This window comes from Mucilaginibacter sp. UR6-11 (assembly GCF_020880695.1).
Lineage (GTDB): Bacteria > Bacteroidota > Bacteroidia > Sphingobacteriales > Sphingobacteriaceae > Mucilaginibacter.
The window spans coordinates 57672-288357 of sequence record NZ_JAJIWO010000002.1; the positions used below are offsets into that span (position 1 = coordinate 57672).

Consider the following 230686-nt stretch of genomic DNA (forward strand, 5'->3'; position numbering starts at 1 on the left):
CGCCATTAATTGAATACCTGAGTAACATTAATCAGCAATTACAGCTGCCCCATTTTTTGGATGGCGTACAAAGATGGATGCGTGAAACTGAGGACGAGGCGCAAAGGCTCACCGCCGTATTGCTGCAAATGAAAACCATCCAGAGCATGATATTTAAATTATTGGTTGTTGGTTTACTTACCGCCATTGTTGAAGAATTTATGTTTAGGGGCTGTATGCAAACCATATTTATAAAATGGACCGGCAACCTGCATGCCGCTATATGGATAACCGCTGTACTGTTCAGCACGTTCCATATGGAGTTTTTTGGCTTTTTGCCCAGACTGCTGTTAGGGGTGTTGTTTGGTTATTTTGTGGCCTGGAGCGGCAGCATCTGGACGTCCGTTTGGGCACATTTTTTGAATAACGGCACTGCCGTTGTGGTAAGCTATCTTTATCAAAATAAAATGATAAAGTTTAACCCGGACGATCAGCATGTATTTAATTATGCCGGCTATCTGTTTAGCCTGATAATTGTTTTATTTTTGCTGTATCTGTACCGCTATACCGTAATGGCCAAAGAAAAAGCGCCTGTACTATAAATGGAAAAAAACTGGATCAAAATTTTTACTTCGGCTGATTTTTACCGGTCAGAAATTGTAAAACAGGTGCTATGCGAGCACCAGATTGATGCCGTATTATTAAACAAGCAAGCTTCATCACACCGCGATTTTGGCGACGTTGAGGTTTATATACACCAACAGGATTTTAGTCAGGCCATTGAGCTGATGATCCTGAACCAACTTTAAACCCATGAAAATTCGCGCCATTACGGGCTTCTTTTTTATTATTGTGATGCTCGCCTCCGTTTTACTGGATCATTATGTATTCGGGGTGTTTTATTTACTGTTAAGCGGCTTTGCTTTATGGGAGTTTTACGGTCTGGTTAAAACAGCAGGCATAAAGCCCGATGTCACTACGGGCATTTTAAACGGCATTTGTATTTACGCAGTATTTGCACTGGTAAGTTACGATAGCAGTTATCATAAATTATTATTCCTGCTGCCGCTTACGTTAAGCGCCGTATTTATACAGGAACTGTTTAAAAAAAGCAGCGCGCCGTTTACCAATATCGGCTATACTTATTTGGGCCTGCTGTTTACGATCGTACCTTTCACGTTCTTCCACGCGCTGGCTTATGTTGGCGGCGCGTTTAACTTTCATTTCCCGTTGGGGTTTTTGCTGATGCTTTGGGCCAATGATACCGGCGCTTATTTAGTGGGCAGCAAACTGGGGCGCACCAAGCTGTTTGAGCGCCACTCGCCCAAAAAAACCTGGGAAGGATTAATTGGCGGCATACTGATCACTGCGGTTGCCGCCTATTTTATCAGCACTTATTTTACCGAGATTGCGCTTGAACACTGGATCTGGATGGGCATCCTGATCAGTTGCTTTGGCACTACCGGCGATTTGATAGAATCTATGTTTAAACGCAGCATTGATGTCAAAGACTCGGGCGGCATCTTACCCGGCCATGGTGGATTGCTGGACAGGTTCGACGGATTATTAATTGCCGCACCAATTGTATATGCCTATCTATACTTCATTGTAAATTCGTAATTTTGTTTCTATGAAAAAAATGACTTTCCACAAAGAGGGATATACTTCGCTTGCGCTATGTATCTTATTTATCTTTGTTTTGAACGCAGCCATACAATTTTACTGGCCGCAGGCAACTGCCATAAAATGGGTAGTTTACATCCTGTCGTTTGTGCTGTTTGTAATAATTGTACAGTTTTTCCGCAACCCGCATTTTGAAATTGCACAGGATGATAAAGCGGTGCTTTGCCCGGCAGATGGCAAAGTGGTTGTAATTGAAGAAACCACAGAAACCGAGTTTTTAAAAGATAAACGCATACAGATATCCGTTTTTATGTCGCCGGTAAATGTGCATGTTAACCGAAACCCCATCAGCGGGGTTATTAAATATTTTAAATATCACCCCGGAAAATACCTGGTAGCGTGGCATCCCAAATCATCAACAGAGAATGAGCGCACCACCATCGTTATTGAAAATAAAGCCGGTACACCGGTATTGTTCAGGCAGATAGCCGGTGCGTTGGCCCGCCGTATTGTATGGTATGTTAAAGAAGGCGACAAGGTGGAGCAAGGCGATCAGTTTGGGTTCATCAAATTTGGCTCAAGGGTTGATTTGTTTTTACCACTCAACTCCAAGATAAATGTTGAAATAGGCGAGGTTGTAAAAGGCGGCCGCACTGTTATAGCAGAGTTGCCGGCTTAGCCAGCATTATATAATATCAAACAAAAGGGCCGGTAGAAAATAATTCTACCGGCCCTTTTTTATATTCTTTTATCCAGCTACCACCAACGCGAGTTATTAATCTCTTCGTCTTTTTTAGGCGGTGCGGCAGCGGTTACGGTTGATTTGGCAACAGGCGCCTGCTCTTCAGTTTCTTCTTTCGGCGAGGTGGCGGCTATAAGCGACTTTGGCCCGGCTGTAGCTGCAACAGGCTCCGGTTTTGCATTAGTTTCTTGTTTGGTAACTGCGGCAGGTGCCGGTTCAATTTTTTGTTCTATAACAGGCCTTGCAGCACTTATTTGGGTAAGGGTTGAAAGTTCCTGATGTAATTTTGTGGTCAGGTAATCGTCGGTGCTGAATTTGGTTTTGTTCCACTGTTCGGTTAGTGCTTCTATATCTTCGCCAACCGTAATGTAACCATTGATAACTGCACCCGGCTCAATATTTACCTTAGCCGATTGAATGTTGCCTCTAACTACCGCGGTTGCCTTTATATCCAGCAGATCAAGCGATAAAATATCGCCATTTACCGTACCGGTAACCAGGCATGTTTTTGAAGTAATGTTACCCTTTAATATGCCACGCAATTCAACAACAACCTTTTCGGCACAAAATAAGTTGCCGGTGAGTTTCTCATCCAATATAATAAACTCATCCGAAAAGTAATCATTACCATCATGTACCAGGTCCCTGATGTTACTTATAGGTTCAACTAATACTGGTATTTCTTTTTTAAAGATGTTTAACATGGATATTTAACTACTGGTATTATTATTGATCGCTGCTGAAACGGGTTACAACTGTTGTTGCATTACCAATATCAATGCCGATTGATGACTTTTCTAAGCCACCTGACACACGTAACGAGTTTAGGGCATAACCTTTGCTGGCTAATGCAGCAGGGTCGCTTACAACCTCTAATTGGGCTATCTCGCCAAACTCGTTTTTAAAGCAATCTACCAGGTCCTGGTAATACATACCACCACCACACAGGTAAATCTTATTGGTTTTCATTAAGTTTTTATCGGTAATAACGTTCCTTAAGTTAGGCGATATTACTTCATTATAGTATGATCTCAAAGCGGCCTTGCGGTGCTCTCTGACATCGATATTCTTTCTGTTAATAAACAGATACCCTTTCTGGAAGGCATCATCTAACGCATTAATGGTGCGCATCTCCAGGTAATGGCTCTTTTGCAACTCGTTGGCCATGTAGTTAATAGCATAGCGTAAGCCGTGTGTGCTTATCATACTTTGCTCAACCACGCCCGAGTCCATGCTTAACACAGATTCAAACGTTCCAAATCCGCAGCTCAGTATAAAGAAATTGCCTTTTGCCGCTTCTTCGCCTTTTCGCAAAGCTATAGAGCAGGCAACGATCTCGGGGATTACATCAACATTTTTTACATCAAGTATTGATGTTCTTTTACCATTACCACCAAAGGTTGACGCATCATACTCAACGATATGTGTCTTTTTTAATTGCTCAATTGCCACATCTTTATAAATGCGGTAAGTAGCATAAGGAAAACCGGTAGTAATTGTTACCGGTTGCTCAACATCATCAGTAACCAATAACATGGCCGCTTTGATTAATAATTGATAATCGAGGTCTTCCGGCGATGAATTGAGCAGTTTATGCGGGGAAAGGCCTTCGTTTAAAGCTAAATTACCGCAAATGTACCATTGGCCATTGTGGAAAACCTTCAAGCCGTTTAACAGGTCTGAAGATGTATTATTTAACGCAGAGTTATTGTTTTCAATTAAACTGGAAAAAGATTGAGATAGTAACATGCTGTTGTTTTAGGTTAAGGGTGCTGTATGATATATCAAATACTAAGTTAAATTTTCAGTTACCGGATTTACTCAATTGCAGTGAAAATCAATCTTTTATAAAACCCAGGGTTACCAAATTTATTAAATTAAGCTATAAAAAAAAATAATATACGGTTTTTACCACTCGCTTGTTACAATGATACCTAATTCTTTTCTCAACAGGGCAAAAAAAAACCCTTCCGGTGTCCGGAAAGGCTTTTTATAAATATTGTTATAATTACACTCTTTTTGACTTAATACGAGCTGCTTTACCGGTAAGGGCACGCAGATAGTAAAGTTTAGAGCGACGTACTTTACCGTGACTGTTCACTTCTACTTTATCAATATTTGGTGAGTTAGCAGGGAAAATACGCTCAACACCAATTCCGTTTGAAACTTTACGTACGGTAAATGTTTCGGACACACCAACACTGTTACGCTGGATAACAACACCCTGATAAACCTGGATACGCTCCTTGGTTCCTTCTTTAATTTTATAATGTACGCTTACAGTATCACCCGCTTTGAATGACGGAAACTTGTTAACAGTTACTGTTTGCTCTTCTACAAATTTTACTAAATCCATGATTTTAAGCTCTAAACGCGATTTTTAACCCGTAAAAATCGGATTGCAATTATAGGGATTATTTTTGATAATAAAAAGTCCATTTTAAAAATTTCCACATTTTGTTTTTTGTTAACAAAAATAGCGGTAACAACCCGACTGTTAATTATGCCGGACATTACTAAACGGATCAAAAAATTAATACATTTAACAGCAAATCAGGCAACAATTCATTCCCTTGGTAAACACGGATCTAAGATACTACAAAGAATTAGACGGTTTACGTGGTGTAGCCGCGTTAATGGTTATATTTTTTCATTTTATGCCGGACGGCAGTAATCTGATAATTCATTATCTCCGAAAAGTTTCCATATTCGGCCAAACAGGGGTGACCCTGTTTTTTGTATTATCCGGATTTTTAATTACCCGCATATTACTTCATGTTAAAACCAACAAACATTACTTCAGTAATTTCTATATTAAACGGGCGTTAAGGATATTCCCGCTTTATTACCTGGCGCTGGTTATTTTTTATTTTATCATTCCGCCTATCCTGAAGTCGCCCCCATCGGCCCAAAAATCATGGATGTATTGGATCTACCTGCAAAACATTCCCGATACATTTAACATTACCGCAAACGGCCCACAGCATTTCTGGAGCCTGGCTGTTGAAGAGCATTTTTATTTATTTTGGCCGCTGCTTATTTATTATACATCAGCAAAAAACACACCATGGTTAATTTTTACGGTGGTTATTATTGCTCTTTTTTGCCGGTGTATATTGATATACCTCAATTATGGTACGTTCTATTTCACTTTTTCAATAATGGATGCGCTGGCTATAGGCGCTTATTTAGCGTGGTACGAGCACCGGAGCGGACCGCCTGCCTTAGATTTTAACCTCATCATTATAATCAGCCTTGCCCTGATGCTTCCGGCGTGGCTGTTTACCGGTGGTAAGGGGTACAATTGGGTGCAAATAATTAAGTTCCCGGTAATAGCTATGTTTTATATGGGCATTGTGGGTAAACTGGTGTTCGGCCAATCATGGCTCAATACGGTAATGCGCTCAGCATTTCTAAAATTTACCGGAAAAATAAGTTATGGGCTGTATGTATTTCACCCTTTATGCGCAATGGTGTTCCGTAACATTTTTCCGAATGAAAGCATGTGGGTATATGCCGCGTCATATTTGGGTTTGAGCTATGCGGTGGCCACGTTAAGTTTTTATGCTTTTGAGAGACATTTTCTTAAACTGAAACGCTATTTTGAACCCGCCAAATGGGACAAAAAACAAGAGCTGCAGTTTAAATAAAGTATTTGCCGCCTAACGGATCTTACATAATATCCGGCCTGCGCTGCTTTGTCCGCTCTATAGCCTGTTCAAAGCGCCATTTTTCAATTTCGGGCGTGTTGCCGCTTAGCAGGATATCCGGAACCTTGTGGCCGTTCCAGTCGGCGGGCCGGGTATAAACAGGCGCATCCAATAAACCATCCTGGAAAGAATCAGACAAGGCCGAGGTTTCATCAGACAGCACACCGGGAATTAACCGCACCACGGCATCAACCACAATAGCTGCCGGCAGTTCGCCGCCCGAGAGCACATAATCGCCCACAGATATTTCGCGGGTAACAAATATATCGCGGATGCGCTGGTCAATCCCTTTATAATGGCCGCAAAGTATAATAATGTTTGTTTTGGTTGATAGCTGATTGGCCATGGCCTGATTGAGCGTTTCCCCATCCGGCGACATGAAGATCACTTCATCATATTCACGCTCGGCCTTTAACGCTTCAATACATTTGGCAAAAGGCTCAATGGTCATTACCATGCCGCTGCCACCGCCATAGGGATAATCATCAACGCTTTTTTGTTTGCCGCTGGCGTATTCGCGCAGGTTATGCACTACAATTTCGGCAATGCCTTTTTTTTGCGCACGTTGTAAAATAGAGTGGGCAAAAGGGCTTTCTAACAGGCCGGGCAATACTGTGATGATATCAAAACGCATGAAGCAAAGGTAGAGATTAGAGATTAAAGATTAGTGATTAGTTGGTGCAGGGTTCACAGCTATTCGAAAGAAAGACCTAATCTTCAACCTCTAATCTCTGCCCGCAGGGCTTAATCTTCCTCCTCCAAAATAAATATTTCTTCAACGGGTTTTCCAAATACCCGCGCAATTTTTAGCGCCAGCACCGTGGATGGCACATACCGGTTACTCTCGATAGTATTAATTGTTTGGCGCGATACACCGATAAGACCGGCCAGCCCTGCCTGGGTTATGTTTTTTATGGCGCGCGCAACGCGGATGTTGTTTTTCATAGTGCGTCTTCTTTTATCAACTTATTATCGCGTACAATTTCCACCTGAATAGCAGGATAAAAAATAACAATAGTGCCCCCTACTAAAAACCTGCACCAACACGGTAAAAGAAATACGCGTCGTCATACCAGGCTGTTCTTAAGTTCGCGATTAAGAGAATATATCTTCCATCTAAAGCGGATGATAAAGAAGATTAAGGGTGTTATAGTATTGTAGGCAATTATACTTATAAAACTAAACCCATGAACAAAAACCGCACACAGAATAAAAATTGCGTAGTTTATATAAACAGCCCATTGCAATGAGTCTAATCTTAATTGGGCTATTTGTTCATCTTCTATTTTTTCTTTGGAAAACCCAAACAACATCAGGCCTAAAATAAAGCATATAATAAATGATGCAGCCGCCGCGTCGCTTGCAAAAACAGCCACATTCTGACCATAGATCAATGGGTGTGTATTCTGCCACGAAATCAGCGCGTCAGTACAATAACTATCTAAAAGTCGAATTAAAACTCCCAGGAACAACAGAACAAGTCCGGCATAGCGCCATTTGTGCGGAAATAAAAATCTTGTTTTCATGATTTGTAAAGTTTGATTTACCAAAAGTAAAATAAACTTTACAAAAAGTCAAATTTTTCATCTATTATTATTAATCCAATGTAACAATTGAATTACCTTTTCTCAGCATAATTTATATATTTGATATACCCTATTAAAATAATTATGGCTATTGAACCTTGCCCTTACTGTGGCGCCCGACATTCACAGCGTCTTTCGAGGGGACGCTTTTTCAAGTTTTTTTTTTGGTGGCTGCCTGTAAGGCGATTCCTTTGCTTAAAATGCCTGCACAAATTTTATAGAAGGATTAAGGTCACCCGTTAATCATTATTAATATGGACCAGTTTATTAAACCTTGCCGTCACTAAGGGGACTAAAAGGAAGTAAAAGGCAATTATTAATCGAGGTAAATGTCCAGTAGCCCCTCAGGTAAATCAACCGTCAGTATCTCTTTCACCACATCGATCCCCACAATAATTTCTTCATTGAGCGGGAACAGTACTTCGCAGCCTTTATAAGTGACTGCGGCTATTAATTGCTGCGGATATTCATGTATGGCGGTGATCCTGCCCAGTTCGCCTTCGTTTTCATCAACCGCAGTAAAATCAATCAGGTCTTTGAGTGTAAACTCGGCTTTTCTTTTTTTGGGTTTAAGTTTATTGGGCAGGTAAACATCTTTTTTTACCAGTGCTGATGCTTTTTCAATCGTATCAACATCTTCCAGATACAGGTAGGCCAGGTTGTTTTGGTTGTATTTAACCGACTCAACAAAAAAAGGAGCCAGCTTACCGGCTATTTCTACAAAAATAGCGTCAAAGCTTATGGCATCAAGCCCGTCAAAATCAACATAAAACTGCACCTCGCCTTTAAGGCCTTTGGTTTTTAATATGCTGCCTATCCTGAAACAATCTTCAATTTTCATTACGCAATGCTTTTATAACACATGGTTAGCCTTACCTAATCCGCTTCAAAGCAGAGATCTGCCTGTGTTTAAATTTACAGCCCACTTCTCTTTTTTTGAAGAGCGCGGGGTAGGGCCTTAAATAACGATGGCGAAGAACCTGTAGGTGCTTCGCCATTGCATAAATGTTGTTCAGTTAAATTATTCAGCGCTGTCAGCTTCTGCAGCCGGAGCTTCTGCTTCTGCAGCAGGGGCTTCTTCAGTAGCAGCTTCAGCAACTGGTGCTTCTTCTGCTTCCTCAGCAACTGGCGCTTCTTCTTCAACTTCTTCAGCAGGAGGAGTGTATTTTGCAGCAATTGCGGCAGCCTTATCTTCCTTCTTCTTAGCTTCAGCAACCAAGGCAGCCTTGCGGGCTGTATCTTTAGCTGTATTTAAATCAGATTTTTTACCGGTGATTTTGCTGTCTTTTTGATCTAACCATTCAGCAAATTTAGTTTCTGCCTGCTCTTCGGTTAAAGCGCCTTTTTTAACACCACCTTGTAAGTGTTTTTTGTACATTACACCTTTGTAAGCAAGGATAGCACGACAGGTATCTGTTGGTTGTGCACCATCATTAACCCAGTTAAGGGTTTTGTCGAAGTTAATGTCAATAGTTGCAGGGTTTGTGTTTGGGTTATATGAACCCAAACGCTCAATAAAGCGTCCGTCACGCGGAGCACGAGCGTCTGCTACTACAATGTAATAAAAAGGTTTTCCCTTTTTACCATGTCTTTGCAATCTGATTTTAGTTGCCATGTTTTGTTTTAAGTTATGTGTTCAACATTCCCCCGGAGTTTATTTCAGCGGGGACGCAAAGGTAGCAATATAATTCGAAATAAAAAATTCAAAATTCAAAAGGCATTCTAACTTAAAACCCTGAAATTTGCCGGCATGAATAAACTAAGCATCGCTATAGATATGGATGAGGTTATCGCCGATCCGATTGACAAGTTCATCAACATCTATCAACAGGAACATGGCTATAACTATACGCTTGAACAAATGCATGGTAAAGAGTTTAGGGAACTGCTGCCGCCTGAACTGGACCACACCCTGCGCGAGTATATTAACCGTAAGGGCTTCTTCAGAGATTTAAAACTGATACCTGACAGCCGCGAAGTGGTTGAAGCGCTGCACGAAAAATACGAGGTCTTTATTGTATCGGCGGCTACCGAGTTCCCAAATTCACTGGAAGATAAGCAGGCGTGGCTGGGCGATCATTTCCCGTTTATATCCTGGACCAACATTATGTTTTGCGGCTATAAAATTGTTAATACAGATATAATGATTGACGACCGCACCAAAAACTTTACCCGCTTTAATGGCCGCAAACTCTTATTTACATCGCCGCATAATGTATCACTTACAGAATATGAGCGTGTAAATAACTGGAAAGAAGTTGCAGAAAAGCTTTTGTAAGCGGATTGGTGGACAGATCATAGTTCACAGCCAATACGCTATGAACTATGATCCACCCTTATTGAACTATAAAGAAAGCATCTCTACAATTCTGATATACTCGGCGTTTACTTCGTGATGATGCTTAACCGACTGGCCAAAGGGGGTAAAGGCGATATCGTTATGTATCAAACCCACCATTTCGCCGGAGTGGCCGTTTTTTAACGCTTCAACAGCTGCAACACCCAGCTGGCTTGCCAACACCCTGTCCATACAAGTAGGCTTGCCACCGCGCTGTATGTGGCCCAGGATAGACACCCGGGTATCGTAATGCGGGAACCTTTTCATTATTGCCTTTCCGATTTCAAAGGCGCCGCCCGGCTCATCGCCTTCGGCAACCATTACAATTTTAGATGTTTTATCCTTACGGCCCCGCTCTAATCTATCAAACAAAGCATTAATGTCCGATTTGGTTTCGGGCACCATAATGGCTTCGGCGCCTACGCCCATACCGGTGCGCAAGGCAATCATTCCCGAGTCGCGCCCCATTACTTCAACAATAAATAACCGGTCGTGCGACTCAGCGGTTTCTCTTATTTTATCTACCGCTTCAATAACGGTATTAATGGCAGTATCATAGCCAATGGTAAAGTCAGATCCGCGCAGGTCATTATCAATCGTACAGGGTACGCCTATAATAGCAATATCAGGATATTCGTCGCCAAACTCTTTTACGCCTTTAAGGGTGCCGTTACCGCCCAGGGCAATTAATGCGTTAATGCCATTCTTTTTAAGCTGCTGGTAAGCCAGGTTACGTCCCTCGGCGGTTTTAAACTGCTCGCTGCGGCCGGTTTTAAGCATTGTGCCCCCGCGCTGGATAATGTTTGATACAGATTTGGTATCCATGGTGTAGATATCGCCATTGATCATTCCTTCAAAACCGCGGCGGATACCCGCAATCTCAATCTCATAAAATATAGCGGTACGTACAACTGCCCTGATAGCAGCGTTCATTCCCGGAGAGTCACTACCGGACGTAAAAAGTCCTATTTTTTTTACTGAGGTCATTTGGCAGATATTATTAGTATTTGCGGCGGTGCAGCTTTTAGGCAGACCACCTTTTGCGCCGCAAATTTACATTATTTTTTGCCTTGTTGCGCACTTTGATAAGCTGCAATACCACTATCTAAAAATTTCAGGTAGCTATCTACATCATAATCAGCAGGCGAGGGCGGGATTGGTTTGCCATCTTTGCCGGTAAGTATATTACCGTCACTATCCATTAAAACATATAAAGGCTGCGAATTGGCATTAAATCGCGACGCTTCCAGATCGCTCCACTTACCGCCCAGGGTAGTAATCCTTTTGCCACTATAAGTTGAAGTAAATTGCGCCGATGGTTCAAGCGCAGTCTTATCATCAACTACCAGCTGCAATAAAACATAATCGTTTTTTAAGCGGTTAAACACCCGCGGGTCAGACCATACGTTAGCCTCCATTTTACGGCAGTTTACACAGTTAAACCCGGTAAAATCTATCATTATCGGTTTATGCAATTCTTTTGACACCTGCAGGGCCTGGTCATAATCATACCAGGCATCTAATCCGCGGGTTTTTATGCGCGTATAGTTGGCTTCGTATTTTTTTACGAGAATTGACTGTTTAGTCGGCCCGGTTTCTGCACTTCCACCTGCCGGCAGTTGTGACAGGTCAAAATCCTGCGTAGCCATTGGCGGTAAAAACGCGCTGATAGATTTTAACGGCGCTCCCCATAAACCGGGAACCATATAAATTACAAAGGCGAAAACGACCACCGAGAAAAAGAAACGCGGGATAGATACGTGCGGAACGTCGCTATCATGCGAAAATTTGAGCTTACCCAACAGATACATGCCAAGCAATATGCCCAGGGCTATCCATATAGACAGGAAGATCTCGCGGTCAAACCAGTTCCAGTGATAGGCAAGGTCTACGTTCGACAGGAATTTTAAAGCGAAAGCGATCTCCAGGAAACCCAAAACCACCTTAACGGTGTTTAACCACCCGCCTGATTTTGGCAATGATTTTAAAGCCGACGGAAACAGCGCAAACGCCGTAAACGGCAACGCCAATGCTGATGAAAAACCAAGCATGCCAACTGCAGGTGCCAGCCTGTCGCCTTTTGAGGCAGCTTCAACCAATAACGTGCCTATAATTGGCCCGGTACATGAAAATGAGACCACAACCAGCGTTGCCGCCATAAAGAATATGCCGGCCATGCCGCCCTTATCAGCATTTGCATCCAGCTTGTTGCCTAACGAGCTGGGCAGCGTGATCTCAAATGCACCCAAAAAGGAGATACCAAACACCACCAGCAACAGGAAGAAGAATATATTAAATATGCCGTTTGTTGCTAATGCATTAAGCGCATCTGATCCAAACACCGCCGATATCATTACCCCCAAAGCAACATAAATCACAATTATAGACAAGCCGTACAGTAAGGATTGCCCGATACCCCGGGCCCTTGAGCCCGCCTTCTTTGTAAAAAAACTAACCGTTAGCGGCAACAGCGGATAGATACACGGCATAATTACCGCGGCAAATCCGCCTAAAAAACCTTCGATAAATATCTGCCAAAGGGTTTTGGGTTTTTCTGTAACCGGCGCGGCCACAGTAGTTGCTGCCTTTGCTACAGTTGCCTGGTGCGCTTTTTTTTGCGTGGCTATGCTATCAGCAGCGGTGGGAATGCTGGTAAACGTTACCCCGCCTGTATCGGCAGATTGCGCTCTTACCGGCTTTACGCCAACCAAAAAAAACATCGCCGTAAGGCATATAAAAAAAACGGTCCTGCCAAATAGGTTTTTAGTAATTGCCATATTATTTACCTAACGGGATAACAAAATTCACATCCTCTGGCGGCAGGCACTTAGAGTCGTTACAGGTCATATACTCCAACTGGCCCTTTATTACCTTTACTTTAGGCGATTTTAATTTTATTTTTTGCTGAAAAACAACCTCATGCTCAAAAAAGCTCACATCCATATTAAATGCTTTTTCAAATCTTGTTACGGGTTTTGGTTCGGCAGGTTTACCTGCCAGTGTATAATCTTTTGATTTGGCAAAAGTAAACGCCGTTTTTATAGGCCCGCCATCTTTTACATTTTGCGAATAAATATGCCAGCCATCGGCTATTGATGCTTTCAAAAAAACCGTTACGGTTGTAGGGCCCGTCTTTTTAGCGGCGTATGACCATTTTACCGGCGTTAAAATCTGCGCGTACGCGCCCGCTGTTAAAAACAACGCGGCTATTATTGCAAATACTTTTTTCATTGGATGTTAGTTGTTTAAAAATTTTATCTCTTTTAAGTTATACGTGCTTTCCTTATTGTTTTGGTTTATTACCAACAACCCGTTTTCTTTTACACCGATAATTTTACCCTCAAATTCGACTTCGGATACCTTAAAACGTTTAATTTCATTAAATCCATATAGCCGGGTTAAATAAGTATTTCTGATCAGATCTGTTTTCCCTGCCTTTAAATTAAGGTAATAAGCCTCAATGTTGTTGCAAATGTCTGCTAATATAGCCTGTAAATCGTAATCCTTCTGCAATATCTGTTTTATAGACGTGGCGTTGCCTGCTCCGTCAGGGAAATTCTCCTGGTTAATATTCAGTCCTATGCCAATTATGGCGCTTTTTAGCTGGTTACCCTGCAATAAGTTCTCAATGAGCATGCCGCCTAATTTTTTATCGCCATAATAAATATCGTTGGGCCATTTTATTTTAAGCTGGTCGCCCAGCAATGGGTACAGCGCGTCGTAAACCCCTAAGCTTATGGCCCGGGTAAGATCAAACTGATCTGCAATAGCCAAAAAAGAGGGTTTAAGCAAAACACTAAAAGTTAAGTTTTTGCCGGGCTCTGCATGCCATTTATTGTTTTGCTGGCCCCGGCCGGCAAATTGTGTTTCTGCCATAATGACCGTTCCTTCAGGCAATGGCTTGGAATTTGACAATAAGTTTTTAAGGAAATTATTAGTCGAGTCAACTTCTTTTAATGTCAGTAAATTTTGTCCGACGAATAATCCTGAAAATATGTTATTTTGCAATGTTATAATAATGCTAGACTCAAAAACGTTCAAAACTAATTCTTTTTGATGGTAAAAAATAAAGCTACCCATGAATCCGCCTATATTTCTGAATTAGCCATTCATGGCATACAGGAAAAAAAGGGAAATGATATTGTCAGGTTAGACCTTCGCAACTTACACAGTTCAGTGACAGACTACTTTGTAATATGTCATGCAGACTCGACCACACAGGTTAAAGCAATTGCAAACAGTATTGAGGAAGAGATATACAAAGCGCTAAAGCAGGACCCCTGGCGTAAAGAGGGCCTTGAATACGGCGAGTGGATATTATTAGATTATATAAATGTAGTGATACACGTTTTCCGTACGGATAAGCGTGAATATTATGGCGTAGAAGATTTGTGGGGAGACGCCGAGATAAAAAGTTATAAAAGCGCCTAACACGCTGCATAACTTATAAATGTTATATTATAAGTGAGATTTAAACAGGAAATGGAAGACAAAAAATTGGAAAAACCAAAACCGATACGCAAAATACCCAATAAACGAATAGCCCCCAAGCCACCGAAATTTAACTTTATGTGGTTATATGCCGTTGCTATAGCCGGTATATTAGCCGTTGCGCTTTATTCAAATAACGGTACTGCTTCACAAATTGATTTTAAGCGTTTTGAAACCGAAATGCTTAAACCGGGTGATGTTGATTATGTAGAGGCTTATAAAAATGGCGATTATCTGGTTGCTGATGTACACATTAAAAAGGACAGCTTAAAAAAACCGCAATATGCCGAGGTGGCAAAAGCGCAACAGCGGTTTGGCGCTACCGGCAATGATCCGCAGTTTACTTTTACTGACGCCTCGTTCGAGAGTTTGAAGCAGTCAATAAACAACGCGCAAAAAGATGTGCCGGACAATCAAAAGGTAAGTATTAAATATGTACCCCATGACAGCCTTTTATCCAACGGCTTGGTGCAGAGCGTAATCATGATTGTATTATTCGCAGCGGTGCTGATGTTTATTATGCGCCGCATGAGTGGTGGCGCAGGTGGCGGACCGGGCGGACAGATCTTTAATATCGGCAAATCAAAAGCTACGCTGTTTGATAAAGAAGCGCAGGTATCTGTAACCTTTAATGATGTTGCCGGACTTGAAGAAGCCAAGCAGGAGGTTATGGAGATTGTTGATTTCCTGAAGAACCCTAAAAAATATACCAACCTGGGTGGTAAAATACCTAAGGGCGCCTTATTAGTAGGCTCGCCGGGTACCGGTAAAACATTGCTTGCAAAAGCCGTTGCCGGCGAAGCGCAGGTGCCTTTCTTCTCTTTATCAGGATCTGATTTTGTGGAGATGTTTGTTGGTGTTGGTGCATCACGGGTACGTGATTTATTCCGTCAGGCAAAAGACAAAGCGCCCTGTATCATTTTTATTGACGAGATCGATGCCATTGGCCGTGCCCGTGGTAAAAACAATATCGTTGGCGGTAATGATGAGCGCGAAAACACCCTGAACCAGCTATTGGTTGAGATGGATGGTTTTGGTACCGACTCGGGCATCATTATCCTTGCCGCAACAAACCGCCCGGATGTACTGGACTCGGCTTTATTGCGCCCGGGACGTTTTGACCGCCAGGTATCAATAGATAAACCGGATTTGATAGGCCGCGAGCAGATCTTCAAAGTGCATTTAAAACCGGTTAAACTGGCCGAAGGTGTTGACGCTAAAAAACTGTCGGCACAAACCCCTGGTTTTGCCGGCGCAGAAATTGCCAACGTTTGTAATGAAGCAGCGCTTATTGCTGCCCGCAAAAACAAAGAGGCCGTTGATATGCAGGATTTCCAGGATGCTATTGACCGTGTTATCGGTGGCCTGGAGAAAAAGAACAAGATCATATCTCCCGAAGAAAAACGCATTGTGGCTTACCACGAAGCAGGTCACGCTATTGCAGGCTGGTTCCTGGAGCATGCTGATCCGTTGGTTAAGGTGTCTATCGTTCCGCGTGGCGTTGCCGCGCTGGGTTATGCGCAATACCTGCCTAAAGAACAGTTTTTATACACCATTGAGCAGTTGGAAGACGGTATGTGTATGACGATGGGTGGCCGCGTTGCAGAAGATATCACCTTTGGTAAAATATCAACCGGCGCACAGAATGATTTGGAGCGTATCACCAAACTATCTTACGCCATGGTTACTATCTATGGTATGAATGAAAAGGTTGGTAATGTGTCCTTTAATGATACCCAGGGCGAGTACCAGTTTAACAAACCATACTCAGAAAAAACATCAGAATTAATTGATAACGAAGTGCGCAACCAGATTAACCAGGTTTACGCACGTACCAAGCAATTGCTGTTAGATAAACGCGAGGGCCTGATCAAACTGGCTGACAAGCTGTTGGAAAAAGAAATTCTGTTCCAGTCGGATCTTGAAGAGATCTTAGGCAAGCGTCCGTTTGAACACCGTACCACTTATGATGAATTTGTAAACGGTGTGGCAGAATCTAACCAGGAGCCCGCCGCGCAGGGAATAGCCCACGAGGGTGTGGTTGACCACTCCGGAACTTTTGAAAGAAACCCGGAAGAAAAAGAAGCCAGCGGCGAATAAATTATAATCACCGAAAGTCCTTAGCTAAAAGTTTTTTAACCCAACGCTAAGGACTTTTTTATTTTATGCTATTTTTGACGCAAAGCTCAAAAACCAATAATGAGAGACATCACTACATCAAAAGAGAAACTGCTTAAAAAGATACGCCAGGCATTGTTAGAGAAAAGGGACAATCCCTACCCTAATTTAGAGAACCTGCCGATGTATCCGCCTGCGCCCGACAATCTGGATGTAATGTTTGCCGAAGAATTTATGGCCGTACAGGGCCAGTTTGCCTTTTGCGAAGACGAGGTACAGTTTATTGAAACGCTTTTAGAACTGGCCGAAAAACGTAACTGGCGCAAAATATACTGTTGGGAACCGGCCCTGCAGGAAATACTGTCGCGCTACGAATATCCGTTTTTTGAGACGGATAAAGATTTTGAACAGGCCGAAGTTGGCTTTACCCTTTGTGAAGCGCTGATTGCCCGCAATGGCAGTATCATGCTGTCAAACGCTAATGCGGCGGGCCGCAGGCTAAGTATATACCCTGGGGTACACATCGTGCTGGCTTACACCTCGCAACTGGTGCCTGACCTTAAAGACGGCTTTGCGCTGATCAAAAAGAAATATGGCGCCCACATGCCATCCATGATCTCAAACGTTACCGGCCCAAGCCGTACCGCCGATATTGAAAAAACCCTGGTGTTAGGCGCACATGGCCCTAAAGAGCTGTTTGTATTTTTACTGGAGGGATAAAGGTATCTCCGCCGGGCGCGCCATGCTAATTAGTCAACCGAAGGATACATACTCGTGATCAAAGTGCGTAATGACAATTCAACCAATACGCCAAGGCCAATGCCGATGGTGTAGCTGGCCAGGTCACCAATAAAAAAAGTTTCTCCCAGCAGTACTTTGCCTAAAAATGTCTGGCGTAAATTATCAATCCAGGGGGCGCTGTAAAGCTGGCTAAACTCGGTGGCGTAAGCGTAAATTAAGCTTACTATTATGGTAAATGTTAGTGGCTTTTGTATAAATATAAACCGCATTAATAAAAAAACGGCTAATCCCCATAAAATATCACCAACAAATAAAGGGACAACGGTGGACGATAATTCGCGCGAGACCAGGCCGGCAACCACCGTCATTAAAATAAGGATCAAGTAAATTAAGCGCGCTTTTAGCATCGGTTAAATATATATATTTTAACACAGATGTAACCCTAATATATACAAAAAGCGTCCGTCAAAATTAATGACGGACGCTTTTTGATATAGCTGTATTGCCTTATTATACGGTTGCAGTTTCTGCTTCAAGCGCCATTTGCTCATCAATCAGGATACGGCCGCAATGCTCGCAAACAATAACTTTTTTGCGTTGACGGATATCAGACTGACGCTGAGGCGGGATCTGGTTAAAGCATCCTGAGCATGAATCGCGCTGGATGGTAACTACGGCCAGGCCGTTTTTAGCATTTTGACGTAAACGGTTATAAGCAACCAGTAAACGCTCGTCGATATTTTTAACGGCTTTATCTGCTTGTGTTGTTAACTCGTTTTCATCTTTTTCAGTTTCGGCGGTAATGGTGCCTAACTCATCTTTCTTAGCCTGAAGGTCACTTTTGCGGGCTTCCAGATCAGCAAGCGCTTTTTCATAAACCTGGGTTTTTGAAGCGATCTCAAAACCAAATTCACGTATTTTTTTCTCACTTACCTGTATATCTAACCCTTGTATTTCAATCTCTTTCGAGATCGCATCATACTCGCGGTTGTTTTTTACTTCGTTAAGCTGGGCTTCATATTTCTTGGTATTGGCCAGCGCATCTTTGATCAGGTTTTTACGGGTAACAATATCATCCTCCAGATCATCCAGTTCGGCCTTGATTTTTTGTATACGGGTTTCCAAACCTGCAACATCATCTTCAAGGTCGGCAACTTCCATAGGTAATTCACCTCTTATCTGGCGAATTTTATCAATTTTAGTGTGGATGGTTTGTAATTCGTATAACGCTTTAAGCTTTTGTTCTACGGTTTGTTCCATTATTTTGACGGGATTTATACTTATTTCTTTTTATAAACGGATGGCAAAGATACAACTTTTTTAAAATATTTTATAATTCAATTGTAAATTGCTGTTTTTCACCCTTCTAAACGGCGATATGCTCATGAACGCCTTATTTTACCAAGGGAAAAACGGGGCAGGATCCTACATAAAATACTTAACCGGATTAGTATTAACACTGGTTAGCCGCAATGGCAGTTCGGCAAATTTTTCATGGATCAGTTCATGCAGCAGTTGTTGGGTAAACTGCTCGCTTTCAAAATGGCCGATATCGGCAATGATAATTTTGCCGTCTGCGTCAAAAAACTCGTGGTATTTATAGTCGGCGGTGATAAAAATATCGGCGCCGGCAGCCATAGCCTGCTTTAACAAAAACCCGCCTGAACCGCCGCAAACGGCAACCTTTTTAATTGACTTACCGGTAAAAGCCGTGTGGCGTATTACATGCGCGTGCATTTTTTCTTTAAGGTGATATAAAAACTCTTCGGCGTCCATGGCCTGGTCCAGCTCGCCCACCATGCCGGCCCCTACCTGCTGGTGCTGATTGGTTAAGGCGTAAAGATCATAAGCAACCTCTTCATACGGATGCGCCAAAATCAGCGCCATTAATATTTTACTCTCCAGGTTGGCCGGATAGACGGTTTCTATGCGCGTTTCCTCTTCGGTATGGCGTATGCCTGGCTGGCCCACATACGGGTCGCTGTCTTCGTTGCCCTTAAATGTGCCCGTGCCCTCGGCATTAAAGCTGCATTCGCTATAATTGCCAATGTTGCCGGCCCCGGCATGGAACAGCGCATTGCGCACCTGGTCGACATGGCTGGTGGGTACATAGGTAACCAGCTTTTTAAGTAAACCCTGTTTGGGCGATAAAATATGCGTATTCTCCAATCCCAGCGTTTCGCAAATTTTGGCGTTTACGCCGGTCATTACACTGTCTAAATTGGTATGGATGGCGTAAAGCGCAATATTATTACGGATAGCTTTCTCGACTACCCGCTCTACATAGGTTTTGCCGTTAAATTTCTTTAATCCTTTAAACACAATGGGATGATGCGATACAATTACCTGGCAATTGGTGGCAATTGCCTCATCAACTACGGCCTCAATACAATCCAGCGATATTAAAACCTGGTGGATCTCCTGGTCGGGGTTACCAACAATAAGGCCGGCATTGTCATAATCTTCCTGGTAAGCCAGCGGGGCAATGCTTTCAAGATAGGTGGTAAGTTGGGATAGTTTCATTTTGAAAAAGGATTGCACGGGTGTTTGTTTGATTACACCGATGTTGGATAAAAGTACCAAAAATCCTATTAAACAAGTAAAGACGCAAATGTCTTTTGCGTCTTCACAGTTTCCAAAATATATAATAGATCGGGGTTTGGCCCCTACGGATGATTAGTTACCCATTTTAGCAAGGTTAAAACTTTCGAAAGCCATTTTCTGGTTGTATTCATAGGCTAAAGTTTTGTGATTAACTAAGTCCATAATTGAACCTATAAAACACAAACCCACGGTAAACAGATACAATATACCCATACCTATTTGCCCGGTAATAAAACGTTGCAGGCCAGGTAACAAAAACAAACCGATTAAAGAAAATATCAACATGTCCTGCGGGCTTTTACGTTTGCCCGAGTAGATCATAAAGAAATATTTTTTTTGGTCGTCATTAAGCCCGGCGGTAGCTTGTTGTAAAACGGCTAATTCTTCTGTTGTAATGCCCGAAAGGTTCATATACGGATTTTGTTGCATATTCATGATGTTGGTTTTTAGTAATTGTTTTTATTTATACCCCAAAACTAATATAGAACTAAATATCGGCCTACGCAAAATGGGCAGGGCGGGTAAACAACTCGGTAAGCGCGGTAATTTGGGCGGTGAAAATGTATGGAGAAAGTGTGGGTATCGGTGAATCCTTCTGTATTAATTAAACCGAAATTCTTTTTTAAGCCTAAACAGGTTGCGGCCGAGAGTAAAAATCCGGTAAGTGATAATCAGCAAAGCCGGAACCCCCAGCCAATGGGCGCGCCACGATCTAATCAAATCACCATGCAGCAGCCAGGACATGGCGTGGCCGATGCCGCAGCCCGGGCACCAGGTTATACCCACAGCCTTAAGCGGGCATAACGAATATTGCGACCCGATAGCAGGGTTAGTTATGCCCAACGCTATCAAAGCCGCAATCCAAAAAATAAGTTCGAAGTTTGTTTTTAAAAACTTAATCAACCTTGTTTGATTTTGTTGCCAAAACCAAAGATACAGCTAATGAAGACAATAATCCAACCAACAGTGCGCCAAACATACGGCCCGAAAAAGCGGTAAAGTTATTGCCCGCCTGTATATAATTGATATAAACTATACCGGCAAAAACGGCCAGGATACCACCAAATAATAAGATCTTGAAGCTTTGGATCAGCGCTTCTAAAAAGCCCATGTTGCCGCCAAGCTCATGATCGCGATAACCTTTTACACCAAAAAACAGGCCCGCTACAGGTATAAGGATAGACAGATACTCGAAAGGTGCCGTTTTATCGTCATAAGTATCATAACCCATTGCATGTGTAATAAATAACCAGGCAGCGCTTAGTACCCCTATAACGGCGCCCCATATTAATGCATTTTTCATTTTATTTGAGTATTAGGTTAAAAGTTGTGAGTTGTAATTTAATACGGGTCATAAATGCCATACGTTGTTAAACTATCATAAAAAGGATTTTTAAGGGGAGATTGTTTTGTTTAATTAAATTTTAAACGGCATAAGCCCCTTTTTAAAAGCGGCCGGCCAGCCGAAAAAATCAGCGTAATCCGTAAATCAACATTAATCGGCAATCCTTTTTACCTATCTTTGCACCGTTTTGAACATCCGTGATATATTAGAAAGATATAAAGCTGATGACCGGATTACGGCACTTGCAAAAGCCTTAAACGCGTCAAAAAATCCAAGGATACAGCTTCGTGGTTTGGTCGGATCGGGTGATGCGACCATGGCGGTAGCATTGTATTTTTTGCAGCATAAGCACATGGTGTTTGTACTACCCGAGCGCGAAGAAGCTGGCTATTTCCAGGCCGACCTGGAAAATTTGACCGGTAAAGAAGTTTTACTTTTCCCGTCATCATACCGCAAACCGTTTGAGTTTACCCAGCCCGATAGCAGCAATGTTTTAGCACGCGCCGAGGTGTTGAACGAGCTAAACCACTCGTCTGAATTTGGGCAGCTGATCGTAACCTACCCCGAGGCCCTGGCCGAAAAGGTGATCGACCGTGCATCATTAGAAAAAAACACCCTTGAGATCGCCGTTACCAATAAGCTGAGCATTGATTTTATCAACGAGTTTTTGGTGGAGTACGATTTTGACCGCGTTGATTTTGTATACGAGCCGGGGCAGTTCTCTATCCGCGGCGGTATTGTTGATATCTTCTCTTTCTCGCACGAGCTACCCTACCGGGTTGAGTTTTGGGGCGATATGATCGAGTCGATCCGGACGTTTGAGATCGAGAGCCAATTATCTGTTGAGCAGGTAAAGAGCATTACCATTGTGCCTAATGTACAATCAAAATTCTTAACAGAAAGTAATATATCCCTATTAGAATATATTGACGATGATACCCAGATCTGGATCAAAGACGTACAGTTTACGTTTGATATTATCCAGTCGGGCTATAAAAAAGCCACCCAGCTATGGAAGGCTTTATCGGCCGATGAAAAAAACCAAAACCCGGATTGGATAGACCCCAAGTTTGGTTTTACGGATGAGAAGCTAATTGCCGATCAGTTGCATGACTACCCTGTAATTGAATTTGGCAAGCAGTTCTTCTATCAGCCTACCGAAACTATCAGCTTTGATCTTCGGCCGCAGCCATCGTTCAATAAAGACTTTAGCCTGCTCATCCATAACTTTAAAAACAATGAAACCGAAAAGATAGAGAATTTTATCCTTACGGATTCGGCGCGACAGGTAGAGCGGCTTTACGCCATTTTAGAGGACCTGGATAAAACCGTAAAGTTTACACCGATAAGCGTTTCTATCCGCGAAGGGTTTGTGGACCGCGAACAGCACCTGGCTGCTTATACCGATCAACAGATCTTTGATCGTTACTATAAATACAAGCTTAAAAAAGGTTACCAGCGGTCGCAGGCTATCACGCTGAAAGAACTGCGCGAGCTAAAGCCCGGCGATTATGTTACCCATATTGACCATGGCATTGGTAAATATGCCGGTTTGGAAAAAGTAGAAGTTGCCGGCAAGCAGCAGGAGATGATCCGCTTAATTTATGCGGATAACGACCTGTTGTATGTAAACATCAACTCGCTTAACCGCATTTCAAAATATAGCGGCAAAGAAGGCACCGTACCCCGGATGAACAAGCTGGGTACTGATACGTGGGAAAAGCTGAAGAAAACAACAAAAAAAAAAGTTAAAGATATAGCCCGCGATCTGATCAGGCTTTATGCCCTGCGTAAATCGCAGGTGGGCAACTCGTTTTCGCCCGACAGCTATCTGCAAACCGAGCTGGAAGCATCCTTTATTTACGAGGATACCCCCGACCAGGAAAAAGCTACCACCGATTTTAAAAAGGATATGGAGGCCCCGCACCCGATGGACCGCCTGATCTGCGGCGATGTGGGCTTTGGTAAAACAGAGGTTGCCATCCGCGCGGCGTTTAAAGCCGTTGCCGACAGCAAGCAGGTTGCCATATTGGTACCGACGACCATTTTAGCCGCCCAGCATTATAAAACGTTTAGCGAGCGCCTGAAAGGCTTCCCTTGTAATATCGATTACGTTAACCGCTTTAAATCGAGCAAGCAGATCAAGGAAACTTTAGAGAAGCTAAAAGAGGGTAAGGTTGATATTATTATCGGCACGCACCGCCTGGTAAGTAAGGATGTAAAGTTTAAGGACCTTGGCCTGATGATCATTGATGAGGAACAAAAATTTGGCGTAAGCACCAAAGAGAAACTCAAACAAATGCGCGCCAATGTAGATACGTTGACATTGACAGCGACACCTATTCCGCGTACCCTGCATTTCTCGCTGATGGGCGCGCGCGATCTTTCTATTATATCAACCCCGCCGCCAAACCGCCAGCCGGTTGTTACCGAGCTGCATGTGTTTAATGATAAGCTGATAAAAGAAGCCGTTGAATTTGAACTTGAACGTGGCGGCCAGGTGTTCTTTATCCATAACCGGGTAAGTGATCTGCCGCAGTTGGGCGGCATGATCCATAAACTGGTGCCGGGCGCACGCGTCGGCATAGCCCACGGCCAGCTGGAGGGCGACGCGCTGGAAGATGTGATGCTGAAATTTGTGAACAACGAGTATGATGTATTGGTAGCCACCACCATTATTGAGGCCGGACTGGATATCCCCAATGCCAATACCATTATTATTAACCACGCGCACATGTTTGGGCTGAGCGACCTGCACCAGATGCGCGGCCGGGTGGGCCGGAGCAATAAAAAGGCCTATTGCTATTTGCTGAGCCCGCCATTGTCAACCCTGACCAACGAGGCCCGTAAACGCCTGAGCGCCATTGAAGAATTTTCAGACCTCGGCAGCGGCTTTAATGTTGCTATGCGCGACCTGGATATCCGCGGCAGCGGAAATTTGTTAGGCGCCGAACAAAGCGGCTTTATTGCCGAAATAGGGTTTGAGATGTATCATAAAATACTGGACGAAGCCATACACGAGTTAAAGGACGACGAATTTAAAGGTTTGTTTCCTGATGATAAACCGCGCCCGTTTGTAGCCTATACACAGGTTGATACCGACCTGGAGATCCTGATCCCTAACGAATACGTAACCAGCTTATCAGAGCGGTATAACTTATATTCTGACCTGTCAAAACTGGAAAACGAGGCCGAACTGCAAGCATTTCAACAACAGCTGCATGATCGCTTCGGCCCGATACCTCCGCAGGTAAACGACCTGCTCAATACCATGCGCCTGCAATGGACCGGCAAAGCCATAGGTTTTGAAAAAATATCACTAAAAAAAGGCGTGTTACGCGGCTATTTCATTACCAACCAGCAATCGCCTTACTTTGAAACCGCGGCTTTTCGCAATGTGCTCAACTTTGTGCAGGCCAACCCGCGCCGCACCAATTTAAAAGAAGTAAAAAACACCCTACGTTTAAGTATTGAAGGGGTAATGGGGATTACCGAAGCGGTTGAGTTATTGAGTGGAATGCTGGAAGTTCAGGAAGCGTAAATAACTTTTAATATCCTCTGCACTGACTGCTTGCTGTCTGTTAGGACACGAAGCACGAAATAGGACCACCCCGTTGTCTGTGCCCCCACAGACAACTACACGCTTGCCAGAACGGACAGTGTGCCCAATCAAGTATATTATCGATTGGCGTTATAAACAGATAGCTCCGGCTCGTTAACAGGGCGGTAATAGGTTAACCCTAACCCAAATAACCGTTTGCAAAACTCAAACGTGCCGCCAAAGCCGCGCCCTTTTACATACTTAAACCTAATGGACGATTGTTTGGCCAGATCAGTACCTACCTGGCAGGCATAGGCCCGGCAATAGGCACCATCAGGTATCTCACTAAAAACATCCAGGTCAAAAGAAGCCATATCGCCCGGGCTTAATTTTATAGAGGGGGTTTTGTGCCCTTCGTTTCCCCACCTCAGTTCAAACCTGGCTTCTGGTATGTTGTTGTTAAAAAAATGTACGGTCATAATCTTTAGTTGCCGGTTCCCGTGGGCGTTTACGGTTAACGTATCCCCGCCTGTTAAGGAACGCCGGCGCTGTTTAAAGTTAAAATGATGTGGGTTAATTTTTGATGGAGTGCTGCTTTTGCTTCAAGATTCGGGTCAGCCTGCGGCGTTTTTCGTTTATTAAACGCGATGACCAGAAGTCAAATTTTCCGCCTGTTATTAACGCTCCGCCAACTCCTAACACCATTATCATCGTTATAATAAACACGTGTAAACTATCATTCAATATTATCATCCTCGTTTTTCCTTAGTTGCAACCCCATAGGCAACGACCGTGCCAGTAAATAACATATTTAACCAACACGATAATATTCAAGCAATTATAAATTAATTATATAAAATATTATTTATTTAGAAATAGCCCCTTGTCGGTTATAACAGATTTAAGCCAGAAAAGAGTGGAGTCTTTCTTACAGCAATAGCCTGGTAAAGGATTGGTAAGGAGTAATGTTGGGCATACCAACGGTTATCTGTTAGGTGCGGTATGGTTTCGGCGAAAGGGCTATGCCGGTTATCGCACAGCGTGTTGTAATCAGTTTAAAAATAACGCTTTAATAAAAATATGCGCGAGGGGTGTTTATCTTTATTCTCAATTATTTCATGAAAATCTTCTCTTAAAAACATAAACTCTTTCAACCGTTCCTTATAACCCTGCATTTCATTCTGAAGCTCGCTCATGGCTATTTCAAGGCAATGAATTTTGTAGTTTCTGTTTGTTTCTTCGTCGTCTACCAGCATACTTTATTGAAATTAATATACTAATATAACAGTAGTTGTTAGTTAACCAATTTTAAGCAGCAGTAATTTTTTGTAAGGAAAGATAGAAAGAGCGGCGTGCACGGTTGATAGCTATAAAGCGTACCCGGTATTCATTTCAAGGTATGGCTACAAGCCCGAGTAATAATCATACCCCAATTCGGCCCAGTAATCACGCGGCCGGGCATTGCTAAAGCTTATGGTGCCAATGCGTTTCAGGTTTTTTATGCCATACTTAACCGGGATGATGAGCCTTAGCGGTGCGCCATGGTCAAGCGGCAATGGTTTGGCGTTAACCTCATAGGCCAGCAGGGTTTGCGGGTGTATGGCACTGGGCATATCAATGCCAACATAATAGGTCTTATCGGGCGTTTCCATACCCACGTATTGCAGCCGCGTTTGGTCGTGAAGGTTATAATGCATTATAAAGTCAATCAGCCTTACGCCACCCCAGTAAGAGATCTGGTCCCATCCCTCCACGCATTTAAAATCAAAAACGATCTCAGTTTTGGGCAGGGCCTTTAAATCGGCCAGGGTAACATTTAATGTTTCGCCATTTTGTTTTTTAACTTCCAGTTTCCAGGCGGCTATATCAAACGGCTTATTGTCTTCAATGCCGATGTCGCTGTTATAGCGCACGTTTTTGGCCGCCATTGATTTTGGATAGGTTTTAACCAGGTGGTTTTCATTATAAAACAGGCGGCGAACGGCGATCTCTGTTTTATTGAGCGCACGGCGCAACGGCACCCGCTGGCCGCCGGTAATCCCTTTTACCTCATCCGGCGAGTTGTACAGCCACTTCCACCCAAATACGCCGCCGGCAACTGCCGCCCCAAAAACACCAAACGATATAAAGGTGCGCCGGTTTATTTTTTGGTCGATGGTGAGCGATTGTTTAACTTTTTTCTTCGTCATGGGCTTTTTCAATAATGGGTTTGGTGTTAATAACCTCAAACCCGGTAACTGCCGAACTAAAGTTTTTCCATCCCGCCAGGAAAACCTGCACCACATGGATCACAAAAAAGAAAACATAGCCCAGCGTTAGCACAAAATGGATAATGCGCGCAAAATGATAGCCGCCGCATAACCAGGTTAAATAATAAAACTGCACGGGTTTGTATATGGCTAAACCGGTAACCACCGAGCCGATACCCATTACAATTATGGCGGTATAGGCTATCCGCTGGGCGGCATTATATTTTTTTTGCGGGGGCGCCATTTTGCGGATATGCAGATCATGCAGCAATACCTGCCAGGCCTCTTTAAATGACTTTTTTTGAGGGACAAGCTCGCGCCACTCGCCCGATACGAGGGTGTAAGCCACATAAAACACCCCGTTAAGGATAAAGAACCACATAAATAAAAAGTGGAACGCCATGCCTTCTGACAACCGGTGTACCAGGTGAAATTTAGTGTAGAACCAATCAGGGAAGAACTTAAAAAAGGTATGACCAAACAGGGTGACTTTATATTCGTCGTTGGCCCAGTAGATCAGCATCCCGCTCCATATCATGACAGACAGCATCGGGAAGTTTACCCAATGGCACCAGCGCATGGCTAATGAATGTTTTTCTTTGATCTGTTTCACGGATTGAATTTAATGATAATATTTTAATGCTGTCCCGAGATTAACCCGCCGATGCAAGTGCTTGTCTGGCAGCGCCGATAATTTCGCCGGTTGTTGTGTTTTGCAGCAAGCCAATGATCTCCCAGTTTTGCGGGTTAAAGTCTTTGGGCAGGACCAGGCTTTCGTCGCCGCTTTTGCCGTTGCTTAAAAGACTGCCCTGCAGCTGGCGGACAACCTGAACATGTGCCAGGTTACGCCCCTTATTTTCGCCGGCTTTTACGCTGGTTTGCGCCGATTTTTGTACCAGGGCCAGCAGCAACCGGCTGTTGTCGCCGTTACCCGCTGCCTGGTAATGCAGCGTTAATTTTTGTGCGCCGGCCTTAACATTGCTTAGCGTTATTTGTGCCGTTGACGGCTTTTGCAGGCCCGCCTTAATAGCATTGCGCAATGTGCCTTCTTCTGAGCCTACAAATTCTTTTTTGCCGTTAACCACTATTTGCGGCGTATAAACCTGCGGCAGGTGCAGGTATTGCGCATAAGCGCCTTGTCTTTTAGTGTAGTCAGCACTGCTGAATATGTCGCGCCAGCCAAGTCGGTTCCAGTAGTCTACATGAAATGCCAGGATGTAAACAGGCTGGTCATTATATTCCTTTTGGATCCTGGCTACCAGTTCATCAGCCGGCGGGCAGCTTGAGCAGCCCTCGGAGGTAAACAGCTCGATCACTGCGAAGCCTTTCCCCGCAGTTGCATAGTTAGTTGGCTTTGCGGCACTAAATACCGGGGTAACAATTGCAAGCAACATAACGGCAACTGCTATAATAAATATTTTTAGCTTTTTCATTTTAATGAAAGTTAATAAATGTATATACGCAATTGGTCGGCCCGGCATTGTAAACCTTACAATAAATTTAATAATTTTATTTAACCTGACATTTATTGTAAGGTTTACAGCTTATTTACGACTGATATAATATTTACCGGATAAAATAGAGATGTTAGCCACCACCACGTCCTCCTTACTTAACCCGCATAAATGGGTTGACAATTATGCCGATTACCTATATGCCTATGCATTAGCCCGCCTTAATGACGAAGAACAGGCGCGCGACCTGGTGCAGGAAGTTTTTTTGGCTGCATTGGAACGGGCCGATATGTTTGAGGGTAAAAGTACCGAACGAACCTGGTTAACAGCCATCTTAAAAAACAAAATCATTGATACCTATCGCAGGCGGTCCTCTGGACTTAATAACGTTACGATAAGGGCTGCCGAGCAAGAGCAGGAAGATTTTTTTTATCCGGCAGATGGCCATTGGCGCGAAGAACACCGGCCAAAAGAATTTGGCATTGAGGATCATGACCCCCTGCACAACAAAGAATTTAACCTGGTGCTGCAACAATGTTTGAAAAAATTACCCGCATTATGGCTGGCGGTTTTTACCATGAAGCACATGGAGGATGAGTCGACCGAAAATATTTGTACGGAACTAAAGGTCACGTCAGCTAACTTTTGGGTAATTATTCATCGTACGAAACTTAACCTGAGGGCATGCCTTCAAAAAACATGGATTTAAAATGGGGCCGATAAAAAAAATACAATATAACTGTAAACAGGCTACTTTTTTAATAGAGAAAAAGCTGATTGACAAGCTTACGCTTCGTGAAAAGATAGAACTGCATATCCATTTGGCGGGCTGCTCTGTTTGCCGTGTATTTGACAAACAAAGCCAATTGATAAACAAAATGGTGCAACAGTTTTTAAAAAGCTCAAACAATAGCGATGTACATTTAAACGCCGGCTTTAAACAAGATCTGCAGCAGCGTATTGAAGAAGAATTAAATAAAAAATAATTTTATTGTAAGGTTGTGGTTTTACTTGCGACTAAGCCGGAAAAACACATAAAAACCACAACAACATGAAATCAATTATTTCAAAAATCCTGATCACAGGTGCAATCGTAACAACTTTTGGCTTAAATCTGCAGGCGCGTTCTGTCCGCCCGATGTTAGCTGATACCGGCAAGATGGGTAAAATGTCCAGGATGTCTAAAATGGATAAGAAAGCGGACAAAAAAATGGATAAGAAAATGGCGCGCGGAAAGATGGTTAAGGATACCGGCAAGATGGACAAAATGTAAAATTACGGAGCGGGGAGATATCCCCGCTTTTTTTAACCGCTGCATTGTTTACAACTATCAAAATACAGGCAATTTTTATATTATTATATTAGGGCCTTTAAAACCCATCCATGAAAAAGCTTTTGGTATTGCTTGCCTTTTTTACCACTGCGGCATCTGCGCAGCAAACCTTCAAATTCAGCATTATAGGCAAGGTAAAAAAAGAGTCGGTTATCACCATAGACTCCTTAAAGCAATATATTATACAAACTATTGGCGATATTAAAGTTACCGACCATACCGGCGCGTTCAAACACCAGGATGATAAATTAAAAGGCATTTTAATAAAGGATGTGCTGAGCCATACGGTTTTTGATGTAAGCAGCCCTAAGCTTTTAAGTACGGTATACTTTCAGTTTGTCGGTGCCGATGGCTATAAGGTGGTTTACTCGTGGAACGAACTGTACAATACCGAGGTTGGTAACCATGTATACATCCTGACGGAAAAGAACGGCGTAAAAGCCGCCGATATGAAAGAAAGCCTGCAAATGACCTCTATGATGGATTTTAAAACAGGCAGGCGTTATTTGCATAACCTGGATAAGATCATTGTGTCGGTGGCGCAGTAAGCGTCGTCGCTAATCTTCCCGTGTAGTTTAAGAAGTCTCCTTATCTGGAGATTTATAATGGTTGAATATACAGCTCCCCGTCAGCCAGCCCCTCCAGCTCAACCGGGTTATGGCTCACAATTAAAACCGTGGCTTGCAGCTCTGCAAACAAAGGCTTTAAACCGGTTATTAATTCGGCTTTCATCGCCGGGTCAAGGGCCGAAAACGGCTCATCTATTAACAATAACCTGGGTTTTATAGCCAGCGCCCTTAATATGGCCAGCCGTTGCTGCTGCCCGCCCGAAAGGTGTATGGGTTTATGATCTGCCAAAGTATCCAGTTGGCCTAAAAGTAAAAGGCGGTTTATCCAGTCGCGGTTGTTGGTTGCATATTCCAGGTGTTGCAAAACCGTCATGTTGGGAAAGAGGGCGTAATCCTGGAAAACAAAGCCCGGCATTCTTTTTTGCGGCGACAGGCTAATGTTCGCCCCGGTATCCAGCCAGGGAACATTGTTAACCCTGATGGTTCCTTTTTCAGGATCAATCAAACCGGCGATAATTTTCAGCAACGTGGTTTTACCGGCGCCCGACGGCCCGTAGATCCTGGTGATGCTGCCGGTCTTAAACTGATGATTTATTTTAAGCACGTGTTTACCCCGGTAAACCTTTAAGTTTTTCTCTATCGCTACAGCTATCATTCTAACGGGGATTTAGCCTGGTATTTATTAAAAACAAAAACACTTATTACCATTATAAACGTAATGGTAAACAGAATGACCGAATAGGTATTTGCCGCGGCATAGTCCATGCGCTCAACCGAGTCATAAACGGCAATGGATGCAACGCGGGTAACACCAGGGATATTGCCGCCAATCATCAGCACCACACCAAACTCGCCCAGGGTATGTGCAAAGGTTAGCACCACGGCTGTTAGCAGTGATGGCTTAATATTGGGCAACAAAACGCTTTTAAAGGTTTGCCAGCGGGTTTTCCCCAGCGTATATGAGGCTTGTGCGAGCGAGGCCGGTAATTGCTGCAGGGCCGACTTAACGGGCCCGATCATAAAGGGCATACTGTAGATAAATGACGCCAGCACCAGCCCCTTAAATGAAAAAACAAATTGCACATCAAAAGCATCCTGCAGCCACCTGCCCAAACCATGCTGCGGACTAAAGGCAAGCAATAAGTAAAAGCCCAATACCGATGGCGGCAATACCAGCGGCATCGTAATAACAGCTTCGATAATAGTTTTTAAAAATGACCGGCCCTTTGACAGCCACCGTGCTACCGGCAGCCCAACTATCAGTAATAACAGGGTGGTAATTGATGCCAGTTTTAACGTGAGCCAGATTGGTGACAGGTCCATTATTGTTAGTTAACTATTTTACGCGGTAACCGTATTTTTCAAATATACGTTTGGCGCCGGCGCTTAAAATATAGCGGTAAAATTTAGCGGCATCCGGGTTGGTTTCGCCGTGTTTTAAAACAACCATGCCCTGTTTTATGGGTGCGTATTCCGCAGGGTTGATCAGCTTCCAGTAAAGGGTAGTTTTATTGGCCCGGTCTTTTACCAAAGCCTGCGTCGTAAAACCAACACTAACCACTCCTGTGGTTATATAGGTGTTCACCTGCGCTATGCTTTCGCCATAAACCATTTTACTTTTAACATTATCCAGGATGCCTTTTTTCTTTAACAGCTCTTCAGCTGCCAAGCCATAAGGCGCAACGGATGGATTAGCTATTGCGATTTTTTTGATCCGCGGGGTTAGCATGGTGCGCTCCCAGTTTTCAAAGCCGATGTTGCGGGTGCTGCAAATAATCAGGTTGCCATAGGCATAAACAACGGGCTCGGCAGCCGAAAATCCATCCTGAAGTAACGATTGAGCGAAACTCATATCGGCCGATAAAAAAACGTCAAACGGCGCACCGTTCCTTATTTGCGCAACCAGCTTGCCCGATGAACCAACTATAGGGTCGATATCAATATTGGTTTTTTGCTTAAAATCTTTCTGCAGAACCGTAATGACAGATTGCAAATTGGCAGCTACCGCTACTTTTAAACCCTGCGCAAATGACGGCGCGCCAAACAAACAAAAAATCAGCAATAAATAAAAGCGTTTGGTTTGGCCGGCAAGATGGTTTCTGGTATTCATAGCTATAAACTTAAAGTGTAAAGATAAAACGAATTATCAGAAACAATAGTGCTTACCGCAGTACGCCGGGCCGCGGCCTGCTCAACGGAAATCAAATAACTATTTAGGGGGAGGCGGTATCGGGGTTTCCTTTAAAGCTTTTGCTACCGCGATAACATTTGCGGCTACCAGCTTACCGGTGGCTATCGACCAATCTTTTCTGAAATTTGATTCGAGGTATTTATCGCCCGGGCCGGGGCCGTTGTTCCAGTAGGTATAGCTTTGCGGGGCAATGGTAAAGCCAACGTCCATCAGCCCATGTGCCATTTCGGCAACTACATGGCGTGCGCCGTCTTCTTCGCCGGTTACTACAAAACCGGCTACCTTGTTGTAAGTTACCGGGCGGCCCTCTTTGTCGCGGGCAGGGTAGAGCCCGTTAATCCGCTCCATAACCCGCATAGCCATGCTTGATAAAGTGCCCATCCAGGTTGGTGTAGCCATAATTAAGATGTCGCTTGCCAGAAGATCTTTTAATATCGCGGGCCAGGCGTCGCCTTCGCCCATGTCTGATTTGCTGCCGGTAATGACATTATAATCTGCGACACGGATCATCTTAACCTTTGCGCCTAGTTTTTCGAGCTCTTTGATTACTTCGGCCGCCAGGGCCTCGGTATTTGAGGCCTCCGGCGAGGGCTTTAATGTGCAGTTTAATACCAGTACTTTCATGTAGGTTTAACCTTTAAGGCGCGTTAATGTTTACAAACAAAAAAGGGCGAAAGCCTAAGCCCTCACCCTTTTTAAATTTTAGCCGGCGTTATTTAATTGCCCGGGCCGTCTGTAGGGGTACCCACAATTTTAAATACTTTATCGCCATTAGTGTCAATCGCGTCCTGAAAGTAATAGCCTTCCTGCGAAACATAATATTTTTGGTTATTAAGCCTTATGGCTTTACAACCTTCGGGTAAATTATCAACCAGGTCTCCAACCTGTGGCAGGTCGTCAGGCGAGGTCGCGTTTACGTCGTCAGTAGTCAATTCACCATCTTTACCGGCAATTTGATAAACCAATGTGCCGTCGTCGCGGGTTATTGGTTGGTAATAAACGCCGTTCAATTCATAATACTGCATGCCGTTTATGGCAATAGGCTGTGCCTTTGATGGCAACCTATCAATAGTTGCGCCTATAGGCGGCTCAACCACGGTATATTCATTATCCTGCTGGCGGTAGTACAGGCCATCGTTATAAAAATACTGGTCGGGGCCAAAATAGAACGGATAATAACCATACGGCAAAACACTTAATCTAAAACCCAGTTGCGGGCTGTAGTACGTTGAATAATAGCCGCGGTTACGATAGAAGAATCCGCTTGGCCTTGGCGAAGTATAATTTCTGCCAAAACGCAGCCCGGGATAGCTACGATAGCCATTGCCGTGGTTATAATTAAAGCTATAAGCCCGTGGGTTATAATTATAAGCTGCACCTCTCTGGCCAAAAGTTGGATAATGGCGTGAAAAGCTGCCACTATTGCGCGGATTTGTCGGTGTAAATGACGGACTTTCGCGGTGCTGCTCACCACGCGGCTGCATGGTCACAGATCCTGAACCACCGGCATTAGGCAATCTTTGGCCATAACCGTTGTTTTGCTGCTGCGAATTGCCTCGCTGCATTTGAGGTTGCTGCTGTGGCGCAGGGCGTTGTTGTTGCACCTGCTGCTGTTGTTGCTGCGGCGCAGGGCGCTGTTGTTGCACTTGTTGTTGTTGCTGCTGCTGCTGTGGCGCCGGGCGTTGCTGCTGCACCTGCGGTTGCGGGGCAGGACGCGACGGAGCTGCCGGAGGCGGAGTTGAGCCCCCACCACTCCTTTTGTCATCAGAATGCTCGCCGCCTCTTTGTGCACTCGCGGGGATTGCAATGCTAAAACACAGCAAACCGGTAAAAGCAAACCCTATTAAATTACTATATATCTTTTTCATGTTTTGGTTATTATATATCACGGCTTAAAGTTGCCGTTTATTATTTTTTTAGACTAACAAAGGTGCAAACGGTTTAATCGTTACCGCAATAACGTATTATACGGATGCTCAAGTATAATATAATATATCAAAAGGTTATAATGTTTCGGCAATAAATAATAATAGCGGTGCATCAAATTTAAGGGTGAAAAAGCCGTCAGCAATAGTGTGGAAGGTGTTGTTGGCTGTTTTTTCAAGCCCGTCTGTTTTTAAATTGGTTGCAGCCGACAATAGCGAAATGCTTTCGTTAGCCGGCTTCCATTTATTAAAACCGGTATTTACGGCATATATTTTTTGCCGGTTATAAAACAGTACCAGGTTTATTTTATTGGCAAAGGGCAGGTAGTTTTCCAGGTCCAGCTCATCCGTAACAATATTTACAGCCGGATAGCCCTGACCAGTCAGCCAGTTTAAAGCCGCGCTGATGAGGGTATCATCACCGGGGGCCAAATGTTTAATGTCTGATTGCAGGTAGTCGCTGTTTAACTCGCCGGTTATTATCCAATCAATTTTAATCCCGAAAGCATTAAGCCGTTCGGCAACAGGCGGGGTGGTTATTAACGTTGGGCTCCACTCTAAAAGTTGCCCCAGCTGCTCGTCATCAAAATTATCCAGCCCAAGCACCAATAAGGCAGGCTCCTGTTTTTCGCGGACAATGTGGTGTGATGACATAGTATTTAAATTTGACGTTGGTTCTTCAATATATTTTCCGGTAAATTTCCTTGATGGCCTGTGCCGGGTTAACGGCCAAATTAACCGCTGCTGATACAGCGATGCCATACACCCCGGTTTTTAATAACAGGTCGACGTCAGCCACCCGGATACCGCCGACAGCGATGACCGGTAGCGTTATTAATTGCCTTTCTAACCGGCGATAACCCTCAAAACCTAATAAAGGCAGGTCATTCGGTTTGGTATCAGTAAGTGCAAAAGGCCCATAGCCGCAATAATCAATTACCCCGGTTGCCTGTGCGGCCAATAATTGGTTTAAATTAGTGGCCGAAGCGCCCAAGGTTTTATCATCGCCTATTTCATTCCGGATGGCGATAAAATCAGCGTCAAAGTCTTCTATATGCACACCCTGCGCATCCACTTTATCCAGCAGGTGATAGTGGTTGGTCAGGATCAGCGTGGCGCCCCATTCATCGCATATACCGGCAATTTGGTTAATCTCATCAATCAGTTCATCATCTGTTTTAGTAAGGCAGCGATATTGCAGCCAGTTAACGCCCGCTTCGCAGGCTACTTGCGCCTGTTCTGTATGCGACCGGATAGGCAGGTCCTGTGTCAGGTAATGAAATTTAGAAATATATTTTTTCATGGATGATGCCGGTTATTCAGCGAAATTAAACATTGTAAATTCTAATCGGATCATTGCAGCTTTAAATTCTCCAACCGAGCTTCTTCCAGTACAATGCGAAGGCTTTCTTTACCTTTATATTCCCACTTAATTAACCGGATACAGCTGTCAGCTATTTCAATGCCGGTTATATCACCATCATTAAAGCAGCAACAGCCGCTGTTAAAATAAGTATCCAGGTAACCCTTAAAATCGGGCGAATGCGAATTCTTTAAATGCAGCTTATCAATTTTGGCCTGTAGCTGTAAGGCTTCTTCTCCGTTGGCGTAAGCCCGTTTTTCGTACAGCACCTCCAGCTCTGTTAGGGAGCGAAAAACCGGCTGATGGGTGTGACCGGTAATTAATAAAGTGTTTTTTCGTTTTGAACTCCATTCATACATCAGCCGGTTATGGTGGGTTTTAAGCTGATCATTATTTGCCGGCGTGTTGGGGTTGATCCGCAGGTAAGCCTGAAAGGGCGCCCATATATCAGACACAAACCATTTGCTGAACCAGTTACCATCGCTTTGCAGGTCGCCCTGATGGCCGTGTGTCATAAAAACAGAAAGCTTTTGATTGTTTATGGTAGTTTCAAGTATCGCGCCTTCATATATTTTTACGGGCTGCCCATAAATTTGCATCAGGCTTATCGGCGCCAGCGGATCATTGTCCCAATACAGGTCATGATTACCGAATATTTTGATGAAGGCGTTACGCGCCAGGAAATTTTTCTCGGCCTCAAAGGTTAATTTGTTATGCCGTTTAATTGTCAGGAACCGGTTTTCCCACAGCTCCTCACTGTCGCCCAGGTTAATGTAACAGAAATTTTCTTTGTTATAATGATCCAGCGCCGCCAGGTAATTTTTTGCTGATTTAGCGAAGATGTCAGAGCCATCACGGGCACCTTTGTGCTGATCTGACAGAATAATAAATTTATCAGTCGCGGCGTCAAACGGAATAGCGGGGCCCCGTTTACCCGGCCTGATGGTGATGTTTTGAAACAGGTCGCTCAGCGCCTTATCAACTCTTTTTTTATCGGGCCTTGACGAAAGCCTGTTAGCCAAATCAATTACAGATTTGGTTAACAGGCGTTGAAGTAGTCTGCGCATGGATTAAAAACCATAGTTGCGCCCAATTGTGTTTAACAAACGATTTTAAAACCGCACAAAAAGCATCGATGCCCAAATTCGGGAATGGTTTTTCGCTATAAACTGAACGAAAATACCCCCGGGAAAGTTGACTGCTTTAAACTGTTTGGTTAATTACTTATATTTAATGATATAATACACATATGCATTTTTGGGCCGGGTTTCATTACCGCCATATAAGGCAGTAGATATCCCCATGGGTCCATAATTAACATTGCCGTCACCTTCTACAGAGTTTGGCCCTATAGAATTATCCATAAAATTATGCTGCGGGTTGACAGTGTGATTATGGCTGATTACCTGGTCTGGTTGTTTTGCGCCCACGGCATCGCCCCCATTGCCTGAGCTGTTTAAATCAGGCCTTGATTTATCTCTTGAACCTGCATCCGGGTCAACACCGGTTCCGTCTGATACACCTCTTAAAAACAGCCCTTGTAAAGCCGGCAGCGCAAATTTGTTGGCGCCGTCGCCGCCCCATGAGTTCCCGATAGTATTAAACAACGCGCCATATTTAAGCTGGCCCGTTGCAGGATCAGTTTCAGTTCGGTCACAAAGGGTTCCGTCGCAATACAGCCAGTTAGCCGGGATTTTGTTTTTAGGGCCCGCAAATGCTACTATAGCACCTACAGGGCAATCAAATAAAACGTCCATTTTTAACCGCATATTTGTTTTGATACTGCATCGCCGGCGGCTATTACAAGGCCAACGGCGCCCTTTGCTACCGGGTTTTTAAGAAGGTTTTGTAAAACCTCGAGGCCGCTTTTTACATTTGGCCAAATGCTGCAAAATTCGGTTTTTGCCGTGTCGACACCTACTAATGAGATGTTTCCGCGATTGTCAATAATTTCTTTAGTGTTCATGATAAGTTGTGCCTACTCTATGCCGTTTTCGGCGTAACCGGTTGCCATCACTATTGATAGCACAACCCAAAATTGAATAAAGCGCATAGCCGGCACAACGGGCGTTAAACGGTAAATACACAGGCTTTTAACATTAAAAATACCGTGAAAACACGGGGTCAGGCCTTAATATTGTATTGTAATTTAGCCGCATTAAATTATTAACCAAACCCTTACGTCATGAAAAAAACAGTATTATTTATTATTGTTGCGGTAATAACCGCATGCAACAACCCGGACAAAACTGTCAGAAAAGCGCACTTTAGAGCTGCCATGGTGGTAAATACAGACACCCTAATAACCTTAAATGGAATTGGCAAAAGCACCGCGGAAGCGATGATTGCTCATTTTGACAGTTGTAAAGGAAGGGACACAAGGCCGACGAGACAAAGCGTATGGTTTGACAGCGCAACAATCCACCGCATGGTTAGGCTGCTTGATAAAGAAATTGTTGAACAAAGGGCCGCACGAAATCCCCAGGAGCCCGATACATTAATGGGGGTTGCCGATGGCATACGTATATATTATATCAGTGATTTACGGGTAAAAACAGGCCGCCTTGTTAACTCGGTCGCGTTAATCTCAACGCAACATAACGGGCATGACTGTCAGGTGACTTCATGTGCTAAACACAAAGATTATTATAACCACGCTAAAAACGATGATTTGTTTAAGGACACAATTGCCATACGGGGAAGGGTATCAAAAAAGCCGGCAGTGATAGTAGCCAATGGCGAAATAACTTATAATATATGCGTTAGAAATTGCAATGTACCTTCATGTGACCCGCGGTCTATTCATTACATTACCCGCAGACAAGCACATATGATGCTTAATCAGTTTAGGGGACGGTCAATAACGACAAAAAGCGAGTGGTTTGACCTGAATTTGTTCAGGGATTTTGTAAATGATAAAACCGTAGACGGCCTGCGGATTTATTTTGCGAGGCATCCGATAGAAAGAGATACGACAACGTCAGGGAAAGATGCATTTATCCTGGTTCCTACCAGATCTGCAACATTTTTAGGTAAACAGATTCATGAGGATTATCTTAATTGTGAGACAACCAACAATTTCTTTAAAAATTTCACAAGAAAAAATCAATTTAGAAGAGGGAGCCGTGACTTAAGGCCAGTTGGTGGCGGGCAGGATAACGGAGAGCTTTGTCCAAGCAACTGTGATCAGGGAGCCAGCACCAAACCCAGGATAAAACAAAACCAGGGACTTTGTTAATTAAGAACAATAGATTATGCCAAACTTCTTCACCGTAAGTATTATTGCCGAAGTTATTTGTTTCCTGGTAGCCGTGACCTGTTTATTAAAAACGCCAAATCTGGTTTGGCGCAGCATGATAATCTATCTTTTTTTAACCTGTATTACCGAAATATGGGGGCTTTACATAGCCAAACACACTCAAAATAATCATTGGCTTTACAACATCTTTTTGTTTTTTGAGGCCGGATTTACCTTTATGATGCTGGGAAACCTGCTTGGTAAGTATATCAATTGCAAACCCATTATTGTACCTGGGTTTGCAATTTTTCTAGTGATATATATATTCGGGATTACAGATCGGGGCTTTTTCTTTTACAACTATGCCGCGTATACAATTATGTCTGTCATGTTTGTTTTATATAGCTTATACTATTATTACCTGTTGCTGAAAGATGATCTGTATGTTGATTTAAAACACTCGCCCGAATTTTGGTGGGTCGCCGGTACTTTGCTTTTTTATTTTGCCAACACGGGATGCAATATTTTTTATGATAAGCTATATACCATAATGATAAGTCCGAAACATCATTTAACTTATTTTATATTTAAGGCACTTAATGTTATTTTGTATGGCTGCTGGAGCTATGCTTTTATCTGCAAAAAATGGCTAACAACATCGGAAGCTTAATTATATTAACTACGCTCGTTTTTTTGCTGGCACCTACCTTCATTATCATCTACATCAGTGTTTATAACCGGCGTAAAAAAAAGCATATTGAAGAAAAGGCGCAGATGAAGTTAACCTTTGAGTCTGAATTGCTTAAAACCCGGATAGAAATACAAGAACAGACACTAACGCATATAAGCCAGGAAATACATGATAATATAACGCAGGTGTTATCATTTGTAAAGCTTGATCTGGCGTTGACCGACAATATGCCCGAACGGACAAAACAGGCAAAAATAAAGCAAAGCCGTGAGCTGATAGCCCAGGCAATTTACGACCTGCGGGACCTGTCAAAAAGCCTGAGCTTTGAATATATCCGCACTTTAGGTTTGGTTAAAACTATCGGGCAGGAGATTGAACGGATCAATAAAAGCAATATAATTACCACTGATTTTATGGTTAACGGGACTGTTTATAGCCTGGGAGAACAACGTGAACTCTTACTGTTCAGGATATTTCAGGAAGCTGTTAATAATACGTTAAAACATGCAGGCGCTAAGTGTTTGAAAATCAGCTTGCAATATTCGGGGCAATTATTTAATTTAACCGTCGAAGACGACGGTGCAGGTTTTTCAACCGCTGATTTGCCGGAACAAGTGGGACTGGGGTTAAAAAACATGCACAATAGGGCAACTTTAATTGGTGGCACGGTGGCCGTTGTCAGCTCGCCGGGTAAAGGTTGCTTTGTAAAAATTAGCCTGAATACCTTAATAAATTTACGCGCAGATGGAACCCGTCCTGATAGCATTGGTTGATGACCACCGGCTTTTTAGAAGCGGAATAGCATCGCTCATTAATAAATCCACAAGGTATAAAATACTTTTTGAAGCCGCCGATGGTGATGAGCTGATGCAAAAACTAACCCCCAAAATAAAGCCCCATATTGTACTGCTGGATATTAATATGCCTAAAGTGGATGGCCTTGAAACTGCACGGTGGATACGCAACCATTACCCGGATGTGCATATTATTATATTGTCAATGTTTGAGGATGCCGAGAAGGTATTAACGATGGTTAAAATTGGCGTGAAAGGCTACCTGCTTAAAGATGCCGAACCCGAAGAGTTTGAAGAAGCTTTAACCAAAGTATCAAAAAACGAAGACTATTATCCTTCCTTTGTAACCAAACACCTGATCAGTAATTTTAATAAACAAACGCAACAGGTTAAGCTTAACAGCCGCGAACTGGAGTTCTTAAAACTGTCGGGCACCGAACTTACTTACAAAGAAATAGCTGACCAGATGTGTATCAGTGTACGGACCGTTGACGGCTACCGCGATCAGTTATTTGAAAAACTACAGATAAAAAGCCGGGTGGGGCTGGTGCTGTATGCCATAAAAAACAATTTGATAGAGTTGTAATTTGCTAAAAATATTAGCAAATTTGCCTTATGGCACACCAGGAAAATCCGGAGTTTTTTAAGGGGCGCGGGGCGCAGGTTAACACTGACAATAAGTTTTTAAAACGAAAATATGTGCTTGACCATATTGAGGGCCTTGACGAGCCATTATTAGAGAACACGGCCACGCAGCTGTTTGAAGAAAGCCCTAAAAAGATAGTCAGCGAATCAAACAGCCCCGACCTGAGCCACATGTACTCTATTAACCCGTATCAGGGCTGCGAGCATGGCTGTATTTATTGCTATGCCCGTAATACGCATGAGTATTATGGCTTTAGCGCCGGGCTTGATTTTGAGCGCAAAATAATTGTTAAACGCAATGCCCCCGAGCTATTGGAGCGTTATTTTAACAAAAAGAATTATGAACCTGTGGCTATCCTGTTATCAGGGAATACCGATTGTTACCAGCCTGTTGAACGACGATTAAAAATAACCCGCCGGCTGCTTGAGGTGTTTTTGAAATATAAAAACCCGGTAAGTATCATCACCAAAAACAATGTCATCATCCGCGATCTGGACATTATCCGCGAGCTGGCCAAACTAAATCTGGTACACGTTAATATATCTATCACCTCGTTAAATGAACAACTAAGGCAAAAACTGGAGCCACGCACCGTGACGGCAAGCGGACGGCTGGCGGTGATTGAAAAAATGGCTCAAAATGGTGTGCCGGTAAGGGTGATGGCGGCGCCGATAATCCCCGGGTTAAACAGCAATGAGATCCCCGATATTATAAAGGCCGCTGCAGACCGGGGCGCGTTATCCGCCGGGTTTACCATTGTGCGTTTAAACGGAAGCATCGGCGAAATTTTTACCGACTGGATACACAAGGCTTACCCCGACCGGGCCGAAAAAGTGTTAAATATGATAAAATCATGCCATGGCGGCAATTTAAACGATAGTGAGTTTGGCCGCCGCATGAGCGGCGAAGGGCCGGTGGCGCAGTCTATAAGCCAGTTATATAAAATGGCCTGCTCCAGATTTTTATCCGGCAGGCAAATGCCACAACATGACTATACCTTGTTTACGCCGAAAGCCGGGAAACAGGGAAGTTTGTTTTGAAACACCCCTTGTTTCCCGGCTTTCAAGTGCCATTATTTTCTCTCTTAACGCGGACTGCCGCCGGGTTATTTTATAACCTCATTTACCACATGGCCGATAGAGCCGTTTGGCGCCTGTATATGCAGCAATGCCGCTATGGTTGGCGCAATATCTGTCATATGTGTGGCGTTCGCTGTAGCGCCGTGGTTAATGCCCCAACCCATAAATACCATCGGGATATGTGCGTCGTACGGGTTCCAGGTGCCGTGGGTGGTACCGGTTGGGCCACCATCGCCTGATCCGTGACCGGTATAATAGGCGGGTTTTAAAATTATCTGGATGGTGCCGCTGTTAGCGATATTGTAGCCGTTAATGATCCGCATCCGTAATTCGTCAGGGATGTTAGCCGTGGCCGCCTTCTGCATGTCAATGGCAAAAGCAATTTCCGGTTGTTTTTGCAGGTATTTTATGCAATCATCTTTTAATACTTCGGCATCTAATTTAGCTTTCCTGATGGCGGCGTAATTAAAGTTAACCTGGTAGTTATCCAGGTTGATGATCAGTTTGTCGGTATTATATTTATCCGCCAGCAGTTTATTTAAGTTTTTTAAGGTGGCTGCATCATCCCAGTTTCCTGCCGGTATGTTATGATCTTTTAAAAAAGTTGAGTTATGCGCGGCTCCGTGGTCGGCGGTTAAAAATACAGTATAGTTGCCTTTGCCCAGTTTGGCATCCAGCATGGTAAGAAACGCGGTAATGTCCTGGTCAAGGCGCAGGTAGGTATCTTCGGTTTCAATGGCATTAACACCGTACTGGTGCCCAACATAATCGGTTGATGATAAGCTCACCGCTAAAAAGTCAGTCACACCGCGCGCGCCCAAACGCTCATTGTTAACCGCAGCCGTAGCCAGGTCGAGCGTCAGTGTATTGCCATAGGGCGTACTGCGGATCATCCCCAGATTGCCTTTGTATAATACCGAAGTTTTTACCGGCATTGTAGGCGCGTCGGCGCCCTTAAATTTCCCTTCGTATTTGTTATTATCTTCTGTACTTTGCTGATAAGTGTTAAGCGGATACAAACTGTTCCAGTCTTTTTTCAAATAAGTTTCGGGCAGTTTTTTACTGTTAAAATCTTTTACCCATTGCGGCAGATCGGTCATATAATAGGTACTGGTTATCCAGTTACCGCTTTTGTCATCAAACCAGTAAGCGGCGTTAGCCGTATGCCCTGCGGGCAAAATGCCGCCGCGATCTTTTAAAGCGATACCAATAACCTTAGAGCGAAAATTTGTTGCCAGCCTTAACTCATCCGTAACCGTAGTCACCAACATATTGCGCGGCGACATTTGCCCGGCTGATGAGGTACTGCCTACCGTCTGCACCGTACTGTCGGCGGCGCAATACATGGATTTACCGGTTGCCTGAATGACATAATCATTACCGGCTATACCATGGATGGCCGGTACAGAACCGGTATAAATAGCGGTATGGCCCGCGGCGGTTACGGTTGGTATATAGTCAATAGTAGCATTCTCGCAGCTAAACCCTTCATTCAGCATCCTTTTAAACCCGCCGCTGCTGTAGCGGTCATAAAAACGGTACAGGTAATCCCAGCGCATTTGGTCAACTACAATCCCCACCACCAGTTTAGGGCGGGACAAGGTTGTGGCCATAGCCGGGGCCGTTTTCTTTTTAGTTTGTGCATTGGCGTTAACCGCAGCAAATCCGCATAACAGAAGTATAAGGTATTTAATTTTCATAGTGTACATTAAGAACCCAAATATCAATAATACAATTATAATTGTACATGAACTTTTTATTAAATTAACACATCTTTTGGCTAACTGTAAAAAGTTAATAATGCGTGCTGACTGGCCGTATGCAGATCGCGCCAGGCGCGGTTGATCTCCGTTTCGGTACTGGCCGCCACCAATCCGCAAAGCGGATAAAGTTTGTCTACCAGCTCACGGGCAGTTATGGCCAGGCGGCGACTGGTTACGCTTACTTTATGCAACAACTCATCAGGTACCAGGCGTTCTGCCGCTATCGCGTCCCAGGAGGCATCAACCGCTTCAAAAAAAAGCTTTCGCAAACCGGTCATTTCTTTGTTTGCCATAGCCAGCGTGTCAATTAAATAGCGTTTCTGCGGGGCGGTGAGCCGCGGGTGACTCATCCGGTCGCCAAACACATCGGCGCATAGATCCATAAAATGAATAGCGATGCCCGATATATTAACTGCCAGGGTAGCTTCTGCCAGTTGTAAAAACGGATAGTGGTATAACGCCCCGTCAACTTTAACTGCCGACGGATCAATTTTAAACTGACGGTTGTTTGGTACCGTCAAATCTCTAACTTCAAAAGCGTCGCTGCCGGTAGCTACCATACCTATGTATTTCCAGGCGGGCAGGATGGTTACATCTTTTTTATCGAAGATAAACGGCAGTATCAGTTGCCCCCCATCATCATCTAATACCGGCACTCCGTCCTTTTTTATAGCACAATTGGCGGTGATATGGGTGGCGTGATGGGCGCCGCTGGCGTATTTCCAGCTGCCGTTAATGAGGTATCCGTTTTCGGTGATCTGGGCGGTGCCGCCTACCGCGCCGCTGCCGGCCAGGCAAACTGCATTACTATCAAACACCCGTTTTGCAACTTCCGGATCAATAAACCCGCCGAACCAGCCCGCGCCGCTGCAAAGGGTAACTACCCAGCCGGCGCTGCCGTCGGTCCAGCTGATGGCTTCCTGCAACCGCACCAATTCGGGTAATGTTATTTGCCGGCCCGTATAAACATCGGGCACCAACAGTTTAAACCAGCGCTGCCGGTAAATTACGACCAGTTGATCCGGGTGCAACATACCCAGTTCTTCGGCCTGCGCAGCTGTATTTCTTATGATATCTTTATCATCCGCAGTAATAAAAGCGGATGGGTGTGGTATGGTGTTTTCCATTAGCTAAGCGGTTAAAAGAGATTCGCCCGGCTGATCTTTTTTCAAGATGTCGCGCCATTCAAAAAAGCCAAAAATGGCTACAATAAATAAAATCGATGTAAGCATTGCAAACATGATGAGGTGTTTATAGCAAAGTAATGGTATAGCAAACAGGTTGGATAAGTTTAGCATGATCCAGTTCTCCAGCTTGCGCCTGGCCAGCAGCCACATGCCCGCCCACGCGGTTGACGATACCCAGGCATCCCATACCGGTACATTTGAAGTGGTAAATTTGGTGAGCAGCACATAAAATATAACCCAGCCAATCATTACTATTAACAGAGTAATCAGCCATTCTTTTTTTGTGGCCCGGGTAATTTTTACGGGTGGCTCATTGCGTCTTCTTATCCAGTACACCCAGCCGTAAACGCTCATTACGATATAATAAACGCTGAGAGCGGATTCTGCATACAGCCCTGCCAGCATTAAAATGTAGATGCCAATCACGGTACCGGCTATCCCAGTAGGATAAAGCCAGATGTTATTGATTTTGGCCAGCAGCACCTCGGCTATGCCCAGTATTACGGCCAGCCATTCCCATAAAGTGGTTTGGTTTACCTGGTCAATAAACAGCTGCAGCCATTGATGTATGTTTATCATTTTGGCTTATGATTTAGTGTGAAGGATATAAACAACAATGGCAGGTATTTTCCTGCCATTGTGTTATGATTTAGAATTTGATATTTACTGATGCCAGGAAATTAACCGGTGCCTGCGCAAACCAGTAATTATAATTTACGGTTTTACCTCCTTCAACATCCGGATAGGTGGCCCCGTCCGACTGGTATTTGGCGCTGAATACATTGTTGACCAATAACCCGATACCGATGTTTTTTACACCCCTGATATTGAAGTTATAGTTCAATCTTACATCGTTCACAAAATAATGCGGTAACGAGCGGCCGGCAGTTGAGGTGTTATCCAAAAACTGCTGGCTAACATATTTGCTGATAAAAGCGATCCCTACATTTTTTACCGGGTGATAACTGATGGTGCTTGAACCCACAAAATTTGGCGAGTAAGCAATATCTGTTTTGGTGTATTGAAACGGTACCGGGTTATAGTTTTCGTCAAATAGCACCTGGTTAAAGTTTTTAACCTTATTGGTACTTAAGGTAGCGGTTGCTGCCCAGCTTAACTGCGGGGCTATTTTAACCATGCCGTTGGCTTCAACGCCCGCGCGGTAACTGTCGGCTATGTTGGTACGGATAGCTTCGCCAACATCATTTAACGCGCCGGTTAATACCAGCTGGTTTTTATACAGCATATAAAAGCCATTGATACCGGCACTAAAGTTGCTTTGGCTGGTACGATAGCCCAGTTCCAGGTCTTTCAGGTTTTCGGCTTTAGGGCGGCTTGATGGTGACGAGTTAGTAAAATCGCTCCGGTTGGGCTCATGGTTACCTATAGCTATTGACGCGTAGACGTTGCTGTTGTCTGTTACCTGGTAGGTTATGCCTGCTTTAGGATTATAAAAGTTTAATCCTACCTGCTGCTGTACATTCTTCAAATTTTGATCATACCCTAAAAACGAGTAACCAATGTGGCGGTATTGCATATCGCCATATAATAAAACATCACCCAAATGATATTCGGCACGGGCAAACAGGTTAAAATCTGTTTTTTTGGCAAAGTTGCGCGAGTATTCATAATCTGGCGGGATATTGGTGCTTTGCTGGGTCCACTCAATATTGTCATAATGGCGCCCCTTATATTCATTATAAGCGCCGCCTAAAGTAATAGTCAGTTTGTTGTCGGGCTTATAGTTGAAATTATAGGTTGCACCATAAAAATCATTATTGAGCCACAGGCGGCGTACCAGGTCTGTTGAGGTAACCGGCACTCCGCCAACTACAACCGGCGTAATACCATAGCCGGCCAAATCATCATCGTTTTTATATTCTTCATAATAACCATAACCGTGCGTATAATGCAGCGCGCCGCTAAATGACAACTGCGGATTAAGCTGCTGATCATACAGTAACTGGTAATAGTTTTGGTTATAGTTATCGGTTTGGTTACCGTAGTACTGGCCGGTGGCGTTAATATAGCCCAGCTCATTATACTTCCGGTTGCCAAATTTCACGCTGTCCTCGGGCACGCCGTCCCAGGCCTGGTGGGTTTGCTCATAACCGCCAAAAACATTAAGGCGCAATACGCTGCTTTTGCCATAATAGGCCCCGCTTAAAAAGTAAGAGCGCAGGGTTGAGGCCGAACGGTCTATATACCCGTCAGACCGCATATTTGATAGCCTGCCGTCAAACGTATAGTGCCCGCCCAGTAAACCCGTGCCCAGGTTAAGTGTGTTCTTTAAGGTCCCGTATGAGCCGGCCGAGCTGCTTAGTTCGGCATAGGCGCTGTCACGGCGGGTGGTGGTTTGGATATTGATGCTGGCACCAAAGGCGCCCGCGCCATTGGTTGAGGTGCCTACGCCGCGTTGTACCTGTATATTATCTACCGACGAGGCCAGGTCAGGCAGGTCGACGAAGTAAACGCCCTGGTCTTCGGCATCATTCATCGGGATACCATTCAGGGTTACGTTAATACGGGTTGGATCCGATCCGCGGATGCGGATACTGGTATAACCTATGCCGGCGCCCGCGTTTGATGTTACTACGGTTGACGGGGTTTGTTCCAGCAGGTACTCAAACCCACGGCCCGAGTTGTTTTTCTCGATATCCTTTTTATTGAGATTGGTAAATGCAGTCGGTGAGTTGGCCGATGCGCGGGTTGCGTTTACGGTAACCTCTTCGGTTACCATATTGCTTTGCGCCAATGCAAAATCAAGTTGCTGATTTGCAGAAAGCGTTATCGTTTTTTGAGCGGCATGATAGCCCAGATAACTTACCGTTAAGGTATAACTGCCGCCTTTAACATTTTTAAAAGCATACTTGCCGCCAGCGTTACTGGTAGTGCTTACGGCTAGGTTTTGCAGGGTAATGGTTGCGCCGGGCAATGCTTCGCCGGTTTGCTGGTCAGTAATCTTCCCTGATACAGAGAATTGGGCCGATGCCAGGACAGGCAGCAGCAGGGCAAATAATGCCGTAAATAAATTTTTCAATGTTGTTAAATAAAAACTGTTAAACCATCTGCACACCAGGGTTGAATGCGCAGTACACTTAACTTATTACCTCTCCCTACGCCGGCATTACCCGGATCAGGTGCAGTTAAGTTGCAGGTTTTGAGTTTTGTGTTGTATGCTTTTACTTACAACCTTCAACATATAACTTACAACTCAACATGGGTTTGATCTCAGCCTGTCTTTCAGTTTGGTTAAATATGCTGCAGCAATATTTATCTTTCCAAAGCAAGGCACCCCTTGAGAATTATACGGCAAAGGTATTTTTTTATTTGGATATCGGATGGTTGATTTTTGATTTGTTGATTTATGAAGGATCAACCTGCAGTGGTGATCCATTTAAAAATATGGATCACCCGGATCACCGTTTTTTGATAACGTATTGTAAATAAATATTTTACATTTTTGAGCGGATCACTTTGGATCAGTCCTATTCGTCAGGGCTTTTAAGCGTAAATATTAAATAGATAGCTGATAATCAAATTATTGAGAAAGGGCCGTTTTTCACCCTTTTTTCAGGAGCGGATCACCAAAAGCGGATCACCTGACTACAACTCATCATTACAACATCCTCTTCAACGCGGCCTTTACCTCTTCTTTATTTTGACGGGATATCGGTATTTTGGTGCCGTCGTTCATCAGCAATATGCCGCCATCTTCTTTGAGCAGGCTTTTAACAAAATTGATATTAACCAAATGCGATTGATGGGTGCGAATAAACCCATGCAATTGCAACAGTTCTGAAAACTCTTTTAGGGTTTTGCATACCAATAGGTGCTCGCCGGCCGTAGTGTAAAAAGTTGTGTAATTGTCTGATGCCTCGCAGCGGATAATCTCGTCAATTTTTATATACCTGATCTCTTTCAGCGTAGGCAGGGCTATTTTCGGAACGTCCTTTTGCCCGCGCATCATGTACTCAATCAGGTTCTCCAGTTTATGATCCTTGTTTTTTACGCTGATCTTTTTACCGGCCTTTTCTATGGCGTTTTTTAACTCGCTTATATTAATGGGCTTCAGCAAATAATCAAGTGCCGAAAATTTGATAGCCTGTATGCCATACTGATCATAAGCGGTAATGAATATTACTTCAAAATTTGGTTCGGCAAATGCTTTTAAAACCTCAAAGCCCGATTTTTCAGGCATCTGGATATCCAGCAATACCAACGCCGGCAGGTGTTGTTTAATGGCCGCAATTCCGTCATCCGCATTTTGGGCTATGGCAACAATGGTTACATCCGGGCAATGATCCCCCAAAATATTTTGCAGGTTTTGGATATTGTTGGGCTCGTCGTCAATAATAACACAGGTAATTTCCATTGCGTAATTGTATATTAAAACCAGGCGGTTAAAGTTATTATTATTGTTGTACCTGTGTGGCCACTATTAATTTGCAATTCAATTGGTTGGTTTTTATAGATCTGGTTAAGCAGGGCTATCCGTTCGCGGCCAAGTTTTAACCCAAAGCCTGAAGTACCGGCCGACTGCGAATCAAACCCTTTGCCATTATCGGCAATAGTAAATACCAGGTTATTTTGCTTTTTTTCTATGGTGATATTGATCTTTCCTTTAGTCAGCATCCCGCTTATGCCATGCTTGGCGGCGTTTTCAATAAACGGCTGCATCAGCATTCCAGGTATTTCCGTATTGGCTATGTTAATGCCTTTATGTACCTCAACCGTGTATTGAAATCCAAAGCGAAGTTGTTCTATCTCCAGGTAATCCCTGACGATCTTTAGCTCGTCTTCAAGGCTGATCAGTTCAGTACCGGTAGCACCCAGCACCTGCCGCGTAAGGTCGGCAAACTTGGCCAGGTAATGGTTTGCGCCGGCGCTGTCCTGCTGGTTCATCAGGTTTTGAATGGAGGTTAGCGCGTTAAACATAAAGTGCGGGTTAAGCTGTGCCCTTACAGACCCTAATTTTAGGTTAGCCATCTCTTTTTGCTGATCCAGTTTTCTCAATCTGCGCCTGTTGTATATATAGTAGATGATAAAGAGTATGAAAGCACCTATAACATAAGGTAATAGCTGTTCGATACTAAACTTCTCCGGCGAATAATCAGGATACACGTGATACTCAATGCGCGTTTCCTGGTTTTTATTCGTAGTACCCGTTGGATATATCAGTAACACCCGTTTACCCCCATCGGGAAAATATTGCGGGGTTACACCATAAACACTGTCTCTTAAATTAGAAACTATGAGATTTTTATACTCTTGCGGGCCATCATTAAAAACCCAGTATATATCATACCCCATTGTCGGGTGGCTTTTAAACCCAATGTTAAAACTAACCACACTGTCTGCCCAGAAATGAAAATCTAAAGGAGCACCGGTTATCTTATCAAATTTGCTGGCATATTTAGTTATGTTAGTCGGGCTAACAATAAACATTTCGGTTTTTTTCCAGGGTTTATCAAAAACCTGTATCCTGCTTATTATCGGTTTTAAATTATTGCGCCAGTTAAACACTGCCCCATCCCTTATGCTGTAATTTTTTACGTTTACAACTTCAACGGTAATTTCTTTGCCGGGCGCATTAAATTTACCCAAAAAGCCATAGGCTTTTTTAGCGCCATATTGTTGCTGTAACGCCGGCACCCTCCATGTTACCAACTCTGTACTGTCATTTTCTACTACGTGATAGCGGTAATTATTTACATTATCCGCATTTATGCCCATTGCGATGGCGGTGACCGAGTCTTTATCAGCAAGCTTGTAGGCAATAAAATCTTTAGAGAGTGAGCTGGTATGATAGATAGAAACATTCGCGCTGGCACTACGTTTAACACCAAGTATTATTGACGTTTTGGGTATAAATTTATGAATAAAGCTTTCGGGATGGGCCTTATTCCAGGCATTCAAATTGGGAGGGCCTTCAATTTGAGTAAAAATCTCATATACACGGGTATCCATCACCCCCATAAGGGTTGTTTCCATATCAAATGCACTACTATTTTGGTAGCCATCAAAATAAATCAATCTATTGGCTACTTTTGGTGGCTCGGGTGCACCTTTGTCTGTTGTAGTAACTGTTACTGTCGAGTTTTGCGCATAACCAACCGCCACCGCCGATATAAAACCCAATAAAAGTAAAAACGCTTTTTTCATGTGACCTAAGTTTTGAAGGTAATAATTAATGCCCAAAACTCATTTAATTTAAACAGCCCCACAACTGACAATGAGTAAACGACATGGTTAGCCGAGAATTATACCAATTTGATCCCGATCGGCTTATAGCAACGGTTTTAAACTAATCACTACAGGCCAATTCAACCCTTTAACCTTTTACCTTTCACCTTTCACCTCAAAAATGTACTTTTGCAAACTTTACAAAATACGTTACCATGTTAAGAACACATACCTGCGGCGAACTAACTATCAATAATTTAGGCCAGACAGTAACTTTATGCGGCTGGGTACAGAAATCGCGCGATTTAGGCGGTACCACATTTATCGATGTGCGCGACCGCTATGGTTTAACCCAACTGGTATTAAATACAGACAGCGACGATACTTTGCGCGAAACCAGCCGCGGGCTGGGCCGTGAATTTGTTATACAGGTTACCGGTACTGTGATAGAGCGTACCAATAAAAACACCAAAATATCAACCGGCGATATCGAGATCACCGTACAATCAATAGAAGTCCTTAACTCCTCAAAAGTCCCTCCGTTTATGATAGAGGACGAAACCGACGGCGGGGAAGAACTAAGAGCAAAATACCGGTACCTTGATCTGCGCCGCAACCCGATCCGCAACAACCTGGTACTGCGCCATAAAATGGCACAGGAGATCCGCAAATACCTTGACGGGCTTGATTTTATCGAGGTGGAAACCCCGGTACTGATCAAATCAACCCCCGAAGGCGCACGCGATTTTGTGGTGCCAAGCCGCATGAACCCGGGCGAGTTTTACGCCCTGCCGCAATCGCCGCAAACCTTCAAGCAATTGCTGATGGTAAGTGGTTTTGACCGCTATTTCCAGATCGTTAAATGTTTCAGGGATGAGGATTTAAGGGCCGACCGCCAGCCTGAGTTTACGCAGATTGACTGCGAGATGGCTTTCATTAACCAGGAAGATATCCTGAATATTTTTGAAGGATTAACCCGCCACCTGTTTAAGGCGGTAAAGGGTATTGAATTTAATGATTTCCCACGGATGCAATATGCCGACGCCATGCGTTTATATGGGTCAGACAAACCGGATATTCGTTTTGGGATGGAGTTTGTTGAGCTGAATGATATTGTAAAAGGCAAGGGCCTGGGCATATTTGATAATGCCGAGCTGGTTGTGGGCATCAATGCCAAAGGCTGCGCCGATTATACCCGTAAACAAATTGATGAGCTGACCGAATGGTTAAAGCGCCCGCAAATTGGCGCTACCGGCATGATTTATTGCCGGTATACTGCCGATGGTACGTTAAAATCATCTGTAGATAAATTTTATAGCGAAGACGACCTGACCAACTGGGCTGCTGCATTTGAGGCCGAGCCGGGCGACCTGATCCTGATCCTGGCCGGTAATGCCGATAAGGCCCGCAAGCAGTTAAATGAGTTGCGTTTAGAAATGGGGAACCGTTTGGGTTTACGTGATAAAAACGAGTTCGCGCCGTTATGGGTGCTGGATTTCCCGCTGTTGGAGTGGGATGAAGAAACTGAACGCTACCACGCTATGCACCACCCGTTCACCTCGCCAAAGCCCGAAGATATCGCTATGTTAGATACCAACCCGGGCGATGTACGTGCCAATGCCTATGATTTAGTAATAAACGGCACAGAAATAGGTGGTGGATCTATCCGGATCCATGACCGGGCCTTACAGGCTTTAATGTTTAAGCATTTGGGCTTTAGCACAGAAGAGGCACAAAAACAATTTGGCTTTTTGATGGACGCGTTTGAATATGGCGCGCCGCCGCATGGTGGTATTGCTTTCGGCTTTGACAGGCTGTGCTCAATTTTTGCCGGATTAGATTCTATCCGCGATGTGATAGCGTTCCCTAAAAACAACTCGGGCCGCGATGTGATGATCGATTCGCCGTCAACCATTGCCGATGCACAGTTAAACGAATTAAAAATTAAAACAGCGCTATAGCACGCCTGCACATAATAGTTTTTGCCGTTTGCCGTTAAAGGCTACAATAACGGCGAATAATATTTTGTAGTTTTGCGCAAATGCTAAAAAATGTTAAATTTTTAAGCCCTCGTATTTTTTTAAGTATAGTTGCAAAGAAAAACCCGCATGAAAAAACATCTTATACTATTTAGCCTGTTAGTTATTGGTTTATCGGCTTGCCAAAAAATTGATTCAAAAACCCAGGCTGTTACACAGGCATCGGTTGATGATGCAAAAATACAGGCTTATATCAAGGCCAACAAGATTACGGCCACCAAAGATGCATCCGGCATTTATTACAATATCATTTCACCGGGGACAGATCCAAAACCAACTTTGCAATCTACCGTAAAGCTTACTTACAGCGATTATTATTTAAATGGCATTTTGGTAGGTAAAGTTAGCGGCGTACAGGCCAAATTAAGCGCCTTTATAGCCGGCTTACAAACCGGAGTTGCCAAAATTGGTACCGGCGGCCGGATATACCTGATCATACCTTCGGGCCAGGCTTACGGCACTGGCGACCAAAACGGCATCCCGGGAAACTCTGTACTTACTTACACGGTCGACCTGGATGGTGTAACTGCTAATTAAGCGGCTAACCCGCGTATTGATTTAAAACGAACTCATTAACATGAAAAAATATTTATTACTAATCTGCGTTTTTGCCATCGCTTTCTCCTCATGCAGAAAAACGGTTGAAAGCCCTTTTGACCCTACCGAGCAGGCAAAGCTTGATGATAAAGCTATACAGGATTATTTTTTGTCAAACGGTATAACCAACGCAATTAAAGACCCTTCGGGATTGTATTATACGATAAATAATGCCGGAACCGGGGCTCATCCCACTACTTCGTCAAATATCACCGTTAACTATACCGGCTTTCTTCTTGACGGCACACAGTTCGACTCGCAATCAAGTTATTTTTTCCATTTGACGGATTTAATCGAAGCCTGGAAAATTGGCCTGCCGCTTATTGGTAAGGGTGGTACCATTACCATGTATGTACCTTCTGGTTTGGCTTATGGTTCTGCCGGAAGTTCAAAGGTTCCGTCAAACACTTGCCTTATATTTACTATTACATTGCAAGGCTTTACCAACTAGGCTAGTTTACCTTCTTAAATTCATAAGGGTCAGCTTCAACAAAGTCGGCCACCTTGACTTTTATGCCCGTAATTTTACCGTTTTGAACCGTGAACGGGAAAACCGTTTTACCATATATCGCATCAGAGAAAGTGGCGAAGAAGCGGTTACCGCCAATGGGCTGCAGCTTCACAAACATTTTAGGGTGATGCTCAAACCGTGCTTCCAGGTCATTGTTTTCGCCCGGGGTGATGGTCATGTTACCATATAGTTCGTTGTAATACCTGCCGGTATAGTTTGAGGCCGGCTGGGCGGTCGGCAAGTTCAGCAGGACAGAATCACGCAGCTTTTTGATCACCTTTTGCGCTGACGCCGCGTTTGTCTTATAAGCACCCAGGTAAGTGTCGCTATAGTTGCGGTAGGGCTGTTTAAAATAAGCATCCATGATCTCCCAGCGCAGCGCATCATAAAATTCATTTTCGTCGGTATTTGTTAAAACGATAATCCCCAGATGGTCCTGCGGCACTAACGTTACCGATGATACATATCCGGTTACGCCGCCGTCATGCATAACAATGCGGTGCCCGGCATAATCCTGCAAAAACCACCCCAGCCCATAAAGCTCATAATTGATTTCGCCGTTAAGGTGCCGTACGCTGCCCACATAATCCTGCGGCTGGCGGGTTGCCATTATAGCGGCTTCGGGTATTACCTGCCTTGCGCCCACCTTACCGTTATTAAGCAGGGCCATTACCCATTTGCTCATATCATTTACAGACGACGAAATACTGGCCGCCGGGGCCAGGCCGTCCAGTTGCGCGTATGGGACCGCACTCAGGCGTTCATCAACCAGCGTATGCGGCACGGTTTTGTTAAATGATTTAGGCAGATCGGCTGTAAGGGCCAGGGTATTGGTCATGCCCAGCGGTGCAAAAATATTTTCTTTCAGGTATGCCTCCCAGGTCTTGCCGCTTACGCGCGGGATAATTTCGCCTGCAGTTAAAAAAGCGGCGTTGGTATATCCCCACTTCGTCCTGAACGGGTAGGTGGCTTTCATATGCCCCAGCTTGTCGATAATTTGCTGGCGGGTTAAATTGCTGTTATAAAAAGCAAAGTCGCCCTGGAAGGTCTTAAAACCAAGCCTGTGGCAAAGCAGGTCGCGGATAATGGTTTGATCGCCGGCCGCCTTGTTCTCCAGTTTAAAGTACGGCAGGTATTTAGTTACATAGTCATCTAACGATAGCTTTTTACTCTCCTGCAACATCGCTAATGCCGTAGCTGTAAATGCCTTGGTGTTGCTGCCTATCATAAACAGGGTATTCTCGTCAACCCGTTCAGGCAGGCCCAGTTCTTTAATGCCGTAGCCTTTCATCAGCACTATCTTATTGTCCTTTATGATACAAACCGCAACGCCGGGTATGCGCCAGTTGGTTAGCGCCCGGTTTACATAAACATCAATACTATCTTTAATAAATGATGTCCTGTCGGTCCCCTGGGCATGGATTAAACTAACAGACGCAACAAAGCTCAGCAATAAAACAAGGCATTTTTTCATCAGTAAAATTATTGTATTGGGTAAATATCAGCAGAAATTTAACTTGCCTTAAAAGTACTAATTTAACGCAAATACAGCGGCTCATTATTTATTTGGCCCCCAATAAAAAAAGCCACCCGCAACTGCTGGATGGCCCTGTCTTTAATATTTAATGACCTGCGGTTAAAAACCCATATTGTCCAGGCCGTTGTTTTCAAGCTCGTCGCCGTTTTTTATTCCCTGGCGGGGAAATGAATCCTGCTCAAAATCTGTTTTGCGGCCCAGCATGGTAAAGTTTTCAGCCACCACCTCGGTAGTATATTTTTTAATACCCTCTTTGTCTTCGAAAGACCGGGTGCGCAATTTGCCCTCGATATAAACCAATTTGCCTTTTTGCAAAAACTTGGCAGCTACTTCTGCCAAACTGCGCCACAATACAATATTGTGCCATTCGGTTTGTTCAATCTTTTTGCCATCTTTATTGAAGGTCTCTGATGTAGCCAGGGGAAAGCTCGCAACTGACACCCCCCCTTCTAACTGGCGGACTTCAGGATCTTTGCCTAAATGGCCAACCAGTATTACTTTATTTATTCCAGACATAGTTAAAATGTACGGTAAATGTACAAGGTTTATTTCTAATTTAAAAAATTATCTAAAAATATAAAAATTACTTTGGAAAGGGGCAGTTTTTTTAAATTTTCTACTTTTATGAAAACCCAATTTGGCTTTATTCTTACAGGTTGTTTAACTATTGTGATAAATCTGATATGCAAATGCTGATGGGTGAGTACATGCTTTTTGATGGCTGTAACGGCCGTTATTTCCGGCTCCCGGCCAAAATATGCAACCGTTTCGGGCAGCGTCAGTACCTCATTTAATGGCAGTAAAGAATCGGTTTCAATCAACGGCAAATCGTACATATTGGCCCATATATCGCTCTCAGAACGTTTATTCATCAAAATACTGTCATGGTTTGTAAACAGGAAGTAATTGAAGAAACGCTGTTTTATTTTAACGTTATTAATTTTTACCGGCAAAAAAGTGGTCGCATTGTTTTTAAATGCATAGCACCCCAATCTCACCGGGCAAATCCCGCAGGCGGGGTTTTTAGGCTTGCAAAGCATGGCCCCAAACTCCATCATGGCCTGGTTATGTAACCCCGGATTTTTCTTATTAAGCAAATCGTTTGCGGTGGCTTGAAACAATTTTTTACCGGTTGTGCTGTTAATGGGCTCGCTGATGCCGAAGTACCTGGCGATGACACGGGACACATTTCCGTCAACCACTGCCCTTGCTTCATCGGCCGAAAATGAGGCTATCGCCGCCGCCGTATATTCGCCTATTCCTTTTAATTTGATCAGTTCGTTATATTTATCCGGAAATTTCCCGCCATAACCGTCGCGCACCATCTGGGCCGTCTTTAACATATTGCGCCCGCGCGAATAATAGCCCAGGCCCTGCCATAGCTTTAAAATATCGGTTTCGGTGGCGGCCGCAAAACTGTTTACATCAGGGTAAGCCCCGGCAAACTGATAAAAGTAGGGCAGGCCCTGTTCTACGCGTGTTTGCTGTAAAATAACCTCAGACAGCCAAATGATATAAGCATCTGTTGTATGCCGCCAGGGCAGATCGCGCTTGTTTTCGTGGTACCATTTAACAAGCTCATCAGAAAAATTCATGCAGTGCAAAAATAGCGGATTAAGTGCTTAATTGAATGGCGTTTGTAAATATAATGTAGTACTTTTTGCCCGATCAAAAAAAAATGCGTTAAATATTTCAATCTTTAGTAATAAAGCAATACTTTTGCAACCCCAAATAAGTTAAGTAATTACAAATTAAATAAAGGAAAATCAGATATGACTAAAGCAGAAATTATAACTGAAATCTCATCTAAAACTGGAATTGAGAAGGTTGATGTACAGGAGACAGTTGAGGCGTTTTTTAAAGTTATTAAAAATTCAATGGTTGGCGGCGAAAACGTATACGTGAGAGGATTTGGAAGTTTTGTTGTAAAGAAAAGAGCTAAAAAAACCGCCCGTAATATCTCAAAAAACACTGCTATAATTATACCTGAGCATTTTGTACCCAGCTTTAAACCAGCTAAAACTTTTGTTGAAAAAGTAAAAACAGGTAACAAAACAGCTAACACCAAGTAAGCAAAGATGAATAGAAAACAAATAGTTATTGCGGTAGCCATAGTGGCAGTAATGGGCTATTTGTATTCATTGCCGGTTAAGGGCTTAATAAAAGCGAGCCAAACACATGAAGCCGCCCAACCTGCACAGTCAACCAGGGCGGCTTCAACTGTAACTGTCCAGATGGTATCAGAACCGGCTAAGACCGCCATAGGCGAAGGATTAGCCGCCAAGATCAATGATCTGGAGAGCCGTTTACAAAAAGCATCAGGCGATGCCGACAAGCTATCGCTTCAAAAACAATTAGCTGCCGCCTGGGACGATGTCAATCAACCCGCGCCGGCTGCATTTTATTATCAGGCTGTTGCCCGTAAAGAAAATAATTTTGATACCTGGTTAACCGCGGGCAGCCGCTTTAACGATGCATTTAAAATAACACAGGACACCGCGGTAACGCCGGCATTTATTACCGGTGCGGTTGAAGCCTTTACCAACGCACTTAAACTTAAGCCGCAAAGTCTTGAAGGCAAAACCGGCTTAGGCGTTGCTTACGTAAACGGCGGAGCGAGCCCTATGCAGGGCATAGCGCTGTTACGCGAAGTTGTGGCGCAGGACCCTGATAACATTAACGCAAACCTTAATTTGGGTTTGTTCTCCATGAAATCAGGGCAGTTTGATAAGGCGGTGCAACGTTTTAAAACGGTTATTGCACACAAACCTGATTTTGAGTCTTACTTTTATCTGGCAGAAACGTATAAGCAGCTGGGCCAAAAACCAGAAGCAATTGCAGCTTATGAAAAATGCAAGCAAATGATGCCTAACCCGGTTTTTGGGCAACGCATCGACCAATATATTAAGGAATTAAAAAATTAACACATTAAAAAATTATTATTATGCCGAGCGGTAAAAAACGTAAAAGACACAAAATGGCTACCCACAAACGCAAAAAGCGTTTAAGAAAGAACAGACATAAAAAGAAATAAGCCCTGCTTTTTAGCACCTTATTTTCTTCGCTGTTAAGGCGGGTACAGTATTGTTTTTACCCCTATAGTGAAAAATTCGGTCCCGGTATTTTACCGGGTTACCGTTAAAGAAATGGAGTAGCAGTTGATAAAAGAATTAATTATCGATTCATCCCCTAACGGGGCTACCATTGCATTATTACAGGATAAACAACTTGTAGAACTACATAAAGAGCAAATCAGCAACAATTATACAGTTGGTGATATATACCTGGGCCGTATTAAAAAAATAATGCCCGGGTTAAATGCCGCTTTTGTTGATGTAGGTTATGAGAAGGATGCATTTTTGCATTATCTTGATCTTGGTCCGCAGGTGCAAACGCTCCTGAAACTGGCTAAGCAAGTGCGTGGTGGAAGTTACCAATCTAAGCTTTTAGATAATTTTAAGCTGGAGGAAGATATTAGTAAGGGAGGAAAAATCTCTGACATATTAACCAAGAACCAGCTTATTCCTGTGCAGATAGCTAAGGAGCCCATATCAACAAAGGGCCCCCGCTTAAGCTCAGATTTATCTATAGCCGGGAGGTATGTAGTATTAGTGCCTTTTTCTGAGGTTATATCGATATCTAAAAAGATAAAGAGTAACACGGAACGCAATCGCTTGCGCAAAATCGTAGAAAGCATTAAGCCTAAAAACTTTGGTGTAATTATCCGTACCGTATCAGAAGGTAAGGGCGTTGCAGAAATGCAAAAGGACCTGCTTGACCTGATATCAAAATGGGAAGCCTTCATGACCCGCCTGCCATCGGTAGAGCCGGCCAAGAAAGTTTTAGGCGAAATTGGCCGTACCTCAACTATCCTGAGGGATATCCTTAACCCTGATTTTCAAAACATCTACTTAAACGATGCGACATTGTTTGAGGAGGTTAAACAGTATGTTAAAGACATCTCGCCTGATCTGGAAAGTATTGTTAAGCTGCATAAGCACAAAGAGCCCCTGTTTGAACACTTTGGTGTTGACAAGCAGATAAAAGGCGCTTTTGGCAAAACGGTTAATTTAGCCGGTGGCGCTTACCTGGTAATTGAGCATACAGAGGCCCTGCACGTTATTGACGTAAACAGCGGCAACCGCACGGCAAATAAAGAAAACCAGGAAGAGAACGCCTACCAGGTAAACCGCGAGGCGGCAAAAGAAATTGCCCGCCAGCTGCGCCTGCGTGATATGGGCGGTATTGTGGTGATTGATTTTATTGATATGCACAAGCCAACCAACCGTAAAGATCTGTTTGATTATTTACGTGCGGAGATGCAGCTTGACCGTGCCAAACATACCATTTTGCCTCCGAGCAAATTTGGACTGGTGCAAATTACCCGCCAGCGGGTGAGGCCCGAAATGAACATTGTCACTACCGAGGTTTGCCCTGCCTGCCACGGCACCGGCACCATAAGGCCGACTATTTTATTGCTGGACGATATTGAAAACAACTTTAACTTTGTTTTAACCGAACAAAACGAAAAAGGCATAACCCTTTGTGTGCACCCGTATATCGAGGCCTACATCCGGCAGGGATTATATACCCGCCAGATGCAATGGTTCTTTAAATATGGCCAGTGGATAAAAGTGAAAAGCAACCCGGCTTACCAGATAACCGAGTTTCACTTTTTCTCATCCAAAGACGAAGAGATCAAGTTATAAGTATTCGCTAACGCGATTCAGAAAGAGCAGTTGTTTTAATTAACAGCTGCTCTTTTTGTTTTAATCCGGTTATTGTCTCACACCAGTAAAAACGCCGTAGCCGGTAGTAAAAAACGCCATTTATCGGGTATCAGTCCTGATACCGGTAGTAAAAAACGCCGTTCTCCAGGTATCGGGGCTTATACCGGTAGTAAAAAACAGCATTTATCGGGTATTCAGCCTTATACCAGTAGTAATATTTTTGTTTAATTTACTGATAATCAATCAAATAAATAAACCCATTGCAAAAATTTGTCAAAAAAAATTTTAAAAAATACTCTTGTCAGGAAGATTATGGTAGGGCTGGGAGCTGATCAAATATACAAAAACTTGATGATGATGTTAATAGCCCGCTTATCAAATTTGTCCGCCACGGAGTTTTAGGTTTAGATAATTAAGCCTTTGTCATTCCCAATTTAACCAGGCAAGCGTTACACGCCGCAAAGGACGACTGTCAATATGAACCGGTCGTGTTTAAATTCTTTCTACAATCAAATTTGTATATTTGATTTGTGGACAGGTCAGAAATATATAAAACCATACGTCAAATAGTGGAATCTAACCTGCCGGGTTCAAGGGTCCTGCTGTTTGGCTCTCATGCGCGTGGCGATTATGACCGCTTCAGTGATTATGATTTACTGATCATCACACCATTAACTTTTACTTCTAAAGAGAAAGTATACTGGAGCACCTTGCTCGACAGAGCAATTGTGACAGCGATTAATGCCCCTATAGATTTATTGCTTAACAGCGAAGAAGAGGTCGTTGAAAAACAACAATTACCTGGTCATATCATTCGGTCCGCCATAAGGGAAGGAATTGCTTTATGACCCCTGCATTATTGGCATATGTTAAGTCATGGATAGATAAGCGGAAAATGATTTGATAACAGCGCAAAGATTATTAGAAATTGAACCCATGATCTTAGACAATGCCTGTTTTCATTGCCAGCAGGCCGTTGAAAAATATCTTAAGGCTTTTTTAATTTACCATGGTATTGATATAGAAAAAACGCATAACATTGTTTTTCTATTGAATCAATGCGCCAATTTTGACCCGGCTTTTTCAACAATTGATCCGCTAAATATAAACGCATACGCCGTACAGGGCCGATATCCTGACACTAACCTGATGCCGGAAAAAGAAGAAGCGGAAAGCTATTATCAGTTGGCACAACAAATCAAATCCCTGGTTAACGATAAGATCAATTTATAATAATTCATGGCTTGCTGCCGACTTTCTTTCATAGTATAATCTTGTTTATCTTCTGATGGGTTGATCTCTTCGGATTTAGCACACTATACATTTAACATCCTCGTTAACCTTTTATCTCTTAATGTTTTATAGATTTGGTAATGCTTGCCTACTAATCTGCTTGAAACACTATACCCTTCATATCACGCTTTATGATGCCGCGTTCTTCGGGATGCTGTGTATTGGCCTCAGTTTTATTTTGTTGCTATGGTTTGGCGGGAAAGCTAACCGGCTGGCCAACCGGTACCTGGCCCTGGCATTAGCGGCTGCTGTTTTATGGATAAGCCGCATATTGGCGATTGATATCGGGCTGACCGCTTATTTTCCTCTCTGGAGCCGCCTGCCGTTTCAGTTCTCGCTGGCATTTGGTCCGTTTATTTACTTTTATGTACTTCAAACAACCCGGCCCGGTGATCAATTCAGGCGCAGGGACCTGTTGAATTTCAGCCCTTTACTCCTGGAACTGGGCGTTTACATCCTTGCGACTGCGGAAAGTATACGAACAGGCACCGCAACCTACGATACACCGGTGGCCCGGTTATTAAACCCACTATTATACCTGCTGGCATTTATTTCGGTTACGTATTACCTGTACCGCTGCTACAGGCTGATAGCAGGATTTCACCAACAGGTAAAATTTACCGGGGGAGACCGTTACCGGCACGGGTTGCGCGGGATAAAGAATTTACTGTCAGGTTTCGGACTTGTATGGCTGCTGTGGATCCCTTTTGCAGTCGCAGCTTATTTTTATTACCCTACTCAATCAGGCGCACAGGTTTACTACCCCTTATATCTCCTGTTGCTGTCATTCATTATTGGGATAGCTGCAAGGGCTTTATTGAGGCCCGAATTGGATGCAGAAACAGGAGACCTGGCTATATTAAAACCATTACTACCGAATGGCCTACGGGAAAAAGGCACCTGGCTAAAAAAGGTTGTTAAAGAGAACCACTATTACCAGGACCCTGAACTAACCCTGAGCCTGCTCGCCGCGAAGCTTGGCCTGCATACGCATGAATTATCGCGCATCATGAATATGGTGCTTAAAAAAAGCTTCAATGATTTTATTAATGAATACCGTGTACAGGCGGCGGCCCGCAAGATGCAGGACCCCGCTTATGACCATATCACGCTGCTGGGGATTGCGTTCGAATCGGGGTTCAATTCACAAAGCAGCTTTAACCGCATTTTTAAACAGATAACCGGGAAAAGCCCCGTGGAATATAAAAATGAGCTGAAAAAACAGCACCCATCTTATAATCTGGGCAGCCCGGCTCCATTTGCACTGGTAAGTTTGAACCGTGAAACCGCACCAAAGTGGTCGCACGCCAAATCAAACCGTACTAATATGTTTAAGAATTATTTCAAAATAGCAAGGCGCAGTCTGGCGCGTAATAAAGGCTATGCTGCCATTAATATTACCGGCCTGGCGGTGGGTATTGCTGTTTGTATGGTGATCTTTATCATTATACAATATCAAACAAGTTTTGATACTTTTCATGCAAAGAAAGACCGCACCTATCGGGTGCTGACCGAGTTTCATTATGCAGAATCAGGAGAAATTGCCTACAAGACAGGTGTTCCTTTCCCGATGCCCGTTGGGTTAAAAACTTCTTTTCCGCAAATAGAACAGGTAGCGCCCATCTTTGCCAGCCACGATGATCAGTTGCTGATAATTGATCATAAAGGGAAAACAGAAAAAGCATTTAAAGAGCAGCGGGGGGTGTTTTATATGGACCCCTCTTTCTTTAAAATATTTGATTTCCCCTTGCTTGCAGGTTCGTATGCTTCGTTAAAAGAACCGAACAACGTATTGCTGACCAAAGAGACCGCTGAAAAATATTTTGGCAACTGGCAAACAGCCATGGGCAAAACCCTGAAACTGGAAATGGGCGGCTATATGTTTGAGCACGGCACCGATGTATTGAAAGTTTCGGGCATCCTGGCAACCATACCGGCAAATACAGATTTCCAGCTAAAAGTTGTGGTATCTTACGGAACAGGATTTACCGGTGATTACTTGTCAAAATCAACCGATTGGGACGGAAATGTTGCCGGGTTTGGCTGTTATATTTTGTTGCCTCCAAATATTTCGGCGGCTAACTTTAACCAGCAACTGCGGGCGTACTGCCGAAAGGTGGAATCGCCCGGCAATACCGATAATCATTTTATACAGCCCTTAAATGCGGTACATTATGATACCCGGGTAAGTAATTACAGCAATAAAACCATCAGCCACCAGCTGCTCAATGTATTGTGGCTCATTGCCGCATTCATCCTGTTGATAGCCTGCGTAAACTTTGTCAACCTCTCCACCGCGCAGGCTGTTAACCGCGCAAAGGAGGTTGGCGTCAGGAAAGTTTTGGGGAGCAATAAAGCTCAATTACAACTTCAGTTCATCGTCGAAACATTTTTGATAGTTGCCGGGGCCATCGTATTTGCAGCAATTATTACCCCACTTGCTTTGCCCTATATAAACCAGCTTTTGGAGCTATCGCTTTCATTTAACCCGTTTACCGATCCGGCCCTTATTTTATTTTTACTCGCCGTAACCATTGGGGTGACCGCGCTGGCCGGTTTGTACCCAGCTATTATTTTATCGCGTTTTAACCCGGTTAATGCTTTAAAGAGCAAGCTCACCGCAACTACCGGGGGCATCTCCCTGCGCAGGGGCCTGGTGGTCTTTCAGTTTATCATTGCGCAGGCGCTCATCATTGGTACGCTTATCATCGTCAGGCAAATGGATTATTTTATGAACCAGCCGCTGGGCTTTGATAAAGACGCCATTATCAATGTTCCTTTCCGGGTAGATAGTGTCCGCATCAGTAAAATAGGTTATTTAAAGAAACAATTATTGTCGGTACCCGGCGTTCAGGCCGTTTCCTGCAGCTCTAACACTCCTATTGAAAACGGTACCGATCTATGGAGCATTATTAAATATAACAACGCTATCAAACAAACCGATTTCCAGGTTATTACCAAATTTGCCGATCCCGGGTACCTGTCCGTTTACAAATTGCAGTTGATTGCCGGCAGAAATCTGAACCCGTCTGATACCTCGGGCGAGTTCCTGGTAAACGAATCGCTGGTGAAAACGTTGGGGATAAAAAACCCTGAAGACATTTTGAACAAACCCATGACCACCTGGCACGACCAGATCAAAGGACCTGTTGTCGGCGTAATAAAAGATTTCCACGACCGCTCCTTCCGCAGCGAACTTGCACCATTGCTCGTCACCACCAACAATACCATGTACAACCAGGTTGGCATAAAATTGGCAACCACACACCTGTCATCTACCATGCAATCGGTTAAAAAAATATTTGATCAAACGTTCCCCGATTTTGTTTACGAGTATAAGTTCCTGGACGAAAAAATTGCAAGCTTTTATAAGCAGGAAAACCAATTATCAGCGCTGTATAAAATTTTTGCTACCATCGCTATATTCCTGAGCTGCCTGGGCCTGTACGGGCTAGCCTCGTTCATGGCAGTTCAGCGGGTAAAAGAGGTAGGTATCCGCAAGGTACTTGGCGCCAGCACGGCCAATATTGTTTACCTGTTTTCAAAAGAGTTTATGGCGCTTATTGCCATAGCCTTTGCAATTGCTGCGCCAATTGCCTGGTATTACATGCACCAGTGGCTGCAGGCTTACGTTTACCGCATCAATATTAGTGTGTGGTTGTTTGCTGCCGGCGGTATGGCTTCAATCATCATTGCGCTGGCAACAATAAGTTTTAAGGCGATAAAAGCTGCAATAGCCAACCCGGTGAAGAGTTTGAGGAGTGAATAAGGCTATCGTTAATGCTGGTCAATATACGTCAGCACCTGTTCTAACCAGTCTTTATCATTATTCAGATAAATATCCGGCTTAACACCAATTTCTTCATATCGCAGGTAGTTTGCCGGGTCTTTCATATCAGTTGTATAAATTTTGTAGCGCTTGCTTGGCAAAGTAAGTGTATTGTCTATGTTGGCTCCATAAGCTATCTTGCCATTAGTGTCTTCTCCAAATAGTTTGGTGTTTTTAAGTGATTTAAGCCGCAAGGCAAACCGCTCGCCCATACTATAAACAAATGCATTTATTAATACATAAACTTTGTGCTGTTTGCTATAACTTTTTATCAGCGAGTAAAATTGATCGGCACATTTATTTGCGCCGCCGTAGTTTGTTCTTAAATCAACAATAAGCCGCGGCGCTTTCAATGTGTCCTTAATAGTATTATAAAACGCCTTGGCAACTACCATGTTTTGATTAGAAGCTTGAAAGGATCCCAGATACAGGTATTGTACCTCAGGCTTTATTTGTTTAAAGATATACGGCTTATCACTATGGTAATCTGCATAGGAATTCACACCTTCCTTTTTCAGATCATAATACTGCATCCTGCCGGCGATGAACCGGCTACTTTCAGAAAAAACGAATCCCTTCACAAGGAAATTGCAGAAAACTGTTCGGTAAAAATTGGGCTTAGTTTCAATCATTACAGAAAAGATTTGACTTCTATCCCAGGTCTTTAGATATGATGACATTACCACCCCTAATAAGCTATCTTTTCTTGCAGTACGATAGATCCCAATCTTGCCAAGATCGCCAAGTAAATATATTCCTTCAACGTTCTCTTTGGGCTTATTAGATAGCTCCTTTTCTAAGGAATCAAGATTAACATTAACGCGGGGATAATTCTTAAATTCTGATGACGCGGCATAAGTTTTCAAAAATTCAGGATTATTTAACGCCTTTAAATTATTAGTCAAATAGGTATCCTGATAAAAAGCCAGATGCCGGTCTTTTATTGGCCAAAATAGTTTGGATAATGAATAAAAAGTGTCGAGTGCTGTAGTCGGCACGGGTTCACGCTCAAGTCTTTCAAAAAGTTGCCGGTAGCGCGTTTTTTTATCACCTGTAATTTGATCTTTATAGGATGGCGTTTGCTGTAATGTGTGGTACAAAAACTCCAAATCTTCTTGATAGCTGCTTTGTTGCGCGTTTAAATGAGTACCAAGCACTATTAATAGAACAGTAAGGAATAAGGCAGGTCTTTTCATTGATAAGTGGTTTATGGTAAAAGTAATGATATAAACACTGCAAAGAAAGTTGAGTTTAACATACGAACTAAATTTAATACCACTTTTGCTAATTTTTTTAGCAAAACCCTTTGCCAATCCCAATATAATCCGCACATTTGCTTAATCGTAAATCGTAATTCTAAAATCGTAAATCAAATTGGCTAAATCTAAGATCGCGTATTTCTGTCAAAGCTGTGGCTTCGAGTCGGCAAAGTGGCTGGGCAAATGCCCGTCGTGCCAGCAATGGAACACTTTTGTGGAAGAGGTTATTGAAAAGGATAACAAAGCTGTACCCACCTGGAAGGTAAGCAACAGCACTACGCAGCAACGCGCCAATAAACCGGTGGAGGTTAGCGAGATCACTTTCCGTGAAGAGGACCGCCTGTTAACCCCCGATAAAGAATTTAACCGCGTACTGGGCGGCGGGATCGTAGCCGGATCGTTGGTACTTATAGGCGGCGAGCCCGGCATCGGCAAATCAACCCTGATGCTGCAACTGGCGCTGAACATGCCAAATCTGAAAGTGCTTTACATATCAGGCGAGGAAAGCGAAAAACAGATTAAAATGCGTGCCGAACGTTTAAGTGAGGTGCAAACGCTTAATAAATCCGAAATCGAACGTCCGAAATCCGAAATCAACAAGGGCTGTTACATCCTCACCGAGACATCAACCCAAAATATATTTAAGCAGATAGAGGAGCTGGAGCCTGACCTGGTGGTGGTCGACTCGATCCAGACCCTGCATTCATCCCACATAGAATCAACGCCCGGCAGTGTATCGCAGGTACGTGAATGTACAGCCGAACTTTTACGTTTTGCCAAAGAAAGCGCTACGCCGGTATTTTTGATTGGCCATATCACTAAGGACGGCATGATAGCCGGGCCCAAAATACTGGAGCATATGGTTGATACCGTTTTACAGTTTGAGGGCGACAGGCACCATGTTTACCGCATCTTACGTACGGTGAAGAACCGGTTTGGCTCGGCATCCGAGCTGGGTATTTATGAAATGCTGGGCGAGGGTTTGCGCGAAGTGTCTAATCCGTCAGAGATCTTACTATCGCAACGCGATGAACCTTTGAGCGGCATCACCATTTCGGCCACTTTAGAGGGCATGAGACCGATGTTGATAGAAACCCAGGCATTGGTGAGCACATCTGTCTACGGAACGCCCCAGCGTAACGCAAATGGCTTTGACGCCAAGCGCATGAGTATGTTGCTTGCCGTGTTAGAGAAACGCTGCGGCTTTAAGCTGGGCGCGCAGGATGTTTTCCTGAACATAACCGGCGGCATAAAGGTGGAGGACCCGGCTATCGACCTGGGGCTGGCCGCTGCCATTATCTCATCGTACCAAAACATTCCTATCCCGTTTAAAACCTGCTTTGCAGGCGAGATCGGCCTGTCAGGCGAGATCCGCGCGGTTAACCGGGTAGAGCAGCGTATAGCCGAGGCACAGAAATTAGGCTTCGAGCAGATCTATATTTCCAAATACAATATGCCATCGGCCGCCCAGGATAAAAAACGCATGGACCTGTCGCGCTATACCATCGATATCAAAATGGTGGCCAATATTGAAGAAGTGTTTGAGTTGTTATTTGGCTAAAGATATCCGGGTTAACGCTTATCCCTTAAAAAAAAATGCGCTTATAAAAAAGCCCCGCTGCGAATCGCAGCGGGGCTTTTTGTAGTGATATCGTTGATGTTTATTGTACTGCCACCGTAATTTTGCGGATAGCGTTGTTATTGGAGTCTGCTACGTACAAATTGCCCTGCGAATCAATAGCTATAGATTGCGGACTGCTAAAGCGGGCCGCAGCGCCAACACCGTCTTTGTACCCTACGCTTTTTGCGGCGCCGGCCAGTACGTATAATATTTTATTACTGGTAATTTCAAGAACACGGCCATCAGCGTCAGTTATAAACATATTGTTATTGGCATCAAACACAAGCCCGGTAGGGTGTCCTACCAAAGTCGTGAAGTTTAGCCCACCTGCAAATGTTGAAACCACCCCGGCTGGTGTGATCTTCCTGATGGCGCTGTTTTTATAATCGGCAACATAAAGGTTCCCTGATTTGTCAAAGGTTAAAGCTACCGGGTAATTAAACAGCGATGCCCCCGGTTCGCCATCAAGGTACCCCGGAACAGTTGATTGTGCATATCCGTTAAGCGCCTGGAAACCTGCAAAGGTGCTTACCACACCGGCCGGCGTAATTTTCCGGATAAGGTTGTTGGTGCGGTCGGCAACAAAAACGTTTCCGGCTGCATCAACAGCGGTAGCTGTCGGGTTATAAAACTCGGCCTTGGTTGCCGTGCCGTCTATAAAACCGGCTATGGTATTGCCTGCTATCGTGCTGACAACGCCGGCGGTAATTTTTCGGATAACACTATTACCCAGATCAGCAATATAAGTATTGCCCTGCGCGTCGAACGAAAAGCCCCTTGGCCCGTAAAAACGGGCATCGGCCAATGCACCGTTGGTATAACCCAATTCGGCATGCGAGCCGGTAGTGGTTGTGCCTGCGGTTGTAACATACCGGATAGAGTTGTTAAAGGCTTCGCCAACATAAAGCAGGTTATTGGCGGCATTATAAGTTATATATTGCGGGCCATCAAATAAAGCACCGTTACCTGTCCCTTCAGCGTAGCCGCCCTCACCCAGCTGGCTGCCGGCTAATGTAGTTACCGTACCGGTTGGTACAGCATTGTTGGCTGGCGTGGTAAAGGTAAATACATCGCTGTAGCCCGTACCTACGTCATTTATGGCATAGGCCCTCATGTAATAGGTAGTATTAGGCGTTAAACCGGCAATTTTGTGTTTCCAGCTAAAAGCTATCGTATCCGAAACAAAAATATCGCCGGTAGTTGGCGTTTTATTGGTTGAGCTATAGCAAAAACCATTTTCTGTAACAATGTTTGCGTTTCCCTCTTGTGCGCCAACGGTTATGGTGGTTGACGTAAATCCGCTGATTACAGCGTTCATTACCGGCGCCGGTAACGGCAATATGGCGCCGCTTTTTTTACTACACCCGGCAATGGATGTAACAACAGCTATAAAAAGTATAATTAAAAAAGAGCCTTGTAGCGATTTCTTCATGTTGTGTAATGGTCTATTTCAAGTTCATTTGTTCGTCCCCGGCCTTTTGCCCACAGTTTGCATTTTGTTTTAATGCGGATGCAAAGATAGTTGTTTATTACGGCTTTAAAACTAAACTGTTTTTAATACCCGGTATGGTTTACCAAATAATTTTTAAATATAATTTATTAGCGGGTAATTAGATACAGGCCCGTGTTATCTGCCACATTTTTAACAAATATTAACATAATTAACGCCCTTAAAACGGCGCAGCGGCCTGATTAGTGTACGTCATTAAAACTATGCGCTCTAATTAATGTTCTGTAAGCATATCGTTGTGCCATGAAATACTTGCTCCTGTTATTTTTTATTTACGCCGCCGGGCCCGCGTTTGCGCAGCATACGCCATTGCCGCATGGCATGGTTTTCGGCATAAAGCCCGGTACGGCAGAGATGATACCGGCCTGGCGGGTTGAAGCTTTCATGGATAAAAAAACACGCATCAGCACCACCATCCGCGGGCGTATTATCAAAGTAACCAAACCCAAAGGCGGCTGGTTTGAAATCGATGCCGGCAAGGGCAAGATCATTGCCGCCCATTTTAAAAATTATGGCATCAATATCCCAACGGGCCTGAAAGGCAAAATCGTGATCGCAGAAGGCGTGGCCGAAAAACAATTTATAGCAGATGACCTGCAACATTTCGCCGGCGATACGGCGCGGGGAAAGAAGCAACACTCGGTAAAAACCAACCCGCTGAGAAGATTAACTTTTGAGGTGAAGGGGTTGATGGTGGATTGACCCCCCAGCCCCCTGAAGGGGGAGCCGATTGCATTCAGTATAAATAAAAAGAGCGATAGGTAAACCTTATCGCTCTTTTATAATTGCCTTTTTACTCTCCCTTCAGGGGGCTGGGGGGTTATTTACTCAAATACATTGATTTCTCTTTGTACAAATGCCTGAAGTAAGGGTCATCCAGATCAGGGATGAAACGGATGGCCTCGCCGGTTGATTTCATTTCGGGGCCCAGTTGTTTTTCAACTTCAGGGAACTTATCAAAAGAAAATACCGGTTCTTTTATAGCGTAGCCTTTAAGTTTACGCACAATATCAAAGTCTTTTAATTTGTTTACACCGAGCATAACTTTAGCGGCGATGTTGATATAAGGCACATCATAAGCTTTGGCGATGAAAGGTACCGTACGTGAAGCGCGCGGGTTTGCTTCTATTACATACACCTCTTCGTTTTTGATGGCAAACTGGATGTTCAACAAACCGCACACGTTCAAGGCCCGCGCTATTTTAGCGGTATACTCTTCCATTTTGGCAATCACGTTGTCCGACAGATCAAACGGCGGCAGTACCGCGAATGAATCGCCCGAGTGGATCCCCGCAGGTTCAATATGCTCCATTAAACCAACGATATGCACATCGTCGCCATCGCTGATCGAATCAGATTCGGCTTCAGATGCGCGATCAAGGAAGTGATCGATCAATACCCGGTTGCCCGGTAAGTTTTTTAACAGGCTTACAACCGCTTTCTCCAGGTCCTCATCATTAATAACAATGCTCATGCCCTGGCCGCCCAATACATAACTTGGGCGAACCAATACCGGGTAACCTACGTGGTGGGCAACCTCAATTGCCTCCTCGGCGCTTTCGGCAACGCCGTATTTCGGGTAAGGGATATCCAGTTCTTTCAACAGGTCAGAGAAACGGCCGCGGTCTTCGGCGATGTCCATGTTATCAAACGAGGTACCGATGATCTTGATGCCGTGCTCATGCATTTTCTCGGCCATCTTCAGGGCCGTCTGGCCACCCAGCTGAACGATTACCCCTACAGGTTTTTCCAGCTCAATGATCTCGCGCACATGCTCCCAGAACACCGGCTCGAAATATAGCTTATCGGCCATATTAAAGTCGGTTGATACCGTCTCAGGGTTACAGTTAACCATAATAGCTTCAAAACCGGCCTCTTTGGCGGCTAGTAAACCGTGTACACAGCTATAATCAAACTCAATACCCTGGCCAATACGGTTAGGGCCCGAGCCTAATACAATTATCTTTTTCTTATTAGATGAGATGGATTCGTTCTCGCCCTCGTAAGTTGAGTAGTAGTAAGGTGTTTTTGCAGGGAACTCGGCAGCGCAGGTATCAACCATTTTGTAAACGCGCTTAATGCCCAGTTCTTTGCGGCGCTGGTAAACATCCTCTTCGGTAGTATTGTTATGAAGGATGTAAGCGATCTGCGCGTCTGAGAATCCTTTTTGCTTCAGGGTATACAGGAAATCTTCGGGAATGTTACCGATAGAATAACGGCGCAGCTCGGTTTCCATGTTTACGATATCCTGGATCTGGTTCAGGAACCAGCGGTCTATCTTGGTAGCCTTACGGATCGATTCCATTGGTACGCCCAAACTCATGGCATCATAAATATGGAACAACCTGTCCCAGCTTGGATGCTCCAGGCTATGCATGATCTCGTCAAGGTTGCGGCTTTGTTTGCCATCGGCACCCAATCCGGCGCGGCCTATCTCTAAACTCTGACAGGCTTTTTGCAGGGCCTCAATAAAGCTGCGGCCAATGCCCATCACTTCGCCTACTGATTTCATGGTAAGGCCCAGCTCGCGGTTGGCGCCTTTAAATTTATCAAAGTTCCAGCGGGGGATCTTTACGATCACATAATCCAGCGTCGGCTCAAAATAAGCTGATGTGGTTTTGGTGATCTGGTTTTCTATTTCATCCAGGTTATAACCGATGGCCAGTTTGGCAGCGATCTTGGCAATAGGGTACCCTGTTGCTTTTGATGCCAGTGCTGATGAACGTGATACCCGCGGGTTAATCTCGATAGCGATAATCGCTTCATCAGCCGGGTTAACAGAGAACTGTACGTTACAGCCCCCTGCGAAATTGCCAATGGCGCGCATCATTTTGATGGCCTGGTTACGCATTTCCTGGTAGCAGCGGTCGCTCAGCGTCATGGCCGGGGCCACGGTTATCGAGTCGCCGGTATGGATGCCCATCGGGTCAAAGTTCTCGATAGAGCAGATGATGATCACATTATCGTTACTGTCGCGTAACAACTCCAGCTCATATTCTTTCCAGCCTAATACCGCTTGCTCAACCAATACCTCGTGGGTTGGCGATGCCTGCAGGCCGCGGCTCAGGGCAGCGTCAAAATCTTCTTTTTTATGTACAAAGCCTGCGCCTTTACCGCCAAGGGTATAGCTTGGGCGGATAACCAGCGGGAAACCAATTTCCTGCGCGGCTTCTTTACCTTCTAAAAACGAGTTGGCAATTTTTGAAGTTGCCACACCCACGCCGATATCAACCATTAACTGGCGGAAGGCCTCGCGGTTCTCGGTCTTTTCTATCGCGGCAATATCAACCCCGATAATTTTTACCCCGTATTTTTTCCATAAGCCCTGCTCATCAGCCTCGATACAAAGGTTTAACGCAGTTTGGCCGCCCATGGTAGGCAGCACAGCGTCAATTTTTTGTTCGAGTAAGATCTTTTCAAGGCTTTCAACGGTTAGCGGCAGCAGGTATACGTGGTCGCCAATAACCTTATCCGTCATGATGGTGGCGGGGTTACTGTTGATGATTGATACGATGATGCCTTCGTCTTTAAGGGATAGTGCAGCTTGCGATCCGGCGTAATCAAACTCGCAGGCCTGGCCAATAATAATAGGGCCTGAGCCGATGATCAGTACAGATTTAATGGAGGTGTCTTTGGGCATAGTCTTTTTAAGTCTAGAGTCTCAAGTCCTGAGTCTTAAGTCTTGCCCAAGTCTGAAACAACTGTGAACTATTGACTGCGGACTAGGGACTAAATACTATGCGCTGATAGCAGGTTTTCCGACCTCAGCGTCGGGGTGCAAAGATAGAATTTTTGCGGCTAGGTTGTGCGCTTTTTTTAAAAAATTACGTTTGGCTTTTCCAACCCGGTTTTAGGCGCGGCGGGTGCGGGGTAAAACCCCGGTTTGATATGGGCTTTAAACAACAAAGCCCCTAACGGGGCTTTGTTTATTTTTAGAAATAATTTTGAATAAATGGATAAGCATTGAGCTCGGTTGATGATGCACCGTTTATCCAGATCGTATAAATTTTACCGGCCTGCGGGTTAAAGCTAATTACCGTTGGGTTAGTTACGGTTGCTGCTGTAGCCGTAAAAGAAGTACCCGGGTCGACATCAAAATAGGGCGATGCGTTAGAAAACACCAGGTCGTTAAACAAAGTTGCCCCGCCGGTGATCGTCATTTTAAAAGAATCGTTTAAATAGTTATGCAGGTTTACAAACCTTACGCGCGCTTTACCTGCAGGCGGCGCGGTCATGTTATCAACTATCCCGCCCGAAATTAATTCGCCGGTAAAACTCCTGAAAAAAAACACGGTAGCATAGTCGCCGATGTTTGAACCGTAGTTATAAGTCAGATTTGATATAGTGGTACCTACATTTGTTATTGACAGGGCATTGATCCCTGCAGTATAAGTTATATATGAGCTTTGCACGCCGAACGCCAGGTTGGTTACCACTTTGGTTGTATTAATATAGGCGTCCTGGTTAATAGAGCCGGGTATAGCATTTACAAAACGGATGTGCGCATCGCCGGTAGGCGGTACATTTTTCTTTACGCATGACGAGAGCAATGCAACAGCGCCTAAACACAAAAACAATATTTTTTTCATGGTTGTTTAATTAACAGTTCTTTTTTAGTGAATAATTGGTCAGCAGCCAAAACGCTAAATTATTGATTAAATTATTCAATTGAAATTATTTAACATTAGCGGTTATTTAAATCAGGCTGCCGATACCTGCCCGGTCAACATTTAAATGTAATTTTTCGTTTAATATCCCGATATTTATAAATGAAATAATTACTTATTTTACAATAACTCCATGATAAAGAAAGCGTTATTTATTTCATTGCTGTTGCCGTTAGTACTCAGTTCATGCGGTATGTTGCAATCAATAGTTAAATCGTCGTTTCCGTATACGGCTACCCTGGTTATACCCGCATCAGCAGAAACCGGCAAGAGCTATGCTGCCGTGAGCCTTGCTACCAGTTTTGATCAAAACTTCTCAAAAAGCGGTAATAACGGGGATAATGTAAGTGAAGTAAGCATTATTTCGGCCCGGCTGGAGTCGATGGACCCGGCTACTTTTAACCTGGGTAATATTAAAAAGCTAAAGGTCTATATGTCGCGCGAGGATGGTAAGGACGAGATTTTAGTGGCTTCGCGCACCGAGATCACCCCGGACGTTGGTAATACCCTGGTGCTGGATATAGATAATTCAACCTTTTTAGACAAGCTGGTGCGCCAGCCGGATATCAAGATAAAAATGGTTTATGAGCTGCGCCGTAAAATTGATACCGACGCCAGCCTGCGTTTAATACTGGGGCTGAATGCTTACCCGGCTAAATAATTAATCGTCGATAGTAAAGTTTATGGGCACGCTAAAACCAACCTTTACCGGTATCCCGTAGGCGGTACCTGCCCGCCAGTTAACCGCCGATGCTTTTAAAACCCTTATGGCTTCCTTATCCATTATAAGGTCCACACCATGCAACACTTTTATGTCATTGAGCACGCCATCTTTTTCTATTGTAAAGGACAGCAGCACCATGCCCTCATAAGATCTGTTTTGGGCATCAATTGGATAAACTATTCTTTTACTTAAAAAATTTCTAAATGCTTTGTAGCCGCCTTTATATTGGGGCCACGCCCTTCTTTGCTGATAGCTATGCTTAACGCCTGCTGAGTCAACAGACAAACCCGTCATGAGCTTACCATTGTCATAACGCTCGGTAAAACTTAGTTTCAGTTGCTCATCTTTACCTGTCCACAGGCTGTCGCGTTTTCCGTCTTTTATTTTCCCGTACTCCTGCAGGTATTCAAAATCATCATCAAACCCTGCAAAATATCCGTTACCGTCGGTAACCAGTGCTTTACCGGCCGAGTCAAGGCATGCTATAATATTATACCGGGTTGCCGAATCATCTGCCGTAACTAAATAATCCTTTACGGTATAGGGCTTACCATTGGGATAAAAGTCATAAACCAGGCCTACCGGCTTATTGTCTTTATACGTACAAAAGCGCATCTTTTTACCATTATGAAAATAACTCATGGCCGGCCCCTCCAGGTTAAGCGGAACAATTTTGGTAGATTGGCCTATAAACTTTTTTGCACTATCGGGATAATATTCAAAAACGTTATAAATGTTGGTTTGGTAACCGGTTTCCTGTATCAGCTGCATGTAGTCGCAACCTTCCCTGGTTGGTAGATACCGGCCGTCATTTTTTCTGAAATATATTTTTTGTTGTTTTTGAGCGGCGCAGTTAGCAGCCATAACAACCAATATCAAAATCCAGGAAAGTTTCATGCGGGCTAATTATTTTAACAGCTTATTATCGGTATCCGGGAAAACTAGGATAGGCTCATAAGCGCGCGCCTCGTCCATCTCCATGTACGCGTATGACATGATGATCACGATATCGCCCACCTGCGCCAGCCTGGCGGTAGCGCCGTTAAGGCATATGGTACCGCTGCCGCGTTCGCCTTTTATCACATAAGTTTCAAAACGGGCACCGTTATTATTGTTTACAATCTGCACCTTCTCATTGGCAATGATATTTGCCGCGTCCATCAAATCTTCATCAATAGTAATACTACCAACGTAGTTTAACTCGGCCTGGGTTACCCGGGCCCGGTGAAGCTTTGATTTTAATACCTCAATAATCATGGTGCAAAGTTAGTGTTTTAGTTATTAAAGAATAAAGATTGAAGATTAGTTGACTTTATTATGGAAATCAATGATGCTAATTTGACAGGCGCAATCTTCAACCACCGATCTCTAATCTTTCAAAACCACATTATCAATCAGCCTTGTTTTACCTACGGTGGCGGCTACCAGGGCGATAAACTTTTTAGTGCTTTTACTGGCCGGATGCAGGGTTTCGGCGTCGGCTATTTCAAAATAACCCAATGTTACGCCCGGCTCCTTATTAATAGCGGTAACGGCCTGCTGCTGCAGCTGATCAATATGATCGGGGCTAAACTGTTGTTTTATGCTGTTTAATGTTTTTGATAAAATAAGCGCGTGCTGCCTGTCGGCAGGGGTTAAGTGTATGTTTCTGGAGCTTAGGGCCAGGCCGTCGGCGTCGCGCGCAATAGGGCACATTACCAGCTTAACGGGCAGGTTCAACAGGCTTACCATGCGGCTGATTACCAAAAACTGCTGGTAATCTTTTTGACCGAATAAAGCAATGTCGGGCTTAACAATGGTAAACAGCTTATATACCACCTGGGTAACCCCCTGGTAATGCCCGGGCCTGAACTTTCCTTCAAGCAGGCCCTCCAGTTCGCCTATATCCAAATGCCAGCTTTCATTGCCGGCATACATTTCATCAACATCCGGATTAAAAAGGATGTCGCAGTTAACCTGCTCCAGCTTTTTGATATCCTCCAGGATGGGGCGCGGATAGATCTCCAGGTCCTTTGTGTCGTTAAACTGCGTTGGGTTAACAAAAATGCTGCAAACCACCACATTGCCCAGTTGCTGCGCCTGCTTTATTAGTGACAGGTGCCCCGGGTGCAGGGCGCCCATGGTGGGTACAAACGTAACAATGGCCCCCCCGGCCCTTAATGTGGCCAGATATTGTTGCAATTCGGCCTTTTTAGTGAAGTTTTTCAATGTTATATATTACAAAAGAGGGCGAAGTTGCATAAATGATACAAAATAACCAAAAACTACTTGCATAATTGATTGATACTTCATATATAATGCTTATATTTGCACACTCAAATTTTTTGAGTTGTTACATAATTTAAATTCTGATTTGGAGATGGGTAAATCTAAGCTTTTGTTTATAACTCATGAAATGTCACCTTTCCTTGAACTCTCTAAAATTTCTGAAATTACACGCCAGCTTCCGCAGGCCATGCAGGAAAAAGGTTACGAAATTCGTATCCTGATGCCTCGTTTCGGAAATATCAATGAGAGAAGGAACAGACTTCATGAAGTGATCAGGTTATCGGGTATGAATATCATAATTAACGATAACGATAATCCGTTGATCATAAAAGTGGCATCTATCCCGGCGGCGCGTATGCAGGTATATTTTTTAGACAATGAAGAATATTTCCAGCGTAAGCATGTGTTTGAGGATAAGGATGGCAAATTTTACGCTGATAACGATGAGCGTATGATCTTCTTTTGCAAAGGAGCATTAGAAACTGTTAAAAAACTGGGCTGGGCGCCTGATGTTATTCACTGCCATGGCTGGATGAGTGCATTGGTTCCTGCTTATTTAAAAACTACTTATAAAGACGATCCTACTTTTAAACATTCAAAAGTGGTTTATTCAATTTATGAGAATGATTTTACGGGCCGCTTAAGTGATGATTTTGCACGTAAAGCCGTTATGGGCGACATGACCGATAAACATACGGACGTTTACAAGGCCGGCACTAACACTGCCTTATACGAAGGCGCTATCCAGTATAGCGACGCTATTGTATTGGCGGGCGAGAATATTAACGAGGATGTGTTAAATAATGTTAAAAACAGCCAAAAATCAGTTTTAGAATTCAATTCTACCGCAGATTTCGAAAATTATTACAATTTTTACGACGAAATTACCAATGAGGAATTGGTGAATGTTGTATAAGCTTTGAGAGATCGATATATGAAATTTATAAGACTAGACTTATTAACCCTGTTGATAAGTCTTTTTATTTTGGGCGGTTGTAAGAACCAGGATACTATTGGTTTGGGTGTAATATCATCAAACCAGATAAGTGGCAATTTAATAGATTCGTCAACCATTGTAGTTAATACAGTGCGTGAAGATAGTTTGATAACCAACGGCTTGTCGCGCACACCGCTGTCTTTTTTTAAAGACCCGGTGTTTGGTACTACAGAAGCAAATTTGGCTATTGATCTTAATTTACCGGGCAGCTCTGCGTTTACATTACCTGTCGGAACAGTTGTTATTGATTCGGCCATGCTGGTTTTAAGATATGCGCCCAATAGTTTCTATGGCGACTCTATCGCATCAAGATATAAAGCAAATGTATACCAGCTAAAAGAGCGGATACTTAGCGGCCATACCTATTACAGCAATAAAACCTGGAGCGCTGATAAAGGCACGTTACTGGGTTCAAAATCCTTTATATCAAGAACCGGCGACAGCATCAAAATTATTACGCCTATTGCCGGCGCGCCTGATACCCTTATAAAGGTACCGCCGCAATTAAGGATACCGATAAGCACCAGCTTTGTAAACAGCATACTATACGCTGCACCCGCTGCACAACTTAGCTCAAACCTTATTTTTAAAAATAACGTTAACGGGCTATATGTAACGCTTGATCAAAATCAATCGGGGCCGGGTGGTACGTTTATGTTCGCTTTGGATTCGGCTGCCGCCGTTCAGATTTATTACCGCAACACCAATGGCAGCGTTATTGATACCGGTGTATTGGTATTACCGAGCAGATTACATGCCGCAGAAATAAAACACACGCATTCAAATACCATCAAGGCTGAGTTGGCTAACAGTACCACCAATCGCAAAACTTTTTATTTGCAAAGTATGGGTGGCTTAAAAAGCCGGATAAGTTTCCCTTATCTTAAAAACATCCTTAAAACTATTGGCGGCGATGTTATTGTAAACCATGCCGAGCTGGTAGTTACCGCCGCGCCGGGATCTACGATACCGTTTGCACCGCTGCCGAAGCTGGCCATGTACCGTTATGACCTGGCTAACCAGGTACAATTGATACAGGACGCTGCCAGCAGCGACCCAAGGTACTTCGCTGAAGCAACAACGGCCGGCTTTTATGATCTGCAGCATCAAAATTATCATTTTTTGATAACAGCTTATATACAGGACCTGATGCGTGGTAAAACCACCGATTACGGAACCTTTATAGGCCCGGTAATCCCTACCAGTTCGGTTTCTGTGGCGCCAACCGCCCAGGTTGACGGCCGTACCATTGCTGTCGGTTTTGATACCGCATCGCCCTACCGTATAAAACTTAATCTTTTTTATACCAAAGTAGTTAAATAACAACAGCTGCCGCAATAGCAATTTATTAATTTTAATATTAGTAAATTGCTATTGTTGTTGTTATTGTCATATCGCTGCTTATTTTTGCTAAATCACTAACTATTTATTTTATGTGTGGAATTGTAGGCTACATAGGCTATAGAGAAGCTTATCCAATAATTATTAAAGGGCTGCACCGGCTGGAATACAGGGGCTATGACAGCGCCGGAATTGCGCTGTATGATAAAGAGCTGAAAGTCTATAAAAAAGCCGGAAAGGTAAGTGATCTGGAGAACTTTGTAAAAGGAGTAAACCTTGGCGGCACTGTTGGCATGGGCCATACCCGCTGGGCAACGCATGGCGCCCCAAGCGACCGCAACTCGCACCCGCACTCATCAGGCGACCGTAGACTAACCATCATACATAACGGCATTATTGAAAACTATGGCGTTATCAAAGAGACGTTATTAGCCAAGGGCCATGTTTTTAAAAGCGATACCGATACCGAGGTTTTAATACACCTGGTTGAAGATATCCAAAAAGAAACCGGCCTTGACCTGGCTGAAGCCGTCAGGATAACCTTAAACAAAGTTATCGGCGCCTATGCTATTGTGATTATGAGCGCCGATGAGCCCGACATCCTGATAGCCGCCCGCAAAGGCAGCCCGATGGTGATCGGCGTGGGCAAAGGCGAATATTTTGTAGCCTCAGATGCAACACCTATTGTAGAGTATACTAAAAACGTTATCTACTTAAACGATAATGAAATTGCTTACATCCACCGCGATGAGCTGCTGATCAAGAATATTGATAATACCATACAAACCCCCTACATACACGAGCTGGACATGAAGCTGGAAGCCCTTGAAAAAGGCGGCTATGACCACTTTATGTTAAAAGAGATTTATGAGCAGGCGCGTTCTATCCGTGATTGCTTACGCGGGCGTATCTACCCGGCACAGGGCAAAGTACAACTGGGCGGCATTAAAGAGTATGCCGAAAAACTTAAAAACGTAGACCGGATAATTATAGTGGCCTGTGGTACCTCATGGCACGCCGGCCTGGTGGGCGAGTACCTGATTGAAGAATATGCGCGCGTACCGGTTGAGGTTGAATATGCATCTGAATTTAGGTACCGTAACCCCATCATCACCCAAAAAGATTTGGTGATAGCCATATCACAATCCGGCGAAACTGCCGATACCATGGCTGCTTTAGAGATTGCCAAAGAACGCGGTGCCACCATCTTCGGTATTTGCAACGTGGTTGGCGCGTCTATCCCGCGGATCACTGACGCCGGGGTTTATACCCATGCCGGCCCCGAGATCGGTGTGGCATCAACCAAGGCATTTACCGCGCAGGTTACTGTTTTAACGCTCATCGCGTTTTACATCGCGCAGCAAAGGGGTACCATTACCCAAAGCAAGCTGGTGGAGTATTTAACCGAACTGGACGAGATACCCGCACTGGTTGAACGCACCCTGTTATGCAATGACCGCGTTGAAGAAATTGCCGCCCGGTTTAAAGATGCCAACAACTGTTTGTTCCTGGGCAGGGGCAGCTCGTTCCCGGTGGCGCTTGAGGGCGCTTTAAAGCTTAAGGAGATCTCTTACGTGCATGCCGAGGGCTATCCGGCTGCCGAAATGAAACACGGCCCTATCGCCTTAATTGATGCCGATTTGCCGGTGATCTTTATCGCCACCAAAAACTCATCGTATGAGAAAGTGGTGAGCAACATACAGGAAGTAAAGGCCCGCGGCGGCCACGTTATTGCCATTGTAACCGAAGGCGATACCCAGGTACGCGACATGGCCGAATACGTAATAGAAATACCACAAACCGACGACGCCTTTGTGCCGTTGTTAGCCACCATCCCGTTACAGCTACTGGCTTACCACATAGCGGTAATGCGCGGTTGCAACGTAGACCAGCCACGTAACCTGGCAAAATCGGTGACGGTGGAGTAGTTAGTCTGAAGTCTTTAGTCTAAAGTCATAAACAGAAGGGCCTTTGCAAATAGTAAAGGCCTTTTCCGTTTATAAGCATAGCTTTTTTTTTGACCAAAGACTTTAGACTCCCGACTAAAGACTATCTATAAGATTACTATCTTTACATAGATTATATCTATATCATGACTATCACACAGTTAGAATACATCGTCGCCGTTGATACTTATCGCAGCTTTGTGGCAGCCGCCGACAAATGTTTTGTTACCCAGCCCACCCTGAGCATGCAGATCCAGAAGCTGGAAGATACCCTGGGGGTAAAACTGTTCGACCGCTCCAAACAACCCGTAACGCCTACCGAAATTGGTATTGATATTGTTGCCCAGGCCCGCGTGCTGCTGGCCGAGAGCGAGAAGATCAAAGAGATCATATCCGACCGCCAGAAAGAGCTGTCGGGCGAGCTGAAGGTGGGCATCATCCCCACCGTATCGCCTTATATCCTGCCTAAAATATTGCATGGCTTCATCCAGAAATATCCGCAGGTAAAACTCATCGTGTGGGAACAAACTACCGAGCAGATCATCCAGCAATTAAAACTGGGCACACTGGATTGCGGCATCCTGAGCACCCCGCTGCACGAAAGCAGCCTCATCGAGATCCCCGTATTTTACGAAAACTTTGTGGCCTACGCCAGCAAGCACAGCAAGCTGTATAAAAAGAAAAGCATTAACCCCGACGATATCGACATGGAAGAGATCTGGGTGCTTAATGAGGGCCATTGCATGCGCGAGCAGGTGCTCAACATCTGCCAGCGGCGCAAATCAACCCAGGGCTTCCAGCATTTCGAGTACAACACGGGCAGCGTCGAAACCCTGAAACGCATGGTCGACCAAAACAATGGCGCCACCATACTGCCCGAACTGGCCCTGGCCGACCTCACCGAAAAACAGCTGGACCGCGTACGCTACTTCAAATCGCCCGAGCCGGCGCGCGAAGTAAGCATCGTCATCCAGCGCAACTTCCTGAAACGCCGCATGATAGAGGCTCTGAAAAACGAGATACTCGAGTTCGTCCCCAAACGCATGAAGAATAAGAAGAAGAAAGAGGTGATGGAGTTTTGATGTGAGTGATGAGCTTTGAGTGGTGAGTTATGAGTGCTTATCGCTTTATTAAACAGTTTAAACTTACAACTCAAAACTCACAACTTTAGTTACGGAAAACCTGCGTAATCATCAACCCATAAACCCCTGCATCAAGGATACCGATACCCAGCCGACCGAAAGCCGGGTTAAGGATATTGGCCCTGTGGCCCGGCGAGTTCATCAGCCCGGTATGCGCCATGGGCAGGGTTTGGGTTATGGCAATATTTTCGCCGCCGGTTAAAAAGCGTACGCCGCCGTTCTTCATCCGGTCGAACGGGTCGAGGCCCTCGGGGGTATAGTGCGAAAAGTAGCCCCGCTGCAGCATATCTTCCGAATGATCGCGCGCCACCCGGGTTAATTGCGGGTCGGGTTTTAGTATTTGCAGGCCGCGTTGTTGGCGCTCCATGTTCACCAGTTGCAGCATTCTGGCTTCCAGGTCGGGCCGCTCATGGGCGGCGCTTACCTTAAAGGGCAGCGTTATCATCCGGTCATGGCTCACGGTAGCCTCGCCGGCACCTTTTAGTTGCAACAGCGCATCGGTAAATATGGGCGAGAGGCGCTCATTAATCAGCCCTACATCGTCGGCCAGTTGTTTGGCCAGCGGGCTTTTACGGGCCTGGCGCATAAACACGTTATCAAGCGGGTACACCACCAGGAAGGTAGCAATCAGTATCGCCCAGATATAGCCGTTTATCAGCCCCGGCAAGGTGCCCGCAAGGCGGTTAAGGGGGCTATCGGTAACGCGGTCGGGCAGCCGATCCAACAGCCAGGCTATTAACCCGTCAATAACCGCCTGTGCCACTATAATGGTAATAATAAAAGCCAGCGCCGGCGACCATACCCCCGTTTGCGGCAGCACCTTTAACAGCATCCCGCTAATAGGCTTGTACAACAGCAAGGCCAGCACCAGCGTAGTAACCCACGACAACAGGATCAGCCCCGACACAATAAACCCGCGCCGGTAGCCCGTCCAGATGCTAACCAGCACCACCATAATTATCAGGATGTCTACAATGTTCATCAGGCTGCTACCTCCAAAAGAGTCCCAGGGATAAATATAAAAGATTTTTGTTTTGGTATTTAAAGAGATAGTAACTAATCTCTAATCAACCAATCACCAATTAACTAATAATGGCGTTCCCGCTGGTAGAAGCGGGGCCGGGCTGTCCATTCATACGCCTGCAGGCCTTAAGCGCGAAGGCCGGTATCCATTGCCATCCCTTACGCGGGAGCGCGCGCTGGGCCTGTGCGATCCGATAGCTATCGGATCCCTCCCTTGGGAGGGTGTAGGGAGGGGTTTACGCGCTATGCAAATCAAATCTGTAACTTTACCGTTATTACATTTATGGCAGATGTGCACAGCAAAGAAACCCGCAGTTATAACATGTCGCGGATTAAGAGTAAGAACACCAAACCCGAAATGCTGGTGCGGCAGTTCCTGCATAAAAATGGTTTACGATACCGACTGCACGTAAAAGACCTGCCCGGCAAACCCGACATAGTATTACCCAAATACAAAACCGCAATTTTTATACACGGCTGCTTTTGGCATGGGCATGAGGGATGTAAATACTACGTTGTGCCTAAGACCAGAACAGAGTGGTGGTTAAATAAAATACAGGGAAACGCTACTAATGATGCAAAAGCCGAAGCACTGTTAAAAGAGGGTGGCTGGAAAATTATTACGATTTGGGAATGTGAATTAAAGAGGCTTTTATCTGAAAAAACTTTAGCCCAACTCTTGCTAAATTTAGCTCCGGAATAATTCTCCACAATCGCAAAAGTTCACTTATATCCGATTGACTTATAGTCGAATAGGCGATAGCTTGCAGCTATGGATATTCGCAAGAAAATCGGCCTTCGTATAAAGGAATACCGGATAAATTTAAAACTCACTCAGGAAGCTTTAGCCTTTAAAGCTGAGATAGATAAGACTTATGTAAACGAGGTTGAAAACGGAAAAAGAAACATTTCTGTAATCAATCTTGAAAAATTGATTGGTGCACTTGATGTAACTGTTAAAGATTTTTTTGACAGCAAGTCTTTTGAAGGAGGCGTTGAATAATGGCTCTTAAATCTTCAAAGGCTAATTCGCCTCTTGTACCAAATGAATTAGATTCGGCAGTACTTACACATTATGTTGTAACAAAAAACAAAGTTTATAAAGACAAAGCTTATGAAATCGCTGAAAATAACCCAAGCGAAATCCATGAGCCGGAAGCATTATATCAAGCTGTACAAAAAAGTTTATTTGATGTTACTGACATTCCTTTTCCCGGACCACCAAAAGGAAAAGAAAAATTTACCTTTATTGATCTATTTGCCGGCATAGGCGGCTTTCGTTTGGCATTGCAAAATCTTGGCGGACTTTGTGTGTATAGCTCGGAGTATGACAAGTATGCACAAAAAACGTATTTCGCAAATTTTGGAGAAACACCATTCGGAGATATCACTAAAGAAGAAACCAAGTCTTTTATCCCGCCTAAGTTCGATATCCTTTGTGGAGGATTTCCCTGCCAGCCATTTTCAATCGCCGGCGTTTCAAAAAAGAATAGCCTTGGAAGGAAACATGGATTTGAGGATGAGAAACAGGGCAATTTGTTTTTTCATGTTGCAGAAATCATTGAGAAACACAGGCCTAAAGCATTCTTCCTGGAAAACGTAAAAAATCTGGTATCCCATGATAAGGGTAATACTTTCAGAGTGATTAAAGCAACACTTGAAGAGTTGGGATACTCATTTAACCATCGTGTATTAAATGGAAAACATTTTGTTCCGCAGCATCGAGACAGAACAATCATGGTAGGTTTTGATAAGCAGGTATTTGGGGAGGATATAACGTTTGACTTCGATTTAGTCAAGCTACCTGAAGCGGATAAGCAAATAAAATCTATACTTAAATCAGATGTAGATCCAAAATACACCTTGTCGGAACATTTGTGGAATTACCTGCAAGGATATGCTAAAAAACATAAAGAGAAAGGAAACGGCTTTGGCTTTGGTTTGGTGAATTTAGATGGCATTAGCAGGACTATGAGTGCTCGTTATTACAAGGATGGCGCTGAAATTCTAATACCACAAAATGGTTCAGTCCCCCGAAGATTGACCCCAGATGAATGCGCAGCATTACAAGGGTATCCTGTGAACGCGGGACATAAAAGCTTTAGAATACCAGTATCAGATAACCAAGCTTATAAGCAGTTTGGAAATTCTGTTGTAACACCACTTATTGAGGCAGTAGGGAAAGAAATAGTTAAACACATTAAATCCTAAACAAATGGCTAACTCCTTATCCAGTTATTTTAAAAGCATTGGTGCTAAAAGATTAAGTCGGGTAGAAATTGACCCTAAGACATCTCATCAACATGAGCTTAATGGAATCGCTGGGTTCAAGGAGATATTTGGTTTAGATCCAATTGAATTTAAGACGAAGTTCATCTACTTAGCTGACGACGAAGATGGAATCTTTGAAAACGACGGTTTTTTAAAATGGTACGATGCCCGGGAAAAGCACGCGACCAGAACTGAACACAGGCTGTATTATTCAGACAATCAAGTTATTCCGATTTCTGCCGAAGGCGATCTAATTATTGTTGGCGTAACACAAAAGAATGACGCCGTTGTCCTTGTTGCACCTAGTGGCTCCACTTCAGAGAAGCAATTACTATGGTTGTTTAATCTGTCCGAAGTTCAAAATAAATTTATCGTCAAGGATTTATCCGCGGATAAAACTGACATAGGATTTGCAGGGAAATATATAATCGCCTCGCTTGGAATTGAAATCGAAGAATCAGAAACAGACGATCTTGAAAAACTAATCACCTTATTCGGTAAGAAGTTTCCTCCCACCTATATTTTCTCGGAATATGCACGCTCAACCGTTAAAGACATTTCAATAATAGAAGCTCCAGATGAGACACTTATAAAATGGCTTGAAAGAGAAGAGCTATTATTTCGAACATTAGAAAACATTATCGTTAAGGAGAAATTAACTACCGGTTTTGGCAAAGACAATAACGATGTTGATGAGTTTATCAGTTTTTCGTTAAGCGTTCAAAACAGAAGAAAATCGAGAGCCGGACATTCATTCGAAAATCATTTAGCCGTAATATTTGAGGGCAATAAACTATCTTTTGATAAAGGAAAAACAACCGAAAGAAATAACAAACCGGATTTTCTATTTCCGAAAAATGGTTATACTGATCCTTCTTTCGATATTGAGCTTTTAACAATGTTGGGCGTAAAAACTACTGCGAAAGACAGATGGCGGCAGGTTTTATCGGAAGCTGATAAAATACCCTACAAACATTTAATAACTCTTGAACCTGCAATTAGCAGAAATCAGACGGATGAAATGTTGGCCAAAAACCTACAGCTTGTGATACCTAAATCAATTATACCGACATATCAAAAGGACCAACAATTACAATTGATTTGCCTTTCGGACTTTATCACATATGTGGCAAAAAAACAAGCCTTTATTTAACATTTTTGTGCTAACAGGCTTACCATATAAGCCTCACTGACGCAACTATCCACCCGTTATCTTGTTTCATCCCTGTTCGGACGGACACCTGCCGAATAGCTTATGCTGATACACCAACAAAGGCAAGGCATTAATGAAATATATCTGACGAAATATAACTATGTTTATATTATGAAGAAGAACTTATTAATAGTTGTACTGGCGTTGCTAGTTTGCATCAGCAGTTCGTTTATTACCGTTAGTCCTGCTGTAAAAGCTAATTGTGCCGCTTTGCCGCAAAGCAAGGTGCAGCCATTTTGTAAAGTTACCTATGTTGATCATCGTGGCCATAGTATAAAGCTGACCACAAATATTCTTCATGCTTCATCAAGGAGCCTGACGTTTATTTTTGACGGTGGTGAAAAATTGATCATCAGCTTTACAATGATCAGGCCGGGCCACTTTATAGCCGAGTCTGCACGGTCCAGAGATCCTCAAATTATATTTTACCCCTCACATTCAAGTATGCCAATACCTATGGTTGGGGCAGTTATGATAACAGCCGCCAAACCGGTATCCGGCAATTTTAGCCATTTGATAAGCGATGATGATGACGAACATCTTACTTTAGTGGCCGGGACATTTAGTTTTTAGCGGCCAGCTCTTAAGCCGGCGCAGGTATAGCAGAGCCAAAAGCGCGTGTCCATTCTGTCTTACTCCCTGTGCGGACGGACAAACCCCGCGTTAGTGATTGAAACGGATACCGGCCTGTGGCTAATGCCTTGTGCAGTATGAGTGGAAAGCACGGGCCGCAGGCAACGCCATTATTAGTGATTAGAAATTAGTTCCTGTCGCTTAATTAACCCCATCCTGCCTAAATAATTATTTCTTACTTTAATGGTTTTAAACTTTACCTTTAGTTATAGTCTTTGATAAAAAAAACAACTTTATCGGGGACCCCTAACCTTAAACCTATAAACATGAATTTATTTTTACGGGCAAAGCATTGGCAGTTATTCATCCTGGTTTTCGGGGTGCCGTTTTTATTACAAATTGTAATGATGCTTAACATGGTTGCTGCCATTAACCATAACCGCGACCAGGCGGTATTTATTACCTGTTTAAAACTATTCCCGTTATTGATGGCGCTTTTTATGGTGACCTTGTTTGGCTGGCAATGGTCTGTTGCCACCCGGTTACAGAAAGCCCTGCCTGCCCGGCTAAAAATGAAGTTATCCAGGTTTAAAACTTTTTTCATCATTCCGATGGTTTATTTGGTGTTGATGATGGTTGGCATAACCTGGTTATTTTGGCACGGCTGGGGGTTTGTTGGCTCTCCGCATCTATTTCTTTTGTTTTTTACAGTGATTTTTCCGCTGCATTTATTTTGCGTGTTCAGCCTTTTTTATTGCCTGTATTTTATTGCCAAAACATTAAAAACAGCGGAGCTGCAACGCGCAGTAACCTTTAATGATTTTGCCGGCGAGTTTTTTCTGATCTGGTTTTTCCCTATCGGCGTTTGGTTCGTTCAACCACGGATCAATAAAATCGCAGCCGATTTAGCTAATGGCGACCCGGTGATTAAAGATTGAAGATTAGTGATTAAAGATTAGTTCATGTCGCTCTGTTAAACCAGCATATAGAGATTAGTTCATGTCGCTTAAACCCCATCCTGCAAGGTACCACGGGCAAACGTACAACGCCCTTACAACATACAACGCCCTTACAACATACAACCTGCAACATACAACGCCCTTACAACAAACAACCGGCAACGTACAACACCCTTACAACACCCTTACAACACACAACCTGCAACATACAACGCCCTTACAACAAACGTTCTCACATTAGCATGACACTACTTCGGGCGGTTTTTGGTAGTTTTGTTACCAGATAATTACCCATGACTATTACTAAAGAACAAGTACTGCAGGCCCTGAGCAATGTTGAGGAACCCGATCTTAAAAAGGACCTGGTTACCCTGAACATGATCCAGGACGTTGAGATTGACGGCAACCGCCTTAGCTTCTCGGTTATCCTGACCACGCCGGCCTGCCCGCTAAAGGCACTGATAGAGAATGCCTGCCGCAACGCGATAGGCCACTTCATCAGCAAGGATATTGAGGTTACGGTTAACATGACGTCGCGCGTTACCACGCAGAAGAACACGGGTGTGCCGGGGGTTAAAAACATCATTGCGGTTGCCAGTGGCAAGGGCGGGGTGGGTAAAAGCACCGTCGCGGTAAACCTGGCGCTGGGGCTGGCCAAAAGCGGCGCCAAAGTGGGGCTGATTGATGCGGATATTTACGGACCAAGCATCCCGATCATGTTCGGCCTGGAAGGCGCCAAACCAAGGGCGAGTAACGAGAACGGCAAAACGCGCATCGAGCCGATAGAGAAATACGGCATCAAGCTGCTGTCGATAGGCTTTTTTACCGACCCTAACCAACCCGTGCCCTGGCGCGGACCAATGGTGTCAACCGCCGTTAAACAGTTGTTTAATGATGCTGATTGGGGCGAGCTTGACTACCTGGTAGTCGACCTGCCACCCGGTACGGGCGATATCCATATCACCATTACGCAGACGTTCCCGGTTACGGGTGCGGTTATTGTAACTACGCCGCAGGCCGTTGCGCTGGCGGATGCTAAAAAGGGCATAGGCATGTTTTTAATGGAGAGCATCAACGTGCCGCTACTGGGTATTGTGGAGAACATGGCCTACTTTACCCCTGCCGAGCTGCCGGAGAACAAGTATTACATTTTTGGCCAGGGTGGCGGCAAAAAGCTGGCCGAACAGCTGGAGGTTCCGTTTTTGGGCGAGATCCCGCTGATTAAAGGCATAAGCGATAGCGGCGACGCCGGTAAACCCATTGTGTTAAGCGACGAGCACCCGCTGATGGTTAACGCCTTTACCGAAATGGCAAACCGCGTAGCGCAGCAGGTATCCATCAACAATGCGATGGCTGCAGGCAGGACCATCGCGGGCTAAAACAAAACAAATACCGCTTGCGATAGCTTTATTGCCAATGAAAAGCAATCAAAAGCAATGAAAATATTGTAATTAATTATAACTTTACTTATAAATTAGTAAAAATGAGTTTATTAGAGAGGGTTGAAGCAGCGTTGGATTCGATAAGGCCATATCTGGAAACAGATGGTGGCAATGTATCGGTTGAGGAGATTACGCCCGATAATGTGGTTAGACTGAAGTTACTGGGATCATGCGGGTCATGTCCCATGAGCATCATGACGCTTAAAGCCGGCATTGAAGGTGCCATACAAAAAGCGGTACCAGAAATTACCGGTGTTGAAGCCATTAACCTAACCGATATTGACGACCCGGACGCTGTGCTTCCTGAAAATTTAAGGTAGTTAATGTTAACTAATGTTAAAAAACTACCCGCCCACAGGCAATACCAATTAGTTTTGAAACTAAAACCTATTTTTACCCGTTGATAGTAACTACACAACGGCACAATAGCAACAATGAAATACCTTTTTGCTCTATTATTTTTATCTTTCGCAATAGCGGCCTCGGCACAGGTTACCGAGAAACCGCTGGTGCAGTTTAGCGGCGTTACCCATAATGCCGATAGCGCCCGGGTAATTGTGCCTTACGTAAACGTTACCAATCTTACCACACACCGGCAGGTTTATATTACTAATTATGAGGGCTATTTCTCATTTGTAGTGCATGAACAGGATACCCTGCGTTTTAGCAGCGTGGGCTATAATCCCATTACGGTGGTTATCCCCGCCAACGTAACCAGCCACAGCGTGGTGATGAATTTATTGCTAAAGCCCCAGATCATCAACCTGCCCGCCTTCAGGGTTTTTCCGTGGGCCACTACGGATGAGTTCAGGAAAGATTTTCTGGCGCTTAAAGTTGCTGATGACGACCTTGAAATTGCGCGTAAAAACCTGAGCGGGGCTTCTATCCGTGCTATGGAGGCTTCAATGCCGCGCAGCGGTTATGAAAGCTTTAGCGTGCAGGATATGCATAACAGCATTGTTAATTCGCACTCAATCACCAATCCGCTGCTTAACCCGTTTGCCTGGGGCAGCCTGATCAAAGATATTGCGGCAGGCGATAAATCGTCGTCCAAATAATACTAGCGGCCTTTTTTAGCAGCCGGGAATTTCATTTTATATTCCACGTCCACAATTCCTTTTGAGATATCGGTCAGCCTTTTCTCCAGCATACGCTTGCGTAGCGGGCTTAATCTGTCGGTAAATAATTTACCTTCAATATGGTCGTACTCGTGCTGGATAATGCGGGCCGCCATGCCAGAGAAGGTTTCGTCATGGTGTTTCCAGTTCTCGTCATAGTAGGACATCCTGATGGTCGACTTGCGGGTGACGTCTTCCCTGATATCAGGAATACTCAAACAGCCTTCATTAAACGACCATTCTTCGCCGCTTTCTTCTTCTATACAGGCGTTAATGAAAACCTTTTTAAAGTCTTTTAACCCGGGCTCTTCATCATCAAAAACAGAAGCATCTATTACAAACAGGCGCATAGACAGGCCAATCTGCGGGGCAGCCAAACCAACGCCGCGGGCGGCATACATCGTCTCAAACATATCCCCACATAATTGTTTGATATGCGGATACTCTGCAGGCTCAATAGCGGTTGCTTTTCTCTTTAAAACCGGATCGCCGTAGGCTATAATAGGAAGTTTCATAGTTACAAAATTACGGGTTTATTGCTTAGGCTCAAATAGCAAGGTCATCATTTTACTTTCATCAAATATTTCGTTGCTTATTTCAAGCAGCTGGCTGGCTGTTACGTTGTTTATTTTCTCAAATAATTGCGGCAGGGTATCCACATAATTAAAATCAACCAGGCTTTTAGCCATCGATATGATCAGGCTCATGCGGTTCTCTTCGGCCAGCGCTATCTGCCCTATAAACTTTTGCTTGTTTTGATGCAGCTGCAGGGTACCCAGCTTTTGCCCGCGCAGCTTCTTTAATTCTTTATGTACCAGCCTGGCGGCTTTTTCGGCCTTTTCGGTATCGGTACCAAAATAAATGGAGAAGATGCCGGTATCGGTTAGCGCGGTATAGTTTGATTCGATGGTGTAGGCGATGCCGTACTTCTCACGGATCTCCAAATTAAGGCGGTTGCTCATGCCCATACCGCCCAGCAGGTTGTTTAGCAGCAGCAGCCCCGTTTTATTTTTGTGGGACGATGAGTAAGCCTGGTTACCAATAATGCAGTGCGTTTGCGAGATAGGCTTATGGATGATGTGCTTGCCGCCAATGTTAAAGCCGGGGGTTAGCCTGTTCTTGGTATTATAGTTTGGCGCAATACCACCAAAATATTTATCGCCCAGGCGGCTTACCTTCTTAAAGTCGTAATCGCCTATAACGGCGAAGATAATTTCATTGGTATTATAGTTAGCAGCTATAAACTGCTTCATATCCCCGCGGTTTAGGCGGCCCACGGTTTCTGTGGTGCCCAGTATGTTTTTTCCTATCGGATGGTCTTTAAACAACAGCTCCTCAAAATCATCCTGGATGGCTTCTTCGGGCTGATCAAGGTAAGATGCGATCTCATCCTGGATCACGCCGCGTTCTTTTTCAACCTCTTCTTCAGGAAAAGTTGAATGGAACAGAATATCCTCAAACAAATCAAGCGTACGCTCTAAATAAGGGTTTAAAAACGAGGCATGGATACAAGTATACTCTTTAGTAGTATAGGCATTCAGATCGGCCCCAACCAGTTCTAAACGGTTAAGGATTTGGTTGGTACTGCGGCGTTCGGTTTCTTTAAATAACAGGTGCTCTATAAAATGCGCCAGGCCTTCCTGCCCCGGCAATTCATCGCGCGAACCGGCATTAACCAGCACGCAGCAATGCGTAACCGACGAAGGCGCATATTTATACATTATCCGGATGCCGTTTGACAAGGTGTAGAGCTGGTATTCCATCATGTGGATGGCAAAGATAGGGAATTAAGCACATACTCGTTTAGCAAAGCCGTCCTGCTATTCCGAAGCTGCCCGGGTTACCGGCGGACGGACACTTTGAGTTAACGACGGCCAAAATATTTCACAATAAATTACGGGTTAGCACAAATCGTTTTATATTCGTTCTATGAACATCAAAATAGCCGATCTTGAATTTGAGCCGCTAATATCGGCAGAGACCATACTAGCCCGTACCAAAGAAATTGCCGCGCAGTTAAATATTGACTATGCCGATAAGGCGCCCATATTTGTCGGTGTATTAAACGGCTGCTTTATGTTTATGGCCGACCTGCTACGCCAGATTAACATCCCCTGCGAGGTTGCTTTTACCAAGCTTTCATCCTACCACGGCGGCATAACCACTACGCGCCGCATCCGTGACGATTTTGATTTGCTGGTTGATATTACCAACCGGCATGTAGTACTGGTTGAGGATATTGTGGATACCGGCAACACGCTCGACTATTTAGTCGCCAAGCTAAGCCACCGCAAACCGGCATCCATAACCGTATGCGCCCTGCTGCTCAAACCCGATGCTATTGAATATCCCGTTGAAGAATTAAAGCATGTGGCTTTTAACATTCCCAATGAATTTGTAATAGGCTATGGGCTGGATTACCTGGAGATGGGCAGAAATTTGGATGGGATTTATAAAAGGGTAGTATAGACCACGCGTCCTTACAAACATGCGCCGGTGTCAAACCTAACCGGTGCCGCAACGCTTTTCATCTTAAATTCATTATCTTATTTTAATATTAGCATATTGTAATAAGATGCCTGCGGTAAAATTTCCTTTTAGAAAACAGCTGGCTTATACCGCAGGGATGATAGGCTGGAGCATGATGACCAATACCATCATTGTGATGCTGCCGTACTTTTATTTACCGCCCAAAGGGTCGGGCCTTACGCCGTTTGTGCCGCAGCTGCTGTTGTTTGGGGTGCTTAACCTGTTATCTGTTATTGCCGCCTCGGGGCGCTTTGTTGATGCGGTTTATGACCCGCTGATAGCTTCGCTGAGTGATAAAAGCAGGAATGCCAAAGGCCGGCGCATCCCGTTTATGAAATGGGCCATAATACCTGCTGTGCTGTTTTTTTGCCTCACGTTTGCCCCGCTGGTTAAAGGCGAAAGCATGTACAACGCGGTTTGGCTGACGGTTAACATGATCTGTTTTTTTATGGGGGCAACCACCTATATCATCCCTTACAACGCATTATTGCCCGAGCTTACCAATACCGCTGCCGAAAAGGTTAAGCTATCCTCGTTTCAGCAGGTGGGATTTATTATCGGTATCGTATTTTCGGCCTGTATCAACAACTTTGCCGACTTGGTGCAGCATTATTTTGTGGTTGCCAACCGCGACGCAGCCGTACAGTACACCATCTGGGGCATGAGCATCCTTGCCGGCCTTTTTATGCTGGTACCGGTGTCATTTATTAACGAGAAAAAATACTCAAGCGGCAAGCCATCGCATCTGCCGCTGCTGCCCGCCATCCGCAAAACATTCAGCAACCGTAATTTTAAGTATTACCTGGTATCTGATTTTTCGTACTATATGGCGCTCAGCATTATATCAAGCGGGCTGTTGTATTTTGTTACCGTACTGCTGCACCTGCCCCAGTCGAAAAGCGGCGTACTGATGGGCACCATGGTGCTGTTCTCCCTGGTGTTTTATCCGCTGATCAATTACCTCTCAAAAAAGATCGGCAAGAAACCCATTGTGCTTTTTTCGTTCGCGCTGCTAAGCCTCATTTTTGTGGCTATATTTTTCCTGGGGAAGTTCCCGCTATCGGCCAATGTGCAGATCTATACGCTGGTGCTTTGCGCGGCTTTCCCGCTGGCATCCCTGGGGATATTACCCAACGCCATCCTGGCCGAAATAGCCCAGCGCGACGCCAACCAAACCGGCGAAAACCGCGAAGGGATGTTTTTTGCTGTTAAATACCTGTTTGTAAAACTGGGGCAAACCCTGGGGATAGCGCTGTTTGCTTTCCTGACGGTTTATGGCAAGGACCCCGGTAATGATTACGGGCTGCGCCTTAACGGCATTTGCGGCTGCGTGCTATGCCTGATGGCCTTTGCGGTATTTAGCCGTTTTAAGGAGGTTAGGACGCGATAATGCGTCAAATTTGCTGTTCCTTCGCCTTCAGGGGGCTGGGGGCTAACCGCTTGTAAAAAGCGTTCAACCGCACAGGTCGATAACTGACCGCCCGGGCCATTTAGGTTAAAATCAAATCCGTGGGTTGCCCAGGGCAGTTTAAGCCAGTAATGTTTAACACCATTCTGCTCCAGCTTTTGGCTTAACCGGCGGCTATGTTCGTAAGCAACCAATACATCATTATGCCCATGGATAATGAGCGTTGGCGGCGAATCTTTGTCCACAAATTCAATAGGCGAACTTGCCGCATAATTCTGCGGAACTTTAGCATACGACCCGCCCAGGTAAGCCTCCATCACCCCGCGCGAGTCCATGATCCAGGGGTTAGCCGGGAGGGAGTATCCCCAAACCATATCGGCAGGGCCGTAAAAATCTATTACGCCTTTTATGCTTTTGTCGTGCAGGGTATAGGCTGCCAGCAGGGCTATTTGCGCACCGGCCGACCGGCCCAGCAAAACAAAGTTATTGGTGTCAATATTCAGCTTGTCGCTTTCCTTCCGCAGGTATTTTAAGGCTTCCTTAAGATCCATAACCGGCGCCGGGTTTTTATATTTTGGCGCCATCCGGTAATCTATCGAAACTACATTATATCCCTTACGGGCAAGGTAGCTGTTTAACTCAGGCAGCTGCGCTTTATCGCCCTTGGCCCATGAGCCGCCATGCACCACAATAACACAGGGCCTTTTACCGGCAACCTGGCTTGGGTAATAATTTAAGGTTAAAGCGGTATCAGCGTAATTAATATAAGTTAAGGTTTTGCAGGCGATGTCTTTAGTGGGGATGAACAGTTTACTAAAGCTAAACGGCTGCCCGGCATCACCCCCGGTTAGGCTAAATGCCGTGTTAAGCTCATCTTTTAAAGTGCCGCCAACTGCGTAGGCCCGTACAATAGGCGACAGGTAGAGGATGACAGACACAACGCCGATAACAGTCCCCGCCAGTTGATGCTTTTGTAACCAAAACCCGGAGGCAACCAGCACGGCGCTTATCGTCACAAAAACTAAGGGGAACTCGGCTACTACAATTGCCAGTAGCCAGAGATAATAAGCGGGCGCTTCAAATACAGCCAGTAACGAGATAAGGAAAAAAAGGATGATCAATAATAAACGCGTCATCCTATTAATCATCTATAAGCTCAACCTCGGCAACCGGGCTGAATAAATATACCCGTTTGGTTTTGATCTCGGTGCATTTATAGCGCTTACGCAGTTTTTCTTCCTTGCGGAAAATACGGCCATCCTTCAGCTTGAAAACAGCGTGCAAGGGTAGTTTTTCAACCGTGTGGATATCTTCCTTAGGCGGGTCGTATTTACGTAACGAGCGGTACAGGATCAGGTCAGAGCAGCTGGATGCTGCCGGGTTATTCAGATAACTAACAATGGCGTGCTTAACGTCAGGGGGGAAAACATCTTTTTCAAAAAAAGGCTGCATCATTTTTTTGAAGTTGTTTTTCCACTCGGTGCCATGCGGCTTGGCTTTTTGCTTATGCTCGTTCCAGGTATGCAGGTGTGCAAACTCATGTACGGTGGTTACCAAAAAAGCGTAGGGGTTAAGGTCGTAATTGACAGAGATGCGGTGCCCCTTGCCATCAAATGGCGCGCGGTAATCGCCAAACTTGCTGCCGCGATTGCGTGAAATTTTAAACTCGCATTTAAAGTAATCTATCCAGCGGCCAATTAATGGTGCCGCGTCAGGCGGAAGATATTTTTCTAAAACTTTTACTTTATCCAATTCTTACCTCTGAATCAAAGATAGTTGTTTTTGAGGTGAAAGGCAAAAGCTTCTTAACAGCTAATTTCAAGCTTATATCCTTTGCTGCGGATAACAACAAGTTTGATATTCGGGTCAACTTCCAGTTTTTTTCTAAGTTTTGATATGAACATATCCAGGCTACGCCCCACAATAACACCTTCATCTTCCCATATCTCTTTTTGCAGCCGGCTGCGCGCTATAACCTGGTTAGGAGTCACCGCGAAAATACGCAGCAGGCGGGTTTCAGTTCCCGTCAGCTCTATTGTATTTCCATTTATTATAAGTTTCCTGTTTTTCGCATCAAACAACACTGAGCCCAAACTGATCATGCCCGTATCCCGACCATCATCAGTTAAAGCCTTTCGTGGCTTAACAGACCTGAAAAAAATAAAACCAACGAAAGCTAAAAAGGGCAAACCGCCCAGCAGAAGTCCATTCTTTGCAACATTTATGCCCTTCGGTTTAAATTTAATGTTGATCAGGTAAGGTCCGATGGGTTGCTTTCTTCCCCTGCATGAAACAATATCATCTTTTTTATTTTTGGAGATAGCGTATCCATAGGTTACACCGGCGTTACCATTCATTAAAACGTTAACAACATAGTCACTTCCCAGCGGGTCGCCCGCCAACAAACGGGTGGTCGTATTCACCAGGGAGTCCGGTTGAAAAGTAAGATTCTTTTCAAAACTGATCTGGTATTCATTTTTTGCGATCTTTTTAACGGGGAGAACTCTTGATGTGCTGTCGCCCGATTGCAATAGTACCTCATGTCCGATCCTGCGGAGCAAAACTTCCCTTCTGGCGATAGCGAAATCGTCATTATCCCCCATACTGTAAGCCACGCAGACTACAGCGGTAAATAAGAGTAGTAACAATCCGAACAGGTATTTGCCTTTTCCGGAGAGCAGGTTTTGGCTAGCTAACATAGTGTCAAGATTTTATTTACAAAGTTTACATTTTTATTTACAATCCTGATTCCCAGGACAGAAAAATATCAAAGTAATTTTGATGGATCAAATTTAAAGGACATGAAAAATCAAAAAATGAAAAGGTTACTTGTATTTATTCCGGCCATCGCGCTGGTATTATTTCTACTCAATTCTTTTGTAATGAAAGAAAAGGAAGCAAAAAATAAACCAATAAAAGAAGGCAAATCACCGGCGGTTGTCAACATCATTTTTAAATCTGCTGATGGCGGACAAACATGGCAGGACATTAGCGAAGGACTGCCTGCGAATTTGCAGAAATCAGGTGTGGGGGGTGGTGGTTTATTGGTAAATGATCGCGGAATCTATTTACGTGCCGGCAATGGGATTTATCACAGTGAACCAAACTCCACAACGTCTTTCTGGACAAAAGAGCTTTTTCCTGGTAGACAACGTAACATCGCCCCCGGCAAGAATGGGATATTTGCCTATGATTTCAGGGGACAGTTTTTACAAAAAATAAACGGAAGGAGTGATTGGTCGCCCATGTACACCGATTTTCAGAAGCAAGCGGTACGCATAGACAAAACGATAGATTGGATGTACAAGACTTATAAAGAAAGAGAAGTACGCCGCGTTTTTGAAACTGCCGGAGGCACCGTTTTCATTAGTTCAAACAACATGCTTTTTAGATCCACTAACAGTGGAAAAACCTGGAAACAAGTGCATGTTGGCGACGGTAGCATGAAATTGGCAGAGTCAAACGGTGTACTCCTGTCTACCAGCAAAGATGGAATACTAAGATCAACCGATGATGGTCAAACCTGGGATCGTGTGATTAGTGAAGGGGGTGCCGGCGTCGCTGTGGAACGTATAGATGGAGGATTTGCTGCTATAGTCTACAACACAATAGCCCAAACAAACACCCTGCACCTATCACTGGATAGTGGGAAAACCTGGAAAGCCATAGGCGAAGACCTCCAACCTTCCTGGATTAGTTTATTGATGACAAAAACAGGCTTACTTAAATCGTCGGATATTTTATCAATTAAACAAATGGGTAAATATTTAATCTGTTGCCGCGCTGATGGTATTTTCAAGTCAGCTGATATGGGTAAAACATGGAAAAAACTGTTACTTCCTGCTATAGAAAATTATGGCTTCAATCTATCTGTTTCGGGCAACCTGATCTATGTCATACCAAATAAAGGCTGTTGAAAATTGCAAAGGCGCCCCGCAATTTTCGCGGCTGAATGGTTAATTAATTCTAATCATTCAAAATACACCTTTTACCTCAATAGGTGGTATGCTACAAAGCTGGCAACATAAGCCAGCACGGTCATGTAAGCAAATTGTATGGCCGGCCAGCGCCAGCTTTTGGTTTCGCGGTAAACAACGGCTACGGTGCTGGCGCACTGCATAGCAAAGGCATAAAACATCATTAACGAAAACGCTACCGCGAAGGTAAACACCGGCTGACCGGTTTGCGTATTCTTAGCCTGGTGCATTTTTTGCTGCACCGACTGGATATCATCGGCGCTGCCGTTTACACTGTAAATGGTGGCCATGGTACCCACAAATACTTCGCGAGCGGCAAAGGAGGTGATTAGGGCGATGCCTATTTTCCAGTCAAACCCAAGCGGGCGGATAGCCGGCTCAATAACATGCCCCAACACACCCGCGTATGAATTTTCAAGTTTTTCTGACGCGATATTTTTATTTAGCTGATCGGCGCTGATGTTTTGCGTGTATTGCGGCTGTTTGTATTTAGCATCTATCTTTTCAAAGCGGTCGCCGGGCCCGTAGGATGCCATCACCCATAAAATTATAGACACGGCTATAATAACCTTACCCGCCTGCAAAACAAAGGATTTGGAGCGCTCATACATGGAGTAAGCCACGTTGTTCCACCTCGGCATGCGGTAAACCGGCAACTCCATAATAAAATAACCGCGCTCACGGCTTTTTAAAATAAACTTAAACACCCAGGCCACTACCACTGCCGATACCAGGCTAAATACATACATGCCCGTTAACGCCAATCCCTGCAGGTTAAACAACCACCAAACATTTTTATTAGGTACAACCAAGGCTATTAATAACGTGTAAACCGGTAGCCGGGCAGAGCAGGTTACCAATGGCGTAACCATAATGGTGATCATGCGGTCCTTCCAGTTCTCAATGGTACGGGTGCTCATAATAGAGGGTACCGCGCAGGCAAAACCGCCGATTAGCGGCACTACTGATTTGCCGTTAAGCCCCACCTTGCGCATCAGCTTATCCATCATAAACGTAACCCGAGACATATAGCCGGTATCTTCAAGGATAGATATAAAGGCAAACAGTATAGCTATCTGTGGTATAAATACCATAACACCGCTAAGCCCTGCAATTACGCCATCAACCAACAGGCTAACCAGCGGGCCGGCAGGCAAAACATGGTGTAAGGTATTTTGCACCCATACAAAAGCGTCGGCAATCAGTTCCATTGGATAGGCGGCCCATGAAAATATCGCCTGGAACATAAACATCAGGATGGCAAAAAACAGGATAAAGCCAAATACCTTATGGGTAAGCACCTTATCAATTTTATTGCTCAGCGTTTCGTCCTGGGCTGTATCAGGCACTTTAACCGAGTCATACAACAAATCATTGATGAAACTATAACGGGCGATGGTTTCGCGGCCCTGTGCTTTCTGCGAGTGGAAGCCGTACTCTTTTTCCAGTTCTTCAATACGGTCTGATTGTTCAGCCGACAGAAACTTAAGGGTTTCATGCTGATGTGCCAGTTGTAAAGCAAAATATGGATTATCGATATTCAGTTCCCTGCTGATACTATCTATCAGTTCCGGAGCGATGGACCTTACATCGATACTATCCTCCTGCAGGGCAAACTTGTTAGCATAAGAAATAGCAGTTTTAAGCTGATCTATCCCTTCCAGCTTGCGTGCCGATATGGGTACAACCTGCACGCCAAGGCTTTTTGCAAACTGGTCAACATCTATGATAATGCCTGATTTTTTGGCAAGATCCATCATGTTAAGCGCCACAATTACCGGGATCTTCAGATCGGCAACCTGGCTGTACAGTAATAAATTTCTTTTAAGGTTTGATGCGTCAAGAATAACAACCACCAGATCGGGCGTTAAGGGATTATGCCTGTCGGCCAGTACTGAAAATACGATGGATTCGTCCTGGCTCTTGGGATAAAGGCTGTAAGTGCCCGGCAAGTCAATAATTTCGGCTACGCGGCCATCGCGCAGTTTTGAATAACCTACTTTTTTATCAACCGTAACCCCCGGAAAATTTCCTATTTTTTGATTTAACCCGGTTAATACATTAAAGAGTGTTGATTTACCGGTGTTTGGATTTCCAACAAGTGCAACTCTTATATCAGCTTTCAATTACGTAATAACTACTGCAAAATTATGGTTGAGGCTTCGCGTTTACGCAAGCTCAACTGGTATCCGGATACGTTAATGGCTATCGGATCGCCAAGCGGGGCAATCCGATCAACTCTGATCTCTTCGCCTGGCAAACAACCCATTTCCATCAATTTAACTGACATTTCAAGATCAGTAAACTCCTTTACGATACCCTTTTCTCCTACTTCAAGTTGTGAAAGCCTCATATAAAAACGTTAACTGAAACAAATGTAGAGCTTATTTAAATTAAATCCAAATAAGCATAACTATTTTGTAAAAAGTATTAACATATTGTAACAATAACACTGTCTGAAAAAAAAATTTCATGTATATACATCTGTTTTATAAAAAATGACGTTCTTTGTAATATTATCTGTAAGCTCACGCTTACAATGTGATAAGGTTTAGGTTGAAAGCCCCCAAACAGCGAGTGTACGGGGGCTTTTATTTTGCCTTATATTTTTACATTTACAAAGTGAGTAACTTAAAAGAACTTTTATACCAACAATGCCTTGACTATGTGCAGAAGCGCATGGATGCCGCCCAACAGGGTATTGATGAGGCACAACAGGCATCAAAAGACGACACCAAAAGCAGCGCCGGCGATAAATATGAAACTGGCCGGGCCATGATGCAGCAGGAAACCGACAGGAACATGGCCCAGTTAAACGAGGCCAACAAACTAAAGGTTGCACTAAACTCAATAGCAACATCAGCTATCAATAAAAACGCCGATACCGGCAGCGTGGTTATTACCAATAACGGCAGTTTTTATATTGCCATAAGCGCCGGCACCTTACTGGTTAACGGCCAAACGTATATCGCTATTTCGCCGGCATCACCCATTGCTTTAAAAATGAAAGGCCTTAAAGCTGATGATGAATTTAATTTGAATGGCAAGGCTTATAAAGTAGAAAGTATTTTATAAGTTCACCTTACCAAATAACCAATAAACTTAATCCATGGATACTCCCCAAACCCTGCCGATACTTGATGCTGCCGAACTGCGCGTTTTAGGCGCATTAATAGAGAAAAGTAAAGCTACGCCCGACTACTACCCAATGACGCTTAACGGACTAGCCGCCGCATGCAATCAAAAAACGTCGCGTAAGCCTGTAGTTCAATATGATGATGAAACCATTGTACAGGCCTTAAATACGCTAAAAAGGCGCGGATTAATCTCGACTGCCACTGGCGGCTCCATCCGGTCGGTAAAATACAAGCATAACTTTGCTATTGTATTCCCGCTTATTCCGTCCGAACTTGCAATTATGTGCCTGCTGATGCTGCGTGGCCCGCAAACGCCTGGCGAGTTAAACACCAACTCGGGCAGGTTATATGAGTTTGAATCTATTGAAGAGGTACAGGAAATGCTGGATAAGCTAGCCGGCGGCGATATGCCTTACCTGGTACAGTTGCCCAAACGCCCGGGCCAAAAAGAAGCCCGCTACGCGCACTTACTGGCCGGCGTGCCCGAAGTTAATGACGATGATTTCGACGATCAGCCTGCGGGCCGTGCTGACAGCGGTTTGGAAACCCGCCTAGCAAAGGTTGAACAGGATCTTGCCGAGCTTAAAGAAGCTTTTGATAAGCTGATGAAAGAATTAACCTAACCCGCAAATCGCATATTCATTCAGAACGTTTTCTTCTTATCCGGCGGCAGTTTAATTATAAATAAAACTACCGTCGCCGCGGCGCTGCATTCTTTGGCCGTTACGCATTGGCGTACCACTCCATTTTTGCAGGTTAAGGCGCAGGCCCACCATAAAGTAACGGCTTAGCGTGTTTGACAGGGTATTGGTTACGCCGGTTGCCGTTACCGATTGTTGTATATAATTGTTTTGATGCAACAAGTCATAAACATTAAACGTAAATACCAGGTTTCTTTTCTCCAAAAATTCTTTTTCAAACCCGGCATTTATAATAAACGGGGTTGTATTACCACCGCTTATCCCCGTGATATATTTTTTTGTGGCATCGTAATTAATTTGCCAGGTTTTAAAGAAATAAAGGCGGCCGCTAAGCCCCAGTGATGTTGTATTTAATGATGTTGCTTTTGCGTTAAGCAATGTTGTAAAATACCTTGATATGTCATAACCTACAAAAGGGTTGATCTCGATATTTTCGTTTGGACTTATCCGCGGGCCAAAACGTTCATCAAACCGCCAGTTGGTTTGGTGATATAGTTGATTATTACTCATTCCGGGTGTATAGCTATAGGTTACATTTCCGTTTAACGAAAGATTTATGGTTCGCTCGTTTGATTGTTTAGAAATGGAATAACGGCCTACAATTGTTTTTGCGCCATCAAGATTGAGGTAATAGGTTTGCGAAATATTTTTATAGGTGGTTAAAGACGGGTCCGTTGTATTGATTGTCAGCGGTACGCGCAATAGCACTGTATTTTGCGCTATGGAGTTCTCAATACTACTTGCGTTTACACCTAGTGAAACATTAAATTTAGCGTTTGCCAGGTAATTGTTGTACTGGGCCGTAAGGGTATGTGTAAACGAGGGTCGCAAATCCGGGTTGCCGATAATAATGTTGTTGGGGTTTGACCTGTCTGTAAAAGGTTGAATTTGAGTAAAGCTTGGCTCCTGATTTCGGCCATTATAATTTAGCGTAAACCGCTCTGTTCTTGACCACGAGTAGGCAAACCTGAAAGCCGGTATCACCCTGAAATCAGAACGCGACGTTGATGCGTTGGCACCTACCGCGGTATTTAGTTTTTCGCCCGTTAAAAGAAATGGCACCGCTGACGCCCCGACGGACAAATTAACCCTGGTACCGCTGTACCGGTAATCAAGCGTTGCGCGGGTATCGGTTATGTTGTAGTCGTAGATACTGTTATAACGCGCAACAGGAATTATCTCGCCGGTTGACAACACCGTATCCTGTATGGAAACGGAGCTGTTGTTTCTCTGGCTCAGATTTCCGCTAAACTCAAGTAAAGAAAGGGCGCTTAAAGGCTCAACATAGGTTATTGATGCCTGGTACGTTGTTGTCGCATTTGTCCGGTTACTTAACAGGTGTACTACCGAGTCTCTTAAAAAAGCGTTTTGCGTAGTATCGGCAAAATAACGGTAGGTGGTGTTTTGTTCGCCATTGGCTTTGGCGCTTGAGTGTGTTATGCCTAATTGTAATGAAAAGTTTCTTTTGGGTTTTTTAAATACATGCAAATAAAAAGCCGTTATGCCAAAATTGTTGCTGGTATTTAAGGTTGAGTTTACGCCATTATTGGTAACGTGTTCAAACCCGGTTGTATAATGGTTGATGTTATCGGCATAAGAATCATTTAAATTAGATGAGTTGGTAGCGCTAAAGGTGGGGTTTATTTGCAGGTAATTGGCGCTGTCCAGGTTAATATCCATTTCGTAATTCAGATTATGCGATTTGCTCTTATTTTCTGTATTACTGTTGCTCACAAAATCACTTGGCCCAAAACTCGTATAGCGTTGGCCATAGGTATCATTTAAGGAGTTGTTATTGTTAAACGAGTAGGTATAGCTGCCTACTACCTGCACATTTTTGCTCCACTGATCGCGATAGTTAAATGACGGAGACCCCGACCGGGTTGTACCGCCGCTGGCGCCGTTTCCTCCGCCGCCGCTGCTGCCTCCACTGCTTCTGGCATTATTGCCAACTCCTATACCTCCTCCGCCATCATTGGTTGCGCCACCCTGTAAGCCGGTAGATGCAACTCCTAATACCGTATTGCGAAGGTTGCCTATAATACCGAGCTGCTGGTTAGCATTTATCCGCTGGATAAAAAGCTGTGCGTTATACCTGTCCTGGCTACCATATTGCCCGGTAATACGGCCGGTAGTACCAACGGACCGGTCGGCCTTTGTAGTAACGTTCAACACTTTTTGAGGGTCGCCGCTTTTAACGCCGGTACGGGCAGCCATGTCGCCATAATCATCAACAATCTGCACTTTTTCAATAATATCTGCCGGTAAATTTTGGATGGCCTGGGCAATGCTACCGCCTGCATATTCTTTACCATTTAATTTGGCTCGGGTTACCTGCTGCCCCTGGTGGGTTAATGATCCGTCTGTGCCAACTTCCATTCCTTCCATCTTCTTTAGCAATTCATCCAGCGTTGCATTTTGGCGCACTTTATAATCGCTTGCGCGATATTCAACCGTATCCTCTTTATAGGTTACGCTTGGCGTGCCGTTAATATTTACTGTAGCTAACTGGTTTGATTCGGTTTTTAGGGTAATGGGGTCAAGAACCAGATTTTTTTTTGTATCGCTGAAAGCGTATTTCTGCACAAAAGTTTTGGAGCCGATGCTGGTAACGGTGATATTAAAGGTGTTTTGTTTAACGCTTTTAAATATAAATATCCCGTCTTCGTTGGTTGATCCGCGCAACGTGTCTGATTTTGATTTAAGCGTTACCAGGGCCCCTATTACTGTTTGTCCGCTTTCATCTTTAACAATTCCGCTAACCTGTCGCGATGCCAAAGGCGGCGCGACAGGTGTTGCCGGTTGCTGGCCGCGGCTAAACTGCCCTTGTCCCTGCCCGCCGCGGTCAGCCCTTTGTGCAAATAGCTGCCCCGCCAGCAGGACCAAAACAACTATAGTAAATACTTTTTTCATCTTGTGAATTATAGGTAGTTTTATTGTTTTTTCGCGATCGTATATTTTCCCCAAAAATAGCTTGGGCTTACCAGGTCCATAAAATCAAGCGCATTCCTGCCTCCGCCGCCCCCCGGCGGGCCGCCACCGCCCTGAGGCCCCCGGCCGTCATTGATCTGCAAACCGTTTAACATGATCTGGTAGGCAACTTCTTTGGGGGTGTCGGCAAACAGATCAAGTGATTTAAGTGGTATGGCCAGTTCAAATGTCAGGCTGCCATCGGCATCAAAATTTATAGCCGCCTTTATGCTGTACTCGTTATAAATAGAAATAAGTGTGTCCGTAATATTTTTAAAGCCTAAAACTTTGATCTGCTTGGCCGCTATGATGGTGCGTTCATGTACCGCCTTCATCAGTTCGGTATCTGCTCCCGCGTTTCGGTTACCAAAGCGGTTACCCAAACCACCCGCCAGCCTCTCGGGATGTTCAATTATCGGGAACGTTACGTTATAGGCGTCCTTCTCTTTCTTTTTGCCTTCGGTATTTATGGTTAAGGAAATCCCGCCGGCAATGATCTTTGCGGTAGTGGTAAAGTCTGTTGATTTGGCAACCAGGTAAATGTTCCTGTCATCATTTGCCAGCAGATAAAGTAAGCGCGTGTTTTTATTATAAGCCTGGAAATTGTTGTTCCAGTCGCCCAGTTTACCGTCAATTTTTATTGGCGAAGGAGCCCGCAGGTTGGTAGCCTGCACCGTTCCTAATTTTTTTGTTGTCGTTTCCTGGGCAAATAAAACAATATTGGTTGCCAGGCATAAAACAATTAAAAGGATAAGGTTTTTCATTTTCAAATCTAATTACTTGCCCGCGTTTTAGTTCAGCCTAGACAAGATTGGTAATTGACCGTTAATGTAAGAAATAAAGTACACCACCCGCGTTATTGTAGCGACAAATTTACGCATCGCGAAAACTACACATTTTGCTTTTAACAGCCCGTTGGACAGCTAAATACGTAAATAGATTAATGACGCTATTGATATATTGAGAGACCGCGCAACTTGTGGGGTTGCAGGTATAATTACTGCAGTACCGGGCGGCTATTCAACACTATGCTTGTATAGCAATTACTTAATAAGCAGGATAACTAAATGGCAGCGCATGAAAAAGCTACCTGCAAGGGGCAGAGAAAATTGACCAAACCAGAAATTTCCTTTAGCGTTCAGCAAGGATTAACTATCTGACAAACAGCTTATCTGGTTACTCAGGCGGCTAACTGATAGGCCACCATATCAACTAAAGAGTCTACATTAAATGGTTTGTAAAGAATATCGTCCGGCGATCCGGGTTGGTTCATACTTAGCTTCACGTCATTACTACCAGTACAGATAATCACAGGCAAATCCCTGGTATCTGTATTATGTTTTATTTCATGGCATATTTCGCGGCCGTCAGCATCAGGTAACATCATGTCTAAAATAACCAGGTCAGGACTGGCTGTTTTAATACGATCTAATACCTGGTCGCCATTGTTTAAAGCGATAACGTCATAGCCCTTATTGTTTAATATATAGGTCATCACCTCTATCATAAACTCGTTATCATCGACAATTAATATCTTTTTAGACATGACCTTTTATTTATTGACTCTCTGCAATAGCCATGCCGAATTAACAATAGGTTAACTTTTTTACAAAAATGGCGCCTAATCTTTCACCCGGCTGTCTATGAAAGTTAACCAATATTAAACAGGTATAAATTATATTATTTAGTTTTCGCTTTTTACAGACGGACCAAAGGCGTCATCAGCAGCATCGGAACGTATGGCCACCATTGATTTGTTAACCTCAATTGTTTAGTTATCAGAGCGCCCGTGTCTGACCAACGCTTGTATAGTTATAGCTTTCCCTGGTCTTTTAACGCCTGCCGTTTTTCTTTTTCCTGCTGCTTGATAGCTCTTTTTTCCTGGCGGATCTGTTTTTTTGTTTTACCGGTTGGGTCTATCGCATTTATGCGCTGCTGCTCTTCATCCTTAAGCATTTGTTCGGTTTTTTGGACAACCGTATCCTTTTTGCCAAACAAGCGCTGAAAGAAATTGGGTTTCTTAGCGGGTTGTGGCTCTTCGATGATTGGAATGTCAATATCGTCATCGCCGGGAGCGTTCAATATTTTGCTGGCAGCCGCCGAATCAACCGGTGTTATCTTGCGGCGCAAACTTGCTTTTAACTGTACCGTATAAAAGCCGTACGAACTGCTGTCTGCCTGCGTAAAACCCTTACCCATCATCATGCGGCCCAATGAATTAAAGTAGTTCTCTAACCCGGGTCTTAAACTTCCGTCAGGTAAAAAGGCATAGAGTCCCGCTCTCGGACGCGGCACGATACTGGCCAGGAAAATACTTTCGCCTAACGTTAACTCAGACGGAGCCTTGCCAAAATAATAATGCGAAGCTTCGCTGATGCCATAGATCCCGGGGCCCCATTCAATAATATTAAAATAAACCTCCAGCATCCTGTCCTTGGTCATGATATTGTTATTCTCAATCAGCCAGACAATAAGTATCTCTTCGATCTTACGGTTCAGGGTTTTCTTCTGGTTTAAAAATGAATTCTTAACCAGTTGCATCGATATGGTACTGCCGCCGCGTTTAAACTTATGATCCTTAATATCGGTTACGATAGATTGCCTTATGGCCTTCTCTACAAACCCGTGGTTCTTATAAAACGTCGGGTCCTCGGCTGTCATCACCGCGTTACGCAGGTATGGCGACATCTCTTCCAGCGGCGTATAATCCGGGTTTTGCGGGCCGATAAGGTGCGGCGGCATTGGTTTATCCTTAACGTAAGGTGTATAAACAAAGGGACGGTTCAGCTTGCCCAGATCGGTTTTCCCGTATTTCAATATGCGGAATGCCGGATCTTTATCCATTCGCGAATCAAATTTTAAGCTGTCCGGCTGTTTGGTATTAAGGTAAAAGTTTAGCGAATAATTAAGTTTACCCGCAACCTTAATACCATCTAACGACTCAAACATCCCGGTAGGGAACGAGTCAAAAATATCCTGCGCATTTTGCCAGCCGGTACTTAGCTTAAGCTCATAAATTTTTACCGGCTTTAGCGTGTATTTAATAAACGGATGCGCGCTCATTTTCTTTAAATGAATAACTGACGAACTATCCAGTGATATATAATTTGATCCTACAAAAACATTGGCCGCAATTGACCCGTCCTGCACTATGATATCATTGGCTGCCAATCCGGGCTGGTTTACCAGCAGGTTATGGGCGCTGCAATAGGTTTCTATCCGGGTTTCACCGTCGCTGTGCTTAACATTGGTCAGCTTAACAGTTATATTATCAAAATTAACCCGCGCATGAAAACGCTTTTCAATAAAAGGGATCTCGACCTTGCCATTATCAGCATAAAGCCTGATGTCAATCAGTTTATCGCTGGGGTGCATTGTGCCGGCAAAGTGCCAGGTTGCAACCGTATCATTAATTTTTAGGGTTGATGTCAGGTCGCCATCATCAATTTTGGCTGTTTGGGTAAGTAACTTCAGTTTTGTGCTGTCATTGGTGAATGATACCAGGAAATTATTGACGATTAAATTGTCAGGTATTTTATATAGCACCTGTTTGATCAGGTTATTTGAAAGTTCGCTCAAATCAACCTTAGCGCGGGCCTGGGTGGAGTCTGCTTTCTTTTTAAATAAAAAATCAAAGTTTCTGATTCCCTTAAGATCCGTTAAGTTTAAATGCCCGTTAAGCAGATCAACATTAGCCAGTTTTATGTTGCCAAATAACAATGGCCATAGTTTTATACTTACATCAAAATGTTTAACGGTAAGCAGGCTGTCCCGGTTTTCGGGTACGATGGTGATGTCGGTGCAGGTAATGGTGGTTAGCCCCGTAAAATGTGCCGAACCGATCTGAAGGTTTAAATGATAAAGGCTTTTGGCTTTAGCCTTTGCCTTAGTTATTTCGTGTTGTAAGATGCCTTCGCGTTTGGTGTAGGCAATATATCCGCCAATAAGCAGGATAACCAGTAAGGAAGCAGCAACAATACCCGCCAGGCGGATGTATTTAGGATTAAGGCGATGCATCAAAGAATTTTTGTCCAAAACTAAACTAAATTGTATGGATACAAACGTTATGATTGCTAAAATGTTTCCTTATCAGCAATGCATCGCCTTAATTTTAACCTGTTTGGGCTTACATCTTCATTGCAGGTTTCATCTTTATTAAAGCCGGGCTTATACGCAGGTAGGCCTGGAAACCTACCGGCGCCGCGCCGTAATAACTTTTCAATGCCGATGGCGACCTGTTTAGCGTGCCTTGTACACCTAACGTTAAGCTGGTGCTTTTTACGGTAGCTAAAATATAATTCGTCCCTAATGTTAACGCGTGTATGTTGAAGTTTGGATTGGCCGGAAACATGGCATGCATGTCCATTTCTTCTGCATCCTTTTGCACAAACTCATAGCGGCCATAAACTGCGGCGCGGGCAAACTGCAGGCTGTTTTCAAGCAGGATGGAGGGCTGTGTTTTACCATTGTCCGAATAATGATTTTGCCCGTATACCAAAGTGGTGGCCACGTAACTATCCTCGCTTAACATTTTGGTATGAATTGCAGAAGCCGTAAACCGGTTAACATTTTGCGCCGGCTCAGCTTCTTCCGGGCTATGGATCATCCCATCTGACAACTGCAGCGCCCACTCTTTTGATGGATTATAGGAAACCCGAACCGAATAGGAATCAAATTTCATTTCATCAAAATTATACCTGAACTCGTCCGGCTCGCGGCCCGTAAATGCAGACCCTTCAATCTTTACATCCTTGTACCTGAAGCCAAGCGTCGCAACGCCAAATGTTATGTGCGTGGCATCCTGGTAGTGGTGGCCCAACGGCGCGTTGGGGTTATTAATGGCCGACAAGCGGTGCATGAATACCGGTGGCCCCAATGCAGGTTCGCCGGGATAGCCGAAAGACAACGAAAGATCGGCGTCTTTAGCTACACGCTGGGTATAGGCAACGCTCAGTTCGGCAAACAAATCATGCGGATGCTGGCGGTCAACCAGCTTTTTGCCCTGGTATGATTCGCCTGTTTGAAACAATAACGGATATCCACCCGCGCCAATCAGAAACGGATCAAGCGAAAACATTGTATTGATGGCAAACAGGCCGTTGCTGCCAACCCTGGTTTGTGTCATAGCCATCACCATATTGGGCACGTCGAATTTTTGGCCCCCGCGGTTGCCTGATTTAAAAAGATCCTGGTTATTGTACCGGGCAAAAAAACTGCCGTGGATCATGGACATCCATTTTTTGCCCTGGATCATATAGGCGTACATCGGCGATTCGTCGGGCACCCATGATGAACCGGAACCATCGCGGTTCATCGGCAGGTCTAACGAGAACTGGCTGTTCATTTTCATAGACCCCATGTCCATATCCATCATATCCATATCGTCCATTTCAACACCATTCATATGGTGGGTATGACGCTTAGGGGCCTTCGTAGTGTCCTTAGCCTTATCCATTTGCGCTAAAGCGGATAATGATCCGGCCAGCATTATTGCAATAATTATATAATACGTTTTCATTGGTTAGTATTTTAAATAAAATTTAATCGTAAAAAATAAATACACGGTAAACCTTACGGGTTACCTAACGATAAATTAAATTCAAATACGAAGGCTGCAGTTTTTGATATACTGCGCCGTTTTACCGGAGGGTGGTGGCGGAGGTGGTGGCGCCGGCTTTGAAAGCTTGTCTAAAAGTGCCTGTTGGGCCGACAAAATAAAATCGCCGAACGGGATCTTCGATAGCTCAAAACCAAATAGTTTAGTCATTAAAGACGGCGACTCAGCCTGGTGAGCATCCCTGATCTTTACGTCAACCTGTTTTTCCTTGCAGCATTTCATTTTCATCACCGCAACAGGTTTGCAGGATTTTGCCGGTGAGTTAACGGTTACGGCAGCAAGGACACTGCCACAATAATGAAGATTAAGCGCAAAACCAAATGCGGTAATGAGATATACCTTGGTTAAAAAAAGCGTTGTTAATCTTTTTATCATCATACAAAGCTAATCTTTAACCGGTTAAAAAACAAGGCCCCGGCAAAACTGCCGGGGCCCGTAAAACTATATAGGTATTTGTATCTTAATTGCCTTGCTGTGCCTGCTTTTTCATTTCATCGTTAGCAACAATTGTTATTTCAACTCTGCGGTTCTGCGCGCGGCCTGAAACGGTAGTGTTATCAGCTATCGGCTCAGAAGCACCTTTACCTAAAGTGGTTAAGCGCGAATTGCTAACATTGTCGGCAACGATAAAAGATCTTACAGCTTCCGCTCTTCTGATAGACAGATCCATGTTATGATCAGCAGATCCCGTATTATCCGTATGGCCAATTATGGTAATATTTGTCTGCGGGTTATTTTGTAATGATGCAGACAGGTTATGCAGGTTTGTTTTGGCTACCGGCTTTAAATCGGCCCGGTCAACATCAAATAATATCCCTGAGTCAAATTTTACAACAATACCCTCGCCCTGTCTTATTACAGTGGCTCCGGGCACGGTTTGTTTAATCTCAGCCGCCTGCTTATCCATCCTGTGCCCAATCAATGCGCCCGCAGTACCGCCAACCGCACCGCCGATTATAGCGCCCAGGGCTGTATTACCGGCACTGTGCCCAATTAATGCACCTATTGTTCCGCCGGCGCCGGCGCCAATGGCTGCACCTTTTTGTGTTTTGTTAAATGAACTGCATCCTGCGCCTAAAACGCTCACGGCAAGGGCCACGGCTACTATACTATTTCTAACTGCTTTCATGTTGTTTCTGGAATTTATTATAATTAACAATAAAGTTGCAAACGCAATGCCAATAAGTTAATAATGAGGCAGAGGGCGCCATTAACAACTTTAAAAACATTTTTTTACCATTTACGAAATTTTGAGGAAGTTGCTGCCAACTGCGTTGACTTGTTTTTAGTACAGATTTAGTTTTAAAATGCCTTACGCCAAACCAATAGCCGCCAAAAAATCTCGGCGCTTAACAGCGCACAAATTGCAAACAGTGCCGGCTTGATAGTTTCTGCGGATGAAGAGAATGCTCCTCCCAGAGCGATAAAATAAACCAGTGCCGGAAGCACGAGCATTAAACAAAGCCCGGTAATGCCCAGCGGAATTTTAAACGGCCGGGCAGTACCGGGTTCTTTTATGCGGAGTTTTATCAATGCAATGTACTCCAGAGACAGGCCTGCGCCGTACACCGTAACATCAATAATCAGCAGATCGGCAAACGTCCACAATATCATCAGGCTGACGATGGCGGAGCAAATCAGGATAGAAACGTAAGGAGTCTGAAAACGCGTATGTAACTTATTAAGCCTCGCCGGTAACAAACTATCCTCAGACATCACCTGTGGCACACGCGATACCGACAATAAAACTGCGGCGTATATGCCCAACGTACTGGCCATGCCGCCTAACGCCAATAACGCTCCCAACCACCGGCCCCCTATCAATGTACCCAAAGCAGGAAATCCTTCATTGGTTAAAACAGCCGGACTGATACCGGATAACTGCGCCACCCATATCACCAGGAAATAAATAACAATTACCAAGGCAAAGGCGATGAGCGTGGATACGAGATATGATCTTACAGGTTTTTCAACTTCTTCTGCATAGGTTGTGGTATTGTCCCAGCCCAAACAATTCCACATTACCGTATACAGCGCCATCCCTAATGAAGGAAATGAAATGCCGTTTAAGGACGGCGGCGGGACAGTTAAGTGCCCGGTATGATGATAAATTGCCAAACCAAAGAGTATGATAAAAGGGGTCAAAACCGCAGCGCCCAAAAACAGCGACACCCTACCAACCGGTACTATGCCCAGTATATTTAAACCGGCCGAAACCCATATAATAACCAGACATACCGGGACTTTGTAAGCTTCAAGGCCCGGGAAAAAGAACGAAGCATAAGCTACAAACAATACCGGATAAATGGCCAGGTCGACAAAAGTATAAAGCCAGGTCCACCAGCCTTCATAAAAACCCCACCGGGTGCCCAGCGCATATTTTACCCACTTATAATAACCCCCGGTAACCGGCATCATACTATTTAACTCGAGCACCGTAAAAATTGCGGGAACATCCCACAGCAAAGGAGTGACCAGCAAAACTAATAACGCAGCATGCTGTCCGGCATAATCAAGTAATGGCTCAAGGCCATACGGCCCTCCGGATACGGTAAAGAAAATGACAGCCACCAGCTGTACCGGTCTTATCTTTTTTAAATATTCTTTTACGGCCATCGGCCATAAAAATATTGTTTTATACCGAATTTTTAATGCCCCCGTAATACGACAAATTTTAATGTTTTTCAGGCAGCAAATTAACTGTAGGTTAAATGTGCGGTTAAAATCGGGCTACAATAGCTTGTTTTATTAGGCAATGCCGAAGTAGTTATTAACAAATATTAACAATATATGTTAGTTTCTTGGTCGCTTATAACAAACTGATAATAAGGGTATTATATATAACGTAATCCGCCTGGATAGTTACCGGCGGCAGAGGGTATCGGTTTGATCCGTTAAAAGATGAAAACTTTATTGAGAAAAAAGAAATTTTTGGGAGCTATTTTTTAACTGTTTGTAACACTAACAGAGTTATTTACGTAAAAATGCCTTGCCTGTTAATTAAAACATGGTTGATTATGTGCGCTTTAATGTTACCCCGAAAACTGACTTTTTTGTTTTGCTTTATCCTGGTTGGGATAATTGGGTTTTCTTTCACAGAGATAAAAGGAGCGTATACATCTATATTGGCCGTTATTACCGACAACGTAACTGTCTGCGGTACAAGCACAACGTTAACTACAAGCACGATACCTGGCTATTCAAACCCTATCTGGAACGACGGGACAACGGGCACATCCTTAACAGTAAATGCTTCAGGCGATTACTGGTGGCAGGTTACCGGCGCCAACGTTGTAACCAATGGCGACTTCACCAGCGGTAATACCGGATTTACAAGTTCTTATACCTATAAGGCCAAGAACGGTAATCAAAGCGCATTATTTTTGGAAGCGACCTATGGTGTTTATACTGATCCCAACGCACTTCATAGTGGCTTTAGCTCTTATAGCGACCACACTGGTAACAGCCCCGCGAACCAAAGAAATATGCTGATAGTTAACGGGGCACAAACCGCTAATACTATCGTGTGGACACAAAATATTACCGTATCGGCTAATACAGATTATGTTTTTTCGGTATGGGTTTCTTCGGCCAACGCGCAAAATCCGGCGCAGCTGCAGTTTTCTATAAATGGCAGCCCGCTGGGCACCATCATCACACCGCCAACTACCACGGGCGTCTGGCAATACTTTACCACTACCTGGACCTCGGGCGCTGCGGGAACCTTTCCCATAGCGTTGGTTAATCAAAATACTGCTGCCAGCGGTAATGATTTCGCGGTTGATGATATTGTATTTGCGCCTGTTTACCGCCGAAACGTGCATGTGGTGCTTAACCCGATCCCGGTATTGACGCTAACCGGACCACACACCGCCTGCGGTAGTTATAACTTAACCCAGACAATTGTCGGGTACGACACCAATACCTACGATTATTTTTTTAAAGACAGTAACGGCAATACCATAACAACAGCAAATGCAACAGCAATAAGCCTGAGTGGCACCTATACCATCACCGAACAAAATAAAACTACCGGCTGCACGTCGCAACCGGTGCAAACAACAGTTACCATTAATCCAAACCCGCAAAAGCCGGGGATTTCACCACTATAAAACAACCCATTAATTAACAAACGCAAATGATCATCATGAAAAAATGTCTCCTAACCATCACAACAGTCCTGTTATTGTTAATGACAGCTGCTGTTAACCGGGCATCTGCACAGGTTGCTTCCGGGCCCAGCGATGCTACTACTGCGCCACCAACAGCGGCGACCGACGTGGCTAAAGTATTATGTTCCGGATCTGTAATTTCTATGTCGGGTCCGAAAGATCCGGGCGGTGCCGATTACACCAAATATCACTGGTATAAAATTGACGTGAACGGCAACAAGCAGGAAGCTACCACCATAACCGGCAGAACTTATACAGAAACCTCTACTACTGCAGGTTATTATAACTATCAGGTTGTTACCGAAAACGCCAATGGTTGTACATCGCCACTGTCTGACGTATTTAAGGTGTTTGTGTTGCCGCCGTTAAGTGTAAACATAACCACGCCGACAACTTCTATGTGTGCCGAAGCAGCCAATTCAACCCTGTTAACAGCTAATGTTACCCCGGCAACAGGATATACAATCAATTATCAATGGACCAGGAATGGCACCCCAATATCTGGCGCCACCTCAAGCACTTATAATGTAACCGGCGAAACAACCGCGGCAACCGTAACTTTTGGAGTGAATGTAACTTATGCACTTAATTCAACCTGCTCTGCTACAAACACCAAAGATATTACGCTAACACCGCTGCCAACCAAACCAACAATTACAGCTAATTAATAATAAAGACGATGGATCTTAACAAATAAAATAACGTGCAGTCACATCAATGAAGCATCTGTGTAGAATAATAGTTATATGCGCATTGTTGATTATTAAAAGTACGGCTTACTCGCAAACTTCGGCAAGCCAGGGAGGGTATCTTACTTTTACGATCGACGAAGGGGCATCTATTGTTCTACACGGAAATGCTGATCATGCGGCCGCATACCAATGGTATAAGAATGGGGTGAAGATAAGTGGTTCAATATCAAAAGATTACGTGGCAAACACGGAAGGTGTTTATTCTGTTGTGGCCTATAATGCCGAAGGCTGTCCGTCAGTAACGGCTGATGGGGTGCGGATTATAATTAATCCAAAACAGGTGACCACTCCGGACACCGTTGTGGACCTTGCCATCACTATCTCATCATCAAACATACATGCTTCGCCCGGAGACAGCTTTACCTATGTGTTAACAGCGAATAACAACAGCCCCATATCCGGAACCAATGTACAGGTGAGTTATATCCTGCCACAAAACCTGGTTTACTTGCCTCAACCAAATAACGGGGAAATAACGTATGACATCGCAACCCGTAAATTAACCTGGAGCATCAGCAAACTGAATGAAAATGACCCTACCAGAACAGTGATAACCGTTAAGGTTTTAGCCCCCGGGATTGTGCAGAGCGTGGTTAATATAAAGGGAAAACAGATTGACCCGATAATGGCAAACAACGTTGCCCAAACAGTACAGCAGGTTTATCCGTTAGTAATTACAAACGTATTTACCCCAAATGGCGACGGCGTTAACGATACGTTTGTGATACCTGGCCTTGATACTTACCCTGATAACGAATTAACTATAATTAACAGATGGGGTAACACAGTTTATAAAAAAACAAATTATAAAAATGACTGGGATGGAAATGGAATGGTAGAAGGAACCTATTTCTATGTACTAAGAGCGAAGAACAAAGCTGGTGTATGGGATACGTACAAAGGCTATTTAACCTTATTAAGAACTAGGATATAATGAAAAAAGGGCTGTTTATTTTTGTTTTATTAACCTCGTTTATCACAGCAAGCGCCCAGCAGGACGCGCAGTTTAGTCAATATATTTTTAACGGTTTATATATTAACCCGGCCTATGCCGGTTATAAAAGCGATTTTTATGTTAACAGCTTTTACCGTTCGCAATGGACGGGCTTAAACGGAGCACCGCAAACCACCTCGATAGCAGCGGATGGCTCGGTGGCCAATGATAAGGTTGGCCTGGGCCTTTTATTGCAACGGGACCAGATAGGCGCCCAGAATAACATAGCAGCCTATACCAGCTACGCATACCGGTTACAGATCGGAGAAAACGAAAACTCCAGGCTGGCGTTTGGCCTTGGGGTTGGGCTTATCCAATCAGGGCTTGACGGTAACAAACTAAACCCGGTGCAATCCGGCGATAATTATATCCCGACGGGTTATCATAGCTTTTTGTCTCCCGATGCGCGCCTGGGAGTTTTATATACCAATGATGATTATTTTATCGGGGCCTCGGTTGATAACCTGCTTCCCCAGTACATGCACAGCGCTCAAAACGTTAGTTCGCTGGGTGTCCCTGTTCCTAAACCGCATGAGTATTTTACAACAGGAGCGCTATTTAACCTGAGCGATCAAAACAAATTTAAACCTTCTATATTGATAAAAGACAGCCCAACTGTGCCGACCAGCATGGATGTTAACGCATTTTTGCTGCTTAATGACCGGTTATGGCTGGGAGCAACTTATCGTACAGCCATAACGCTTTATAACAAACCTAATTTACAAAAGGATTTACCTACATCAAGTGCCCTGGTTGGTATAGTAGAGTTTTTTGTTACTGAAAACGTGCGCATAGGTTATGCTTTTGATTACTCATTGAACAAAATCGGAGCCTTGGGTTATGGCTCACATGAAATATCTATAGGGTTTTTATTAAAGAACAGCAATAGCTCACGTTCAAGATTTAATGACCCGACCAGGAAATGTTATTTTTAAGATCAAACTTTAAACAACGCGAATATCAGGGCCGCTTTTTGAGTCCTTGTGTAACTGATAAATTTTAATTCTGATTTGAAAGTAAAATCACCCTATGTCATGAAACATTCGCTTAAATACACGTTGATACTTCTGATAGCTGTAGCCTGCTTTTATATCACTTGTAAAAAAGATGCAACCTTATCAGATAACACCATAAATGCAGGCGATTTAAGTAAGCAAATCGCGATTAGCCTTTATAAGTCGTTGTCGGGCCAATATGGCGGCGCCAATATTAATGACGGAATAAAGGCCCCGTTAAACATTGCGCCCGGACATAAAGGGCCGCGAATTAACAATGTAAACCCATATTGTGGCCTGGTGATAGATACCTCCTACCAGTTTCAAGATGTTATAGCCGATACGGTTAAAAGATACTTTGGTCATTATAAATTTACCTACGTTTGTACTGGTGATGTCCTGGATAGCTACCGGCTTGACGATAGCATTGCCAATACGGTAACCTATCCTCTTTATACAGCAAACTACAAACTCACTCAAAAGTATTTTGTAAAAGCCATTGATCAAACCCATAAAATATCATCTGTTGAAGGAACCATCGGCTTTTCGTCGCATGCCTCTTTAGCCAGCGCAACGCATGGCACCACCCAATATCATAACAACGATAGCCATTACGTTTTACAGGGAGTTAAGGTAGACATCAGCAGCGGCACTGCCGATGTTGTGGAAGGGACAGCAGCCTTCACCGCCCAAATTGCCAACCTGGATGGTAATACAGCTGTTAATAATAATTTTAACGGCACCATTACATTTAGCGGCCATCTTATAGCGCGGGTATTAATACACCTGGGTAATGAAACCAAATTATACGTCGTAAACATGATCACCGGGGAAGTAACCACGGGCTAAGACCGGGCTGATCTATCTTCGTTATAGCTGACAATCCCCATTCTGGGGATAAAAACACCCATCAAACCGCTTGTTTAACCGGTCAGGGTTGTTTTTTACCTGTATTATTTGTTGGTATTGCTTTTGTTAGGTTGTCGCGGATAATGCTCCGATCAATTAAAACGTATATGAAAGCATCCTTTAAAATTACTTTAACTACCCTTGCTGCTGTATTATTAGTTTATACCGGCTGTAAAAAAGTTACCGAGGCGCCGGGCGGCTCAAACAATTCGCCTGCTAATACAATGGCAGCAGGCAAACAAATTGCTGCTAATCTTTACAAATCAATCACCGGCCGTTACGGCGGCGTAAACATTGGCGATGGCATTAAAGCTCCTTCGGGCGTTGTGTCAACCCCAAGAGGCCCCCGGGTAAATGGCATCGAGCCATACTGCGGCTTTACAATCGATACCACCTTAAACCTTGAAAACCAGGTTGGTGATACCCTGAAAAATGTTGACAGCAAATACAAGTTTATTTATACCTGCAGCTCGTCGGCACTTGACGGATATTTTTTGTCAGACAGCATTACCTATACTGATAAAGGAGCATTGTTTTTAAACAAATGGATAACCGGTCAAAATTATATCGTAAACAAATCAGGTTCTGATTTTAGCACGATATCAATGCGCGGTTATATCGGCACCGATTTTTATTTATCAACGCTTAATAATTCCAAAGCAATAATCGCTTATAACCGGTCAGTTACGCAATATGTTTTAAACGGTCTTACAATAAATGTTGCGGCCGGTTCTCCTGATATAATCGCCGGAACCGTTAATTTTAATGCTAATATTTCTTATCTTGAGGATGGTAATACAGTAACCGGGGGTTTCACCGGTTCAATAGCTTTCCTGGGAAACCACCAGGCTCATATAACCGTAATTTACAATGGCGAAACTACGGTATATGCTTATAATTTATTAACCAATGAAATTAACCCTATTTAAGTTTATCTTAGAAATGACGGGGTTGCCAAAGGATTTACGGCCGGCTTTATACAATTAGCCCGACGGCTGCCCTTTTACTTTAGAAAAATATAGACAGCCGATTATTAGCAAACTAAAAGTTCGGCGACGCAGATCGCCAGTCTTACTAAAGATTTTATTCGTTTAAACCTGGCAGATGAAATAAGACAATCTATTCTGCCAGTTATTTTAGGCGACGGGGTGCCGTTTTTTTGATCAAATAGGACAAGAACAAACATTACATCTAAAAATGTGACAGCCTACAAAAGCGGCATGGTCGAACTCTGTTACCAATTTAAAAAATAACCGCATTATAAAATTGATGGTCACGGCTTGTTATCAGGCTCACCTTTAATTTTCAAGCAGAATATAGTAGGCATCCGCAGGTAACTTTAGCGAAACGCTGCCTGCTAATAACTGCAGATCCAGGCTTCTGACGGGATATCCTGCCGCATCCAGCTGTACTGCTTTTTTGATCGATTTACTTTTTAGTATGATGCTGCCAACCGCAGACATTCCCAGCCAGGGCATTTTGCCGGTATTGGTTATCCTGAAACCGGGTTGTTGTTTTTTGCCTTCGGTTAATACGGTTGGTTCTTCGCCCCAGCCGGTTGGCCTGAAAATGGTACCCACCTGAAGCAAAAGTTTTTTTGATCGGTCTATGCTCAACCCATCCATGCTTACCAGTTCAATGGTAGCATATTCATTGGTTGATTGTATGGTCACACCGTTTAAGCTAAATAAACGCCTTGTATTTAAAAAGCCGGCTACTGCTTTTGCCCTGGGTGTATTTAATATAAAAATGCCTTTTTTGTAATCAAGCTGTTCCTCATTAGTAACCGATGTTACGGTTGATTCTTTTAGATTGATTAATTGCTTAAGGTTAGCGGCCAGCTTAACGGCGTCGGATTTACCCGCATAGCCGGCAGTTACACCACCGGTTAAAAAGGTCAATGGCGAGAGTTGCCCCCGATCTTTATTGTTAGTGGTTATAAAATCCCTGTTGGGATCAAAAGATTGCTCTTCAAAAATTGCCGGCACGTCACGGTTAAGCATACTTTTCATTGTCCGTTGTTCCTGTACGGCGTTGGCCTCTTTTACATAACCCAGTCTTTGTATCAGTGCATTTGCCGGGAACATCCCTATCTCACCGGGCGTCGAGGTGCTCCATCTGTTTAAAGGATGCTGGCCCTGTATATTCAAAAATGTAAAATAAGGCTGTTGTGAAAAGTCGGTGGCCGTTGGTGTAAACCAAAAGAATGCATCAAGGCCTGTCAGCCCTCCGTAAGCCGCCACCAATAAAGCCCCTTCGGTTTGATACTTATTAGGCAAATTCCACCCGCTTTCTGTCACCATCATCGGGTGGCCGGCAACGTGCTTTATATTTGTCGGCAAATCCGCCGGGTTTTTTAGTGCCGATGGCGCGCCGTAAAAATCGCCGGGATCAACCCGCCAACCCGCGTTTGGGCCTTTATGCTGCGGGTCAAAATATTTGTTTACCGCAATCACTTCGGCGCCACTGTTCGTCCACCGTTCCAGATCAAGCAAACGGCTTTGTGATGCGGTGTGCCAGTTGTTACCGTTTATTAACTGCCTGCACCCTAAAGTATCCCGATAGTAACGCACCATCTCGTCATAAAAAGAGCGCTGCCTTACGGCGTAAAACTCCACCTGGTCATGCAGCCTGCTTTTATCATCCCCGCGTGGTGGCAGCGTCATATTATATATTGGCTGCAAAGTCATGGTATCTTTAATATCGGGCTGCGGGCCATATTTATCTTTTAACCATTTTGAAAACTGCGCTCCTATGGTTTTGGCTAACGCTGGCTTAATATTATTCATGGTCCAGAAAAAAGGAGAGTCTTCGTTCTCAACCTGTATAACCGCCACCGCCGGTTCGTCTTTTAAGGCTACTTTGGTATATGGATTTGCTGTGGTGTAGAGGTATTTTACCCAGGCCTTATATCCTTCTTTTAACCTGTCGCTAAAAAACAGCACTGCCCACAAATCGTCCTTGCCCGAGTAACCGTCAATACCCCACTCTTTTGGTATCCACCCGCCCATGTGGCCATTAGCCGGCCAAAACGGCGAGATGACGGTATAGATTCCCTGCTTTTTCATTGCCGCTACGCACCGCCAGATATTCCGCGCTTCGGTTATATCCACGTCTGTAACTTTGGTGTTTTTACCGTGTGGGTTAATAGCAGCGTGGTAACGGATAATATTAACGCCCATTTTAGCCAGGAAACGTGCGAGGCTGTCCAACTTTTTATCGTCAAACCCGCCGGCCAGGCTACCGCCATTGCAGCCCCAAAACCGGATTGCTTTACCCGTGCCGTTCACAAATGAATTACCATCCCTGCTTAATTGTATAAATCCGTTTTGGCCGGCAAAATGCTCATTCAGGTATCTAAGGTCGATCAGGCTTTTACCGGCTGATTTGCTAGAGGGATAAGAGAATGTCCACCAGCTTTTATCCGGGACCTGCGCTTTCGCGCCCAAAAGTGTAAAAAATAACACAGCAAAACAGGCAGCTTTCTTCATCGGTTTCTGAACTTCAACAGGCTCATTCTATTTTTGAAATTACTATTAATTTTTTTGAAGTACGGGCGATAGCGATATTGTTACTTAAGCCGCCGCCTGATTTTAAAAACAAAGCGTATACTTGTTAGTAATGAGGCTATTATCATCATTCATGAAAGCGGTAATTATTGGTGGGCTCCCGCTTTTGGCGGCCCGGCCGGCAGCTGCCCAAACCGCTGTCTTTAAACGGGTGATAATTGACAGTACCGTTCAATTTAATTCACATAAACCAAAAGTAATTGGCAAGTTTTCCGGCGATCCTTATAATGACCTGGGAAGTTTGGATAACAACGGGTTTAAATTATACCGCTATTCTGAAGGATGGAAGCCCTACGTAATTTTTAAACCGGGAAATGCTCAGGGGTTTGAGGACGCACAGGTAGCTGACATAAACAACGATGGTTGGAATGATATTATAATAGGCGGCTGGAGCAACAAAACCATCTGGGCAGAAAACCCGATGGCACAGGGAGCAAACCCCTATAGAACCCCGTGGATATTACATGTTATTGATGCCTCGCGTTTCTCGCACGAGGTTTGCGTTGCCGATCTTAACAACGACGGCATGCCTGACGTGATAACCACCAGCGGCGTTTATATACAAAATGGCCCGAAATGGACATTTGTTGACATCGGCCGGAGCGGGCAGGGGACGTATGCCGTCAATGTATTGAACCACAAAGACGGGTATACCGATGTGATAGCACTTTACAAATCCGGCGATAAAAATCAAATTGCCTGGTTTGAAAATCCGGGGCATAGTGGGGGTAACCCCCTTGCCGGTAAATGGCTGCCGCATATCATCGACGCAAACCCCGGCGGCGACCTGTGTAATTTTGAAATGGCCACCATGGCGTTTACTGCCGGGGATATTAATGGCGATGGGCGTGTAGACCTGGTTTGCGCCAGCCAGGGTGAAGGCCCGGGCAATGGCGACGATAACCGGCAAATAGGGGACGGATTGGTTTGGTATGAGGCGCCAAAAGATCCGCGCAGCGGCAAATGGATCAAACATGTTGTGGACGCCAAAGTGGGTTGGGTACATGCCTCGTCCATTAAACTGGCTGATTTTAACGGCGATGGTTACCTTGATATTAGCTACGCGCAGCAGGATCAAAGTAAAGACCGGAAAGATGGCAGTAACACCAAACAACACCTGGGTATTTTTTATAACGGAAACGGCAAAGGCACATCCTGGCGCAGACAACTATTAAGCCAATACCCTGATTATGGCGCCGGCGGCTTTAATTCAAAAGTCGGCACCATTGGTAACGACAAGCTCCCCGGTATTTTTACCTCATTACACGGCTATTTTCATGATGCCAATCCGCTGATCCTGTGGCGGCAAAAATAATTTTAGCGCGTGGTTTCTTTCAATTTTACCGGTCCAATTAATCCTGATGGATAAAGCGGTGTATCTTTATTAAACTTATGCATATTGGTTAAAGTAAAACGCTTATCCGCAGGTAAAGCCTCATCACCTATTAAACGGTTGGGCCATAGGTTTACTACGGTAATCTCCAGTTTGTTTTCGCCGGCACGGGCGGCGCGGGTAATATCTATTTGTGCAGGCTTGGTCCAAACCACCCCCAGATCAATGCCATTAACTTTAACCGATGCTTCCTCATGAACTTCGCCCAGATCAAGCAACAGCTTTTTGCCGGCCGGATTTTTATTTATGGTAAATGTCTTGCGATAGATGGCTGTGCCCGAATAATGTTTAATATTATAATCTGCAAATTTGGTCCAATCCATAAGCGAATCGATCGTTATTTTAGCTGGGCCGCCCCATTTAGGGTCAAACTGCAATTGCCAGCTACCGGTTAGCGTTGCTTTGGTGCTGATGATTGGATAATTGGATTTTGCCCTGCCGTTAACTGCGAGACCTATCGGCTTACGAAAAACAATAAACACAGACTCCCGCGGTTCAAATTGAAGCGGAATAATGGTGCGGCCACTTATTTGTGTAAAAGCAGCAACGGGGCGGGTTGCGCCGGTTACGGGGTCCCATATTTCAGGTTGTTTGCCGCTCACCCTGAATGTGCAGTTCAGCTTCTCTTTCGCATCCCAGCGGCTAGCTATAAAATAAATATCATCCCCGCCAGCCCGGCGGTGTATCCAGTCAATGGTGCCATTACTGCTTAAGCCACTATATTCAAAATCAGGGGCAACATTTAAGTCGCGCAGTACGTCGGCGGGCGTTTTACCTGATATTACATGCGCCGCCTGGCTTGCCGTTGGTGGCCAAAGTTTTGCCAGCAATATATCCGCCCGTGCTTTTTCAATGGTATTGCCGGTTAGCCCTGCAATACCTGCCGGCCGCCAGCCAACAACAATGGCCCCTGCATTAACCAGCGCAGCAAGCTTTTCAAGCGCCGGCAACGCAATTTGTGTCTGATCTGCCACGATCAGGATCCTGTAGCTCATGCCGTCCGGCAATACAATACGGCCATTTTTTGTGCTTACGCGATTTAACAGCACATCTAAATTACAATTATCGTGGTCATAGCCCTGTGCCGGCAAGCCCGGGTCTGATTTCATTTGTTCATTATGGCCTATACCGTCGCCCCTAAAATAAAGCGCATCGGCCACAAATAAACCCTGTTGCAGCATGTAGGAGCAGCGGGCCATATAATTGTTAAATGCAGGGGTTTGCTCCCACCAGGTAACATTGCGGCTATAATGTGTCCCCGCAAAGTAAACAAAGTTGGGCCTGGCGGTAACACTTAACGACTGGCTGAAATTATGAAACACGTTGAGATTCATACCATCACAAAAGGCCTGATCGGCGACGTTTTTCATATCAAAAAAGCTCTCTTCCCAATGTGGCCCAACGGAGGTAAATCCTTCGCAGGCAGTTATTAATTTGCCGTTAACATGATTGGCCGTGGCCGTGTTGCGCAGTAAAAACCGGCGCTCGGGCGAAGGCCTGTGCACAGACGGCACCCAAAACTCGCCCATGGCCACATCAACACCTTTCGAATTTAGTATAGGGTCTAATTGCGCAGAATTTGGCCCCGCCGCTTCCGAATAAAGCAACAGGCCATTCTTATTGGCCAACTCCCGTAAATGGGCATAATGGTTGGTGGCTATAAGGTCGGCAATGGTGCGGTAATAATCGCGCCTTACGCCGTCCGCTTCTGTTGTATCGCCAATGTTTATCCCTGCTATGGCAGGCAGCCAGGGTATCAAATCATAGCCATGTTGTTGTTTAAACCTAGCGGCAAAAAGCCTGGTCCACGTTGTTTCGCCACCCTCCCAGCTATCATCTTCAACACCGGTTAAACCCTTTTTTTCGTCGGGGGTCATTTCTTTAAGCACCTTACCTATGGTTATGTTCCAGGTTGTGTCAAGCGCTTCGCTGCTCATGCCGTCTGTAAAAATGCCCCAAACATCATGTTTCCCCGTTGGCCGATACACAAATCTTAAGATCTTCCATTTCCCGGCAGGCGCAGTCCAATGCAACCGGCCTTCATTATCGATTTTATCTGAAAGATTAATTACCTGAGAAACATGGGCCGGTGCGCCGTCCGGAACTGCCAGCACAGCTATTTCGTGCCCGGCAAAAGCAGACTTCGCCTTTTGCGACATCCGCGATAGTTTATTTTTGTAATCGCGGTTAGCGGCTAAAGGTGTTAAATGGGTTGCCGGTACCGTTTGCGATGCATCAGGCAGTTGCTCATTAACCGTTAACGGGCCCTGCACATCCTTTTCGGACCAAATCAGCTCCTGCTGCCCGTATTCGGCAGCTATTGGCCCCGAGGTGCCGGCCAGTCCCACGCTCAAAACAAATTTAATGCCCAGCCGCCCCGCTTCTTTTGACGCATATCTAAACAGCTCGCGGGTGCGTTTATCCCAAGGCTTTAAGGGCGCGCCCGGTAAGGTTGTCATGTAGGCTCCTTTAAAATCCTCCGTTGGCTTAACTATATATTGCTTTCCCTGCAAAACCATAGTTGCGGTAGTCGAGCTCAGTTCTGAGCCGGTGCCGCTTTCATATAAAATAGTGCCTTCAATGCCTTTTTTGTGCATCTCTTCCAAATCCGCGGTAATTGCAGCTTCATCAGCATTAACGTTCAGCCACATCCAGAACACCCAGGGGCGGGCACCGGCGGGCGGGGTTACAAAATGGTTTTGCATATTCACGTCAGGTATAGCTGAGGTGGTGTTGAAGGCCCGGCGTGTTTGGGCAAAAACTGGGGCTGCAAATAAAAATGCAATTACGGTTATCAGTGCTTTTGGTGATTTCATTGGCCTGGTTTATGAAAAAAGGTTGAGCGTGTTTTTTTGTTACCGGCCTTAAAGCCGGTATCGTCTCCAATTATAAAAACAGATTTAACAGCGTCTAAATTCAGTTTTACGCGCGTATAAAAAACCCCGTTAGTTTTTAGGTACCCCACGTTCTTTATAGCCGCTTTTTCACCGGTATTGGGGTCCCATGTAGCAACGTTTTGTTTACCCCGCAGGCTGATGTAAGTATTTACAGGGTTGGCAGTAGAGTTAGCTATATAATAGATATCCCGGCCGCCTTTTATTTTATGCAGACAGGATAATTTGCCCTCGCCGCTATTTGCTGCTGATGTGTTTTCAAAGATGACATCGGGCGTCGGCGCCACTTTGTTTAACGCGCGGGCCAGGCTGAGCGAATCGGCCAGCGGGATAAACAGCGCAACGCCGCCCCTTGCATTTTTATTTGTTGTTGCATTCCCCGGCATTTGCCCGCCGGCATTAAGATTAAAAATTTGCTTAACCGTTGTCTGCACCAGGGCATCCATTCCAAACTCAGCAGATTTTGAGGGTAATAACCGGGTGGCGATTATCTTACCGCCCTGTTGATAAAATGCCTGCAGCTTTTTTAAAGCGCGGTAAGATATAACCTTGCCGGCAGGCAGTATGATAACATTGTAGTTTTGCCTGTTAATTTTATTGTTTAACGTGATCTGGTTATTGCTAACGCGATACTTATCGCCGGCAAATAATTCGGGATGGATGAAAGTGAAATCCCGGTGGATATTATTGGTTAACAAGTCGCTTATCGCCAGGTAGTCTGTTCCCCGGGGTGTAAATTGCCCGTATACATGGCCCTTTGCTTCAAAATGGTAGTAACTCTCTAAAGCAGCTATCGGGTAGATAACGCCGATCTCGGCCACCTGGCTGCCACCGGTTAGCACCATTGCAGTGCGGGCGGCAAAGTCATTAAACTGCTTTAGGGATGGGGCGATCTTGGCGCTGTAGGCTGAAATTAATGGCGGAATGCGCACCGATTGTGGCCTGGAATCATACCACATGCCATGCGGCACCAAAAAATTTATACCCCGCACAAAAACCTCCATGGCAGCCTGGTACATGGTGTTGGGTGTAAATTTATCTTCTAAAAACGCACCAAATATCTCAGCGGCAACAATCGGCCGATCATAAAATGCCGCGGCCGAGCTTACCAGTTTATAGCCCTCACGGCCATGCCCGTGATAGAAAATGGCGTCCATAGTGGGGATATCCTGGTGGCGGTTGAATTTAAAAATATCAAAATTCATATCTACCGGCTGTACTTCATAATTGCCAGGCGGATGGCCCGAGCTTTTTAATCCGTGGCGGTTGTCCCAATCTGTAACTACTTTGGGGAACCCTTCAGCAAGCAACTCGGCCCGAGTGTCAAAAAAAGCAACCCGCGCCGCTTCGGTTTCAGGGCCAATATCCTCCCATAAAGCGGGGTAATATACCGCCGGGTCTTTTCCGTAACGTTGTTTAAACTTTTCGTTGAATGCGGTTGTCCACCCGCGTTCGGCATCATAATAGCCAACATCGTCAAAAAAGGTTTGCCTGATGGTAGTGCCGAAATAAGCGCTAAATCTTTGGTAATACCCTTCATAAGTAAGGCTGATAAATTTCTTTACCGCGTCCGGGTCCATATAGTCAACCAGCGCCTCACCATTGGGCTGGCAGGTAAACGCGCTTACCTTCCACTTTCCTTCGGGAGCCAGCCAGCTAAACTTACCGTTGTTTGCAAATGCAGTTATGTTGGCCCGTTGCCGGTTTGAAAGATCGGTGGCAACAACAGCCATCGGGCTTCCGCCGGGCAGCGTTAGCTTTATTTGCTGATTGCCTGCCACTATGGTATCTGTCTTAACCAATACCTTCCGGATTGCTTCGGGATAAAGTTCTTTTAGCCTGCCGCCGGCTGTACCACTGGGGAAATCAATATCATCATATAAAATAACCTGGCCGCCGCCGGCTTTGGTGGCTTTTAAAATATCCGCGTAGCGCGCAAAATAGTCTTCGCTTAAATACGCCGGGCTCATTCCCGGCGATGGCAAACCTGTTGGGTGTTGCCTGCCGGCCGTTACCGGCAAAACCGTTACTCCGCCAAAGCCTATTTTTATCGCATCGGCAACCTGTTTGTTTAACTCGCCCGTACTCAGTTCTCCATTTAAATGCCAAAACGGGACGGGCCTGAACTGCACCGGCGGATTTTTAAAATCATTGTTCGCGGCTAATACCTGCGCATCCGCCTTAAGGCCTGGCAATAGCAAAAGCAACGGCAATAAAAAGCTTTTTTTTAGGTTAACCATTTGGTTTATTTAACTGGTTTAACAAGGCGTTTCCAAACTTATATCAAAAATCTTTTAAATCATATTCCTAAATCAAGCAAAAAGCATTAATATTGAGCATTAAACCCCAATAACATCCTATTTATTACCCGTTTCCACTAAGCATATTATGCGTAAACAATTTATTTTATCAGGCTTAATAACGGCCGCGATTTTTTTTAACGCCAAAGCACAAAACGCGGTTAAGCCCGACGAAAACCGCTTTACCAAGGTAGTACTGGCACAACGGATTGAAGAACCCATGCAATTCCAGATATTAAAAGATGGTAAGGTTATTTATGCCGAACGCAAGGGCAAGTTAAAACTATATGACCCGGCAACCCAACAGATAACCGTTATACATGAGTTTGCCGTAAGTACCAAATATGTAAGCCAAACCGGCGAAGTAAGCGAGGCAGAGGATGGTCTGCAGGGCGTTATACTCGACCCTGATTTTTACAAGAACCACTGGATCTATGTTTATTACTCGCCGGCCGGTAATGATCCTAAAAACAGTTTGGAGCGTTATACATGGGATGGTAAGGGGCCGTTGGATGTAAGTTCCCGCAAAAAGGTTATGGATGTTGTGGTTCAACGCTTTGAGTGCTGCCACGTAGGCGGGGGTATGGTTTTTGACAAAAACAAAAACCTGTACCTGAGCACCGGCGATAATACCTTCTCGCGTGCGTCTGACGGGTTTTCGCCATTAGATGAGCGCCCGGGTATGTTCACCCAGGATTCACAAAAAGGATCATCCAATACCAATGATCTGCGCGGAAAGATCCTGCGCATACATCCCGAAGCCGATGGCAGCTACACCGTCCCGCAGGGGAACCTGTTCCCAAAAGGCACACCAAAAACACGCCCCGAAATTTATACCATGGGTAACCGCAACCCGTGGAGGTTAACCATTGACAGCAAAACCGGCTGGCTATACTGGGGCGAAGTGGGCCCGGATGGCAGCACCGATGATTTTGAACACCGCGGACCACAATCATACGACGAGTTTAACCAGGCAAAAAAACCGGGTAATTATGGCTGGCCTTATTTTGTGGGCAATAACTTTGCCTATCATCATTATAACTTTGCGACTAAAGAGTCGGGGCCATTATTTGATCCGGCGCATCCGGTCAATACCTCGCCGAATAACACCGGCCTGACTGACCTGCCACCGGCTACTCCGGCATTCATTTATTATTCAAAACAAAAAAGCGAAAGATTTCCGCTGTTAGAGAGCGGGGGCAACAGCGCTGTGGGCGGGCCGATATTTCACGCTGCTGATTTTGCGGGCGCACCGCGCACCTTCCCCTCTTATTATGAAGGCAAATGGTTCATTACCGATTGGGTGCGTGGCTGGATAAACGTGGTAAGCATTGATAATAACGGCAATTATACAGGCATGGAACGTTTCCTGCCCGAACTTAAACTGCGCGGACCAATTGATATGAAGTTTGGCCCTAACGGCGATCTTTATGTATTAGAATATGGCAACGGCTATTTTAAAGACAACCCGGAAGCCGAGTTAATCCGTATTGAATATAATGGGGGTAATCGCAAGCCACAGGTACATGCATCAGTAAATAAAACAGCCGGCGCTGTGCCCCTTAGAGTTAAGCTGTCAGCAGCCGGAACTACTGACGCAGATACCAGCGACAGATTAAGTTTTTTATGGAAGATAACCCGCAATGGCGTTCCGTTTAAAACCCAGGCACAGGCTAACCCATCTGTGACATTTACTTTGCCGGGCACATATAGGGCGTTACTAACCGTTACCGATTCAAAAGGAGCCAAAAACAGCCAGTCGGTAGAGGTTAAAGCAGGAAACGAGCCGCCGGTTGTTAAGTTTAACATCACGGCCGGTAATTCAAGTTTCTTCTTCCCGGGCAAAACCATTAATTACAATGTAAGCGTAGTTGATAAGGAGGACGGCAGTTTAGCCAACAGGCGCATTGCACCATCCCACATTTCGGTTAGTGCCGATTACCTGTCTGAAGGTTATAACATGACCGCCATTGCTTCAAAACAAGGCGCGGTTGACGCTAACGCGCAATCTGCCGGTGGCTGGGCCGTCATCGCTAAAAACGATTGCCGCGCCTGCCACTCGGTTACCGAGAAGGTATTGGGGCCATCATTTACACAGGTAGCTTTAAAATATAAGGATGATGCGGGGGCACCAGATCGTTTGGCTAAAAAGATCCTGGCTGGCGGCTCAGGCAACTGGGGCGATGCGATGATGCCGGCACACCCGGGGCTTTCTGATGGTGATGTTAAATCTATCGTGAAATACGTACTGGGTTTGGCTTACGCGCCGCCAAAAGCAAAACCGTTGCCGGTTAGCGGCACTTTTACTACAACGGTTCCTGAAGGAAAAAACCCAGAGGGCAGCTTTATTCTGCGTGCTGCTTATACCGACCGGGGCGCAAAAGGCATTGCGGCACAAACTGGCGAACAAACGGTGGTTTTAAACGCGCCGACTTTGCCGGTATCAAAAGCCACTGAATCGCACAATATTTATTTTGGAGATGATGGCAACCGGGCACAGATCAAAAATGCCGGATGGTTGAGATTTAACAGGATTGATTTAAACGGCATTAAGCAAATATCGCTTATTACCACAGGGGCTGCCGGTAACGGCACCGTTGAAATTCACGCTAATTTTCCGCAAGGGAAATTAATAGCAAGTGGTAGTTACGGTAACAGCCTAACTATACCTGAGGGGCAGGGCGTCGCAGACCTGTATTTTCTGTTTAACGGATCGCCGGTTGCTGTGCGTGCCATTAAATTTAGCGACGGTAATTAATAAATAATCATACTAACAAAATATAGCAATGACTAAACGCAGAGATTTTTTAAAAAGCATGGGTGCATTGGCCGCGGGGTCGGTGCTGTTGTCCTCTTATAAATTGGCCCCTAAAAAAGTTACCAATGCCGGGATCCAATTATATACATTCCGTGGCGAGATGACCGCCGACCCTAAAGGTACGCTAAAAATAATTGCCGACCTGGGTATTAAACAGGTTGAGTCTGCAGCTAGCAATAAAGGTTTATATTATGGTTTAACACCCAAAGAAATGCAGCAAACCTGCAAGGACCTGGGTATGACCTTGCGGAGCGGGCATTGTGGAATAGATGCCAACTGGCAAAAAACGGTTGACCAGGCGGCCGAATCAGGACAGGAATATTTAGTTTGTTCGTCATTACCGTTTTGGGGTGATACCGTGGCTAACTATCAAAAAGTAGCCGAGCGTTTTAACAGGGCGGGTGAAGAGTGTAAAAAAGCGGGCTTAAAGTTTGGTTACCACAACCACGATTTTGAGTTTAAGCAAGAAAACGGACAGGTGCTTTATGATATCCTGCTTAAAAACACCGACCCGGCTTTGGTAAACATGGAGATGGATCTGGGTTGGGTAGTTGCGTCAGGTAATGATCCGTTTGCTTACTTTAAAAATTATCCGGGGCGTTTCTCGCTTTGGCACTTAAAAGATATGAAAGGCAAAAGCAGCGTTGAATTTGGCAATGGCGGCTTAGATATTGTGGGATTGCTAAAACATGGAAAAGATGCCGGCATGAAGTATTTCTTTATCGAGCAGGAAGATTATCCTGCAGGATCGCCTTTGGCCAGTATGAAGTTAAATATGGATTACCTTAAAAAGGTAAATTATTAATTACATCGCCACACTATGCCCGGGGCGTGGGTCCTCGGGCAATATTTCCATATTCGGGAATTCAATATAATCAGCATACCATTGTATAGCGCCCACTACATCCAGCGCATCTTCTGCAGATATATCAATAGTTTCAAATGCATATAGTTTACGGTTTGCATAACCAAAAAGCTGTATCTCATTTGTATTGGGCTCAAATCTGTCATTATCCAAACAATATACCCTTATCTTCAAGCTGGTGTCTCTTGAATGTATGACGTCTCTGCACGGGTTAGTTGGATCGGTTGCTAATAGATATACATTGTACTCCATGCTTTTTAAACAACACATATCGCGGATAGTTTCAGGTTTTATTTTTTGGTTATAAATAAATTTTATTTATGTTCCTGTGATTCTGTATAATACCTGTCCTAAAAATACAACAACCTCCTGCAACTTAACAACCGGAACAAGTTGTGTAAAAATACACCCCAAATGGGGAACAATTTCTTCATAACAAGTTCCCCAATTCTTTTTTAGAGTGCAAATGCCAATTGTAACACATGTGTTACAATTGGCATTTTATTTGCCTTGGTAATCTATACAATCCTCCCAAAAGGATTTTTTCATAGGTAGATGTAGGGTCGAAATACTGCGAGAGTTTTCGGCCCTTTTTCAACCGGATAACGCTGCTTAAAACAAAGTGCCCCTATTCATAATAACATATACTATAACAGGCCGTACGATAGTTGCGGCCTTGTTGTTTTAGGCAGGGCTGCATTAAACCGCGTGCACCACCAGCGGCTCGATAATTTGTTTTTTGCGCCGGGCCTTTAATTTTTCGCGGTGCAGGTAGCGCCAGTGTAAAAGGCCGATCAACAGCGCAGCAACGCCTTCGCCCATTAAGGTATCCGTTGTTCCTACCCATTTGGATATAGCACCAACCAGCAAACCGCCCAATGGCTGCATGCCGAAAAACGCCATGGCATAAAAACTGATAACCCGGCCCCGCATATTAGGGTCTACGGTGGTTTGTATTAACGTATTACTTACCGTTATTTGCGACATCATCCCAAATCCGGCGATGGTAACAAACAATAAGGCCAGCGGGTAGTTCTGTTCGTGCGAGAAAAGTACCAGTCCCGCGCCAAACACTAATGTATTTATAAATAATATCTTTTTAAGGTTAGCACCGGGCTTTAACGAAGCCAGAAATATCGCCCCCGAAAACGCGCCCAGGCCAATAAAGCTGTCAATAACACCAAAAGTGGTTGCGGTGCCTTTAAAAACATCCCGCGCATAGTACGGTATCAGCGTACTAAACGGCAGCACCATCAGGCTGATCAATGCCAGCATAACCAATACAAACATAATTGACGGGGTGCGCCTGATGTATGAAAACCCTTCGCGCAACTCGCCAAGACCATTCTTGGGGTGGGGCTTGCTTTCATATTTGGGCAGGCGCATCATCAGCAGTGATCCGATAACGGCAATAAAGCTTAAGGCATTGCCGACAAAGCATGCGCCGTCGCCCAAACCCTCCAGTATTATACCGGCAATGGCAGGGCCAATCAGCCTGGATAAATTTACCATGGACGAGTTAAGCGCCAATGCATTTGGCAGATCATTTTTATCCTCAACCATTTCATAAACCAGTGATTGCCGCGCCGGCACGTCAAACGCGTTAATAACCCCCAGCAGTACGCTTAATGCCAATATTTCCCAAACTTCATAATGATTTAACAGGATCAATACCGCCAATAAAAAGGCCTGTATCATGGAGGCAACCTGCGTAACCAATAAAACACGGTAGCGGTTATACCTGTCGGACACCACGCCACCTATCAGCGAAAATAAAAATGACGGAAACTGGCTGGCGAATAAAGTTAGGCCCAGCATAAATGTAGAATGGGTAAGCGTATAAATAACCCAGCTTACCGCGGTTTTTTGCATCCATGTACCAATTAATGAAACCGACTGCCCTGTAAAATATAACCGGTAGTTCCGGCTTTTAAATGCTCTGAATGTGCTAATGTTCATGTATTTCTCTTCTTCCTTCCTGCTATTGGCCTTTATTCAAATTCAACGATTTTGGTAAGAATGGCTATGGCCTGTTTTAATAATTCCTGTTCTTTTGGGGTACACGTACCGGCTATCGCTTTAGCCAGCCACCGGTCGCGCTCATTACGCATTTGTAATAATGTTTTTTCGCCTGCGGCCGAGAGGCTGATGTTTACTTTTCTTTTATCCGTTTCGGATGCTGTGCGAATAATATAGCCCAGCTCGAGCAAATGCCGCAAGATTTCGGACATAGACTGATTGGTTATTTTTTCCATTGCGGCAAGCTCGCTGGGTAGCATGACCTGATATTGATTTAGCAATGAAAGCGTAGATCGTTCGGTCATTGACAGCTGTTGTGCAGTTGATGACTCTTTACGTAATTTTTTGATCAGGCGCCCGACCACGGTGCGCAGGTCTGAAACAAATTCAAGATTGTTATCCATTATAGTAAGACAAACTAATAAGTTTACCTTACAAATATAAAGCGGTTTTATGATATGATTATCATGGGTGAGTAAATTTGGTCAGGAAAGGAGTTCAAGTATACCACCGGGGCAATTCGAAGAGATCGTTTAGGATTACCGGCGCGCTTTCAAGCGATCAGTCCGGTTTATCGTTGTTTGGTAGCCTTTTAGGGAGCGGGGTTGTACAGCAGATTGCAAAAACTGAGGGTGTTTTGTGTTCAATCGTTTGTATTATACAAGTAAAAACGCCCGGTTAATTTGCTCTTTATTGCCTTTTTATTTTTACTTATATTAGTTTCACATAATAATATTTTACCAGATATAATTTTCGCCGCTTTTTGCAGTTTAAACATTTAATAGCGGTATTTTAGAGCCAATATGCAATCAACTGATAACTACACTGTTCTGATCGAAAAGATCAATACTTTCATCCGGAAGTATTACCTGAACAACCTGTTAAGGGGGTTGATATTTTTGGGCGCAGGCTTATTTTCGGCTTACGCGGTTATTACATTAAGCGAGTATTTCGGCAATTTTAATTCCTTTTTCCGCGGTGTACTTTTCTACGGGTTTATTCTGCTTAACCTGGGGCTGATCGGCTGGCTGGTTATTCCGCCGTTAATGCATTGGCTTAAACTGGGTACCACCCTAACCCATGACGAAGCTGCCGACATTATTGGTAAACATTTTAGCGATGTAAATGACAAACTGCTCAACACCCTGCAACTTAAGAAATTAGCCGGCAGAGATGAGCGCCACCGCGAGTTAATAGAAGCCAGCATAGACCAAAAAATTGAGAATTTAAAGCCCGTACGCTTTCCGTCGGCCATCAACATAAAAGACAACTCCAAATATCTAAAGTGGATATTGACCCCGGCGGCTATAATTATTATTATCGGCCTGGCGGCGCCTTCTGTTTTAACAGAGAGCACCAAAAAGATCATCAGGCATAATGAATATTTTGCGCCGGTGGCGCCTTTTCAATTTGTGGTGCTTAACAGCACGCTATCGGCCGTACAGGGAGAAGACTTGAAACTCGACCTCAAGCTTCAGGGCAACCAGCTTCCGGCCGATGTATATGTTGAAACTGCCAATAATACTTTTAAGCTGGATAAAGACAACTTAACTAAATTTCATTACCTGTTCACCAACTTACAGCAAAACACGTCCTTCAGACTGACCGGGAATGGTTTTACTTCAAAGCCTTATGAAATCAAAGTAAATCTACGCCCGTCGTTACTGCACTTTGATATAGAATTGAAATACCCGGCTTATCTGCATAAAAAAAATGAGGCATTGGCTAACGCTGGCGACCTGACCATACCGGCTGGTACAACCGTTAAATGGCTGTTCCATACCCAGAATGCAACCGGCCTGTCCTTCCGGATGAACGGACAATTACATCATCTTGCCCCGGCCGGTAATGACCTATTTGAGCACAGCGAGCAGGTTAACAAGCCCTCTGTTTATAAACTTCAGCCGCAAAATGCGGTAGTGATGCAAAGTGACTCGGCGTTATACCGCATCAATACCATTGCCGACGAACCACCTACAATTAATGTAGCCGAAAAGCCCGATTCGGTTAGCCGGCAGGCCTTTTATTTTAATGGCAGGATACAGGACGATCATGGGTTCTCCTCGTTAACTTTTCATTATAGAATCGGCGCCCCCGGCAACAAAAGCAACGGGCATGATATCGTTAAATCTGTCAAGACAGACCTGGGTCAGTCGTTATCTGATTTCTTTTATTTCTGGAACCTGAAAGAGCTGGGGATAAAACCCGGCGACGAGGTGACATACTTTTTTGAGGTAGCCGATAATGATGCTGTAAATGGCCCCAAAAAAGCCCGCACCACCGAACGAAACCTGCACATGCCCGACGCTAACGAACTGCGTGAAGAATTGAATGCCGGGACAACCGGGGTTAAGCAAAAAATGCAATCAGCTATTAAGCTCGCCGACCAGATAGAACGCGATTCAAAAAAACTTGACCAGACGCTCTTAAATAAAAACAGCTTGTCTTTTGACGAAAAGAAACAGGTTGAAGATCTGCTGCAGAAAAGGCAAGAATTGGACGAGCTGGTGAAACAAATACAGGCCGATAACCAAAAAAACCTGTATAACCGCCGCGAAAACGAGCAGCAAAGCAAAGAATTATTAGAGGAGCAAAAGCAAATTGAGAACCTGCTTAACAATGTGCTCGATCCAAAAACCAGGGAGTTGCTGCAAAAACTACAGCAGTTAATGCAACAGGACCAAAAAGACGGCACCCGTAATGAATTGTCTAAAATGCAGCTGGACAATAAATCCTTAAAAAAAGAACTTGACCGCATGCTGGAGCTTTACAAAAAGCTGGAGTTTGATCAAAAACTGAATCAGAATATTAACCAGTTAAAAAAACTGGCAGAGAAACAACAGCAACTGGCAGAAGACAGCCGAAAAGCCGGCGATGATAAACAGGCCGACAAGCCAAACACGGACAGGCTGCAACAGCAACAGCAGAATTTAAACAAAGAGTTTAACGATATTAAGAAAGCGCTGAAAGACCTGGATAATGCTGAAAATAAGCAAGACTTTAAAGATCCGCAGCAGGAAGAAAAAGATATTGAAAACCAGATGAAGGAAAGCGCTGATCAACTGGCTAAAAACAACAAGCCTAAAGCATCTCAGTCACAACAACAGGCCGCACGGAAAATGCAGCAGATGGCTCAAAAAATGGAGCAGGAACAACAGGAGGAGGACGAAAAACAAACCGAAGTTGACGCCAGGCAATTGCGCGAGTTATTGAAAAGTTTGGTTAACAGCTCATTTAACCAGGAAAAAGTAATGGAATCGTTAAAAACGATCAGCATGGCCGATCCTAATTATGTAACCCTGGCGCAATCACAAAAAAACATAAAGGATAATTTAAAAACTGCCGAGGATAGTTTATTTTCGTTGAGTAAACGTATTCCGCAAATACAATCAACTGTAAATCGCGAAATAGCTGCAATTAACACACAAATTGATAACGCGCTTGAGAGTTTAGGCGACCGGCGGACGGCGGAGGCAAACCGCAGTCAGCAATATGCAATGACATCCATGAATAACTTGGCATTGATGTTGAGTGATGCGCTGTCACAATTGCAAAATAAAATGAGTTCAAAAAGCGGTAAGGGCAAATCCAAACAAATGTCTGTTTCGCAATTAAGACAAATGCAGGAGAAATTATCGCAAAACATGCAGAAGATGCGGGACCAAATGCAAAAGCAGGGCGCTCAAATGGGGCAAAGCCAGCACGGGCAGATGAGCGAACAGCTGGCAAAAATGGCGAGAGAGCAGCAAATGATAAGGCAATCTTTACAGCAAATAAATAAAGAACAAAGCAAAGAAAATGGCGTTGGAGTTAAAGATGCTGATAAAATATCCCAGGAAATGGAACAAACTGAGAAGGATATCGTAAACAGGAATATAACAGACGACGCAATAAACAGGCAGAAAGAAATTCATACCCGTTTATTGGAGGCCGAAAAAGCAGAACAGGAAAGGGAACAGGATAAACAAAGAGAGAGCAATGCGGGAAAGGATATGCCTCCGGGTTATATTAAAGCACTCCAGGACTACCAACAGATAAAAGGAAAGCAGACTGAGCAAATTAAAACCGTCTCCCCGGCTCTTAATTTGTATTATAAGCAAAAAATTAAATCGTATTTTGATCAACTTAATGCAAAATAATATGGACCAAGCACCTATTCAAACCACCGACCTCTATACTTTACAACTACCTTCAAACCGGGAGAGCATATCGTTATTGGAAAACTTGATAGAAGAAATAGCTGATAAATACCAGGTGGCTGATGATATTTTTGCAAATATGATGACATGCCTCAACGAAGTAGTTACCAACGCTATCGTACACGGCAATAAATTAGATCCTGATAAAAAAGTTATCGTAAACGTTGAGGTTGACCCAAAGCGCGCTACCTGGACCATTACCGACGAAGGTGAGGGTTTTGACTATAACAGCCTGCCCGACCCCACAGCCGAAGAAAACCTGGAAAACTTAACCGGTCGGGGTGTTTTCATTGTTAAACACCTGGCAGACCAGTGCGTATTCAGCACCAAAGGCAATGAGGTTGAACTGCTATTTAAGTTATAATGCCGGCTATTCACTTTTTTGAGGAGGATATAAGATACCGGCTTAAGGATAAAATAAAGGTGCGACAATGGATAACCGGCGCCATTGTTGCCGAAGGCTTTAAGTTGCAGGAGCTTACTTATATTTTTTGTTCGGACGCTTACTTACTGCAGATAAACCAGCAATATCTTGATCACGATACGTATACAGACATTATTACCTTCGACAATTCTGAACACGAAGGTGAGATAACCGGCGATATATTCATATCGATCCCCCGCATACAGGAAAACGCCTCCAAATTCAATGTCTCAGAAACCGACGAACTGCACCGGGTTATAATCCATGGCGCATTGCATCTGCTTGGCTATAAAGACAAAACGCCGGCTGATAACAAAAATATGACACAAAAAGAGGACTACTATTTAGCTAAAAGAAGTTTTATTAGTTAATTTTACTTCAATGCAATAGTAAGCTGTAACCAATTTTTTAAAACATGAAAATATTAGCAATTTTTTTCGCACTGCTGTTTGTAAGTGCGCCGGGTTCAGTTTATGATTTTAAACTGAAAACCATTGAAGGCAAAGACTTTTCTTTAGCTAAGTACAAAGGCAAAAAGATTTTAATAGTTAACACGGCTTCAAAATGCGGGTTCACGCCGCAGTACAAAGAGCTTGAGCAACTTGCAGAAACTTATAAAGATAAGTTGGTTATTGTGGGTTTCCCTGCAAATAATTTTGGCGGACAAGAGCCTGGCAGCGATGCCGAAATTAAGACTTTTTGCTCAGACCTTTACAAGGTTACGTTCCCGATGAGCACCAAGGTAAGTGTTAAAGGCGATGATATTGCCCCGCTGTTTAAGTACCTGACCTCTGCCGAAAATCCTGATTTTACCGGCGAGATAAAATGGAACTTTGAAAAGTTTTTACTGGACGAAAATGGTAAACTAATCCACCGTTTCCGTTCAAAAGTAACCCCAATGGATCCGGCCATTACAAGCAATTTGTAAACCGGCCAAAAGCTTAAAAAGCCATCCGTTACTTAACGGATGGCTTTTTTGTTTGAGCCTATGCTGTAGCCTTCCTATCCCGCCCAGCCTTCCCTGTCCAGGCTTCTAAATTGTATCGCCTCGGCCAGGTGTTCTATTTTGATGTCTTCACTTCCGGCCAGGTCGGCAATAGTGCGTGATACCTTGAGTATACGGTCATAAGCCCTGGCCGATAGTCCCAGCTTCTCCATCGCTTTTTTAAGCAGGGTTTGTCCCGCTTCGCTGATCTTACATACATCACGAACCATTTGCGGGCTCATCTGTGCATTGGCATGCAGATCCGGCCTGGCGCCAAAACGATCTAGCTGTACTGTTCTTGCTTTTATTACGCGCTCGCGGATGTCTTCACTTTTTTCTGCCAGGCGGTCTGAAGCCAGTTCGCTGAAATTAACAGGAGTTACTTCAACATGCAGATCAATACGATCCAACAAGGGGCCGGATATTTTACTTAAATATTTTTGCACCATTCCGGGCGGGCAGATACATTCTTTTTCGGGATGGTTGTAATAACCGCAGGGGCAGGGGTTCATGCTTGCCACCAGCATAAAGCTGCTGGGATAATCAACCGTAAACTTAGCGCGCGAGATAGTGACACGGCGCTCCTCTAACGGCTGGCGCATAACCTCTAACGCGCTACGTTTAAACTCCGGCAATTCATCTAAAAATAAAACACCATTATGAGCCAGTGAGATCTCGCCGGGTTGCGGATTGCCCCCGCCGCCTACAAGGGCGACATCTGATATCGTATGGTGCGGTGATCGGAACGGCCGGATAGTAACCAACGCATCGGCGGCAGAAAGCTTGCCGGCCACCGAGTGTATCTTGGTCGTTTCTAATGATTCGTATAAACTTAACGGCGGCAATATAGATGGCAGCCTGCGCGCCAGCATTGTTTTGCCGGCTCCGGGCGGGCCTATCAATATTACATTATGGCCGCCTGCCGCCGCTATTTCCAGGGCCCGTTTAATATTTTCCTGTCCTTTTACTTCGCTAAAATCGCTGTCATAGTTGCACAGGCTGTTATAGAACTCTTCGCGCGTGTTAACTTCCTCCCGCAACAGGTCAATGTCACCGTTAAAGAAGCTTGCCACCTCTTTAATGCTTTCTGCGCCGTATACTTCCAGGTCATTCACGATAGCCGCTTCGCGGGCATTTTGTTTGGGCAGGATAAATCCTTTAAACCCGTCCTTGCGCGCCTGTATGGCTATTGGCAAGGCCCCTTTTATGGGTTGCAAGCCGCCATCAAGCGAAAGCTCGCCCATGATTAAATATTTATCCAGGTTCTCTGCTTCAATTTGTCCGGATGCGGCAAGCACAGCCGTAGCTATGGTGAGATCGTAAGATGAGCCTTCTTTTTTAATATCGGCAGGGGCCATATTTACCACTACCTGCTGGCGCGGCATCCGGAAGCCGCAGTTTTTTAAGGCCGATTCTATCCGGAAATAACTCTCTTTAACCGCAATATCCGGCAGGCCGACGATAAAATACTTAGTGCCGGCTGCAATATTAACCTCAACGGTAATGGTAATAGCCTCGATGCCATAAACGGCGCTGCCAAAGGTTTTAACTAACACTTATGATAAAGTTTTATGATAGCGTAAGATATAGAATTTATTTTGAGCCTAAAAATCAAAGGCGGCAAGTAAATTCATATTAATCGAAATCTTATTAACCAGGAAACAAAATGTAACAAACCCGCTAACAATATAACGCCAACAGCAATCAATCACTCATTCCTTTTTAGTCAGCGGTTACGGTAAAGCTGGCCATCAGGTTTACATTTGGATCAACCTCAATAACTGGCAGCTTTTTATCTGCGGCAATATGCACCACGGTCAATTTTTCGGTAATGTTGATTGTGTTGACCTGGCCGTCAATAGCAACCTCTAGCGGGAAAGTATACAGGTTATTTTGCTGTTGATCAACTGTTAGGTCGATTATGTGGGTTTTGTTATCGTAACTCCACTTTATAGCCAGATCGGGATGACCGGCTGTATTTAGCCACTGCTTAAAAAACAGATCAAGGTTTTGTCCGCTTATTTGCGACATAACGTCTTTAAAGTCGGTCGTGTTGGCATTGCTGCCGCCGTATTTTAAATAATAAGTATTAATCCCTTTCCAAAAAGCGCCGTCACCTAATTTACGGCGCAGCATATGCAGCACCCAGCTCCCTTTTTCATAGCTATTGGCATTTAGCAGTGGCATGTAGTCTGTTTTTATGGTAGTATCAACAACCGGGGTAAACCTGTATTTTTCAAACTTCAGGACCTTTGCGCGTTGTGTAGCTAAGCACTTTTTCAGCGTATCTTCACCATATTTGTTTTCAAGATAATAATTGGTCAGGTAAGTGGCAAACCCCTCGCTCAGCCATAAATGATGAAAATCCTTTTCGCTTACCGCATCGCCAAACCATTGGTGGGCAATTTCATGTGCCATTAACTCTTCAATCCCTTTATCGTCAACCGAGTTTTCAAAATAGAATATCGCGCTGGCATTTTCCATGCCGCCAAATATGGTTTTTGATTGCACATTAGCCAGCTTTTTATAGGCATAGGGGCCTATTTTAGCAATGAAAAATGGCAGTATTTCGCCGGCAACGGCATAACTCCTAAACCCGGCCTGCGCGTTTTCTGGAAACACGTAGGTATAAACCGGTATATCATTAACATCTTTGGGATGGTCCACCGCGAAATCGGCAACACCAATTACCATAACTTTTGTGGGTAGCTGTGCCGTTTCTACCCAACGGGTTACTTTAAGATGGCCGGGAAGGAACGCTTCGCTGGTTTTTAACCCGTTAGCCACCACCTGGTAATGATCGGGTGCGGTAACCTTAAAGTCGAGGGAAGCCTTATCAGCGGGATTATCAACGCAGGGTATCCAGTTATGTGCCCGGTTCGGCCAGTTATCGCCAAAAAAAGTTCGGTGACCAAATTTATTAGTTGATATGATCAATCCATCCGCCGGGATGCCCCCATAAATTATCGTATAGGTTTTTGTTGCATGTTGAACGGCTCTTGTTAAAATATTAACCGCATCGCTATCCTGATGGAAGCGAACCTGTTTGCCGTTCTCTAAAACCCGGGTTACCACCATGCCCAGGCCTTTGGCGTTCTTCTTTACCAGATTTATTTTAATTGAGCCGGGAGTTTTTAAAAACTTAACTGTTATATCTGCTCTGCCTCTAATATCATTTGTTACGTCGTTAAGCCGGATGTTAAATCCATAATGCAGGACGTCTATGGCTGCATCAGGAGCCTGCGCCCTGGCCGACAGTGTAGCCAATGCATATCCTATAACAAAATATATTTTAAGCTTATTCATAGCGTTACTATCTTACGTAATAATAAGCTATTTTGTTTACAAATAAAAAAAGCGGCCGGGCCGCTTTAAATATTATAATTTCCGGGTTATTACCTCGGCATTCGTTTCATCATATTAGCCATGGCGGCAGGGTTGCTCATTTGCTTCATTACCTTGCGCATATCCTCAAACTGCTTTATCAGGCGGTTTACTTCGGCCAGATCAGTGCCTGATCCTTTGGCTATCCGGTTACGGCGGCTTTGGTTAATGGTGTCCGGGTTTTCTTTTTCGCCGGGCGTCATGGATTGTATTATGGCCTCAATATTTTTAAAGGCGTCATCCTGGATCTCCACATCCTTCATCATCTTACCTACGCCCGGTATCATCCCCATCAGATCCTTCATGTTGCCCATTTTTTTAATCTGCTGGATCTGGCTGTAAAAATCGTTAAAGTCGAATTTATTTTTGCGGATCTTCTTTTGCAGTTCGGCGGCTTCCTTCTCGTCAAACTGCATTTGCGCACGTTCAACTAACGATACAACGTCGCCCATTCCCAAAATACGTGATGCCATCCTGTCCGGGTGGAAAACGTCAATGGCTTCCATTTTCTCGCCGGTACCAATAAACTTAATCGGTTTATTTACGACTGACTTTATGGAAAGCGCAGCGCCACCCCGGGTATCGCCATCCAGTTTGGTTAAAACAACGCCAGTAAAATCCAGGCGCTCATTAAATACTTTGGCCGTATTCACCGCATCCTGGCCAGTCATGGAGTCAACTACAAACAGGATCTCCTGCGGATTAACCGCGGCTTTTACCTGCTCAATCTCCACCATCATGGCTTCATCAATAGCCAGGCGGCCGGCGGTATCAATAATAATTACGTTATGCCCGTTCTGTTTGGCAAAGGCAATCCCTTCTTTTGCTATCGCGATAGGATCTTTTGATTCGCGGTTAACATAAACCGGCACACCTATCTGTTCGCCCAAAACCATCAGCTGGTCAATGGCTGCAGGGCGATAGATATCGTCAGCAACCAATAACGGCTTCTTGTTTTTTTGTGTTTTTAAAAAGTTAGCCAGCTTACCAGTAAAGGTGGTTTTACCGGCACCGTTAAGCCCCGCTATTAATATAATGGTTGGCGACGCCGTTAGATTTAACTCGGCTGTAGTGCCGCCCATTAGCTCAGCCAGCTCATCATTCATGAGTTTGGTAAGCAACTGACCCGGCGAAACCGCGGTTAGCACGTTTGCACCTATGGCTTTCTGCCTTACATCGTCTGTAAAGGCTTTGGCTGTTTTATAGTTAACGTCGGCATCCAGAAGGGCTTTTCTAATTTCCTTCATGGTTTCGGCCACGTTTATTTCTGTAATGGTTCCCTGTCCCTTCAGGACCTTAAATGCCCTGTCGAGTTTATCCGAAAGATTTTCAAACATGCTTTCTGTATACTTTAATTAATCTTTTTTGAGGTTACAAAGGTATGATTTTGCAGCAATTAAGCATTCATTGCCATCGCAGATTATCACAATATTAAAAAGAAAATTGAGGGCTGTTATTATCCTGAATTAATAAGGGAACCGGTATAATATACCCAAGGCCATGCTTTCTGTACCCTGTGGTTTAGGATTTGCCGTTTTATCGTAGGTAAATGTCCCGTTTATCGTAACGCTTATCAGCCGGTTTACCCTGGCAGCCAATACGGCGTCAACCCGGTGGGTTATAAATGTTATTCGTTTTTCGTAAGGGATGAATAACGCATAACGCGCATTCAGGTGCATATTTCTAGCAATATCTTTATCAAACACCGCAACGACCTGGAAGGCAAGGTCATTATGGAACTTTTTACCAATAGGCACGCCGTAGTTACCTCCCTGATTATGGTAAAGTGTTGTGTCTACAACAAACGTCTGCCGCGCTGTACCGGTACCTATACGCAGATCAAAGTATGGCTTCGGCTTAAACTCAAAACCAACTGATTCAGTTAAATAACCCGGGGCCATAAAGTTTGATATCAGGCGCGATGGCCCATTGTCATCATAAATGTATCCTTTATCAAACTGAGATTCGAAGGTTAAGGACCCAAAGAAAAACCAGCTTTTTGACAGCTGCGTAGCTATTTTATTGTCTAAAAACAGCCTGTCATTTGATTTACGCGAGCCCTGGCCCTTGTTTTTTGATTTACCATAGATGAAATTCAGCTCGCCCACGTAATCAAGGGCGCCTTTTCGGTATTCTGTTCTGTAGTCAAAATTTGCTCCCAGCGCTATGGCATTTGTACCGCCTGAACTATAATGATTACTAAATGCAGCCTGATTAAAATTTATCCCCAGTGATATCCATTTACGCCAGTAGCTTACTCTATAATCAAGCATAGAAACGGGTATTATCTCCTGCTTTATCTGGATAGAACGTGTGCGTACCGGCAGTGAGTTTTTACGCGGATCAATATGGTATTTATTAATAACCGCGGTGTCTAGCTTAACGCTGTCTTTTTTTAACGAGTCGGCATTCTGCGCGGCTGCGGGTAAGACGGCCGTCAATAATCCAATAACAACTATATATCCTGGTAGATTTTTTAGCATAGACAGACAAAGAAAAGAATTTTTCTTTGTCCATTTAGATTTATTCTTCATCCGAAGGTTTAATTTCCGGTAATTTTTTTGTTGCACCTTTGTTTTCTTCAAGAGGTAAGACCGTATGAGCCGACGGATTTCGTAAATATCTTTTTAAATTGGTGCGGATAGAGGTAATAAATTCATACTCACTGGCATTTGACAGGAAATAATACCCCGGCCGGTATTTAGCCATAAAGTCAACCAGTGCGGCTCCTTTTAAACCTGTAATCCGCCCTACAAGGGCCTTGTTAAACCGGTAATCTACAACATCCTGCATATAGTCTCCGGCTATTGTTTCGCGCAAATGCGCCGCATTACGGCCGCTGCGGCTCAGCATGTTATAAATTGCATCAATACCAAGCCCAACACCTAATCCGGGGGTGAATGTTAAAAAATCATTGTCTGCCAGCGGGCCATAAGCTTTGCTGTAATCACGTTTTTTGGCCGCCATACGTTTTTCGGGGTCATTGAGCGCGTCAAAAATATTAACCTGCTTTAACTGGATAGAAACGCGTTTCATATAAACGGCCAATGGCACATAATCTTTTACCATAATGGTATCAGCAAGATGCTCTGTTTGCGAAAAAACCAGCTTATCCCCGGTTTTTGCTTCAATAGTAAACACTCCGTTAAGGTTGTTATAAACGTATTGGCCGGTAGTTAAATTTAATACATTAACCCTGGCTAGCCTGTCTTTACTATGTTCATCAAAAATAATACCCGCAACAGAGGTTTCCTGACCGAGCGCTTTGACAAATAAAATACAAAAGAATAAAATTAATACGGATTTCATTAAAAGCTAAAACTAACCGTTTGCTTACGTTGCGCGCAGTATTTAACAATAATTAACAAGCGCTTACTTAGCAATCACCAACGTTTGGCCAATTTTAATACTATTGTCGGCCATATTGTTCAGGGCCTTAAGCTCATCAACGGTCAATCCAAAACGTTTGGAAATGTTGTATAGTGTGTCGCCCGTTTTTATAGTATACAATTTAGTGGCGGGGGTGTTTTGCACCAATGAGTCTTTTATGGCTTTGCCGATATTCTGGTTTATTTGCGCGAGCACCCGGTCTTCGCGCTTTATTTTTTGCAGATCGCCTTCCGGCCGGTCGTATGCATCCAGGTGATATTTCTCAATAACGTTAATTAGCAGCTGCGGGTATTTGGGGTTAGTGGCATAGCCCGCTTGTTTAAGGCCGTTTGCCCAGCCCTGGTAGTCGTTTTTATCCAGCTCAAACAAAGGCGCATAGCGTTTTCTCTTTAAAAATTCAGAATGATCCCGGAATGAATCCTCCGGCTTGTCATAAACCCTGAAACAGTCATTAACCTGATCGTCGTCTTTATAATAGCTTTTGCCTTTCCAATCGCTGGTGCATTTTATGCCGAAGTGGTTATTCGCGATCCTGGCCAGATCGCCATTACCAAACCCCGATTCAAAAAGCCCCTGCGCCAACGTTATACTGGCAGGTATGCCATATAAATTCATCTCCCTCACTGCAATAGCCTTAAAGCGTTCAATATAACTGGCAACTGTAAAAGGCACATAGGCTGCAATGGCTTCGCTGCGCTCTTTCTGAATAATTGTATTATTTCTGCGTGCCTCGTTATTTGAAATAACGGGGACTGATGAAGTATGGGAAACCGCCTTTTTATGAGCGGTGCATGAGGCAAAAAGCATTGCCGCGGTAAATAAAAAGCATAAATTTCGCTTTACTACAAAAGCGCAGGGCCTGGCATAGATCATTCTGCCAAAAATAAGTTTATTACTTTAAATAAATACTGGAGGGATCGTTTTGTGCTGTCTGGGGCAATTGTGCCTCGTCTTCCGGGGTTTGATCCAGCTCATTCAGTTGGTATTTGCGTATGATAGCTATCACTTGCGACGCCCATTTTTTGCTGCTGGCATAACCGCTGCGCTGGATGCTTTTAACCCATTTTTCGTAGTCATACAAGCTTAACTGGTCTGACAGGCGGCCCAATTGCTGGCGATGGGTAATGATACGGGCAAAGTCGTCAAAAGACTCCAGAATTGAATCGTACTTTTTATAGGCCGATGTTATCCTCTTATTGTTTTTATAGTATACAGTAGTACTGCCCCCTTTAAAACCAAACTGGTTGTTAAGACTTTTGGCTACGTTGCTGTTTCCGTTGCCCGACTCATGCATGGCTATGCCTAAAATTATGCTGGCCGGGATCCCGGTTTCGTGCATAATTTGTATGGCATTATCTTTGAACTGTTCGATGTAAGATTTTGAAGTGTTCTTTTGGGCAAACGCGGTAATGGATGATATTAGCAGCGTTGTAATCAGTAAGGTTTTCTTCATAATTATTTTTTTCTGATGAGCAATACACCGTCGCGCACAGGCAGGATGAGTTTTTCAACCCTTGTGTCAACAGCGATCCTGTCATTTAGTTTGCGGAAGCTTTCGGTATCGGCGTCTTTTTCGGTGCCATATACTTTCCCTTTCCACAAAACATTGTCAATTATTATTAATCCTCCGGACCTGACTTTGTCAAATATTAACTCAAAATAAAGTAAATTATTCTTTTTATCCGCATCAATAAACACGATATCGAATACTTCGGTGCTTAAAGTGCCTATTACATGCTCTGCAGGGCCAAAATGCAGCTTTATTTTTTTTTCCACATCTGTTAGTGAAAAATGCTTTTTAAGCATTTCTTCTAATTCGTGGTTAACTTCTATGGTGTGGATTATGCCGTCTTCGGCAAGCCCTTCGGCCAGGCAAATGGTAGCGTAGCCGGTAAATGTGCCTATTTCCAAAATACGTTTTGGCTGCATCATTTTGCTGAGCATGCTCAGCAACCTTCCCTGATAATGGCCCGACAGCATATTGGGCTTTAGCACCTTTAAATAGGTTTCTCTGTTTATAAATTGCAGGGCCTCCGGTTCCGGCTCGCAATGGTCATCAAGATAGGATTGTAAGTCGCCTGGCAAAATTTCCATGAGGCAAAGGTAAGCATTTTGAAATTAATGGGTTTTCTCCATCCAGCTCTGCAAGAGTATCACCGCCGAAATATTATCAACCAGCTCTTTATTCTGGCGTGCTTTTTTCCCCATACCGCTTTGCGCAATCGTTGCCGAGGCCATTTTTGAAGTGAAGCGCTCGTCCATCATCTCAACCGGGATCTGCGGGAAATTTTTTTTAAGCAAGCCGGCAAAGCCCTTTACGTGCGGGGCCGATTGTGAAGGCGTATTATTCATTTGCTTGGGCTCGCCAAGGATAAAGCGCTCAACGGGTTCGGCAGCCAGGTATTTTTTTAAAAACTCAATGATCTGGGTTGGGTGTATGGTATCCAATCCGGTCGCTATAATCTGTAACGGATCGGTCACCGCTATGCCAATGCGTTTGGTGCCGTAATCAAAGGCCATAATTCTCATGGCTTCGCTGTGATTGGTGATCGGTGATTAGAGATTAGACCTGTCATGCAGCAAATATAGCTTATTGCGTTATTTGTTGGTCAAAAACAACCAATCTCTAATCACCAATCTTTAATCTCTTAAATCTAATTATTACCTTGCACCAATGCAGTTTAAACAAATAGTGGGGCAGGCAGCCATAAAGCAACGGTTGATCAACTCGGTAAATGAGAACCGGGTTAGTCACGCGCAGCTTTTTTTGGGCCCTGAGGGATCAGGAAACCTGGCGCTGGCTGTCGCTTATGCGCAGTACCTGTCTTGCTTGGATAAACAGGCTGATGATTCGTGCGGCGAATGTTCATCGTGCCGCAAGTATCAAAAACTGATGCATCCCGATCTGCATTTTTCTTATCCTTTTTTCGCCAAGCATAAAGATGATACCGCTATTACCTTTATTGAACAATGGCGCGATGCTTTTTTGGCCTGGCCTTACCTTAATTTAGATATCTGGCGCGGATACCTTGATGCCGAAAACAAACAGGCTAATATTAATATTGCCGAGTGCCACCAGATCATCAAAAAATTAAGCTTTAAACCGTTTGAGTCTGATTATAAAATACTGATCCTTTGGCTACCCGAATACCTGGACAAAGAGGGTAACGCCCTGCTTAAAATTATTGAGGAGCCACAGCCAAACACTTTGTTTTTGTTGGTAGCTCAAAACCAGGATCAAATTTTAAATACCATCTTATCACGTACACAACTGATAAAAATACCGGCGCTGGGGTACGAAGAAATTAAGGAAAACTTAATCAGCCATCATCACCAAACAGAAAATGCCGCTGCTGAGATTGCCTATTTAAGTAACGGCAATTTAACTGACGCGCTGATTATGCTGCAACAGGATAATAAAAGCTATCATGCTTTATTTGTACAATGGTTGCGCCTATGCTTCGCCAATAAAGGGATAGAACTTGTTGCCTTTGTTGATCAGCTTTCAAAGATGGGTCGCGAAAATCAAAAAAACTTTTTACGCTACGGCATAAGTTTTATAAGAGAGTGTTGCCTGCTGATAGCCGGAGCGGGCGAATTGGTGCATTTGCCGGCTGCCGAGCTTGAAACGGCACAAAAACTAACTGCCATAATGAATATTTCCATGAACCAGGCCATTATTGCCGAATTGGAAAAGGCACATTATCACGTAGAAAGAAATGCAAACCCTAAAATTTTATTTTTAGATGTATCTTTACAAATTATGAGTTTTTTAAAACTTAAGTCAAGCCCGCAAGGGAATCAATATATAGCGAATTAATTATGGGATGTGGAAGTTGCTCAACGGGGGGTGGATGCTCGCCGGCAGGCTGCAAAAGTAATGGCTCATGCCTTACAAACGGATGCAGTAAATTAGATGTTTACGACTGGCTGTCACATATGGATATGCCTGTTAATTATAAGCCTTTTCCAATTGTTGAGATAAAATTTAAAGGTTCACGTAAAGAGTTCTTTTTAAATAACGATAATATTTACCTGGAAAACGGCGACCTGGTGGTGGTTGAGGCTACTACCGGCGGCTATGATATTGGCCACGTATCCATAACCGGCGAACTGGTGCGCATGCAAATGGTTAAGCGCCGGGTAAAAGAGGAAGATGTTTTAAAGAAGATCTATCGCCGGGCAACGCCTGCCGATGTGGATAAGTGGAAGGCGGCTAAGGATATGGAATGGGAAACCATGCACAGCGCGCGCAAGCTGGCGCTAAGCCTTAATCTGTCGATGAAGTTAAGCGACGTGGATTACCAGGCAGATAAAAGCAAAGCCACCTTTTACTATACGGCCGAGGGCCGCGTGGATTTCAGGGAACTGATCAAAAAAATGGCAGAGACCTTCCGCATTCGTATCGAGATGCGCCAGATCGGGATGCGCCAGGAAGCCAGCCGCTTGGGCGGTATTGGTTCATGCGGGCGCGAATTGTGCTGCTCTACCTGGTTAACCGACTTTAAAACCGTTTCAACCTCCGCTGCGCGTTATCAAAATCTGTCTCTTAATACCTTAAAGCTTGCCGGCCAATGCGGTAAATTAAAGTGTTGCTTAAATTATGAGCTGGACACTTATATGGATGCATTAAAACATATCCCTGAAAATGTAAATTACCTTAAAACCCTTAAAGGCGAGGCCCGCCTGCAAAAAACAGATATCTTTAAAAAGCAGATGTGGTTTAGCTATCCTCGCGAAGAATCATGGATAGCCGTGCCCTTGGCCCGGGTTAAAGAGATACAGCAAATGAACCGGGACGGAGTATTGCCCGACGATTTACTGGTATTTGTTGAGATTGAAAACGAACCGGTAAAAGCGCCTGACTACGAAAATGTTGTCGGCCAGGACAGCCTTACCCGTTTGGATGAGCGCAACCGCAATACCAATAAAAAGAAAAACAAAAATCGTAATAAAAACAAGCCGAACCCTAATGGCAGCCCTAACAGCAGCCAACCGCGGGCGGCGAATGTTGCGGCGCAGCCAAACACTGCCGGGCAACAAAATACAGGCGGGCAGCCAAGACCACAGGGCCAGCGGCCCGAAGGGGGAAATAATAATCCGAATCGTAACAGAAACCGAAATAGGAACAGGCCGAACCGACCGGATGGAAATCGCGGCGAGGGCGGGGGCGACAAACCAACACCGTAAGCAATGAAAAGCGCGTTAAAATATTTACTGCCCGTTATGGCAGCCTTTGTAGGGCTGGGCTGGGCTGGCTGTACAGACCCCGCCGCGGTTATCGATCAAAACACGGAGATTGTTAACAATAACTGGGCCTATACCAATAAAATAAACCATACCGTTAAAATTGACAATGAGCAAATTGCTTATAACTTATATTTTAACCTGCGGGTAACCGGCGATTATAAGTATTCAAACCTGTTTGTACTGGTTCATCAAACCAACCCGGATAAAAAAACAACTACTACCCGGTACGAACTTAAACTGGCCAATGCCGACGGGGAGTGGCTGGGACAGGGTTCGGGTAACCTGTATAGTTTCCAGATTCCTTTTAAACTGGATTATAAATTCCCGGCCAAAGGCACTTATATATTCCAGATAGAACAAAATATGCGTGATAATCCACTGCGTGAGATCAGCGACGTGGGCCTGCGGGTTGAAAAGGCAGAAAAGGCCAATTAATTATATCAAAACCGCGGCATATCCCGTTTGTTAAATAAAACTTACGGCTATGAAAAAGATATTTGCTATCCTGATTATACCTGTTCTCTCCTTATTTATTGCTTGTAACGGCGCCCGGCACAAAACCGGCGATGATAAACCCGATACCGGCTCAAATCATGGTTCCTCCGGGGCTTCTGATACCATAAACGGATCAGCCGCCCCATTTGCCGAGTCAACCAACGGAACAGATACCAGCAGCGACGGACATGGCGTTGATGATCCTTTGGTTGATACCGCAAAACCTAAAAAGCATAAGTAAATGTGCAGATGCATATATATGCAGATGTGCGGATAAACTAATTTGCAGACGCATGGTTATTGCTTTGTTCTCTTGCTTATAATCCTTTCTTGCGCATCTCGCTATTTGCACATTCGCACATTTTATCTACCTTCGTTTTGCTAATATTTTTATCAAAATGATTGTTGCCGTTTTAGTTGCCTGTGTTATAATTCTGCTGATTTCTGTACTGCTTTTTTTAAAAAAGCCCGCTGCTGCCGATGGAATTTCGGCGGATGAGTTTGCGCGCCTAAAAAATGATAATGCCGCGCTAAACATCGCCTTAGCTAAAGCCGAAGAACGCGCCCTGGGTTTAGGTTTAGAACGCGATAAGGCCGATAAACAATTGCAGGATGAGCGCGAACGCTATGATACCGCGGTTGCTGTTTTAAACCAGGAGCTGGTTATTGAAAAAAGCCGGATGGCAAAAGCCGAAGAATCATTTAAAGCACAGCGCGAACGCCTGGGCGAACAGGAAAAAAGTATCCAGGACATTCAGCAAAAATTTCAGAAAGAGTTTGAAAACGTTGCCGAAAAGCTTCTGAAAGAAAAATCGAAAGAGTTTATTGATGTTAACCGCACCAATTTAGATATCATCCTTAATCCGCTTAAAGAAAATTTAAAAGCTTTTGAGGATAAGGTGGACAAGGTATACAACATGGAAGCTGCCGAGCGCAATACCATGAAGGGCGTAATTACGCAATTAATGGAACTTAACCGCCAGATAAGCGATGAAGCCCAAAACTTAACCAAGGCTTTAAAGGGCGATAATAAAAAGCAGGGTAACTGGGGCGAAGTCATATTAGAAAAAGTATTGGAGCGTTCCGGCCTGGTTAAAGATCGCGAGTACCGTTTGCAGGCCAGCATAACCAGCCTTGACGGGGTCAGGATGCAGCCCGATGCCATTATTGACCTTCCGGATGAAAAACATTTAATCATCGACTCAAAGGTATCGCTGATAGCTTATGAGCGCCTGGTTAACTGCGAGACGGATGACGAGCGCAAACTATTCTCAAAGGCGCATGTAGAGTCGATACGCAGCCACGTAAATGGGCTGTCCTCAAAAAATTACCATGATCTTTACCAGATCAACTCGCCTGATTTTGTGTTGCTGTTTATTCCGATAGAATCATCATTTAGCTTTGCGGTGCAGATAGACTCTGAATTGTTTAGCGATGCCTGGGATAAAAGGGTAGTCATTGTTAGCCCGTCAACATTATTGGCCACACTGCGCACCATTGCCAGTATATGGAAACAGGAGCGCCAAAACCGCAACGTATTGGAAATTGCCCGTTTAAGCGGTGCCATGTATGATAAATTTGTAGGATTTGTTAACGATATGGAAGGTATCGGCAAAAACATCAAGCTAAGCCAAACTGCTTATGACAATGCCATTAACAAACTAACCGAAGGCAACGGCAACCTAATCAAAACTGCCGAAAAAATTAAGGGGCTGGGTGCCAAAGCCAATAAGCAATTAGACCAGAAATATATTGAGATTGGCGACGACGAGGTGACAGAATAGAAAGAGCTAATGCTGATTCATTAGCTCTCGTGTGTTTGACTCAAGCGCCGGCGGCGGCCAAATTTTTTTTAAGACTTATTACTTTTCACTATTAGGAAACGCGTTCCAACCCTGCGCTTTTAGAGGATGTACATTGCCGGCCTTGGTTATTAAATTACAGCCTGATGCCGGCTCGGTAATATGGCCAATGATGGTGATATCCATTTTAAACTTTATTTTTTCGTAGTCCGCTTGTTTTACGGTGAAAAGTAACTCATAATCTTCTCCGCCGCTTAAAGCGCAAACGGTGGGATCCAGGTTAAATTCACGGGCCGTTTCAAACGTCATGGGGTCAAGCGGTATTTTCTCTTCATAAATACTGCAGCCTTTACCGCTTTGCTTACAGATATGCATAATTTCTGACGCTAAACCGTCCGATACATCAATCATCGCCGTAGGCTTAACTTCAATTTCTTTTAACAGATCAATAATATCCCGGCGGGCCTCCGGTTTTAACTGGCGCTCTACAATATAATCTTTACCTTCCAGGTCAGGCTGGATATTTGGATTTTCAAGATAAATTAGTTTTTCACGTTCCAACAATTGCAAGCCAACATAAGCGCCGCCTAAATCACCGGATACACAGATCAGGTCACCCTCTTGCGCCCCACCACGATAAACTACATCCTCAGCATTGGCGTAACCAATTGAAGTAACACTCAGCACCAATCCTTGCTTTGACGAGGAGGTATCGCCGCCAACCAGGTCCACGCCATATTTTTCACAGGCGATATAAATCCCTTCATATATTTCCTCAACAGCCTCTATCGGGAATTTGCTTGACATACCGATTGAAACCGTTACTTGTGTAGCAGTACCATTCATAGCATAAATATCACTCAGGTTTACCTGTATGGCTTTATAGCCCAAATGTTTTAGGGGCGTATACGCCAAATCAAAATGGATTCCCTCTAACAGCATATCGGTTGATACCAGCATCCTTTTACCTTCAAAATCAAGTACGGCCGCATCATCTCCCACGCCTTTTATGGTACTTTTTTGTACCAGCTCTATATTTTTTGTCAGATGATTGATCAGGCCAAACTCGCCTAACGCCTCTATATTGGTTTTCTCTTTATTATCAAACATTGCCATACAACACCGTATTTTTTTTGAAGTGCAAAAATACGAAAGCTTCCATCAAATCAGGCTAATTAGTAGTAAAACAACTTTTTAAGCATTCGTTTCGTTAAAATCAGAAGTAATATTTTAATAACAGTTTAAAAAATTAATATACAATTAACATTTGATCACGATATTTACCACAAAAACATTTATCCATGAAATTTAGAAAATTACTCATTTACACGGGCCTGGCATCAGTAGTGATGATTACGGCCTGTAAAAAAAACGATTCTGCCACTAATCCGGGTACTACCGGAACTACAGGCACAACCGGTACTACCGGAACCACAGCTACTCCTTATACCATTACTGAAGATTTTGAAAACGGATCAAAAAGTAGCTATGGCGCCGCGGATATTAGCTTGGTCACCGGTTCATGGAACTTTAATGATGCATTGATAGGTAATTTAGCCGCTGACGCAAAAAACGGATCAAAATCTGTGCGGTTACGTACCGGTGATCTGCATATGAATTTTGATATCAACGGTTTAAAAACCCTGTTTATTAAACATGCTAAATATGGTACCGATGCAAATTCAACCTGGCAACTATTAATGTCAACAGATGGCGGAGCAACTTATTCGCAGGTAGGTACAGATATCAGCGAAACCAGTACAACATTGGTAACAGATTCATTTAAAGTTAGTGTTACAGGCAAAGTAAGGTTTGAGATTAAAAAAACCAGCGCAACTATCCGTGTAAATATTGATGATATTACTTTCAGAGGTACAGGTGATCCCGGGATTGTAGTTGGTACTCCTGACACACCCGGATCTGATACTACAAAAACTACCGCAGCCTCAACGCCACGCGGAGTTACTATTGGTAGCGATGCACCACCTGCATCTGGAGATAACAGCAACATACTTTTAGGTAATCCATCAAATGCACAAGCTTCTTTTGTTTTTAATACCAATTATTTAATAGATCAGGGATATTATGTTGAATCATATAGTAGTGTAAGGGGCGAACCTAACTGGGTTAGCTGGCATTTAGATGCTACAAACATTACAAATGCAACTGGTCGTTTAGATAATTTTGCAGGTTTTACAGGCTTAGATCCGGGCTGGTTCGCGGTACAAAGTAACAGTTATAGTGGCTCGGGTTTTGACAGAGGGCACAATTGTCCTTCTGCAGATCGTACAAGTTCTGTTAACGCAAACTCGGCCACCTTCCTGATGACTAATATGATTCCGCAAGCCCCTCAAAATAATCAGCAAACCTGGAGTAATTTAGAAAGCTACTTACGTGAACAAGTGGTTGCCGGCAATGAGGTTTATATCATCATGGGTAGCTATGGTACGGGCGGTATAGGCTCTATAAGTAGTGCCAAAATAAATACCATTGCTAATGGCAATATAACCGTACCCAGTAATGTTTGGAAGGTAGCCGTTATTTTACCTGCGGGCAGTGGCGATATCAGCCGTATAACTTCATCAACAAGAGTTATTGCGGTTAATACACCTAATGTAAATTCTATTAATGCCGATTGGAAAACATATATCGTAACCGTACGTGATATTGAAACCGCTACCGGTTATAATTTACTTTCAAATCTTCCACAAAATGTACAGGACGCACTTGAAGTAAAGAAAGATTCAGGTTTATAATACCAATCTACAGAATATAATAACCAAATAAAAAAGCGATAGGCAAATACCTATCGCTTTTAATTTTATAATTCTAATAAGCAAACTTATAAACCCAATTGTGCCGAGATCTCCAGCATCCTTTCGATAGGTTTTACGGCTCTAACAATAATATCAGCCGGAACTTCAATTTCCGGTAATTCATTCTTAAGACATAAATAAAGCTTCTCCAGCGTGTTTCTTTTCATGTGGGGGCAATCATTGCAGGCGCAATTATTATTCGGTGGCGCGGGTATAAACACCTTATCAGGGTTATCTTTCTGCATCTGGTGGATAATACCAGGCTCAGTGGCTACAATGAACTCTTTTTCGGGTCTGCCGGTAGCGTATTTTAAAATTCCTGTGGTTGATCCTATATAATCTGCCATTTGCAGTATTACCTCTTCACATTCAGGATGCGCTAATAATTTAGCATTGGGGTATCTTTCTTTTAGCCTGGTAATCTTCTCCCTTGAAAATATTTCATGTACCATGCAGGCACCGTTCCAAAGCACCAGGTCACGCCCGGTTTTTTTAGCAACATAAGCACCTAAATTTTTATCAGGTCCAAATATTATCTTTTGATCTGCAGGCAGACTTTCCACAATTTGGACGGCGTTGCTTGAGGTACAAACAATATCGCTTAAGGCTTTTAACTCGGCAGTACAATTTACATAGGTTATCACCAGGTGATCCGGATACTGCTCTTTAAATTTTTTAAACAGATGCGGCGGGCAACTGTCTGCTAATGAGCATCCCGCTTTTATGTCTGGCAATAATACCTTTTTTGTTGGTGATAAGATCTTGGCTGTTTCGGCCATGAAGTGTACGCCGGCAAATACAATAATATCGGCGTCAGTTTTTGCAGCTTGTTGCGATAGTCCCAAACTATCTCCAATATAATCTGCAATGTCTTGTATATCAGCATCCTGATAGTAGTGAGCAAGTATAACTGCATTTTTTTCTTTTTTAAGTTTTTCTATTTCATCAAAAAGGTCAAGCGTTGGGTCTATAAATTCCTCGGCGTAGCCTTTCAGTTTTATTTCTTCGAAGATATCCATTTCAACAATTCAATTAATAACAATGATTTTTTTATATAAAAAGAAACTATTGTTATTGGTGTGTTAGTTATGTTTAAAAGTTAGCAGTTGTTTTTATTAAAATGTTGTTTTTAACTAGTTACTAACAGCCGGCTAATAATTTTTAGTATTTATTTTATTGATTATTAGATTGCTGTGATAATCAACTTTTATTTTAAAAACTTATTTGTTAATATTTTATTGATGTTTGTAATGTTAGTTAAGTGGTAAAACAGACGCAAAAGTCGCTTAAAAATTGTTATCATTATCAGTAATTAGTAAGGTTATCCACTATTTAATTACTTGTTAGGTTTTTGCTTACACAAAATTAACATCTTTGAACCCTATTGTTAACATACTTTATAATTTTACACACCTAACACATATTATATGTCCAAATCTGTGGATTTTCTGGTAGTTGGTTCCGGCATAGCCGGATTAAGTTTTGCATTAAAAGCTGCTAAACATGGTAAGGTATTGATAGTTACAAAATCAAACGAGGATGAATCAAACACCAAATATGCCCAGGGCGGTGTGGCGGTTGTTGTTGATAAAAAGGAAGATTCTTTTGAAAAACATATAAATGACACGTTAATTGCCGGTGATGGGCTATGTGATAAGGAAGTTGTGGAAATTGTAGTAAAAGAGGGCCCCGACCGAATTAATGAAATTATAGATTACGGAACCAGTTTTGACAAGACAAACGAAGGTATTTATGACCTGGCAAAAGAGGGAGGACACTCTGAATTCAGGGTGTTGCATTATAAAGATATAACGGGTTTTGAAATAGAACGTTCGTTGCTTGAGCAGATCCATCAAAATCCTAATATTGAAATATTAACGCATTATTTTGCGGTTGATTTAATTACCCAGCACCATTTAGGCGAGTTTGTAGATAAATCATCTGATGATATTACCTGTTATGGTATTTATGCTTTAAATACCGTAACTAACGAGGTTGAGAAATTCTTATCCAGGGTTACGGTAATGGCATCGGGCGGTGCCGGCCATATCTATTCGGTAACTACTAACCCTACCATCGCCACCGGCGATGGCGTGGCTATGGTTTATCGTGCAAAGGGAAAGGTTAGAAATATGGAATTTATCCAGTTCCATCCTACAGCTTTATACAATCCCGGAGATTATCCGTCATTTTTGATATCTGAAGCGGTACGTGGTTTTGGGGGGATATTAAAACGTACCAACGGAGAAGAGTTTATGCAGGAATATGATGAACGCAGGTCATTAGCGCCGCGCGATATCGTTGCCCGGGCCATTGATGCCGAGATAAAGAAATCAGGCGAAGACTACGTTTACCTGGATATTCGTCATCGCAGTAAAAAAGATATTTTAAAGCATTTCCCAAATATATATGCCAAATGTTTAGAGATAGGTATTGACATGACCAAGGACATGATCCCGGTTTCGCCGGCTTGTCATTATATGTGTGGCGGGGTAATGGTAGATCATTATGGCCAGTCGTCTATCAGGCGTCTGTATGCCTGCGGAGAGTGCTCATCAACCGGCTTACATGGGGCTAACCGGTTGGCATCTAATTCGTTATTGGAGGCGTTGGTATTTGCGCACCGGATTTATAAAAATGCTATTGATCAATTTGAAAGTATTTCCATACCTGAAAATATACCCGATTGGGATGAAAAGGGCGTAAAGCTGTCTAACGAAGATATACTGGTTACGCATAACGTGCGCGAGATGCAAAAGCTAATGAATGACTATGTAGGTATAGTTCGTTCTGATTTTAGATTAGAAAGGGCCATGCGCCGGCTAGGGTTACTATATGAAGAAACAGAATCATTTTATAAGCAAACCAAGCTATCCGTTAAACTTTGCGAGCTGCGTAACCTGATCCAGGTATCTTATATAGTTGTAAAATCAGCCATGATGCGTAAAGAAAGCAGGGGATTGCATTATACAACTGATTATCCTGAGCACCAGGATGTTTTGGAGGATACGGTGTTTTGAAATTTATGATCACTTCAAAGTTCAAATACTGGATAGTTTTATCAGCGCTAATAGCAATTGTCATTATTAGCATTGGTGTTACCATTATTTATCATTTAAATGATATCATCGAAAAGGAGTCTCCTGTTTTTTTAAAATATTCTTCATAACGTGGTATTTATTATTTGCTTCTATAATAATATTAGGTGAAGTAAGGACAAAATGTATTAAGCTTACATTATATGCTGAATATTTTGAGAGAGCGGGGTTTTTCGGTTTAGGAATAAAACGAAGATATCAGTATTTCCGAATTAGAAGGGTATAATTTATCGGAACTTTATTCTAAAGGAAGAATGTACGAATACCTCTATCTTATTAAAGATGGAAAGAAAATTGTAAAAATATCTGAATATTACCATGCAAATTACTGCGAATTAAAAAACATGATAATTGGAAGGGACTTAAGAAGTCTTGGAAAAACTCATTGGGGTTTCTTTATTGAAATAAAAGATACTTTTACTTTTTAAAGAGCGGAAAACGGGATTCGAACCCGCGGCCTTCAGTTTGGGAAACTGATGCTCTACCAACTGAGCTATTTCCGCTTATAGTACATCAAAAATAACAAAAATTAGATTTCTTGGTGTAAATTCACTCCTACAATAATTCACTCAATCACTATTAGCACCATGCCCGTTATCCTACCCGTAAAAGACAAATCCCCAAGCTGGGGGCAAGAATGTTTCATTGCCGAAAATGCTACTATAGTTGGCGATGTTGTGATGGGCGATAAATGTTCGGTATGGTTCAACGCGGTTATCAGGGGCGATGTTAATTATATAACAATTGGCAATAACTCCAATATCCAGGACGGTGCGGTTATCCACTGTACTTATAATGGCGCCGCTACGCATATCGGTAATTATGTATCTATCGGTCATAATGCGCTGGTACATGGCTGTACCCTTAAAGATCATTCGCTGGTAGGCATGGGGGCCATTGTAATGGATCACGCAGTGGTTGAAGAATATGTAATAATAGGTGCGGGTTCGGTTGTGCTTGAAAAGACAATTTGCGAATCGGGCTATTTATACGCCGGAACACCTGCAAAAAAAATCAAACCAATAACCGACGAACAACGCGCCCTGCTTGATAAACTTCCCGATAATTACGTAATGTACGCCGGTTGGTTTAAGGCGTAATAACCTCCCTGGGTATAGTTACGGCTTCTTCCGAATCCCAGTTGGGCCGTAACGTAAATATCTTATCGTAAACCCAGATATTCTCCGGCTGGCGGCCTTCTTTTACACTGCCCGAGTCCCATTTGCCGTTTCGGTTATTATCATATATAACCCGGAGTGAAAACTTGCCGATATAATAATTACGGTAGGTCAGCTTTGTTTTTTTGGTGACGACATCACTTCGTAAAGGATTGCCTTGGTCGTTTAACAATTCAACCACGTACATTTTTGAGCTATCCGGAACAGTGATATCCAGCGTAAGGTTACTATAGTTTTCAGGCTTATTCTGGAAGAATTTTTTGACCTGCCGTTTATTTTTGTCGCCGTAAATGCTGGTGAAAGCTGCTTCATCAATAATCAATTGATAATTAACTTTTTGGCGCCAACGATATTTTAAGGTAAAATTTTTGGTGCTGCCGGTATCCCTCGTTAAGGTATATCTAACTTGCGTGGAGTCTTCCTTTAAAGTGATCAAAGTCGGGTCGAACGAATCTATAGGTAAATTAGAATACAGATGGAGGTCGTCACCGGGTTTAAGCTCACCACCGATGCTTATGCCAAATCTGAAAGCAACGTTTTTAGTAAAAGATTCTTTACGGCCCTTACGCAGGTAGGTGGTATCTACCGGTTTGTTATTATCATAAAAGGCGAAACGCACCGAGTCAAAATCCATATTCTTCGAATAGATCAGCACGCTGTCTCCGGTTTTGTTAAAATCAACTATCTTTTGCTCATCCAGGCCGGGGGGGTAAATTATTTTAACCGACGGCCGGGCAAGCGGCTTATTAAATGAGAATGACATTCCGCCATCAGGCAGGAACTTGTGGTCGGTAAAACGAAATTTGGTTGGCGACTGTTTAAATAATTTTAAGCTGATAGCCGAGGTATCATGGGTAAAATTTATGGGCCTGGTTGAGAACCCGATCAATTCATTATCGTTGTTGTATATTTTATCACCGCCTTGTTCCTTCAGGGCGTATATTTTATAGACACCTTCTTTTAAGTTACTCAATTTAAAATTTCCGGACGAGTCGGTGGTGGTATAGATACTTGGCTTCTTTTTTCCAAATAACAGCGAATCCTGTTTTAGCGTAAACAGCATTACCGTGATATCTTTTTCTTTAAGCCCGGTTTGCGTATTAGTTACCGATCCTGCCATCGTCAAAGAGTCGATGTGGTTGCCGGTTGAAAAAACGTAGGTGAAATTTTTGAGGATATTGTTTTCATTAACGTCGCCAATAGCTTTGCCAAAATTAATTACATAGGTTGTATTTTTCTGCAAGGTATCGCGAAGCTCAATGATCAAACTTTTTTGGCGGATTTTAAAGTTGGGTGTTTTATCCGGGGCAGGAAAAACTGTGACTTCCTGAAACTGGTTATTCAATTTAAAGTACTCGTCAAAATCCAGCCGGATTTCTTTGGCGGAAAAGTTGTGCATTAAATTTGGTGGATTTGCCTTGATTAACTTTGGCGGGTCGTGATCTTTTGGCCCTCCCTGTGGGCGTTGTTGTACAGCGCAGCCCAAAGCGACGATCGCGACCAAAAAACCCAGGAAAATCTGCTGCAAAAACAGCCCTTTTTTATTTAACGTCATTTTTAAGCGAAATAAGCGATTTTTTTAGTTTGATGAGTAATACTATTCGGATTTAAAAAAAACGGCTTAAATTTAATATTTTATAAATGGTTGATTTACAGTTTGTTATAAGCTATCTGGACATATGAACCATCAAAACGGATATGTCGGATGGTGACACGCCGGAAATTCGGGATGCCTGGCCTAGAGTACGCGGTTTTATCTTCATTAATTTTTCGCGGGCTTCTTTTGACAGGGATTGCATTTGCTGATAATTAAAATCCGGATTGATCTCTTTATGTTCCATTTTTTTCATTCGTTCAACAATATCCATTTCCTTTTCAAAATAACTCTCATATTTAATTTTTATTTCAGCCTGCTCAATAGTTTCTTTATCGTAGGCTGATAGATAATTTGCGAGGACCGGGTCGACGGTTAGCAGATCATTAATTGCCACTTGCGGCCGGCTTAGTAAATTAAACAATTTTGTTGTTTGAGATACAGGTGATGTATTCAGGTTTTCCAGTAAGGTATTTACGCTGGCCTGGTCTATTGCCCGGGTGCGGGTGTAGGCGACGATGTCGTCCGAGTTTTTTATTTTCTCTTTTACTTTCTCCAACCGTTCATCGCTGATCAATCCCAGCTCATGGCCAATAGGACTCAGGCGGATATCGGCATTATCCTGGCGAAGCAATAAGCGATGCTCTGCACGGGAGGTAAACATTCTATATGGTTCTTCGGTTCCTTTAGTCACCAGGTCGTCTATCAAAACGCCGATATATGATTCTGATCTTTTCATGATCAGTTCGTGTTTGTCCTTTAATTTTTGGTGAGCGTTTATGCCGGCTATGAATCCCTGGGAGGCGGCTTCTTCATAACCGGTTGTGCCGTTTATCTGGCCGGCGAAATAAAGATTGCTTATCAATTTGGTTTCTAAAGTCAGGCCCAGTTGGGTTGGCGGGAAGTAGTCATATTCGATAGCATAGCCCGGACGGAACATTTTAGCATTTTCAAAGCCGGGTATTTGAGTCAGTGCCTTGTATTGCACATCCTCCGGTAACGAGGTTGAGAAACCGTTAACATAAATCTCTACAGTATTTAATCCTTCAGGTTCAACAAAGATCTGGTGGCGTTCGCGTTCCGCAAAACGGTTGATCTTGTCTTCGATCGAAGGGCAATAGCGCGGGCCCAGTCCTTTGATTCGTCCAGTAAACATCGGTGATTTTTCAAAACCCTCTTTTAGTGTTTCGTGTACTTTAGTATTGGTATAAGTTATCCAGCAACAGCGTTGTTCCTGTATTCGCTCAACAGCTGTATACGAAAAACGGCCCCGGACATCATCGCCCCATTGCTCTTCCATTACGGAGTAATTTAAACTGCGGCCATCAATACGTGGTGGCGTGCCTGTTTTCATCCGGCCTGATTCAAATCCCAGTGTTATTAATTGTTCCGTTATCCCGGTAGTTGCTTTCTCGGCCGCACGGCCTCCACCAAATTTCTTTTCGCCGATATGGATTACTCCATTCATAAAGGTGCCATTTGTTAATACCACCGCATCGGCTGCTATTTCTATCCCTAAAGATGTGCGAACGCCTTTAATCGTATTATTGGTTACGAGCAATGAATTAACGGTGTCCTGCCAAAAATCAACATTGGGTATTCTTTCCAGAGCCAGGCGCCATTCCTCAGCGAAACGCATGCGGTCGCTTTGAGCACGAGGGCTCCACATGGCAGGCCCCTTTGATAAGTTAAGCATCCTGAACTGAATAGAGGTTTTATCAGTAACAATGCCCGAATAACCGCCCATTGCATCAATTTCGCGAACGATCTGTCCCTTGGCTACGCCACCCATAGCCGGGTTGCAACTCATCTGCGCTATAGTGCCCATATTCATAGTAATTAACAGAACAGATGATCCCAGGTTAGCCGCCGCTGCTGCTGCCTCACAGCCGGCATGTCCGGCACCCACTACAATTACGTCGTATTTCTTAAACATTTCCAACCTCCATGTTCCACGTGGAACATTAAATGTATGCTATTTTAAAATGTTCCACGTGGAACATTTGGTTATTTATTTACGTCCCGTGTTCCACGTGGAACATTAAAAAATGAAACCAGTGCAAAGCCCGCCCATATACTTTCTAAAACCACAAAAGGGTAGAAGCTGATCATATACGACGAAATACCGCACATGGCTGCGCCGACAAAATTCAATGCGGTATAGCCGCGACTGTTTGCAGACATCTTCTTGTATAAATTTAACAAAAAGGCGATTAAAAGAATAATAACGCCTAATGAGGCTATAACATCTGATAGTTTCATTTGGCTTCTTTTAAATCTGATAGTTCCAGCCAGCGCAGGCTTTTTTCATCCAGGTCGGTTGTCAGGTCGCTTATCTTCTTCGCCGTTTCTACAATTGTCGTATTATCGGCTCCCGAATTTAGCTTAGTATTAAGTTCTTTTATTTGATTCTCAAGAAGGATTATGTCTTTTTCTAACGTATCCATTTCTTTTTGTTGCTTAAAGCTCAGTTTGTTTTTCGGCGCTGACGCGGTGGCTGGTGTTGCTCCGGCAGCTTTATCCGCCCGGTCCTGTTGTTTTTGATCCTCCTGCTCCAGGCGATAAGATGAATAATTTCCATTGTATATTCTTACTTTACCTTTTTCTTCGACAATAAAAAGCTGCTCTGTTAGCTTATCCAGCAAGTACCTATCGTGTGATACGATCATTAAAACACCGCCGTAGTTGGTCAGAAATTCTTCTAAAACATTCAGAGTATCTATATCCAGATCATTGGTGGGCTCATCCAGAATAAGGAAATTCGGGTTTTTCATCAGGATGCTCATTAATTGCAGCCGTTTCTTTTCGCCACCACTCAGCTTAGAAATAAACCCATATTGTTTTGCCGGAGGGAAAAGAAATAAGGTAAGCAGGGCCGATGCCGATATCATCTTTCCGTCCGCCATCGTTATAAACTCAGCAACGTTTTTTACAATATCAATTACCCGTTCGTCCTCTTTAAAGGTTATGCCCGACTGGTGAAAATATCCTAAAACCGTTGTTTCTCCTTTTTCAATATGCCCGCCATCTGGTTGCAAGCTACCGGTAATCATATTTAAAAGGGTTGATTTTCCGCTGCCGTTCTTGCCGGCTAAACCAATCCGGTCTCCTTTTTTAAATACATAATTAAAGTGATCTACATACGTATTGCCATTAAACGCTTTACTAATGTTATGTATTTCCATGATCTTGTTGCCCTGGCGCGCGGTTTTCACACTTAGTTCTACCGTTTGTTTCGGCCCGCCGTTTTGTGTTTTAGCCTCCAGGTCATAAAAAGCGTCAATCCTCGCTTTTGATTTGGTTCCCCGGGCTTTGGGTTGCCTGCGCATCCACTCCAGCTCTTTACGTAAAAGATTCGCGTTTTTATGGAAGGTTGCTTCGTCTGAAGCTTCCCGCTCAGCCTTTCTTTCTAAATAATAGCCGTAATTTCCAACATAAGGGATGATCTTGCCCCGGTCAATTTCCAAAATCTCATTGCAAACATTATCCAGGAAATATCTGTCGTGCGTCACCATTAGTATGGTTTTAGAGCCATCGGTCAGTAATTTCTCCAACCATTCAATCGTATCAATATCCAGGTGATTGGTAGGCTCATCCAGAATATAAAGGTCCGGATCTTCTATCAGCAATTTGGCTAAGGCCAGGCGCTTTTTCTGACCGCCGGATAATGTAGTTATACTTTGATTAAGGTGGTGGATATCCAATCGCCCTAAAATTGTTTTAATCTTATATTCATACTCCCAGGCATCAACCTCGCTCAACTCTTCCATTACCGCGTCAAGCGCTTTAACATTGTCCGGGTCATTCTCTAAAAGCTCCTCATATTTGCGGATGGCTTGTTGCTGCACATTGTCGGCATGGAAGATATAATCACTTATCGTAACTGCGTCTTTAAAGCCAGGGTCCTGTTCAAGGTATCCCATCCGGAGATCTTTTGTTTGTACAACCTTGCCTTCTGTCGGCAAAAACTGGCCGGCCAGCAGCTTTAATAATGTTGACTTACCGGCACCGTTTATCCCAACTAAGGCCACGCGCCGCCCCCGGTTTATACCAAGCGTTATGTTTTTAAAGAGCCAGTTGTCATGAAATGAGTGGCCAAGATTTTCTACAGAGATATACGTACTCACGCTTGTTGTTTTATTTTATCAGATGTATAAATAAATACACCCTTTTTGTTTTTTAAAGATTGTTTAAACATTGCCCGGGCAACATCGCCGGCCCGTATGGCCCGGTATTTTTTTAGTCTGCCAAATAAAAGCGGACCAATTAATGTCATTAGACAAACCGCCATTTGTTCCACCAACCTGGGTTTTTTACGGCGGCCAATTAATACAGAGGGCTCATAAATATGAAGGCTTTTTAAGCCGATCTTTTTAATATCTTTTTCTGTATCGCCCTTTACCCTTGTGTAAAAGTTAGACGATTTTGAACTTGCACCAATTGCCGAAACCAGGTGATATTGCAAAACACCGTTTTTTAAGGCTATCCGTGCTAATTCAAGCGGATAATCATGATCCACTTTTATATATTCTGTTAAATTGGGTGTTTGCTTTTTTGTTGTACCTAAACAACAAAATAAAACATCGCCATTAACAGCATCCGTAAATTGCTCAAGGCAGTCAAAATCCGCAATAAGCTGTGTTAATTTGGTGTTGGTTGATTTTACCTTTTTACGGGATATGCTTAAAACTTCACTATATTCCGGTTGAGCTAAAAGAATATCCAACAAATTACTGCCAATTAGTCCGCTTGCCCCTACAATTATTGCTTTCTTTGTCATTAAAAGACTTTGGATTCGGCAAAAATACACATTATTAATGATTGGAATAAATATTGTATGTTTAAACATGTAAATTTAGCAATATGAAAAGTACATTTTATCCTGCCAATGGGCGGGGAACAAGCGATCACGGATGGTTAAAAGCCAATTTCTCTTTTAGTTTTGCGGGTTATCATAATCCGGACAAAGTACATTTTGGTGCCTTAAGAGTACTTAATGATGATATTATAGCTGGCGGAACCGGCTTTGGCACTCATCCGCATGATAATATGGAAATTATTACAATTCCGTTACAGGGCGCCCTTGAACATAAAGACAGTATGGGCAATATTGGCGTTATACACGCCGGCGAAGTGCAGGTAATGTCTGCCGGTACCGGTGTTGAACACTCAGAATATAATCATTCTAAAACAGAGCCGGCCAATACTTTGCAGATCTGGTTGTTACCTAAATTCAGGAACATTGCCCCGCGTTATGATCAAAGGGATTTTAAAAACGCGTTTAAAAAAAATGAGTTTACCACACTGGTAACCGGCGATAAAAACGTGGATGCCCTTTGGATAAACCAGGACGCCACTTTTTCAATAGGCGAATTTGACGCAGGCCAAACGATTATTTATGATATAAAAAACCAAGGAAATGGTGCGTATATATTTGTTTTAGAGGGTGTTGTAAAAATAAACGACCAGCTTTTAAACAAAAAAGATGCTTTGGGTGTTATTGATACCAGTTCAATAACTATTGATTCCCAGGCAAATACCCGATTACTTATCATTGAGGTGCCGATGCTACAATAATTTAACGCCGGGGGGGCGCTGTTCATTGAATGTAAAAAACAATTAAGCAAAACTTTGTTGTTAGTACATTAATAGCATAACCATGGCAGAAGAAATTACTATACCCGGCTGGAAAAAATGGCTGGAAGACATTGGCGAGCAGGTATCATTTTTTATCCGTTTTATCAAAAATATTTTTGTTGGCGGGTTTGAGTGGTCAGAATTTATTCGCCAATGTTATGAAATAGGATACCGATCTATGATGCTGGTTGGTATTACCTCATTTATAATGGGGGTGGTTTTAATTTTACAATTAAGGCCCACCCTTGTTGATTTTGGTGCGGCAAGTATGTTACCCAAAACCCTGTCAGTATCGTTCGTCCGTGAAATTGGCCCGGTGATTATCGCTATTATATGCGCCGGCAAAATAGCTTCAAGTATTGGTGCAGAGCTGGGTAGTATGAAAGTAACCGAGCAGCTGGATGCCATGGATGTCTCCGGTGCAAACCCGCTGCAGTACCTGGTTGTTACACGTATACTGGCAACAACCATTATGGTGCCTATACTCTCTGTAATAGGCGACGCGATAGGTCTATTCGGTGGTTTTTTGGCCCTTAACCTTCGCGATCATATCAGCCTTTCGCTATATGCTACCAAAGTAATAGCCTCTTTAGATTATACCGACTTTTTACCGGCTTTTATCAAAACCATATTTTTTGGCCTGGCTATTGGTTTTGTGGGCTGCTATAAAGGCTTCCACTCGAGCAAAGGTACGGAGAGTGTTGGTTTGGCGGCAAATTCGGCTGTGGTGACTGCTTCGCTCTGGATATTTGTTATTGATGCCATTGCGGTACAGATCACCAGTTTATTATTTTATAAATAAATCATGGAAGAAAAAGAAATAACAGCCGAGCCAAAAGAAAAGAAAACCCATGATAAGCACGAGGTGGTAATTGAGATTAAACATCTCAAAAAATCATTCGGCAGCAAAGATGTATTAACGGATATTAATTTGGTTGTACACCGGGGCGAAAACGTAGTTGTGCTGGGCCGGTCCGGCCAGGGAAAATCGGTTACTATACAATGTATCGTGGGGATGCTCACCCCCGATGAAGGCAGCCTGAAAGTATTTGGCGAAGAAGTGGCCGAGCTAAACGAAAAAGAATTGAAAGAGCTGCGGATGAAAATAGGGTTCCTGTTTCAAAGCGGGGCGCTCTATGATTCGATGACCGTTAGAGAAAACCTTGAATTCCCGCTTACCAGGGTGTTAAAACTAAAAGAACAGGCAGAGATAGACCAACGCGTTGAAGAAGTGTTGAATGCCGTAGGATTAAGCGAGGCGGTTGATAAAGTGCCGTCTGATTTGTCCGGAGGGATGCGTAAAAGAGCCGGCCTGGCACGTACATTGATCATCAAGCCGGAGATTATGCTTTATGATGAACCAACTACCGGGCTTGATCCGATAACCTCGCGTGAGATAAGCGAGCTGATCCTGGATATGCAGAAGAAATATAAAACAACCTCAATCATCATTACCCATGATATGGAATGCGCGCGCATAACTGCCGATCGTGTAGTAATTATGGACGAAGGCGAATACATAGAAGAAGGCACGTTTGAGAGCCTGCAAAAATCAAAGAACAAAATTGTACAATCATTTTTTAAAGATATATCATGAAAACTACCTCATCACAAAAAATAAAAATCGGGCTTTTTACATTTATTGGCCTGTTGGTACTTATTGCTGCCATATTCTTTATAGGCAATCAAAAAAGCCTGTTTAGCTCGACGGTTAAAATCAACGGGATATTTAACAATGTAAATGGCCTTCAGGTGGGTAATAACGTGCGCCTGGCCGGTATTAACGTTGGTGTGGTTGACGATATCCAGATTTTAAATGATACCTCAGTAAAAGTTACCTTAATGGTAGATGACGACGTAAAGAAATTTATAAAGAAAGATTCAAAAATGAACATTGGCAGCGACGGGCTTATGGGCGATAAACTGGTTGTGCTGATGCCGGGTGGTGCCAATACCTCCGAAACTATAAAAGATGGCGACCGCATTGGTGCCGTTAATCCGGTTGATGTGGATAAGATCATTGGTAAATTTACCAAGATGGCCGACAATGCGGGGACGCTTATTGATAACCTGTCGCAGATAGTAGCAAAAGTAAATACTGGTAAAGGCAGCCTGGGCCGTTTATTAAATAATGATAAAATGGCGCGCGAAATGGAAAGCACGGTTGCGCAGGCAAAAACAACGATGCAAAACGTACATAAAACAACCAGTACATTAAATGAGGATCTGAAAGCCGCTCAAGGCAATTTCTTATTAAAAGGATTTTTTAATAAGAAAAAGAAAGCAGCTAAGGCAAAACAGGATTCTATAAAAAAGGTGCAGGAAAAAGCAACTAAAGACGCCGGAAAACAATAAAATATTTTAGAAAATATTTAAAGAATGAGTTAATACCGCCTATATTTATAGACTAATTAGTCTATATGGAGGTGAATAAGCAAGAAAAAATCCAGGCAACTGCTTTGCGTTTGTTTGTGGCCGACGGCTTTCACGGTACGCCTACGGCCAAAATCGCATCCGAAGCCGGCGTTGCGAACGGTACGCTGTTTTATCATTATAAAACCAAAGAAGACCTGGTAGTGGCTCTGTACAATAAAATTAAAGATGAGCACGCCGAAAATTTGCAGGCAATTATTAACCGGGAAGATTTTATAACCACCAAGTTTAAAAACGTTTTCCTCCATTCTGTTAACTGGGCCCTGGCCAATCCCGACAAATTTTACTACATACAGCAGTTTAATTTTTCGCCACATTTTGCTAAGGTCTCCCACGAGACCTTAGCGCGGCATACCCGGGGTTACGCTGGTTTTATTGAAGAAGGGATACGAAAAAAACTGCTTAAACAGCAACCGGTAAGCTTAATCGTCTCTATGTTTAACGGCCATGTTTATGGCATCTATCAATATTTAATAGCCAGCGATGCCGACCCCACCGAAAAAGAAAAAATAATTAATGAGGCATATTATATGCTGTGGGACATGATGAAGTATATGTAATCCGCTTACCGTGTTTTATGTTAAATGGTTGGCTCACGGAAGACGCCTTTATCCGTAGTGAAATAAGAGAACAGGCTTGTTTTGATCCAGTGGGTCCAGCCCGGCGCACAGTCTTTGTAGCACTCAACATCCGGGGTAAGGCCCTCATGTGTAAAGGCCAGATCTGTTATGCCATTGTTTTCAATCACGTCAAAAATTAATTTGGTGTCGGCCCATTCCTTTTTATCAGAATACCAGGGCATATTGCAATCGGTAACCAACCAGACCACTCTTTTACCAGGGACTAACTCTGCTACAGTAAAGTTAAAGAAAGAATCTCCTCCCATCTTTACTATAAAATGATCCTTTTGCTTTTCGGCGCTTCCGCTAAAAGTTATTCCCCACCATTCTGGCACCTTGCTAATTTTTTTGATTGCCTCATCCGCGCTGATCTTTGCCGATATGCTGCTGTTAAAATCGTTCTTTTTCATTGTGTTTAATTTTTTAAATAAAGGTCGCGGGACGGCAGCTTTAAGTATTGTACAAATCGGAACTAGGTGGTGAAATTCTTAGTGCTAAGTTCGTTCATGCTATTTTGAAGGTCGGTCAGGGTGGATCCGGTGAACCGCTTAAATGCCCGGATAAAATGGGACTGGTCGTGATAATGGTGGTAAATTTGTTCCTTTAGGGTTTGATAATTGGCCCCGGCCGAGAATGCCTGGTAAAACTGTTTAAACCTGACTATTTCAGAAAGGTTTTTTGGGCCTGTACCCAGATGCTCTGAAAATTTTGCATGGAGCCAGCGGGAGCTATAGCCGGTCTCCTTTTCAAGTTGCGCCACGCTGACCAGGCCCCGCGAGTCTGAGATGCGATTGATGCAATAATCATATATCGGGTCGGGGGCTATTTTTTCCAGCTGTTTGATCAGGAAGTTTTGCAGGAGCTCCAATTTCGAGGATAAAGCGCTAGCCTCGGCAAGTTGTGATCGAAGTTCTACCGCACTATGTCCAACCAGGTCGGCCAGCTCTATTATTTGATTTTTGACCTCGGCGTACGATAAATAAAAAAAGCGATAAGCGCCGAGCGGGTTAAATTCAATGATAATTGTGCCGGTCTGCGCGTCTTCATGAGGATCAAGAATGACGGGTAAATCGATCAGCCCCGTTAAACTAAGTTTATTTTCTGCCTGAATATAGGTCTTGCCGCCTATGCAGGCCACAATCCCGTTGCGGTAGGTAAGCGTTAATTTAAAATTTGCATTTGGGACGATGAGTTTCCTTTCTGTGGCAGGAAGCCGGCCGCCGCTTTCAAACACATTTATTTTAGCAATATATGGGCGTAGTAAAGGATGCGGGGCGATAGGAATAAATCTAAAATCTGTCATTTGTCTCTCCTCTTTAAAAAGATCAATGTTGCTTAAAGATAGTGGTAAGGATGGCTTTCTCCAATTTTTATAGTTGACGGGAAACGGGAAATTAGTTTTTTATACTTTCGATGGTATACAATGTTTAATGTGCGTTAGACTTATTTAAACAATCAGAAATAAATTCACTATTTCGTAATCCTGACTTATCATAAAATTGACATTGTTAGCTGACTTTTGAAGCAGGGATATACAGGCACTATTTAAATATTATTAAATAAATTTTCAATTGATTACTTAATATTTAAATTGCTTAATTATTCCAGGATATCAGCGTTATCAAATTGGAACTACAAAAAACTGATTTTAAGTTAATGGAAGAAAAAGAACTTGTTTCCCTTTTAAAAAAAGGAGACAGGCTGGCTTTTGAACATTTGTACCATAACTATAAACACCGGTTATATGGTAACTTGCGAAAAATACTAAAATCAGATTCTGCAGCCCAAGAGCTGTTGCAGCAGTTGTTTGTGAAAATTTGGGAAAACCGGCTTTCGTTAGATCCGGACAAGGTGTTTAAAGCCTATCTGTTCTCTATAGCAGAAAACCTGGCCTATGATTTTTTCAGAAAAGCCGCCCGCGATAAAAACCTGGAAGCGCGGTTAATGACCGTCGCTACTGAAGGTTATTCATATATTGAAGAAGCTTTATATCGTAAGGAAAGCGTTGCCATATTAAATCGCGCAGTAGCATCATTGCCGCCCCAGCGCCGTCATGTTTTTACCCTCTGTAAATTAGAAGGCAAAACTTATGAAGAGGTTAGTGTTGAATTAGGTATATCTACCTCAACCATTAACGATCATATTGTTAAAGGTACCCGCTCTGTTAAAGAATATCTTTTTCTGTCTAAAGACTTCGCGCTGCTCTTACTTTCAGCGGCAATTGCCTTTTTGTAATGTATTTGTTACAAGCAACGATTGGTGGTCTTATTTTAAGGACCTATAGCTAAAACCTGTCTGAAAGCCACTCAAAGAGGTAAAAAAAAGGACGTAGAAGATCTCCTCCGCAATCCACTAAAATATTTATTTGTTTTCCGAGCAGATGATAAGTCCCGGTACTGCGTATAGGCAGTAAAAATAAAATTTGGAAAACCACGACCATCTTATACCCATATTTAAGAAGTATTTAGATAACCAATGCTCGCCGGCAGAGGTGGCGGAGTTGTTAGACTTTTTCAGGCTACGCAGCGACAATGATACGCTTAGGGCTCTTATTCTTGAACAATTAGACAAATCGGTTGATATAGCCGCAGGCGAAGGCCCTGTTGACGACGCGGTATTTGACAGGGTGTTTACGGCTATTTCTAAAGAAATAGACCAGCAGGAACACGCTGTGCCGGTTGTCAATATGCGCCGGTATTATTGGGCCGGTGTAGCTGCAAGCTTGTTAATTGCATCGATAATAGGCTTATATGTTTACAAAAACAAACAGGCCGGATATTACACAGCCAAAGTTAAACCTTATCACTACGATGCCTTACCTGGCGGTAATAAAGCCCGGTTAACACTTGCCGACGGTGAGGTAATAGCTTTGGACAATGCAAAAAATGGCTGGGCTGCAAAGCAAAAAAACGGAACAGTAACGAAAGCTAAAGATGGTGAATTGACGTACGAGTCAGGCACCGGCCGGCCGACAGAGATTCCTGAATTTAACACCATTACCACTCCGCGGGGCGGACAGTATATGGTGATACTTCCTGATGGCAGTAAGGTGTGGCTTAATGCCGCATCGTCACTAAAATTTCCGGTAGCCTTTACCGGCGCCGAACGTAAGGTGGAACTTACCGGTGAAGCCTACTTCGAAATCTTCAAAAACAAACAAAAACCATTTAAGCTGACGGTAAACGGGGCCGTAGTAGAAGTACTGGGTACCCACTTTAATGTAATGGCCTATAACGACGAGTCAGCGCTTAGAACTACGCTATTGGAAGGTTCGGTAAAAATATCTAAAAATGACCGGAACGGGTTACTGAAACCCGGGCAGCAGGCCGAAATTGATAAACAAAACGTGATTAGAATAACGGAGGCTGATACAGAGCAGGCTATGGCCTGGAAAAAAGGTTACTTTAAGTTTAATCGTGATAATATTCAAACCATTATGCGCCAGTTATCCAGGTGGTATGATATAGACGTAGTATACGAGGGAAAAATCCCCGACGATGAATTTGTAGGTAAAATCAGGCGAAGTGTAAACGTATCGGAAGTTTTGCGGGTGTTGGAATTAAACAATATTCATTTTAAAATAACGGATAAAAAGATAATTGTAACCAATATTAATTAAATCTTAAAAAGCTTAATATGGATAGATAAAGACACACCTACATCAACCTGCTCATAAAAAAGGAGGGTGTTTGCGGCACCCTCCAAATAATGGGCAATAAAAAGATCTTTCTGACAGAATTTATTATTTAACCCAATTCTACAAAAGTATGCAATTAAACTTTAGTGGTAAAGCCCTGCTATGCAGTAAAATATCACTTACAAAACATCGGGGAGTGCTTCCGGCATCATTTCGGACTTCCCCGGCTACCAAGAGCCTGATTATGCGAGTTAACATTATCGTATTATTATTAACGCTATCGTTTTTGGAGATCAGTGCCAAAAGCTATTCTCAAACCATAAGCTTATCCGGAAAAAATGTAACGCTCGAAAAAGCTTTTGCCGGTATTGAACAACAAAGCGGTTACTTCTTTTTTTACAAATACAACGATTTAAAAGACGCCAAACCGGTAACGTTCGAGCTTAAAAATGAAACGCTGACAGGCGCACTTAAAAAGCTATTTAGCGGGCAACCCTATACTTATACGATATCGCCCGGGAATAAATCAATAGTGGTAAACAAAGCGCCATCGGCGGTGCCTATGGTCCAGCCGGCGGCGGCAGTAATCCTGCAGGGAACCGTTATTGACGAAAAAGGGCTCCCCCTGCCTGGCGTTACCGTGAAATTGAAAGGGGCAGCAATCATTGTTTCAACAGACAAGGACGGTAAATTTAGTATAAAAATACCGGAAGCTACAGGTACACTGGTATTCACTTCGGTAGGATATGCACCCTTCGAGTATGAAATTACCGGCACAACACCCATAAACATAAGGATGAAAGAACAGGTATCAGACCTGCAACAGGTGGTGGTTATTGGCTACGGCTCGGTTAAAAAAAGCGACCTTACCGGAGCGGTATCTGTAATTAAGATGAAGGACCTGGAAAACATACCCGTTGTAAGGGTTGACCAGATGCTGCAGGGGCGTATAGCGGGCGCTGAAGTAGTAAGCACTACGGGCGAGCCCGGGGCGGGCACGTCTATACGGATCCGCGGTACGCGCTCTATCTCTGCTACTAACGAACCGTTGTTTGTAGTTGATGGTGTATTGGATGCCATTAACAGCTTAAATGATATCAATCCAAGCGATATTGCTTCTATACAAGTGTTGAAGGATGCCTCATCTACCGCTATCTATGGGTCGCGTGGCAGCAACGGTGTAATTGTGATCACCACTAAAATGGGTGTTAGCGGCAAAAACACGTTTACTTATCATGCAGATATCGGTGCGTCACAGTTACCCCGCTTTTTGGATTTAATGAATGCTGAGGAATTTGCGAATTTGCAAAACGACCGCTTTTATTTTACCAGCGGGGCCAACCAAAGCAAGCCGCTTGAAGAATATCCTTATCCAAATCCTGTCGCTTTAGGCGAGGGTACCAACTGGACAAAGGAAATTACGCATTCGGCACCTTACCAAAACCATACTTTTTCTGCTTCAGGAGGAGATAAAACAAGCAGTTATTATTTTTCAGGCAATTATAATAATACCGAAGGGATTGTAATTAACAGCGGATTGAAGCGTTACCAGGCTCGATTTAATTTTGATAAAACGGTTAGTAAATATGTGAAAGCGGGTTTACGCTTAAACTATGCTTACCTGGATCAGAATGTGAATAAGGCCGATATCGGCAGCAGTACATTATGGTATAAATCAACCATGTTTTTAGCGCCGACTATAGGGGCTTATAAACCAAATGGCACTTTAAATGATTTTAATACGCAATGGTATACAGGTACCTTATTTGATTCGCCGCTGGCCAACGTGTTAATGCAGCAAAAGTACCAGGAGCGTAAAACACTGTCATCAAATTTATTTTTAGAAATATCCCCGGTAAAAGGCTTAAAGATTAGAAGCGCGGTGTCTTTTTATGATTTTAATCGTTTTGATGATACTTTTTATCCTTCTACGCTGCCTACCCGCATGAGCAAAAACTCGGGCGCTTATGCCGCAAAAGCCAGCTATAAAGACAATAATATCTTGAATGAGAACACTGTAAATTACAATAAAACCTGGGGTAAAAACAATATCGACCTATTATATGGTATTACCTTCCAGTCGTTCTGGACATCTAACCAGACAGTAAGCGGGGATGGGTATTTTATTGATGACATAGGGGATAACGACCTCGGCGCGGTACCGTCAAAAGAGACGTTGAATGTAGGTTCGGGGCTTTCAAACCAAAAAAAGGTATCAAATCTGGCCCGGGTTAATTATAATTACGATAGTAAATACTTTTTAACCGTTACCGGCCGGGCAGACGCTTCCTCAAACTTCGCTGCCGATCATAAATGGGGGTATTTCCCATCGGCTGCATTTAAATGGAATATCCTTAAGGAAGATTTCATGAAGCGGCATGCTGATAAGTTTGATGAATTGGCTATTCGGTTAAGCGCAGGTATTTCCGGTAACGATGCCATATCAAGGTATCAGTCATTATCACAATTAAACTCAAGTTCAAACGGATATATATTCAGCGGGGTTACCCCGGCATCTTATTATCCGGTGAGAATAGCCAATGATGGTTTAACCTGGGAAAAAACCACGTCGTATGATGCAGGTCTTGATTTTTCCATATTAAACAACAGGCTGAATATCACTTTTGATGCCTATAGCAGCAAAACCTCCGATTTATTGCTGACAGTTCAGCTACCTACACAAGTGGGTTATAGCAGCCGTTTAACCAATATCGGCAAAACATCTAACAAGGGCGTTGAGTTGGCTATTGATACCAAAAATATAAGCAATAAAAACTTCTCATGGTCAAGTACATTTACTATTGCGCACAACTCGCAAATGGTTGATGATATTGGTGGCCTGGACCGGATCATTGCTTATGCTAATCCGTTTGGCGCGCAGTATATGATGTACGGCTATGAAAAGGGGCGCCCGCTTAATGCCGTTTGGGGTATGCAATATGCCGGTGTCTGGAAAACACAAGCCGAGATCACCCAAAACCTCACGGATAAAAAATATGCGTCATCCGCTGTTAACTTTTATTCGCCCGGTCGCCAGCGTTATATCGATCAAAACCACGATGGTGTATTGGATAACAAGGACCTGATTTATCTGGGTAATTCTGATCCTGACTTTTATGGCGGAATTCAAAATAGTTTCAGGATATACAGATTTACCCTGGGTGTCTATTTAAGCTATTCGGTAGGTGGCAAAATATATAATCCAACCGAGTTGTTTATGGGTACCGGCACTTATTTAAGTAACCAGTATAAGTACATGGTAAATGCCTGGAATCCGATACGTAATCCCAACTCCGACTATCCACGGGCCGATTCAAAGGACGATATCCCTAACGACCGCTTTTTGCATAGTGCATCTTTCCTGAGGTTGAAAAATGTTTCGCTTGGATATAATTTCAATTTAGCAAAAGCAACAAAGAATGCGGTACAATCGCTGTCATTAACCGCTACCGGGAATAACCTTTACCTGCTTAAATATTATAACGGTTATGATCCTGAAGTTTCAACCGCTAGTGACGGATCTACTATCCGAAGAATGGACAACGGCGCTTATCCTGCCAGCCGCACCATAACCTTCAGTGCTGAAATTAAATTTTAAACACGAACCACTAATACATAAAAGTGATGAAAATAAAAAATACCAGGTTATTGCTGATGTTTTTAGCGCTCATGGCAGTGTCTGCAAGTTCCTGTAAAAAGTCGCTGACAGAGAAAGCTCAGGACTTTGTTACACCCGCTCAGTTCTTTAAAAACGAGAACCAGTGTGTCGCCGCATTAAACGGCTGCTACAACCCTTTTAACTCGATCTTTACTTCGGGTTTGATGCTGGCTAATGAAGGCGCTACCGATTTAGCGTTTCTTAATTCTACCTATATTGATGCCCGTTTTGAGATCTCTCCGGCTAATCCGGGTATGGGAAAAGCATTATGGACCAATTGCTACCAGGGGATAATGTATTGCAACTCAACCATTGCCGGGATTAATACCGCCCCTATTGCTGATGCGCGCAAACAGGCTTTAATAGCCGAGGGGGCCACGCTGAGGGCGATGTATTACTATATCCTTACTTCAACCTTTGGCGACGTGCCATTTTACGAAGATGATGTATCATCCCTCGAGGTATTGGATAAAGTTGCGCAGCTGGGCCGTATGAGCGCGGTAGATACCCGGAAAGCATTAATAACAGAGCTGCAAAAGTACGCCCCTGATTTACCTGCCAAACGAACCTCGGATATCGCCGGCAATCGTGTTTCTGGCGCAATGGCTTATATGCTCATTGCTAAAATGGCGATATGGAACAAAGATTACCCGACGGTAATCTCGGCCGTTAAGGAAATTCAGAAAGTTTATGGCGCGTTATCCCAGTATCCGCTAACCGATACTTATTTCAGGAATAAGAATACCCCCGAATCTATATTCGAAGTGCAATTTACCTGGTCAGTAACCGGCCTTAAAAAAGTAACCAATATCGCCTGCTTTTTTACCCCAAGCAAAACGGCATCCCAGGCGGTGTACGACGGGGTAACCATACCCGAACTTGGCTCGACGGCAAACCCTTACACCTCAATTACACCAACGGCTTATTTCATGTCTCTTTATGATGTTTATGATCCGCGCCGCAACATTATTTTAGGATACACTTACAACGGCACTTACTTTAAAAGACCGCAAAGCGCTAATGGTACAGGTAAACCCTGGATGGGCCCTAAATTTTGGTGCCCCGGTATGGATAATGCATCCGACGGCAACAACCAAAAAGTATTTCGCTATGCCGATGCCTTATTGTTGATGGCTGAGGCCGCTAATGAAACCGGCGATCAGGCATTGGCCATGGCCAGTATTAATGAGGTAAAAACCAGGGCTTCTGCCAGCTATGCATTAACAGCTTACCCAGGTAAAGACGCCTTTTTCGACGAGATTAAAAAAGAACGCGCGCGCGAGTTAATGGGCGAATATACCCGTAAATGGGACCTGGTGCGCTGGGGGATATTTTATGACGCGGTAAAGACTACGGCAGCTACCGAGTTTTCGGTGTTAAACGATAACCTGCGTCCATACCATCAATATTATCCTATTTCAGATAGTGAGGTATCCAGGACAGCTGGCAGGTTAACCAACCCCACCTACGTGGGCCAATAGTTATTAACCCATAAAGAAATTAAAATGAAAAGCAGATATCATCAGCAAATACGGCAATCATTAAAATGGTTGTTGGCATTTATAACCATCTTTTTATTAACCTGCGGCAAGCAATTGCTGGGTCAGCAAAAGATGAGAATAATTAGCTATAATATAGAGGAAGGGATGAAAGCCGATACTTCTAAAGGCAAAAAAGATTTTGTTGCCTGGATCAAATCGCTCGACCCGGATATTATGGCACTGGAAGAGTGCAACAAGTTTACCCAGGCATCGCTTGAAGAACTTGCGCATAGCTACGGGCACCCTTATGCCATTATCGTAAAAGAGAAAGGCTATCCTACAGCAATCACTTCCAAATATCCCATCGTCAATGTTCAAAAAATAACTGATAACATGACCCATGGGTTCATCACTTGTAAAATAAAAGATTTGAATGTTGTGGTGTTACATCTGAATCCGCATCAATACCAAAAACGCAGGGAAGAAATAGCCGTGATATTAAATACGATCGCGGCTTCGCCTGAAAAGAAAAAGTGGCTGATGATGGGTGATTTTAATTCAATATCGCCCCTGGATAAAGACAAATATGCTGATGGGAAACTACTGGCTTATCTGATAGATCAAAAACAAAAGCACAGTTTCCACGCCAACCTGGTTGATGACAGGGAGCTGGATTACCAGGTACAGCAGCAAATACTTGATTTTGGATTAAAAGATACCGGTAAAGCCTTTGAAGCGGTAAGTAAAAATCCGCCCACGCGAAGCAGGATAGATTACATTTATGTAAGCAGGGACCTGATGCCTAAAGTAACTGCCTCGCATTTTATAGTGGATGAGTTTACGGCCCATCACTCAGATCATAAGCCCATGATGATGGAATTTGAAAACACGAAATAATAAGACCATGAAAACATATTTTTTTTCTAAAGCACAAAAAAAACACCGGTATTTACTGTTTTTCAGCTTGTTGTTGAGTGTTGTTATAAGCTGTAAAAAAGAACCGACCAGCTTCAGTACTGACCTTGCTGTGGACAGGCGCATTGTACGTGTAGCCGATAGCGCCGCCAACACCCATATTTTAGTTTACGCAGACGGTAACTGGACAGCAAGTCTGCAAAATAGCCCGGACTGGGTTAAGCTTGACAAAACATCAGCCAGGGGTAAAGGCGAAATTATTGCGACAGTGAAAAGCAACGCCGGTAATTTGCCACGGGCGGCTAACATATTAATAAGCGCCAATAATAAAACGGATACGATTAGCCTGCAGCAACGCGGCCTGGTACCCGTTATAAATATTACCGATGCTACGGCAAATGGCATAGCAAATGGCGGTGTAATGAAAACCGGCATTGTTACCAATATACCTTTTAACCTGATGCAGCATACCGAGGTTTACGGCGCAACGGGTGGTACAAACTGGATAACCAACGTGGCTATTAATGGCACTAATCTAAACTTTACGCTGGGCCAAAATCCCCTGGCGCAAACGCGCCAGGCAGTGTTGAAACTATCTTACCTTGATGCTTTGGGTACACTTAACCAAGATTCGGTTATTGTTACTCAAAACCCTAAGGGGGGGTATGATAATGCGGTGGCAAAGGATTTTGACTATGTTAAAACTTTGCCGGCGGGTGTTGTAACCCAGGATATTTACATAGAAGGTGTTATTATCAGCGATAAAGGCAACCCGAACATGGGTCAAAACGCTAACAGCGCAACTAACAAACACGTGGTTGATAAAACCGAGAACAGTATCACGTCCTATATCCAAAGTCTGGATGGAAGATCGGGTTTCAGGATCAGGGCCAAAACGGGCGGCGATAACATCTATGGCCGTAATGAGGTGGTAAAGATTTGGTTAAAAGGCGTTAACCTCATCAAGGAAACTAACCCATCGCGCACCACTATTGACCAGGTACCGTCTATTAATGTGATGTCTAAAGTTGCTGCTGCGCCGGTGCAACCCAGAGATATTTATATGAAAGATTTGACGGATAATGATACTTACACTTACGTGAAGCTGAAGGACGTCGAAATCAGTATACCCAACGGCAGCTTCTTTAATATCAACGAAGGCTATATTGCTCGTACTGATGAGTACCCGCTTAATATAAGGGATATTAATGGCGACAGTATGTATATGCTTACCAATATTGATGTTCCTTATCGTAGAGATGGTAATCCGGTACCGCAGGGCTCGGGCACTATAGCCGGTATCCTGGTGCATGAAGACTTGCCACGCTATGGCGGAAATATAGGCAAGTTCGCTATCAGGCATATCACCCGGGACGATATTGCGCTGCAAAGCGATCGCAACGCAGGGTTCTCGAATGTATTAGTAGAATGGAGCCGTTTTAAAACGGAAAATGTTACCGGCGCAACAGCCGCTAAAAATCCGTTGACACCAGATACTGGTACCGGTACACTTACGCAAAGCCAAAAAGGCGCACTCGACTTTACATCGTCAGGTATATTTGTCGGTGGTGATTATAACGGCCTGCTGATTGAATCAACAACTGTAAAAGGGGTGATTGCCAACGGAGCCTGGGGCGCCAATACCTGGTGGAACGATGCTAAGAATATTGGTGCATCATGGAATATCAAAACTTCCACAACCGGTATTACTAAACCAATATCCCTGCAAATAGAAGGCGCCAGCAACATTGGCGGGCCTACAAACTTTATTACTGAGTGGTCAACCACGGGTACTGACGTAGGCCCATGGAACCTGGTGGCAGAGTATACGATGCAGGATATTACAGACTTTACGAATACCTTGTTAACTCAGGTGCCGGGGCATAAAGTAGTAAACGTCCAATTCCCGCTGGCTGCATCAGGCTTACCAAACTTGTATATCAGGCTAAGGGTAAAAAACAAAACGGTAGGCACAACTACCAGCCCAGCTGCGGGCACACTCACCGCAGCAGGGGTTAGCCGTTTGGGCCATGTGTCTATTAAATACAATAAATAACAATCACAATTCCAAACCGTGGCATCTGTATGGATGTCACGGTTTATAAACCAGCATTGACCTTGAAAAAACAACTATTAATTTGCCTGATAGCAATAATTACTATCTGCAAACCCGGCAATTTACGGGCACAAACCGATAGCATCGTTTATACTGATGCGGCTACGCTGTATATGTCGGGTAAACCATTTAATACAGTTAATCCATATCAACGTGTAGATACTGCCCGGTATCCGGCACTGCCGGCGCCGGTTAAGCGGTTACTTACCCATTCGGCCGGACTTGCTGTGTGCTTTACCAGCAACAGTACGTCAATATCCGCAAAATGGTGTATTAATAAACCGCTGGCTTACGCTAACATGACCACCATTAATAGCCAGGGACTAAATCTATATGTACAGAAAAACGGCAAGTGGCAATTTGCCGGGGTAGCTAAACCCGGTAATAAGAAATGCACACAGGCGCTCATTGTTGAAAATATGGAAAAAGGCGACAAGAAGTTCTTGTTATATCTGCCCACCTATAATGAACTGAACAGCTTAGAAATAGGTGTGGAGCGCGGCTGTACGATCAAATCGATGCCCGGGGCATTTAAAAAACGTGTGGCAGTATATGGTTCAAGTGTTACCCAGGGCGCATCGGCCAGTCGCTCCGGCTTAGCTTATCCGGCAGTGCTTTCACGCCATTTGGGATATGACTTTATCAATATAGGCATGAGCGGCAGCGCTAAAATGGAGCCGGCAGTAGTTGCTATGGTGAATGATGTGGAGGCTGATGCCTATTTACTTGATTGCATACCCAACGCATCCGTACAACAAATAAAAGATCGCACATTAAACATGGTAATGGCCATACAAAAAGCGCATCCCGGTAAACCAATTATATTGCTGAATAGTATCAGCCGCGAGCAGGGGTTTGTTGATATGAAAATGGGTGCAACTGTTATCGCTCAAAACAGGGCTACCGATAGCATTGCCAACATCCTGCTAAAAAAACATACCAAAGATTTTTATTTTATTGATGTTAAGAATTTTTTTGGGGATGACCATGAAGCATCAACAGATTATGCGCATCCGAACGATTTGGGTTTTTACCGGTTCGTACAAAAACTTGAACCTATGGTTGCCGATATTTTAAAAAAATACTTTTAACGGCCTATTATGAAAAAAGCACTATTACCGGTTATATTATTTCTAATCGGCTTTAAAACCAGCGCACAGGATAAAAACTTAACCATCATCCCTGCCCCGGCCAAAATAACAGTAGAAAAAGGTTTTTACCACTTAACCAAAAACACCCCGGTATCATTTATCGGCTTTAAACAATCCCCCATTACGCTGAAAGATTTTGCGGCTACAGCGCTATTATTAAAAGGTGTAAATGCCACGGGTAAACAAACACTAAATGGCGGATTAAAGGTGGTATTAGATCCGGCCATGCAAATTCCTGATGAAGGTTATCGAATGTCCGTAAATGCGGGCGGAATTAAAATAATATCGAACACTGAAAAAGGCTTGTTTTACGGGTTACAAACACTATTACAGCTTATTCCGGACGAAGGGGACGCGATTCCATGTACAGAAATAGAAGATTACCCGCGCTACAAATATCGTGGCCTTCACCTTGATGTTGGCCGGCATTTGTTCCCGGTTAGTTTTATTAAGCAATATATTGATCTGCTTGCCCAATACAAACTCAATACGTTTCACTGGCATTTAACCGAAGATCAGGGCTGGCGTATAGAAATAAAAAAATACCCCAAGCTAACCAGTATTGGCGGCTTTCGCGATCAGACCTTAATAGGCAAATTAAAAGTTAAGCCCGAAATATATGACAGTACCCGTTATGGCGGCTTTTACACTCAAAAAGAGGTGCGCGAGGTAGTGGCCTATGCAACTTCAAAATACGTTACTGTTATACCTGAAATTGAAATGCCGGGCCATTCATTAGCGGCCTTGGCTGCTTACCCCCAACTGGCTTGCGGCGATAACCCCGGGCCATTTAAATCCGGACAGATCTGGGGTGTGTACAAGGATGTGTATTGCGCTGGTAAAGAGGAAACCTTCCGTTTCCTGGAGGATGTGCTGGATGAAGTGATGTCGCTGTTTCCCTCGAAGTATATACACATAGGTGGCGACGAATGCCCGAAAGACAGGTGGAAAACCTGCCCGTACTGCCAAAAAAGAATAAAAGATTTAAAACTGAAGGATGAGCATGAACTGCAATCGTACTTTATCCAACGGATGGAAAAGTATGTAAACAGCAAAGGCAAACAAATTATTGGCTGGGACGAGATACTGGAAGGCGGCCTCGCAAAGAATGCTGTGGTTATGAGCTGGCGCGGTGTTAAAGGGGGCATTGCTGCCGCGCAGCAGGACCATGATGTGATTATGACCCCCGGCGCTTTTTTATACCTTGACCATACTGAAAGTAAATCTACCGAAGAGCCCATTACCAATGGTAATTATTTGCCTTTAAGTAAAATGTATTCGTACGATCCTACGCCGGCAGAATTAACACAGACCCAACAAAAACGGGTCATCGGCGTACAGGCCAATGCCTGGTCGGAATATATGGCGTCGCCGGACAAAGTATTGTACATGTTATTACCCCGTTTATTTGCTTTGTCTGAAATAGCCTGGACGGCCCCGGAAAAAAAGGACTGGATTAACTTTTCTGAATCTCGCGTACCGGCACATCTGGGTTGGTTAGACAGAAAGAACATGATGTACCATGTGCCAGAGCCAATTGGCGCAAAAGACACCACCATTAAGGCCGGAAGTTATTTGCTGGATTACAAAGGGCCCGTTAAAGGCGCAAAAATTTATTATACCATTAATGGTTATTTTCCTTATCAAACAGATTATTTATATGAAAAACCGGTTACCATAACCGTACCCCCAAACCAGGAACGGATTATAAAATCGGTAGTAATTACCCCTTCGGGCAAGCGTAGCAGTACCGTAACCGTACATCTGGTAAATAAGCCTGAATCTAACAGTAATAATTAATATATGCCTGCCTTATACGGGCCACCACACTGAAAGATTAAGTATATAACAACTATACATTTTATGAAAAACACCATTAAATACTGCTTATTATTAACAATAGGTGCCTGCTTAAGTTGGCCGATAATTATAAATGCACAAAGCCATACTTCCCCAAAACGCCTGCGCTTAGGGTATTCTATTCCAATAGATAAAATAACGCCGGAAACAATGGCCTATGCCAGAGCAAACGGAATAGATTGTATCGAAACATTTTTAGGGCCTTATGTTGATACAGCACGTAATTTTAAATTTACCGACCAGGAAATAACCGCCATGGTAACAGCTGCAAAAAAGGCAGCAGACGATGCCGGGATACAAATATGGTCGGTACATATGTTGTTTGGTAAGAATATAGATATTTCTCTGCCAAATGAAGCCGAACGCCTAAAGGTAATGGCGCTGCACAAAAAAATACTTGGCTTTTGTACCATCCTTAAGCCTAAACTGATCCTGTTTCATCCCAGTTGGTATTTGGGCCTTAACGAACGCGAGCTGCGTAAAAGCCAAATGATAAAATCGGCCAATGAAATGAATAAGATAGTAAAAGCCATGAATGCTACCATGGTAATAGAAAACATGCTTGGCCCGGCACTATTGGTAGATGCCCGGCGTGAGCGCCCGCTGTGCCGCACAGTAGAAGAAACGGTAGAAATTATGAACAGGCTTCCTAATGATATCTATTCGGCTATTGACCTTAACCATATCAAAAATCCTGAAAAACTGATCTATGCCATGGGTGCACGTTTAAAAACCCTCCATGTTTCAGATGGTACGGGCAAGGCCGAAAATCATTACTTTCCGTGTAGCGGACAAGGAGAAAACAACTGGGTGGCTATACTTACCGCGCTTAATAAAGTGAATTATAACGGACCATTTATGTATGAGTGTGCTTATAAAGATGCCAAAGATTTTAAGCCCTGTTATGAAAGCTTATATCAGGCATTTAAACAATCGCTTGAAACGTCGAATGAAAAATAGTTATTATGAAAAGCCGGATTTGTGATTGAAGTTGGCTAACGGCCGAACTAAATTATAAATCCGCTTGTATTTGCTTTGATCAATCGGTATAGCTTTGAGAGCACTCTGAATAGAGGTATTCAGGCTGGCAGCTTTTTTGATTAAACAGGATATTATTTCGTGTCAACCTATTCAACTGCCTTATCTTGCTCAAATAAAGTAAGCAGGGAGTAATTTTTGGCTTGTACCCGGTTTGCAATGAAATGATTTTTATCATTGCAAAACCAGAGTTTACAGGTTAAGCGCGCCTTATTAGAAAATTATCTTCTGCTTTTGTTGGTGACGAATAGAATCCCGTTCTCTTTTTTTAACTGAAAATAAAACATTCAAAAGAAACCTCTAACTTTAACGGAAGCTTAATCTTAATTTAATACGATAAAACTTCATCAAGTATAATTTTGACGTATTGATTTTAAAATGAAAATACTCCCGGTTGATACGTTGAATGAACTTTTTGAAAACTGGAAAATTGGCGACGAAAATTCGTTTGAAAAACTTTTTAACCAATTATTTCCTGCTCTTTTAAAATTCGCTAACAAAACTCTAAGAGACGCGGGGCAGGCCGAAGAGCTTGTGATGGACATTTTTTATAAAATCTGGAGTAAAAAAAATGAATTATGTATTCAGGGGGATATTGATAAATATCTTTATAAATGTGTAAAGCACGGTATAATTGACCACTATCGTAAAAAGATTCCCTCGTTTCAACCGCTGGACGAATTAGAAACCCCTTTGGATTTTCAGCCCGCTTGTGATGAAAAATTAATAAATACGGAACTGGAGCATCACTACAGTTACGCCATCAGCAGGTTAAGCCCAAAGCGCCAGGAGGTTTACAAATTAAGCCGGATGGATGGGATGAGTTATAAAGAAATTGCATCCTATACCGGCTTATCAATAAACACTGTTGAAAACCATATGTCTGCGGCATTGCGATTTCTAAAAACCTATTTAAAAGAAGCAGATATTATATTAGCGATCTTTTTATCCCTTCATATTTTTTTTCAATAAATTTTGCCGGGGCATTAGTGGTAACGGGCGCTATTTACGTGTATAGGGTAAAGCGTCATTAGCTTCTATGGAAGATCAGGTAACCAGGCAATTATTACACCTTTATATTCGCGGGATCTGTTCACCCTCGGAAAAATTACAGGTTGAGGAATATTTAAGATCAGAAAAATCAAATTTGTTGATTGACCGGGTACTGGATGAGTATTGGGCTGAGTTAGATACGGCGCAATCAGCCACTGATAAAACCGATCATTATTATTCTAAATTCAAGACGCGGTACCAATTAAAGTCGCCTCCTGTCAAAAAACTGAAATGGCACGAATCAGGCCTTCTAAAATATGCTGCATTACTGGTTTTAGGTTTAGGCGCGGTTTTTTATTACCTGGGCTTACGTTCAACTCCGGATAGCCAGACTTCATCAATAACTTTTGTTAAAAAATATAATCCGCTGGGGCAACGCTCCATTGTAACGCTTCCTGACAGCTCGGTAGTTTACCTTGGACCAGAAAGCTGGATAAAATTTCCCCGGGAATTTTTGGGTCATACCCGCGAAGTGTCGTTTCAGGGCGAGGGTTTTTTTGATGTGAAACATCGGGCGTCTAACCCATTTATCGTTCAAAGCAACGGCATCAAAACTATTGTACTGGGTACATCATTTAAAATAGAAACTTTCAGGCCGCATACGATAAGTATAAGTGTTGCGACCGGTAAGGTAAGTGTCGGCAAGGTGTTATCAAACAAAAAGTACCAGCCATTGGCCGTACTTACGCATGGTAAACGGGCCGTTTATAATACAGAAAAACAAAAGATAGTAATAGATGATATGCCCGTAAATGATCTGCTGGTGTGGAAAGAGGGGGGAATGGTTTTCAGGAATTTGACATTGGCTGAAATATCCCAGCGGCTTGAGCGCTGGTATAAAGTAAAAATAATTATCGGAAAGAAGATGGAGGGCTTCCGGATATCCGCATCGTTCGGAAATGTTACCATCAACGAAGTTATGGAAGTTATCTCCCGCACGGCAGGTCTACGATATAGGATAAGCAATCAAATAATTTACCTCACAAAAACAAGTATGAAAAAAACCTAACCTTCACAAAAAAACCGCCCTGTTTCAGCAAGGCGGTTGCAGATGGATCTGTAACGTTTACGAGGCGCTACCTTTCCCTGTCCCTTAAGGGACATTAAAAATTAATCATTTGTCCAATTAACTTTTAAACAGATCAAAGTTATGCAAAATGTACTGCATGCCAAATCATGTATTTATAATATTATGAAAATTACTGTAGTCGTAGTAGTTATTCAAATCATATCAAGTTCGATGCTTATTGCTTCAACGGCGAAAAGTCAGAGCCTGGAAACAACAACGATCAGTTTTGAACTGCATAAGGCTACGGTTAAAGAGAGCCTGCTTTTATTACAGAAACAAAGCGCTTTTAAAATCTCTTATCCGGAGCAACCGGTTAGCAATGAAAGCAAAAAAATTGACCTTCCGCTTAGCCAGTATTCCATAGCCGGGGCGTTAAGATTTATACTTAAAAACACCAACCTGCAGTTTGCCCAGTCTAACCAATATATTATTATCAGCCAAAAACCCCCGAAAGTACTCCCCGGTAAAATAACCGGAAAGATTACTGACGAAAAAACAGGGGAGACCTTAATCGGCGTAATTATTTCTGTACAAGGGCAAAGCCGCGTTGTGCAAACGGATGTTCAGGGCAAATTTGAATTGGATTTGCCCGAAGGAAACTATGAATTTTCAGCCAGGTATATCGGGTATGTTACCGAGGTGTTTTCGGCAAATATAAAAGAGGGCAAAACCTCGGAGGTAAATATCAGGTTGAAGGCTCAGAAAAACAGTCTTAATGAAGTTGTAGTAGTTGGGTACGGTACACAAAAACGATCAACCATTACCGGTGCGGTAAACCAGGTAGGTTCTGAAGTGTTTGAGAACAGGCCGGTTACCAATGCAGCACAGGCCCTGCAGGGTGTTATTCCTAACCTTAATATTACTTTTTCAGACGGCAGGCCAGACCGGGGAGGGAATTTTAATATTCGTGGTTTTACCTCTATTAACGGCGGCGGACCATTAATTTTGATTGATGGTGTGCCGGCTGATATCAACCAAATTAACCCTGAAGATATAGCTACGGTTTCTGTGTTAAAAGATGCCGCATCGGCCGCCATCTATGGTGCAAGGGCGTCGTTTGGTGTTGTTCTTGTCACTACAAAAACCGGAAAAAAAGGCAAGCTCGATGTTCGTTACTCTAATAATTTTGGTGTCAGCCAGCCCCTGGGTATTCCAAAGGTAACGGATGCCCTCACTGACGCTACTATCCAGAACGAGGCCTATAAAGGATACTCCGGGTCTGACAATGCCGGGCTGGTTGCAACTATTGATTATTTAAAGCAAAGACAAGCCAATCCCTCATTGCCAGAATTGGGCAAAGATGCCAGTGGTAATTTTATAAGAGGGGCCAATACCGATTGGTACGGGTCATTCTATAATAAAAACCTTTTCTTCAATAAAAATTATTTAAGCGTTGCCGGCGGAACAGAAAAAACAACCTACTTTTTAAGCGGCGGTTTTGACGATCAGGATGGAATTTTCAAACAAGAAACAGATCACTATAAGCGCTATAACCTGCGGGCAAAGCTAAATTTTGACTTCAATCAATGGCTATCACTTTATAACAATGCTGAATTTGATCAGGGGAATTACGACTCGCCAAATACATACGTTAACAAATCGGGGAATAATATTTACCGTTATCTTTCGCTGTTTGCTAACCCGTATGAAGCTATAAAAACGGCTAACGGCAACTGGACACAGGCCGGTGCCCTTACATTCGGTGAGTTACAGGATGGCGGCAGGGCAGAAACCCAAAACCGGACGATCCGTAACACCACGGGATTGCAACTTAAGTTATTTAAAAATGAGTTGCATATTAATGGTGACTACACGGTATCTTATAACGAGCTTACCAACGATACGCAAAGTTTACCGGTAAGTTATGAAACCACACCAAACGTACTTACGCAGTACCCAAACCCCAATTATTATCAGTCTTCTTATGAGCAGATTTTTCATTCTGTAGCCAACGTTTATGCAAATTATAGCCACGCATTTGGAAAACATCAGTTTACGCTGCTTGGTGGTGCAAGCCAGGAGTTGAACCAGGACCACGCCTTTAATGCTTATCGCGAAAACAATATTACCAGTTCACTTGGTTCCTTAAACCTGACCTCGGGCCCGGCAACTGTCGGAGATTTGAAAGAAACATGGGCCTTGCAAAGTTTATTTTATCGTGCCAACTACGGCTATGATAATAAATATCTGTTGGAGCTTAATGGCCGGTATGATGGCACGTCCCGCTTCCCTTCTAATGACCGGTTTGGATTTTTCCCTTCCGTTTCGGGCGGGTGGGTGCTTTCAAAAGAAAGTTTTTTCAAACCGCTTACCAATGTATTTGATAATTTCAAGCTTCGTGCCTCTTATGGGACATTAGGTAATCAGCAGGTAAGTGCCTATCCTTATATCAGTACAATGAATGTAACAAAGGGAACAGTAATCCTTGACGGAAGTCAGCCCTTAATTACTTCGGCACCCGGCCTGGTTTCGCCAAATTTAACCTGGGAAACCAGCACAACCGCTGATTTTGGTGCGGACATGCTTTTATTACATAATCGCCTTGAACTGGGTTTTGACTGGTATCAACGCCAAACCAGGAACATGCTTACCAAAAGTAAATCATTACCGGCTGTCTTGGGTACGGCCGAGCCGCGAACCAACGCTGCAGACCTGAGCACAAAAGGGTGGGAGTTGTCTGCCAAATGGGAAGATCAATTTTTACTTGCCGGTAAAACATTCAGGTATAATATTTTTGCCGTATTGTCAGACAATCAGTCAAAAATCACCAGATATGATAATCCAAACGGATTGCTGAGTGATTATTATACCGGACAATCAATAGGCGAAATCTGGGGTTATAAAACACTTGGCTTTTTTAAAACTGATGACGAGTGGAAAACATCGGCCAGTCAATCAAAAGTTTCTTCAATAGAATACCAATTGAACGGACATTCTCTTGCCGGCGATATTAAGTTTGCTGATTTAAATGGCGACAATAAAATTGACAATGGTACCAATACCCTCGCTAACCATGGCGATCAGGAAAAAATAGGCAATACAACTCCACGGTATAGTTATGGTTTCAATGCCGGGTTTAATTGGATGAGTTTTGACTTCAGCGCTTTTTTCCAGGGTGTAGGGAAACGTGATTTTTGGCCCGGACAAGAGTCGGGGGTATTCTGGGGGTTATATAACAGGTATAATCAGCCTGTCTATACCACTATCGTAAATAATTACTGGACGCCTCAAAATACAGATGCTTATTTCCCCCGCTTAAGGTCATACGAGGCCCAGGCCAGCAGCAGCTCGTTAGGCGTAACCCAAACCAGGTATCTGCAGAATGCAGCTTACCTGAGGCTTAAGAATATCACACTGGGTTACCAGCTTCCGGCCGGGTTGCTGCAAAGGATAAATATTAGTAGTGTAAGGGTATTTATTTCGGGGCAAAACCTGGTCACCTGGACAAAACTAAACAAGGCATTTGATCCAGAGGGCATTGGGCAGGATCCCGGTACATCCACTGTAAACGGTACCGGCTTTGTGTACCCTATTCAAAAAACTTTTGTAGCGGGTCTTGAAGTAAAATTTTAAAAGAAAAATATCATGAAAAAATATTTGTATAGTATAACCATAGCTTTAGCGCTGCTTACCTCGTGTAAGAAAAGCTTTTTAGATCGTTTGCCGGAGAGCAGTATATCACCGCAAAAATTCTTTAATACCGAAAACGACCTGATTATCTACAGTAATAGCTTTTATAGCGATTTGCCGGGAGCATCAATTTACTCTGACGATAATAACAGTGATAACATAGAGCCATCGGCAATCAGTACGTTAATGTCCGGTACAACAATTGTTCCGGGCGATGCTTCAACTGCAGGTTGGACGTGGGGCAGCCTGCGCAACATTAATTATTTTTTAGAAAACTATAACCACGCGCAGATCAGTGCGGCCTTAAAAGGTAAATATGCCGGCGTGGCCCGGTTTTTCCGGGCTTGGTTCTATTTCAATAAGATGAAACGTTTTGGCGACGTACCATGGTATTCGACCTCGCTTGATGTAAATAGCCCGGAGTTATATAAAGCAAGGGACTCACGTGTATTGGTCACAGACTCGCTTATTGCGGATCTTGATTATGCTATAAAAACATTGGATAGTAAAACCAGTATATCAAGGGTAACCAAGTGGACCGCCATTGCTCTTAAATCCAGGGTTTGCCTATTTGAAGGGACTTACCGTAAATATCATTCGGAGGTTAATTTACAGTCGACGGCAAATGACCTTTTAAAGCTTTCTTACCAGGCCGCAAGCCAGCTTATGACCAGCGGAACCTACAAGCTGTACAATACAGGGCATCCCAATACTGATTATTTAAATTTATTCACGGCAGAAAGCGCTATTCCTGACGAGGTGATATTGGCGCAGGTTTATGACGCCTCAATGAATGTATTGCATGCCGCCAACGGGGTTTTTACTACGGCTACATTAGGTAACCCGGGTTTAACAAAATCACTGATCAATAGTTATTTGATGAAAGACGGAACTTCGTTTACGCTCATTCCCGGCAATGATACTTTAATGTTTGCCGGCGAAGTAAAAAACAGGGATCCCCGGCTTACACAAACCATCCGGACCCCGGGATATACCCGAATAGGTTCTTCAACTGTTTTAAACCCCGACTTTACCAATTCGCTCACGGGCTATCAGTGTATAAAGTTTGTAATGGGTACCAACGAAGATGGATTTAACACCAATACCAACGATTTGCCGGTGTTTCGTTACGCCGAGGTATTACTGAATTACGCCGAAGCACGAGCCGAAACCGGCGAACTTAACCAGGCGGATGTGGATATGAGCATTAACCTTTTGCGCCTGCGTGCAGGCGTGGCGCCGTTAAACTTAAATGCTATCCGGAATGACCCTTTTCAGCAGGCAATGTATACTAATGTAAGCGACCCGAAAATTATTGAAATACGACGTGAGCGAAGGGTAGAACTGGCTATGGAGGGCTTTAGATATTACGATATTTTACGCTGGAAAGAAGGGCACCTGCTGACGGATAAATTCCAGGGAATGTATTTTAGCCACAAAGGGACATTTGACCTGGATGGCAACGGTGTGAATGATTTTGCTTTGGTTGATACTAAGCCGGCAAACCCGGATAAAACTTTGCAGTATTATGTGTTGGGGACTGATCACACACTTTCACATGGGAATAGCGGTAATATTATTGTTCATCCAACCATCAATAAAGTATTTGTTGACCCTAAGAATTACCTGTTTCCGTTGCCGACTACCGAATTGGTGCTTAACCCCAAATTAAAACAAAATACAGGCTGGTAAATAACGCATTATGAGAAAGACCTTTTGGATAACAGGACTATTGGTTTTGGCCCTCATAGAGGCCAAGGCCCAGGAGAAGCCGTGGCAGTTTGCACATATTTCAGACACGCATATCGGTAATGAAACTTCAATAGAAGATTTGCAACGGACCATTAAAGATATTAATGCGAACAGTGTGCTGGACTTTGTAGTAATAACCGGCGATATAACCGAATTTGGCTCGGATGAAGAATTAAAGACAGCCAGGGAAATGTTCAATAGTTTGAACAAGCCCTGGTATATCATACCGGGTAATCATGACATGAAATGGTCCGAAAGCGGTGGTAATAGCTTTAAAAAAGTTTTCGGGTCTGAAACGGTGGCTTTTAAACATAATGGCTTTCTGTTTTTAGGTACCAACTGCGGCCCCAATATGAGGATGAGCCCGGGGCAGGTACCCCGTGAAAATATTGTATGGCTTGATTCCGTATTGAAGCAAACACCAGCGCAAACGCCGGTAATATTTATGAATCATTACCCGCAGGATTCATCATTAAATAATTGGTATGAGATAATTGACCGGCTTAAAACACACAATACGCAACTGGTTATATGTGGCCACGGACACTCCAACCAGCATTTAAATTTTGAAGGTATACCAGGCGTAATGGGACGGTCTAATCTGCGTGCCAAAGATACTATCGGAGGGTATAATATCGTAACGATAAAGGGCGACTCAGTCTTTTATAATGAAAGGCTGCCGGGTGTGATGACTAAACCTACCTGGACAAAAGACCGCTTATACCAGCATGACTTTACAAAGGATAATTATCCACGACCATCGTATGCTGTAAATAAGCAATTTGGGGACTTAAAACAGGTTTGGACGTTACAGGATGATAATGATATTGGCGCCGGCACAACCATTATCGGTAACATGGTTATCGTAACCAATACGGGAGGGTGGATAAAAGCATACGCTGTAAACAGCGGGAAGAAAATTTGGGCCACAAAAACAGGCGGAAAACTTTATAGCACACCCTGTGCATCAGGAAATGCGATTGTTGTGGCGTGTGCCGATAATTTTTTATACTGCCTCCAAAAAAATACAGGTAAAGTGAACTGGAAGGCTGCGGCTGAAAAACCACTGGTAACCTCGCCGGTAATTGCTGACGGGCGGGTGTTTTGTGGCGGCTCTGATGGTCATTTCAGGTGCTTTGAACTTTCATCCGGAAAATTAAACTGGGATTTTAACCAGGTAAAGGGATTTGTTGAAACAAGGCCGTTACTTTACAACGGCCGAATCTATTTCGGCAGTTGGGGAAATCATTTTTATGTGCTTGATCAAAAATCAGGTTCATTGATCTGGAGCTGGAGCGATGGCTACACCAACCGTATGTTTTCGCCTGCTGCCTGTAACCCGGTAGCTACCGGTAACCGTGTATTTATAGTGGCACCAGACAGATATATGACCTGCTTTGATGCTTCGGGTGGTAAGGTGATTTGGCGCAACGGAGATCCGAAGATCAGGGTGAGGGAATCAATGGGTCTTTCGGCCGACAGCAGCCTGGTTTTTGTTAAAACCATGGATGGTGATATATTGGGAATAGACACCCGGTCGGACAACATGGATGTTAAGTGGAAAGCTGGACGTAATATAGGATATGATATTTCACCGTCTATGGTTGAAGAACATGATGGTTTAGTATTCGCCCTGTCTGATTCGGGTAGTATCTACTCCTTTAAACGGAATGATGGCTCATTGGTTTGGATTCATAAATTGACAAACTGCCTGGTGAATCCTTTGGGCTTTTCCAATGACCATAAATTAATTGCAACAACTATGGATGGTAATATCTCCTGTCTGAAGTATTAACCTGGGTAGTGATGGAGAGTTAATTATTTTAAACCAGTATTTAGTATATTAAGTAAAGAGCCCGTGTCATTAAATTATGACACGGGCTCTTATGATTCGTTTTCTTTGGCATTTCCTTAATCCTGTCGACTACTATAGAGAGAAACTCGGGCTAAATTATTTTATTGACGGCCTTACCTCAGTTACGCACCTTTAAATTTATATTAAGATTTCGTTAAGAAATACCCACCGCCAATTATGGCTTTTAATTTCATGTAGTTTTGTACTACAAGCAAATGACACTGATTTTAAAATCCATAATGAAAATACTGTCTTTCATGGCAGTATTTTTGATAGTATTTTTACCTGTTCTTAGTCAATTTGAACAATCAGGACATTGTACTACTTATCATAAGGCAAGCAGTAAAAATAGTGTTGCTTACTTTCATGCTCCTTTCCATGAACACTGCTGGAGCATCATTAAAAACAGGCAACTTGCATCGCCACCGCTTCCATTAAAACTAAAAATCGCAGTTGCTCAGTTGGTCGCGCCTAAGGGCTTTTTTGATCATCTGATAACCATAAACCTTAACCAGTGTACAAGCAATGTCCTGGTTGGCTCAAAACGTTGTACCAAGCCCTGCTTATATCTTATCTATCGCCGGCTCATTATCTGAAGCTGTTCCATTACCTCGAATATCGTTTGTGCAATCCAATTTCATAGCAATATGGGCTTGGCTGCATAATTAATTAAACCCGTAATAATGGATTAGCAGTACGTAATCAATAATTAAATAATGAACAGGCAACATTACTATAAAGACGCAGACAAGGAATTAGTCCGCACCGCTAAAGTACTTTCAAATACAATGAGAATATCTATACTGACGATTTTGATTAAGGGCAGGCCTTGGATAAAAAAAGAGGCTTTTAGTGAATTAGAATTGAAAAAAGATGTATTGAATAACCACCTTAGAAAATTAAAACAAATTGGCTTAATTCAAGTAAAAGCTGGTGAGGTGGCAATATGTGAAGATGCTTTTAAACAGTTGGGCGCGAGGTTTTTAAATATTTTTTAATACGAATAATATTCGTTTTTACTTAAAACAAAATGTTGATTAAAAATTAGTGTATCTATTGGTTTATGATCAGAGCCGCCTAATATTACGCGTGCATTGATTAGCCAGTTATTTGCACTTATTTTTTTTCCTTTGATTTCTCCATCTATTGGCTTCAGTAATAGGGTGCTGCAACATGCGCAAATGATGTTATAGTTGGTGTTTCCGGCTATCTGACTGCCGGTAATAACAAACTCATTTTTTCCCATGTCCGTTTTGAAATACAATAGAGTTTTTGCGTTGCACAACGTTGAATTTATCCTTTTGTAGGAAAAAACCGTTTTAGAACCATTTTGCACAGAAGAATCGCCAAAATCAGCCTGTTCGAAATATTGATAAGTACATTCAGAATTTTGCGGACAATCTGTAAGTTTCTCATCAAGTTTAATACTCTTGTCTTTATTGCATCCCGCAATTATCAGGTTGAGGATGAATAATATAACTATGTTTTGTTTCATATTGATAATACGGGAGACAACCCTGTTTCGCTACAGCTCAGAACAGATTTTCATAAAAAAAGGGGGATTGCAATTGCAATCCCCCCTTTTTTAAATAGATTATTTAACAGACTATCTGGCATATACAGTCCAGGATGCTTTTGTCCAATCGTTCGCCGGATCAATCGCGCCTAAATAAGTAACTTTTGTAAAGAATGCGTCACCTAAGGCTGTCCCTGCAAAGGCAGCTCCCGACAATGCAGGCGAACCGGCTTTAGGTAACAGGTTTGGCGCCTGGTTATTAAACGGATCGGTTAAGCCGATATCTGCAAAAGCGGAATATGACTTTGTTGCGTCGCGACCTTCGACTAAGGCTTTCAATCCGGCAGCGTCAAGCAAAGCTTTGTTAACCAATTTAGCCGGGTCAACAGAATAGTTCGGTCCATATGATTGCAACAAGCTATTTTTAAACCCGCTTACGCCGTCAATATAAAATTGAGCAGTTACATCATTATCTATATCCATGCCCGCTTTTTGACCGCCCATTACAATAGAGTTAGCCAAAATAAATTTGCTTCCTCTTCTCCAACGCATGCCATAACCGTAATCGGTTGATGTGCCAGCCGCGTTGTTAGGACCTATTGCTGTGAAGTTTGATAGCGTTGGCGAAGTAACAGGTGTAGAAAGATAACCTTTTGCGTCGGTTGTATTATCTACTTCAAAGTTGTTTGAAATATCACCTGTAGTGCCTTTATTGTCTGTAAATGCAGGATCTTTTATAGAAACGCCAAACTGGATTTTACCATGATATCCATCATCTAAATCGAAATCATCATCTGCGCAATTGTAAGCGATTAGATATTTAGCGTTAAACGAGCCGCCGAAAAATTCGAAAGCATCATCTAAACCGCGGATCACCTCGATATGGTCAACAGTTGTGCCGCTACCAACAGCATACATGCTTAATCCGTTAATTTCGTCACCAGGATTTACGGCTTTACCGCCGTATTCAATTCTTACATATTGTAATACACCTGAGTTATCAGCATCATTTGTACCACCGAATAATTGGTGAGGGATATCAACACCGCCTTCAAGGACAGCGTGGTTACCGTTACCTAATGCATTACCAACTAATACCACACCGCCAAAATCGCCCGGTTGTTTATTAGTTTCGGCAGAAGTAAAAACAATTGGATTAGCAGCAGTACCTGCAGCCATAATTTTGCTCCCTTTGTAAATGATTAATACACCGGCAGAGTCTTTGTTACTTATAATTTTGGTTCCCGGGTCAATGGTCAATGTGGCATTACCATCTACATAAACATATCCTCTTAGGCGATAAGTATTATTTGCTGTCCAATGGGTATCTTTTGTAATTGTTCCTCTAACATCGAATTTACCAGCAGGTGACGTTACAATGGGATCGCTCTTTTTTGAGCATGAGGCCAGGCCGAGCAATGCGGCGAAACCTAATAAATAAATGTGCTTTTTCATACGAGTCGTTTATTGTTTTTTGATTTGTTTTAAATTTTATTTGGAAAAATTGAAATTGTATTTAAAAGACAAGGAGGCTGAAAAACCGGCATAACGGCTTTGTATTAACTTATCCTCGCCTGATTTATATGCTGTGCCACCGGTTGAATTATAGTTGTTGTAGAATACATACGGTTGTGCCAGCAGATCAGCTAAGGTTAGTTTAAGCTCGCCATGCTTTTTCATTACCTGTTTGCTGAATTGAAAATCGATTACGTCCCTTGGTTTTTCGTAGACGTCTGCACCGCCGGTAACTGCGCGGAATTTAAGGCGCTCGCCGATGCGGTTATAAAGCACGTTAAATGAAAAATCACTATTTTCCGGAGTGTAGTATAAGCCCGAATTAATCAGGTAAGGAGACTGTCCCTGTAGTGGTGTAGAAACATTACGGCCATCGGCAAGTAACACCTTGGCATTAATATAGGATGCATTTAGGTAGAATGTTAGGTTTCTTAAAAAGCTGCCTTCGGATATAAAATTCAGTTTCTTTCTTAATTCCGCTTCAAACCCAAGGTCTTTTGCATTTGTAGCGTTTCGGTAAGTCAATATCTCGTTGCCCTGGTTGATCTGCTCAATTGGATTTTTAAATTTTTTGTAAAAGGTAGAGAATGAAATGATCTCACCGCCCGATGGGTAATACTCAAAACGTAAATCAACGTTATCAATCGTACTCCGCACCAAATCAGGATCTCCGTCAATAATATAATTTGTTTGGTAATCAAAGTAACGGAAACCGGCCAGTTCTCTAAATTCAGGCCTGTTTACCGAGCGGAAATATGAAGCCCTTAAATTGGTTTTCGGTGTTAAGGCGTAAGTTAGATTGCCGGATGGCAGCACATCAGTATTGTTATATTCGCGGGTTTGTTTTCCGGCCGCCGATAGTGTTTGGTCGTAGCGCTCTATGCGTGCGCCCCATACGAAGCGCAGTTTTTCAGTGAACTTATTGTCGAGCATAACATAGCCGGCGTCCTGGTCGGCTTTCCCCGTATAGTCGGTCGAGCTTAAGTCCAGACGGGATAAGTCAATCCCATTTTGCTGAATGCTTTGAGGGCTGAAAACGTTTGATATATCTGTACCGTTAGTAAACGAAATAGCGCGATTGCCGAATCCTACGCCATCTGTATAACCCAATGCGTCAATGCTAAATGTGCGGTCACGGTGAATGACCAAGCCGCCAATTTTTAATCGTTGCGGCTCGTCCATCCATTTAAACGGATAGGTTAGGTTAACTTTGGCATTATAGATATTCTCATTTAATTTAGAATAGACGCGGCCCAAATCATTGGGTTTTGCGCTATTTTCGCTTGAAAGCGAAATGTATTCAGGTAAATTAACAGGGGTAAAAATTGTTACTATCCTTTGGTCTGGCTGGTTGCGATATGACAAACCATATGAACCACTCCAATCTAAAATAATATTGCGTTTGCCCAAAGTATGCTGGCCCTCTAAGATTGAGGTATAAATGCCATTTTGGGTTGTTTCTATAGAAAAACCTTTATATAACAACGGCGTTGTTCCGCCTGATTCATAGTTTCTTGCATTGTTAGTCTGCTCAAAATCTTCCGAAAAATCATTATTATATAAGTTTTTTAACGCGATTTTATTTCTACCAAAAGTATAGGCGAAATTTAAAAGGCCACCCAGAGATTTATAGTTGCTAAAAGTATTTCTGTCATATTGGTAATTCAATAGTTCCTGGCTGGCATTATCCGATCCGGTGTATCCAAAACGTTCTCCCATTGAAACCCGGTGCCCGTTGGTATAGTTTAAGCTAAAATTATATCCAAACCGGTTAGCTGATTTTGTTATTACCGAATTACCGGTTGCTAATTGAAACCCGACGTTTGGCAAGCTGTTTTGATTAGTCTGATATCCGAATGTATTGGGAAATTGTTGTGCAATAGCAATTTTTTGTGCGCTCGTTGTTCCGGAGGTGTAATTTGACTTTATGCTTGAATAAGCATCCGGCAGTTTTCGTGACCCATCATCAAATCCAAGAAAATCATATTTTCCGTTTGGTTGCGCCGAGATGAAATTATTTTTAAACGTGGTTTTTGAATTGTAACCCAGGCTAACGGTTGCCTCCAAAAATTGATTGTCAGGAATATCTTTGGTTATGGTGTTTATGGTTCCCCCTGCAAAGTCGCCAGGTAAATCGGGGGTCGCCGTTTTGTATATAACGATGTTGTCGACAAGGCTTGCCGGGACGATATCAAACGCAAATGCCTTCCTATCCGGTTCAGAACTTGGCAGGTAGGCATTATTCATCAAATTGTTATTGTAACGTTCTGCCAATCCCCGGATTACAACAAATTTGCCATCCTGGACAGATGTGCCGCTTATCCGCTTTAAAACATCGCCGGTATTCCGGTCTGGTGATCTTTTGATCACATCGGCGGAAATACCGTCGGTAACTTGTACGCTATTTTTTTGCTTTGCATACAGGGTATTGATCGATTCCTGTTTGAAGCTTGATTTAATTACAACTTCGTTAAGTGCTTTGGATCCGGCTTCATCCATAATAATATCTACATCGGTTACGCCTTGCTTGATCTCAATCCCCGAAATCAATTTAGTTTGGTAACCAATATATTTAACCTCAATTGTATAGGCGCCCGGCTCAATGCCCGACAACAAAAATCTTCCCTCGGCATTTGTGCTTGTTACCTTATTACTTCCAACCAAGGTTACGGTTGCACCAATTAGTGTTTCTCCCGTTTTTTTGTCGATAACCTTTCCGGCAATTTTACCCGCTACTTCTGCATATAAGCTTGTTGCGCTTAATGCAATTAAAATTATGAAGCTTATTGTTGTGCGTATTTTAAGCATAGTTTTTAATGACGGGTCAAAACTATGTACCTGCGGTTAAGTAAATGTTAACCGTGGATTATCAAATCCAATATATTGGATATTATCTATGATTTAAGATTAACAATCTGATAATACTATCAACAATATAAATTTTTGCATTTATATTAGATGCGTTAAGTTTTATGGCAAATCATAAGAAAGAGGAATTCAATATTTCAGACCAGCAAATTTCACTGGTTGCCAAAGCTATGTCGCATCCGGCAAGGATTGCAATACTTAGAATATTAGCTGAAAACAAGCGGTATTCCTGTGGCGAGATCGTCGCCCGCTTACCTTTGGCCCAGGCCACAGTATCCCATCATTTAAAAGAGCTCCAGGAAGCATCTTTAATTCTGATGGTAAATGCGGGTAAAAGTACGTTGTACGAAATTAATTGGGTAACCTGGAATACCTATGTCGGGCAATTCAATAATTTGCTCAGCCTGTTAAATAACAATCACTAATATTTTGATGTTAAAACAAGGCATCGTAATATTGAAATATATGGGTGTAACTGATAGATTAAATAATTTTTTTGTGAAGATTAATCTCAGCAGCGATGTTGGTATATTTTTACAACCGTAATGTTGCTTTAAAAGCAATGCATTATCTAATTTATTGACCTATGAAGCTGTCAGATAAATATTTTTCTGAAAAAGATATTGCTTTGGCAAATTTTGCCAAAGCCCTGGCCCTCCCCATCCGCGTCGGGATCATTCGGTTAGTCCTTGAAAATGACAACGAGGTTTGTCGTGCCAAAATCCATGAGATTCCATTTAATAAGCAAACGATTAATCAACATCTTTCCGACTTGGTGTATTTGGGGATTCTTACAACGAAAGTAAAAGGACGCGAAAGTGTTTTTTCAGTCAACGAAAACTTCTTTATCCAAATGTCGGACAATTTCTTGTCAATTTTTGAAGCAGTAAATAAATTGAATGAGGCTGCTGATAAATTTGTTCCGAAACCTAACCTAAAAAAGAAAAAGGCGCCGGCCCCAACGCCGGAAATCGTAATATCACGTTTCGGAAAATACCTTCAAGACAAACGAAAACAAAAAGGCTATGCGCAGGCAGAATTGTCGGCTGCGATTGGGGTTGATCGAGCCACATTAAGCAAGATTGAGGGCAGTAAAAAAAATCTGAGTGCAAGAAAACTGCAAATCACCGCCGAATACCTGAATATCCCCTTAAAAGAACTGGCCAAAATTTATTATGAAGATCAGATGCTTCAATTAAAAATACATTAGCACAAAAGGCGCAAAAAAATAAGTGGTTGAATTGAGGTTCAACACTTCACTGTTTCTAAATAAAAAAGCACCTATAACATTGATAGTTATAAGTGCCTGATTATTTTGGTGGGAGTTACTGGGTTCGAACCAGTGACCCTCTGCTTGTAAGGCAGATGCTCTGAACCAGCTGAGCTAAACTCCCGTCGTTTTGGGACTGCAAATATAGAATGATTAAGCAACTCTTCAAAATAAAAATAAAATAATAATGTTATTGGTTGATTATCAGTTGTTAATGGTAAATAAAAAATAAGTTTTCGGTTGATTATTGTTCATCGGGCATGCCGGCGCTCATTCAAACGCCCCGGCTTTATAATCTGCCAGGTATTTTTTATAATCGCTCTTCACCTTCGCAGCATATTTTTTGGCATAATTTACCAGGTGAGCCTGCCAGCCTTTGTCTTCACCAAATGCCGCCAGTTCATCAATAATGGCCGATCCCTGTATACCACCGCTGCGTAATTGCGCCGAGGCGGTTAATGCGGCCATATCATCAATTACCTGGTAAATATCGCGGTATTGGTCCTTAAGTAATTTAAATTTGATGGTGTCTTTAACGGGTTGCAGTTCCTGTATTACATACGCTTCGTCCCTAAAAACGGTTGTGCTCAGCAAGGCTGCCGACACGTTTTGCATCCGTTGCTGTATGGTGATTATTCGATCCGCTTCGGTCGGCCAGTTTAACTGCTGTATTTTGGTATAGGGCAATACCGATGATTCCCGGCACTGCTTCATATCAACAAACAGATATTTGTTTTTTGTATTGGTGCTTTTTAATAAAAACAGGTAGCGTTTAAGGCCAAGGCTGCCTGTGCCGGCGAGCCTGAAGACAATGCTTTTAACCTTATAATTATATGGGCCATCGCTACTTGTTGCTATCCAGTTGTTAATATGGGCCTTAAGCTCATGCTTAAGTTTTTTATCTACCTTAAAATGTCGCTCGTCCTCAAGCGATAACATGATCTTGTTTTTTTTGCTGATAGTCCGCTTTTTTAAAACGTCGCGTTCGGTGCTTCGTTCGGCGGCCGATAAAAAATTACAGACAATGCCTTTTGCCGTGCGGGGCTCAATGCTGATGGCTTTGCCCCTGGCCAGCGTAGCCGAATAAGTTTTTAAATACAATTGCGCCATTTTAAGGGCTTTAACGGGTTCTATATCCAGCGTATCAAAAGCAATGAAAATACTGGTGAGCATACGCATCAGCTCATAACTTGCGGGAGCCAGCACACTCTCGTCAAAATCATTCAGGTCAAAATACACCAGTTTGTTATCGCCTTTATAGCTGCCAAAGTTTTCCAGGTGCAGGTCGCCGCAGATCCAGGTAAGCGGCGAAAGCGGGATACTGGTTGCGGTGGACAGGTCCTCATAAAATAAATGACAGGTGCCCCGGTAAAACCGGAAAGCATTATCGGTCATGGCTTCATATTTTAATTTCACCATCTCTGGCAACAAGGGCTGATTAAAGGCTTTTATACGGGCGGAAAGTTTTGACATAGATTATACGTAGCGATGTCAATTACTAATACCACCCCATACCAATTTGTTTTGATAGAATAAAAATTAAAGTAATTTTAAATGACAATAAATGATATGCCAGGCTTTATTCTAAAAACCGCTGACAATAAAACCATCCGGTTTAAATTTTATGCTGATGAAGCGCCGGCTACCTGCGCCGCGTTTGCAAAACTGCTTCCGTTCGGCCGTACATTTATGCATGCACGTGTATCGGGCCAGGAGATCTGGACCGACCATGCGCCACCGCTGGATGTGATCCAGGAAAACGCATCGGTATTTACAGTGCCCGGCGAGGTGGTTTACGGCCCGCTAAAACCACAACGGGTTAAAACTTCAAACTGCATGGGTATTTATTATGGCGAGGGCCGCGGGTTAGATAGCTGTAACATATTCGCCAGGGTTTTTGATGAGGATATGGACGGATTAAAGGCGCTCGGAGATAGCATCTGGAAAAACGGAGAACAAAAGCTGACTTTTGAATTGCTAACCCTATAAAAACATCATCTTAAACAGTAAGGGGATAACAATTATACCAAACGATGTCAAAGCATACCTGTTATATAGCTTGCCTTTCCGGTTGCCGTATTTGCGGATTATTTCTTCATATTTATTGTTGTTAAAAACAAGCAGGTAGTTAAGGATTATAAAAGGCGCAAAATAAGTTAATAATACAGATATACCTGTATTAAGCCCTGCATACTTAAGCAGGTGCATCGGGAACAGGATCAAAAACCGGCCGCCGCTTAATAATCTTAATAACAACAGTAGCGTCAGCAAATTGATCCCCATTAAAATAGACATCGATGCATTGGAAAACATCTTCCAGCTACTTTCCCGGTCTTTTTTTGAGCGTTCCTGTACAATTGCATCGGCCCATATTTTATAATAGATCCTCATTTTAACTATAACCCGCGAACCCGGAAATTGGTTTTAATAACTACCAGCCCGGCGCAATCAGTAAAAAACACCATAATCGCACCAAACTATACCATTTAAGCAGGTTATTACTACTTATCTTTGGGTAATGAAAGCTGTTATCCCTATGTATGATATTTGCAGCCTGACCCAGCGGCAGGATGATCTGCTGATCAGTCGTTTTGCGCCGTATTTAAAAAGCCACCGCAATTTGCATTTGGCGCATAAACATAGTTTTTATCACCTGGTTTTTTTTACCAAAGGGGGCGGCTCACAAACTATAGATTTTCAGCAGGTACCGGTAAAGCCCAACCAGATTTATTTTATGATACCGGGCCAGGTGCATAACTGGGCCTTTAAAGGTGAGGTTGATGGGTATATTATCAATTTTTCGGTGCCGTTCTTCCAGTCGTTTTTATTAAAGGCGAACTACCTTGAGGAACTGCCTTTTTTTACCGGTATCATCAATGACGCGGTAATAGATGTGCCGGCTGAATTACAGGACAGGGTCATTAATATTTTTGAGGAACTTATCCGCGAAAGCGAAGAACAAAAACCGATGGCCGGGGATATGATACGCAGCATCATGCTGCAATTATTTATCAGCATAGCGCGCCTGGGATTAAATAATAGCAACATCGCTATAACACCGTACAATTATACGTTGCTTCGAAATTTCCAGAAGCTGATAGAAAAAAACTACACAACCATACGGCTACCCAAACAATATGCCGAACTGTTGTATATTACACCGAATCATTTAAATGCCTTGTGTAATGATGTGCTGGGGATTTCGGCCGGCGAGGTTATCCGCAACCGGATTGCATTAGAAGCAAAGCGCCTGCTGATTAATAATGATTTAACGGTGCTTGAGATAGCCAACCAGCTAAATTTTACAGACAACTCCTATTTCACCAAGTTCTTTAAGAAGCAGGTCGGCGTTACGCCCGAAGAATTTAGAAAAACAACCAACAACCATGAATAGTTCAATTATAAACACCCAGACAATGGAAATACCATCTCAATTATCTGCAGCTATACACTGCAAATGCCCTAAATGCCGCCGCGGCGATATGTTTGCCAACAGTATGTACGGCTTTTCGTCACAAAAAATGAACAAGCAGTGTAGTCATTGCGGATATACGTTCGAGATTGAGCCCGGCTATTTTTACGTGGCCATGTTTGTAAGCTATGCCTTTAATATTGCCCAAATGGTAACCCTGGCGGTAGCAATATATGTTTTAACCGGCAGCCGTAATCCGTGGATCTATGTAGGCGCTTTATTAGGCGTATCTGTAGTGCTGTCTCCGTTTAATTTCAGATATTCAAGAGTGGTGCTGTTGTATTGGTTAACACCGGGGATACATTTTGATCCGGAGAGGGCCAGGGATGATTATAAGAAGTTTGATCAGGTGTAAACAGAATGTGATTCTGAGCATTGCTCAGAATCACTAATCGTTATTACTTATCACTCAACATAATCGGATTTTTCCCGCCACCCATAATAATGATCTTGGTATTGGGTGATAAGGCAATCTCCTTTTGCGCGCGGATAGATTCGTATTGCAACTGCTTGTCAGATAAACCGGTCGACAGGATCTTTTGGTAATCCGCAATACCCTGGGCCTCTACACGTTTAACATCGGCTTCCTGGCGGGCCTTGGCCAGAACAAACTGCATTTTTTGTGATTCCTGCTCGGCTTGTATTTTTGATTCGATACTTGCTCTTACAGTTGCCGGTAAGGTAATATTACGCACCAGGATCTGCTGTACCTCCAGGCCGTTTTTGGCGAAGTTATCGCTGATGGTTTTATTAATCTTAAATTGAAATTCCTGGCGTTTGGTCGAGTACAGGTCAACGGCGGCATAGCTAACCGCATTGTCGCGGATGGCGGTACGGGTAACCGGCCGCACAATTTTGTCTACGTAATCATTGCCAATATTTTGCATAATAAACGGCGCCTTTGACGGGATAACCTTATACAATACCGAGAGATCAATTGTAACTTCCAGTCCGTCGGACGAGAGTACGCGAATCGCGTCATCGCCTTCAACGGGCCCTTCATTGCTTTTGGCGCTCATGGTATAGTTTTCGGTCTGCACGCTAAAGATTGTAACATCAACCAGCGGATTGATAATATGTAAGCCGCTTTCAAGCACCTGATCCTCTACTTTACCAAACAGGGTTTGTACCCCAACCTTGCCGGGCTCAATAACTTTAAATACGGACGATAGCAGGCCCAGGGCCAGTATAACAATACCAACAATGGTAACAGTGCCCCCAAAGCGGTTTCCTGGCTCGGGCGAGCGTTTAAGCACCGTGCCTGCTACAAGCACAATGACACCTAAAATTAAAAAGAGCATATATTTGTGGGTTATGGTTTAAGCGTATTGCGTACTTCTTTCAACAACTTTATTTTAAGCACCACAAATATCACCCCACCAAATACCGCCGCTAAAATATAATCGTAATGTTTATCGGTAATCCCCTTCCAGGCCAGGATAAGGCAACCAAAAATGCACAGGTTATAAAAGGTGCTTAATGCTATTTTCTTTTTCATGGTTAATATACCGAAAGGTCGGGGTCAATCTCTGCCGCCCAGGCCAGTATACCGCCCTGCAGGTTTGACAGGTTGGTATAACCAAGCTGCTCTAACTGCATTATTGCTGCCGCACTGCGTTTGCCGCTGCGGCACATTACTACAACAGGCTTGTCTTTACGTACTTTGTCCGCTTCAATTACAATGCCACCCAGGGGTATCAGCAAGCCGCCGATATTTGATGTTTCATACTCAAAATCTTCCCTTACATCGATCAGTTGAAAGTCGTCGCCACGGTCTAATTTTTCTTTAAGCTCCTGTACTGTTATCTCTTGCATAATTTTAAAAATTGTTTTAACAGATCAAATGTAGGTGTTCTGTATAATAATTACATCCTTATTTTGTAACAATCGGCGGCTTGGTGCGTTTCATAGGTGTTTACAGTATTAGCGTATATTAAATGGATAAAGTTACCCGGTTTTTTTGGTTCTGTTCGGGCGCACATATTGATACCTTAAAAAAGTATCCTATAGAACATAATAAATATGTTGGCATTGGCGCAACGATTTTTTTTACCGCTCTTTTTGCCTCACTATCAGGCGGCTATGCCATGTATTTTGTTTTTAACGGTGATGCTTTCGCCGTTGTTTTTGCCATACTTTTCGGACTGCTTTGGGGCACCGCCATTTTTAACATGGACCGCTACATCGTATCCAGTATCAATAAAGAAGGCAGCACCAATCAACAGATATTACAGGCTTCGCCACGGATTTTACTGGCCATAATGATTGGCATCGTAATATCGCGCCCGTTAGAACTGAAGATCTTTGATAAAGAGATCCGCCAGAAATTAAAGTCAGCCTATATAAAAGGCCAGCACAGCAAAATAGACACGCTGCAAAAAACGTACAACGAAAAATATAATATGGAGCTGGCAAAAAATGCCGATCTGAAAAAAGAAAAAGATTCGCTTGAAAAAGATATAAACCGCTCCCGCAGCCAGCTCAATGAAGAAGTGTTTGGCGAAAAAAACAACCAGACATCGGGTATTGTGGGTTATGGTACTTATGCCAAACAAAAACAAACCATTTTACAGGAAAAAGAAGAGAGACTGAAGCTGGTAACAGGTAATGCCGAAAAACTGGATCAGTACCTTAGTCAGCGTAAAGAGTATGAGGGCATAAACAGTACCAAGCTGTTTAGCGATCATCAGCTTGACAGCCTTGCCAAAATTGCCGGTTTTGCCGACAGGAACTGGGCACTCGGCCAGCTTGGTTATAACGAAAATGGCACCCGCGACCTGGACACTTACCTGGCGATATCTTTTATTGGCTACCTGTTTATTTTATTTGAGTGCCTGCCGGTTTTTGTAAAGTTAATGTCGCCTAAGGGCCCGTATGATATTGCCATGGCAAAAACATACGAAGCCAACGTATATTATGCCGAACGCGATAAGGAGCGGGACATGACTGTTATTGACAGCGTTTACAAGGATCATGTGGATGAGGATATTAAGCGGCGAAGGGATACGCTCGCCAACCGGACAGGGGATGACCGTGACCGGCACAGGTATGACTAGTTAGCCGCTGCCGCTTGACGATTATTCATTTTAATCGTATTTTGAGCGATAAAAAACCAGGATAAAATATGGGTGGAATACAGAAACCGTACCGGCGACTATACTGGCACGGTAACGCTTGAAGAAAATCCTTACCTGGAAATGGTGACCTTTGAAACGGCCGGCAAAGCACCGGATGCAGAACAATCGACATTCCGCAATAACTGGTTATCATCAAAAGTGAAATAACAACGCATGAAAAAATTTATAGTAGTAGTAGTAGCGGTAGCCGTATCGGGTCATTGCTTTGCACAGGATGCAGACCGGCTTATTCAGCAAAAAGATGTTGAACGTATAATCAAAACGCTCTCTGCCGATGAGATGCAGGGCCGCGCCACGTTTACCCCGGGTATTGAAAAGGCGGCGAAGTTTATTGAGAATGAGTTTAAAACAATAGGATTAAAACCATTGGACGGAAATTCAGGCTTCCGCCAAAGTTTTAGCATGGTTAAAAGTACGCCTATCAGTACATCAGTAGCAATTAATGATGTTGCGGTGGCCGCCGATCATATTGCTACATTTTCTGCTACGCCTATTAACTGGCAGGGCACTGGTGCCGAAGTAGCACGGGTAACAGTAGATATGGATTTACAAAACGATTTTCGTAAATTTTTAGGCGGAGACAAAGCCCGGCTGGTAATAGTCGATCCTAAGTTTGAGCCCTTTTTTAAACGCTTAAGCGCGTTTGCCTTACGCGGAAACACCGCCGCTAAGGATGCTCCGGTTCAGCCGCCTGTGGTATTTGTTTTAGGTAGTTTTGATGATGTAAGATCATATAAAGTTAACTATGATGTAAAAAATGCCGAAATGCCCCTGTTTAACGTAGCTGGGATCCTTCCGGGAAAAAGCAAAGCCAATGAGTATGTGATCTTCTCGGGCCACTATGACCACTTGGGTATCATTAAACCAATGGATGGCGATAGTATAGCCAACGGAGCAGATGACGATGCTACCGGCACTACCGCTGTGATTACCCTGGCTAAATATTTTAAGCGCCTGGACAATAATGAGCGCACGTTGATATTTGTAGCTTTCACCGCCGAAGAAATTGGCGGCTACGGCTCGCAGTATTTTTCAAAACATGTCAGCGCTGATCAAACGGTTGCCATGTTTAATATCGAGATGATAGGTAAGGCATCAAAATTTGGCGAGAATTCGGCCTTCATCACCGGTTTTGAAAGATCTGATTTTGGTCCGATCCTGCAAAAGAATTTAAAAGGTACGGTCTTTAAATTTTACCCGGACCCATACCCGCAGCAACAGCTGTTTTACCGCAGCGACAACGCTACCCTGGCAAGGTTAGGTGTACCGGCACATTCTATATCAACCGACCAGATAGATACGGATAAATTATATCATAGTGTAAAAGATGAGTTTAGCAGCCTGGATGTGGCCAACATTGTCGCAACCATTAAGGCGATAGCGCTAAGCTCGCGCACCATAGTTTCGGGGCAGGATACGCCTACCCGCGTTGCCAAACTTGAAAGATAAATTTAAAGACCATGGAAATCAAATCCCATAAAACACCCCGGATAGCGATACTAAGTGTAGCTACCGGTTTGTTATTAATGGCCGTTTTTACAACAATGTGGGCCGGTGTAGCCAGCAGCAGTTTAACAGGCACTGGCAAGTGGATAGAAATAGGTTTTTTTGCGGTGCTGGTAATTGCGTTTATCAGCAGTTCGGTTTACTTTTTCTCCGTATCAAAACGGTTCCCGGTTTTAAGCAATGATGCGGATAAAAACCGCGGTAAAAAAGATGAGATGTGGTTCGGCATTATTTTCGGCGGCGAGGGGTTGGGTATCTTTATAGCTGTGAACCTGGTGATTAATCTTGGTCACCCCGACCTGGTGATACCCGCTATCGCGTTAGTTGTTGGCCTGCATTTTTATCCAATGGCGAAGCTGTTTAAACGCACGCTTGATTATTACATAGCTACCTGGTCGACGATTATAGCCATTTGTGGTATTGTGTTTACGTTAAATAAAAGCATGGCACCGGCACATATTACTTTATTTGTGGGTATGGGCATGGCATTTTCTACAACCTGCTATGGCTTATACATGATCAGGGCCGGGATAAAATATATCAGGCGTACGCCTATTGATGTGCAATCTGCCGTGTTATAGTTTACAGCTCCTTCCGCATCACATAGTCGTTCATCCAATACGGGCCGATAGGTACATCTTCTTCATATATTGCGTTAAAGCCCAGTTTCTCATAAAAGGCTTTAGCCTTGTTGTAGCGGTTTACATTAAGCTCTAATATCTTTTTACCGGCTTCGACCACTTTAACTGTGACGGTATTTAATAAGATCTTGCCATAGCCTTTTCCCTGGGTTGATGGAAGGCAATAGATCTTGTGTAATTTATAAATGTCGGGGTCATCTTCGCGGGGCGAGTAGGCCGCGAACGCAACCGGAACGCCGTCCTCCAATAACAACAAAAAGGTTTGAATACCTTGTTGAATTTGAGTAGTAAGCTTTTGTCGCGAATAGATCTCGGCCAGCATAAAGGTTATTTGCCCGGGCTCAAGTATCGGCGAATAGGTTGGCCACCATATTTCGTGTGCCAGCTGCCTGATAGTTTCAACGTCGTTAACCGTTGCTTCCCTGATGGTATACATAAGCGATAAACGTTAATGATTTTCTTCGGGATCAATCTGCAGCGCTTTAATAAACGGCGTGTCGCCAATAGCGAAGTACTGCTTCAGCTCTGCCAGGGTTGATGAGCTGGTGGCCATATCTTTAATGATCTTTCCCTTTTCCATCAGCAATATCCGGTTGCAGACATCCGTAACGTGGTTAAGGTCATGGCTTGATACAATGGTAGTAACCCCCTTTTTATGTTGTTCTTTAATGATGTTTTTTAAACGAAATTGCGTGGTTGGGTCAATATTGGCAAAAGGCTCATCCAGCATTAACAACTCCGGATTTTGCAGCAGGCATGATGCTATACCTACTTTAGTTTGATTGCCCTTTGACAGGTCGCGGATATATTTGCCGCGCTTTAATATTTCGCCGTTAAAAAAATCGGCATAACCGGCTAAAAAATCATCCGCCTGCGCATGGTTTAGCTGGTGCAGGCCGCCTATAAAGTAAAAATATTCTTCGGGCGTAAGGTAATCTATTAAAAAGCCCTCATCCAGGTAAGCGGCAGTATAGTTTTTCCAGTTTTCATGCCCGGCTACCGGTTCATCTTTTAACAGCACCCCGCCAGAATCGGGACGGATCAAATCCAATATCATACGGAACAGCGTGGTTTTACCGGCGCCGTTATTGCCTACCAGGCCTATGCTTTCGCCTTTTCTAATTGCAAGGCCGGGAATATTTACGACAATAACACCGCCGTAAACTTTCTTAAGATCTTTTACTTGTATCATCCTTATTTATTTCTAAAACCATCAAGTATGGCAAATTTTCGTTTATAAAAATCGGCTTCCAGGAATTTTATCCAGAGGCCGCGCGTTAATATCCCGGCAACGCCGCAGGCCGCAACAGCAGCCAGCGCCAGGTCTGGGTGGCCCAGTAATTTAAAGGGCAGGTAAATGATAAAGGGAGGGATAAACAGCAACAAAGACAGGATCAGTTGCGTTGCGCCAACCCCTTCCCAGTTAAATGATGCGCCTTTGCTCAGGTCAATACGTTTGGCATTGCGGTTGGCAAAGTATAATACAATATTAACCGTGATGCCCAAATTCCAGAGGTACATTATAAAATGGACCAGCAGCACCCGCCAGCCATAATAAACATAAGGTGTTGTTAATATAAACGCCACTGTTGATGTTGCGGTAAATAGCAGGTACTTGCCTCTTAAAAAATCAGCAAAACTTACTTTACTTACCATCAGGCCGTCAAAGTGTGACGCCTGCCAGCTAAACATAAACTGGCCATAGCTGATAATGAAGAAGCCGGTCATAAACATCCCTGCGAAAACCTTTAAGGCCTCGTTGGTCTTTAAACCGGGGTTGGTATAAAAGATCAATCCGTAAAATAAAAACAGCAATGATATCGTCAGTGCTGACCTGGGCCGCTTGTTCCGCAATATCAGTTTAACTTCGTTAGCCACCAGGCTGCCGGTCGCGCCGAAGCCGGCCAGTATCGGGAATTCGGTGCTGCTTTTGTATTCGTGTTTTTTGGTGCTTAGCTCTTCCAGGTAAAGATTTCTCTTCAAATACAAAAAGTTAACGTAATACATCAATGCCCCCAACGCTAAAGGGATCAATGCCAATAGCGGGTGTTTAATCAGGTTGCCAAAAAACAGGTAGGATACGTTGCGGATAGAATAGATGTGCCATGACCAGTCGCCCAGTATAAACAATACCAATACGGCGGTTGCTATTAAAAATACCCAGCCGTTTAAGTTGGCTTTGCGTTTAATATACAGGGCCAGGTAGTTATTAAAAATTGACAGGCCGATAAACGACACCATAAAACTGATTACCGCCCGGCTGCCTGCATCATGCAATACCACCTTAAATAAAAACGGCCAGAACAATAAAAACGGCCATAAATTAAATATCGAAAAAAGGGCGGTAAGGGCCAGGTAACCCACAATGGTATTGCGCTTAATGGGTAGCTGTAAATAGGGCTGTACCCGCAGGGTTGGCAGCTCCTGCAGCTGAAGCCTCGAGAACAACTCGCCAACAAAATAAATCAGCACTATCCCGCAAAACGAAAATATCAACGAATCATGCGGATATACTTTTTTCAGGATCAGGTCCATTAAAAATCCGGCGGCCACCACATATAACAGCAGGAGTAATATCAGCAAAGACATAATTATCCGTACCGCTAACGTTTTGCCGGCATTTTTTGAGCGCCAAAAAGCTTTAAACTCGTGCTTTATAAAAGTTATTATCATACCCCGACCAGCTAAGGAACCGTTAAAATATTATCGTAATGATAATTAATTAAATTAAGACAAGCGAAGGCCCTCCCTTAAGTCTCTTCTTCAGAGGGGGCTTACTTAATACTTATACCTGTTTCCCCACAGTTTTTTTAATTTTTCTTTTGACTCATGCTCCCTTGGGTTATTGCCGGGCTCATAAATTTTGGTCCCTTTTATGGCTTCCGGCAAAAAGTCTAGATTAACAAAATTATTCTCAAAGCTGTGGGCATATTTATAATCTTTACCATAGCCAATGTTTTTCATCAGCCGGGTTGGCGCATTGCGCAGGTGCAACGGTACGGGCAGGTCGCCGGTTTGTTTAACCAAACTCATGGCGGCGCCGATAGCCGTAGTGGCCGAGTTACTTTTGGCAGATGTCGCCAGATATATAGCCGTTTGCGACAGAATAAGCTGCGACTCGGGCATGCCGATGACATTTACCGAGTTAAAGCAGGCCTGTGCCAGTAATAAGGCATTGGGGTTGGCATTGCCGATATCTTCGGAAGAGAGGATCAGCATCCGGCGGGCGATGAATAGCGGGTCCTCGCCGCCGGCAATCATCCGGGCCAGCCAGTAAACCGCACCGTTAGGGTCGCTGCCGCGCATAGATTTGATAAAGGCCGATATAATATCATAGTGCTGCTCGCCGGCTTTATCATACAGCGCCATGTTTTGCTGCACATGGTCTAACACTATTTTATTGGTGATCTCTATTTTTTTACCGGCGATGGCATTTACCAGCAGCTCGAAGATATTGAGCAGTTTGCGGGCATCGCCGCCCGACAGGCGCAGGAGTGCCTCGTGCTCTTTGATGTTGATCTGCTTCCCGCGAAGCACCACGTCCTCTTTTTTTGCTTTCTCCAGTAAACTTACCAGGTCATCCTCAACCAGCGGCTGCAGGATATACACCTGGCACCGCGACAGCAAAGCCGATATAACCTCGAACGACGGGTTTTCGGTAGTGGCACCTATCAGCGTTACAATGCCGCGCTCAACGGCTCCCAATAGCGAGTCCTGTTGCGATTTGGAGAAGCGGTGGATCTCATCAATAAACAAAACCGGCAGGGTATCGCCTTCTTCTTTTAAGCGCGAAGCGGTTTCAATAACCTCGCGCACATCCTTAACGCCCGAGTTGATGGCGCTGAGCGAAAAGAAAGGCCTGTCTAGCGATTGTGATATAATATAAGCCAGCGTGGTTTTACCAACACCCGGTGGCCCCCAAAACAACATAGACGGCAGCGCGCCGCTTTCAATGGCCTTGCGCAGTACCGCACCCGGGCCCACCAGGTGTTTCTGGCCCACATAGTCGTCCAGGTTTTTGGGGCGCATGCGCTCTGCTAATGGCGGCAAATTGTTCATGTAGTAAAAATCCGAAAAGTAAATGCGATATCCTAAAGAATTTAGTATTTTTAGATAACAATTATATGCTCAACAAGTTTACCCAGGCCAACTATCACCAAATCTGCGATAACCTAGCATCAGCCGATGCAGATCTCAACAGCATCATCAGGGCCCACGGCTATCCGCCGCTATGGTCGCGCCCCAATACGTTTGAAACCTTGGTACATATTATTTTGGAGCAGCAGGTTTCGTTGGCTTCGGCATTATCCGCTTTAAATAAATTGAAAGAGCGGGTACAGGAGCTGACGCCGGCAAGGGTATTGTTATTAACGGATGAAGAGTTCAGGGCCTGTTATTGTAGCCGGCAAAAAACAGCTTATATCAAATATTTGGCCGAAGCGCTGATCAGCCAACACGTTAACCTGCACGATTTTGAGCAAATGGCCGATGATGAGATCCGTGTAGAGCTGGTCAAACTAAAAGGCATTGGCAACTGGACGGTGGATGTTTACCTGATGTTTGTGTTGCAGCGGGCCGACTTGTTCCCCATCGGCGATCTGGCGGCCGTTAATGCTTTAAAGCGGGTTAAGAATTTACCGAAAGATACTACCAAAGAAGAATTGATAACCGTTGCCGCCCGATGGCAGCCTTACAGAACTGTGGCTACTATGCTTTTGTGGCATTATTATCTGTCGGCACCAAAGCGAAAATGAAGAAATAGGTTCTCCGGGGTTGAGCCCGGTTCGGATTTTCGATTAATTTAGTGTTTGTGCCGTCATGGTTAATATTTTTAACTATTATGGTGTTCCAAATCGTGAACAGGGTGTTCCGTTTTGTTCCACTTTCAAAGTGGAACACCATTGCATATATTCCCAGAGCAAAAAGCAGCTAAACAAAAAAAGCAACCTCCGCACACATTTAAGTGCAGAGATTGCTTCGTTCCGCGCAATGGCGTTTGCGTGGTGTATCTTATCTAAACGTTACGCTTGTTTTACCCATGGTATAACCATCAGCATAAAGCAATACCGTATAAGTTCCTTTTTGGAATGGCGACGCGTAAACCCAATCTACCGTATAACCCGCGCCATCGTCCTTAAAGTCGATAGATGTTTTATAGGTTGATTGCAGGTCCTGTCCATCGGCATTAAATGTCCCGCTGTCTGTGCCGGTTATCAGGTTGCCAATCGGGTCAATAATGCGGATATAAATATCATGCGAGCCCTTGGTTGCTATACTATTGCTGGCAACCGTAAAGTTTATTTTAAGTTTATTAACGTTTTTAGCTTTGGTTTCGTCGGTTTCTTTACCATTCTTTTTAACCTTATAACCTACTACGCTGGTGGTTGCTACTTTTAACGCCGAAGCAACTTTTACTTTGCTGTCCAGGTCCTGGTTTTGTTTTTCAAGATTGGTGGCTTTTTCGCTAACGGTAGTCAGGTTGCTTTTTAAAGTATCTCTCTCTGTAGTTAAAGATATATTCTCTTTCCTGAGCTCTTCAATGTCTGCCGTGTATTTGGTGACAAAATAACGCAGTTGTTTTACATCCTCCTGTGCTTTGCTTAGCTCGGCAGCGGTAAGGGTTCCTTTGGCCAGTTCAGACCGTAATATTTTTATTTTTGCTTTAAGCGAGTCGTTTTTTGCCTGGAGTTCTTTGGTCATCCTGGTTTTGCCGGAGTTTACCTGCTCTATTTGTGCCTCTAAGCTGTCTAACTCTGTTTGTAACCTTGTTTTCTCGTCACTTTGGATAATAACCCGTTGGTCTGAATTATTTTTCTTCATGTATAAATACACGTCAGTGCCTAATAATGCTACAATTACTACAACTAAGAAGTAAATAACGTTCGAATTTTTTTTAGGCTCTTGTGATGATTGGTTCTCCATAAAAATTATCTGATTTGGTACTTAAATAATAATTAAATCCGGCGGGATGGCCCCGAAAAAGGTTAATTCTTTTAACCGCATTTAACACAGTTGATTATTAACTATACGTAATAATGTGAAATTTATGATAATGTTTTTACAATTGGGCATAAATTAATTTTGGAAGCTGGCTCATAAAAGTAGGCAGAAATAGATTAAAACACAATTATTATTTGCCATAATAAACAGCGGTATTAAGGAGTTTATATCTTTGCAGTTCTTAAAGAAAGCCTTTTAATGGTCCAAATACGCTATTTTCTATTCTTGTTACCGTTATTATTAGTTATAACAAAAGCAAAAGCACAAACAGACAGTGTTGCCCTGCATAAGGTTACGGCCGACCCCAAGCGCGAGTTTAGGGGCGTGTGGGTGGCAACCGTTGGCAATATCGACTGGCCGCAGCAGGGGTCGACTGTTGATCAGCAAAAACAACAGCTGGTTTCTATTCTTGATCAGCACCAGCGCACCGGTATTAACGCCATTATGTTTCAGGTTCGCCCGGCTGCCGATGCCTTTTATGGTAAGGGCCGTGAGCCCTGGTCTAAGTGGTTAATGGGCAAACAGGGGCAAATGCCGTCACCGTTTTATGATCCGCTGGAGTTTGCTGTTACCGAGGCCCACAGGCGCGGAATTGAGCTGCATGCCTGGTTTAACCCCTACCGTGCAACAACCGATAACAAGTATTCGGCGTTAAGCCCCAATCATATCACCAATACAAAGCCAGAGTGGTTTTTTACTTATGGTGGCTTAAAAACATTTAACCCCGGTATACCCGAAGTACGCGAATATATTGTACGGGTTATTTTGGATGTGGTTGATAATTATGATATAGACGGGGTGCATATGGACGACTATTTTTACCCCTACCAAATTGCGGGGCAGAAAATAAATGATGCTGCAACCTATGCCCAATACGGCAGTAACTTTAGTGACATCAGGGACTGGCGCCGAGACAACGTGAACCAGCTAATAAAAATGCTGAGCGATAGCATACACAAGCATAAACCACATGTAAAATTTGGCATTAGCCCGTTTGGCATCTGGGCCAACAAAGCTCAAAATGCTGAAGGATCTGACACGCATGGCGGAAACTCTTATTATGAATTGTATGCCGACTCGCGCAAGTGGGTAAAAGAAGGCTGGGTGGATTATATAAACCCGCAAATGTACTGGCCGATAGGTGATAGACTGGTACCGTTTGAAAAGCTGATGCCCTGGTGGAGCGATAACACCTATAACCGGCACCTGTATATAGGACAGGCGGCCTATCGGATCAATGAACGTAAGGTGAATAGCTTTAAGCATCCGGGAGAGATACCTAACGAAATAAAACTACTGCGCAGTAACCCAAGGGTACAGGGCAGCGTTTTTTTCAGCTCTCAGTCGTTGTCTGATAACAAACTGGGCTTTACAGATTCATTACGGTTAAATTATTATAAGCACCCGGCCTTGCCCCCGGTAATGTTATGGCTGGATTCGATAGCGCCTAACGTACCGCGTAATTTCATGGCGGCGCGGATACCAAATACAAGTACCGTGCAACTTAAATGGGAAGAACCCCTGCCCGCCAAAGATGAAGAGCCGGCTTATGGATACGTGATTTATCGTTTTGAGGATAAAGAGAAGATAGACCTGTCTACGCCCGACCATATTTTACATATACAATATAACACTACGCCATTTTTTATAGATAATACGACGCAGCATGGTAAAACCTACCTATATGTAATAACGGCGATAGACCAGATAAAAAACGAAAGCGACCGGTCGCCGGCCATAGCAGTACCTGTTCCGTGACCGGATTAAATAACGCCGGGTTTGTTTATCTTGCTTCCTGATTTTGAAAAATGAGAGCAGTTATACAACGTGTTTTGCAGGCAAGCAGCAGGGTTGAGGGCGCTATAACCGGCGAGATCGGCCCCGGCTTCGTGGTGTTGCTTGGTGTGGAGGACGCTGATACGGAAGAAGACCTGCAATGGCTGGCGCAAAAGATAACCGGCTTACGCGTTTTTAGCGATGAAAACGGCTTAATGAATAAAGCCCTGGCCGATGTGGACGGAAGCATACTGCTGATTTCGCAATTTACGCTGTTTGCCCAGACAAAAAAAGGCAACCGTCCGTCATTCATTAAAGCCGCCCGGCCGGATAAAGCAATCCCGATGTACGAACAGATGATTAAAATGCTGGATACCATTACCGGTAAAAAAACAGCAACCGGGATATTTGGTGCCGATATGAAGATAAGCCTGGTTAACGACGGGCCGGTAACCATCATCATGGATACAAAAGACAAAGACAATCACTAGCTATGACAATTGAAGAGGCGCAAAAACAGGTAGACCACTGGATAAATACCACCGGTGTACGTTATTTTAATGAGCTAACCAATACCGCTATTTTAATGGAAGAAGTTGGCGAGGTTGCCCGCATTATGGCGCGGCAGTACGGCGAGCAGTCGTTCAAAAAATCAGATACCGAAGTTAACCTGGCCGATGAAATGGCTGATGTTTTATTTGTGCTGATATGCCTGGCCAACCAAACCGGCATCGATCTAACCGAAGCCCTGCAAAAAAACATGGAAAAGAAAAACATCCGTGATGCCGACAGGCATCAAAATAATGAGAAATTAAAATAGGCCACAGACAGTGGCAATATGATGCCCTGTTATTTTAACTTAACCAGCTTTTCACCAGCCAACACCGGGATGGCAGTGGTTAAATCAACCTTCAGGCAAAACGCAATATCGGCCTCGATGCCCAGCTTTTTAAGGCGTTCGCTATGCGATGTTTTTTTGAGGTACTTATCCAGGTCGTCTTTGGCTAATTGATACAGATCGTTGGCAGCTATGGCAGGATCATCTACTACAAAATCGCTGTCCTTCAGCTGCTCAACAACAGCTCCTGCAAAAAGAGTATCCTCCAGGTTAAAATTATTTTTCCAGCCCGAGCATACTAACAGGATGTTCTGGTTTTGTTGTTTTAACCAATTGCAAATAGCGGTTAGGTTAATAAACGCACCAATAACAATTTTTTTTGCGTTGCGCGATAAATGCAGAGCATGGGTACCGTTGGTAGTAGTTAATACAATGGTTTTGCCGGCTACTTTTTCTTTGGTATAAGAAAACGGCGAATTGCCGAAATCAAACCCCTCCACTACTTCGCCGTTACGCTCGGCAGCTAAAAGGTAGTCGCCCCCTTTCTCCAGGTAAGCGCTACACTCTTCTACCTGTGATACCGGGATTATTGCTTCGGCGCCGTTTTCAATACCATAACAAATAGAGGTAGTGGCCCTGAAAATATCAATAACCACCACAATATAATCCTCCACATCGTAAAGCGGTATCAGCGCGGGAGTAAGGCAGACTTCTAGTTTTGAGCTCAAAATGGTCTATTTATAAAACGGTGGTTTAACAATTCTGGCCTTTACATTATTATCGCGTATTTTAATAAAGATCTCTGTTCCCTCTTTGGCAAACCCTGTTTTAACATAGCCCATACCAATGGCTTTTTGCAGCGATGGCGATTGGGTGCCCGAGGTTACTTTACCAATAATATTACCATCAGCATCAACTATTTCATAATCATGGCGTGGGATGCCGCGGTCGATCATTTCAAAGCCAACCAGCTTTTGGGATATACCTGCGGCTTTTTGTTCCTGCAGGGCGGCCGAATTGGTAAACTCTTTATTAAACTTGGTTACCCAGCCTAAGCCGGCCTCCAGCGGAGATGTTGTGTCATCAATATCATTACCATACAGGCAGAAACCCATTTCCAGCCTGAGTGTATCGCGGGCGCCCAAACCAATGGGCTTAATGCCAAAAGGCTCGCCGGCTTTAAATACGGCGTCCCATATAGCCCCGGCATGGTCATTGTCAAAATATAACTCAAAACCACCTGCGCCGGTATAACCGGTTGCTGACACGATAACGTTATCAATACCGGCAAACTTTCCTTTTTTAAATGTATAGTATTCCATTGATCCAAGATCAATGTCTGTCAGGCTCTGCAGCGCTTCAGCAGCTTTAGGGCCCTGTACGGCTAACAGTGAGGTGCGGTCTGATATATTTTTCATATCAACACCATTGGTGTTAAACTGACTTATCCAGTTCCAGTCTTTTTCGATATTTGACGCGTTTACTACCAGCATATAGGTTTTCTCGTCGATACGATAAACCAGCAGGTCATCAACAATACCGCCATCGTTATTTGGCAGGCAAGAGTACTGAACTTTGCCGTCATACAGTTTCGAGGCGTCGTTACTGCTTACCCGTTGAATCAGGTCAAGCGCATTCTCGCCCTTTAAAATAAACTCGCCCATGTGGCTAACATCAAACACGCCTACGGCTTTACGCACGGTTTCATGTTCGGCATTGATGCCTGCATATTGTACCGGCATGTTATAACCGGCAAAAGGTACCATTTTGGCACCTGCTTTTATATGGGTTTCGCTAAGGGCGGTGTTTTTCATAACCAAATTATATTTGGCATAAAAGTAGTAAAAAACAGGCAGAATTTACGATAGTCACAAGGATTTTGCTGAGACAACCTAGGGTCAGGAAATTAGCCGGAACGCAACAGAATTTTTGCCAATACTATATTTAAAAATATATTTATGAAAATTCCTGATTTCAACAGCAGCTTATTCCTTGCAGCAAGCCGCGTAAAACTTTACCAAATTTTTGGTAACCACGTTTATGTCGTGTTCTTTTTCTGCCAGCAGGCGGGCGTTTTTGCCAAGCTGGATACAAAACGCTTCGTCGCGGATACATCGCTGTATTGCGTTAAAAAACTCTTCGCGGTTATTGGCTATTAATATGTCATGGCCATTTTTAAAGTTAATCCCCTCAGCCCCCAGCGACGTGGAAATAATACACTTTTGCATAGCCATGCCTTCCACAATCTTAACCCGCATGCCCCCGCCTGAAAGCAAGGGAACTATCATGATGGATTTGCTGTTTACAAACTCCAGCGCGTCATCCACCTCGCCCTGTATAAATATTTTACCCAGTGCCTCATAGTCATCAAACCGCTCAGGAATATCATTGCCGGCAACATATAGCTTAACGGGGAGGTCGCCGCTGGTAAGGTCATTAATAAAGGTATCTAAAAACCACTCTACGCCCTCCCGGTTGGGCAACCAGTCTAACGACCCTAAAAAGAACAGGCTCGGAAATTCGGTCTTGCTGATATCGACAACATATTTTTCCAGCCGTAAGCCAACCGGCAAAACTTCAATCGGGACATTTATCCCATATTCAAGCAAGGTGTTTTTGTCCTGATTTGTAAATACGGCAATGGCATCAAACTTATTTAATTGTTGCTGCTCATAACTTTTTATACGGCGGGCATGCATCCGCAAATATGATTTTTTAAATGGATCAACCTTTTGCTGCGATAGCCGCCACCATATCTGGTTCTCAATATTATGTGCCCGGTAGATCAGCTTTGCTTTGGAATGTTTGCGGACCGCCGGCAGATACAGCGAAACAAACAGGCCCTCAAACTGGATGATATCATAATTGGTATTGCGCAACTCGCGGATCAGCAGGGTTTCAAACTCGGGGTCATAAAACCGGTCGACATTAAAAGAAGTTTTGCTGAATAAATTAATGGCGACGCCTAATACGGTAACAGTGGTGTCAATATCATAGGCCCGGTAATTTATTTTACCCATCAGATCTTCATCAGGCAGACGGCTTTCATGATTGTTGCGCCTGGCATTAAGGGCAACCAATGAAACGTCATGACCGGTACTAACCAGGCCTTTTATGGTATTGGCTACCACAATCGCGTATCCGCCATTTTGCGGAAAAGGAACACGATGGCTTAGTATAAGGATCTTCAATGGGTTTGGTTTTTACCAAAAATACTATTCTAAGCTTACAGTATCAAGGTGTAACCGGCCCCGATAATAATATCAGGGTCATTATTCAATTACCTGGATCATCACCCCGTCGGTTTCAAAACTTACGCTAAAGCTGCGGCGGTGATAAGGCGTATAACCATTTTTTAAAATACACTGGCGGTGTTTTAAAGTAGCGTAGCCTTTGTTACTGTGCCAGTCGTATTCGGGGTGCTCAAGGGCTATCTGCTTCATGTAATCGTCGCGATAGGTTTTGGCAAGAATAGAGGCGGCGGCGATGCTCAAATATTTGCTGTCGCCTTTAACAACACAGGCATGTGGTATGGTTGGGTGCTTATTAAACCGGTTACCGTCAATAATTAAAAACTGGGGCGTTAAATGCAATTTTTCGATAGCGCGGTGCATAGCCAGGAACGAGGCGTTAAGGATGTTGATCTCGTCTATCTCCAAGCTATCAGCCGATGCTACGGCATAAGCAATGGCATTTTGTTCTATCTCTGTGCGCAGGGCATAGCGTAGTTCTTCAGGGATGAGCTTTGAGTCGTTTAACAGCTCGTGTTCAAAATCATGCGGCAAAATAACAGCAGCGGCAAATACAGGCCCGGCCAGGCAGCCGCGGCCGGCTTCGTCGCAACCTGCTTCAATAAATTCATGCTGGTATCTGGCTAATAACATTGGAGCTTTAACGTGTAATACAAAATTATTATTTTAAGAGGAGGTGTTTTTAGCAATTTATCAACAGTGCCCCATCAGGTGAACATATAAAAATAATTGTAGGCTAATCAAAACCCTCTCGTTTGGAGAGGGCAGGAGGCACTATTTACCCAGCCACTTTAATATTTTGGCATTATAATCCTCATGAACCGTTGTTTTTGCAGTATCAATATTATTTAAATAATGATCGCAACCGACACAAGGCTCATAAGTTAAATTTTTCTTTCCGAGCCTTATAAAATCAAGCTGTACATAGTCAAGTCCATAAATAGGCGAACTTTCATCTGCGGTTGCCACAATCATGTAAATTGGGATATTAAGCATCCGCAACTTTTCGAAGGGAGGATTAAGCCCAAAACTGGCCCATCGTTTATAAGTATGACCCAAATATTCCTTTTTCGTGCTATTGGGATTCGCGTATATATCTTTGATTTTTTTTAGTTCGGCGTCTATACTGTCCTGTGCTTGTTTATGACTGATTTCGACTTTTGCTGCTTTTATGCGCCAGGCAGTAATGCCATCATAAAATTGATTTAAACCGCTGCCCACCACATCAATAACATGGGTTATCCGTTTATCGGCAACAGCCAGCAATGAGACTACCTGGCCCCCTTCAGAATAGCCGTAAGCTACAATTTTTGTTCCGTCCCAATAGCCCTGTTTAATAAGATAGGTTATGACTTTTTTTGTTGCGGCTACGCGCCAGCCTAAACTAAGTTGGTTTGTATATTCATCAGAGAACTTATAATTGGCAATAAGCTGATGTGCGTCGAAATGTTTAGCGTCATCTTTTGTCCTGATCGTATCGCAGAACGGGGTGCCCGGTTTACCTAAAATAATATAGTGAAAATCTTTTTGAGTTGCAGCTTTAAGCTGTTCGTTAAATGTATTGTAAATACTGCCAAACCCTTTGCCTTTTATATAGATACAGAGTGGCAGGCCGCCGCTTCCGTTCACCTCAATAAAAAAAGGCTGTTTTTTTTTAATATTCTCAAGGTCAACATAAAATCGGATCAATCCTAGTTTGGCATCCCTCAAAGTAAACTCCTGCAATCCATGATCAATTGGTTTTAACGGTTGCGCTTTACCGGCTGATGAAGCAATAATCAAGACCAAACTTAGAAGCAACAAGAATCTTTTAAAAGCCATTGTAGTAGTGTTGTTGTGAAAAGCTATTGAGAAGACACCAGCTAAGGCATTATGTTACAGTTAGCCCTAAATATTAAAATATCCGCAACGTCAATATCGTGATATCATCAATAGGCTTACCTTTTATGCCGATGTTTAAATGGTCCATCAATTTTTGGTTAAAATTGTCGGGTGATAATTCGCCGTGGGCCAGCACAAAGTCCATCAGTCTTTCTTCGTTCCAGATCTTATCGCTGTAAGGTTCAAAATCAAGTAAGCCATCGGTATAATTTACCAGCAGGCTGCCGGGTTCAATGTCTATCTCGCCTTCATTTAAAAAAGGCAGCTGCTCAAAGGCGCCTATCATAGTGGTGCCCAATTTAAGCGGGATAGCCTCGCCCTCCGAGTATAAAATGGTGGCGTTATGCCCTGCGTTGATATAATTAAGCTTGCGGGTTTGCTCATTGTACTTGGCAATGAACAGGGTGATGAACCGTTCGCCCTGGGTGTTGGAAACTACCTTTTGGTTCAGCCGGTCAATAATGTTGGTCAAATCATCCTCAACCGTCGACCAGGCATGCAGGCTGGCCTGGAAATTGGCCATCAGCAATGCAGCGGATACCCCTTTGCCGGATACATCAGCAATACACCATAAAAACTCATTTTCATTAAGGCGGATAAAATCATAATAATCGCCGCCGATATTTTGATGCGGCAGGTATTTAGCGCCTATCTCTACACTTTCATCCTTATGCATGCGCAGGGGGATAAGCATATTTTGTACCTCGGCCGCCAGTTCCATCTCCCGTTGCAGTCGTTCGGTTTGCAAGCGCTCACGAAACAGCTTTTTATTCTCCAATGCTACTACCACCACATTGATCATCGTCTGTATAAAATTCAGATCGTTGTTGAGCATCTCGCCCGAGGTATTAAACTCGCCGATCAGAGCAAAGGCAAGTGCCTTGCTTTTATGATATATGGGAATAAAGTAATCGTATTTTTTAAGGATGTCGTTGGTGTTTCCGGCAAGCGACTCGGGCGTTTTTACTTTATTAAGCGTTGTGCAGGCATAGTGTAAGGCGCTTACCCGCTCAAAACTGCCGCCATATTTTGAGATACAGGCATAGCTGTTGTCCTTCTCAATTAAAAAACGAAAGGTGCCTACCTGCAGATAATTTTGTAAAATCACCTCAAGCATCTGTATTAAAACAGCGGTAGCCGCGTTTTTATTGATAGCCCGGGTTATCTCTAATAAAGAGTTTAACTCTGACTGCCTTTTTAACAGTAACCTGATTAATTCGTCCTCTCCGGAGGACTGTCCAGTGTTTTGCATTTTGAGTCTCGGAGAGCCTAAATTAGAGAAAAAATATATTTAAATACGTGTGCTTTGCGATTTTATGTCAAAAGCATCTCTTAGCCCAACCGTTACCAGGTTAAAGGCGTAGACTATCAGCATGATAGCTACCCCGGGTATTATAGATAAGTATGCCGAATCCATGATGATATAGCCATAATGTTCTTTAATCATGCTGCCCCAGGTGGGCATAGGCGGCTGCGCGCCAAATCCCAGGAAACTAAGTCCGGCTTCCAGCAATATAGCCGAGGCAAAGTTTGAAGATGCCATCACCAAAATGGGCCCTGCTATATTAGGCAGGATGTGCCTGCGAATAATGCGTGCATTATTATAACCAAGCGATCTTGCCGCTTCAATATATTCGGTTTGTTTTATGCTGATTACCTGGCCGCGTACCAACCGGGCAACCTCAACCCACTTGGACAATCCTACGGCAATAAATATCTGCCATAACCCTTTGCCAAGCGCAAAAGAGATGGCAATAACCAACAGTAAGGCAGGCAGCGCCCATAAAATATTCATGAGCCAGCTTAATGCGGCATCTATCCAGCCGCCAAAATAACCGGCTATTGCGCCTACGGTTATGCCAATAAGTAAACTGATGATAACGGCCATTAGTCCCACCGATAAAGATATACGTGCGCCTAATATCAGGCGGCTCAACATATCGCGGCCGTAAACATCGGTTCCTAATAAAAAGGTTTTGTGAGTGATATAAGCACGCGGCCCTTGCGCTATTACCGCGGGAGGTAATTGATAGGTCTTTTTCTCGGGCTTGTCCTCGTCGCCAATATATTCATTTACCTGTATGGCGCTGCCGGTTACCTTATAGTTGGTAATAGGTATATCACGGTAAAATGCCGGCTGGCCAAAAAGCATTTTGGTAAAAAAGCCTACCGGATCTATATGCTCGGCCTTTTTTAAGTGCAGCATCATAAATTTTGATCCAGGCTTTTTAATGCTGAGCTGTATGGTTTGATTATTGGCAAGCGGCGTGGAGTCGGGCATGATCAGGTAACCAGCTATAGCCACTATTACACAGACGATAATAGATAACAGCCCGACAACGGCAAATTTATTGCGCTTAAAGTTTTTCCAGGTACGCTG

Annotated in this window: 213 protein-coding genes and 2 tRNA genes (2 of these 215 only partly in view); 103 read left to right on the forward strand and 112 right to left on the reverse strand. The window is 43.6% G+C overall.

Annotated elements, in window-relative coordinates:
- The 4 genes in view from LJ658_RS05615 to LJ658_RS05630 are tightly spaced (at most 19 nt apart) and all read left to right on the forward strand, a layout consistent with a single transcriptional unit that may run on beyond the window.
- Positions 1 to 581: the 3' portion of a CPBP family intramembrane glutamic endopeptidase gene (locus LJ658_RS05615; protein ID WP_230545496.1), read on the forward strand. The gene continues 346 nt to the left of window position 1, outside the view; 581 of the gene's 927 nt are visible here — the last part of the coding sequence; the start codon falls outside the window, past its left edge; its stop codon occupies positions 579 to 581.
- On the forward strand, positions 582 to 788 hold the full coding sequence (locus LJ658_RS05620) for a hypothetical protein (RefSeq protein ID WP_230545497.1): 207 nt from the start codon (positions 582 to 584) through the stop codon (positions 786 to 788).
- A gap of 4 nt (positions 789 to 792) precedes the next feature.
- On the forward strand, positions 793 to 1599 hold the full coding sequence (locus LJ658_RS05625; RefSeq protein WP_230545498.1) for a phosphatidate cytidylyltransferase: 807 nt from the start codon (positions 793 to 795) through the stop codon (positions 1597 to 1599).
- 19 nt (positions 1600 to 1618) lie between these two features.
- Positions 1619 to 2281 carry a phosphatidylserine decarboxylase family protein gene (locus LJ658_RS05630; RefSeq protein WP_230546146.1) on the forward strand — a complete coding sequence of 221 codons (663 nt, stop codon included), beginning with the start codon at positions 1619 to 1621 and terminating at the stop codon, positions 2279 to 2281.
- A 77-nt stretch (positions 2282 to 2358) separates the two neighbouring features.
- Here LJ658_RS05630 and LJ658_RS05635 read toward each other — a convergent pair whose 3' ends face one another.
- The 3 genes from LJ658_RS05635 to rplS all read right to left on the reverse strand — a co-directional run bounded on the left by LJ658_RS05635 (position 2359) and on the right by rplS (position 4700).
- Complete coding sequence (locus LJ658_RS05635; protein WP_230545499.1) at positions 2359 to 3048, reverse strand: polymer-forming cytoskeletal protein; 690 nt, start codon at positions 3046 to 3048, stop codon at positions 2359 to 2361.
- A gap of 22 nt (positions 3049 to 3070) precedes the next feature.
- The gene (locus LJ658_RS05640) at positions 3071 to 4093 is read right to left on the reverse strand and encodes a ParM/StbA family protein (RefSeq protein WP_230545500.1); all 1023 of its coding nucleotides are present in this window, start codon (positions 4091 to 4093) and stop codon (positions 3071 to 3073) included.
- Between the two features lie 259 nt (positions 4094 to 4352).
- Positions 4353 to 4700, reverse strand: coding sequence for a 50S ribosomal protein L19 (rplS, locus tag LJ658_RS05645; protein ID WP_175270515.1), 348 nt, complete (start codon positions 4698 to 4700; stop codon positions 4353 to 4355).
- A 217-nt stretch (positions 4701 to 4917) separates the two neighbouring features.
- Between rplS and LJ658_RS05650 the strand changes: the two genes are divergently transcribed.
- Positions 4918 to 5994: an acyltransferase gene (locus LJ658_RS05650; RefSeq protein ID WP_230545501.1), complete on the forward strand. Its 1077-nt coding sequence runs from the start codon at positions 4918 to 4920 to the stop codon at positions 5992 to 5994.
- Positions 5995 to 6016: 22 nt separating this feature from the next.
- Here LJ658_RS05650 and trmD read toward each other — a convergent pair whose 3' ends face one another.
- The 5 genes from trmD to LJ658_RS05675 all read right to left on the reverse strand — a co-directional run bounded on the left by trmD (position 6017) and on the right by LJ658_RS05675 (position 9255).
- Positions 6017 to 6688: a tRNA (guanosine(37)-N1)-methyltransferase TrmD gene (trmD, locus tag LJ658_RS05655; RefSeq protein WP_230545502.1), complete on the reverse strand. Its 672-nt coding sequence runs from the start codon at positions 6686 to 6688 to the stop codon at positions 6017 to 6019.
- 110 nt (positions 6689 to 6798) lie between these two features.
- Positions 6799 to 6999, reverse strand: coding sequence for a helix-turn-helix transcriptional regulator (locus tag LJ658_RS05660; protein WP_230545503.1), 201 nt, complete (start codon positions 6997 to 6999; stop codon positions 6799 to 6801).
- A gap of 122 nt (positions 7000 to 7121) precedes the next feature.
- A complete protein-coding gene (locus LJ658_RS05665) occupies positions 7122 to 7580 on the reverse strand; it encodes a hypothetical protein (RefSeq protein ID WP_230545504.1) in 459 nt (152 codons plus the stop codon).
- A 376-nt stretch (positions 7581 to 7956) separates the two neighbouring features.
- Entirely contained in the window at positions 7957 to 8481 is a 525-nt protein-coding gene (gene rimM, locus LJ658_RS05670; protein WP_230545505.1) for a ribosome maturation factor RimM, read from the reverse strand.
- Between the two features lie 180 nt (positions 8482 to 8661).
- Positions 8662 to 9255 (reverse strand): 30S ribosomal protein S16, encoded by a 594-nt coding sequence (locus LJ658_RS05675; protein ID WP_230545506.1) that lies wholly within the window; start codon positions 9253 to 9255, stop codon positions 8662 to 8664.
- A gap of 135 nt (positions 9256 to 9390) precedes the next feature.
- Here LJ658_RS05675 and LJ658_RS05680 point away from each other — a divergent pair, with 135 nt between their 5' ends.
- Positions 9391 to 9918, forward strand: coding sequence for a 5'(3')-deoxyribonucleotidase (locus LJ658_RS05680; RefSeq protein ID WP_230545507.1), 528 nt, complete (start codon positions 9391 to 9393; stop codon positions 9916 to 9918).
- Positions 9919 to 9984: 66 nt separating this feature from the next.
- Here the strand turns inward: LJ658_RS05680 and pfkA are convergent, their stop codons facing one another.
- The 4 genes from pfkA to LJ658_RS05700 all read right to left on the reverse strand — a co-directional run bounded on the left by pfkA (position 9985) and on the right by LJ658_RS05700 (position 14019).
- Positions 9985 to 10965 carry a 6-phosphofructokinase gene (gene pfkA, locus LJ658_RS05685; protein ID WP_230545508.1) on the reverse strand — a complete coding sequence of 327 codons (981 nt, stop codon included), beginning with the start codon at positions 10963 to 10965 and terminating at the stop codon, positions 9985 to 9987.
- Positions 10966 to 11036: 71 nt separating this feature from the next.
- Entirely contained in the window at positions 11037 to 12755 is a 1719-nt protein-coding gene (locus tag LJ658_RS05690; protein WP_230545509.1) for a protein-disulfide reductase DsbD, read from the reverse strand.
- A gap of 1 nt (position 12756) precedes the next feature.
- Complete coding sequence (locus LJ658_RS05695; RefSeq protein WP_230545510.1) at positions 12757 to 13209, reverse strand: protein-disulfide reductase DsbD domain-containing protein; 453 nt, start codon at positions 13207 to 13209, stop codon at positions 12757 to 12759.
- Between the two features lie 6 nt (positions 13210 to 13215).
- Positions 13216 to 14019, reverse strand: coding sequence for a biotin--[acetyl-CoA-carboxylase] ligase (locus tag LJ658_RS05700; RefSeq protein ID WP_230545511.1), 804 nt, complete (start codon positions 14017 to 14019; stop codon positions 13216 to 13218).
- A 15-nt stretch (positions 14020 to 14034) separates the two neighbouring features.
- On the opposite strand from LJ658_RS05700, the gene rsfS reads away from it, so the two are divergent.
- From rsfS to LJ658_RS05715, 3 genes are all read left to right on the forward strand, one after another.
- Positions 14035 to 14409 carry a ribosome silencing factor gene (gene rsfS, locus LJ658_RS05705; RefSeq protein WP_230545512.1) on the forward strand — a complete coding sequence of 125 codons (375 nt, stop codon included), beginning with the start codon at positions 14035 to 14037 and terminating at the stop codon, positions 14407 to 14409.
- Between the two features lie 51 nt (positions 14410 to 14460).
- Positions 14461 to 16569 (forward strand): ATP-dependent zinc metalloprotease FtsH, encoded by a 2109-nt coding sequence (ftsH, locus tag LJ658_RS05710; protein WP_230545513.1) that lies wholly within the window; start codon positions 14461 to 14463, stop codon positions 16567 to 16569.
- A 99-nt stretch (positions 16570 to 16668) separates the two neighbouring features.
- Complete coding sequence (locus LJ658_RS05715; RefSeq protein WP_230545514.1) at positions 16669 to 17307, forward strand: lactate utilization protein; 639 nt, start codon at positions 16669 to 16671, stop codon at positions 17305 to 17307.
- A gap of 29 nt (positions 17308 to 17336) precedes the next feature.
- Here LJ658_RS05715 and LJ658_RS05720 read toward each other — a convergent pair whose 3' ends face one another.
- From LJ658_RS05720 to LJ658_RS05745, 6 genes are all read right to left on the reverse strand, one after another.
- A complete protein-coding gene (locus LJ658_RS05720) occupies positions 17337 to 17696 on the reverse strand; it encodes a DUF2809 domain-containing protein (RefSeq protein WP_230545515.1) in 360 nt (119 codons plus the stop codon).
- A 142-nt stretch (positions 17697 to 17838) separates the two neighbouring features.
- Positions 17839 to 18588: a zinc ribbon domain-containing protein gene (locus LJ658_RS05725; protein WP_230545516.1), complete on the reverse strand. Its 750-nt coding sequence runs from the start codon at positions 18586 to 18588 to the stop codon at positions 17839 to 17841.
- 165 nt (positions 18589 to 18753) lie between these two features.
- Positions 18754 to 19851 carry a Nif3-like dinuclear metal center hexameric protein gene (locus LJ658_RS05730; RefSeq protein ID WP_230545517.1) on the reverse strand — a complete coding sequence of 366 codons (1098 nt, stop codon included), beginning with the start codon at positions 19849 to 19851 and terminating at the stop codon, positions 18754 to 18756.
- Positions 19852 to 20004: 153 nt separating this feature from the next.
- Positions 20005 to 20367 carry a TM2 domain-containing protein gene (locus LJ658_RS05735; RefSeq protein ID WP_230545518.1) on the reverse strand — a complete coding sequence of 121 codons (363 nt, stop codon included), beginning with the start codon at positions 20365 to 20367 and terminating at the stop codon, positions 20005 to 20007.
- A gap of 165 nt (positions 20368 to 20532) precedes the next feature.
- Positions 20533 to 20676: a DUF2752 domain-containing protein gene (locus LJ658_RS05740; protein WP_230546147.1), complete on the reverse strand. Its 144-nt coding sequence runs from the start codon at positions 20674 to 20676 to the stop codon at positions 20533 to 20535.
- Positions 20677 to 20827: 151 nt separating this feature from the next.
- The gene (locus tag LJ658_RS05745) at positions 20828 to 21235 is read right to left on the reverse strand and encodes a DUF4199 domain-containing protein (RefSeq protein WP_230545519.1); all 408 of its coding nucleotides are present in this window, start codon (positions 21233 to 21235) and stop codon (positions 20828 to 20830) included.
- A 229-nt stretch (positions 21236 to 21464) separates the two neighbouring features.
- Here LJ658_RS05745 and mfd point away from each other — a divergent pair, with 229 nt between their 5' ends.
- Positions 21465 to 24818, forward strand: coding sequence for a transcription-repair coupling factor (gene mfd, locus LJ658_RS05750; RefSeq protein ID WP_230545520.1), 3354 nt, complete (start codon positions 21465 to 21467; stop codon positions 24816 to 24818).
- Positions 24819 to 24955: 137 nt separating this feature from the next.
- On the opposite strand, the gene LJ658_RS05755 is transcribed toward mfd, so the two are convergent.
- From LJ658_RS05755 to LJ658_RS05775, 5 genes are all read right to left on the reverse strand, one after another.
- The gene (locus LJ658_RS05755) at positions 24956 to 25297 is read right to left on the reverse strand and encodes a hypothetical protein (RefSeq protein ID WP_230545521.1); all 342 of its coding nucleotides are present in this window, start codon (positions 25295 to 25297) and stop codon (positions 24956 to 24958) included.
- A 576-nt stretch (positions 25298 to 25873) separates the two neighbouring features.
- A complete protein-coding gene (locus LJ658_RS05760; protein WP_230545522.1) occupies positions 25874 to 26074 on the reverse strand; it encodes a hypothetical protein in 201 nt (66 codons plus the stop codon).
- Between the two features lie 147 nt (positions 26075 to 26221).
- On the reverse strand, positions 26222 to 27007 hold the full coding sequence (locus LJ658_RS05765; protein WP_230545523.1) for a molybdopterin-dependent oxidoreductase: 786 nt from the start codon (positions 27005 to 27007) through the stop codon (positions 26222 to 26224).
- Positions 26988 to 27680 carry a cytochrome b/b6 domain-containing protein gene (locus LJ658_RS05770; protein WP_230545524.1) on the reverse strand — a complete coding sequence of 231 codons (693 nt, stop codon included), beginning with the start codon at positions 27678 to 27680 and terminating at the stop codon, positions 26988 to 26990. The genes LJ658_RS05765 and LJ658_RS05770 overlap by 20 nt, the downstream gene beginning before the upstream one ends.
- A gap of 40 nt (positions 27681 to 27720) precedes the next feature.
- Positions 27721 to 28500 carry a thioredoxin family protein gene (locus LJ658_RS05775; protein ID WP_230545525.1) on the reverse strand — a complete coding sequence of 260 codons (780 nt, stop codon included), beginning with the start codon at positions 28498 to 28500 and terminating at the stop codon, positions 27721 to 27723.
- Positions 28501 to 28651: 151 nt separating this feature from the next.
- Between LJ658_RS05775 and LJ658_RS05780 the strand changes: the two genes are divergently transcribed.
- The 4 genes from LJ658_RS05780 to LJ658_RS05795 all read left to right on the forward strand — a co-directional run bounded on the left by LJ658_RS05780 (position 28652) and on the right by LJ658_RS05795 (position 30402).
- A complete protein-coding gene (locus LJ658_RS05780) occupies positions 28652 to 29230 on the forward strand; it encodes a sigma-70 family RNA polymerase sigma factor (RefSeq protein WP_230545526.1) in 579 nt (192 codons plus the stop codon).
- A 1-nt stretch (position 29231) separates the two neighbouring features.
- Complete coding sequence (locus LJ658_RS05785; RefSeq protein WP_230545527.1) at positions 29232 to 29507, forward strand: hypothetical protein; 276 nt, start codon at positions 29232 to 29234, stop codon at positions 29505 to 29507.
- A 65-nt stretch (positions 29508 to 29572) separates the two neighbouring features.
- Entirely contained in the window at positions 29573 to 29794 is a 222-nt protein-coding gene (locus tag LJ658_RS05790) for a hypothetical protein (protein WP_230545528.1), read from the forward strand.
- A 110-nt stretch (positions 29795 to 29904) separates the two neighbouring features.
- Complete coding sequence (locus LJ658_RS05795) at positions 29905 to 30402, forward strand: hypothetical protein (RefSeq protein WP_230545529.1); 498 nt, start codon at positions 29905 to 29907, stop codon at positions 30400 to 30402.
- 52 nt (positions 30403 to 30454) lie between these two features.
- On the opposite strand, the gene LJ658_RS05800 is transcribed toward LJ658_RS05795, so the two are convergent.
- The 10 genes from LJ658_RS05800 to LJ658_RS05845 form a co-directional block, all read right to left on the reverse strand.
- Positions 30455 to 31078 (reverse strand): ATP-binding cassette domain-containing protein, encoded by a 624-nt coding sequence (locus tag LJ658_RS05800; protein WP_230545530.1) that lies wholly within the window; start codon positions 31076 to 31078, stop codon positions 30455 to 30457.
- Positions 31075 to 31746, reverse strand: coding sequence for a molybdate ABC transporter permease subunit (gene modB / locus LJ658_RS05805; protein WP_230545531.1), 672 nt, complete (start codon positions 31744 to 31746; stop codon positions 31075 to 31077). The genes LJ658_RS05800 and modB overlap by 4 nt, the downstream gene beginning before the upstream one ends.
- Before the next feature lie 13 nt (positions 31747 to 31759).
- Positions 31760 to 32533, reverse strand: coding sequence for a molybdate ABC transporter substrate-binding protein (gene modA / locus LJ658_RS05810; RefSeq protein WP_230545532.1), 774 nt, complete (start codon positions 32531 to 32533; stop codon positions 31760 to 31762).
- A 99-nt stretch (positions 32534 to 32632) separates the two neighbouring features.
- Positions 32633 to 33238 carry a flavodoxin family protein gene (locus LJ658_RS05815; RefSeq protein ID WP_230545533.1) on the reverse strand — a complete coding sequence of 202 codons (606 nt, stop codon included), beginning with the start codon at positions 33236 to 33238 and terminating at the stop codon, positions 32633 to 32635.
- Between the two features lie 92 nt (positions 33239 to 33330).
- On the reverse strand, positions 33331 to 34482 hold the full coding sequence (locus tag LJ658_RS05820; RefSeq protein ID WP_230545534.1) for a DUF6515 family protein: 1152 nt from the start codon (positions 34480 to 34482) through the stop codon (positions 33331 to 33333).
- Positions 34483 to 34617: 135 nt separating this feature from the next.
- Entirely contained in the window at positions 34618 to 35193 is a 576-nt protein-coding gene (locus tag LJ658_RS05825; protein ID WP_230545535.1) for a thiamine pyrophosphokinase, read from the reverse strand.
- Between the two features lie 25 nt (positions 35194 to 35218).
- Complete coding sequence (locus LJ658_RS05830) at positions 35219 to 35842, reverse strand: thiamine phosphate synthase (protein WP_230545536.1); 624 nt, start codon at positions 35840 to 35842, stop codon at positions 35219 to 35221.
- Positions 35843 to 35892: 50 nt separating this feature from the next.
- Positions 35893 to 36969, reverse strand: a complete 1077-nt coding sequence (locus LJ658_RS05835) for a metallophosphoesterase (protein WP_230545537.1) — start codon at positions 36967 to 36969, stop codon at positions 35893 to 35895.
- A gap of 153 nt (positions 36970 to 37122) precedes the next feature.
- Positions 37123 to 37659, reverse strand: a complete 537-nt coding sequence (locus LJ658_RS05840) for a tail fiber protein (RefSeq protein ID WP_230545538.1) — start codon at positions 37657 to 37659, stop codon at positions 37123 to 37125.
- A gap of 2 nt (positions 37660 to 37661) precedes the next feature.
- Positions 37662 to 37868 carry a hypothetical protein gene (locus tag LJ658_RS05845; protein WP_230545539.1) on the reverse strand — a complete coding sequence of 69 codons (207 nt, stop codon included), beginning with the start codon at positions 37866 to 37868 and terminating at the stop codon, positions 37662 to 37664.
- A gap of 219 nt (positions 37869 to 38087) precedes the next feature.
- Here LJ658_RS05845 and LJ658_RS05850 point away from each other — a divergent pair, with 219 nt between their 5' ends.
- From LJ658_RS05850 to LJ658_RS05870, 5 genes are read left to right on the forward strand one after another with little or no spacing between them, the layout of a single operon-like run.
- Positions 38088 to 39140 (forward strand): hypothetical protein, encoded by a 1053-nt coding sequence (locus LJ658_RS05850; protein ID WP_230545540.1) that lies wholly within the window; start codon positions 38088 to 38090, stop codon positions 39138 to 39140.
- Between the two features lie 16 nt (positions 39141 to 39156).
- Positions 39157 to 39810, forward strand: a complete 654-nt coding sequence (locus LJ658_RS05855; protein WP_230545541.1) for a hypothetical protein — start codon at positions 39157 to 39159, stop codon at positions 39808 to 39810.
- Positions 39786 to 40604, forward strand: a complete 819-nt coding sequence (locus LJ658_RS05860) for a sensor histidine kinase (RefSeq protein WP_230545542.1) — start codon at positions 39786 to 39788, stop codon at positions 40602 to 40604. The genes LJ658_RS05855 and LJ658_RS05860 overlap by 25 nt, the downstream gene beginning before the upstream one ends.
- Positions 40576 to 41211 (forward strand): response regulator transcription factor, encoded by a 636-nt coding sequence (locus LJ658_RS05865; protein ID WP_230545543.1) that lies wholly within the window; start codon positions 40576 to 40578, stop codon positions 41209 to 41211. Before LJ658_RS05860 ends, LJ658_RS05865 begins: the two co-directional genes overlap by 29 nt.
- A gap of 29 nt (positions 41212 to 41240) precedes the next feature.
- Positions 41241 to 42311, forward strand: coding sequence for a PA0069 family radical SAM protein (locus LJ658_RS05870; protein WP_230545544.1), 1071 nt, complete (start codon positions 41241 to 41243; stop codon positions 42309 to 42311).
- A 65-nt stretch (positions 42312 to 42376) separates the two neighbouring features.
- Here the strand turns inward: LJ658_RS05870 and pafA are convergent, their stop codons facing one another.
- The 6 genes from pafA to LJ658_RS05900 form a co-directional block, all read right to left on the reverse strand.
- On the reverse strand, positions 42377 to 44050 hold the full coding sequence (pafA, locus tag LJ658_RS05875) for an alkaline phosphatase PafA (RefSeq protein ID WP_230545545.1): 1674 nt from the start codon (positions 44048 to 44050) through the stop codon (positions 42377 to 42379).
- Positions 44051 to 44130: 80 nt separating this feature from the next.
- Complete coding sequence (locus tag LJ658_RS05880; protein WP_230545546.1) at positions 44131 to 45240, reverse strand: acyl-CoA dehydrogenase; 1110 nt, start codon at positions 45238 to 45240, stop codon at positions 44131 to 44133.
- Between the two features lie 3 nt (positions 45241 to 45243).
- Positions 45244 to 45879, reverse strand: coding sequence for a nicotinamide riboside transporter PnuC (pnuC, locus tag LJ658_RS05885; RefSeq protein WP_230545547.1), 636 nt, complete (start codon positions 45877 to 45879; stop codon positions 45244 to 45246).
- Between the two features lie 70 nt (positions 45880 to 45949).
- On the reverse strand, positions 45950 to 48340 hold the full coding sequence (locus tag LJ658_RS05890; RefSeq protein ID WP_230545548.1) for a TonB-dependent receptor: 2391 nt from the start codon (positions 48338 to 48340) through the stop codon (positions 45950 to 45952).
- Positions 48341 to 48919: 579 nt separating this feature from the next.
- Positions 48920 to 49675: a LytTR family DNA-binding domain-containing protein gene (locus LJ658_RS05895; RefSeq protein ID WP_230545549.1), complete on the reverse strand. Its 756-nt coding sequence runs from the start codon at positions 49673 to 49675 to the stop codon at positions 48920 to 48922.
- Between the two features lie 14 nt (positions 49676 to 49689).
- Positions 49690 to 51465 (reverse strand): sensor histidine kinase, encoded by a 1776-nt coding sequence (locus LJ658_RS05900; protein ID WP_230545550.1) that lies wholly within the window; start codon positions 51463 to 51465, stop codon positions 49690 to 49692.
- A gap of 236 nt (positions 51466 to 51701) precedes the next feature.
- On the opposite strand from LJ658_RS05900, the gene aspS reads away from it, so the two are divergent.
- The 3 genes from aspS (at position 51702) to LJ658_RS05915 (ending at position 54573) form a co-directional block, all read left to right on the forward strand.
- The gene (gene aspS, locus LJ658_RS05905; protein ID WP_230545551.1) at positions 51702 to 53447 is read left to right on the forward strand and encodes an aspartate--tRNA ligase; all 1746 of its coding nucleotides are present in this window, start codon (positions 51702 to 51704) and stop codon (positions 53445 to 53447) included.
- Positions 53448 to 53594: 147 nt separating this feature from the next.
- Positions 53595 to 54062 carry an FKBP-type peptidyl-prolyl cis-trans isomerase gene (locus LJ658_RS05910; protein WP_230545552.1) on the forward strand — a complete coding sequence of 156 codons (468 nt, stop codon included), beginning with the start codon at positions 53595 to 53597 and terminating at the stop codon, positions 54060 to 54062.
- A 40-nt stretch (positions 54063 to 54102) separates the two neighbouring features.
- Positions 54103 to 54573, forward strand: a complete 471-nt coding sequence (locus LJ658_RS05915) for an FKBP-type peptidyl-prolyl cis-trans isomerase (protein WP_230545553.1) — start codon at positions 54103 to 54105, stop codon at positions 54571 to 54573.
- Position 54574: 1 nt separating this feature from the next.
- Here LJ658_RS05915 and LJ658_RS05920 read toward each other — a convergent pair whose 3' ends face one another.
- The 3 genes from LJ658_RS05920 to mutY all read right to left on the reverse strand — a co-directional run bounded on the left by LJ658_RS05920 (position 54575) and on the right by mutY (position 57765).
- Complete coding sequence (locus LJ658_RS05920) at positions 54575 to 56107, reverse strand: serine hydrolase (RefSeq protein ID WP_230545554.1); 1533 nt, start codon at positions 56105 to 56107, stop codon at positions 54575 to 54577.
- A 162-nt stretch (positions 56108 to 56269) separates the two neighbouring features.
- Complete coding sequence (locus LJ658_RS05925) at positions 56270 to 56686, reverse strand: single-stranded DNA-binding protein (protein ID WP_230545555.1); 417 nt, start codon at positions 56684 to 56686, stop codon at positions 56270 to 56272.
- 35 nt (positions 56687 to 56721) lie between these two features.
- The gene (mutY, locus tag LJ658_RS05930; RefSeq protein ID WP_230545556.1) at positions 56722 to 57765 is read right to left on the reverse strand and encodes an A/G-specific adenine glycosylase; all 1044 of its coding nucleotides are present in this window, start codon (positions 57763 to 57765) and stop codon (positions 56722 to 56724) included.
- Positions 57766 to 57942: 177 nt separating this feature from the next.
- Here mutY and LJ658_RS05935 point away from each other — a divergent pair, with 177 nt between their 5' ends.
- The 6 genes from LJ658_RS05935 to LJ658_RS05965 all read left to right on the forward strand — a co-directional run bounded on the left by LJ658_RS05935 (position 57943) and on the right by LJ658_RS05965 (position 65962).
- The gene (locus tag LJ658_RS05935; RefSeq protein ID WP_230545557.1) at positions 57943 to 58242 is read left to right on the forward strand and encodes an HU family DNA-binding protein; all 300 of its coding nucleotides are present in this window, start codon (positions 57943 to 57945) and stop codon (positions 58240 to 58242) included.
- A gap of 6 nt (positions 58243 to 58248) precedes the next feature.
- Complete coding sequence (locus LJ658_RS05940) at positions 58249 to 59094, forward strand: M48 family metallopeptidase (protein WP_230545558.1); 846 nt, start codon at positions 58249 to 58251, stop codon at positions 59092 to 59094.
- A 234-nt stretch (positions 59095 to 59328) separates the two neighbouring features.
- Entirely contained in the window at positions 59329 to 60879 is a 1551-nt protein-coding gene (locus LJ658_RS05950; protein ID WP_230545559.1) for an Rne/Rng family ribonuclease, read from the forward strand.
- A 551-nt stretch (positions 60880 to 61430) separates the two neighbouring features.
- Positions 61431 to 61748, forward strand: coding sequence for a nucleotidyltransferase domain-containing protein (locus tag LJ658_RS05955; protein ID WP_370632943.1), 318 nt, complete (start codon positions 61431 to 61433; stop codon positions 61746 to 61748).
- A 52-nt stretch (positions 61749 to 61800) separates the two neighbouring features.
- On the forward strand, positions 61801 to 62133 hold the full coding sequence (locus LJ658_RS05960; protein ID WP_255670447.1) for a HEPN domain-containing protein: 333 nt from the start codon (positions 61801 to 61803) through the stop codon (positions 62131 to 62133).
- A 160-nt stretch (positions 62134 to 62293) separates the two neighbouring features.
- Positions 62294 to 65962, forward strand: coding sequence for an ABC transporter permease (locus tag LJ658_RS05965; RefSeq protein WP_230545562.1), 3669 nt, complete (start codon positions 62294 to 62296; stop codon positions 65960 to 65962).
- A gap of 8 nt (positions 65963 to 65970) precedes the next feature.
- On the opposite strand, the gene LJ658_RS05970 is transcribed toward LJ658_RS05965, so the two are convergent.
- Positions 65971 to 67218 (reverse strand): S41 family peptidase, encoded by a 1248-nt coding sequence (locus LJ658_RS05970; protein WP_230545563.1) that lies wholly within the window; start codon positions 67216 to 67218, stop codon positions 65971 to 65973.
- A gap of 178 nt (positions 67219 to 67396) precedes the next feature.
- On the opposite strand from LJ658_RS05970, the gene radA reads away from it, so the two are divergent.
- Positions 67397 to 68842, forward strand: a complete 1446-nt coding sequence (gene radA / locus LJ658_RS05975; RefSeq protein WP_230545564.1) for a DNA repair protein RadA — start codon at positions 67397 to 67399, stop codon at positions 68840 to 68842.
- A gap of 100 nt (positions 68843 to 68942) precedes the next feature.
- Here radA and LJ658_RS05980 read toward each other — a convergent pair whose 3' ends face one another.
- Entirely contained in the window at positions 68943 to 70334 is a 1392-nt protein-coding gene (locus LJ658_RS05980) for a hypothetical protein (RefSeq protein ID WP_230545565.1), read from the reverse strand.
- A 321-nt stretch (positions 70335 to 70655) separates the two neighbouring features.
- On the opposite strand from LJ658_RS05980, the gene LJ658_RS05985 reads away from it, so the two are divergent.
- Positions 70656 to 71114: a DUF4920 domain-containing protein gene (locus LJ658_RS05985; RefSeq protein WP_230545566.1), complete on the forward strand. Its 459-nt coding sequence runs from the start codon at positions 70656 to 70658 to the stop codon at positions 71112 to 71114.
- A gap of 118 nt (positions 71115 to 71232) precedes the next feature.
- Here LJ658_RS05985 and carB read toward each other — a convergent pair whose 3' ends face one another.
- Both carB and LJ658_RS05995 read right to left on the reverse strand, forming a co-directional pair.
- On the reverse strand, positions 71233 to 74052 hold the full coding sequence (gene carB, locus LJ658_RS05990; RefSeq protein ID WP_230545567.1) for a carbamoyl-phosphate synthase large subunit: 2820 nt from the start codon (positions 74050 to 74052) through the stop codon (positions 71233 to 71235).
- 292 nt (positions 74053 to 74344) lie between these two features.
- Positions 74345 to 75001, reverse strand: coding sequence for a DUF4397 domain-containing protein (locus tag LJ658_RS05995; RefSeq protein WP_230545568.1), 657 nt, complete (start codon positions 74999 to 75001; stop codon positions 74345 to 74347).
- A gap of 211 nt (positions 75002 to 75212) precedes the next feature.
- On the opposite strand from LJ658_RS05995, the gene LJ658_RS06000 reads away from it, so the two are divergent.
- Positions 75213 to 75740 carry a hypothetical protein gene (locus LJ658_RS06000; protein WP_230545569.1) on the forward strand — a complete coding sequence of 176 codons (528 nt, stop codon included), beginning with the start codon at positions 75213 to 75215 and terminating at the stop codon, positions 75738 to 75740.
- Here LJ658_RS06000 and LJ658_RS06005 read toward each other — a convergent pair whose 3' ends face one another.
- The 3 genes from LJ658_RS06005 to panC form a co-directional block, all read right to left on the reverse strand.
- The gene (locus LJ658_RS06005; RefSeq protein WP_230545570.1) at positions 75741 to 76700 is read right to left on the reverse strand and encodes an energy transducer TonB; all 960 of its coding nucleotides are present in this window, start codon (positions 76698 to 76700) and stop codon (positions 75741 to 75743) included.
- Between the two features lie 9 nt (positions 76701 to 76709).
- Positions 76710 to 77060 (reverse strand): aspartate 1-decarboxylase, encoded by a 351-nt coding sequence (gene panD / locus LJ658_RS06010; RefSeq protein ID WP_230545571.1) that lies wholly within the window; start codon positions 77058 to 77060, stop codon positions 76710 to 76712.
- Between the two features lie 111 nt (positions 77061 to 77171).
- A complete protein-coding gene (gene panC, locus LJ658_RS06015; protein ID WP_230545572.1) occupies positions 77172 to 78011 on the reverse strand; it encodes a pantoate--beta-alanine ligase in 840 nt (279 codons plus the stop codon).
- A gap of 151 nt (positions 78012 to 78162) precedes the next feature.
- On the opposite strand from panC, the gene LJ658_RS06020 reads away from it, so the two are divergent.
- The 4 genes from LJ658_RS06020 (at position 78163) to LJ658_RS06035 (ending at position 83437) form a co-directional block, all read left to right on the forward strand.
- A complete protein-coding gene (locus tag LJ658_RS06020; RefSeq protein ID WP_230545573.1) occupies positions 78163 to 78987 on the forward strand; it encodes a glycogen/starch synthase in 825 nt (274 codons plus the stop codon).
- 18 nt (positions 78988 to 79005) lie between these two features.
- Positions 79006 to 80391, forward strand: coding sequence for a DUF4270 family protein (locus LJ658_RS06025; RefSeq protein WP_230545574.1), 1386 nt, complete (start codon positions 79006 to 79008; stop codon positions 80389 to 80391).
- Positions 80392 to 80501: 110 nt separating this feature from the next.
- Positions 80502 to 82337 (forward strand): glutamine--fructose-6-phosphate transaminase (isomerizing), encoded by a 1836-nt coding sequence (glmS, locus tag LJ658_RS06030; RefSeq protein ID WP_230545575.1) that lies wholly within the window; start codon positions 80502 to 80504, stop codon positions 82335 to 82337.
- 164 nt (positions 82338 to 82501) lie between these two features.
- Positions 82502 to 83437 (forward strand): hydrogen peroxide-inducible genes activator, encoded by a 936-nt coding sequence (locus LJ658_RS06035; protein ID WP_230545576.1) that lies wholly within the window; start codon positions 82502 to 82504, stop codon positions 83435 to 83437.
- A gap of 85 nt (positions 83438 to 83522) precedes the next feature.
- Here the strand turns inward: LJ658_RS06035 and LJ658_RS06040 are convergent, their stop codons facing one another.
- Positions 83523 to 84479, reverse strand: coding sequence for a CvpA family protein (locus LJ658_RS06040; RefSeq protein ID WP_230545577.1), 957 nt, complete (start codon positions 84477 to 84479; stop codon positions 83523 to 83525).
- A gap of 324 nt (positions 84480 to 84803) precedes the next feature.
- Between LJ658_RS06040 and LJ658_RS06045 the strand changes: the two genes are divergently transcribed.
- The 9 genes from LJ658_RS06045 to LJ658_RS06085 all read left to right on the forward strand — a co-directional run bounded on the left by LJ658_RS06045 (position 84804) and on the right by LJ658_RS06085 (position 92036).
- The gene (locus tag LJ658_RS06045; protein ID WP_230545578.1) at positions 84804 to 85223 is read left to right on the forward strand and encodes a very short patch repair endonuclease; all 420 of its coding nucleotides are present in this window, start codon (positions 84804 to 84806) and stop codon (positions 85221 to 85223) included.
- A 69-nt stretch (positions 85224 to 85292) separates the two neighbouring features.
- Positions 85293 to 85523 carry a helix-turn-helix domain-containing protein gene (locus tag LJ658_RS06050; RefSeq protein WP_230545579.1) on the forward strand — a complete coding sequence of 77 codons (231 nt, stop codon included), beginning with the start codon at positions 85293 to 85295 and terminating at the stop codon, positions 85521 to 85523.
- Positions 85523 to 86731 (forward strand): DNA (cytosine-5-)-methyltransferase, encoded by a 1209-nt coding sequence (gene dcm / locus LJ658_RS06055; protein WP_230545580.1) that lies wholly within the window; start codon positions 85523 to 85525, stop codon positions 86729 to 86731. The genes LJ658_RS06050 and dcm overlap by 1 nt, the downstream gene beginning before the upstream one ends.
- A 4-nt stretch (positions 86732 to 86735) precedes the next feature.
- On the forward strand, positions 86736 to 87944 hold the full coding sequence (locus LJ658_RS06060) for a type II restriction endonuclease (protein WP_230545581.1): 1209 nt from the start codon (positions 86736 to 86738) through the stop codon (positions 87942 to 87944).
- A gap of 171 nt (positions 87945 to 88115) precedes the next feature.
- Positions 88116 to 88577 carry a hypothetical protein gene (locus LJ658_RS06065; RefSeq protein ID WP_230545582.1) on the forward strand — a complete coding sequence of 154 codons (462 nt, stop codon included), beginning with the start codon at positions 88116 to 88118 and terminating at the stop codon, positions 88575 to 88577.
- A gap of 326 nt (positions 88578 to 88903) precedes the next feature.
- Positions 88904 to 89515 (forward strand): hypothetical protein, encoded by a 612-nt coding sequence (locus tag LJ658_RS06070; protein ID WP_230545583.1) that lies wholly within the window; start codon positions 88904 to 88906, stop codon positions 89513 to 89515.
- Between the two features lie 314 nt (positions 89516 to 89829).
- Positions 89830 to 90915 carry an Mrp/NBP35 family ATP-binding protein gene (locus LJ658_RS06075; protein ID WP_230545584.1) on the forward strand — a complete coding sequence of 362 codons (1086 nt, stop codon included), beginning with the start codon at positions 89830 to 89832 and terminating at the stop codon, positions 90913 to 90915.
- Positions 90916 to 91019: 104 nt separating this feature from the next.
- A complete protein-coding gene (locus tag LJ658_RS06080) occupies positions 91020 to 91298 on the forward strand; it encodes a NifU family protein (RefSeq protein WP_230545585.1) in 279 nt (92 codons plus the stop codon).
- A gap of 114 nt (positions 91299 to 91412) precedes the next feature.
- Positions 91413 to 92036, forward strand: a complete 624-nt coding sequence (locus LJ658_RS06085) for a carboxypeptidase-like regulatory domain-containing protein (protein ID WP_230545586.1) — start codon at positions 91413 to 91415, stop codon at positions 92034 to 92036.
- A 2-nt stretch (positions 92037 to 92038) separates the two neighbouring features.
- Here LJ658_RS06085 and def read toward each other — a convergent pair whose 3' ends face one another.
- A complete protein-coding gene (gene def / locus LJ658_RS06090; RefSeq protein ID WP_230545587.1) occupies positions 92039 to 92611 on the reverse strand; it encodes a peptide deformylase in 573 nt (190 codons plus the stop codon).
- Positions 92612 to 92629: 18 nt separating this feature from the next.
- Positions 92630 to 93859 (reverse strand): pitrilysin family protein, encoded by a 1230-nt coding sequence (locus tag LJ658_RS06095; protein WP_230546148.1) that lies wholly within the window; start codon positions 93857 to 93859, stop codon positions 92630 to 92632.
- 166 nt (positions 93860 to 94025) lie between these two features.
- Here LJ658_RS06095 and hpt point away from each other — a divergent pair, with 166 nt between their 5' ends.
- Both hpt and LJ658_RS06105 read left to right on the forward strand, forming a co-directional pair.
- Positions 94026 to 94565, forward strand: coding sequence for a hypoxanthine phosphoribosyltransferase (hpt, locus tag LJ658_RS06100; RefSeq protein ID WP_230545588.1), 540 nt, complete (start codon positions 94026 to 94028; stop codon positions 94563 to 94565).
- A 106-nt stretch (positions 94566 to 94671) separates the two neighbouring features.
- Positions 94672 to 96015 carry an MFS transporter gene (locus tag LJ658_RS06105; RefSeq protein WP_230545589.1) on the forward strand — a complete coding sequence of 448 codons (1344 nt, stop codon included), beginning with the start codon at positions 94672 to 94674 and terminating at the stop codon, positions 96013 to 96015.
- Here the strand turns inward: LJ658_RS06105 and LJ658_RS06110 are convergent.
- Genes LJ658_RS06110 through LJ658_RS06120 form a run of 3 tightly spaced genes read right to left on the reverse strand, consistent with a single transcriptional unit; the run spans position 95922 to position 98732 of the window.
- Positions 95922 to 97169 carry an alpha/beta hydrolase gene (locus tag LJ658_RS06110; RefSeq protein ID WP_230545590.1) on the reverse strand — a complete coding sequence of 416 codons (1248 nt, stop codon included), beginning with the start codon at positions 97167 to 97169 and terminating at the stop codon, positions 95922 to 95924. The genes LJ658_RS06105 and LJ658_RS06110 overlap by 94 nt on opposite strands.
- 4 nt (positions 97170 to 97173) lie before the next feature.
- On the reverse strand, positions 97174 to 97785 hold the full coding sequence (locus LJ658_RS06115; protein WP_230545591.1) for a SprT-like domain-containing protein: 612 nt from the start codon (positions 97783 to 97785) through the stop codon (positions 97174 to 97176).
- Positions 97786 to 97838: 53 nt separating this feature from the next.
- Entirely contained in the window at positions 97839 to 98732 is an 894-nt protein-coding gene (locus LJ658_RS06120) for a winged helix-turn-helix domain-containing protein (RefSeq protein ID WP_230545592.1), read from the reverse strand.
- 102 nt (positions 98733 to 98834) lie between these two features.
- Between LJ658_RS06120 and LJ658_RS06125 the strand changes: the two genes are divergently transcribed.
- Positions 98835 to 99950 (forward strand): exo-alpha-sialidase, encoded by a 1116-nt coding sequence (locus LJ658_RS06125; RefSeq protein ID WP_230545593.1) that lies wholly within the window; start codon positions 98835 to 98837, stop codon positions 99948 to 99950.
- 71 nt (positions 99951 to 100021) lie between these two features.
- On the opposite strand, the gene feoB is transcribed toward LJ658_RS06125, so the two are convergent.
- Positions 100022 to 102136 (reverse strand): ferrous iron transport protein B, encoded by a 2115-nt coding sequence (feoB, locus tag LJ658_RS06130; RefSeq protein WP_230545594.1) that lies wholly within the window; start codon positions 102134 to 102136, stop codon positions 100022 to 100024.
- Between the two features lie 11 nt (positions 102137 to 102147).
- Positions 102148 to 102363 (reverse strand): FeoA family protein, encoded by a 216-nt coding sequence (locus tag LJ658_RS06135; protein ID WP_144247026.1) that lies wholly within the window; start codon positions 102361 to 102363, stop codon positions 102148 to 102150.
- A gap of 269 nt (positions 102364 to 102632) precedes the next feature.
- On the opposite strand from LJ658_RS06135, the gene LJ658_RS06140 reads away from it, so the two are divergent.
- Both LJ658_RS06140 and LJ658_RS06145 read left to right on the forward strand, forming a co-directional pair.
- Complete coding sequence (locus LJ658_RS06140) at positions 102633 to 103085, forward strand: 3-oxoacyl-ACP synthase (protein ID WP_230545595.1); 453 nt, start codon at positions 102633 to 102635, stop codon at positions 103083 to 103085.
- 34 nt (positions 103086 to 103119) lie between these two features.
- The gene (locus tag LJ658_RS06145) at positions 103120 to 103770 is read left to right on the forward strand and encodes a YceH family protein (RefSeq protein WP_230545596.1); all 651 of its coding nucleotides are present in this window, start codon (positions 103120 to 103122) and stop codon (positions 103768 to 103770) included.
- A gap of 51 nt (positions 103771 to 103821) precedes the next feature.
- Here the strand turns inward: LJ658_RS06145 and LJ658_RS06150 are convergent, their stop codons facing one another.
- From LJ658_RS06150 to LJ658_RS06185, 8 genes are all read right to left on the reverse strand, one after another.
- Positions 103822 to 106761 (reverse strand): TonB-dependent receptor, encoded by a 2940-nt coding sequence (locus tag LJ658_RS06150; RefSeq protein WP_230545597.1) that lies wholly within the window; start codon positions 106759 to 106761, stop codon positions 103822 to 103824.
- Between the two features lie 20 nt (positions 106762 to 106781).
- Entirely contained in the window at positions 106782 to 107582 is an 801-nt protein-coding gene (locus LJ658_RS06155) for a hypothetical protein (protein ID WP_230545598.1), read from the reverse strand.
- A gap of 416 nt (positions 107583 to 107998) precedes the next feature.
- A complete protein-coding gene (locus LJ658_RS06160) occupies positions 107999 to 108364 on the reverse strand; it encodes a PleD family two-component system response regulator (RefSeq protein WP_230545599.1) in 366 nt (121 codons plus the stop codon).
- Positions 108365 to 108630: 266 nt separating this feature from the next.
- Positions 108631 to 110853, reverse strand: coding sequence for a biosynthetic peptidoglycan transglycosylase (locus tag LJ658_RS06165; protein WP_230545600.1), 2223 nt, complete (start codon positions 110851 to 110853; stop codon positions 108631 to 108633).
- Between the two features lie 91 nt (positions 110854 to 110944).
- Positions 110945 to 112336, reverse strand: coding sequence for a hypothetical protein (locus LJ658_RS06170; protein ID WP_230545601.1), 1392 nt, complete (start codon positions 112334 to 112336; stop codon positions 110945 to 110947).
- An 81-nt stretch (positions 112337 to 112417) separates the two neighbouring features.
- Positions 112418 to 112813: a hypothetical protein gene (locus tag LJ658_RS06175; protein WP_230545602.1), complete on the reverse strand. Its 396-nt coding sequence runs from the start codon at positions 112811 to 112813 to the stop codon at positions 112418 to 112420.
- An 82-nt stretch (positions 112814 to 112895) separates the two neighbouring features.
- Positions 112896 to 113564: an OmpA family protein gene (locus tag LJ658_RS06180; RefSeq protein WP_230545603.1), complete on the reverse strand. Its 669-nt coding sequence runs from the start codon at positions 113562 to 113564 to the stop codon at positions 112896 to 112898.
- A gap of 173 nt (positions 113565 to 113737) precedes the next feature.
- Entirely contained in the window at positions 113738 to 115051 is a 1314-nt protein-coding gene (locus LJ658_RS06185; protein WP_230545604.1) for an APC family permease, read from the reverse strand.
- Between the two features lie 413 nt (positions 115052 to 115464).
- On the opposite strand from LJ658_RS06185, the gene LJ658_RS06190 reads away from it, so the two are divergent.
- From LJ658_RS06190 to LJ658_RS06215, 6 genes are all read left to right on the forward strand, one after another.
- The gene (locus LJ658_RS06190; RefSeq protein WP_230545605.1) at positions 115465 to 116547 is read left to right on the forward strand and encodes a hypothetical protein; all 1083 of its coding nucleotides are present in this window, start codon (positions 115465 to 115467) and stop codon (positions 116545 to 116547) included.
- Between the two features lie 35 nt (positions 116548 to 116582).
- Positions 116583 to 117275, forward strand: coding sequence for a hypothetical protein (locus LJ658_RS06195; RefSeq protein WP_230545606.1), 693 nt, complete (start codon positions 116583 to 116585; stop codon positions 117273 to 117275).
- Positions 117276 to 117324: 49 nt separating this feature from the next.
- Entirely contained in the window at positions 117325 to 118293 is a 969-nt protein-coding gene (locus tag LJ658_RS06200) for a gliding motility-associated C-terminal domain-containing protein (RefSeq protein WP_230545607.1), read from the forward strand.
- Positions 118293 to 119288, forward strand: a complete 996-nt coding sequence (locus LJ658_RS06205; RefSeq protein WP_230545608.1) for a type IX secretion system membrane protein PorP/SprF — start codon at positions 118293 to 118295, stop codon at positions 119286 to 119288. Before LJ658_RS06200 ends, LJ658_RS06205 begins: the two co-directional genes overlap by 1 nt.
- Positions 119289 to 119387: 99 nt before the next feature.
- Complete coding sequence (locus tag LJ658_RS06210; RefSeq protein WP_230545609.1) at positions 119388 to 120197, forward strand: hypothetical protein; 810 nt, start codon at positions 119388 to 119390, stop codon at positions 120195 to 120197.
- A 167-nt stretch (positions 120198 to 120364) separates the two neighbouring features.
- Positions 120365 to 121186, forward strand: coding sequence for a hypothetical protein (locus LJ658_RS06215; RefSeq protein WP_230545610.1), 822 nt, complete (start codon positions 120365 to 120367; stop codon positions 121184 to 121186).
- Between the two features lie 369 nt (positions 121187 to 121555).
- Here LJ658_RS06215 and LJ658_RS06220 read toward each other — a convergent pair whose 3' ends face one another.
- Entirely contained in the window at positions 121556 to 123748 is a 2193-nt protein-coding gene (locus LJ658_RS06220; protein ID WP_230545611.1) for a hypothetical protein, read from the reverse strand.
- 151 nt (positions 123749 to 123899) lie between these two features.
- On the opposite strand from LJ658_RS06220, the gene LJ658_RS06225 reads away from it, so the two are divergent.
- A complete protein-coding gene (locus LJ658_RS06225) occupies positions 123900 to 125141 on the forward strand; it encodes a VCBS repeat-containing protein (RefSeq protein ID WP_230545612.1) in 1242 nt (413 codons plus the stop codon).
- 2 nt (positions 125142 to 125143) lie between these two features.
- Here the strand turns inward: LJ658_RS06225 and LJ658_RS06230 are convergent, their stop codons facing one another.
- Both LJ658_RS06230 and LJ658_RS06235 read right to left on the reverse strand, forming a co-directional pair.
- On the reverse strand, positions 125144 to 128035 hold the full coding sequence (locus LJ658_RS06230) for a glycosyl hydrolase (protein WP_230545613.1): 2892 nt from the start codon (positions 128033 to 128035) through the stop codon (positions 125144 to 125146).
- Positions 128032 to 130353 carry a glycosyl hydrolase gene (locus tag LJ658_RS06235; protein WP_230545614.1) on the reverse strand — a complete coding sequence of 774 codons (2322 nt, stop codon included), beginning with the start codon at positions 130351 to 130353 and terminating at the stop codon, positions 128032 to 128034. Before LJ658_RS06235 ends, LJ658_RS06230 begins: the two co-directional genes overlap by 4 nt.
- A 148-nt stretch (positions 130354 to 130501) precedes the next feature.
- Here LJ658_RS06235 and LJ658_RS06240 point away from each other — a divergent pair, with 148 nt between their 5' ends.
- Together LJ658_RS06240 and LJ658_RS06245 are read left to right on the forward strand one after the other, a co-directional pair.
- Entirely contained in the window at positions 130502 to 133171 is a 2670-nt protein-coding gene (locus LJ658_RS06240) for a PQQ-dependent sugar dehydrogenase (protein ID WP_230545615.1), read from the forward strand.
- 28 nt (positions 133172 to 133199) lie between these two features.
- On the forward strand, positions 133200 to 134036 hold the full coding sequence (locus tag LJ658_RS06245) for a sugar phosphate isomerase/epimerase (protein ID WP_230545616.1): 837 nt from the start codon (positions 133200 to 133202) through the stop codon (positions 134034 to 134036).
- Here the strand turns inward: LJ658_RS06245 and LJ658_RS06250 are convergent, their stop codons facing one another.
- The 3 genes from LJ658_RS06250 to LJ658_RS06260 all read right to left on the reverse strand — a co-directional run bounded on the left by LJ658_RS06250 (position 134037) and on the right by LJ658_RS06260 (position 136519).
- The gene (locus LJ658_RS06250; protein WP_230545617.1) at positions 134037 to 134348 is read right to left on the reverse strand and encodes a hypothetical protein; all 312 of its coding nucleotides are present in this window, start codon (positions 134346 to 134348) and stop codon (positions 134037 to 134039) included.
- A gap of 447 nt (positions 134349 to 134795) precedes the next feature.
- On the reverse strand, positions 134796 to 136055 hold the full coding sequence (locus LJ658_RS06255) for an MFS transporter (protein ID WP_230545618.1): 1260 nt from the start codon (positions 136053 to 136055) through the stop codon (positions 134796 to 134798).
- Between the two features lie 32 nt (positions 136056 to 136087).
- Positions 136088 to 136519 (reverse strand): MarR family winged helix-turn-helix transcriptional regulator, encoded by a 432-nt coding sequence (locus tag LJ658_RS06260; protein ID WP_230545619.1) that lies wholly within the window; start codon positions 136517 to 136519, stop codon positions 136088 to 136090.
- 399 nt (positions 136520 to 136918) lie between these two features.
- Between LJ658_RS06260 and LJ658_RS06265 the strand changes: the two genes are divergently transcribed.
- From LJ658_RS06265 to LJ658_RS06280, 4 genes are read left to right on the forward strand one after another with little or no spacing between them, the layout of a single operon-like run.
- Positions 136919 to 140254 (forward strand): DUF4175 family protein, encoded by a 3336-nt coding sequence (locus tag LJ658_RS06265; RefSeq protein WP_230545620.1) that lies wholly within the window; start codon positions 136919 to 136921, stop codon positions 140252 to 140254.
- A gap of 1 nt (position 140255) precedes the next feature.
- Positions 140256 to 140678, forward strand: coding sequence for an ATP-binding protein (locus LJ658_RS06270; protein WP_230545621.1), 423 nt, complete (start codon positions 140256 to 140258; stop codon positions 140676 to 140678).
- A complete protein-coding gene (gene ybeY / locus LJ658_RS06275; RefSeq protein WP_230545622.1) occupies positions 140678 to 141109 on the forward strand; it encodes an rRNA maturation RNase YbeY in 432 nt (143 codons plus the stop codon). The genes LJ658_RS06270 and ybeY overlap by 1 nt, the downstream gene beginning before the upstream one ends.
- Positions 141110 to 141153: 44 nt before the next feature.
- The gene (locus tag LJ658_RS06280) at positions 141154 to 141666 is read left to right on the forward strand and encodes a glutathione peroxidase (RefSeq protein WP_230545623.1); all 513 of its coding nucleotides are present in this window, start codon (positions 141154 to 141156) and stop codon (positions 141664 to 141666) included.
- A gap of 74 nt (positions 141667 to 141740) precedes the next feature.
- Here LJ658_RS06280 and LJ658_RS06285 read toward each other — a convergent pair whose 3' ends face one another.
- The 9 genes from LJ658_RS06285 to ruvX form a co-directional block, all read right to left on the reverse strand.
- Positions 141741 to 143279: a YifB family Mg chelatase-like AAA ATPase gene (locus tag LJ658_RS06285; protein WP_230545624.1), complete on the reverse strand. Its 1539-nt coding sequence runs from the start codon at positions 143277 to 143279 to the stop codon at positions 141741 to 141743.
- A 166-nt stretch (positions 143280 to 143445) separates the two neighbouring features.
- Complete coding sequence (locus tag LJ658_RS06290) at positions 143446 to 145029, reverse strand: M1 family metallopeptidase (protein WP_230545625.1); 1584 nt, start codon at positions 145027 to 145029, stop codon at positions 143446 to 143448.
- 89 nt (positions 145030 to 145118) lie between these two features.
- Positions 145119 to 146444, reverse strand: coding sequence for a signal recognition particle protein (ffh, locus tag LJ658_RS06295; protein WP_230545626.1), 1326 nt, complete (start codon positions 146442 to 146444; stop codon positions 145119 to 145121).
- 129 nt (positions 146445 to 146573) lie between these two features.
- Positions 146574 to 147641 (reverse strand): DUF3078 domain-containing protein, encoded by a 1068-nt coding sequence (locus LJ658_RS06300; RefSeq protein ID WP_230545627.1) that lies wholly within the window; start codon positions 147639 to 147641, stop codon positions 146574 to 146576.
- Positions 147631 to 148416 carry a hypothetical protein gene (locus LJ658_RS06305; protein WP_230545628.1) on the reverse strand — a complete coding sequence of 262 codons (786 nt, stop codon included), beginning with the start codon at positions 148414 to 148416 and terminating at the stop codon, positions 147631 to 147633. The genes LJ658_RS06300 and LJ658_RS06305 overlap by 11 nt, the downstream gene beginning before the upstream one ends.
- A 63-nt stretch (positions 148417 to 148479) precedes the next feature.
- Entirely contained in the window at positions 148480 to 149370 is an 891-nt protein-coding gene (locus tag LJ658_RS06310; RefSeq protein ID WP_230545629.1) for a glucosaminidase domain-containing protein, read from the reverse strand.
- A gap of 19 nt (positions 149371 to 149389) precedes the next feature.
- On the reverse strand, positions 149390 to 149950 hold the full coding sequence (locus LJ658_RS06315; RefSeq protein ID WP_230545630.1) for a glucosaminidase domain-containing protein: 561 nt from the start codon (positions 149948 to 149950) through the stop codon (positions 149390 to 149392).
- A 2-nt stretch (positions 149951 to 149952) separates the two neighbouring features.
- Positions 149953 to 150591 carry an O-methyltransferase gene (locus tag LJ658_RS06320; RefSeq protein ID WP_230545631.1) on the reverse strand — a complete coding sequence of 213 codons (639 nt, stop codon included), beginning with the start codon at positions 150589 to 150591 and terminating at the stop codon, positions 149953 to 149955.
- A gap of 24 nt (positions 150592 to 150615) precedes the next feature.
- On the reverse strand, positions 150616 to 151026 hold the full coding sequence (gene ruvX, locus LJ658_RS06325) for a Holliday junction resolvase RuvX (protein ID WP_230545632.1): 411 nt from the start codon (positions 151024 to 151026) through the stop codon (positions 150616 to 150618).
- A gap of 145 nt (positions 151027 to 151171) precedes the next feature.
- On the opposite strand from ruvX, the gene LJ658_RS06330 reads away from it, so the two are divergent.
- The 5 genes from LJ658_RS06330 (at position 151172) to rmuC (ending at position 156026) form a co-directional block, all read left to right on the forward strand.
- Positions 151172 to 152317 carry an ATP-binding protein gene (locus LJ658_RS06330; RefSeq protein ID WP_230545633.1) on the forward strand — a complete coding sequence of 382 codons (1146 nt, stop codon included), beginning with the start codon at positions 151172 to 151174 and terminating at the stop codon, positions 152315 to 152317.
- Positions 152318 to 152319: 2 nt separating this feature from the next.
- Complete coding sequence (locus tag LJ658_RS06335) at positions 152320 to 153687, forward strand: regulatory iron-sulfur-containing complex subunit RicT (RefSeq protein WP_230545634.1); 1368 nt, start codon at positions 152320 to 152322, stop codon at positions 153685 to 153687.
- Between the two features lie 3 nt (positions 153688 to 153690).
- A complete protein-coding gene (locus LJ658_RS06340) occupies positions 153691 to 154182 on the forward strand; it encodes a gliding motility lipoprotein GldH (protein WP_230545635.1) in 492 nt (163 codons plus the stop codon).
- 49 nt (positions 154183 to 154231) lie between these two features.
- Positions 154232 to 154483, forward strand: coding sequence for a hypothetical protein (locus LJ658_RS06345; protein ID WP_230545636.1), 252 nt, complete (start codon positions 154232 to 154234; stop codon positions 154481 to 154483).
- 157 nt (positions 154484 to 154640) lie between these two features.
- Positions 154641 to 156026 carry a DNA recombination protein RmuC gene (gene rmuC, locus LJ658_RS06350; protein WP_230545637.1) on the forward strand — a complete coding sequence of 462 codons (1386 nt, stop codon included), beginning with the start codon at positions 154641 to 154643 and terminating at the stop codon, positions 156024 to 156026.
- Between the two features lie 78 nt (positions 156027 to 156104).
- On the opposite strand, the gene thiL is transcribed toward rmuC, so the two are convergent.
- Entirely contained in the window at positions 156105 to 157154 is a 1050-nt protein-coding gene (gene thiL / locus LJ658_RS06355; protein ID WP_230546149.1) for a thiamine-phosphate kinase, read from the reverse strand.
- A gap of 191 nt (positions 157155 to 157345) precedes the next feature.
- Between thiL and LJ658_RS06360 the strand changes: the two genes are divergently transcribed.
- The gene (locus LJ658_RS06360) at positions 157346 to 158800 is read left to right on the forward strand and encodes a DNA/RNA non-specific endonuclease (RefSeq protein WP_230545638.1); all 1455 of its coding nucleotides are present in this window, start codon (positions 157346 to 157348) and stop codon (positions 158798 to 158800) included.
- A gap of 86 nt (positions 158801 to 158886) precedes the next feature.
- Here LJ658_RS06360 and nadA read toward each other — a convergent pair whose 3' ends face one another.
- Positions 158887 to 159879 (reverse strand): quinolinate synthase NadA, encoded by a 993-nt coding sequence (gene nadA, locus LJ658_RS06365; RefSeq protein WP_230545639.1) that lies wholly within the window; start codon positions 159877 to 159879, stop codon positions 158887 to 158889.
- Between the two features lie 408 nt (positions 159880 to 160287).
- On the opposite strand from nadA, the gene nadB reads away from it, so the two are divergent.
- Positions 160288 to 161880 carry an L-aspartate oxidase gene (nadB, locus tag LJ658_RS06370; RefSeq protein WP_230545640.1) on the forward strand — a complete coding sequence of 531 codons (1593 nt, stop codon included), beginning with the start codon at positions 160288 to 160290 and terminating at the stop codon, positions 161878 to 161880.
- 508 nt (positions 161881 to 162388) lie between these two features.
- Here nadB and LJ658_RS06375 read toward each other — a convergent pair.
- Positions 162389 to 162461 (reverse strand) — tRNA-Gly (locus LJ658_RS06375).
- A gap of 84 nt (positions 162462 to 162545) precedes the next feature.
- Here LJ658_RS06375 and LJ658_RS06380 point away from each other — a divergent pair.
- Entirely contained in the window at positions 162546 to 163058 is a 513-nt protein-coding gene (locus tag LJ658_RS06380; protein ID WP_230545641.1) for a gamma carbonic anhydrase family protein, read from the forward strand.
- Here the strand turns inward: LJ658_RS06380 and LJ658_RS06385 are convergent.
- The 5 genes from LJ658_RS06385 to LJ658_RS06405 all read right to left on the reverse strand — a co-directional run bounded on the left by LJ658_RS06385 (position 163048) and on the right by LJ658_RS06405 (position 169510).
- Positions 163048 to 164691, reverse strand: a complete 1644-nt coding sequence (locus tag LJ658_RS06385) for an Ig-like domain-containing protein (RefSeq protein WP_230545642.1) — start codon at positions 164689 to 164691, stop codon at positions 163048 to 163050. The genes LJ658_RS06380 and LJ658_RS06385 overlap by 11 nt on opposite strands.
- A 112-nt stretch (positions 164692 to 164803) precedes the next feature.
- Entirely contained in the window at positions 164804 to 166666 is a 1863-nt protein-coding gene (gene mnmG / locus LJ658_RS06390; RefSeq protein ID WP_230545643.1) for a tRNA uridine-5-carboxymethylaminomethyl(34) synthesis enzyme MnmG, read from the reverse strand.
- 71 nt (positions 166667 to 166737) lie between these two features.
- Entirely contained in the window at positions 166738 to 166992 is a 255-nt protein-coding gene (locus tag LJ658_RS06395; protein ID WP_230545644.1) for a hypothetical protein, read from the reverse strand.
- On the reverse strand, positions 166989 to 168857 hold the full coding sequence (locus LJ658_RS06400; protein ID WP_230545645.1) for an ABC-F family ATP-binding cassette domain-containing protein: 1869 nt from the start codon (positions 168855 to 168857) through the stop codon (positions 166989 to 166991). Before LJ658_RS06400 ends, LJ658_RS06395 begins: the two co-directional genes overlap by 4 nt.
- Entirely contained in the window at positions 168854 to 169510 is a 657-nt protein-coding gene (locus tag LJ658_RS06405) for an NAD-dependent epimerase/dehydratase family protein (RefSeq protein WP_230545646.1), read from the reverse strand. The genes LJ658_RS06400 and LJ658_RS06405 overlap by 4 nt, the downstream gene beginning before the upstream one ends.
- An 83-nt stretch (positions 169511 to 169593) precedes the next feature.
- Between LJ658_RS06405 and LJ658_RS06410 the strand changes: the two genes are divergently transcribed.
- The 5 genes from LJ658_RS06410 (at position 169594) to LJ658_RS06430 (ending at position 173360) form a co-directional block, all read left to right on the forward strand.
- Positions 169594 to 170307, forward strand: coding sequence for a pirin family protein (locus LJ658_RS06410; RefSeq protein WP_230545647.1), 714 nt, complete (start codon positions 169594 to 169596; stop codon positions 170305 to 170307).
- A gap of 82 nt (positions 170308 to 170389) precedes the next feature.
- On the forward strand, positions 170390 to 171169 hold the full coding sequence (locus LJ658_RS06415; RefSeq protein ID WP_230545648.1) for an ABC transporter permease: 780 nt from the start codon (positions 170390 to 170392) through the stop codon (positions 171167 to 171169).
- A 3-nt stretch (positions 171170 to 171172) separates the two neighbouring features.
- Positions 171173 to 171964 (forward strand): ABC transporter ATP-binding protein, encoded by a 792-nt coding sequence (locus LJ658_RS06420; protein ID WP_230545649.1) that lies wholly within the window; start codon positions 171173 to 171175, stop codon positions 171962 to 171964.
- Positions 171961 to 172722 carry an MlaD family protein gene (locus tag LJ658_RS06425; protein WP_230545650.1) on the forward strand — a complete coding sequence of 254 codons (762 nt, stop codon included), beginning with the start codon at positions 171961 to 171963 and terminating at the stop codon, positions 172720 to 172722. The genes LJ658_RS06420 and LJ658_RS06425 overlap by 4 nt, the downstream gene beginning before the upstream one ends.
- Positions 172723 to 172793: 71 nt before the next feature.
- Positions 172794 to 173360, forward strand: a complete 567-nt coding sequence (locus LJ658_RS06430) for a TetR/AcrR family transcriptional regulator (RefSeq protein WP_230545651.1) — start codon at positions 172794 to 172796, stop codon at positions 173358 to 173360.
- Between the two features lie 20 nt (positions 173361 to 173380).
- On the opposite strand, the gene LJ658_RS06435 is transcribed toward LJ658_RS06430, so the two are convergent.
- Both LJ658_RS06435 and LJ658_RS06440 read right to left on the reverse strand, forming a co-directional pair.
- Positions 173381 to 173830: an SRPBCC domain-containing protein gene (locus tag LJ658_RS06435; RefSeq protein WP_230545652.1), complete on the reverse strand. Its 450-nt coding sequence runs from the start codon at positions 173828 to 173830 to the stop codon at positions 173381 to 173383.
- Positions 173831 to 173892: 62 nt separating this feature from the next.
- Positions 173893 to 174723, reverse strand: a complete 831-nt coding sequence (locus tag LJ658_RS06440; protein WP_230545653.1) for an AraC family transcriptional regulator — start codon at positions 174721 to 174723, stop codon at positions 173893 to 173895.
- Positions 174724 to 175076: 353 nt separating this feature from the next.
- Between LJ658_RS06440 and LJ658_RS06445 the strand changes: the two genes are divergently transcribed.
- The 15 genes from LJ658_RS06445 (at position 175077) to LJ658_RS06515 (ending at position 199633) form a co-directional block, all read left to right on the forward strand.
- Entirely contained in the window at positions 175077 to 175655 is a 579-nt protein-coding gene (locus LJ658_RS06445) for an RNA polymerase sigma factor (protein WP_230545654.1), read from the forward strand.
- Between the two features lie 187 nt (positions 175656 to 175842).
- Entirely contained in the window at positions 175843 to 177039 is a 1197-nt protein-coding gene (locus LJ658_RS06450; protein WP_230545655.1) for a FecR family protein, read from the forward strand.
- Between the two features lie 262 nt (positions 177040 to 177301).
- Entirely contained in the window at positions 177302 to 180655 is a 3354-nt protein-coding gene (locus LJ658_RS06455; RefSeq protein WP_230545656.1) for a TonB-dependent receptor, read from the forward strand.
- A gap of 26 nt (positions 180656 to 180681) precedes the next feature.
- On the forward strand, positions 180682 to 182196 hold the full coding sequence (locus LJ658_RS06460) for a RagB/SusD family nutrient uptake outer membrane protein (RefSeq protein WP_230545657.1): 1515 nt from the start codon (positions 180682 to 180684) through the stop codon (positions 182194 to 182196).
- Between the two features lie 24 nt (positions 182197 to 182220).
- The gene (locus LJ658_RS06465; protein ID WP_230545658.1) at positions 182221 to 183093 is read left to right on the forward strand and encodes an endonuclease/exonuclease/phosphatase family protein; all 873 of its coding nucleotides are present in this window, start codon (positions 182221 to 182223) and stop codon (positions 183091 to 183093) included.
- Between the two features lie 7 nt (positions 183094 to 183100).
- The gene (locus LJ658_RS06470) at positions 183101 to 185167 is read left to right on the forward strand and encodes a BACON domain-containing protein (RefSeq protein ID WP_230545659.1); all 2067 of its coding nucleotides are present in this window, start codon (positions 183101 to 183103) and stop codon (positions 185165 to 185167) included.
- 62 nt (positions 185168 to 185229) lie between these two features.
- A complete protein-coding gene (locus LJ658_RS06475) occupies positions 185230 to 186318 on the forward strand; it encodes an SGNH/GDSL hydrolase family protein (protein WP_230545660.1) in 1089 nt (362 codons plus the stop codon).
- A 9-nt stretch (positions 186319 to 186327) separates the two neighbouring features.
- Positions 186328 to 188178, forward strand: coding sequence for a beta-N-acetylhexosaminidase (locus LJ658_RS06480; protein ID WP_230545661.1), 1851 nt, complete (start codon positions 186328 to 186330; stop codon positions 188176 to 188178).
- A 63-nt stretch (positions 188179 to 188241) separates the two neighbouring features.
- Entirely contained in the window at positions 188242 to 189198 is a 957-nt protein-coding gene (locus tag LJ658_RS06485) for a sugar phosphate isomerase/epimerase (RefSeq protein ID WP_230545662.1), read from the forward strand.
- 456 nt (positions 189199 to 189654) lie between these two features.
- Positions 189655 to 190248, forward strand: a complete 594-nt coding sequence (locus LJ658_RS06490) for an RNA polymerase sigma factor (RefSeq protein ID WP_230545663.1) — start codon at positions 189655 to 189657, stop codon at positions 190246 to 190248.
- A gap of 67 nt (positions 190249 to 190315) precedes the next feature.
- Complete coding sequence (locus LJ658_RS06495) at positions 190316 to 191338, forward strand: FecR family protein (RefSeq protein WP_230545664.1); 1023 nt, start codon at positions 190316 to 190318, stop codon at positions 191336 to 191338.
- 183 nt (positions 191339 to 191521) lie between these two features.
- Complete coding sequence (locus tag LJ658_RS06500) at positions 191522 to 194971, forward strand: TonB-dependent receptor (protein ID WP_230545665.1); 3450 nt, start codon at positions 191522 to 191524, stop codon at positions 194969 to 194971.
- A 12-nt stretch (positions 194972 to 194983) separates the two neighbouring features.
- Complete coding sequence (locus tag LJ658_RS06505; RefSeq protein ID WP_230545666.1) at positions 194984 to 196720, forward strand: RagB/SusD family nutrient uptake outer membrane protein; 1737 nt, start codon at positions 194984 to 194986, stop codon at positions 196718 to 196720.
- 10 nt (positions 196721 to 196730) lie between these two features.
- On the forward strand, positions 196731 to 198575 hold the full coding sequence (locus LJ658_RS06510) for a PQQ-binding-like beta-propeller repeat protein (RefSeq protein WP_230545667.1): 1845 nt from the start codon (positions 196731 to 196733) through the stop codon (positions 198573 to 198575).
- A 776-nt stretch (positions 198576 to 199351) separates the two neighbouring features.
- Positions 199352 to 199633 (forward strand): helix-turn-helix domain-containing protein, encoded by a 282-nt coding sequence (locus LJ658_RS06515; protein ID WP_230545668.1) that lies wholly within the window; start codon positions 199352 to 199354, stop codon positions 199631 to 199633.
- Here LJ658_RS06515 and LJ658_RS06520 read toward each other — a convergent pair.
- The 3 genes from LJ658_RS06520 to LJ658_RS06530 all read right to left on the reverse strand — a co-directional run bounded on the left by LJ658_RS06520 (position 199630) and on the right by LJ658_RS06530 (position 204474).
- Positions 199630 to 200130 (reverse strand): hypothetical protein, encoded by a 501-nt coding sequence (locus LJ658_RS06520; protein ID WP_230545669.1) that lies wholly within the window; start codon positions 200128 to 200130, stop codon positions 199630 to 199632. The genes LJ658_RS06515 and LJ658_RS06520 overlap by 4 nt on opposite strands.
- 111 nt (positions 200131 to 200241) lie before the next feature.
- Positions 200242 to 201606 carry a hypothetical protein gene (locus LJ658_RS06525; protein ID WP_230545670.1) on the reverse strand — a complete coding sequence of 455 codons (1365 nt, stop codon included), beginning with the start codon at positions 201604 to 201606 and terminating at the stop codon, positions 200242 to 200244.
- 36 nt (positions 201607 to 201642) lie between these two features.
- Complete coding sequence (locus LJ658_RS06530) at positions 201643 to 204474, reverse strand: TonB-dependent receptor (protein WP_230545671.1); 2832 nt, start codon at positions 204472 to 204474, stop codon at positions 201643 to 201645.
- Positions 204475 to 204638: 164 nt separating this feature from the next.
- On the opposite strand from LJ658_RS06530, the gene LJ658_RS06535 reads away from it, so the two are divergent.
- A complete protein-coding gene (locus LJ658_RS06535; RefSeq protein WP_230545672.1) occupies positions 204639 to 204959 on the forward strand; it encodes a helix-turn-helix transcriptional regulator in 321 nt (106 codons plus the stop codon).
- 161 nt (positions 204960 to 205120) lie between these two features.
- The gene (locus tag LJ658_RS06540) at positions 205121 to 205744 is read left to right on the forward strand and encodes a helix-turn-helix domain-containing protein (protein ID WP_230545673.1); all 624 of its coding nucleotides are present in this window, start codon (positions 205121 to 205123) and stop codon (positions 205742 to 205744) included.
- 106 nt (positions 205745 to 205850) lie between these two features.
- On the opposite strand, the gene LJ658_RS06545 is transcribed toward LJ658_RS06540, so the two are convergent.
- Positions 205851 to 205928: transfer RNA gene (locus LJ658_RS06545), tRNA-Val, on the reverse strand.
- Between the two features lie 146 nt (positions 205929 to 206074).
- Positions 206075 to 207277: a DUF2252 domain-containing protein gene (locus LJ658_RS06550; RefSeq protein ID WP_230545674.1), complete on the reverse strand. Its 1203-nt coding sequence runs from the start codon at positions 207275 to 207277 to the stop codon at positions 206075 to 206077.
- A gap of 96 nt (positions 207278 to 207373) precedes the next feature.
- Here LJ658_RS06550 and LJ658_RS06555 point away from each other — a divergent pair, with 96 nt between their 5' ends.
- Positions 207374 to 207793, forward strand: coding sequence for a DUF3830 family protein (locus tag LJ658_RS06555; protein WP_230545675.1), 420 nt, complete (start codon positions 207374 to 207376; stop codon positions 207791 to 207793).
- Here the strand turns inward: LJ658_RS06555 and LJ658_RS06560 are convergent.
- Positions 207788 to 208195, reverse strand: a complete 408-nt coding sequence (locus tag LJ658_RS06560; RefSeq protein WP_230545676.1) for a hypothetical protein — start codon at positions 208193 to 208195, stop codon at positions 207788 to 207790. The genes LJ658_RS06555 and LJ658_RS06560 overlap by 6 nt on opposite strands.
- A 127-nt stretch (positions 208196 to 208322) precedes the next feature.
- Between LJ658_RS06560 and LJ658_RS06565 the strand changes: the two genes are divergently transcribed.
- Both LJ658_RS06565 and LJ658_RS06570 read left to right on the forward strand, forming a co-directional pair.
- Positions 208323 to 209198, forward strand: a complete 876-nt coding sequence (locus LJ658_RS06565; RefSeq protein ID WP_230545677.1) for a helix-turn-helix domain-containing protein — start codon at positions 208323 to 208325, stop codon at positions 209196 to 209198.
- A complete protein-coding gene (locus LJ658_RS06570) occupies positions 209191 to 209631 on the forward strand; it encodes a DUF983 domain-containing protein (RefSeq protein WP_230545678.1) in 441 nt (146 codons plus the stop codon). The genes LJ658_RS06565 and LJ658_RS06570 overlap by 8 nt, the downstream gene beginning before the upstream one ends.
- A gap of 43 nt (positions 209632 to 209674) precedes the next feature.
- Here the strand turns inward: LJ658_RS06570 and LJ658_RS06575 are convergent, their stop codons facing one another.
- The 3 genes from LJ658_RS06575 to LJ658_RS06585 are packed head-to-tail and all read right to left on the reverse strand — an operon-like array spanning position 209675 to position 211091.
- Positions 209675 to 210577 carry a prohibitin family protein gene (locus LJ658_RS06575; protein WP_230545679.1) on the reverse strand — a complete coding sequence of 301 codons (903 nt, stop codon included), beginning with the start codon at positions 210575 to 210577 and terminating at the stop codon, positions 209675 to 209677.
- An 11-nt stretch (positions 210578 to 210588) separates the two neighbouring features.
- Positions 210589 to 210774: a DUF6358 family protein gene (locus LJ658_RS06580; protein ID WP_230545680.1), complete on the reverse strand. Its 186-nt coding sequence runs from the start codon at positions 210772 to 210774 to the stop codon at positions 210589 to 210591.
- A gap of 2 nt (positions 210775 to 210776) precedes the next feature.
- On the reverse strand, positions 210777 to 211091 hold the full coding sequence (locus LJ658_RS06585; RefSeq protein WP_230545681.1) for a rhodanese-like domain-containing protein: 315 nt from the start codon (positions 211089 to 211091) through the stop codon (positions 210777 to 210779).
- A gap of 122 nt (positions 211092 to 211213) precedes the next feature.
- On the opposite strand from LJ658_RS06585, the gene LJ658_RS06590 reads away from it, so the two are divergent.
- The 4 genes from LJ658_RS06590 (at position 211214) to LJ658_RS06605 (ending at position 214500) form a co-directional block, all read left to right on the forward strand.
- Entirely contained in the window at positions 211214 to 212332 is a 1119-nt protein-coding gene (locus tag LJ658_RS06590) for a DUF4407 domain-containing protein (protein WP_230545682.1), read from the forward strand.
- 72 nt (positions 212333 to 212404) lie between these two features.
- Positions 212405 to 212560 carry a hypothetical protein gene (locus LJ658_RS06595; RefSeq protein ID WP_230545683.1) on the forward strand — a complete coding sequence of 52 codons (156 nt, stop codon included), beginning with the start codon at positions 212405 to 212407 and terminating at the stop codon, positions 212558 to 212560.
- A 6-nt stretch (positions 212561 to 212566) separates the two neighbouring features.
- The gene (locus LJ658_RS06600) at positions 212567 to 213862 is read left to right on the forward strand and encodes a M20/M25/M40 family metallo-hydrolase (protein ID WP_230545684.1); all 1296 of its coding nucleotides are present in this window, start codon (positions 212567 to 212569) and stop codon (positions 213860 to 213862) included.
- A gap of 11 nt (positions 213863 to 213873) precedes the next feature.
- Positions 213874 to 214500, forward strand: coding sequence for a hypothetical protein (locus LJ658_RS06605; RefSeq protein WP_230545685.1), 627 nt, complete (start codon positions 213874 to 213876; stop codon positions 214498 to 214500).
- A gap of 1 nt (position 214501) precedes the next feature.
- Here the strand turns inward: LJ658_RS06605 and LJ658_RS06610 are convergent, their stop codons facing one another.
- From LJ658_RS06610 to LJ658_RS20515, 5 genes are all read right to left on the reverse strand, one after another.
- On the reverse strand, positions 214502 to 214996 hold the full coding sequence (locus LJ658_RS06610) for a GNAT family N-acetyltransferase (protein ID WP_230545686.1): 495 nt from the start codon (positions 214994 to 214996) through the stop codon (positions 214502 to 214504).
- Positions 214997 to 215008: 12 nt separating this feature from the next.
- The gene (locus tag LJ658_RS06615; protein ID WP_230545687.1) at positions 215009 to 215752 is read right to left on the reverse strand and encodes an ABC transporter ATP-binding protein; all 744 of its coding nucleotides are present in this window, start codon (positions 215750 to 215752) and stop codon (positions 215009 to 215011) included.
- Positions 215753 to 215754: 2 nt separating this feature from the next.
- Complete coding sequence (locus LJ658_RS06620; protein WP_230545688.1) at positions 215755 to 217233, reverse strand: DUF5687 family protein; 1479 nt, start codon at positions 217231 to 217233, stop codon at positions 215755 to 215757.
- A 105-nt stretch (positions 217234 to 217338) separates the two neighbouring features.
- Positions 217339 to 218589, reverse strand: a complete 1251-nt coding sequence (locus LJ658_RS06625; protein WP_370632944.1) for a replication-associated recombination protein A — start codon at positions 218587 to 218589, stop codon at positions 217339 to 217341.
- Positions 218510 to 218680, reverse strand: coding sequence for a hypothetical protein (locus tag LJ658_RS20515; protein WP_370632945.1), 171 nt, complete (start codon positions 218678 to 218680; stop codon positions 218510 to 218512). The genes LJ658_RS06625 and LJ658_RS20515 overlap by 80 nt, the downstream gene beginning before the upstream one ends.
- Before the next feature lie 4 nt (positions 218681 to 218684).
- On the opposite strand from LJ658_RS20515, the gene LJ658_RS06630 reads away from it, so the two are divergent.
- A complete protein-coding gene (locus tag LJ658_RS06630; RefSeq protein WP_230545690.1) occupies positions 218685 to 219314 on the forward strand; it encodes a DNA-3-methyladenine glycosylase in 630 nt (209 codons plus the stop codon).
- A 256-nt stretch (positions 219315 to 219570) separates the two neighbouring features.
- Here LJ658_RS06630 and LJ658_RS06635 read toward each other — a convergent pair whose 3' ends face one another.
- Complete coding sequence (locus LJ658_RS06635) at positions 219571 to 220482, reverse strand: hypothetical protein (RefSeq protein WP_230545691.1); 912 nt, start codon at positions 220480 to 220482, stop codon at positions 219571 to 219573.
- A gap of 276 nt (positions 220483 to 220758) precedes the next feature.
- Between LJ658_RS06635 and LJ658_RS06640 the strand changes: the two genes are divergently transcribed.
- From LJ658_RS06640 to LJ658_RS06650, 3 genes are read left to right on the forward strand one after another with little or no spacing between them, the layout of a single operon-like run.
- Complete coding sequence (locus LJ658_RS06640; protein WP_230545692.1) at positions 220759 to 222318, forward strand: glycoside hydrolase family 10 protein; 1560 nt, start codon at positions 220759 to 220761, stop codon at positions 222316 to 222318.
- A gap of 50 nt (positions 222319 to 222368) precedes the next feature.
- Positions 222369 to 222827, forward strand: coding sequence for a D-aminoacyl-tRNA deacylase (dtd, locus tag LJ658_RS06645; protein ID WP_230545693.1), 459 nt, complete (start codon positions 222369 to 222371; stop codon positions 222825 to 222827).
- Between the two features lie 2 nt (positions 222828 to 222829).
- On the forward strand, positions 222830 to 223156 hold the full coding sequence (locus LJ658_RS06650) for a nucleotide pyrophosphohydrolase (protein ID WP_230545694.1): 327 nt from the start codon (positions 222830 to 222832) through the stop codon (positions 223154 to 223156).
- Positions 223157 to 223185: 29 nt separating this feature from the next.
- Here LJ658_RS06650 and LJ658_RS06655 read toward each other — a convergent pair whose 3' ends face one another.
- From LJ658_RS06655 to LJ658_RS06685, 7 genes are all read right to left on the reverse strand, one after another.
- Positions 223186 to 223902 (reverse strand): 2-phosphosulfolactate phosphatase, encoded by a 717-nt coding sequence (locus LJ658_RS06655; protein ID WP_230545695.1) that lies wholly within the window; start codon positions 223900 to 223902, stop codon positions 223186 to 223188.
- Positions 223903 to 223908: 6 nt separating this feature from the next.
- Positions 223909 to 224988 carry a glycine cleavage system aminomethyltransferase GcvT gene (gene gcvT / locus LJ658_RS06660; RefSeq protein WP_230545696.1) on the reverse strand — a complete coding sequence of 360 codons (1080 nt, stop codon included), beginning with the start codon at positions 224986 to 224988 and terminating at the stop codon, positions 223909 to 223911.
- A 171-nt stretch (positions 224989 to 225159) separates the two neighbouring features.
- Positions 225160 to 226365 carry a glycosyltransferase family 4 protein gene (locus LJ658_RS06665; protein ID WP_230545697.1) on the reverse strand — a complete coding sequence of 402 codons (1206 nt, stop codon included), beginning with the start codon at positions 226363 to 226365 and terminating at the stop codon, positions 225160 to 225162.
- Between the two features lie 81 nt (positions 226366 to 226446).
- Positions 226447 to 227058 (reverse strand): ribonuclease HII, encoded by a 612-nt coding sequence (locus LJ658_RS06670; protein ID WP_230545698.1) that lies wholly within the window; start codon positions 227056 to 227058, stop codon positions 226447 to 226449.
- Between the two features lie 141 nt (positions 227059 to 227199).
- Positions 227200 to 228246 carry a S9 family peptidase gene (locus LJ658_RS06675; protein WP_230545699.1) on the reverse strand — a complete coding sequence of 349 codons (1047 nt, stop codon included), beginning with the start codon at positions 228244 to 228246 and terminating at the stop codon, positions 227200 to 227202.
- 73 nt (positions 228247 to 228319) lie between these two features.
- Positions 228320 to 229558: a PP2C family protein-serine/threonine phosphatase gene (locus LJ658_RS06680; RefSeq protein ID WP_230545700.1), complete on the reverse strand. Its 1239-nt coding sequence runs from the start codon at positions 229556 to 229558 to the stop codon at positions 228320 to 228322.
- Between the two features lie 39 nt (positions 229559 to 229597).
- Positions 229598 to 230686, reverse strand: the 3' portion of a protein-coding gene (locus LJ658_RS06685; RefSeq protein ID WP_230545701.1) for an ABC transporter permease. 21 nt of this gene lie beyond the right edge of the window; 1089 of the gene's 1110 nt are visible here — the last part of the coding sequence; its start codon lies beyond the right edge, outside the window — the gene reads right to left on this strand; it ends in the stop codon at positions 229598 to 229600.

Excerpts from the sequence above, each read along its gene's own strand:
- LJ658_RS05620 (WP_230545497.1), top strand. The coding sequence starts at position 582 with ATGGAAAAAAACTGGATCAAAATTTTTACTTCGGCTGATTTTTACCGG.
- LJ658_RS05625 (WP_230545498.1), top strand. The coding sequence starts at position 793 with ATGAAAATTCGCGCCATTACGGGCTTCTTTTTTATTATTGTGATGCTC.
- LJ658_RS05630 (WP_230546146.1), top strand. The coding sequence starts at position 1,619 with ATGACTTTCCACAAAGAGGGATATACTTCGCTTGCGCTATGTATCTTA.
- LJ658_RS05635 (WP_230545499.1), bottom strand. The coding sequence starts at position 3,048 with ATGTTAAACATCTTTAAAAAAGAAATACCAGTATTAGTTGAACCTATA.
- LJ658_RS05640 (WP_230545500.1), bottom strand. The coding sequence starts at position 4,093 with ATGTTACTATCTCAATCTTTTTCCAGTTTAATTGAAAACAATAACTCT.
- rplS (WP_175270515.1), bottom strand. The coding sequence starts at position 4,700 with ATGGATTTAGTAAAATTTGTAGAAGAGCAAACAGTAACTGTTAACAAG.
- trmD (WP_230545502.1), bottom strand. The coding sequence starts at position 6,688 with ATGCGTTTTGATATCATCACAGTATTGCCCGGCCTGTTAGAAAGCCCT.
- LJ658_RS05660 (WP_230545503.1), bottom strand. The coding sequence starts at position 6,999 with ATGAAAAACAACATCCGCGTTGCGCGCGCCATAAAAAACATAACCCAG.
- LJ658_RS05665 (WP_230545504.1), bottom strand. The coding sequence starts at position 7,580 with ATGAAAACAAGATTTTTATTTCCGCACAAATGGCGCTATGCCGGACTT.
- rimM (WP_230545505.1), bottom strand. The coding sequence starts at position 8,481 with ATGAAAATTGAAGATTGTTTCAGGATAGGCAGCATATTAAAAACCAAA.
- LJ658_RS05675 (WP_230545506.1), bottom strand. The coding sequence starts at position 9,255 with ATGGCAACTAAAATCAGATTGCAAAGACATGGTAAAAAGGGAAAACCT.
- LJ658_RS05680 (WP_230545507.1), top strand. The coding sequence starts at position 9,391 with ATGAATAAACTAAGCATCGCTATAGATATGGATGAGGTTATCGCCGAT.
- pfkA (WP_230545508.1), bottom strand. The coding sequence starts at position 10,965 with ATGACCTCAGTAAAAAAAATAGGACTTTTTACGTCCGGTAGTGACTCT.
- LJ658_RS05690 (WP_230545509.1), bottom strand. The coding sequence starts at position 12,755 with ATGGCAATTACTAAAAACCTATTTGGCAGGACCGTTTTTTTTATATGC.
- LJ658_RS05695 (WP_230545510.1), bottom strand. The coding sequence starts at position 13,209 with ATGAAAAAAGTATTTGCAATAATAGCCGCGTTGTTTTTAACAGCGGGC.
- rsfS (WP_230545512.1), top strand. The coding sequence starts at position 14,035 with ATGGTAAAAAATAAAGCTACCCATGAATCCGCCTATATTTCTGAATTA.
- ftsH (WP_230545513.1), top strand. The coding sequence starts at position 14,461 with ATGGAAGACAAAAAATTGGAAAAACCAAAACCGATACGCAAAATACCC.
- LJ658_RS05715 (WP_230545514.1), top strand. The coding sequence starts at position 16,669 with ATGAGAGACATCACTACATCAAAAGAGAAACTGCTTAAAAAGATACGC.
- LJ658_RS05720 (WP_230545515.1), bottom strand. The coding sequence starts at position 17,696 with ATGACGGTGGTTGCCGGCCTGGTCTCGCGCGAATTATCGTCCACCGTT.
- LJ658_RS05725 (WP_230545516.1), bottom strand. The coding sequence starts at position 18,588 with ATGGAACAAACCGTAGAACAAAAGCTTAAAGCGTTATACGAATTACAA.
- LJ658_RS05730 (WP_230545517.1), bottom strand. The coding sequence starts at position 19,851 with ATGAAACTATCCCAACTTACCACCTATCTTGAAAGCATTGCCCCGCTG.
- LJ658_RS05735 (WP_230545518.1), bottom strand. The coding sequence starts at position 20,367 with ATGAATATGCAACAAAATCCGTATATGAACCTTTCGGGCATTACAACA.
- LJ658_RS05740 (WP_230546147.1), bottom strand. The coding sequence starts at position 20,676 with ATGTCCTGGCTGCTGCATGGTGATTTGATTAGATCGTGGCGCGCCCAT.
- LJ658_RS05745 (WP_230545519.1), bottom strand. The coding sequence starts at position 21,235 with ATGAAAAATGCATTAATATGGGGCGCCGTTATAGGGGTACTAAGCGCT.
- LJ658_RS05755 (WP_230545521.1), bottom strand. The coding sequence starts at position 25,297 with ATGACCGTACATTTTTTTAACAACAACATACCAGAAGCCAGGTTTGAA.
- LJ658_RS05760 (WP_230545522.1), bottom strand. The coding sequence starts at position 26,074 with ATGCTGGTAGACGACGAAGAAACAAACAGAAACTACAAAATTCATTGC.
- LJ658_RS05765 (WP_230545523.1), bottom strand. The coding sequence starts at position 27,007 with ATGACGAAGAAAAAAGTTAAACAATCGCTCACCATCGACCAAAAAATA.
- LJ658_RS05775 (WP_230545525.1), bottom strand. The coding sequence starts at position 28,500 with ATGAAAAAGCTAAAAATATTTATTATAGCAGTTGCCGTTATGTTGCTT.
- LJ658_RS05780 (WP_230545526.1), top strand. The coding sequence starts at position 28,652 with ATGTTAGCCACCACCACGTCCTCCTTACTTAACCCGCATAAATGGGTT.
- LJ658_RS05785 (WP_230545527.1), top strand. The coding sequence starts at position 29,232 with ATGGGGCCGATAAAAAAAATACAATATAACTGTAAACAGGCTACTTTT.
- LJ658_RS05790 (WP_230545528.1), top strand. The coding sequence starts at position 29,573 with ATGAAATCAATTATTTCAAAAATCCTGATCACAGGTGCAATCGTAACA.
- LJ658_RS05795 (WP_230545529.1), top strand. The coding sequence starts at position 29,905 with ATGAAAAAGCTTTTGGTATTGCTTGCCTTTTTTACCACTGCGGCATCT.
- LJ658_RS05800 (WP_230545530.1), bottom strand. The coding sequence starts at position 31,078 with ATGATAGCTGTAGCGATAGAGAAAAACTTAAAGGTTTACCGGGGTAAA.
- modB (WP_230545531.1), bottom strand. The coding sequence starts at position 31,746 with ATGGACCTGTCACCAATCTGGCTCACGTTAAAACTGGCATCAATTACC.
- modA (WP_230545532.1), bottom strand. The coding sequence starts at position 32,533 with ATGAATACCAGAAACCATCTTGCCGGCCAAACCAAACGCTTTTATTTA.
- LJ658_RS05815 (WP_230545533.1), bottom strand. The coding sequence starts at position 33,238 with ATGAAAGTACTGGTATTAAACTGCACATTAAAGCCCTCGCCGGAGGCC.
- LJ658_RS05820 (WP_230545534.1), bottom strand. The coding sequence starts at position 34,482 with ATGAAAAAGATATATAGTAATTTAATAGGGTTTGCTTTTACCGGTTTG.
- LJ658_RS05825 (WP_230545535.1), bottom strand. The coding sequence starts at position 35,193 with ATGTCATCACACCACATTGTCCGCGAAAAACAGGAGCCTGCCTTATTG.
- LJ658_RS05830 (WP_230545536.1), bottom strand. The coding sequence starts at position 35,842 with ATGAAAAAATATATTTCTAAATTTCATTACCTGACACAGGACCTGCCT.
- LJ658_RS05835 (WP_230545537.1), bottom strand. The coding sequence starts at position 36,969 with ATGCGCAGACTACTTCAACGCCTGTTAACCAAATCTGTAATTGATTTG.
- LJ658_RS05840 (WP_230545538.1), bottom strand. The coding sequence starts at position 37,659 with ATGGACGTTTTATTTGATTGCCCTGTAGGTGCTATAGTAGCATTTGCG.
- LJ658_RS05845 (WP_230545539.1), bottom strand. The coding sequence starts at position 37,868 with ATGAACACTAAAGAAATTATTGACAATCGCGGAAACATCTCATTAGTA.
- LJ658_RS05850 (WP_230545540.1), top strand. The coding sequence starts at position 38,088 with ATGAAAAAAACAGTATTATTTATTATTGTTGCGGTAATAACCGCATGC.
- LJ658_RS05855 (WP_230545541.1), top strand. The coding sequence starts at position 39,157 with ATGCCAAACTTCTTCACCGTAAGTATTATTGCCGAAGTTATTTGTTTC.
- LJ658_RS05860 (WP_230545542.1), top strand. The coding sequence starts at position 39,786 with ATGGCTAACAACATCGGAAGCTTAATTATATTAACTACGCTCGTTTTT.
- LJ658_RS05865 (WP_230545543.1), top strand. The coding sequence starts at position 40,576 with ATGGAACCCGTCCTGATAGCATTGGTTGATGACCACCGGCTTTTTAGA.
- LJ658_RS05870 (WP_230545544.1), top strand. The coding sequence starts at position 41,241 with ATGGCACACCAGGAAAATCCGGAGTTTTTTAAGGGGCGCGGGGCGCAG.
- pafA (WP_230545545.1), bottom strand. The coding sequence starts at position 44,050 with ATGAAAATTAAATACCTTATACTTCTGTTATGCGGATTTGCTGCGGTT.
- LJ658_RS05880 (WP_230545546.1), bottom strand. The coding sequence starts at position 45,240 with ATGGAAAACACCATACCACACCCATCCGCTTTTATTACTGCGGATGAT.
- pnuC (WP_230545547.1), bottom strand. The coding sequence starts at position 45,879 with ATGATAAACATACATCAATGGCTGCAGCTGTTTATTGACCAGGTAAAC.
- LJ658_RS05895 (WP_230545549.1), bottom strand. The coding sequence starts at position 49,675 with ATGGAAATTACCTGTGTTATTATTGACGACGAGCCCAACAATATCCAA.
- LJ658_RS05900 (WP_230545550.1), bottom strand. The coding sequence starts at position 51,465 with ATGAAAAAAGCGTTTTTACTTTTATTGGGTTTTATATCGGCGGTGGCG.
- aspS (WP_230545551.1), top strand. The coding sequence starts at position 51,702 with ATGTTAAGAACACATACCTGCGGCGAACTAACTATCAATAATTTAGGC.
- LJ658_RS05910 (WP_230545552.1), top strand. The coding sequence starts at position 53,595 with ATGAAAAAACATCTTATACTATTTAGCCTGTTAGTTATTGGTTTATCG.
- LJ658_RS05915 (WP_230545553.1), top strand. The coding sequence starts at position 54,103 with ATGAAAAAATATTTATTACTAATCTGCGTTTTTGCCATCGCTTTCTCC.
- LJ658_RS05920 (WP_230545554.1), bottom strand. The coding sequence starts at position 56,107 with ATGAAAAAATGCCTTGTTTTATTGCTGAGCTTTGTTGCGTCTGTTAGT.
- LJ658_RS05925 (WP_230545555.1), bottom strand. The coding sequence starts at position 56,686 with ATGTCTGGAATAAATAAAGTAATACTGGTTGGCCATTTAGGCAAAGAT.
- mutY (WP_230545556.1), bottom strand. The coding sequence starts at position 57,765 with ATGAATTTTTCTGATGAGCTTGTTAAATGGTACCACGAAAACAAGCGC.
- LJ658_RS05935 (WP_230545557.1), top strand. The coding sequence starts at position 57,943 with ATGACTAAAGCAGAAATTATAACTGAAATCTCATCTAAAACTGGAATT.
- LJ658_RS05940 (WP_230545558.1), top strand. The coding sequence starts at position 58,249 with ATGAATAGAAAACAAATAGTTATTGCGGTAGCCATAGTGGCAGTAATG.
- LJ658_RS05970 (WP_230545563.1), bottom strand. The coding sequence starts at position 67,218 with ATGAAAAGACCTGCCTTATTCCTTACTGTTCTATTAATAGTGCTTGGT.
- LJ658_RS05980 (WP_230545565.1), bottom strand. The coding sequence starts at position 70,334 with ATGAAGAAATCGCTACAAGGCTCTTTTTTAATTATACTTTTTATAGCT.
- LJ658_RS05985 (WP_230545566.1), top strand. The coding sequence starts at position 70,656 with ATGAAATACTTGCTCCTGTTATTTTTTATTTACGCCGCCGGGCCCGCG.
- carB (WP_230545567.1), bottom strand. The coding sequence starts at position 74,052 with ATGCCCAAAGACACCTCCATTAAATCTGTACTGATCATCGGCTCAGGC.
- LJ658_RS05995 (WP_230545568.1), bottom strand. The coding sequence starts at position 75,001 with ATGAAAAAAATATTGTTTTTGTGTTTAGGCGCTGTTGCATTGCTCTCG.
- LJ658_RS06000 (WP_230545569.1), top strand. The coding sequence starts at position 75,213 with ATGATAAAGAAAGCGTTATTTATTTCATTGCTGTTGCCGTTAGTACTC.
- LJ658_RS06005 (WP_230545570.1), bottom strand. The coding sequence starts at position 76,700 with ATGAAACTTTCCTGGATTTTGATATTGGTTGTTATGGCTGCTAACTGC.
- panD (WP_230545571.1), bottom strand. The coding sequence starts at position 77,060 with ATGATTATTGAGGTATTAAAATCAAAGCTTCACCGGGCCCGGGTAACC.
- LJ658_RS06020 (WP_230545573.1), top strand. The coding sequence starts at position 78,163 with ATGGGTAAATCTAAGCTTTTGTTTATAACTCATGAAATGTCACCTTTC.
- LJ658_RS06025 (WP_230545574.1), top strand. The coding sequence starts at position 79,006 with ATGAAATTTATAAGACTAGACTTATTAACCCTGTTGATAAGTCTTTTT.
- glmS (WP_230545575.1), top strand. The coding sequence starts at position 80,502 with ATGTGTGGAATTGTAGGCTACATAGGCTATAGAGAAGCTTATCCAATA.
- LJ658_RS06035 (WP_230545576.1), top strand. The coding sequence starts at position 82,502 with ATGACTATCACACAGTTAGAATACATCGTCGCCGTTGATACTTATCGC.
- LJ658_RS06040 (WP_230545577.1), bottom strand. The coding sequence starts at position 84,479 with ATGAACATTGTAGACATCCTGATAATTATGGTGGTGCTGGTTAGCATC.
- LJ658_RS06045 (WP_230545578.1), top strand. The coding sequence starts at position 84,804 with ATGGCAGATGTGCACAGCAAAGAAACCCGCAGTTATAACATGTCGCGG.
- LJ658_RS06050 (WP_230545579.1), top strand. The coding sequence starts at position 85,293 with ATGGATATTCGCAAGAAAATCGGCCTTCGTATAAAGGAATACCGGATA.
- dcm (WP_230545580.1), top strand. The coding sequence starts at position 85,523 with ATGGCTCTTAAATCTTCAAAGGCTAATTCGCCTCTTGTACCAAATGAA.
- LJ658_RS06060 (WP_230545581.1), top strand. The coding sequence starts at position 86,736 with ATGGCTAACTCCTTATCCAGTTATTTTAAAAGCATTGGTGCTAAAAGA.
- LJ658_RS06065 (WP_230545582.1), top strand. The coding sequence starts at position 88,116 with ATGAAGAAGAACTTATTAATAGTTGTACTGGCGTTGCTAGTTTGCATC.
- LJ658_RS06070 (WP_230545583.1), top strand. The coding sequence starts at position 88,904 with ATGAATTTATTTTTACGGGCAAAGCATTGGCAGTTATTCATCCTGGTT.
- LJ658_RS06075 (WP_230545584.1), top strand. The coding sequence starts at position 89,830 with ATGACTATTACTAAAGAACAAGTACTGCAGGCCCTGAGCAATGTTGAG.
- LJ658_RS06080 (WP_230545585.1), top strand. The coding sequence starts at position 91,020 with ATGAGTTTATTAGAGAGGGTTGAAGCAGCGTTGGATTCGATAAGGCCA.
- LJ658_RS06085 (WP_230545586.1), top strand. The coding sequence starts at position 91,413 with ATGAAATACCTTTTTGCTCTATTATTTTTATCTTTCGCAATAGCGGCC.
- def (WP_230545587.1), bottom strand. The coding sequence starts at position 92,611 with ATGAAACTTCCTATTATAGCCTACGGCGATCCGGTTTTAAAGAGAAAA.
- LJ658_RS06095 (WP_230546148.1), bottom strand. The coding sequence starts at position 93,859 with ATGGAATACCAGCTCTACACCTTGTCAAACGGCATCCGGATAATGTAT.
- hpt (WP_230545588.1), top strand. The coding sequence starts at position 94,026 with ATGAACATCAAAATAGCCGATCTTGAATTTGAGCCGCTAATATCGGCA.
- LJ658_RS06105 (WP_230545589.1), top strand. The coding sequence starts at position 94,672 with ATGCCTGCGGTAAAATTTCCTTTTAGAAAACAGCTGGCTTATACCGCA.
- LJ658_RS06110 (WP_230545590.1), bottom strand. The coding sequence starts at position 97,169 with ATGACGCGTTTATTATTGATCATCCTTTTTTTCCTTATCTCGTTACTG.
- LJ658_RS06120 (WP_230545592.1), bottom strand. The coding sequence starts at position 98,732 with ATGTTAGCTAGCCAAAACCTGCTCTCCGGAAAAGGCAAATACCTGTTC.
- LJ658_RS06125 (WP_230545593.1), top strand. The coding sequence starts at position 98,835 with ATGAAAAATCAAAAAATGAAAAGGTTACTTGTATTTATTCCGGCCATC.
- LJ658_RS06135 (WP_144247026.1), bottom strand. The coding sequence starts at position 102,363 with ATGAGGCTTTCACAACTTGAAGTAGGAGAAAAGGGTATCGTAAAGGAG.
- LJ658_RS06145 (WP_230545596.1), top strand. The coding sequence starts at position 103,120 with ATGGATACTCCCCAAACCCTGCCGATACTTGATGCTGCCGAACTGCGC.
- LJ658_RS06150 (WP_230545597.1), bottom strand. The coding sequence starts at position 106,761 with ATGAAAAAAGTATTTACTATAGTTGTTTTGGTCCTGCTGGCGGGGCAG.
- LJ658_RS06155 (WP_230545598.1), bottom strand. The coding sequence starts at position 107,582 with ATGAAAAACCTTATCCTTTTAATTGTTTTATGCCTGGCAACCAATATT.
- LJ658_RS06160 (WP_230545599.1), bottom strand. The coding sequence starts at position 108,364 with ATGTCTAAAAAGATATTAATTGTCGATGATAACGAGTTTATGATAGAG.
- LJ658_RS06170 (WP_230545601.1), bottom strand. The coding sequence starts at position 112,336 with ATGAAAACGTATTATATAATTATTGCAATAATGCTGGCCGGATCATTA.
- LJ658_RS06175 (WP_230545602.1), bottom strand. The coding sequence starts at position 112,813 with ATGATGATAAAAAGATTAACAACGCTTTTTTTAACCAAGGTATATCTC.
- LJ658_RS06180 (WP_230545603.1), bottom strand. The coding sequence starts at position 113,564 with ATGAAAGCAGTTAGAAATAGTATAGTAGCCGTGGCCCTTGCCGTGAGC.
- LJ658_RS06185 (WP_230545604.1), bottom strand. The coding sequence starts at position 115,051 with ATGGCCGTAAAAGAATATTTAAAAAAGATAAGACCGGTACAGCTGGTG.
- LJ658_RS06190 (WP_230545605.1), top strand. The coding sequence starts at position 115,465 with ATGTTACCCCGAAAACTGACTTTTTTGTTTTGCTTTATCCTGGTTGGG.
- LJ658_RS06195 (WP_230545606.1), top strand. The coding sequence starts at position 116,583 with ATGAAAAAATGTCTCCTAACCATCACAACAGTCCTGTTATTGTTAATG.
- LJ658_RS06200 (WP_230545607.1), top strand. The coding sequence starts at position 117,325 with ATGAAGCATCTGTGTAGAATAATAGTTATATGCGCATTGTTGATTATT.
- LJ658_RS06205 (WP_230545608.1), top strand. The coding sequence starts at position 118,293 with ATGAAAAAAGGGCTGTTTATTTTTGTTTTATTAACCTCGTTTATCACA.
- LJ658_RS06210 (WP_230545609.1), top strand. The coding sequence starts at position 119,388 with ATGAAACATTCGCTTAAATACACGTTGATACTTCTGATAGCTGTAGCC.
- LJ658_RS06215 (WP_230545610.1), top strand. The coding sequence starts at position 120,365 with ATGAAAGCATCCTTTAAAATTACTTTAACTACCCTTGCTGCTGTATTA.
- LJ658_RS06220 (WP_230545611.1), bottom strand. The coding sequence starts at position 123,748 with ATGAAGAAAGCTGCCTGTTTTGCTGTGTTATTTTTTACACTTTTGGGC.
- LJ658_RS06225 (WP_230545612.1), top strand. The coding sequence starts at position 123,900 with ATGAAAGCGGTAATTATTGGTGGGCTCCCGCTTTTGGCGGCCCGGCCG.
- LJ658_RS06230 (WP_230545613.1), bottom strand. The coding sequence starts at position 128,035 with ATGAAATCACCAAAAGCACTGATAACCGTAATTGCATTTTTATTTGCA.
- LJ658_RS06235 (WP_230545614.1), bottom strand. The coding sequence starts at position 130,353 with ATGGTTAACCTAAAAAAAAGCTTTTTATTGCCGTTGCTTTTGCTATTG.
- LJ658_RS06240 (WP_230545615.1), top strand. The coding sequence starts at position 130,502 with ATGCGTAAACAATTTATTTTATCAGGCTTAATAACGGCCGCGATTTTT.
- LJ658_RS06245 (WP_230545616.1), top strand. The coding sequence starts at position 133,200 with ATGACTAAACGCAGAGATTTTTTAAAAAGCATGGGTGCATTGGCCGCG.
- LJ658_RS06250 (WP_230545617.1), bottom strand. The coding sequence starts at position 134,348 with ATGGAGTACAATGTATATCTATTAGCAACCGATCCAACTAACCCGTGC.
- LJ658_RS06255 (WP_230545618.1), bottom strand. The coding sequence starts at position 136,055 with ATGAACATTAGCACATTCAGAGCATTTAAAAGCCGGAACTACCGGTTA.
- LJ658_RS06260 (WP_230545619.1), bottom strand. The coding sequence starts at position 136,519 with ATGGATAACAATCTTGAATTTGTTTCAGACCTGCGCACCGTGGTCGGG.
- LJ658_RS06265 (WP_230545620.1), top strand. The coding sequence starts at position 136,919 with ATGCAATCAACTGATAACTACACTGTTCTGATCGAAAAGATCAATACT.
- LJ658_RS06270 (WP_230545621.1), top strand. The coding sequence starts at position 140,256 with ATGGACCAAGCACCTATTCAAACCACCGACCTCTATACTTTACAACTA.
- ybeY (WP_230545622.1), top strand. The coding sequence starts at position 140,678 with ATGCCGGCTATTCACTTTTTTGAGGAGGATATAAGATACCGGCTTAAG.
- LJ658_RS06280 (WP_230545623.1), top strand. The coding sequence starts at position 141,154 with ATGAAAATATTAGCAATTTTTTTCGCACTGCTGTTTGTAAGTGCGCCG.
- LJ658_RS06290 (WP_230545625.1), bottom strand. The coding sequence starts at position 145,029 with ATGAATAAGCTTAAAATATATTTTGTTATAGGATATGCATTGGCTACA.
- ffh (WP_230545626.1), bottom strand. The coding sequence starts at position 146,444 with ATGTTTGAAAATCTTTCGGATAAACTCGACAGGGCATTTAAGGTCCTG.
- LJ658_RS06300 (WP_230545627.1), bottom strand. The coding sequence starts at position 147,641 with ATGAAGAATAAATCTAAATGGACAAAGAAAAATTCTTTTCTTTGTCTG.
- LJ658_RS06305 (WP_230545628.1), bottom strand. The coding sequence starts at position 148,416 with ATGAAATCCGTATTAATTTTATTCTTTTGTATTTTATTTGTCAAAGCG.
- LJ658_RS06310 (WP_230545629.1), bottom strand. The coding sequence starts at position 149,370 with ATGATCTATGCCAGGCCCTGCGCTTTTGTAGTAAAGCGAAATTTATGC.
- LJ658_RS06315 (WP_230545630.1), bottom strand. The coding sequence starts at position 149,950 with ATGAAGAAAACCTTACTGATTACAACGCTGCTAATATCATCCATTACC.
- LJ658_RS06320 (WP_230545631.1), bottom strand. The coding sequence starts at position 150,591 with ATGGAAATTTTGCCAGGCGACTTACAATCCTATCTTGATGACCATTGC.
- ruvX (WP_230545632.1), bottom strand. The coding sequence starts at position 151,026 with ATGAGAATTATGGCCTTTGATTACGGCACCAAACGCATTGGCATAGCG.
- LJ658_RS06330 (WP_230545633.1), top strand. The coding sequence starts at position 151,172 with ATGCAGTTTAAACAAATAGTGGGGCAGGCAGCCATAAAGCAACGGTTG.
- LJ658_RS06335 (WP_230545634.1), top strand. The coding sequence starts at position 152,320 with ATGGGATGTGGAAGTTGCTCAACGGGGGGTGGATGCTCGCCGGCAGGC.
- LJ658_RS06340 (WP_230545635.1), top strand. The coding sequence starts at position 153,691 with ATGAAAAGCGCGTTAAAATATTTACTGCCCGTTATGGCAGCCTTTGTA.
- LJ658_RS06345 (WP_230545636.1), top strand. The coding sequence starts at position 154,232 with ATGAAAAAGATATTTGCTATCCTGATTATACCTGTTCTCTCCTTATTT.
- rmuC (WP_230545637.1), top strand. The coding sequence starts at position 154,641 with ATGATTGTTGCCGTTTTAGTTGCCTGTGTTATAATTCTGCTGATTTCT.
- thiL (WP_230546149.1), bottom strand. The coding sequence starts at position 157,154 with ATGTTTGATAATAAAGAGAAAACCAATATAGAGGCGTTAGGCGAGTTT.
- LJ658_RS06360 (WP_230545638.1), top strand. The coding sequence starts at position 157,346 with ATGAAATTTAGAAAATTACTCATTTACACGGGCCTGGCATCAGTAGTG.
- nadA (WP_230545639.1), bottom strand. The coding sequence starts at position 159,879 with ATGGATATCTTCGAAGAAATAAAACTGAAAGGCTACGCCGAGGAATTT.
- nadB (WP_230545640.1), top strand. The coding sequence starts at position 160,288 with ATGTCCAAATCTGTGGATTTTCTGGTAGTTGGTTCCGGCATAGCCGGA.
- LJ658_RS06380 (WP_230545641.1), top strand. The coding sequence starts at position 162,546 with ATGCCCGTTATCCTACCCGTAAAAGACAAATCCCCAAGCTGGGGGCAA.
- LJ658_RS06385 (WP_230545642.1), bottom strand. The coding sequence starts at position 164,691 with ATGACGTTAAATAAAAAAGGGCTGTTTTTGCAGCAGATTTTCCTGGGT.
- mnmG (WP_230545643.1), bottom strand. The coding sequence starts at position 166,666 with ATGTTTAAGAAATACGACGTAATTGTAGTGGGTGCCGGACATGCCGGC.
- LJ658_RS06395 (WP_230545644.1), bottom strand. The coding sequence starts at position 166,992 with ATGAAACTATCAGATGTTATAGCCTCATTAGGCGTTATTATTCTTTTA.
- LJ658_RS06405 (WP_230545646.1), bottom strand. The coding sequence starts at position 169,510 with ATGACAAAGAAAGCAATAATTGTAGGGGCAAGCGGACTAATTGGCAGT.
- LJ658_RS06410 (WP_230545647.1), top strand. The coding sequence starts at position 169,594 with ATGAAAAGTACATTTTATCCTGCCAATGGGCGGGGAACAAGCGATCAC.
- LJ658_RS06415 (WP_230545648.1), top strand. The coding sequence starts at position 170,390 with ATGGCAGAAGAAATTACTATACCCGGCTGGAAAAAATGGCTGGAAGAC.
- LJ658_RS06420 (WP_230545649.1), top strand. The coding sequence starts at position 171,173 with ATGGAAGAAAAAGAAATAACAGCCGAGCCAAAAGAAAAGAAAACCCAT.
- LJ658_RS06425 (WP_230545650.1), top strand. The coding sequence starts at position 171,961 with ATGAAAACTACCTCATCACAAAAAATAAAAATCGGGCTTTTTACATTT.
- LJ658_RS06435 (WP_230545652.1), bottom strand. The coding sequence starts at position 173,830 with ATGAAAAAGAACGATTTTAACAGCAGCATATCGGCAAAGATCAGCGCG.
- LJ658_RS06440 (WP_230545653.1), bottom strand. The coding sequence starts at position 174,723 with ATGACAGATTTTAGATTTATTCCTATCGCCCCGCATCCTTTACTACGC.
- LJ658_RS06445 (WP_230545654.1), top strand. The coding sequence starts at position 175,077 with ATGGAAGAAAAAGAACTTGTTTCCCTTTTAAAAAAAGGAGACAGGCTG.
- LJ658_RS06455 (WP_230545656.1), top strand. The coding sequence starts at position 177,302 with ATGCGAGTTAACATTATCGTATTATTATTAACGCTATCGTTTTTGGAG.
- LJ658_RS06460 (WP_230545657.1), top strand. The coding sequence starts at position 180,682 with ATGAAAATAAAAAATACCAGGTTATTGCTGATGTTTTTAGCGCTCATG.
- LJ658_RS06465 (WP_230545658.1), top strand. The coding sequence starts at position 182,221 with ATGAAAAGCAGATATCATCAGCAAATACGGCAATCATTAAAATGGTTG.
- LJ658_RS06470 (WP_230545659.1), top strand. The coding sequence starts at position 183,101 with ATGAAAACATATTTTTTTTCTAAAGCACAAAAAAAACACCGGTATTTA.
- LJ658_RS06480 (WP_230545661.1), top strand. The coding sequence starts at position 186,328 with ATGAAAAAAGCACTATTACCGGTTATATTATTTCTAATCGGCTTTAAA.
- LJ658_RS06485 (WP_230545662.1), top strand. The coding sequence starts at position 188,242 with ATGAAAAACACCATTAAATACTGCTTATTATTAACAATAGGTGCCTGC.
- LJ658_RS06490 (WP_230545663.1), top strand. The coding sequence starts at position 189,655 with ATGAAAATACTCCCGGTTGATACGTTGAATGAACTTTTTGAAAACTGG.
- LJ658_RS06495 (WP_230545664.1), top strand. The coding sequence starts at position 190,316 with ATGGAAGATCAGGTAACCAGGCAATTATTACACCTTTATATTCGCGGG.
- LJ658_RS06500 (WP_230545665.1), top strand. The coding sequence starts at position 191,522 with ATGAAAATTACTGTAGTCGTAGTAGTTATTCAAATCATATCAAGTTCG.
- LJ658_RS06505 (WP_230545666.1), top strand. The coding sequence starts at position 194,984 with ATGAAAAAATATTTGTATAGTATAACCATAGCTTTAGCGCTGCTTACC.
- LJ658_RS06510 (WP_230545667.1), top strand. The coding sequence starts at position 196,731 with ATGAGAAAGACCTTTTGGATAACAGGACTATTGGTTTTGGCCCTCATA.
- LJ658_RS06515 (WP_230545668.1), top strand. The coding sequence starts at position 199,352 with ATGAACAGGCAACATTACTATAAAGACGCAGACAAGGAATTAGTCCGC.
- LJ658_RS06520 (WP_230545669.1), bottom strand. The coding sequence starts at position 200,130 with ATGAAACAAAACATAGTTATATTATTCATCCTCAACCTGATAATTGCG.
- LJ658_RS06525 (WP_230545670.1), bottom strand. The coding sequence starts at position 201,606 with ATGAAAAAGCACATTTATTTATTAGGTTTCGCCGCATTGCTCGGCCTG.
- LJ658_RS06530 (WP_230545671.1), bottom strand. The coding sequence starts at position 204,474 with ATGCTTAAAATACGCACAACAATAAGCTTCATAATTTTAATTGCATTA.
- LJ658_RS06535 (WP_230545672.1), top strand. The coding sequence starts at position 204,639 with ATGGCAAATCATAAGAAAGAGGAATTCAATATTTCAGACCAGCAAATT.
- LJ658_RS06540 (WP_230545673.1), top strand. The coding sequence starts at position 205,121 with ATGAAGCTGTCAGATAAATATTTTTCTGAAAAAGATATTGCTTTGGCA.
- LJ658_RS06550 (WP_230545674.1), bottom strand. The coding sequence starts at position 207,277 with ATGTCAAAACTTTCCGCCCGTATAAAAGCCTTTAATCAGCCCTTGTTG.
- LJ658_RS06555 (WP_230545675.1), top strand. The coding sequence starts at position 207,374 with ATGCCAGGCTTTATTCTAAAAACCGCTGACAATAAAACCATCCGGTTT.
- LJ658_RS06560 (WP_230545676.1), bottom strand. The coding sequence starts at position 208,195 with ATGAGGATCTATTATAAAATATGGGCCGATGCAATTGTACAGGAACGC.
- LJ658_RS06565 (WP_230545677.1), top strand. The coding sequence starts at position 208,323 with ATGAAAGCTGTTATCCCTATGTATGATATTTGCAGCCTGACCCAGCGG.
- LJ658_RS06570 (WP_230545678.1), top strand. The coding sequence starts at position 209,191 with ATGAATAGTTCAATTATAAACACCCAGACAATGGAAATACCATCTCAA.
- LJ658_RS06575 (WP_230545679.1), bottom strand. The coding sequence starts at position 210,577 with ATGCTCTTTTTAATTTTAGGTGTCATTGTGCTTGTAGCAGGCACGGTG.
- LJ658_RS06580 (WP_230545680.1), bottom strand. The coding sequence starts at position 210,774 with ATGAAAAAGAAAATAGCATTAAGCACCTTTTATAACCTGTGCATTTTT.
- LJ658_RS06585 (WP_230545681.1), bottom strand. The coding sequence starts at position 211,091 with ATGCAAGAGATAACAGTACAGGAGCTTAAAGAAAAATTAGACCGTGGC.
- LJ658_RS06590 (WP_230545682.1), top strand. The coding sequence starts at position 211,214 with ATGGATAAAGTTACCCGGTTTTTTTGGTTCTGTTCGGGCGCACATATT.
- LJ658_RS06600 (WP_230545684.1), top strand. The coding sequence starts at position 212,567 with ATGAAAAAATTTATAGTAGTAGTAGTAGCGGTAGCCGTATCGGGTCAT.
- LJ658_RS06605 (WP_230545685.1), top strand. The coding sequence starts at position 213,874 with ATGGAAATCAAATCCCATAAAACACCCCGGATAGCGATACTAAGTGTA.
- LJ658_RS06610 (WP_230545686.1), bottom strand. The coding sequence starts at position 214,996 with ATGTATACCATCAGGGAAGCAACGGTTAACGACGTTGAAACTATCAGG.
- LJ658_RS06615 (WP_230545687.1), bottom strand. The coding sequence starts at position 215,752 with ATGATACAAGTAAAAGATCTTAAGAAAGTTTACGGCGGTGTTATTGTC.
- LJ658_RS06620 (WP_230545688.1), bottom strand. The coding sequence starts at position 217,233 with ATGATAATAACTTTTATAAAGCACGAGTTTAAAGCTTTTTGGCGCTCA.
- LJ658_RS06625 (WP_370632944.1), bottom strand. The coding sequence starts at position 218,589 with ATGCGCCCCAAAAACCTGGACGACTATGTGGGCCAGAAACACCTGGTG.
- LJ658_RS06630 (WP_230545690.1), top strand. The coding sequence starts at position 218,685 with ATGCTCAACAAGTTTACCCAGGCCAACTATCACCAAATCTGCGATAAC.
- LJ658_RS06635 (WP_230545691.1), bottom strand. The coding sequence starts at position 220,482 with ATGGAGAACCAATCATCACAAGAGCCTAAAAAAAATTCGAACGTTATT.
- LJ658_RS06640 (WP_230545692.1), top strand. The coding sequence starts at position 220,759 with ATGGTCCAAATACGCTATTTTCTATTCTTGTTACCGTTATTATTAGTT.
- dtd (WP_230545693.1), top strand. The coding sequence starts at position 222,369 with ATGAGAGCAGTTATACAACGTGTTTTGCAGGCAAGCAGCAGGGTTGAG.
- LJ658_RS06650 (WP_230545694.1), top strand. The coding sequence starts at position 222,830 with ATGACAATTGAAGAGGCGCAAAAACAGGTAGACCACTGGATAAATACC.
- gcvT (WP_230545696.1), bottom strand. The coding sequence starts at position 224,988 with ATGAAAAACACCGCCCTTAGCGAAACCCATATAAAAGCAGGTGCCAAA.
- LJ658_RS06670 (WP_230545698.1), bottom strand. The coding sequence starts at position 227,058 with ATGTTATTAGCCAGATACCAGCATGAATTTATTGAAGCAGGTTGCGAC.
- LJ658_RS06675 (WP_230545699.1), bottom strand. The coding sequence starts at position 228,246 with ATGGCTTTTAAAAGATTCTTGTTGCTTCTAAGTTTGGTCTTGATTATT.
- LJ658_RS06680 (WP_230545700.1), bottom strand. The coding sequence starts at position 229,558 with ATGCAAAACACTGGACAGTCCTCCGGAGAGGACGAATTAATCAGGTTA.